This is a genomic window from Pseudomonas qingdaonensis (assembly GCF_018398475.1).
GTDB lineage: Bacteria > Pseudomonadota > Gammaproteobacteria > Pseudomonadales > Pseudomonadaceae > Aquipseudomonas > Aquipseudomonas palmensis.
Genome location: NZ_CP074676.1, coordinates 4501975 through 4731644 on the forward strand (window position 1 = coordinate 4501975; position 229670 = coordinate 4731644).

Annotated in this window: 204 protein-coding genes, 1 tRNA gene and 4 pseudogenes (2 of these 209 only partly in view); 114 read left to right on the plus strand and 95 right to left on the minus strand. The window is 64.8% G+C overall.

Annotated elements, in window-relative coordinates; genetic code table 11:
* Positions 1-701, plus strand: the 3' portion of a protein-coding gene (locus tag KH389_RS20530; RefSeq protein WP_058540996.1) for a dienelactone hydrolase family protein. It extends 91 nt beyond the left edge of the window; only the last 701 of its 792 coding nucleotides appear in the window; its start codon lies beyond the left edge, outside the window; its stop codon occupies positions 699-701.
* A 101-nt stretch (positions 702-802) separates the two neighbouring features.
* On the plus strand, positions 803-1504 hold the full coding sequence (locus tag KH389_RS20535) for a 4'-phosphopantetheinyl transferase family protein (protein ID WP_088514031.1): 702 nt from the start codon (positions 803-805) through the stop codon (positions 1502-1504).
* Between the two features lie 9 nt (positions 1505-1513).
* Here KH389_RS20535 and KH389_RS20540 read toward each other — a convergent pair whose 3' ends face one another.
* From KH389_RS20540 to KH389_RS20550, 4 genes and pseudogenes are all read right to left on the minus strand, one after another.
* Complete coding sequence (locus KH389_RS20540; protein ID WP_476726657.1) at positions 1514-1933, minus strand: (2Fe-2S)-binding protein; 420 nt, start codon at positions 1931-1933, stop codon at positions 1514-1516.
* A pseudogene (locus tag KH389_RS27910) lies at positions 1906-2023 on the minus strand (siderophore-iron reductase FhuF); the annotation flags it as partial. The gene KH389_RS20540 and the pseudogene KH389_RS27910, both read right to left, overlap by 28 nt.
* Positions 2016-3647, minus strand: a complete 1632-nt coding sequence (locus KH389_RS20545) for an ATP-binding protein (RefSeq protein ID WP_196933217.1) — start codon at positions 3645-3647, stop codon at positions 2016-2018. The gene KH389_RS20545 and the pseudogene KH389_RS27910, both read right to left, overlap by 8 nt.
* Positions 3644-4369, minus strand: a complete 726-nt coding sequence (locus KH389_RS20550; RefSeq protein ID WP_054914711.1) for a response regulator — start codon at positions 4367-4369, stop codon at positions 3644-3646. The genes KH389_RS20545 and KH389_RS20550 overlap by 4 nt, the downstream gene beginning before the upstream one ends.
* A gap of 728 nt (positions 4370-5097) precedes the next feature.
* Between KH389_RS20550 and KH389_RS20555 the strand changes: the two genes are divergently transcribed.
* Both KH389_RS20555 and KH389_RS20560 read left to right on the plus strand, forming a co-directional pair.
* Positions 5098-7986: a ribonucleoside-diphosphate reductase subunit alpha gene (locus tag KH389_RS20555; protein ID WP_213606153.1), complete on the plus strand. Its 2889-nt coding sequence runs from the start codon at positions 5098-5100 to the stop codon at positions 7984-7986.
* A gap of 249 nt (positions 7987-8235) precedes the next feature.
* On the plus strand, positions 8236-9483 hold the full coding sequence (locus KH389_RS20560; RefSeq protein WP_043862583.1) for a ribonucleotide-diphosphate reductase subunit beta: 1248 nt from the start codon (positions 8236-8238) through the stop codon (positions 9481-9483).
* Positions 9484-9668: 185 nt separating this feature from the next.
* Here the strand turns inward: KH389_RS20560 and KH389_RS20565 are convergent, their stop codons facing one another.
* The 6 genes and pseudogenes from KH389_RS20565 to KH389_RS20590 form a co-directional block, all read right to left on the minus strand.
* A complete protein-coding gene (locus KH389_RS20565) occupies positions 9669-10004 on the minus strand; it encodes a low molecular weight protein tyrosine phosphatase family protein (protein ID WP_213606154.1) in 336 nt (111 codons plus the stop codon).
* Positions 10005-10146: 142 nt separating this feature from the next.
* On the minus strand, positions 10147-10674 hold the full coding sequence (locus KH389_RS20570; RefSeq protein WP_231390896.1) for a UPF0149 family protein: 528 nt from the start codon (positions 10672-10674) through the stop codon (positions 10147-10149).
* Positions 10675-10767: 93 nt separating this feature from the next.
* Positions 10768-11964, minus strand: a complete 1197-nt coding sequence (locus tag KH389_RS20575; RefSeq protein WP_213606155.1) for a hypothetical protein — start codon at positions 11962-11964, stop codon at positions 10768-10770.
* Positions 11965-11973: 9 nt separating this feature from the next.
* Positions 11974-12870 carry a nitrilase family protein gene (locus tag KH389_RS20580; RefSeq protein WP_213606156.1) on the minus strand — a complete coding sequence of 299 codons (897 nt, stop codon included), beginning with the start codon at positions 12868-12870 and terminating at the stop codon, positions 11974-11976.
* 127 nt (positions 12871-12997) lie between these two features.
* Positions 12998-14947, minus strand: a pseudogene (locus tag KH389_RS20585) (flavin monoamine oxidase family protein).
* Between the two features lie 81 nt (positions 14948-15028).
* Positions 15029-16222, minus strand: a complete 1194-nt coding sequence (locus KH389_RS20590) for a hypothetical protein (RefSeq protein ID WP_213606157.1) — start codon at positions 16220-16222, stop codon at positions 15029-15031.
* A 116-nt stretch (positions 16223-16338) separates the two neighbouring features.
* Between KH389_RS20590 and KH389_RS20595 the strand changes: the two genes are divergently transcribed.
* Complete coding sequence (locus KH389_RS20595) at positions 16339-17241, plus strand: formate/nitrite transporter family protein (protein ID WP_043862589.1); 903 nt, start codon at positions 16339-16341, stop codon at positions 17239-17241.
* Here KH389_RS20595 and KH389_RS20600 read toward each other — a convergent pair.
* A complete protein-coding gene (locus KH389_RS20600) occupies positions 17238-18305 on the minus strand; it encodes an MBL fold metallo-hydrolase (protein WP_213606158.1) in 1068 nt (355 codons plus the stop codon). The two genes, KH389_RS20595 and KH389_RS20600, sit on opposite strands and share 4 nt — an antisense overlap.
* A 154-nt stretch (positions 18306-18459) precedes the next feature.
* Between KH389_RS20600 and KH389_RS20605 the strand changes: the two genes are divergently transcribed.
* Entirely contained in the window at positions 18460-19536 is a 1077-nt protein-coding gene (locus KH389_RS20605) for a diguanylate cyclase (RefSeq protein ID WP_078480541.1), read from the plus strand.
* A 71-nt stretch (positions 19537-19607) separates the two neighbouring features.
* On the opposite strand, the gene KH389_RS20610 is transcribed toward KH389_RS20605, so the two are convergent.
* Positions 19608-19931 carry a DUF2025 family protein gene (locus tag KH389_RS20610; RefSeq protein WP_043862592.1) on the minus strand — a complete coding sequence of 108 codons (324 nt, stop codon included), beginning with the start codon at positions 19929-19931 and terminating at the stop codon, positions 19608-19610.
* A gap of 192 nt (positions 19932-20123) precedes the next feature.
* Between KH389_RS20610 and KH389_RS20615 the strand changes: the two genes are divergently transcribed.
* Positions 20124-21338 carry a GAF domain-containing sensor histidine kinase gene (locus tag KH389_RS20615; RefSeq protein WP_213606159.1) on the plus strand — a complete coding sequence of 405 codons (1215 nt, stop codon included), beginning with the start codon at positions 20124-20126 and terminating at the stop codon, positions 21336-21338.
* On the opposite strand, the gene KH389_RS20620 is transcribed toward KH389_RS20615, so the two are convergent.
* Positions 21277-22194, minus strand: a complete 918-nt coding sequence (locus KH389_RS20620) for a LysR family transcriptional regulator (protein WP_054914718.1) — start codon at positions 22192-22194, stop codon at positions 21277-21279. The genes KH389_RS20615 and KH389_RS20620 overlap by 62 nt on opposite strands.
* 115 nt (positions 22195-22309) lie before the next feature.
* Here KH389_RS20620 and KH389_RS20625 point away from each other — a divergent pair, with 115 nt between their 5' ends.
* Entirely contained in the window at positions 22310-23068 is a 759-nt protein-coding gene (locus tag KH389_RS20625) for an SDR family NAD(P)-dependent oxidoreductase (protein ID WP_213606160.1), read from the plus strand.
* A 4-nt stretch (positions 23069-23072) separates the two neighbouring features.
* On the opposite strand, the gene KH389_RS20630 is transcribed toward KH389_RS20625, so the two are convergent.
* The 7 genes from KH389_RS20630 to KH389_RS20655 form a co-directional block, all read right to left on the minus strand.
* Positions 23073-23492, minus strand: coding sequence for a DMP19 family protein (locus tag KH389_RS20630; protein ID WP_058540986.1), 420 nt, complete (start codon positions 23490-23492; stop codon positions 23073-23075).
* 53 nt (positions 23493-23545) lie between these two features.
* Positions 23546-24403, minus strand: coding sequence for an efflux RND transporter periplasmic adaptor subunit (locus tag KH389_RS20635; RefSeq protein ID WP_043862597.1), 858 nt, complete (start codon positions 24401-24403; stop codon positions 23546-23548).
* A gap of 11 nt (positions 24404-24414) precedes the next feature.
* Positions 24415-24621 carry a DUF1656 domain-containing protein gene (locus KH389_RS20640; protein WP_043862598.1) on the minus strand — a complete coding sequence of 69 codons (207 nt, stop codon included), beginning with the start codon at positions 24619-24621 and terminating at the stop codon, positions 24415-24417.
* The gene (locus KH389_RS20645) at positions 24608-26596 is read right to left on the minus strand and encodes an FUSC family protein (RefSeq protein ID WP_043862599.1); all 1989 of its coding nucleotides are present in this window, start codon (positions 26594-26596) and stop codon (positions 24608-24610) included. The genes KH389_RS20640 and KH389_RS20645 overlap by 14 nt, the downstream gene beginning before the upstream one ends.
* A 242-nt stretch (positions 26597-26838) precedes the next feature.
* The gene (ccoM, locus tag KH389_RS27545; protein WP_043862641.1) at positions 26839-26955 is read right to left on the minus strand and encodes a cytochrome c oxidase subunit CcoM; all 117 of its coding nucleotides are present in this window, start codon (positions 26953-26955) and stop codon (positions 26839-26841) included.
* Between the two features lie 133 nt (positions 26956-27088).
* The gene (locus tag KH389_RS20650; protein WP_088513942.1) at positions 27089-27250 is read right to left on the minus strand and encodes a hypothetical protein; all 162 of its coding nucleotides are present in this window, start codon (positions 27248-27250) and stop codon (positions 27089-27091) included.
* A 70-nt stretch (positions 27251-27320) separates the two neighbouring features.
* The gene (locus KH389_RS20655) at positions 27321-27650 is read right to left on the minus strand and encodes a hypothetical protein (RefSeq protein ID WP_043862600.1); all 330 of its coding nucleotides are present in this window, start codon (positions 27648-27650) and stop codon (positions 27321-27323) included.
* A 151-nt stretch (positions 27651-27801) separates the two neighbouring features.
* On the opposite strand from KH389_RS20655, the gene KH389_RS20660 reads away from it, so the two are divergent.
* Positions 27802-28416, plus strand: coding sequence for a decarboxylase (locus KH389_RS20660; protein WP_104572040.1), 615 nt, complete (start codon positions 27802-27804; stop codon positions 28414-28416).
* Positions 28417-28422: 6 nt separating this feature from the next.
* Here KH389_RS20660 and KH389_RS20665 read toward each other — a convergent pair whose 3' ends face one another.
* On the minus strand, positions 28423-29121 hold the full coding sequence (locus KH389_RS20665) for a M949_RS01915 family surface polysaccharide biosynthesis protein (protein WP_244988653.1): 699 nt from the start codon (positions 29119-29121) through the stop codon (positions 28423-28425).
* A 116-nt stretch (positions 29122-29237) separates the two neighbouring features.
* Between KH389_RS20665 and rapA the strand changes: the two genes are divergently transcribed.
* A complete protein-coding gene (gene rapA / locus KH389_RS20670; protein WP_054914722.1) occupies positions 29238-32084 on the plus strand; it encodes an RNA polymerase-associated protein RapA in 2847 nt (948 codons plus the stop codon).
* A gap of 214 nt (positions 32085-32298) precedes the next feature.
* Positions 32299-34551, plus strand: coding sequence for a putative bifunctional diguanylate cyclase/phosphodiesterase (locus tag KH389_RS20675; protein ID WP_213606161.1), 2253 nt, complete (start codon positions 32299-32301; stop codon positions 34549-34551).
* Here KH389_RS20675 and KH389_RS20680 read toward each other — a convergent pair.
* The gene (locus tag KH389_RS20680) at positions 34451-35338 is read right to left on the minus strand and encodes an NAD(P)-dependent oxidoreductase (protein WP_213606162.1); all 888 of its coding nucleotides are present in this window, start codon (positions 35336-35338) and stop codon (positions 34451-34453) included. The genes KH389_RS20675 and KH389_RS20680 overlap by 101 nt on opposite strands.
* Before the next feature lie 198 nt (positions 35339-35536).
* On the opposite strand from KH389_RS20680, the gene KH389_RS20685 reads away from it, so the two are divergent.
* Entirely contained in the window at positions 35537-37723 is a 2187-nt protein-coding gene (locus KH389_RS20685) for a hypothetical protein (protein ID WP_054914724.1), read from the plus strand.
* 204 nt (positions 37724-37927) lie between these two features.
* On the opposite strand, the gene KH389_RS20690 is transcribed toward KH389_RS20685, so the two are convergent.
* Positions 37928-38233 carry a DUF2288 domain-containing protein gene (locus tag KH389_RS20690; RefSeq protein WP_043862607.1) on the minus strand — a complete coding sequence of 102 codons (306 nt, stop codon included), beginning with the start codon at positions 38231-38233 and terminating at the stop codon, positions 37928-37930.
* A 355-nt stretch (positions 38234-38588) separates the two neighbouring features.
* Here KH389_RS20690 and KH389_RS20695 point away from each other — a divergent pair, with 355 nt between their 5' ends.
* From KH389_RS20695 to KH389_RS20715, 5 genes are all read left to right on the plus strand, one after another.
* The gene (locus tag KH389_RS20695) at positions 38589-39707 is read left to right on the plus strand and encodes a branched-chain amino acid ABC transporter substrate-binding protein (protein WP_043862608.1); all 1119 of its coding nucleotides are present in this window, start codon (positions 38589-38591) and stop codon (positions 39705-39707) included.
* 223 nt (positions 39708-39930) lie between these two features.
* Complete coding sequence (livH, locus tag KH389_RS20700; RefSeq protein ID WP_043862609.1) at positions 39931-40854, plus strand: high-affinity branched-chain amino acid ABC transporter permease LivH; 924 nt, start codon at positions 39931-39933, stop codon at positions 40852-40854.
* A complete protein-coding gene (locus KH389_RS20705; protein WP_043862610.1) occupies positions 40851-42107 on the plus strand; it encodes a high-affinity branched-chain amino acid ABC transporter permease LivM in 1257 nt (418 codons plus the stop codon). Before livH ends, KH389_RS20705 begins: the two co-directional genes overlap by 4 nt.
* Complete coding sequence (gene livG / locus KH389_RS20710) at positions 42104-42871, plus strand: high-affinity branched-chain amino acid ABC transporter ATP-binding protein LivG (RefSeq protein ID WP_054914726.1); 768 nt, start codon at positions 42104-42106, stop codon at positions 42869-42871. Before KH389_RS20705 ends, livG begins: the two co-directional genes overlap by 4 nt.
* The gene (locus tag KH389_RS20715; RefSeq protein WP_043862612.1) at positions 42872-43573 is read left to right on the plus strand and encodes an ABC transporter ATP-binding protein; all 702 of its coding nucleotides are present in this window, start codon (positions 42872-42874) and stop codon (positions 43571-43573) included. It abuts the gene before it with no gap.
* Positions 43574-43606: 33 nt separating this feature from the next.
* Here the strand turns inward: KH389_RS20715 and KH389_RS20720 are convergent, their stop codons facing one another.
* Positions 43607-44557 (minus strand): LysR family transcriptional regulator, encoded by a 951-nt coding sequence (locus tag KH389_RS20720; protein ID WP_043862613.1) that lies wholly within the window; start codon positions 44555-44557, stop codon positions 43607-43609.
* 103 nt (positions 44558-44660) lie between these two features.
* On the opposite strand from KH389_RS20720, the gene KH389_RS20725 reads away from it, so the two are divergent.
* From KH389_RS20725 to nhaA, 4 genes are all read left to right on the plus strand, one after another.
* The gene (locus KH389_RS20725) at positions 44661-45260 is read left to right on the plus strand and encodes a short chain dehydrogenase (protein WP_043862614.1); all 600 of its coding nucleotides are present in this window, start codon (positions 44661-44663) and stop codon (positions 45258-45260) included.
* Between the two features lie 70 nt (positions 45261-45330).
* The gene (locus KH389_RS20730; RefSeq protein WP_043862615.1) at positions 45331-46005 is read left to right on the plus strand and encodes a COG3650 family protein; all 675 of its coding nucleotides are present in this window, start codon (positions 45331-45333) and stop codon (positions 46003-46005) included.
* 104 nt (positions 46006-46109) lie between these two features.
* Entirely contained in the window at positions 46110-47729 is a 1620-nt protein-coding gene (locus KH389_RS20735) for an NAD(P)/FAD-dependent oxidoreductase (protein WP_043862616.1), read from the plus strand.
* 169 nt (positions 47730-47898) lie between these two features.
* A complete protein-coding gene (gene nhaA / locus KH389_RS20740; RefSeq protein WP_078480555.1) occupies positions 47899-49080 on the plus strand; it encodes a Na+/H+ antiporter NhaA in 1182 nt (393 codons plus the stop codon).
* Positions 49081-49171: 91 nt separating this feature from the next.
* Here the strand turns inward: nhaA and KH389_RS20745 are convergent, their stop codons facing one another.
* On the minus strand, positions 49172-49636 hold the full coding sequence (locus KH389_RS20745; RefSeq protein WP_043862618.1) for an outer membrane lipoprotein: 465 nt from the start codon (positions 49634-49636) through the stop codon (positions 49172-49174).
* A gap of 147 nt (positions 49637-49783) precedes the next feature.
* On the opposite strand from KH389_RS20745, the gene KH389_RS20750 reads away from it, so the two are divergent.
* Positions 49784-50020: a hypothetical protein gene (locus tag KH389_RS20750; RefSeq protein WP_043862619.1), complete on the plus strand. Its 237-nt coding sequence runs from the start codon at positions 49784-49786 to the stop codon at positions 50018-50020.
* Here KH389_RS20750 and pdxH read toward each other — a convergent pair.
* From pdxH to dinG, 5 genes are all read right to left on the minus strand, one after another.
* The gene (pdxH, locus tag KH389_RS20755; protein WP_043862620.1) at positions 50017-50664 is read right to left on the minus strand and encodes a pyridoxamine 5'-phosphate oxidase; all 648 of its coding nucleotides are present in this window, start codon (positions 50662-50664) and stop codon (positions 50017-50019) included. The two genes, KH389_RS20750 and pdxH, sit on opposite strands and share 4 nt — an antisense overlap.
* 18 nt (positions 50665-50682) lie before the next feature.
* Positions 50683-51660, minus strand: coding sequence for an OmpA family protein (locus KH389_RS20760; protein ID WP_054914729.1), 978 nt, complete (start codon positions 51658-51660; stop codon positions 50683-50685).
* Between the two features lie 98 nt (positions 51661-51758).
* Positions 51759-52904, minus strand: coding sequence for a serine hydrolase domain-containing protein (locus KH389_RS20765; protein WP_213606163.1), 1146 nt, complete (start codon positions 52902-52904; stop codon positions 51759-51761).
* 108 nt (positions 52905-53012) lie between these two features.
* A complete protein-coding gene (locus tag KH389_RS20770) occupies positions 53013-55199 on the minus strand; it encodes a beta-galactosidase (protein ID WP_213606164.1) in 2187 nt (728 codons plus the stop codon).
* 81 nt (positions 55200-55280) lie between these two features.
* Complete coding sequence (dinG, locus tag KH389_RS20775) at positions 55281-57425, minus strand: ATP-dependent DNA helicase DinG (protein ID WP_043862624.1); 2145 nt, start codon at positions 57423-57425, stop codon at positions 55281-55283.
* Between the two features lie 97 nt (positions 57426-57522).
* Between dinG and KH389_RS20780 the strand changes: the two genes are divergently transcribed.
* Positions 57523-57987: a CopD family protein gene (locus KH389_RS20780; RefSeq protein ID WP_043862625.1), complete on the plus strand. Its 465-nt coding sequence runs from the start codon at positions 57523-57525 to the stop codon at positions 57985-57987.
* 87 nt (positions 57988-58074) lie between these two features.
* Here the strand turns inward: KH389_RS20780 and KH389_RS20785 are convergent, their stop codons facing one another.
* The 4 genes from KH389_RS20785 to KH389_RS20800 form a co-directional block, all read right to left on the minus strand.
* On the minus strand, positions 58075-58833 hold the full coding sequence (locus tag KH389_RS20785; protein WP_043862626.1) for a hypothetical protein: 759 nt from the start codon (positions 58831-58833) through the stop codon (positions 58075-58077).
* Positions 58826-59101 (minus strand): DUF1145 domain-containing protein, encoded by a 276-nt coding sequence (locus tag KH389_RS20790; protein ID WP_043862627.1) that lies wholly within the window; start codon positions 59099-59101, stop codon positions 58826-58828. Before KH389_RS20790 ends, KH389_RS20785 begins: the two co-directional genes overlap by 8 nt.
* Positions 59102-59212: 111 nt before the next feature.
* Positions 59213-59926: a PA1041 family peptidoglycan-binding anchor lipoprotein gene (locus KH389_RS20795; protein ID WP_213606165.1), complete on the minus strand. Its 714-nt coding sequence runs from the start codon at positions 59924-59926 to the stop codon at positions 59213-59215.
* A 90-nt stretch (positions 59927-60016) separates the two neighbouring features.
* Entirely contained in the window at positions 60017-60709 is a 693-nt protein-coding gene (locus tag KH389_RS20800; protein WP_043862629.1) for a PA1041 family peptidoglycan-binding anchor lipoprotein, read from the minus strand.
* A gap of 159 nt (positions 60710-60868) precedes the next feature.
* On the opposite strand from KH389_RS20800, the gene KH389_RS20805 reads away from it, so the two are divergent.
* From KH389_RS20805 to pdeM, 16 genes are all read left to right on the plus strand, one after another.
* On the plus strand, positions 60869-61363 hold the full coding sequence (locus tag KH389_RS20805) for a DUF6231 family protein (protein WP_043862630.1): 495 nt from the start codon (positions 60869-60871) through the stop codon (positions 61361-61363).
* Positions 61364-61367: 4 nt separating this feature from the next.
* Positions 61368-61844 (plus strand): YchJ family protein, encoded by a 477-nt coding sequence (locus KH389_RS20810; RefSeq protein ID WP_043862631.1) that lies wholly within the window; start codon positions 61368-61370, stop codon positions 61842-61844.
* Positions 61845-61846: 2 nt separating this feature from the next.
* Positions 61847-62326: an LEA/WHy family protein gene (locus KH389_RS20815; protein ID WP_043862632.1), complete on the plus strand. Its 480-nt coding sequence runs from the start codon at positions 61847-61849 to the stop codon at positions 62324-62326.
* A gap of 6 nt (positions 62327-62332) precedes the next feature.
* Positions 62333-62539, plus strand: coding sequence for an SEC-C metal-binding domain-containing protein (locus tag KH389_RS20820; RefSeq protein ID WP_078480560.1), 207 nt, complete (start codon positions 62333-62335; stop codon positions 62537-62539).
* 98 nt (positions 62540-62637) lie between these two features.
* Positions 62638-63279 (plus strand): glutathione binding-like protein, encoded by a 642-nt coding sequence (locus KH389_RS20825; RefSeq protein ID WP_043862633.1) that lies wholly within the window; start codon positions 62638-62640, stop codon positions 63277-63279.
* Between the two features lie 116 nt (positions 63280-63395).
* Positions 63396-65834, plus strand: coding sequence for a penicillin acylase family protein (locus tag KH389_RS20830; RefSeq protein WP_213606167.1), 2439 nt, complete (start codon positions 63396-63398; stop codon positions 65832-65834).
* A 176-nt stretch (positions 65835-66010) separates the two neighbouring features.
* On the plus strand, positions 66011-68038 hold the full coding sequence (locus KH389_RS20835; protein ID WP_213606169.1) for a c-type cytochrome: 2028 nt from the start codon (positions 66011-66013) through the stop codon (positions 68036-68038).
* A 108-nt stretch (positions 68039-68146) separates the two neighbouring features.
* Positions 68147-69163, plus strand: coding sequence for a ligase-associated DNA damage response exonuclease (locus KH389_RS20840; RefSeq protein ID WP_078480563.1), 1017 nt, complete (start codon positions 68147-68149; stop codon positions 69161-69163).
* Entirely contained in the window at positions 69160-70797 is a 1638-nt protein-coding gene (locus tag KH389_RS20845; protein ID WP_054914741.1) for an ATP-dependent DNA ligase, read from the plus strand. Before KH389_RS20840 ends, KH389_RS20845 begins: the two co-directional genes overlap by 4 nt.
* 111 nt (positions 70798-70908) lie before the next feature.
* Positions 70909-71691, plus strand: coding sequence for a transporter substrate-binding domain-containing protein (locus tag KH389_RS20850; protein WP_043861953.1), 783 nt, complete (start codon positions 70909-70911; stop codon positions 71689-71691).
* A 103-nt stretch (positions 71692-71794) separates the two neighbouring features.
* Positions 71795-72523: an ABC transporter permease gene (locus KH389_RS20855; protein ID WP_043861954.1), complete on the plus strand. Its 729-nt coding sequence runs from the start codon at positions 71795-71797 to the stop codon at positions 72521-72523.
* Positions 72520-73230, plus strand: a complete 711-nt coding sequence (locus KH389_RS20860) for an ABC transporter permease (RefSeq protein WP_043861955.1) — start codon at positions 72520-72522, stop codon at positions 73228-73230. The genes KH389_RS20855 and KH389_RS20860 overlap by 4 nt, the downstream gene beginning before the upstream one ends.
* An 8-nt stretch (positions 73231-73238) precedes the next feature.
* Positions 73239-74354 carry a succinylglutamate desuccinylase/aspartoacylase family protein gene (locus tag KH389_RS20865; RefSeq protein ID WP_116052162.1) on the plus strand — a complete coding sequence of 372 codons (1116 nt, stop codon included), beginning with the start codon at positions 73239-73241 and terminating at the stop codon, positions 74352-74354.
* Between the two features lie 10 nt (positions 74355-74364).
* Positions 74365-75129 (plus strand): ABC transporter ATP-binding protein, encoded by a 765-nt coding sequence (locus tag KH389_RS20870; RefSeq protein WP_054914743.1) that lies wholly within the window; start codon positions 74365-74367, stop codon positions 75127-75129.
* 83 nt (positions 75130-75212) lie between these two features.
* Positions 75213-77672: a ligase-associated DNA damage response DEXH box helicase gene (locus KH389_RS20875; RefSeq protein WP_213606171.1), complete on the plus strand. Its 2460-nt coding sequence runs from the start codon at positions 75213-75215 to the stop codon at positions 77670-77672.
* Complete coding sequence (gene pdeM / locus KH389_RS20880; protein WP_104572027.1) at positions 77673-78332, plus strand: ligase-associated DNA damage response endonuclease PdeM; 660 nt, start codon at positions 77673-77675, stop codon at positions 78330-78332.
* Positions 78333-78334: 2 nt separating this feature from the next.
* On the opposite strand, the gene KH389_RS20885 is transcribed toward pdeM, so the two are convergent.
* Positions 78335-78562, minus strand: a complete 228-nt coding sequence (locus KH389_RS20885; protein WP_043861959.1) for a hypothetical protein — start codon at positions 78560-78562, stop codon at positions 78335-78337.
* Positions 78563-78662: 100 nt separating this feature from the next.
* A complete protein-coding gene (dcd, locus tag KH389_RS20890; protein ID WP_028943496.1) occupies positions 78663-79229 on the minus strand; it encodes a dCTP deaminase in 567 nt (188 codons plus the stop codon).
* A 350-nt stretch (positions 79230-79579) separates the two neighbouring features.
* On the opposite strand from dcd, the gene KH389_RS20895 reads away from it, so the two are divergent.
* Positions 79580-79789, plus strand: coding sequence for a cold-shock protein (locus KH389_RS20895; RefSeq protein ID WP_008365925.1), 210 nt, complete (start codon positions 79580-79582; stop codon positions 79787-79789).
* A 180-nt stretch (positions 79790-79969) separates the two neighbouring features.
* Here the strand turns inward: KH389_RS20895 and apbC are convergent, their stop codons facing one another.
* The gene (gene apbC, locus KH389_RS20900) at positions 79970-81064 is read right to left on the minus strand and encodes an iron-sulfur cluster carrier protein ApbC (RefSeq protein ID WP_213606173.1); all 1095 of its coding nucleotides are present in this window, start codon (positions 81062-81064) and stop codon (positions 79970-79972) included.
* Between the two features lie 151 nt (positions 81065-81215).
* Between apbC and metG the strand changes: the two genes are divergently transcribed.
* The 8 genes and pseudogenes from metG (at position 81216) to KH389_RS20940 (ending at position 87786) form a co-directional block, all read left to right on the plus strand.
* Positions 81216-83255 (plus strand): methionine--tRNA ligase, encoded by a 2040-nt coding sequence (gene metG / locus KH389_RS20905; RefSeq protein WP_043861961.1) that lies wholly within the window; start codon positions 81216-81218, stop codon positions 83253-83255.
* 91 nt (positions 83256-83346) lie between these two features.
* Positions 83347-83922 (plus strand): Rnf-Nqr domain containing protein, encoded by a 576-nt coding sequence (locus KH389_RS20910; RefSeq protein ID WP_043861962.1) that lies wholly within the window; start codon positions 83347-83349, stop codon positions 83920-83922.
* Positions 83919-84734: pseudogene (locus KH389_RS20915) on the plus strand (RnfABCDGE type electron transport complex subunit B); the annotation flags it as partial. The gene KH389_RS20910 and the pseudogene KH389_RS20915, both read left to right, overlap by 4 nt.
* A 16-nt stretch (positions 84735-84750) precedes the next feature.
* On the plus strand, positions 84751-85734 hold the full coding sequence (locus KH389_RS20920) for an RnfABCDGE type electron transport complex subunit D (RefSeq protein WP_054914748.1): 984 nt from the start codon (positions 84751-84753) through the stop codon (positions 85732-85734).
* Entirely contained in the window at positions 85731-86345 is a 615-nt protein-coding gene (locus KH389_RS20925; protein WP_213606175.1) for an RnfABCDGE type electron transport complex subunit G, read from the plus strand. Before KH389_RS20920 ends, KH389_RS20925 begins: the two co-directional genes overlap by 4 nt.
* Complete coding sequence (locus tag KH389_RS20930; RefSeq protein WP_043861966.1) at positions 86338-86859, plus strand: Rnf-Nqr domain containing protein; 522 nt, start codon at positions 86338-86340, stop codon at positions 86857-86859. Before KH389_RS20925 ends, KH389_RS20930 begins: the two co-directional genes overlap by 8 nt.
* A gap of 4 nt (positions 86860-86863) precedes the next feature.
* Positions 86864-87502: an endonuclease III gene (nth, locus tag KH389_RS20935; protein ID WP_043861967.1), complete on the plus strand. Its 639-nt coding sequence runs from the start codon at positions 86864-86866 to the stop codon at positions 87500-87502.
* Between the two features lie 104 nt (positions 87503-87606).
* Positions 87607-87786, plus strand: a complete 180-nt coding sequence (locus tag KH389_RS20940; RefSeq protein WP_043861968.1) for a PA3496 family putative envelope integrity protein — start codon at positions 87607-87609, stop codon at positions 87784-87786.
* 75 nt (positions 87787-87861) lie between these two features.
* Here KH389_RS20940 and KH389_RS20945 read toward each other — a convergent pair whose 3' ends face one another.
* Complete coding sequence (locus KH389_RS20945) at positions 87862-88488, minus strand: response regulator transcription factor (RefSeq protein ID WP_043861969.1); 627 nt, start codon at positions 88486-88488, stop codon at positions 87862-87864.
* 467 nt (positions 88489-88955) lie between these two features.
* Here KH389_RS20945 and KH389_RS27420 point away from each other — a divergent pair, with 467 nt between their 5' ends.
* Positions 88956-89483, plus strand: coding sequence for a hypothetical protein (locus KH389_RS27420; RefSeq protein WP_244988654.1), 528 nt, complete (start codon positions 88956-88958; stop codon positions 89481-89483).
* Between the two features lie 51 nt (positions 89484-89534).
* Here KH389_RS27420 and KH389_RS20955 read toward each other — a convergent pair whose 3' ends face one another.
* Complete coding sequence (locus tag KH389_RS20955; protein ID WP_043861971.1) at positions 89535-90752, minus strand: argininosuccinate synthase; 1218 nt, start codon at positions 90750-90752, stop codon at positions 89535-89537.
* A gap of 134 nt (positions 90753-90886) precedes the next feature.
* Entirely contained in the window at positions 90887-91855 is a 969-nt protein-coding gene (locus KH389_RS20960) for a flagellar protein MotY (RefSeq protein WP_043861972.1), read from the minus strand.
* Positions 91856-91986: 131 nt separating this feature from the next.
* Here KH389_RS20960 and pyrC point away from each other — a divergent pair, with 131 nt between their 5' ends.
* Both pyrC and rnt read left to right on the plus strand, forming a co-directional pair.
* Positions 91987-93033, plus strand: coding sequence for a dihydroorotase (gene pyrC, locus KH389_RS20965; protein ID WP_043861973.1), 1047 nt, complete (start codon positions 91987-91989; stop codon positions 93031-93033).
* 53 nt (positions 93034-93086) lie between these two features.
* The gene (rnt, locus tag KH389_RS20970) at positions 93087-93698 is read left to right on the plus strand and encodes a ribonuclease T (RefSeq protein WP_173925077.1); all 612 of its coding nucleotides are present in this window, start codon (positions 93087-93089) and stop codon (positions 93696-93698) included.
* Between the two features lie 115 nt (positions 93699-93813).
* On the opposite strand, the gene KH389_RS20975 is transcribed toward rnt, so the two are convergent.
* Positions 93814-94416 (minus strand): peroxiredoxin, encoded by a 603-nt coding sequence (locus tag KH389_RS20975; RefSeq protein ID WP_043861975.1) that lies wholly within the window; start codon positions 94414-94416, stop codon positions 93814-93816.
* Between the two features lie 236 nt (positions 94417-94652).
* Between KH389_RS20975 and KH389_RS20980 the strand changes: the two genes are divergently transcribed.
* On the plus strand, positions 94653-94871 hold the full coding sequence (locus KH389_RS20980) for a bacterioferritin-associated ferredoxin (RefSeq protein ID WP_043861976.1): 219 nt from the start codon (positions 94653-94655) through the stop codon (positions 94869-94871).
* A 201-nt stretch (positions 94872-95072) separates the two neighbouring features.
* Positions 95073-95543 (plus strand): bacterioferritin, encoded by a 471-nt coding sequence (bfr, locus tag KH389_RS20985; RefSeq protein WP_043861977.1) that lies wholly within the window; start codon positions 95073-95075, stop codon positions 95541-95543.
* Between the two features lie 140 nt (positions 95544-95683).
* On the opposite strand, the gene grxD is transcribed toward bfr, so the two are convergent.
* Together grxD and KH389_RS20995 are read right to left on the minus strand one after the other, a co-directional pair.
* Positions 95684-96019: a Grx4 family monothiol glutaredoxin gene (gene grxD / locus KH389_RS20990; protein WP_038999109.1), complete on the minus strand. Its 336-nt coding sequence runs from the start codon at positions 96017-96019 to the stop codon at positions 95684-95686.
* 92 nt (positions 96020-96111) lie between these two features.
* Entirely contained in the window at positions 96112-98220 is a 2109-nt protein-coding gene (locus KH389_RS20995; RefSeq protein WP_213606177.1) for a molybdopterin oxidoreductase family protein, read from the minus strand.
* A 390-nt stretch (positions 98221-98610) separates the two neighbouring features.
* On the opposite strand from KH389_RS20995, the gene argF reads away from it, so the two are divergent.
* The gene (gene argF, locus KH389_RS21000) at positions 98611-99531 is read left to right on the plus strand and encodes an ornithine carbamoyltransferase (protein WP_043861979.1); all 921 of its coding nucleotides are present in this window, start codon (positions 98611-98613) and stop codon (positions 99529-99531) included.
* Positions 99528-100637 carry an ABC transporter ATP-binding protein gene (locus KH389_RS21005; protein ID WP_043861980.1) on the plus strand — a complete coding sequence of 370 codons (1110 nt, stop codon included), beginning with the start codon at positions 99528-99530 and terminating at the stop codon, positions 100635-100637. Before argF ends, KH389_RS21005 begins: the two co-directional genes overlap by 4 nt.
* An 82-nt stretch (positions 100638-100719) precedes the next feature.
* Here KH389_RS21005 and KH389_RS21010 read toward each other — a convergent pair whose 3' ends face one another.
* Together KH389_RS21010 and ybaK are read right to left on the minus strand one after the other, a co-directional pair.
* Positions 100720-101499, minus strand: coding sequence for a PhzF family phenazine biosynthesis protein (locus KH389_RS21010; protein ID WP_116052172.1), 780 nt, complete (start codon positions 101497-101499; stop codon positions 100720-100722).
* Positions 101500-101591: 92 nt separating this feature from the next.
* Positions 101592-102062, minus strand: a complete 471-nt coding sequence (gene ybaK, locus KH389_RS21015) for a Cys-tRNA(Pro) deacylase (RefSeq protein ID WP_043861982.1) — start codon at positions 102060-102062, stop codon at positions 101592-101594.
* 302 nt (positions 102063-102364) lie between these two features.
* Between ybaK and KH389_RS21020 the strand changes: the two genes are divergently transcribed.
* From KH389_RS21020 to KH389_RS21070, 11 genes are all read left to right on the plus strand, one after another.
* Positions 102365-103216, plus strand: coding sequence for an MIP/aquaporin family protein (locus tag KH389_RS21020; protein WP_043861983.1), 852 nt, complete (start codon positions 102365-102367; stop codon positions 103214-103216).
* Positions 103217-103282: 66 nt separating this feature from the next.
* Positions 103283-104782, plus strand: coding sequence for a glycerol kinase GlpK (gene glpK, locus KH389_RS21025; RefSeq protein ID WP_213606179.1), 1500 nt, complete (start codon positions 103283-103285; stop codon positions 104780-104782).
* A 162-nt stretch (positions 104783-104944) separates the two neighbouring features.
* Complete coding sequence (locus KH389_RS21030; protein ID WP_043861985.1) at positions 104945-105700, plus strand: DeoR/GlpR family transcriptional regulator; 756 nt, start codon at positions 104945-104947, stop codon at positions 105698-105700.
* 172 nt (positions 105701-105872) lie between these two features.
* Entirely contained in the window at positions 105873-107411 is a 1539-nt protein-coding gene (glpD, locus tag KH389_RS21035; protein WP_043861986.1) for a glycerol-3-phosphate dehydrogenase, read from the plus strand.
* Positions 107412-107750: 339 nt separating this feature from the next.
* The gene (locus KH389_RS21040) at positions 107751-108665 is read left to right on the plus strand and encodes a glutamate/aspartate ABC transporter substrate-binding protein (RefSeq protein WP_043861987.1); all 915 of its coding nucleotides are present in this window, start codon (positions 107751-107753) and stop codon (positions 108663-108665) included.
* A 99-nt stretch (positions 108666-108764) separates the two neighbouring features.
* Positions 108765-109511 (plus strand): amino acid ABC transporter permease, encoded by a 747-nt coding sequence (locus tag KH389_RS21045; protein WP_043861988.1) that lies wholly within the window; start codon positions 108765-108767, stop codon positions 109509-109511.
* Entirely contained in the window at positions 109511-110182 is a 672-nt protein-coding gene (locus KH389_RS21050; RefSeq protein WP_043861989.1) for an ABC transporter permease subunit, read from the plus strand. The genes KH389_RS21045 and KH389_RS21050 overlap by 1 nt, the downstream gene beginning before the upstream one ends.
* Positions 110179-110913 (plus strand): amino acid ABC transporter ATP-binding protein, encoded by a 735-nt coding sequence (locus KH389_RS21055; protein WP_043861990.1) that lies wholly within the window; start codon positions 110179-110181, stop codon positions 110911-110913. Before KH389_RS21050 ends, KH389_RS21055 begins: the two co-directional genes overlap by 4 nt.
* 66 nt (positions 110914-110979) lie before the next feature.
* The gene (aauS, locus tag KH389_RS21060; protein ID WP_043861991.1) at positions 110980-112887 is read left to right on the plus strand and encodes a two-component sensor histidine kinase AauS; all 1908 of its coding nucleotides are present in this window, start codon (positions 110980-110982) and stop codon (positions 112885-112887) included.
* A 47-nt stretch (positions 112888-112934) separates the two neighbouring features.
* Entirely contained in the window at positions 112935-114209 is a 1275-nt protein-coding gene (gene aauR, locus KH389_RS21065) for a two-component response regulator AauR (RefSeq protein WP_229590064.1), read from the plus strand.
* 21 nt (positions 114210-114230) lie between these two features.
* Complete coding sequence (locus KH389_RS21070) at positions 114231-114557, plus strand: GlpM family protein (RefSeq protein WP_173925076.1); 327 nt, start codon at positions 114231-114233, stop codon at positions 114555-114557.
* Here the strand turns inward: KH389_RS21070 and KH389_RS21075 are convergent.
* Positions 114554-115546, minus strand: a complete 993-nt coding sequence (locus KH389_RS21075) for an alpha/beta fold hydrolase (protein ID WP_100633593.1) — start codon at positions 115544-115546, stop codon at positions 114554-114556. The genes KH389_RS21070 and KH389_RS21075 overlap by 4 nt on opposite strands.
* A gap of 180 nt (positions 115547-115726) precedes the next feature.
* Between KH389_RS21075 and metR the strand changes: the two genes are divergently transcribed.
* Positions 115727-116644, plus strand: a complete 918-nt coding sequence (gene metR, locus KH389_RS21080) for a transcriptional regulator MetR (protein ID WP_043861995.1) — start codon at positions 115727-115729, stop codon at positions 116642-116644.
* A gap of 18 nt (positions 116645-116662) precedes the next feature.
* Here the strand turns inward: metR and KH389_RS21085 are convergent, their stop codons facing one another.
* Together KH389_RS21085 and KH389_RS21090 are read right to left on the minus strand one after the other, a co-directional pair.
* Positions 116663-117301 (minus strand): LysE family translocator, encoded by a 639-nt coding sequence (locus KH389_RS21085; RefSeq protein WP_054914755.1) that lies wholly within the window; start codon positions 117299-117301, stop codon positions 116663-116665.
* Positions 117298-117705, minus strand: a complete 408-nt coding sequence (locus KH389_RS21090; RefSeq protein WP_043861997.1) for an NUDIX hydrolase — start codon at positions 117703-117705, stop codon at positions 117298-117300. The genes KH389_RS21085 and KH389_RS21090 overlap by 4 nt, the downstream gene beginning before the upstream one ends.
* Positions 117706-117907: 202 nt before the next feature.
* Between KH389_RS21090 and KH389_RS21095 the strand changes: the two genes are divergently transcribed.
* The gene (locus KH389_RS21095) at positions 117908-122176 is read left to right on the plus strand and encodes a DEAD/DEAH box helicase (RefSeq protein WP_213606181.1); all 4269 of its coding nucleotides are present in this window, start codon (positions 117908-117910) and stop codon (positions 122174-122176) included.
* 130 nt (positions 122177-122306) lie between these two features.
* Entirely contained in the window at positions 122307-123923 is a 1617-nt protein-coding gene (locus tag KH389_RS21100) for an FMN-binding glutamate synthase family protein (protein WP_054914757.1), read from the plus strand.
* A 96-nt stretch (positions 123924-124019) separates the two neighbouring features.
* Here the strand turns inward: KH389_RS21100 and KH389_RS21105 are convergent, their stop codons facing one another.
* On the minus strand, positions 124020-125444 hold the full coding sequence (locus tag KH389_RS21105) for an amino acid permease (protein ID WP_043862000.1): 1425 nt from the start codon (positions 125442-125444) through the stop codon (positions 124020-124022).
* Between the two features lie 439 nt (positions 125445-125883).
* Here KH389_RS21105 and KH389_RS21110 point away from each other — a divergent pair, with 439 nt between their 5' ends.
* From KH389_RS21110 to KH389_RS21120, 3 genes are all read left to right on the plus strand, one after another.
* A complete protein-coding gene (locus tag KH389_RS21110; protein ID WP_088515478.1) occupies positions 125884-129030 on the plus strand; it encodes a transglycosylase domain-containing protein in 3147 nt (1048 codons plus the stop codon).
* Positions 129031-129196: 166 nt separating this feature from the next.
* Complete coding sequence (locus KH389_RS21115; protein WP_054914759.1) at positions 129197-129769, plus strand: PadR family transcriptional regulator; 573 nt, start codon at positions 129197-129199, stop codon at positions 129767-129769.
* Positions 129766-130530: a siderophore-interacting protein gene (locus KH389_RS21120; protein WP_058540958.1), complete on the plus strand. Its 765-nt coding sequence runs from the start codon at positions 129766-129768 to the stop codon at positions 130528-130530. The genes KH389_RS21115 and KH389_RS21120 overlap by 4 nt, the downstream gene beginning before the upstream one ends.
* A 10-nt stretch (positions 130531-130540) precedes the next feature.
* On the opposite strand, the gene KH389_RS21125 is transcribed toward KH389_RS21120, so the two are convergent.
* Complete coding sequence (locus KH389_RS21125) at positions 130541-131179, minus strand: Pr6Pr family membrane protein (protein ID WP_412547293.1); 639 nt, start codon at positions 131177-131179, stop codon at positions 130541-130543.
* A gap of 25 nt (positions 131180-131204) precedes the next feature.
* Positions 131205-131426 (minus strand): VF530 family protein, encoded by a 222-nt coding sequence (locus tag KH389_RS21130; RefSeq protein WP_043862005.1) that lies wholly within the window; start codon positions 131424-131426, stop codon positions 131205-131207.
* Positions 131427-131623: 197 nt separating this feature from the next.
* Here KH389_RS21130 and KH389_RS21135 point away from each other — a divergent pair, with 197 nt between their 5' ends.
* The 5 genes from KH389_RS21135 (at position 131624) to KH389_RS21155 (ending at position 140825) form a co-directional block, all read left to right on the plus strand.
* Positions 131624-133666, plus strand: a complete 2043-nt coding sequence (locus tag KH389_RS21135) for a TonB-dependent receptor (RefSeq protein WP_054914763.1) — start codon at positions 131624-131626, stop codon at positions 133664-133666.
* 200 nt (positions 133667-133866) lie between these two features.
* Entirely contained in the window at positions 133867-135219 is a 1353-nt protein-coding gene (locus KH389_RS21140; RefSeq protein WP_058540955.1) for a carbohydrate porin, read from the plus strand.
* A gap of 46 nt (positions 135220-135265) precedes the next feature.
* On the plus strand, positions 135266-137674 hold the full coding sequence (locus tag KH389_RS21145; protein WP_213606185.1) for a glucose/quinate/shikimate family membrane-bound PQQ-dependent dehydrogenase: 2409 nt from the start codon (positions 135266-135268) through the stop codon (positions 137672-137674).
* Between the two features lie 196 nt (positions 137675-137870).
* Positions 137871-140291: an endopeptidase La gene (gene lon / locus KH389_RS21150; RefSeq protein WP_043862009.1), complete on the plus strand. Its 2421-nt coding sequence runs from the start codon at positions 137871-137873 to the stop codon at positions 140289-140291.
* Between the two features lie 135 nt (positions 140292-140426).
* A complete protein-coding gene (locus KH389_RS21155) occupies positions 140427-140825 on the plus strand; it encodes a protease inhibitor I42 family protein (RefSeq protein WP_043862010.1) in 399 nt (132 codons plus the stop codon).
* Positions 140826-140843: 18 nt separating this feature from the next.
* Here the strand turns inward: KH389_RS21155 and KH389_RS21160 are convergent, their stop codons facing one another.
* The 3 genes from KH389_RS21160 to KH389_RS21170 all read right to left on the minus strand — a co-directional run bounded on the left by KH389_RS21160 (position 140844) and on the right by KH389_RS21170 (position 144027).
* Positions 140844-141758, minus strand: a complete 915-nt coding sequence (locus KH389_RS21160) for a hypothetical protein (RefSeq protein ID WP_054914765.1) — start codon at positions 141756-141758, stop codon at positions 140844-140846.
* A gap of 78 nt (positions 141759-141836) precedes the next feature.
* Positions 141837-142841 (minus strand): alpha-xenorhabdolysin family binary toxin subunit B, encoded by a 1005-nt coding sequence (locus tag KH389_RS21165; RefSeq protein ID WP_104572015.1) that lies wholly within the window; start codon positions 142839-142841, stop codon positions 141837-141839.
* Between the two features lie 10 nt (positions 142842-142851).
* Positions 142852-144027 (minus strand): alpha-xenorhabdolysin family binary toxin subunit A, encoded by a 1176-nt coding sequence (locus KH389_RS21170; protein ID WP_054914767.1) that lies wholly within the window; start codon positions 144025-144027, stop codon positions 142852-142854.
* Positions 144028-144189: 162 nt separating this feature from the next.
* Between KH389_RS21170 and cmoA the strand changes: the two genes are divergently transcribed.
* Together cmoA and cmoB are read left to right on the plus strand one after the other, a co-directional pair.
* Positions 144190-144969 carry a carboxy-S-adenosyl-L-methionine synthase CmoA gene (gene cmoA, locus KH389_RS21175; protein ID WP_173925038.1) on the plus strand — a complete coding sequence of 260 codons (780 nt, stop codon included), beginning with the start codon at positions 144190-144192 and terminating at the stop codon, positions 144967-144969.
* Positions 144966-145922 carry a tRNA 5-methoxyuridine(34)/uridine 5-oxyacetic acid(34) synthase CmoB gene (gene cmoB / locus KH389_RS21180; RefSeq protein WP_043862015.1) on the plus strand — a complete coding sequence of 319 codons (957 nt, stop codon included), beginning with the start codon at positions 144966-144968 and terminating at the stop codon, positions 145920-145922. The genes cmoA and cmoB overlap by 4 nt, the downstream gene beginning before the upstream one ends.
* Before the next feature lie 71 nt (positions 145923-145993).
* Here the strand turns inward: cmoB and KH389_RS21185 are convergent, their stop codons facing one another.
* From KH389_RS21185 to KH389_RS21200, 4 genes are all read right to left on the minus strand, one after another.
* On the minus strand, positions 145994-146188 hold the full coding sequence (locus KH389_RS21185) for a co-regulatory protein PtrA N-terminal domain-containing protein (RefSeq protein ID WP_058540951.1): 195 nt from the start codon (positions 146186-146188) through the stop codon (positions 145994-145996).
* A 70-nt stretch (positions 146189-146258) separates the two neighbouring features.
* Complete coding sequence (locus KH389_RS21190; protein WP_043862017.1) at positions 146259-149411, minus strand: CusA/CzcA family heavy metal efflux RND transporter; 3153 nt, start codon at positions 149409-149411, stop codon at positions 146259-146261.
* 19 nt (positions 149412-149430) lie between these two features.
* Positions 149431-150651: an efflux RND transporter periplasmic adaptor subunit gene (locus tag KH389_RS21195; protein WP_058540949.1), complete on the minus strand. Its 1221-nt coding sequence runs from the start codon at positions 150649-150651 to the stop codon at positions 149431-149433.
* 27 nt (positions 150652-150678) lie between these two features.
* Positions 150679-151929 (minus strand): TolC family protein, encoded by a 1251-nt coding sequence (locus KH389_RS21200; RefSeq protein WP_213606187.1) that lies wholly within the window; start codon positions 151927-151929, stop codon positions 150679-150681.
* Positions 151930-152120: 191 nt separating this feature from the next.
* On the opposite strand from KH389_RS21200, the gene KH389_RS21205 reads away from it, so the two are divergent.
* Together KH389_RS21205 and KH389_RS21210 are read left to right on the plus strand one after the other, a co-directional pair.
* The gene (locus KH389_RS21205; protein ID WP_043862020.1) at positions 152121-152795 is read left to right on the plus strand and encodes a heavy metal response regulator transcription factor; all 675 of its coding nucleotides are present in this window, start codon (positions 152121-152123) and stop codon (positions 152793-152795) included.
* Positions 152792-154171 carry a heavy metal sensor histidine kinase gene (locus KH389_RS21210; RefSeq protein ID WP_213606189.1) on the plus strand — a complete coding sequence of 460 codons (1380 nt, stop codon included), beginning with the start codon at positions 152792-152794 and terminating at the stop codon, positions 154169-154171. Before KH389_RS21205 ends, KH389_RS21210 begins: the two co-directional genes overlap by 4 nt.
* A gap of 82 nt (positions 154172-154253) precedes the next feature.
* Here the strand turns inward: KH389_RS21210 and pdxJ are convergent, their stop codons facing one another.
* The 7 genes from pdxJ to lepA form a co-directional block, all read right to left on the minus strand.
* On the minus strand, positions 154254-154997 hold the full coding sequence (pdxJ, locus tag KH389_RS21215) for a pyridoxine 5'-phosphate synthase (RefSeq protein ID WP_054914771.1): 744 nt from the start codon (positions 154995-154997) through the stop codon (positions 154254-154256).
* A gap of 44 nt (positions 154998-155041) precedes the next feature.
* On the minus strand, positions 155042-155725 hold the full coding sequence (recO, locus tag KH389_RS21220; RefSeq protein WP_043862023.1) for a DNA repair protein RecO: 684 nt from the start codon (positions 155723-155725) through the stop codon (positions 155042-155044).
* Positions 155726-155782: 57 nt separating this feature from the next.
* Positions 155783-156685 carry a GTPase Era gene (gene era, locus KH389_RS21225; protein ID WP_043862024.1) on the minus strand — a complete coding sequence of 301 codons (903 nt, stop codon included), beginning with the start codon at positions 156683-156685 and terminating at the stop codon, positions 155783-155785.
* Positions 156678-157367 (minus strand): ribonuclease III, encoded by a 690-nt coding sequence (rnc, locus tag KH389_RS21230; RefSeq protein WP_043862025.1) that lies wholly within the window; start codon positions 157365-157367, stop codon positions 156678-156680. Before rnc ends, era begins: the two co-directional genes overlap by 8 nt.
* Complete coding sequence (locus tag KH389_RS21235; RefSeq protein ID WP_156326207.1) at positions 157364-157504, minus strand: hypothetical protein; 141 nt, start codon at positions 157502-157504, stop codon at positions 157364-157366. Before KH389_RS21235 ends, rnc begins: the two co-directional genes overlap by 4 nt.
* A gap of 96 nt (positions 157505-157600) precedes the next feature.
* Entirely contained in the window at positions 157601-158455 is an 855-nt protein-coding gene (gene lepB / locus KH389_RS21240; RefSeq protein ID WP_043862027.1) for a signal peptidase I, read from the minus strand.
* A gap of 5 nt (positions 158456-158460) precedes the next feature.
* A complete protein-coding gene (gene lepA / locus KH389_RS21245) occupies positions 158461-160260 on the minus strand; it encodes a translation elongation factor 4 (RefSeq protein WP_043862028.1) in 1800 nt (599 codons plus the stop codon).
* A 178-nt stretch (positions 160261-160438) separates the two neighbouring features.
* Between lepA and KH389_RS21250 the strand changes: the two genes are divergently transcribed.
* Positions 160439-161722: a hypothetical protein gene (locus KH389_RS21250; RefSeq protein WP_213606191.1), complete on the plus strand. Its 1284-nt coding sequence runs from the start codon at positions 160439-160441 to the stop codon at positions 161720-161722.
* 71 nt (positions 161723-161793) lie between these two features.
* Here KH389_RS21250 and KH389_RS21255 read toward each other — a convergent pair whose 3' ends face one another.
* The 4 genes from KH389_RS21255 to rpoE all read right to left on the minus strand — a co-directional run bounded on the left by KH389_RS21255 (position 161794) and on the right by rpoE (position 165658).
* Positions 161794-163173 (minus strand): DegQ family serine endoprotease, encoded by a 1380-nt coding sequence (locus KH389_RS21255; protein ID WP_370409179.1) that lies wholly within the window; start codon positions 163171-163173, stop codon positions 161794-161796.
* 300 nt (positions 163174-163473) lie between these two features.
* On the minus strand, positions 163474-164439 hold the full coding sequence (locus KH389_RS21260) for a MucB/RseB C-terminal domain-containing protein (protein WP_213606193.1): 966 nt from the start codon (positions 164437-164439) through the stop codon (positions 163474-163476).
* Positions 164440-164451: 12 nt separating this feature from the next.
* Positions 164452-165045, minus strand: coding sequence for a sigma-E factor negative regulatory protein (locus KH389_RS21265; RefSeq protein ID WP_043862032.1), 594 nt, complete (start codon positions 165043-165045; stop codon positions 164452-164454).
* 31 nt (positions 165046-165076) lie between these two features.
* Positions 165077-165658: an RNA polymerase sigma factor RpoE/AlgU gene (gene rpoE / locus KH389_RS21270; protein WP_010220971.1), complete on the minus strand. Its 582-nt coding sequence runs from the start codon at positions 165656-165658 to the stop codon at positions 165077-165079.
* Between the two features lie 449 nt (positions 165659-166107).
* Between rpoE and nadB the strand changes: the two genes are divergently transcribed.
* Positions 166108-167724, plus strand: a complete 1617-nt coding sequence (gene nadB / locus KH389_RS21275) for an L-aspartate oxidase (protein WP_054914774.1) — start codon at positions 166108-166110, stop codon at positions 167722-167724.
* On the opposite strand, the gene KH389_RS21280 is transcribed toward nadB, so the two are convergent.
* Both KH389_RS21280 and KH389_RS21285 read right to left on the minus strand, forming a co-directional pair.
* Positions 167693-168145 carry a protein YgfX gene (locus KH389_RS21280; RefSeq protein ID WP_213606194.1) on the minus strand — a complete coding sequence of 151 codons (453 nt, stop codon included), beginning with the start codon at positions 168143-168145 and terminating at the stop codon, positions 167693-167695. The two genes, nadB and KH389_RS21280, sit on opposite strands and share 32 nt — an antisense overlap.
* Positions 168129-168386, minus strand: coding sequence for an FAD assembly factor SdhE (locus KH389_RS21285; protein WP_043862035.1), 258 nt, complete (start codon positions 168384-168386; stop codon positions 168129-168131). The genes KH389_RS21280 and KH389_RS21285 overlap by 17 nt, the downstream gene beginning before the upstream one ends.
* Positions 168387-168520: 134 nt before the next feature.
* On the opposite strand from KH389_RS21285, the gene ygfZ reads away from it, so the two are divergent.
* Complete coding sequence (gene ygfZ, locus KH389_RS21290; protein ID WP_043862036.1) at positions 168521-169462, plus strand: CAF17-like 4Fe-4S cluster assembly/insertion protein YgfZ; 942 nt, start codon at positions 168521-168523, stop codon at positions 169460-169462.
* 58 nt (positions 169463-169520) lie between these two features.
* On the plus strand, positions 169521-170327 hold the full coding sequence (locus tag KH389_RS21295) for an HDOD domain-containing protein (RefSeq protein ID WP_054914777.1): 807 nt from the start codon (positions 169521-169523) through the stop codon (positions 170325-170327).
* Here KH389_RS21295 and KH389_RS21300 read toward each other — a convergent pair whose 3' ends face one another.
* Positions 170328-171710 (minus strand): sensor histidine kinase, encoded by a 1383-nt coding sequence (locus KH389_RS21300; RefSeq protein ID WP_043860097.1) that lies wholly within the window; start codon positions 171708-171710, stop codon positions 170328-170330.
* A complete protein-coding gene (locus KH389_RS21305) occupies positions 171703-172374 on the minus strand; it encodes a response regulator (RefSeq protein ID WP_043860096.1) in 672 nt (223 codons plus the stop codon). The genes KH389_RS21300 and KH389_RS21305 overlap by 8 nt, the downstream gene beginning before the upstream one ends.
* A gap of 202 nt (positions 172375-172576) precedes the next feature.
* On the opposite strand from KH389_RS21305, the gene KH389_RS21310 reads away from it, so the two are divergent.
* The 5 genes from KH389_RS21310 to KH389_RS21330 all read left to right on the plus strand — a co-directional run bounded on the left by KH389_RS21310 (position 172577) and on the right by KH389_RS21330 (position 178020).
* Positions 172577-173866 (plus strand): OprD family porin, encoded by a 1290-nt coding sequence (locus tag KH389_RS21310; protein WP_116052190.1) that lies wholly within the window; start codon positions 172577-172579, stop codon positions 173864-173866.
* A 35-nt stretch (positions 173867-173901) separates the two neighbouring features.
* Positions 173902-174882, plus strand: coding sequence for a Bug family tripartite tricarboxylate transporter substrate binding protein (locus tag KH389_RS21315; protein WP_043860094.1), 981 nt, complete (start codon positions 173902-173904; stop codon positions 174880-174882).
* A 127-nt stretch (positions 174883-175009) separates the two neighbouring features.
* On the plus strand, positions 175010-175468 hold the full coding sequence (locus KH389_RS21320) for a tripartite tricarboxylate transporter TctB family protein (protein WP_043860093.1): 459 nt from the start codon (positions 175010-175012) through the stop codon (positions 175466-175468).
* A 1-nt stretch (position 175469) separates the two neighbouring features.
* Entirely contained in the window at positions 175470-176984 is a 1515-nt protein-coding gene (locus KH389_RS21325) for a tripartite tricarboxylate transporter permease (protein ID WP_043860092.1), read from the plus strand.
* On the plus strand, positions 176977-178020 hold the full coding sequence (locus KH389_RS21330) for an AbrB family transcriptional regulator (RefSeq protein WP_043860091.1): 1044 nt from the start codon (positions 176977-176979) through the stop codon (positions 178018-178020). The genes KH389_RS21325 and KH389_RS21330 overlap by 8 nt, the downstream gene beginning before the upstream one ends.
* Positions 178021-178070: 50 nt before the next feature.
* Here KH389_RS21330 and KH389_RS27425 read toward each other — a convergent pair whose 3' ends face one another.
* The 4 genes from KH389_RS27425 to ung all read right to left on the minus strand — a co-directional run bounded on the left by KH389_RS27425 (position 178071) and on the right by ung (position 185616).
* The gene (locus tag KH389_RS27425) at positions 178071-179444 is read right to left on the minus strand and encodes an autotransporter outer membrane beta-barrel domain-containing protein (protein WP_058540937.1); all 1374 of its coding nucleotides are present in this window, start codon (positions 179442-179444) and stop codon (positions 178071-178073) included.
* 1063 nt (positions 179445-180507) lie between these two features.
* Positions 180508-182634 (minus strand): hypothetical protein, encoded by a 2127-nt coding sequence (locus KH389_RS21340; protein ID WP_213606198.1) that lies wholly within the window; start codon positions 182632-182634, stop codon positions 180508-180510.
* A 162-nt stretch (positions 182635-182796) separates the two neighbouring features.
* On the minus strand, positions 182797-184791 hold the full coding sequence (locus tag KH389_RS21345) for a hypothetical protein (RefSeq protein ID WP_100633574.1): 1995 nt from the start codon (positions 184789-184791) through the stop codon (positions 182797-182799).
* A 132-nt stretch (positions 184792-184923) separates the two neighbouring features.
* A complete protein-coding gene (gene ung, locus KH389_RS21350; protein WP_078480616.1) occupies positions 184924-185616 on the minus strand; it encodes a uracil-DNA glycosylase in 693 nt (230 codons plus the stop codon).
* A 129-nt stretch (positions 185617-185745) separates the two neighbouring features.
* Here ung and KH389_RS21355 point away from each other — a divergent pair, with 129 nt between their 5' ends.
* Positions 185746-186852 carry an enoyl-CoA hydratase/isomerase family protein gene (locus KH389_RS21355; protein ID WP_213606200.1) on the plus strand — a complete coding sequence of 369 codons (1107 nt, stop codon included), beginning with the start codon at positions 185746-185748 and terminating at the stop codon, positions 186850-186852.
* Positions 186853-186870: 18 nt separating this feature from the next.
* Here the strand turns inward: KH389_RS21355 and KH389_RS21360 are convergent, their stop codons facing one another.
* Positions 186871-187284: a hypothetical protein gene (locus tag KH389_RS21360; protein WP_213606202.1), complete on the minus strand. Its 414-nt coding sequence runs from the start codon at positions 187282-187284 to the stop codon at positions 186871-186873.
* 213 nt (positions 187285-187497) lie between these two features.
* Between KH389_RS21360 and KH389_RS21365 the strand changes: the two genes are divergently transcribed.
* The 7 genes from KH389_RS21365 (at position 187498) to KH389_RS21395 (ending at position 194128) form a co-directional block, all read left to right on the plus strand.
* Entirely contained in the window at positions 187498-188967 is a 1470-nt protein-coding gene (locus KH389_RS21365) for a sensor domain-containing diguanylate cyclase (protein ID WP_043860086.1), read from the plus strand.
* A 25-nt stretch (positions 188968-188992) separates the two neighbouring features.
* Positions 188993-189214, plus strand: coding sequence for a cysteine-rich CWC family protein (locus KH389_RS21370; RefSeq protein WP_213606204.1), 222 nt, complete (start codon positions 188993-188995; stop codon positions 189212-189214).
* A gap of 32 nt (positions 189215-189246) precedes the next feature.
* Positions 189247-189939, plus strand: coding sequence for a pseudouridine synthase (locus tag KH389_RS21375; RefSeq protein WP_043860084.1), 693 nt, complete (start codon positions 189247-189249; stop codon positions 189937-189939).
* 320 nt (positions 189940-190259) lie between these two features.
* Positions 190260-191144: an alpha/beta fold hydrolase gene (locus KH389_RS21380; RefSeq protein ID WP_213606206.1), complete on the plus strand. Its 885-nt coding sequence runs from the start codon at positions 190260-190262 to the stop codon at positions 191142-191144.
* 117 nt (positions 191145-191261) lie between these two features.
* Positions 191262-191335: transfer RNA gene (locus KH389_RS21385), tRNA-Gly, on the plus strand.
* A 187-nt stretch (positions 191336-191522) separates the two neighbouring features.
* Positions 191523-192206 (plus strand): glycosyltransferase family 25 protein, encoded by a 684-nt coding sequence (locus tag KH389_RS21390; protein ID WP_213606208.1) that lies wholly within the window; start codon positions 191523-191525, stop codon positions 192204-192206.
* A gap of 218 nt (positions 192207-192424) precedes the next feature.
* Positions 192425-194128, plus strand: a complete 1704-nt coding sequence (locus KH389_RS21395; RefSeq protein ID WP_043860081.1) for a SulP family inorganic anion transporter — start codon at positions 192425-192427, stop codon at positions 194126-194128.
* Positions 194129-194196: 68 nt separating this feature from the next.
* Here the strand turns inward: KH389_RS21395 and KH389_RS21400 are convergent, their stop codons facing one another.
* The 4 genes from KH389_RS21400 to KH389_RS21415 form a co-directional block, all read right to left on the minus strand.
* Positions 194197-195783, minus strand: a complete 1587-nt coding sequence (locus KH389_RS21400; RefSeq protein ID WP_244988655.1) for an alpha/beta hydrolase-fold protein — start codon at positions 195781-195783, stop codon at positions 194197-194199.
* Positions 195784-195790: 7 nt separating this feature from the next.
* Positions 195791-198205, minus strand: a complete 2415-nt coding sequence (locus KH389_RS21405; RefSeq protein ID WP_078480624.1) for a TonB-dependent receptor — start codon at positions 198203-198205, stop codon at positions 195791-195793.
* 68 nt (positions 198206-198273) lie between these two features.
* Complete coding sequence (locus KH389_RS21410) at positions 198274-199242, minus strand: FecR family protein (protein WP_043859743.1); 969 nt, start codon at positions 199240-199242, stop codon at positions 198274-198276.
* Complete coding sequence (locus KH389_RS21415; protein WP_088515504.1) at positions 199235-199774, minus strand: RNA polymerase sigma factor; 540 nt, start codon at positions 199772-199774, stop codon at positions 199235-199237. The genes KH389_RS21410 and KH389_RS21415 overlap by 8 nt, the downstream gene beginning before the upstream one ends.
* Positions 199775-199965: 191 nt before the next feature.
* On the opposite strand from KH389_RS21415, the gene KH389_RS21420 reads away from it, so the two are divergent.
* Entirely contained in the window at positions 199966-200994 is a 1029-nt protein-coding gene (locus tag KH389_RS21420) for a DUF4917 family protein (RefSeq protein ID WP_213606210.1), read from the plus strand.
* Between the two features lie 163 nt (positions 200995-201157).
* A complete protein-coding gene (locus tag KH389_RS21425; protein ID WP_043859746.1) occupies positions 201158-202045 on the plus strand; it encodes a DMT family transporter in 888 nt (295 codons plus the stop codon).
* 88 nt (positions 202046-202133) lie between these two features.
* Here the strand turns inward: KH389_RS21425 and KH389_RS21430 are convergent, their stop codons facing one another.
* From KH389_RS21430 to KH389_RS21445, 4 genes are all read right to left on the minus strand, one after another.
* A complete protein-coding gene (locus KH389_RS21430; RefSeq protein WP_213606212.1) occupies positions 202134-203351 on the minus strand; it encodes a class I SAM-dependent methyltransferase in 1218 nt (405 codons plus the stop codon).
* Between the two features lie 108 nt (positions 203352-203459).
* Positions 203460-204077: a TPM domain-containing protein gene (locus KH389_RS21435; protein ID WP_043859748.1), complete on the minus strand. Its 618-nt coding sequence runs from the start codon at positions 204075-204077 to the stop codon at positions 203460-203462.
* Between the two features lie 26 nt (positions 204078-204103).
* Positions 204104-204841, minus strand: coding sequence for a TPM domain-containing protein (locus KH389_RS21440; RefSeq protein WP_213606214.1), 738 nt, complete (start codon positions 204839-204841; stop codon positions 204104-204106).
* A complete protein-coding gene (locus KH389_RS21445; protein ID WP_043860787.1) occupies positions 204841-205437 on the minus strand; it encodes a LemA family protein in 597 nt (198 codons plus the stop codon). Before KH389_RS21445 ends, KH389_RS21440 begins: the two co-directional genes overlap by 1 nt.
* A 184-nt stretch (positions 205438-205621) precedes the next feature.
* Here KH389_RS21445 and bglX point away from each other — a divergent pair, with 184 nt between their 5' ends.
* The 6 genes and pseudogenes from bglX to KH389_RS21475 all read left to right on the plus strand — a co-directional run bounded on the left by bglX (position 205622) and on the right by KH389_RS21475 (position 213791).
* Positions 205622-207916, plus strand: a complete 2295-nt coding sequence (bglX, locus tag KH389_RS21450) for a beta-glucosidase BglX (RefSeq protein WP_058540922.1) — start codon at positions 205622-205624, stop codon at positions 207914-207916.
* A 63-nt stretch (positions 207917-207979) separates the two neighbouring features.
* Positions 207980-209737 (plus strand): sensor histidine kinase, encoded by a 1758-nt coding sequence (locus KH389_RS21455; protein ID WP_043860785.1) that lies wholly within the window; start codon positions 207980-207982, stop codon positions 209735-209737.
* Positions 209731-211074 (plus strand): sigma-54-dependent transcriptional regulator, encoded by a 1344-nt coding sequence (locus tag KH389_RS21460; RefSeq protein WP_123752826.1) that lies wholly within the window; start codon positions 209731-209733, stop codon positions 211072-211074. The genes KH389_RS21455 and KH389_RS21460 overlap by 7 nt, the downstream gene beginning before the upstream one ends.
* Positions 211075-211237: 163 nt before the next feature.
* Positions 211238-212554: an MFS transporter gene (locus KH389_RS21465; RefSeq protein ID WP_043860783.1), complete on the plus strand. Its 1317-nt coding sequence runs from the start codon at positions 211238-211240 to the stop codon at positions 212552-212554.
* 318 nt (positions 212555-212872) lie between these two features.
* Positions 212873-213079, plus strand: a pseudogene (locus KH389_RS21470) (hypothetical protein); the annotation flags it as partial.
* A gap of 106 nt (positions 213080-213185) precedes the next feature.
* Positions 213186-213791, plus strand: coding sequence for a flavin reductase family protein (locus KH389_RS21475; RefSeq protein WP_043860781.1), 606 nt, complete (start codon positions 213186-213188; stop codon positions 213789-213791).
* Here the strand turns inward: KH389_RS21475 and KH389_RS21480 are convergent, their stop codons facing one another.
* Positions 213792-214022 carry a hypothetical protein gene (locus KH389_RS21480; RefSeq protein ID WP_054914791.1) on the minus strand — a complete coding sequence of 77 codons (231 nt, stop codon included), beginning with the start codon at positions 214020-214022 and terminating at the stop codon, positions 213792-213794.
* A gap of 40 nt (positions 214023-214062) precedes the next feature.
* Positions 214063-214371 carry a putative quinol monooxygenase gene (locus KH389_RS21485; protein WP_043860779.1) on the minus strand — a complete coding sequence of 103 codons (309 nt, stop codon included), beginning with the start codon at positions 214369-214371 and terminating at the stop codon, positions 214063-214065.
* A gap of 204 nt (positions 214372-214575) precedes the next feature.
* Between KH389_RS21485 and KH389_RS21490 the strand changes: the two genes are divergently transcribed.
* On the plus strand, positions 214576-215502 hold the full coding sequence (locus KH389_RS21490) for an AraC family transcriptional regulator (protein ID WP_213606216.1): 927 nt from the start codon (positions 214576-214578) through the stop codon (positions 215500-215502).
* A gap of 64 nt (positions 215503-215566) precedes the next feature.
* On the opposite strand, the gene KH389_RS21495 is transcribed toward KH389_RS21490, so the two are convergent.
* Entirely contained in the window at positions 215567-217003 is a 1437-nt protein-coding gene (locus KH389_RS21495; RefSeq protein ID WP_213606218.1) for an aldehyde dehydrogenase family protein, read from the minus strand.
* Positions 216997-218637, minus strand: a complete 1641-nt coding sequence (locus tag KH389_RS21500) for a 5-guanidino-2-oxopentanoate decarboxylase (RefSeq protein ID WP_213606220.1) — start codon at positions 218635-218637, stop codon at positions 216997-216999. Before KH389_RS21500 ends, KH389_RS21495 begins: the two co-directional genes overlap by 7 nt.
* Positions 218638-218750: 113 nt before the next feature.
* Here KH389_RS21500 and KH389_RS21505 point away from each other — a divergent pair, with 113 nt between their 5' ends.
* A complete protein-coding gene (locus tag KH389_RS21505) occupies positions 218751-219617 on the plus strand; it encodes a LysR substrate-binding domain-containing protein (protein WP_213606222.1) in 867 nt (288 codons plus the stop codon).
* Positions 219618-219679: 62 nt separating this feature from the next.
* Here KH389_RS21505 and KH389_RS21510 read toward each other — a convergent pair whose 3' ends face one another.
* Complete coding sequence (locus tag KH389_RS21510; RefSeq protein WP_213606223.1) at positions 219680-220294, minus strand: NAD(P)-dependent oxidoreductase; 615 nt, start codon at positions 220292-220294, stop codon at positions 219680-219682.
* A 29-nt stretch (positions 220295-220323) separates the two neighbouring features.
* Complete coding sequence (locus tag KH389_RS21515; protein WP_213606224.1) at positions 220324-221208, minus strand: MBL fold metallo-hydrolase; 885 nt, start codon at positions 221206-221208, stop codon at positions 220324-220326.
* Positions 221209-221313: 105 nt separating this feature from the next.
* Here KH389_RS21515 and KH389_RS21520 point away from each other — a divergent pair, with 105 nt between their 5' ends.
* Positions 221314-222222: a LysR family transcriptional regulator gene (locus KH389_RS21520; protein WP_043860772.1), complete on the plus strand. Its 909-nt coding sequence runs from the start codon at positions 221314-221316 to the stop codon at positions 222220-222222.
* Between the two features lie 74 nt (positions 222223-222296).
* Positions 222297-222470 carry a hypothetical protein gene (locus KH389_RS21525; protein ID WP_167400210.1) on the plus strand — a complete coding sequence of 58 codons (174 nt, stop codon included), beginning with the start codon at positions 222297-222299 and terminating at the stop codon, positions 222468-222470.
* Here the strand turns inward: KH389_RS21525 and KH389_RS21530 are convergent.
* Positions 222463-223341, minus strand: a complete 879-nt coding sequence (locus KH389_RS21530; protein ID WP_078479554.1) for a helix-turn-helix domain-containing protein — start codon at positions 223339-223341, stop codon at positions 222463-222465. The genes KH389_RS21525 and KH389_RS21530 overlap by 8 nt on opposite strands.
* Before the next feature lie 139 nt (positions 223342-223480).
* Between KH389_RS21530 and pobA the strand changes: the two genes are divergently transcribed.
* Complete coding sequence (pobA, locus tag KH389_RS21535) at positions 223481-224671, plus strand: 4-hydroxybenzoate 3-monooxygenase (RefSeq protein WP_078479553.1); 1191 nt, start codon at positions 223481-223483, stop codon at positions 224669-224671.
* A 108-nt stretch (positions 224672-224779) separates the two neighbouring features.
* Entirely contained in the window at positions 224780-226183 is a 1404-nt protein-coding gene (locus KH389_RS21540; RefSeq protein WP_196932635.1) for an MDR family MFS transporter, read from the plus strand.
* On the opposite strand, the gene KH389_RS21545 is transcribed toward KH389_RS21540, so the two are convergent.
* Both KH389_RS21545 and KH389_RS21550 read right to left on the minus strand, forming a co-directional pair.
* The gene (locus KH389_RS21545) at positions 226184-227068 is read right to left on the minus strand and encodes a DMT family transporter (RefSeq protein WP_043860769.1); all 885 of its coding nucleotides are present in this window, start codon (positions 227066-227068) and stop codon (positions 226184-226186) included.
* A 151-nt stretch (positions 227069-227219) separates the two neighbouring features.
* Entirely contained in the window at positions 227220-227852 is a 633-nt protein-coding gene (locus KH389_RS21550; protein WP_043860768.1) for a TetR family transcriptional regulator, read from the minus strand.
* Between the two features lie 261 nt (positions 227853-228113).
* Between KH389_RS21550 and KH389_RS21555 the strand changes: the two genes are divergently transcribed.
* Entirely contained in the window at positions 228114-229265 is a 1152-nt protein-coding gene (locus tag KH389_RS21555) for an efflux RND transporter periplasmic adaptor subunit (protein ID WP_043860767.1), read from the plus strand.
* 3 nt (positions 229266-229268) lie between these two features.
* Positions 229269-229670, plus strand: the beginning of a protein-coding gene (ttgB, locus tag KH389_RS21560; protein WP_043860766.1) for a multidrug efflux RND transporter permease subunit TtgB. The gene runs 2754 nt beyond the window's last position; only the first 402 of its 3156 coding nucleotides appear in the window; it begins with the start codon at positions 229269-229271; the stop codon falls past the right edge of the window.

Here is a 229670-nt window from a genome sequence, read left to right on the forward strand (position 1 = left end):
ACGGCAAGCGCCTGGTGGGCTACTACGCCTATGACGACGCCGTGAAGGGCGAACGTCCCGGGGTGGTGGTGGTGCACGAATGGTGGGGGCTGAACGACTATGCCAAGCGCCGTGCCCGCGACCTGGCCGGGCTGGGCTACAGCGCGCTGGCCATCGACATGTATGGCGACGGCAAGAACACCGAGCACCCGGCCGATGCGCAGGCGTTCATGGCGGCGGCCTTGAAAGACCCGAAGACGGCGGCAACACGCTTCGATGCCGGGGTCGAGTTGCTGAAGATCCAGCCGCAGACCAACCCCGACAAGATCGCCGCCATCGGCTACTGCTTCGGCGGCAAGGTGGTGCTGGACGCTGCGCGGCGCAGTGAGCCGCTGGCGGGGGTGGCGAGCTTTCACGGAGCGCTGGTGACGGCCACGCCGGCAACCAGCGGCAGTGTGAAGGCGCCGTTGCTGGTGGAGCATGGCGCCAGCGACAGCATGGTCACGCCCGAGCAGGTGGCTGCGTTCAGGAAGGAGATGGAGGCAGCCGGCGCCGACCTGAAGTTCGTGAGCATCCCGGGGGCCAAGCATGGCTTCACCAACCCGGATGCCGACCGCCTGAGCCACGGCGAGCACGGCGGGCCGGATATCGGCTATGACAAGGCCGCCGATGAAAGCTCGTGGGCAGACCTGCAGGTGTTCTTGAAGAAGGTGTTTGACTGAAGCCCGCTTGGCGGCAACGCTGGCTCCTGCGGCAGGCCGCGTGAACCTGTAGGCGCCAGCGTTGCTGGCGAAGGCTCGTGGGCCACGGCACAATAGCGCCCATGAATCGACTCCCGCACTGCTGCGCCCCGCTCCAGCACCACTGGCCCCTGCCCCACCCGGTCCCCGGTGCGGTGCTGGTCAGCTGCGCCTTCGACCCGGCCAACCTCGCCGCCGATGACTTCCGGCGCGCCGCCATCGAACCCACCCCCAGCCTGCAACGCTCGGTGGCCAAGCGTCAGGCCGAGTACCTGGCCGGCCGCGTGTGCGCCCGCGCCGCCCTGCAGCGCCTGGACGGGCGCGACTACCTGCCCGCCACCGGCGACGACCGCGCCCCCCTATGGCCGGCCGGCATCAGCGGCTCGATCACCCACGGCAAGGGCTGGGCGGCCGCCGTGGTGGCCCGCAGCAGCGACTGCCAGGGCCTGGGCCTGGACCAGGAAAACCTGCTGGAGACCGAACGCGCCGAACGCCTGATGGGCGAAATCCTCACTGCCGATGAGCTGCAGCGCATGGACCGCAGCCAGCTGAGCCTGACCACCACGCTGACCTTCTCCCTCAAGGAAAGCCTGTTCAAGGCGCTGTACCCCATCGTGCACAAGCGCTTCTATTTCGAGCACGCCGAACTGCTGGAATGGTCCGCCGATGGCCACGCCCGCCTGCGCCTGCTCACCGACCTGTCGCCGCTGTGGTGCCACGGCCGGGAAATCCAGGGGCAGTTCAGCCTGCAGGGCGATCAGCTGCTGAGCCTGGTCAGCGTGTGAGCCGCAGGCTTACAGCGGGCACTGCGCGCAGCGCCCTACCCACTCGACCTTGTAGCTCAGGCAACAGGTGCGCCTGACCCGCCGCCCGTCAGGGGTGTAGCGCACCGCGCCGTACAGCGGGTTGCCGGGCGTCTCCAGCAACCGCTGGACCTCGGGCCGCTCACCTGCAATCTGCTCCAGGCAGTCACCGGCATTGCCCCACAACACCGCCGCCGGCACGCTGCCCAGCACGGCCAGTTGCTCGACGATGGCTGGCAGGTGCCGTTCCAGTACCGCCACCACACCGCCCACCGCCGCGGACGTCGACAGGTCGGTTGGCAGGCCGCGCCCATCCAGCGTCACCGCCAGCGCCTGAACCTGCAACGGGGCGCGCCCGACCAGGGCCGCACGCCACAGCAAGGCGAAATAGTACTTGGACCATTGCGACACCAGTACCGGCCGTTGCGCCGGCATCAGCTCGGGGCCGTACAGCCCCAGCAGCAGGGCATCGAAGGCGTCGGGGCGCAACAGCTCAGCGAGCCTCAAGGCCGTCCTCCTGCGCCTGCTCCGCGTCATGCGCGCGTGGCCAGCTCAGGCTGAAGCAGGCACCACCCAGGCGCTCGCTCTTGCCGATCAGGGCGCGCCCGGCATGCCAGTAGATGATCCGCCGCACGATCGACAAGCCCAGCCCGTGCCCGCCGGAGGCGCGGGTACGGCTGTCGTCCAGGCGGGTAAAGGGCGTGAAGATGCGCGACCAGGCGCTTTGCGGCACCCCCGGCCCATCGTCTTCGACGTCGATGCGACAGCGCTGGGCGCCCAGTTGATAGCTCAGGCTGACCTGCGACTCGGCGTGGCGCATCGCATTGCTCACCAGGTTCTGCAGGGCGCGGTGCAGGTAGCGCGGCTCGGCCTCGACCCACGCCCCCTGCTCGCCGCCCTGGCACGGCCCGCGCAGCACCCGCACCTCGCGGCGCAGCGGCGCCAGTTCGGCAATCACCTGGTCGAGCAAGGCGTCCAGGTCGATACGCTGGAAGTTCAGGGCCGGCGCCCCTTGCTCAAGACGTGCGTAGGTGAGCATCTCGTCGACCAGCCGGTCGAGGTCCTGAATATCGTTGTCCATGCCCAGCAGGTATTTCTCGCGGGCGTGCTCGCTGCTGGCGTTCTCGACCATCTCCAGGCCAAAGCGCAGGCGCGCCACCGGGGTGCGCAGCTCATGGGACACCGCCCGCACCAGTTCGCGCTGCATGTTCAGCGATTGCTGCAGGTGCCCGGCCATATGGTTGAACGCCGCGGCCAGGCGCCCCACCGAGTCGGCGTCGTCCGCTGCCACCCGCACGTCCAGGCTACCCTGGGCAATCTGCGTGGCTGCCGCCTCCAGGCCCGACAGACGCCGCTCCAGCTGGCGTACCAGCAGGTACACGATCAGGCCGATCAGGCACAGCCCCAGCGCCGCGATCACCAGCAGCATCTGCGGTGGATACGGGTTCATCTGATACAGCGGCCCGATCTCCAGCACCCAGGGCGTGGCCACCATGCCGGCGAACACGCGGATCGAGTTGCCGTCCTTGCCCAGCGCCATCACGGTGTCGCCTTCGTCGACGCGACGGCGCTGGTCGCCGTCCATGTCGGTCTGGTCGAGGCTGAGCAGGCGCAGGTCGAAGCCGAACCCCTTGCTCTGCTTGAGTTCGGCCAGGCGCTGCGGCTGCTCGCCCACCGGGTAACGCACCAGTTCGTCGGCCAGCAGGTAGATGGTGGCGCGGGCCAGTTGCTCGCTGATCTGCTGCACCTCGCCGGTCAGCAACAGGTTCTGCCCGCGCACCTGGCGCAGCACCCGCGCCGCATGGGGGCCGGTGCGCTGCACCAGCACATGCCCGCGTTGCAGGCGGGTGCGCTGGCTGCCGTCGAGGGCGGCCTGATCGATCGAGGTGAGGGCCAGCGGAATGCCCAGCAGGCGCCCCCATATCGCCAGCGCCCGGGTACGCTCCACATCGCTCATGGGGGCCAGGTTGTCGGCCATCAGGGTAAAGGTGCCGTGGGCCAGGCGCTCGCGGTACTGCTCGGCACGCACCTCGTTGAGCAGGTGCAGGCTGAGCGCGCCCAGCAACGCCACCAGCACCAGGGCGGCCAGCATGCCGCCGTAGATGCGCAGGAAGATCGAGTTCATTCAACCAGGCCCAGCGCCTGGGCAGCCTCGCCCACGAACAGGTAGCCTTTGCTGCGCACCGTCTTGATCATGCGCGGGTGGTCGGGGTCGTCGCCTATCTTGGGGCGGATGCGCGAAATGCGCACATCGATGGAGCGGTCCTGGCCGTCATAGCCCACCCCGCGCAGGGAGGTAAAGATCTCTTCGCGGGACAGGATGCGCCCCGCGTTGCTCACCAGCAGCCACAGCAGGTCGAACTCGGCAGCGGTCAGCTCGATGCCGTTGTCGCCGAGCCAGGCTTCGCGCAGGGTGTTGTCCACCCGCAGCGGGCCGAACTGCAGGCTCTGGCGCTCGCCCGTGGTGGCCGGCACCTCGGTGCGACGCAGCAAGGCGTTGATCCGCGCCAGCAACAGGCGCGGGCGCACCGGCTTGCACACGTAATCGTCGGCGCCCAGGTCCAGGCCCTGCACCTGGTCCAGGTCCTCGCTGCGCGCGGTGAGCATCAGGATGACCCCGTTGTACTGCGTGCGCACCTTGCGGCAGATGCTCAGGCCGTCCTCGCCGGGCAGCATCAGGTCGAGGATCACCAGGTCTGGCTGCTCGGCCACGATGCGCGCCGCCGCCTTCGCCCCATCGCCCTCCACCGCCACGTCGAAGCCATTGGCTTGCAGGTAGTCACGGGTCAGCTCGGCTAGACGCTCGTCATCCTCGACGATCAACACCTGACTGTTGGGCTGCTGCACGGATCACCTCGGCTGGGCTTTTTATTGTTGGAGTGAAGCCCTTCAATAAAGGGCAACATTGGCCCGCGATACTACCACTGCCGGGCGCCGGAAAAAGCCGCGCCAAAGTCGCTGGACAAGTGCGTTTTTTGTGATAGGGTTCGCGCCCTCAAAAATGCCCCTGCGACGCTTTGCCCGGGCAAAAAAAGAGTGACGAGCGGTGGAATGGCGGTGGGACGCGGCCTACAAGGCTTTGCCCATAATCACGCACAATCTACCCACACGTTATCCACAGGCCACTGCCTTGCAATACCCCCGATACCGCATTATCTTGTATCCCCAGCGCGACAAAACACTACATGTTGGGTTTTGAACAAAAATCCAAGCACAAGTGGAGCAGAGAACTCAAGCCTTCAGAGGCGCTTTTTTTGCTTGAACTTTGATTGAAATTCGCAGCCAAACCGCTCCTGCGGAAGGCGACCGGTGCAAGCCCGCGACGGGCCTTGTTTCGGGTACGGGTGTTGCAAGTGCAACCCCGTCAGCAACAGTTTTTGGGCCGTGGCCCAGAACCTTTGACTTCGGCCAGGGAGCGGCAAGCGATTGCCCCTTTTTTTCCTGATCTGTCCCGAAGTCGGTAGACCCTGCCCGGCCAGGCGCGCATGCGCCGGTGGGCAAGTTGGCGAGCTTTCGGACGGAACGGTAGGTGCCCAAAAGGCATCTGAACAAACATAGAGAACGTGGAGACACCCATGCAAACCGACACAACTCGCGAGAACCCGCAGGCGCTGGCGCCGCAGGCCGCTGATTCGAACCAGGATCTGGCTGCCACCGCCCCCGGCCAACTGCGCGTGATCAAGCGTAACGGCACTGTCGTCGCCTACACCGACGACAAGATCACCGTGGCCATCACCAAAGCGTTCCTCGCAGTTGAAGGCGGCACCGCTGCCGCCTCGTCGCGCATCCACGACACCGTCGCCCGCCTGACCGAGCAGGTCACCGCCACCTTCAAGCGTCGCATGCCTTCGGGCGGCACCATCCATATCGAAGAGATCCAGGACCAGGTCGAACTGGCCCTGATGCGCGCCGGCGAGCAGAAAGTCGCCCGTGACTACGTGATCTACCGTGACCAGCGTGCCAAGGAGCGTGCCACCCGCACTCCGGCCGACGCCTCGGTACAGCCGCACCCGAGCATCCGCATCAGCCTGGCCGACGGCAGCTTCGCGCCGCTGGACATGAACCGCCTGAACACCATCATCACCGAGGCCTGCGAAGGCCTGGCCGAAGTCGATGGCGAGCTGATCCAGCGCGAAACCCTGAAGAACCTGTACGACGGCGTGGCCATCAAGGACGTCAACACCGCCCTGGTGATGACCGCCCGTACCCTGGTAGAGCGCGAGCCGAACTACTCGTTCGTCACCGCCCGCCTGCTGATGGACACCCTGCGTGCCGAAGGCCTGAGCTTCCTCGAAGTGGCCGACAGCGCCACCCACCACGAAATGGCCGAGCTGTACGCCAAGGCGCTGCCTGCCTACGTGGCCAAGGGCGTGCAGTTCGAACTGCTCAACCCTGCCCTGGCCGACTTCGACCTGGAGCGTCTGGGCAAGGCGATCAACCACGAGCGCGACCAGCAGTTCACCTACCTGGGCCTGCAGACCCTCTACGACCGCTACTTCATCCACAAGGATGGCGTGCGCTTCGAGCTGCCACAGGTGTTCTTCATGCGCGTGGCCATGGGCCTGGCGCTGGAAGAGCAAGACAAGGAAGCCCGTGCGATCGAGTTCTACAACCTGTTGTCGTCGTTCGACTACATGGCCTCGACCCCGACCCTGTTCAACGCCGGCACCCTGCGTCCGCAGCTGTCGAGCTGCTACCTGACCACCGTGCCGGACGACCTGTCGGGCATCTACCACGCGATCCACGACAACGCCATGCTGTCGAAATTCGCCGGTGGCCTGGGCAACGACTGGACCCCTGTGCGTGCACTGGGCTCCTACATCAAGGGCACAAACGGCAAGTCCCAGGGCGTCGTGCCCTTCCTCAAGGTGGTCAACGACACCGCCGTTGCGGTCAACCAGGGCGGCAAGCGCAAGGGCGCGGTCTGTGCCTACCTGGAAACCTGGCACCTGGATATCGAAGAATTCATCGAGCTGCGCAAGAACACCGGTGATGACCGTCGTCGTACCCACGACATGAACACCGCCAACTGGATCCCCGACCTGTTCATGAAGCGTGTCTTCGATGACGGCAAGTGGACCCTGTTCTCGCCAAGCGAAGTACCAGACCTGCACGACCTGACCGGCAAGGCCTTCGAAGAGCGCTACGAGTACTACGAAGCCCTGACCGAGTACAACAAGATCAAGGTGTTCAAGACCGTCCAGGCCAAAGACCTGTGGCGCAAGATGCTGTCGATGCTGTTCGAGACCGGCCACCCGTGGCTGACCTTCAAGGACCCGTGCAACCTGCGTTCGCCGCAGCAGCACGTGGGCGTGGTACACAGCTCGAACCTGTGCACCGAGATCACCCTGAACACCAACAAGGACGAGATCGCGGTCTGCAACCTGGGCTCGATCAACCTGCCGAACCACATCGTCGACGGCAAGCTGGACACCGCCAAGCTGCAACGCACCGTGAACACTGCCGTGCGCATGCTCGACAACGTGATCGACATCAACTACTACTCCGTGCCGCAGGCGCGCAACTCGAACCTCAAGCACCGCCCTGTGGGCCTGGGCATCATGGGCTTCCAGGACGCGCTGTACCTGCAGCACATCCCGTACGGTTCGGACGCTGCGGTCGAGTTCGCCGACAAGTCGATGGAAGCGGTCAGCTACTACGCGATCCAGGCCTCCTGCGACCTGGCCGATGAGCGTGGCGCCTACGAGACGTTCCAGGGTTCGCTGTGGTCCAAGGGCATCCTGCCACTGGACTCGCAACAGATCCTGATCGAGCAACGTGGCCAGCAGTACATCGATGTCGACCTGAACGAGAGCCTGGACTGGGCACCGGTACGTGCCCGTGTGCAGAAAGGCATTCGCAACTCGAACATCATGGCCATCGCACCGACCGCGACCATCGCCAACATCACCGGCGTTTCGCAGTCGATCGAGCCGACCTACCAGAACCTGTACGTGAAATCGAACCTGTCGGGCGAGTTCACCGTGATCAACCCGTACCTGGTCCACGACCTGAAGGCCCGCGGCCTGTGGGACTCGGTCATGATCAACGACCTGAAGTACTACGATGGTTCGGTGCAGCAGATCGAGCGTATTCCGCAGGAGCTCAAGGACCTGTACGCCACCGCGTTCGAAGTCGAGACCAAATGGATCGTCGATGCAGCCAGCCGTCGCCAGAAGTGGATCGACCAGGCCCAGTCGCTGAACCTGTACATTGCCGGCGCTTCGGGCAAGAAGCTGGACGTGACCTACCGCATGGCCTGGTACCGTGGCCTGAAAACCACCTACTACCTCCGTGCCCTGGCCGCCACCAGCACCGAGAAGTCGACCATCAGCACCGGCAAGCTCAACGCCGTGTCCAGCGGTGGCGACAGCGCCCCGGTCCAGGCAGCAGCGCCAGCCGGCCCTGCCCCAGTGCCAAAAGCCTGCGCGATCGACGAGCCAGACTGCGAAGCCTGCCAGTAAGGCCTGAAGGCGCCGCTTGCAAGCGGCGCCTTGCGCCTACCCTGTAGGCGCTGGCCTTGCCAGCGAAGAGGTCGGCACAACCACCGGCCTCTATCGCCGAACACCCAGGTGCGGGTCACCCCGCCCTCCCCGAGGGGCTACGCCCCCGGAAGCATTCCAAGATTTTGCGTGCACACCTTAACCGCGAGCAGCGCAACCCTAGATCCAACCGGCCATACTCTTTCATGGCCCTCAAGCAGGAGACCCATCATGCTGAGCTGGGACGAATTCGAAAACGAAGACGGCGAAGTCGCCGCCAAAGGTCAAACCGCCTCTCAGGTGGCTGAAGCGGGCATCGACAAGCTCGACAGCGCTGGCGGTGTGGCCGCGCAGGAAGCCCGTGCAGTGACCGCCGCCGACTCCGACGCGGTCAAGCGCGCCAAGGCGGCCCTGGACGATCTCGACATCGCCGAAGGCCTGGCCGAGCTGGAAGGCTCTGCTGCCCGTGTAGCGGTCGACGAGAAGCGCATGATCAACTGCCGCGCCGACCTCAACCAGCTGGTACCGTTCAAGTACGACTGGGCCTGGCAGAAGTACCTGGATGGCTGTGCCAACCACTGGATGCCGCAAGAGGTCAACATGACCGCGGACATCGCCCTGTGGAAGACCCCCGAAGGCCTGACCGACGACGAGCGTCGCATCGTCATGCGCAACCTGGGCTTCTTCTCCACCGCCGACTCGCTGGTTGCCAACAACCTGGCACTGGCCGTGTACCGCTTGATCACCAACCCCGAGTGCCGCCAGTACATCCTGCGCCAGGCGTTCGAAGAGGCGATCCACACCCACGCGTACCAGTACTGCATCGAATCGCTGGGCATGGATGAAGGCGAGATCTTCAACATGTACCACGAGATCCCTTCGGTCGCGAAAAAGGCCGCCTGGGGCCTGCGCTACACCCGTGCCATCTCGGACCCGGAGTTCGACACCGGCACCGTCGAGACCGACAAGGAGCTGCTGCGCAACCTGATCGCCTACTACTGCGTACTCGAAGGCATCTTCTTCTACTGCGGCTTCACCCAGATCCTGTCGATGGGTCGTCGCAACAAGATGACCGGCGTTGCCGAGCAGTTCCAGTACATCCTGCGTGACGAGTCGATGCACCTGAACTTCGGTATCGACGTGATCAACCAGATCAAGATCGAAAACCCGCACCTGTGGGATGCAGAGATGAAGGAAGAGGCCTCGCAGATGATCCTGCAGGGTACTCAGCTGGAAATCGAATACGCACGCGACACCATGCCACGCGGCGTGCTGGGCATGAACGCGGCGATGATGGAGGACTACCTCAAGTTCATCGCCAACCGTCGCCTGTCGCAGATCGGCCTGAAGGAAGAGTACCCAGGTACCACCAACCCGTTCCCATGGATGAGCGAAATCATGGACTTGAAGAAAGAGAAGAACTTCTTCGAGACGCGGGTTATCGAGTATCAGACTGGCGGCGCGTTGAGCTGGGATTGATTTCCCGCGCGTGGATGCTGCAAAAAGAGGCTGCCGCAAGGCGGCCTTTTTTGTGCCTGCCTTTTTTCAGAGGTTTTCGCATGCTGTTGGTCGCTGCGCCTGCTAGCGTCTGTCAGCCAGGGTCACGCTGGAACCCGTTAGGAGCCAGCCTTGCTGGCGAAGAGGCCAGCAGACCTTGCGCACTATTACAGTTGATCCGGCAAAAACTGCGGCACCCTGGCCTTCAACAGTTCAACCAACTCCGGCGCCATGAACCCATAGTAGTCCGGGATGCCCAGGCAAACGATGCGCTTGTCGCCCAGCACCGAGCGGAATCGCGCCGACAGTTTCTTGCGGTGCGCCTGTTCCATCACGATCACCAGGTCTGCCCACGCCAGCAACTCGTTGCCCACCGGCACGTCCGCATCATTGCCCACACCGGCAGAGGCCGTCTCCACCCCCGGCCAGTCGGCAAACACCTGTTCAGCCGTGGGGCTGCGCAAGCGGTTCTGAGTACACACGAACAGTACATGCAGTGTCATTGATTACCTGGAATTACAACAAGATTAGGGTTGGCAGACAGCCCATCGCGGGGCAAGCCCGCTCCCACAGGAGGGCGCAAACACTTTGTGGGAGCGGGCTTGACCCGCGATGGCGTCGGCAAATCAGAGGGTCGCGCGATGGCTACCCGCGTTGCGAATCGAAAAACCGATACAACGCCCGCAAACCGATCACGACGGCCTCGACCGAAGCCGCATGCTCCTGCGGCTGCAACGCCTCGACTTTTTCGATGTTCTCGTCCAGCCCATGCAGCGCAATCGCCTCCAGGTGCCGCACCTGCACCGGCGGCAGCGCCGGCCAGCGCGCTACCTGCACACCCCGCAAATAGCCGAAGCACCACTCCTCCACCACCACCTGCGGATCAGGCTCGGACTCGTCTTCGAGAAACAACGGTTCGAAGGCATCACACGCCTCACTGAGCTCGCCCGCCACGTTGTTCATGTAGCGCATCAACAACGCCGAAAACGCCTCGGCCTCGGCCGGCTTCTTGAACCGCGGCGCTCTGCCGCCGGTCACTTCGGGCAGCCATTCGTTGGGCGTCAACAACACGGGCGAACTGGCCAGCGCCACCAGAAAGCCATCCAGCTCCGAGAGCGTGAGGATGGCTTCATCGTTACCGTACTTGAGCAGAAAACCATCAAGACGGGTCATTTCCTTATCGTTCAAAGGCTGTACAAAAGCTGTCATGGCATAGCCTCAAGGCGGGATCCTGCCGTAACACTACATCACCCCGCCCTTCAGCGCTTACCCGGCGCCCGTCAGCCACGCCACAAATGGCAGGATCATCAGCGTGCAGGCAGCCATCGACAGCACGTTGCCAATGTACCCATGCAGATGGCTGGGCAGGCGCTGGCTGATTGCGACCGCCAATGGCGGTGCCATCACCGCGCCCAGGCCGGCGCTGAGCACCACTACCTCCCACGTGCCACCCAATGTCAGCACCGCCGCCGGCACCACGGACACGATCGGGATATAGGTCGGGTACCACCCCCTCTGCATCCATTGCCTGCGCCACAACAGCACGCCGATCAGCGACGCCAGCGCCTGCCCGCCCACCATCTCCAGCACCAGCTGGGAGCCGTAGGCCGGCCCGGCCGGCGACAGCAGGTAGGCCGCCAGCACGCCGAGCAACAAGCCCAGGCTGGCCAGCTCATTGCCGAAGAACGGCGCCTCGCTGAAGTCGGCCAGCACCCGTCGCAGCGTCCAGCCAACGCCGTGGTGCGGTGTCGCTCTCTCGATGACCGGTGCCGGTGGCGGCGCATCGACAGGCGGCGTCGAGCGCACCAGGCCTGCAAACCGCCGGCACAGCATGAACGCCAGCACACTCGCCACGGCCATGCCGCCAACATTGCCGATCACCACCGGCAAGCCCAGTGGGTAGCACAGGTAATTGACCAGCAGCAGGCTCGCTGGCGTCACCAGCAGTGCCCCCAGCAACGCGCCATTGATCGCGACCTTCCAGCCGCCGCCGAACAGCAGCACCATCGCCGCCGGCAGCGAGACGAACGCGACGAAGGTGGGTTGCCAGGTGCTGGCGCTGAGCGTCCAGCCCCACAGCACATGGCTGAACACCAGCCCCAGCAGCGAACTGGTCACCAGCCAGGGCCACAACCCGGTGCCATAGCAGATCGCAAAGCCTTGCCATGCCCGGCCCGTGCGGTGCGCCCAATGGGCCAGCGCGGCGCCCAGCAGCAACCCGATCGCCGGCAGCTCATGCTTGTAGAACGCTACCTCGCTGATATCGCCGACGATCCAGCGCAACCGCGCCAGCGGCTCGTGCAGGTTGGCGACCATGTGCGCGTAGTCGGGCCATACCCCGACCCAGGATGCCGCACGCCCGCTGATGACCTCGATGAACACCCCGGTGCCCAGCGACACGCACACGCACATCAGCAGCAAAGGCAGAAAGCCTGCCTCCACCTTGTCGATTGACTTGTCCATGGCGACTCCTCAGCGCGGCAGCGCTGGATGCTGGTCATAACCCAGCATCGCGCCATAGCAATCGGTGCGACGGTCCCGTGGCAGGTCATTCAGGCTGTTCCAGACCGGCGCGCTGCGTGCAGTGCTGAGGTCGACATCGGCATACAGGATGCACTCGTCCTCGGCGCCCCCCACCTTGCCCAACGGCCAGCCATTGGTGCCCGCGATCAGCGAACACCCCAGAAAACGCCCGCCACGCTCGCTGCCGATGCGGTTGGCGGCGGCAATGTAGACATTGTTGACGTGGGCCGCGGTGATGGTGAGGTACGAGGCCATGCACCTGCCGCTGGCATCGAACAGCGGGGGCGGTGTCCACACCCAGTTGTTCAGGCTGCAGATGATGTCTGCACCCTGCAACGCAAGCAGGCGTGGCACCTCGGGAAACCATACGTCCCAGCAGATCATCAGGCCGATCCGCCCGATCGGGGTTTCAAACACCGGAAAGCCCAGATCACCGGGGCTGAACCAGAGCTTTTCCTGGTTCCACAGGTGTGCCTTGCGGTAATGGCCCAGCAGCCCGTCGGGGCCGAACAGCACCGCGCTGTCATACAGCTTGAGGCCATCGCGCTCGACAAATCCTGCCACCAGGTACACCTGATGCTCCCGGGCGAAGGCGCGCCAGGTCTTGATACTGGGACCTTCATCGAGGGTTTCGGCATGCGCATAGGCTTCTGCTCGGGTCTCGAAGGTGTAGCCGGTGTTGGCAAGCTCGGGCAGCACGATCAGGTTGGCGCCGTCATGCACCGCCTCTTCGGCGAGCTGCAGACCTTTGCACAAGTTGTTGTCGCACTGGTCCAGCCCGACCTGCGGGTCGAACTGAATCACGGCAATACGCACGGGGCTGACCGGGACAGAGGGTGCAGGCATGGGAGTGTCCTTTTTGTTGTTCGAGTTGTCGTTTGGAGGCTTTCCAGTGGACAAAACAACCCTCAAGAGGGACAAGTCGGCCCCTTCCGACAATGCTGCAAGGCCGCTCTGCGCCTGTAGGAAAGGCCTACCGGGACGCCTGGGGCTGAATGCAATAGTGCGGATAGACCGCCATGCTGAAACCGCCGTTGAACAGCGCCCCGGTGTCGTTGCACAGGTTGATCACGGCATCGATCGCGGTACGCAGGCAGGGCTCGGTCCAGCCTGCATCCACCGAGAACGACTCGCCTGCCAGGTACAACCCGCTGTGACGGGCATGCTCACGGCTGTATCGCATCAGGCTCAGCGCATCGTAGTAGGTGCCGGCCCGGTAGAGCCTGGCGCAGCCCAGGGCATTGCGGTCGGTGACCCAACGCTGCACCCGCGCATTGCGGGTATCGACATACGGCGATAGCGGTGCCTGCACATTGCTGCACCGCAACAGGATCCGGTCCAGCTCCTGCACGCACTTTTCCACCAGTTGCTCATCGCTGAACGCGGCCAGCTTGGTCGCGTCGTCCTCCCAGGTGTAGCTGAGCAGGATGCAGTCGCTGGCATAGCGGTCGTTGTAGCGATAGGCATAAACATCGTGGATAAAGCTGTCAGTAACGAGAATTTGCGGGATGGCCTGATTACGTTGCAAAAAACTTTTCTGCAATGGCGCATACACCTTGCAGCTGGTTTCCCAGTGCGCCGTCTTGTATGCATCGATGATCTGCTGAGGCAGCATTGCCGCAGTGAAGCCTTAAAGACGCACCGATGTCTCGATCAGCCAGGAAGGCAAGGTGACGATCACTGCGTCGAAGTCCTCGCTCTGCAACGTGCTCGATTGCAGGTCGCTGGCATGCCACTGGTACTGCACGCGAATCTGCTGGTTCGCCAGCTTGCGCAGGCCAGTAACCGGGCTGTCGGTAAGCAGCCCGTTGGGCAGGGCACTGAGGTGCTGGTAGGGAGATGCACCGGTTGGCGCTACCGGCATGAACAACAGGCATTCATCCAGAGCGGCCAGCCCCAGGTAGGTAGGTGACGCGAACGGCAGACCTCTGCTGTCGTATACAGGCTGATTGGCAACCAGCGGCGCGTCCAGCGGGTTACCCTGCTCGTCCACGCGGCCATGCACCAGTTGCAGGTGGCTGCTGAAGCCGAAGATCGCCGTTCGCAGCGGATACAGGCTGCAGACATCATAGAAAGCCCCCCAACTGCCGTCGCCGATACCGATGGCATAGAACAACGCGGACTCTGCCGCGCTCATGCCCAGGCCGCCGAAGTCGCCGGGCGTTTCGGGGTTCCACACATCAATTGCCGGCAACCTGACCAGGTCCCGAAACGACATTGCCTGATAGCGTTCAACAATGGCGGCCCACAGGTCTTCCCACTGCTCGTCGCCGTAGGCTTGCGCCACGGTTTCGGTCATCCGGTCGGCAAACACCCGCCACTTTTCATGTACCTGTTGCAAGGTGGCCGTAGGTGGCGGTGTCCGGCCGTCAGCGTTGTCCCAGATCAACAGCGTCGGCTCGCCCTCGCCGTCCAGCAGACCTTCACGCAGGTAGATGCCTGTCGAGCGTACGGCAGGCGTACCCGGGTTGGGAAAATCGGACAAGCGCAGATCGAACTGACTGGCGTAGTACGCCATCAACGAGCGCCCCTCTTTCGGCGCTTCGCCACTGCGATTGAACAACGGCATGCGCATGGCGCCCATTTCGAACGGCGTCGAAGGCTCCCTGTCGCCTGGGCCAGGGTCGACGATGGTCATGTGCCGACCGCCGATCCGTTGCGACTTTTCGATCAGGGTGATGTGCTGGAAGCCGCAACGCAGCAGCTCGCGGGCGGCAGTCAAACCGGTAACGCCGGCACCGATGATGCAAATGCGGTGCTCGGCGCGACGGGCTTGGGCGATACCACCGACCTGCTCGAGCAACCTGCGGTAGTCGAAACACAGATCGGGCGGGTTGGGGAACCGCGCCGACCAGCCTTCGGCATTACCCGCCAAGGGGGTCGCAACATCAGCGGGATGGTTGTAGGTGGAACCGATAGTCATGGGCTGCTCTCTGCTTGAAGTGGCGGAGCAGAGAGCTTGAAGTCGCTGCCGGCTGCAGCGGTGCTACATAGTTGAACGCCCTCACTCCGGCAGTTCGAGCGCCACCCCACCTGCATGCTGCCTCACTATCCGATACGGCAGCACCGCCCAGCCCACCCCACGGCAATGGCGCTGCACGCTGTCGAACACCGGGTCGAACTGGATGCCTTCAGGGGTAAAGCGCCATGTGGGCATCTGCCACACCTGCGCCTGTGCGTAATCGCAGCCGTCCTCGCCCACCTCGCCCAACATGTGCTGCGGATAAAGCTGCTTGAGCTGCGCCAGCAACCACGGCGCAAAGGTGCGCGAGCGGTAGTCCACATAGGCACCGAAACTCACGGTGGCGAACTGCTCGGGGTTGGGGCCAGGCTGGTACTCGTAGTGAAACGGCTTGCCCTCGCCCACCCACAGCACATCGTCCAGGGTCAGCTCCTTGCCCGACTCCACCGCCAGGTTGAGCGGCGCATCGGTGGGCAGCATCGGCGTGCCGTCGCAGCTGTAGTCCTGCACGATGCTGACACTGAGCAGCGCATTGCTCATGAACCGTGGCGTCACCGTCTGCCGGTAGTACCCGCCAGGGCGCCCCAGCAGCATGCACTGGTGGTAGGCCACCACATCACTGGACAGGCGCGCGCGCAGCAACTGATTGAGGCGTGTGAGCTGCTGCGCAGGGTAACCGTCCTCGATCACGAACAGGCTTATCCCCGAGGACGGCTCGCTCAGCCAGCGCAGCGGGTAGCCTTGAAAGTGTTCAAGCTCGCCCGGCTTCAACGGCAGTTGCATCAGCCTCAGGTATTCATAGGGTGAGTCGGTGTACTGGCGGGCCAGGAACGGATCGGCACCCGACGGTACCTGCGGCAGTCGTGCCGGCAGCAGCGTGATCGGCAGGCGTTTGCCCTGGGCGCTTTGCCACTCACCTTGCAGGCCGCCCTGGGCAGCCGGCCACAGCGCGAGTGTTGGCAGCGAGTCGATGCCTGCCTCCGGGGCCGGCTCATGCCCCTCCACCAGTTGAATCCGCGTGCCCTGGATGCTGCCGGTGAGCTGCAGGTCGTGGTGATGCTTCACGTAGAAGTAACGCCCGCTGACATCCTCGGGCACGGCGCGGTCGAGCTCCAGCACGATCGACTGGGTACCCAGGGTACCGGTGAACACGTCGCTGTCCAAGCCCGCCTGGGCGGGCATGGCTGCGGTAAAGGCCTGCGCGGCCAGCAGTGCGACGCAACATCCATGTTTCATGGGAAAAACGTCCGCTATTCAAGAGGGGTGAATTATGCCGACAAAGCCTGCGGCACTAGGCAACTAATTGAACGGCGGCGGATCTTTACTCAGAGCCCCCCACGGAAACCTCCCCCATGAACGAGCAGAAAAGCGGCAAGACCCCGGGCCTGTCAGCGGACGAAGAGCAGGAGGTCAGCCACAACCAGCCGCCACGTGCCGCTGTGCTCCACGAGATCATCCGCGCCCAGGGCGACAAGGAACTGCAGCGCACCATCGCGGCGCTGTGGTGGTCGGCACTGGCGGCCGGCTTGAGCATGGGCCTGTCGCTGATGGCGATGGGGCTGTTCTATTCCCGCCTGCCCGAGGGCGACAGCAGCCAGGTGATCGCCAGCCTGGGCTACTCGGCGGGCTTTCTGGCGGTGATTCTCGCGCGCCAGCAACTGTTTACCGAAAATACCCTGACCGCCGTGCTGCCGGTGATGACCAAACCCACGTTCAACAATGTGGGGCGCCTGTTGCGCCTGTGGGGCGTGGTGCTGTTCGGCAACCTGGTGGGCACCGTGCTGGTGTCATACGTGATGCTGCACCTGCCGATCTTCGACACCAAGACCGATCTCGCCTTTCTCGAAGTGGGGCGCAAGGTCATGGAAAACGAGGTGGGCCAGATGTTTGCCAAGGGCATCATCTCGGGCTGGATGATCGCGACCATGGTGTGGATGATCCCGTCGATGGAGAACGCCAAGATCTGGATCATCCTGCTGATCACCTATCTCATGGCGCTGGGTGACTTCACCCATATCGTGGTTGGCTCGGTCGAGGTGTCGTACCTGGTGTGGGCCGGGGAAGTGAGCTGGCAGCAGTTCTGGCTGCACTTTGCCGCGCCGACCCTGGCGGGCAACATCGTGGGCGGCAGCTTCATCTTCGCGCTGATCAGCCATGCGCAGATTCGCAGCGACGCCGGCCTGCCCGATGAAACCCTGAGCAAGGGCCGCGAGCGCCCCTTGCCCGGCCGGCGCGACCCTAGCGACGCACCTTAGCGCTGCCTGGTGGCCAACACGCCCGCCTGAGCCTGCTGTTGCTCCAGTGGAAGCCACCACGCGGTACCCCGCTGCGGTTGCACCAGGCTGACCCGCTCCCCCATCTGCGGGGTGCTCAGCGGTACCCGTGCGTTGGCCGCCAGGGCCATGATGCGGTCGAAGGGTTCATGCCAGGCGTGGGTGGACAGGTCGAAGGTGCCGTTGTGGATCGGCAGCAACCAGCGCCCGCGCAGGTCCAGGTGCGCCTGCAGGCTCTGCTCGGGCTGCATGTGCACATTGGGCCAGTTGACGTTGTAGGCGCCGGTTTCCATCAGGGTCACGTCGAATGGCCCATAGCGTTCGCCGATCTGCCTGAAGCCCTCGAAATAGCCGGTATCGCCGCTGAAGAACAGGCGCAGGTCCTCATCGAGCACCACCCATGACGCCCACAGGGTGCGGTTGCTGTCGAACAGCCCGCGCCCGGAGAAGTGCTGCGCCGGGGTGGCGACGAACTGGATGCCCGCAACCTCCGTGGCCTGCCACCAGTCGAGCTGGCGCACCTTGGCCGCAGGCACGCCCCACCCGACCAGGGTGTCGCCCACCCCAAGCGGGGCAAGGAACACCTCGGTGCGCTCGGCCAGGGCCAGCACCGCCCGTTCATCCAGATGGTCGTAATGGTCGTGGGACAGTATCACCGCCGTGATCGGCGGCAGTTGCTCCAGCGCCAGCGGCGGCTGGTGAAAGCGCTGCGGGCCGGCCCACTGCACCGGTGAGGCGCGCTCGGCGAACACCGGGTCGGTGATGAAGAAACGATCGCGCAGCTTGAGCAGCACCGTGGAATGGCCCAGGCGCCACAGGCTGCGGTCCGGCGCGGCCAGCACCTGGGCCTGGCTCAGGGGGTGTAACGGTATCGGCAGGGTTGGCCGGGTGTCGGCCGGCTTGCTCAGAAACAGGAACTTGAAACCGATGCGCAGTTTTTTCAGCACCCCGTCGCGGGGCAACTGGGCCTGGTTGCGGTACCGCCCATCCTGCTGCAGCGACGGCTGCGCGGGGGTTTCGGTGGCTTGTGCTGCAAGGGAAGCCATGAATGCAAATACTCCGACTAACCGTTTCAGGTGCATGCCCATTGCCCGTACCAACTGTGAAATGGCCTGCAAGGCCATTCTTGAACAGCCCGGCTTTGTTCAACAATATTCACGCAAATTATGCGATGAACGGCGTCAGGCAGATCGGCAAATCATGACTCAAATCAGCAACGGCAAGGGACTATCATTTGTCAGAAGAATTTACCTGCCGCGTATCATCGGCTCGGGTATCGGCCTGTTCAGCGTGCTTTCCGGCGTGCTGCCCCTGCAGCTGCCGTACTGGGTCGTAGCGCTGCTGGTGTTCAACGGCCTGGGCTGGCCGCACCTGGCCTACCAGCTCGGCCTGCGCTCGCAAGCCCCCTATCGCGCCGAACAGCGCAACCTGATGGTCGACTCGCTGATGGGCGGCTTCTGGGCCGGCACCGTGCAGTTCAACCCGCTCATCAGCGTCACCATCCTGGCCATGATGGGCATGAACAACGTCGCCGCCGGTGGTCAGCGCCTGTTTGTGCAAGGTCTTTTGGCCATGGGGCTGGGCATGGTGGCGGCGGTGGCGCTGTTCGGGCCGAGCCTGCAACTGGAGGTCAGCACCGTGCAGGTGTACGCCTGCCTGCCGATGCTGACCCTCTATCCGCTGGCGCTGGGCTGGGTGTGCTACCGCCTGGCAATCAAGCTGGCCGAGCACAAGCGCAGCCTCAGTGCGCTGAGCCGCACCGACAGCCTCACCGGCCTGTTCAACCACGGCTCATGGAAAGACCTGCTGCAACTGCGCTTTCAGCTGTGCCAGCAGGCCCCGGCCCAGGCCGTGATCGCGATCATCGACATCGACCACTTCAAGACCATCAACGATGTGTATGGCCATGTGGTGGGTGACTGCGTGCTGCGCCAGCTGAGCGTCGAGCTCAAGCGCAACCTGCGCGAGGACGACGTGCCGGGGCGCTACGGCGGGGATGAATTCGGCGTGATCCTGCCCGGGTGCAGCCTGGAGCATGCCAGCCAGGTCATGGAGCGCCTGCGCCAGCGGGTCAACGAGTACCGCAACGAGCAGCTCCCGCAATTGCGCATCAGCCTGAGCATCGGCCTGGCCAGCTTCCAGCCAGGCTTCGCAGACTCCATGGTGTGGCTGAACGAGGCGGACAAGGCGCTGTATGCGGCCAAGCAGAGTGGCCGCAACAAGGTCAATGTGGCCCGCGGCGAGGTGGTGCCGCTGCGCCTGGCCTACCCGGACTGAAATGCAGGCACCACGTTCCGGCGCCTTCGCCGGCATGGCCGGCTCCTGCAGCTAGGGCTTGCGGCCCTGTGTCACGCCCGCAAGCGGCGCTGGGCCGCGATCTCCGGCAGGTCGTTGCGACGCAGGTACACCCGCAACGGCTCGGTGATGTTCAACCGCTCGTCGACATTCTGCGCCAGCAGCACCTCGATCAGTTCGCGGCGCAAGGTCATCACCTCGCCGCCGCTCGCCTGCCACACGAATTCATGGCTGGGGATGATGCTGTCGTCGGCCACGTCCATGCCGAACGAGTCTTCGCTGAAGCGCACGATATGCCGGCCCAGCTTGTGGTTGAAGCCTACGAAGCCCTTGAGCTGGTCGGCCGCGGCGCAGATATCCTGGGAAGTGATGTGCATGTCAAACCTCACTGGAGCATCGTCGAAGATGCGGGGTGAATGGAATTGGCACGCGGGGCGGGTCGTCTGCGGCCCTCTCTGACGGAGAAGCTCGACAGGCAGAGGTTACTAAAAACCCGCCTGCGCCTGACACCCTTTTTTTCGCTAAACTGCCAGACATCCTCACCTTGCCGCCAGCCACGTGGACGTTCCATGAGTACTGCCATCACCGCCGACCTTGCCACGATTGCGCGGATCAACGCCGTGCCGGCCATCCTCCAGGTGATCTGCGAAACCACCGGCATGCGCTTTGCGGCCGTGGCCCGTGTCACCGAGAACAACTGGACCGCCTGCGCCGTGCTCGACAACCTGGGCTTTGGCCTGGGAGTGGGCGGCGAGCTGGACGCGGCCACCACGCTATGCCACGAGATTCGCGGCAGCCACCAGACCATCGTGATCGACAAGGCCAGCGAGGACGCCCGCTACTGCCACCACCCCACCCCGCGCCTGTACCGCTTCGAAAGCTATATCTCGGTGCCGGTGTTCCGTACCAACGGCAGCTTTTTCGGCACCATCTGCGCGCTCGATCCGGCCCCGGCCGCCCTCACCGGCAGTGCCATCCAGCCGATGATGGAGTCCTTCGCGCGGCTGTTGACGATCCAGATCGAGAGCGAGGAAGCCGCCCAGCAGACCGAGGCGGCGCTGAAGAAGGAGCTGGCCATCGCCGAGCTGCGCGAACAGTTCATCGCGGTGCTCGGCCACGACCTGCGCAACCCGCTGTTCGCCATCACCGCCGGCGCCGAGCTGCTGGTCAAGCGCCTGGGCGATGCACGCTCGCGAACCATCGCCGAGCACATCCTCGCCTCCGGGCGCCGTGCCACCGAACTGGTGCGCGATGTGCTGGATTTCGCCCGCGGGCGCCTGGGCAACGGCATCATGGTGAACATCCAGCCCTGCCCCGACCTGGACACCGCCCTGCGTCAGGTGGCCTCCGAGCTGCAACGGGTCTACCCGCAGCGGGTGATACGCCTGCATATCGATGACCTCAGCGGCATGTGCTGCGACCGCGAGCGGATCACCCAGCTGCTCTCCAACCTGCTGGCCAACGCCCTGAACCATGGCGACGCCAACAGCCCGGTAGATGTATCGGCGCGTATCGAGCAGCAGGTGTTCACCCTGGGCGTGCACAACCAGGGCGCGCCGATTGCCCCGGCGGTGATGGCGCAACTGTTCCAGCCGTTTTCGCGCCCGCTCGACGGCACCCCGCAAAGCGGCCTGGGGCTGGGCCTGTACATCGCCAACCAGATTGCCCTGGCCCATGGCGGGCGCATGGAAGTGGTGTCCAGCCGCGAGGCCGGCACGCTGTTCAGCCTGCGCCTGCCACTGGATCGAGTTGCCCCGCCAGAACCTGCTCCAGCCACCCCATGAACGCCGCCACCCGCAATGGCAGGTGTACCTGCCGAGCGAACAGCAATGACACCGGCATCGGCTCGGGCACCTGCTGGTCCAGCACGCTGACCAGTTGCCCGCTCTCCAGGTACTCGCGCACACCGGCAAAGGGCGCCTGGATGATGCCCAACCCGGCCAGGCAGGCGCTTTCGTAGGCATCGGTATTGTTCACCGTGACCGCACCGCCCATGGGCTGATACCGCGTCGTGGCGCCCTGTCGGTACTCGAACCCCGGGCAGCGCCCCCCCAGGTTCTGTACGTAGTGGATCAACTGGTGGTCGCGCAGGGCCTCCAGCCGTGTCGGCACCCCCATGCGCTGCAGGTAGGCAGGGCTGGCGCAGTTGACCATGCGCAGGCTGCCCAGGGGCCGGGCAACCAGCGCAAGGTCGCTGAGCGCACCGATGCGCAGCACGCAGTCGAAGCCCTCGCGCACCAGGTCGACCTGGCGATCGGTGCAACTGATCTCCAGCGCCAGCCCCGGGTGCTGCTGCATGAACGCCGGCAAGGCCGGCAGAATGATGCGCCGTGCCATCAGCGTCGGCAGGTCGATGCGCAGGCGACCGTGCAACTGGGCCGGGTCTGGCCGAAACAGCCCTTCGAGCTCGTCCATTCGCGACAGCAGGTCTTTGCTACGCTCGTACAGTTGCAGGCCATCCTGGGTGGCCTGTACACGCCGCGTGGTGCGGTTGAGCAGGCGCGTGCCCAGGTGCCTCTCAAGCAGGCGCACCTGTTCCGAGACGGTAGAACGCGGCAGTCCCAGGCTCTCACCGGCCAGGGTGAAGCTCGACAGTTCGGCAACCCGCACAAAGGTGCGCAACAGCTCCAGCGTGTTCATCCAGCCCCCTCCATTGTTCGACCCTGCCGAACAGTATTTCCGAATCCAGCGGATTTATCAGTACCGGAGCGACCAATAGACTGTGCTCGACTTCAGCCACCCCGAGGAACCGACCATGACCCCCAAGATCGCACTGATTACCGGCGCCAGCCGTGGCCTGGGCAGGAACACCGCGTTGCACCTGGCAGCCCAGGGCATCGACATCATCGGCACCTACCACAGCAAGGCCGACGAGGCCCACGCGCTGGTGGCCGAGCTTGAGCAAAAAGGCGTGCGCGCCACCATGTTGCAACTGGACGTGAGCAACAGCGCCAGCTTCGAGGCGTTCGCCGCCACCCTCGATGACACCTTGCAGCGTACCTTCGGCCGTCGACAGTTCGACTTTCTGGTGAACAACGCCGGCATCGGCATCAACGCAAGCTTCAGCGAAACCACCGAAGCGCAGTTCGATACCCTGCTCAACATCCAGCTCAAGGGCCCGTTCTTTCTCACCCAGCGGCTGCTGCCGCTGCTTGCCGACCAGGGCCGCATCGTCAATATCTCCACCGGGCTGACCCGCTTCGCCCTGCCCGGCTTTGCCGCCTACGCGGCGATGAAGGGGGCAATGGAGGTGCTGACCCGCTACCAGGCCAAGGAGCTCGGTGCGCGTGGCATTCGCGTGAACATCCTGGCCCCCGGTGCCATCGAGACCGACTTTGGTGGCGGTGTGGTGCGCGACAATGACCAGGTGAACGGCTTTATCGCCAGCAACACTGCCCTGGGCCGCGTGGGCCTGCCGGATGATATCGGCGCGGCGGTGGCTGTGCTGCTCGGCGACGGTGGCAGCTGGATCAACGGCCAGCGGGTGGAGGTGTCGGGCGGGATGTTCCTCTGAAACCTCAGAGGTGCCTGTACAGCTCGGTGAGGCGGTCCAGCGCGGCCTGCACGAAGTCCTCGGGCAGGTCCTGGATCAATCGCGACGGGGCCTCGAACAGGTCCTCGCCGTGCGCTGCCTCAAGCGCCTCGAGCACCTCCATGCGCGCGTCACGACGCTCGGGGTAGTGCGGGCCGAACAGCGCCAGGGCATCACCGAACGCCTTGGCAGTGACCGGCATGTGCAGGGCATGCAGGCCGCGCAAGGCGATCAGGGCCTGGTCGCCGGCACTGTTCCAGAAATACTGGTCCAGCCGCCCGTTCATGGTTTCGGCCTCCAGCCACCACAGCGCGATGGCTTCCTGCTCCTGCGCCAGCAAGGTGTCGAAACCGTGACCCCAGCGTGCTTCGAGTTGCGCCCAGGTGGGGCTGTTGGTGATGCTCATGTACGTTCCCTCGCCCACGTGCCGAATCGATGGGCGCGATTATAGGCGCCGCCTCAGTCCTCGCGCACCTGCACGCTGGCGGTCATGCCTGCACTGAGGTTGACCCCCGCCGGCACCTCGTCGAGCCGGATGCGCACCGGAATGCGCTGGGCCAGGCGCACCCAGTTGAAGGTCGGCTCCACTTCGGCCAGCAACTGGCTGTCGGGGGTGGCGTTGCGATCGGTGATGCCGCGGCTGATGCTCTGCACATGGCCCTGCATCGGCTCGCCGGCGCTCATCAGCCACACCTTGACCGGCGCACCGACCTTGATGCGCGGCAGCTTGGTTTCTTCGAAATAGGCCTGCACATAGAAGGTCGAGTCGTCCACCAGCGCCATCACCGGCTGCCCGGCATTCACATAATTGCCCTCGGCCAGGCGCAGGTTGGTGATGTGCCCGTCCCGCGGTGCCTTGACCTGGCTGCGCGCCAGGTTGAGCGCGGCCACCTTGACCTCGGCCAGGGCCTGGCGCAGCTCGCCACGGGCCACGGCGGCGTTGATCTGGGCGTTTTCGCGCAGCTCGGCGCTGATCGCCTGCGGGCCCAGTGCAGCGCGGCGCGAGGCCTCGTGTTCGCGCAGGCGCAGTTGCTGCTGGCGGGTCTCGGCCACGGCATTGGCTTTTTCCAGCGCGGCCTCGAAGCGGTCCTTGTCGATGGACATCAGCAAATCCCCCGCCTTGACCTCCTGGTTGTCGTGCACCTTGAGCTCGCGCACCCAGCCCGACACATCCGGGGCGACGATCACCACGTCGGCGCGGATCTTCGCGTCGCGGGTCCAGGGGGTGAGCATGTAGTAGCGCCACAGTTCGAGGCCGGCGAAAACCGCCACCACCACCAGGCACAGGGTTACGGCAACACGCACATAGGTACGCATGGTCAAACTCCTTACAGGGGCCCCAGTACGCGGGTGACCAGGGCCAGAATACAAACGAACAGTGCAGTGTCGAACAGGGCTTCATGCCACACCCAGCGCCCCAGCGGGGTCAGACGCAGCAGCAGCCGCACCGCGAAGGTCAGCAGCAGCGCCAGCACCGCATAGATCAGAAACGGGCTGAGCAGTACCCCGCCCATTGCCCACTCACGCAACCCCATGGAGTTCCTCCTGTCGCCGGCACCACTTGGCCCAGCTGTGTCGAAGTTGCAGTACCGCGCCCACGGCAAGACGCAGCGGGTCGCTGTCGGGGCGTTGCTGCAACGCCGCGATGAAGGCTTCGCTGGCAGCATCCAGGCGCTGCCCGCGCCCGGCACCCGGGCCCTGTGCCAGCACGTTTTCCAGCTGCTGGAAATACGCGCGCTGCGCCGCGTCCGGTGGCACCTGGGCCACCGCCAGGCACATGCGCAGGTGCAGCAGTTCGTCGCCGATGTCCAGCCCGTGCAGGCCATCGTCCCAGTGGCCGCGCTCCTGCTCGGGCAGCGCGGTGTAATGGCGCGCCAGCTGCAGCAGGCGGTCGGCCATGCGCCCGCCAAACCAGGTTTCGGCGCCGCGCAGGTCGCGCCGGGTCAGGCGTACCAGGTCGTTCTGGGTGGCGGCGCGCAGGCGCCGGCCGTGCCATGCCGGGTTGCGCAACACCAGCAGCTTGAACGCCAGCACCGCTGCGCCCACCCCCAGCAGCATGGCCTGGGCACTGTTGAGAAAGTTGGCCACATCGAACGTCATGGTATTGAGCGGTGCCACCAGCACGATGAAGTGCAGGCAGTACGAAGTGGCTGTGGCGCCGATTTTCGGGTTGGCCATGCCCAGCGCGCCCAGGAACAGCGGCACCCCCATGCCCATGCACAGCAAGGCAAAACCGCTCCACTGCGGCAGCAGGATCTGCCCGACGAAGAACGCCACGGGCACCGCCAACAGGATGCCGCGCAAAAAACTCATGCCGATCTGCGCGCCGTTCTCGCGACTGGCGAACAGGCTGCACACCACGCAGGTGAGCACCAGGCCGCCGGGCGCCGCCGACCAGGCGGTGGCCAGCCAGAAGCTGGCCATGGCCAGGAACGCCAGCGCACTGCGCGAGCCGAACAGCAGTGCCAGCGGCACGTCGCGGTGCACCGCCAGGCTGTCGGGCAGGTCGGCCGGTGCCTTGCCCTCCTCCACCGCGCGCAGGGCCAGGGTCGCCGCCATGGCGTTGTCCAGCAGCAGGGTCAGACGCGCCAGGCAGTAATGCTGCGCGGGGCTGTTGTGCTCGTCATGGGCGGCATCCCAAACGCGCTGGCGCAGCACCAGCAGTGCGGCCTGATCGGGCTCGGCCAGGGCGGCCTGCACCTCGCTCAGCCACGGGGCCATGTGCTGCGCCTGTTCGTCGTCGAGCTGGCGCCACTGACGGCGTACAGAACGGGCGATGCGCAACAGGATCAGCAGCTTCTGGCTGAGCCCGCGAATCGCCCGGGCACGCTGGCGACCCAGGCTGCCTTCGAACCAGGCGTGTTCGCGCTGGGCATCCACCGCGACGATGCGCCCCAGAATCTCCAGAAGGCCCTTGCGCCCCTGCTCCTCGCCGGTCAGGGTCGCACTGGCCGCCTGCAGGCCGCTTTGCCAGGCCTGGCGAGCCTGCCCGCTGAGCTGCTGCTCGACCCGCATCGGCCAGAGCAAGGCGCTGACCAAGGTGGCGCAGATGATGCCCAGGCTGATCTCGGTGCAGCGTGCCACCGCCTGGTCGAACACCAGCAGCGGGTGATTGATGGCCGGCAAGGCGATGATCGCCACGGTGTAGCCGGCCAGCACGAAGGAATACGCCCAGGCGCTGCGCAGCAGGGTCGAGCAGGCCGTGCACAGCGCCAGCCACAGGGCCAGCGCCAGCAGAAACAGCCACGGCGTCTGGGCGAACAGGCCCATGAACACCACTGACATGATCGTCCCGACCAGCGTGCCGAACAGCCGTGCCAGGCCCTTCTGCAGCACCATGCCCGACAGCGGCTGGGCCACGATGAAAGCCGTCATCAACGCCCAGGCCGGTTGTTCCAGCCCCCAGCGCAACGCCAGCCACAGCGCCAACCCGCCGCCAAGCAGGGTTTTCACGGCAAATTGCACAGCGAGTCGGTTGGGCGCCAGCAGGGCCTGCAGAGTGATGGGCACGGATCGAACCTTGGGAAGCGATGAAGTAAAGATAGACACAGATACGCGGGAAAGGTCAGATGCGAATTATTAGCTAGCTAACTACTTATAGTCCAGAATTTTTCTGCCTTCCCGCGCCGGCAAGGCCGTGCCTACAGGGCCCATCCCGGCAGGCCCCGGTACTGCCACCCCAAATTCCAGGCAAAAAAAATGGGCAACCGAAGTTGCCCTAAATGCCTTGCGTGCTCGTGTATCGGAAAGGATCAGCCCTGCTTGCGCTTGTTCGAGTCCTTCCAGATGAAAATACCCAGGCCTGCGAAAAACAGCAGCATCAGGCCGACTGTCACAACGCCAGCGATAACCACATTATCGAAGAACATATCGGCCTCCATTCGCCTGCACCTGTCTGATGGGGTAACAGTAGCGAATGGGGCGGGAGAGGAAATTGACCGAGGTCAATGGCGCCCATCAACGGACGCGCGAGGCGGGTGCAGGGTTGACCTGCATCAAGAATCAGCGCTTCTTCGGCTTGCCCTTGGGCTTTTTCTTGCCCTTGCCCAGGGGCATTGCCTGCTCGAACGCCTGACGCACTTCGTTCAGGCGCTTTTCCTTGAGGTCGTGCACGCGACGGGCGCGCTCGGCGCCGAAATCGATCAGGTTGTCGTCTTGGCTCATGTTCAGGCTCGTGGAACGGACTGCGGAAGTCGCCATGATGAGGGCTCGCGCCCGCACTGAACAGCCCCGCTCAGACTTCGATGTCCACCAGCAGGCCCTGGCGCGGCTGTTCGCCCATCAGCGGCGCCACCGGCACAGTGTTGTCGGCGTTGACCTCGTCGCCCGGCAGGGCCTGGTACAGCTCTTCGTCCGGGGCCTTGCGGCGTTTGCCCTGGCGGCGGCGCTGCTCGTCACGCAGCAGTACCCCCGACTCCTGCGGGTCGCGCTTCTTGAAATCGATATTGCTGTCGGTGGCGCTGGGCTGGGCCGGCACCACTGGGGCGATGGTCGGCGGCTGCTTGACCGGGTCGTGTTGCGTGGTGACCGGGGCGGCACTGAGGGGAATGATGGGCGGCAGCATGGTTGTTGTTCTCCTGTCGCCAATGTGTCGGCTGCCAAACGGCAGCCTTGAGCGCCGATGGCAAAAGTGTGGCACCCGTCACAGCCAGGGGTGTGCCTGAGTATAGTACGCTGCGCTTCCCGTTTTTTGCCCTATAAGGCAGGAGCCTACGATGCGTATCCCCTATCGCCTCCTGGCGAGTATCGGACTGGCCACGGCCGGCCTTGCGGCCATGGCCGACCCGGCTCCGGTGCTGTTCGGTGGCTGGCGCAACCTCGCCACGGCGGCCGATGCCGGGTATGTCGAAGAGAACATGGCATTCGCCATGCTGCCGGCAGTAGTTGCCCGCGGCACGCGCATGGCCGTGCTGGACGAGCAGCGCAAGCAGACCGTGTGTTGCCTGGAGGTGGTCAGCGTGCCGCTTGAAGACAGCCTGCTGCGCCACCGTTTCGACCTGCCGGGCGTCTGGGTGAGCGACCTGCGCAATGACTGGAACATCGACCACCGGCCCTACCTGCCCGAGGTGTTCGCCCTGCAACGACGCGACGCCCTGGTCGACTATCACTTCGATGAAAATGGCTACGGCCACCTGGGGGGCCTGCTCGTCCCGGCCGATGCACGAATCACGCCCCAGGGCACGCTGCACACCGGTGGCCAGACGTTCATCGTCGACATCGATACCCAGCCGATGGCCAACGACAACGGCTCGATGAGCCGCTACACCCTGACCGACACACGCAACCCGCAGCACCGCTATACGGTGGAAGTCCCCGTCGCCACCTACTGACGTGCCCTACTGATCGGGGTCGTCATCGTCCGGTTCGGGCGCCGCTTCGCTCCACGGGCGCTTGAGCACGCTGTTCCAGACCTTCTCCAGGTGTTCGCGCAGCACCGGCGGTGCGTCCTTGAGGGTGGGGCCGTCTTCGCGTTCACCACCAAAGGCATCCTCGCCTTCCGAGGCGATCAGCGACTGGCCGTTGATCACGTAGCTGGCGGCCCCTTCGCGCAGTTCCACATGCAGGTCCTGCGGGTCGACACCGCCACCGCAAAAGGAATGGCTGGCAACGGTCAGTTCGGCCACACCATCGTTGTTCAGGTCGCTGGCGCCGCTGACGTCGGTATAGAAGCCCACGTCCAGGTCCAGCCCCGGGCAGGTGGTTTCATTCTCGATGGTCCAGCGCGCCTTGTAGGTTTGGGCGTCGTTGCTGCGGCCATACAGGGTGGCGGTGAGCACCACCCGGTCGACCTCCTGCTGGGTTTCCTCGTCGCTGACCTGGTCGTCCAGGCGGCTGAGCACCAGCACCGCCTCGCCATCGCGGTCGCGAAAGTGCACGTTCTGCACCGGCACCTGCACGCCCAGCGCCGCCAGCGCCGGGGGCTCCAGTGGTGGCAGCAGTTCGAAACCCTGCTGGTCGCAGGCGCCGAGCGAGGCCAGGCTGGCCAGTACGATGCAGTGGCGTAACGGGAGGGACAGCAGAGGGTGTCGGAGCATGGGTCGAGGCCTGTGGTGGCAAAGACGGCTTTCGTCGATGAAATCGCCAGACGCTTTGGTCTGTGCAGCCCTATCCGTTAAGATAGTCGCCTTTTGAATGGCGGGAGTCAGGCAGTATGGCGCAGCAGTATCAACCGGGGCAACGCTGGATCAGCGACAGCGAAGCCGAGCTGGGTCTAGGGACCGTTCTGGCACAGGACGGCCGCTTGTTGACCGTGCTCTACCCGGCCACTGGCGACACCCGCCAGTACTCCCTGCGCAATGCGCCCCTGACCCGCGTGCGTTTCTCGCCGGGCGACCAGATCACCCACTTCGAAGGCTGGAAGCTGACCGTGCGCGAAGTCGAGGTCATCGACGGCCTGATGGTCTACCACGGCCTCGATGCCCAGAACCAGGCCTGCACCCTGCCTGAAACCCAGCTGTCGAACTTCATCCAGTTCCGCCTGGCCAGCGACCGCCTGTTCGCCGGGCAGATCGACCCGCTGGCGTGGTTCTCGCTGCGCTACAACACCCTGGAACACACCAGCCGCCAGTTGCAGTCGTCGCTGTGGGGCCTGGGCGGCACCCGTGCCCAGCCGATCGCCCACCAGTTGCACATTGCCCGCGAAGTGGCCGACCGTATCGCCCCGCGCGTACTGCTGGCCGACGAAGTGGGCCTGGGCAAGACCATCGAAGCCGGCCTGGTGATCCATCGCCAGCTGCTCACGGGTCGCGCCAGCCGCGTGCTGATCCTGGTGCCGGAGAACCTGCAGCACCAGTGGCTGGTGGAAATGCGCCGCCGTTTCAACCTGCAGGTGGCTCTGTTCGACGCCGAGCGCTTCATCGAAAGCGATGCCAGCAACCCGTTCGAGGATGCGCAACTGGCGCTGGTGGCGCTGGAGTGGCTGACCGAGGATGAAAAGGCCCAGGACGCGCTGTTCGCCGCCGGCTGGGACCTGCTGGTGGTCGACGAGGCGCACCACCTGGTGTGGCACGAAGACCAGGTCAGCCCGGAGTACGCGCTGGTCGAGCAACTGGCCGAGGTCATCCCCGGCGTACTGCTGCTGACCGCCACCCCCGAGCAACTGGGCCAGGACAGCCACTTCGCACGCCTGCGCCTGCTCGACCCCAACCGTTTCCACGACCTGGCCGCATTCCGCGCCGAGAGCGACAACTATCGCCCGGTGGCCGAGGCGGTGCAGGAGCTGCTCGATGAAGGCCGCCTGTCGCCCAAGGCCCACGCCACCATCCAGGGCTTCCTGGGTGCCGAAGGCGAGGCGCTGCTGGCCGCAGTCAACGATGGCGACACCCAGGCCAGCGCACGCCTGATCCGCGAGCTGCTGGACCGCCACGGCACCGGCCGCGTGCTGTTTCGCAACACCCGCGCCGCGGTGCAGGGCTTCCCGCAGCGCCAGCTGCACGCCTACCCGCTGCCGTGCCCCGACGAGTACATGGAACTGCCGGTGGGCGAGCATGCCGACCTGTACCCGGAAGTCAGCTTCCAGGCCCAGGGCGACAGCGACGAAGAGAGCCGCTGGTGGCGCTTCGACCCACGGGTCGAATGGCTGATCGACACCCTCAAGATGCTCAAGCGGGTCAAGGTGCTGGTGATCTGCGCCCACGCCGAAACCGCGATGGACCTGGAAGACGCCCTGCGCGTGCGCTCGGGCATTCCGGCCACGGTGTTCCATGAGGGCATGAGCATCCTGGAGCGCGACCGCGCCGCCGCCTACTTTGCCGACGAAGAGTTCGGCGCGCAGGTGCTGATCTGCTCGGAAATCGGCAGCGAAGGCCGCAACTTCCAGTTCGCCCACCACCTGGTGCTGTTCGACCTGCCGGCCCACCCCGACCTGCTGGAACAGCGCATCGGCCGCCTGGACCGTATCGGCCAGAAGCACACCATCGAGCTGCATGTGCCGCACCTGCAGAACAGCCCGCAGGAGCGCCTGTTCCAGTGGTATCACCAGGCACTCAATGCCTTCCTCAATACCTGCCCTACCGGCAACGCCCTGCAGCACCAGTTCGGCCCGCGCCTGCTGCCGCTGCTGGAAAGCGGCGACGACGGCGAGTGGGAAGCGCTGGTCAACGAAGCCTGCGCCGAGCGCCAGCGCCTGGAGTCGGAGCTGCACAGCGGCCGCGACCGCCTGCTGGAGCTCAACTCCGGTGGTGCCGGCGAAGGCCAGGCGCTGGTGGAGGCGATCCTCGAGCAGGACGACCAGTTCGCCCTGCCGATCTACATGGAGACCCTGTTCGACGCCTTCGGTATCGACAGCGAGGACCACTCGGAAAACGCCCTGATCCTCAAGCCGAGCGAGAAGATGCTCGACGCCAGCTTCCCGCTGGGCGACGACGAAGGCGTGACCATCACCTACGACCGCAACCAGGCGCTGTCGCGCGAGGACATGCAGTTCATCACCTGGGAACACCCCATGGTGCAGGGCGGCATGGACCTGGTGCTCAGCGGCTCGATGGGCAATACCGCGGTGGCGCTGATCAAGAACAAGGCGCTCAAGCCGGGCACCGTGCTGCTCGAACTGCTGTACGTCAGCGAAGTGGTCGCCCCGCGCGCCCTGCAACTGGGCCGCTACCTGCCGCCGGCAGCGCTGCGCTGCCTGCTCGACACCAACGGCAACGACCTGGCGGCGCGGGTGTCGTTCGAGACCCTCAACGACCAGCTCGAAAGCGTGCCCAAGGCCAGCGCCAACAAGTTCATCCAGGCCCAGCGCGATGTCCTGACCCCGCGCATCAATGCCGGCGAGGCCAAGATCATGCCGCGCCACGCCGAGCGTGTGGCCGAGGCGCAGCGCCGCCTGGCAGCCGAAACCGATGAAGAACTGGCGCGCCTGACCGCGTTGCAGGCGGTCAACCCGACCGTGCGCGACACCGAAATCCAGGCCTTGCGTGCGCAACGCGAGCAGGGCCTGGCGATGCTGGAGAAGGCCGCACTGCGCCTTGAGGCAATTCGGGTACTGGTCGCCGGCTGACCCACTGGCCGGCTCCTGCATGAGCGATGCAGGAGCCGGCTTACCGGCGAAGGGCGCGACCCGGTTTTAGAACCAAACGCTATCGCCCCAATCTCCAATCCATACAAGTCAATCTGCCATTAATCCCGATGGGTTAATGCTCTCTTCCTATACTCAGCCAAAACCGTCTCCACTCCGCTGGAGGCCGCGTGCACACCGGACCAAGAGGCATGCTATGGAGTGGCAGGGGCTGCATGTACTCGCCGAACTTCCCGCAACCGGACAATTGCTCCTCGATTGCCGGCACAACCCTTACCTGGTGGCACTTGCCTACCTGGTCGCCTGCGCGGGCAGTTTCGCCACCCTCGACATCATCGAACGCGTGGGCAATGCCGAGCACAGCGCCGCCCAACGTCAATGGCGCCTGCTCGGCACCTTCTGCCTGGCCTGCAGCGTGTGGGGCATGCACTTCATCGGCATGCTCGCCTTCCAGGCCCCCCTCGAGGTGCACTACGACCTGGCCCTGACGGCCGTATCGCTGCTGCTGATGCTGCTCGCCGCCTGGAGTGCGATGAACCTGCTCGGCACACCCCAGCCGCGCCTGCACCAGCATGTGCTGGCGGCCATCGCCATCGGCCTGGGCATCGGCGCCATGCATTACACCGGCATGGCAGCCATGCGCTCCAACGCCTCGCAGTTCTACCGCGCCGACCTGCTGGCAAGTTCGGTGGTGGTCGCCTTCGGCGTCAGCCTGCTGGCGTTGCTGCTGACCCGCTACCGCCCAGCCCAGAGCAACTGGCCCAGGTACGTCGCCAGCCTGGTGATGGCCACCGGCATCATCGCCACCCATTTCACCGGCATGTGGGCCCTGACCCTGGTGCTGCCCGTGGACGCGCCGCTGCAGTTGCCGATCACCGACAACAGCCTGCACCTGAGCCTGGCCATCGCCTTCGTCGCCCTGCTGATCAGCGCCAGTTGCATCAGCGCCGCCCTGTCGGACAAGAAGCTGCAGAGCAAGGAGCACGACCTGCGCCGGGTCAACATGCTGCTCAGCCAGCTGGACCAGGCACGGGTCTCGCTGCAACAGGCGGCGCACTACGATGCACTGACCAACCTGGTCAACCGTCGCGGTTTCAACCAGCTGTTCGCCGAGCGCCTGGCCGAACAGGCGGCCAGCGGCGGCATGCTGGCGGTGATGTTCCTGGACATCGACCACTTCAAGCGCATCAACGACAGCCTGGGCCATGACGCGGGGGATCAGTTGCTGCAGGTGATCGCCGCGCAGATCAAGAGCGCCACCCGCACCCACGACGTGGTGGCCCGCTTCGGCGGCGACGAGTTCTGCATTCTGATCGGCCTGCACAACCGCGACGAGGCCCGCCACCTGGCGCAGCGCATCATGCACAAGGTCAAGGAACCGATCGACCTGAGCGGCCGGCGCATGGTGATGACCACCAGCATCGGCATCAGCGTGTTCCCCGACGATGGCGAAAGCTGCGACGAGCTGCTCAAGCACGCGGACCTGGCGCTGTATCAGTCCAAGGGCTGCGGGCGCAACAACCTGAACTTCTTCAGCAGCAACCTGAAAACCCGCGCCACCCTGGAGCTGCAACTGGAGGAGGAGCTGCGCGTGGCCCTGCTCGAAGAACGCGGGCTGCGCATCCACTACCAGCCGATCTTCGACCTGGCCAGCGGCCAGGTGGCCAAGCTCGAAGCGCTGATCCGCTGGCAGCACCCGCAGCACGGCCTGCTCAGCCCCGACCGCTTCATCGGCATTGCCGAAGCCAACGGCCTGATCGGCGAGCTCGACCTGTGGGTGTTGCGCCGCGCCTGCCAGGACCTGGCGCAGTTGAGCCGCCATGGCTTCGACCAACTCAAGGTCACCGTCAACTGCTCGGCGCTGACCCTGGGCCGCGAAGAACTCGTCAGCGAAGTGGAAGATGCGCTGTTCAGCGCGGGGCTGCCGGCCTGGCGCCTGGAAATGGAGGTGACCGAAAACGCGCTGATGGGCAACATCCACAACACCATCGCCCTGCTCAAGCGTATCCGGGCCAAGGGCGTTTCACTCTCGATCGACGACTTCGGCACCGGCTACTCATCGCTGGCCTATCTCAAGCGCCTGCCGCTGGACACGCTGAAGATCGACCGCTCGTTCATCCAGGACATCCCTCACTCCGAGCAGGACATGGACATCGTGCAGGCCATCATCATCATGGCCCACACCCTGCACCTGAAGGTGGTGACCGAGGGAGTGGAAACCGTCGAGCAGTACCAGTTCCTGCGCCAGCAGGGCTGCGACTTTCTGCAGGGCTACCTGTTCAGCCGCCCGGTACCGATGGGCGAGCTGCACGCGGTGCTCGGCAGCCTCAACCAGTGCAGCGACCTGCCTATGGCTTGCGGCGAAACAGCTCGACCAGGGTTGCGGGATCCTTTTCCAGGTAACCCTGGCTGCCGTGCAAGCGCATCAGCTGCGCCGCCAGGCCGCTGATCGGGGTGGCCGAGCCCTGCTCGCGGGAAAACTTGACCGCCGTATCCAGGTCCTTGAGCAAGGTGCGCACGTGCCACTTCACCGGCTCGTAATGCTGCTCGGCCATTTGCGGGGCCAGGATCTGCAGCGGCCTGGAGTCGGCGAAACCGCCCGCCAGGGCTTCGGCGATCAGGCTGGCATCCACCCCTGACTGTTCGGCCAGGGCCACCACCTCGGCAATCACCAGTGCGTTGCAGGCCACGATCATCTGGTTGCAGGCCTTGGTCACCTGCCCTGCCCCCACCGCGCCCATGTGCGTGACCCGCTGCCCCAGCACCTGGAGCACCGGGCGCACCCGCTCAAGATCGGCCGCCTCGCCGCCGACCATGATCGCCAGGCTGCCGGCCTCGGCGCCCGGGGTGCCGCCCGACACCGGTGCATCCAGCCAGTGCATGCCGCAGGCCTGCCTCAGCTGTGCGGCCATTTGCCGCGTGGCGCCGGGCTCCAGGCTGGAAAAATCCACCAGCAGCTGCCCGGCCGCGCCGCCTGCGGCGATACCGTCGTCACCGAACACCACCTCGTGCACCACCTGGGTGTCGGCCAGGCACAGCATCACCACGTCCGCCGCCGCGCAGAGCTCTGCCGGGCTGTTCGCCTGGCTCGCCCCGGCGGCCACCAGTGGCGCGCACTTGTCCGATGAACGGTTCCACACGGTCAACGGAAAACCGGCCGCCAGCAGGCGCCGACACATGGGCAATCCCATCAGACCGATACCGGCGAACCCCAGCGAAGGTAGTGCAATGCTCATGACAGCTCCTGGCAAATTAAAGAAGTTGGCGATGCGGACGATTCAGTTCTCAGACGTGACAGGAAAACCCTTAGAGGGTTATAGGGCAGGACCCTATCGCTCACGCCAAAGGCGCACTGATACAGTCGCGAAACTTATCCCGTGATGGCTCGATGATATCGACTTTTACCAGCCGTCCACCCAGGCAAATGGCGCAAAATGACCTCAAAGAATACTTCTGCCACCGCGGTTTCCGAGCTGATGTCATCCTCCACCGCGCTCACCGCCCCGGCGCCTCGAGAATACTACAGCCCGCGCGCGGCTACGCCGCAGCAGTACCTGTATTACACCGAGACCGACATCCAGCGCATCCTGGACAACCTCGACGGCCTGCGCGACCTGGTGTTCCCGCCCAGTGTGCATGTCGAAGATGACACCCAGTTGCGCCTGGACCAGCAGTTCCCTTCGGTGTGCCTGATCGGCCTGGGTCGTTGCGGTTCGAACATTGCCCTGGATGTGGCGGAGCTGGTGTACAACGCCCGCACCTTCTACCTCAACGAATTCAACAACGAAGACCGCCACGCCGGCGAGCAGCCCTACAGCCCGGGCCGCTGGATCCGCAACAACCTGCGCCTGGTGCAGAACAAGGGCGCCAAGCCGGTGTTCCTGGTGGAACCGCTGGTGATGCTGGGCGACCTGGACAAGGACATCGCCGGGCGCATCCGTTTTTCGCGCAAGGGCGAGAAGAGCGGCTTTCTGCGCGACTACAGCAAGATGAAGATCATGGACCTGTCCGAGGTGCATGCGGGCGGCGCCGGCAACGCGCCGATCCTGGGCCAGTACCTGGCCAAGATCATCCTCAACAAGGAAACCCAGCGCTTCTCCAGTGCCGACTGGAAGCTGATCCACTCGTACCTGATCGACTCGTGCGGCATCAAGGCCAACCAGTCGCGCCTGTACTTCTACATCTTCAGCGCCGGTGGCGGTACCGGCTCGGGCATGGCTTCGGAGTTCGGCCTGGCCCAGCAGTTCTCGTACATGAACAAGACGTTCGACACCAAGCCGGCCGACGAGAACGACACCAAGAGCGGGCACTCCTTCGTCTTCGAGCCGATCTTCACCAGCGGCATCTGCGTGCTGCCGAACATCTCCGACCACCGCAGCGAGATGTCCGAGGCACTGCACATCAACGCCGGCCGCCTGCTGTGCAAGTACCTGTCGGAGGAATGGGACTTCTCGTACAACTTCGACAACGAGGACAGCAGCGAAGCCAGCGTGATGGGGCGTATCCGTCCGTGGAACGCGATGATGCTGATCTCCAACGACATCATGCGCTATGCCGAGGAGAACGATGACGGCAACATCCAGGACATTGACGTCAATGCCATGGAGAAGCACGCCAACCAGTACATCTCGCAGCAGATCTTCAACATCCTCACCGCCCAGGCGGTGACCACCGACTACGACCAGAACTACTTCCGGCGCGCCGGCATCGACATCGGCGAGACCATCCGCCTGGATGCCAACGACCTGTTCATGAGCCTGGCCGGCCCGGTGGCCATCGCCTACGCCGAATCGGTAGTGCCCGAGCAGCCGACGCCAGGCAACGACAAGTTCAAGGTGTTCGAGAAAGAGAAGCCGCAGCTCAACATCGACGACCTGTTCTTCCGCTCCATCGACCTGCCGCACTTCAACAAGGTGACCCAGGCGATCGAGGGCATCAGCCTGCTGCCGATCGAGTCCAAGCGCTATCGCGCGGCCCTGGAGCAGTACAAGACCTCCGGCTACGACGCCGCGGCGCTGCATGACCTGCACTTCTTCAAGAACTGCTCGTCGGTGGTGTCGATTGTGTCCCTGCCCAAGGACTACAAGCTCTCGTACATGGACCTGAACCGGCTCAAGACCCACCTCAACAGCCTGTTCCCCAACACCACGCTCAAGCGCTACGCACTGGTGATCGGCGCCTCGGCCAACCTGTCGCTGACCACCCTGATCGCCAAGAGCCCGTGCCTGTCGGACGACTTCCTGACCCTGATCGTGGCGTTCATCAAGCGCTGTTTCGCGCGCACCCCGTACCGTTTCGACGACACGCTGGACAACGCCATCCTCGACTTCATCACCCGTGAGGAATTCGACGAGGACCGTATCGACGACCTGCTCAACGAGTTCGAGAACCCGGCCAAGATCCTCGATACCAACTGGTACGCGATCAAGCCGATGTACGAGAAGAAGTACCGCGAGCTGATCAACGACAAGAGCAAGTTCGTGTCGATCAACGATATCCGCCTGTCACGCGAGTGCGTGAAGAAGGCGGTGAAGTACCTGCGCGAGATCTACCGTCACCGCATCGGCAAGACGCGGGTGATTTCGCTCAACAGCCATACGGGCAAGACAGACTACGAGTAATCTGCGCGGCGCCTTTGCGGCCATCGCGGGTCAAGCCCGCTCCCACCAAGGTCTCCACCAACCTGTGGGAGCGGGCTTGACCCGCGATGAGGCAAGAACTGTTACCGCGTTTTTTGAACCCCTGCCCCACTGTTACCAACAACCACCCCGCCTGAACGCCCTCGCGCACCAAAATCTTCCGGCTGTTCGTTTTTGCGCACCAGATCAGGGCGCGGACTTTTTCTGAATCACGATAAACGGCGAAACCACCACTGCCCAGATCGGCGCAATCGTGTGCGAAAGGTCTAGCGCCTGCTCGGCAGTCACCGGCACGACCGTGCCATCATTTCGCCATTTTTCCACGGTTTCACTGCGGTTTTCGGCCATTGCCGACGCCACCTCGATCAGGTCCAGCGACGGGTCGACCCAAATCAGGTCACCCTTGGCCCAAAAACGCTCCAGCGCTTTCCACTCGATGATTGCAGTCTCGCCGAGCAATTTGGCATAGAGGGTGCTTGGTTGATCTGTCATGGGTTCCTACCAGAAATAATTCGACCACTGAAAGGTCGCTATTTTTGCAGAAAAACCCAGTTTCAAATAAGTAATTGATCGACAAGGCCATGAAGATCACGCCCCGCCGCAGCATGCTGGCAAATTAGCGGCGCCTTTATGTAACTTTCTGTCGATTAGGCGACACCCCCGGATTTTGCCCCGAAAAGCCCGCTTTTCAATCGATCAAGCGGCGCTCTACACTGTACCGGTACAGTTGCCAGGGCATTTTGCGGGGGAACACGGGAAAGGCGGGACGGCGTGGCCGTCACGGTATCCCGGTCCGTAGCCCTGGGCACCAGGACTATAAAAATTACAACAGAATGAGTGGAGCACTATGAGTAAGCAGATTTCCAAGCTGTTCGCCGCAATGGTTCTGGCCGGGGTTGCCAGCCATGCAGTTGCCGCCGATACCATCAAGATCGGCATCGCCGGCCCGAAGACCGGTCCGGTTACTCAATACGGTGACATGCAGTTCATCGGTGCAAAACAGGCCATCAAGGACATCAACGCCAAGGGCGGCGTTGACGGCAAGATGCTCGAAGCCAAGGAATACGACGACGCCTGCGACCCTAAACAGGCCGTGGCAGTCGCCAACAAAGTGGTCAACGATGGCGTCAAGTTCGTGGTCGGCCACCTGTGCTCCAGCTCCACTCAACCAGCGTCCGACATCTATGAAGATGAAGGCGTGATCATGATCACCCCGGCTGCCACCAGCCCGGAAATCACCTCCCGCGGCTACAAGCTGATCTTCCGTACCATCGGCCTGGACAGCGCCCAGGGCCCGGCCGCCGGCAACTACATCGCCGACCACGTCAAGCCCAAGGTGGTTGCGGTACTGCACGACAAGCAGCAGTACGGTGAAGGCATCGCCACCGCGGTCAAGCAGACCCTGGAAGGCAAAGGCACCAAGGTTGCCGTGTTCGAAGGCCTGAACGCCGGCGACAAGGACTTCTCCTCGATCATCCAGAAGCTCAAGCAAGCCAACGTCGACTTCGTGTACTACGGCGGCTACCACCCAGAGCTGGGCCTGATCCTGCGCCAGGCTCAGGAAAAAGGCCTGAAGGCCAAGTTCATGGGCCCAGAGGGCGTTGGCAACGACTCGATCTCGCAGATCGCCCAGGGCGCTTCCGAAGGCCTGCTGGTAACCCTGCCCAAGTCGTTCGACGCCGACCCTGCGAACAAGGCCATCGTCGACGCCATCAAGGCTGACGGCAAGGACCCGAGCGGTCCGTTCGTGTTCCCGGCCTACTCGGCGGTGGAACTGATCGCCGAAGGCATCAAGGCGGCCAAGAGCGAAGACACCGACAAGGTCGCACAGGCCCTGCACACCGGCACCTTCAAGACCCCTACCGGCGACTTGTCCTATGACAAGAACGGCGACCTGAAGGACTTCAAGTTCGTCGTCTACGAATGGCATTTCGGCAAACCTAAAACCGAAGTTTCCCCTCAGTAATCCCGTCACTCTATGACTACAAGCCCACTGTGCGAGCAGTGGGCTTTGTTTTACGAGGTTCATGGGCCTGATTCCCGCGATCCGGGAGCAGGTTCACCTGAAAATCTTAAAACCGTCACCAGCGGTTCGCTGGCAGTGCCCGTGCGAAGTGGCCTCAGACCACAAGCCGGGACGGGCGCAAGCCCACCAGTGAAATGCGTATCGGGTTTTTAGGAGCGCTGTAATGCCTGAGATCTATCACTTCTTCCAACAGCTGGTTAATGGCCTGACCATTGGCAGCACCTATGCCTTGATAGCCATTGGCTACACAATGGTTTACGGCATCATTGGAATGATCAACTTCGCCCACGGCGAGGTGTACATGATCGGTTCCTACGTGGCCTTCATCGCCCTTGCCGGGCTGGCCATGATGGGCATCGACTCACTGCCGATACTGATGACCGCCGCGTTCATCGCGACCATCGTGGTCACCAGCGCCTATGGCTACAGCATCGAACGGGTCGCCTACCGCCCCTTGCGCAACAGCAACCGGCTGATCCCGCTGATCTCTGCCATCGGCATGTCGATTTTCCTGCAGAACACTGTCTTGCTTGCCCAGGATTCCAAGGACAAGTCGATCCCCAACCTGATTCCGGGGAGCATCTCCTTCGGGCCGGGCGGCGCCGAGGAAGTCCTGATTTCCTACATGCAGATCCTGGTCTTCGTCGTCACCCTGGTGGCCATGACCGGGCTGACCCTGTTCATCTCGCGTTCACGCCTGGGCCGCGCCTGTCGCGCCTGTGCCGAAGACATCAAGATGGCCAACCTGCTGGGTATCAACACCAACAACATCATCGCCCTGACCTTCGTGATCGGTGCGGCCCTGGCGGCCGTGGCAGCGGTACTGCTGAGCATGCAGTACGGCGTGATCAACCCCAACGCCGGCTTCCTGGTGGGCCTGAAGGCCTTTACCGCGGCGGTGCTGGGCGGCATCGGCAGCATTCCGGGCGCCATGCTCGGCGGGCTGGTGCTGGGCGTGGCCGAGGCCTTTGGCGCCGATATCTTCGGTGACCAGTACAAGGACGTGGTGGCATTCGGTCTTCTGGTTCTGGTGTTGTTGTTCCGTCCGACCGGCATCCTGGGCCGTCCGGAGGTCGAGAAAGTATGAGCAGAAATCTCAAATCGGCGTTTTTCAGCGCCTTGCTGGTCTGGGCCGTGGCATTCCCGGTACTGGGCCTGAAACTCAGCATCGTCGGTATCAGCCTGCAGGTGCATGGCCAGGGGCCCCTGGCCCTGAGCGTGATTGTGGTGTGCTCGGTGCTGATGTTCCTGCGCGTGCTGTTCGACAAGCAATGGAGCGCAATGATGCGGTCCGCCCCCCGGGGTGCACTGATATCGCCCAAGGTCAGCAACTTCCTGACCCTGCCGCGCACCCAGCGCTACATCATCCTGGGCCTGATCGCGGTTGCCCTGGTGTGGCCGTTCTTCGGTTCGCGCGGTGCGGTCGACATCGCCACGCTTATCCTGATCTACGTGATGCTGGGCCTTGGCCTGAACATCGTGGTCGGCCTGGCGGGCCTGCTCGACCTGGGCTACGTGGGCTTCTACGCCGTGGGCGCCTACAGCTATGCGCTGCTGTCGCACTACTTCGGCCTGAGCTTCTGGGTGTGCCTGCCCATCGCGGGGATGATGGCGGCCACGTTCGGCTTCCTGCTGGGCTTCCCGGTGCTGCGCCTGCGCGGTGACTACCTGGCCATCGTGACCCTGGGTTTCGGCGAGATCATCCGGCTGTTCCTGCGTAACCTGACCGACCTCACCGGCGGCCCGAACGGCATCAGCAACATTCCCAAGCCGTCGTTCTTCGGCCTGAGCTTCGAGCGCAGGGCGGCTGAAGGCATGCAGACCTTCCACGAGTTCTTCGGGGTGGAATACAACTCGATCAACAAGGTGATCTTCCTGTACCTGGTGGCATTGCTGCTGGCCCTGCTGGCGCTGTTCGTGATCAACCGCCTGCTGCGCATGCCGATCGGGCGTGCCTGGGAAGCGCTGCGCGAAGACGAGATCGCCTGCCGTGCGCTGGGCCTGAACCCGACCATCATCAAGCTCTCGGCCTTCACCCTCGGTGCCTGCTTCGCCGGTTTTGCCGGCAGCTTCTTCGCCGCGCGCCAGGGCCTGGTGACGCCGGAGTCGTTCACCTTCATCGAGTCGGCGATCATCCTCGCCATTGTCGTGCTCGGCGGCATGGGCTCTCAGCTGGGCGTGATCCTCGCGGCCATCGTGATGATCCTGCTGCCCGAACTGATGCGCGACTTCAGTGAATACCGGATGCTGATGTTCGGTGCCCTGATGGTATTGATGATGATCTGGCGTCCGCAGGGCCTGCTGCCTATGCAACGTCCACACATGGAGCTGCGTCGATGAGCCGCGAAATTCTGCAAGTGAGCGGCCTGAGCATGCGCTTCGGCGGCCTGTTGGCGGTCAACGGCGTGGCCCTGTCCGTCAAGGAAAAACAAGTGGTGGCACTGATCGGCCCCAACGGCGCCGGCAAGACCACCGTGTTCAACTGCCTGACCGGCTTCTACAAGCCCAGTGGCGGCAGCATCCTGCTCGACGGCCAGCCCATCCAGGGCCTGGCCGGCCACGAGATCGCCCGCAAGGGCGTGGTGCGTACCTTCCAGAACGTGCGCCTGTTCAAGGAAATGACCGCGCTGGAAAACCTGCTGATCGCCCAGCACCGTCACCTGAACACCAACTTCTTCGCCGGCCTGTTCAAGACCCCGGGCTTTCGTCGCAGCGAGCACGAGGCGATGGAGTACGCGCAGTACTGGCTGGAAAAGGTCGACCTGGTCGAGTTCGCCAACCGTAACGCCGGCACCCTGGCCTATGGTCAGCAACGCCGGCTGGAAATCGCCCGCTGCATGATGACCCGCCCGCGGATCCTCATGCTCGACGAGCCGGCGGCAGGCCTGAACCCGAAAGAGACCGAAGACCTCAAGGCGCTGATCGGCACCTTGCGTGAGGAACACGGGGTGACCGTGCTGCTGATCGAGCACGACATGAAGCTGGTCATGAGCATTTCCGACCATATCGTGGTGATCAACCAGGGCACGCCGCTGGCCGATGGCACCCCGCAACAGATCCGGGACAACCCCGAAGTGATCAAAGCCTACCTGGGGGAAGCGTAAATGCTGCAGTTCGAAAACGTTTCCACCTTCTACGGCAAGATCCAGGCGCTGCACAGCGTCAACGTGGAGATTCGCCAGGGCGAAATCGTCACCCTGATCGGTGCCAACGGCGCAGGCAAGTCGACCCTGCTGATGACCCTGTGCGGGTCGCCCCAGGCCCACAGCGGCAGCATCCGCTACATGGGCGAGGAGCTGGTGGGGCAAAGTTCGGCGCAGATAATGCGCAAGAGCATTGCCGTGGTGCCCGAGGGTCGGCGCGTGTTCGCACGCCTGACCGTGGAGGAGAACCTGGCCATGGGCGGGTTCTTCACCGACAAGGGCGACTACCAAGAGCAGATGGACAAGGTGCTGCACCTGTTCCCGCGGCTCAAGGAGCGCTTCAGCCAGCGTGGCGGCACCATGTCCGGGGGCGAGCAGCAGATGCTCGCCATCGGCCGTGCGCTGATGAGCAAGCCCAAGCTGTTGCTGCTCGACGAACCGTCACTGGGGCTGGCGCCGATCATCATCCAGCAGATCTTCGACATCATCGAACAGCTGCGCAAGGATGGTGTAACGGTGTTCCTGGTGGAGCAGAACGCCAACCAGGCCCTGAAGATCGCCGACCGTGCCTATGTGCTGGAGAACGGCCGGGTGGTGATGCAGGGCACCGGTGAAGCGCTGCTGACCGACCCGAAAGTACGCGACGCGTACCTGGGGGGCTGAACCAGACGGCCCCTTCGCCGGCAACGCCGGCTCCTACAGTGCAGGAGCCGGCGTTGTCGGTGAAGGGGCCGGTACCGGCAACGCACCCAGCGCCTGGCTGCCACGCTTGAACCAGCGCACCAGGTAATCGGCCACCACCTGCACGCGTTTGGGCATCCCGCCCTGATACGGGTGCACCAGGAACAACGGCGTACTGCGTGTCTGGTAATCGCGCAGCAACCAGCACAAGCGTCCGTCCGCCAGCTCGGCATGCAACATGTAGGACGGCAGCCGCGCCACCCCCGCCCCCACCAGCACCGCCTTCTTCAACAGGCTGTAGTGATTGCTGGCAAAATTCCCCGCCACCTGCACCCGCAGCAATTCATGCTGCTGGTGGTACAGCCATTCCTCGCGTCCGCTGTAATGACTGTTGAGCAGGCAGCGATGCTCGGCCAGCGCCTGCGGCGTGGTCGGCGTGCCGTGGCGCTCCAGGTACGCCGGGCTGGCGCAGGTCAGCTCCTGCATGGCCAGCAGCGGCCGCGCCACCAGGCGCTCGTCATTGCCCGGGATCTGTCGGATGGCCAGGTCGAAGCCGTCGCGCAGCAGGTCGCGGTAGGCATTGTCCAGTTCCAGTTCGATCTGCAACTGCGGGTACTGGTTGCCCAGCTCCAGCAGCAGGCCTTCGAAGAAGGTTTCACCCAGCGACACCGGCACCGTCACCCGCACCGGGCCCGACAGGTCATCCTTGAGCCGCGACAGCGCCTGGCGCGCCTGGGTCACCTGGCGCACCAGCGCCTGGGCCTGGGGCAGCAGCGCTGCGCCCGCGGCGGTCAGGCTCAGGCGCCGCGTGGTGCGGTGCAGCAGCTTGACCGAATGGCTGCTCTCCAGCTGGCTGATGCGCTTGGACAACTGCCCCTTGCTCCAGCCCAGCTGCTCCGCGGCCAGGGTAAAACTGCCCGCATCCATCAACACCGCAAAGGCCGCCAGATCGTCCAGCTCGCTCATGGATTGTTTCCGCATGAAAACCAAAGGTTGCCTATTAGCAGGCTTATTCACGCAAAAATCCACCCTAGACTGAAACCTCACCCCACACGCGAGGAACAGCCCCATGAAAATCATTCTGATCGGCGCCGGCGGTACCATCGGTTCGGCCGTGGCCCGTGAACTGGAACAGCGCCACGAGGTGATCCGGGTCGGTCGCAACAGCGGCGACCTGCAGGCCGATATCAGCGACAGTGCCTCGATTCGCCGCCTGTTCGAGCAGACCGGGCGCTTCGATGCCCTGGTGTGCGCCGCCGGCAACGTGGTGTTCGCGCCCCTGGACGAACTGGACGAACAGGGGTTTGCCCTGGGCCTGAACGACAAGCTGATGGGCCAGGTCAACCTGCTGCTGATCGGTCGCGAGTTCATCAATGACGGCGGCTCGTTCACCTTCACCACCGGCGTCACCAGCCACGACCCGATCCGTACCGGCACCTCGGCCAGCCTGGTCAACGGTGCCATCGACGCCTTCGTGCGCGCCGCCGCCATCGAGCTGCCACGCGGGCTGCGGGTCAACGCCATCAGTCCGACCGTGCTGCTCGAGGCCATGCCCGACTATGCCCCCTACTTTCGCGGCTTCAAGCCGGTACCGGCGGCCGACGTGGCGCTGGCCTACGCCAAGAGCGTGGAGGGGCTGCAGACCGGGCAGACCTATCACGTGGGCTAGGGCCTTGTGATTGCGCCCCAGGCTGCGTAACGTGACGGCACTTTTCTGGACCCGATGCTGGAGCCCCCCGATGCGTGCCGCCCCTTCGCTGCTGTTAGCCGCCCTGCTGCCCCTGTTCGCCGGTTGCCAGATGCTGGCAGACAAACCCGAGACGGTGTCCACCGTCGGCATGACTCGCCTGCAGGGCGAGCTGTCCGCCGCTGGCGGCCAGTTGCTGTTCAAGCCGTGCGAGGAGAGCCGCCGCTTCGTGGTCCGCGACACCGGCAACACCGGCCTGCTGCAGGAAGCTTCGGCACTGGCGGCAACCCCCGGCACCCTGTTCGCCGACGTGCGCGGCAAGCTGGCCGGCAGCCAGCAGGCCGGCAACGATGGCCAGCTCGACGTGCAACAGCTGTACCGCGTCGAGCACTCCTCCAGCGCCTGCAGCGACCCGAACTTCAAGCGCCTGATCCTGCGCGCCAGCGGCCATGAGCCAGACTGGAACATCAAGGCCAGCGGCCAGGGCATGGTGCTCGACCGCCCAGGCCAGCCCTCGTTGGCGGTGCCGTACCTGGAAGAACAGATGCCCGACGGGCGCCTGTCACTGAGCACCGAAGCCAATGGCCAGCGCATCGACCTGTGGGTCGCCCCGCAGCGCTGCGTGGACATCGCCACCGGCGCGGTCAGCCACCTGAGCGCCGAACTGCGCATCGATGGCCAGACCCTGCGTGGCTGCGGCTACTACGGCGGCTCGCGCAACGACTGACCGGCCGCACGCGTTTAAGCTGCCTTAAGCGCCTGCGAACAGCTTATACTTGGCGGTTTGTGCAAAGCCGCCGGCCCTTGCTGGCCGGGATACTGGACCCTGTCATGCTACGAATCACTGAACTGAAGTTGCCGCTGGATCACCCGGACGAAGCCCTGCGCGAAGCCATCGTGCAGCGCCTGGGGATCAGCGACGACCAGCTGCTGGACTTCACGCTGTTCAAGCGCAGCTACGATGCGCGCAAGAAGAACACCGAACTGCTGTTCATCTACACCATCGACCTGACAGCCAGCAACGAAGCTGAGCTGCTGCAGAAGTTCGCCGACGATCACAACATCACCCCGGCCCCGGACGTCAGCTACAAGCCGGTCGGCCAGGCGCCGGCCGAGCTTGCCGAACGCCCGATCGTGGTCGGCTTCGGCCCGTGCGGGATCTTCGCCGGCCTGCTGCTGGCACAGATGGGCTTCAAGCCGATCATCCTCGAACGCGGCAAGGAGGTGCGCCAACGCACCAAGGACACCTGGGGCCTGTGGCGCAAGAGCGTGCTCAACCCCGAGTCCAACGTGCAGTTTGGCGAAGGCGGTGCCGGCACCTTCTCCGACGGCAAGCTGTACAGCCAGATCAAGGACCCGAAGCATCACGGCCGCAAGGTGCTGCACGAGTTCGTCAAGGCCGGTGCGCCGGACGAGATCCTGTACGTCAACAAGCCGCACATCGGTACCTTCCGCCTGACCGGCATGGTCGAGAACATGCGCCAGCAGATCGAAGCCATGGGCGGCGAGGTGCGTTTCGAGCAGAAGGTCACCGACCTGATCAGCGAGGGCGAGCAACTGACCGGCGTGGTACTCGAAAGTGGCGAACAGCTGCATTCGCGCCACGTGATCCTGGCCCTGGGGCACAGCGCCCGCGACACCTTCCGCATGCTGCATGCGCGGGGCGTGTTCATGGAAGCCAAGCCGTTCTCCATCGGCTTTCGCATCGAGCACCCGCAGACCCTGATCGACAAGGCCCGCCTGGGCAAGTATGCCGGACACCCGAAACTCGGCGCGGCCGACTACAAGCTGGTGTACCACGCCAAGAACGGACGTTCGGTATACAGCTTCTGCATGTGCCCGGGCGGCACGGTGGTAGCTGCCACCAGCGAACCGGGCCGCGTGGTGACCAACGGCATGAGCCAGTACTCGCGCAACGAGCGCAATGCCAACTCTGGCATCGTGGTCGGCATCACCCCCGAGCAGGACTACCCGGGCGGACCGCTGGCCGGCATCGAACTGCAGGAACGTCTGGAGAGCCTGGCCTATGAGCTGGGTGGCAGCAACTACCAGGCACCGGCGCAACTGGTGGGCGACTTTGTCGCCGGCAAGCCATCCACCGCCCTGGGCAGCGTGGAACCCTCGTACAAGCCGGGCGTGAGCCTGGGCGACCTGGCGCTGAGCCTGCCGGCCTTTGCCATCGAGGCGATCCGTGAGGCACTGCCGGCGTTCGACCGCCAGATCAAGGGTTACAACCTGCCCGATGCGGTGTTGACCGGCATCGAGACGCGTACCTCCTCGCCGCTGCGCATCACCCGCGATGCCAGCTTGCAGAGCCTGAACCTGAAGGGGCTGTTCCCCGCCGGTGAGGGGGCTGGGTATGCAGGCGGGATTCTGTCGGCGGGCGTGGACGGAATTCGTGTGGCCGAGGCGGTGGCGCGCAGCATGCTGGGGCTGGACCTGGAAGCGTGAGGTAGGGCTTGCGGGCCGTTTCGCCGGCAAGATCGGCCCCTGCAGGGGTTGGCCTTGCTGGCGGAAAAGCCGCAATAGCATATAACAAAAAAGAATATAGTTTTTGTTCTAAAGCATATCCCCACAGGGTAGGGTGTTCCTCTTCGAATTTCAGGATGGAGGAGCACCCTTGCCTCTACGCAGCACATTCACGCGTTTCTTCCAGCTCGAATCAGCCAGCGGCCTGCTGCTGATTGCCGCGGCTGCCCTTGCGCTGATCATCAACAACTCCCCCCTCTCCTACCTCTACAACGGCCTGCTCGACGTGCCCGTGGTGGCCCAGGTGGGCGCGCTGCAAATCGCCAAGCCCCTGCTGCTGTGGATCAACGACGGCCTGATGGCACTGTTCTTTCTGCTCATCGGCCTGGAGGTCAAGCGCGAGATCATCGACGGCCACCTGTCCAGGCCCTCGCAGATCGTGCTGCCCGGCGCAGCCGCCATCGGCGGCATGGTGGTACCGGCACTGATCTACTACTTCCTCAACAAGGACAACCCCGCCGCCGTGGCCGGCTGGGCGATCCCCACCGCCACCGATATCGCCTTCGCCCTCGGCGTGCTGGCCCTGCTCGGCAAGCGTGTACCGGTGTCGCTCAAGCTGTTCCTGATGACCCTGGCGATCATCGACGACCTGGGCGCGATCATCGTCATCGCCCTGTTCTACTCCGGCGCCCTGTCCAGCCTGTCGCTGATGCTGGCCGCCGCCTGCCTGGTAGCACTGGTGGCGATGAACCGGATGGGGGTGGTCAAGCTGGGGCCGTACATGGTGATCGGGTTGATCCTGTGGGTGTGCGTACTCAAGAGCGGCGTGCATGCCACGCTGGCCGGTGTCACCCTGGCGCTGACCATCCCGCTGCGCACTCGCAACGCCGAGCCGTCACCCCTGCTGGCGCTGGAGCACGCCCTTCACCCCTGGGTGGCGTTCGGTATCCTGCCTCTGTTCGCCTTCGCCAATGCCGGCGTGTCGCTGGCCGGCGTCACCGCCGAGAGCTTTACCCACCATGTGCCGATGGGCATCGCGGTCGGCCTGCTGCTGGGCAAGACCGTCGGGGTGTTCGGCCTGACCTGGCTGGCGATCAAGCTGGGCCTGGCCGCCCTGCCCAGTGGCGCCAACTGGGGCCAGGTGCTGGGGGTGGCGATCCTGTGCGGCATCGGCTTCACCATGAGCCTGTTCGTCGGCTCGCTGGCCTTCGTGCCGGGCAGCAGCGAGTACGCCGGCATGGACCGCATGGGCATTCTCACCGGTTCCATCCTGGCAGCGGTGATCGGCTACGCGGTAACCGCCATGGCCAGCCGCAAGGCCGTCGGCAGTTGATGCCGAACCGGCAATGAAAAACCCCGACCGGCGGTGCCGAGTCGGGGTTCTGTTTGCACGCCCTCATAGCCAGAGGGCTGCAGGACAAGGTTCAGTGAGAAACCCGGCTGGTGCCATCCACGGTCATGATGCGAACACGCTCGCCCACCCGGAAGATTTCGTTCTGCTGAACCTGCTGGACATAGGCGCGCATGCTGCCATCGTCTTCACGCACGGTGATTTCCACACCCTGGGTGCGGGTCAGGCCTTCCTCGGCTGCAGAACCTGCCAGGCCGCCGGCTACCGCACCGATGACCGCCGCGACGATACTGCCACGACCGCCGCCTACCGCGCTGCCGGCCACGCCACCCACGATGGCACCGGCGCCGCCGCCGATCGGGGTCTTGGTGCCTTCGATCTTGACCGGACGCAGCGATTCGATGGTACCCATGCGCACTTGCTGCACGCGACGGGCTTCATCGCGGGAATAGGAATCGCCGGTCAGGTTGGAGGTACAGCCGCCAAGCAGCAGCGACATCGTGGTGAACGACGCCACCAACAAAACTGATTTACGCATAGGATCATCTCCAGAAGACAGGTAGTCATTAGACTCCGCGCGTTGACCACTGTCACGACACACGGTGTATAAAATTGCTTCCATTCAGCGTCGGTACAGGCACTTGATCCCCGCCATGACCCCAACACTCAACAGGCAAGGATAGACATGGATTACTTCATCATCGCCGTAACCACCCTGGCGGGTCTGTATTTTCACGGGTGGCTGTATGTACGCATCAAGCGCTGGATGGACCGCGACCTGGCCCTGTCGCTGGCCGGGGACGACGAGCACAAACGCGTCTTCATGCTACAACGTCTGGACAGCGCCAGGGCGCAAAAGGTCAAACGCAAGGAATTGGCGGCCTGGCTGGAACGCGCGGCCGCCGAATACCGCGCCGGTTAAGGGGCCAGGCGCTCGCGCAGCCACAGACCCTGTTTGAGCCGGTAGTTGAGACGATCATGCAGGCGGCTCGGGCGGCCCTGCCAGAACTCGATGCGTTCCGGCAGCAGGCGGTAGCCACCCCAGTGCTCGGGGCAGTGCGGCTGGGTATCGCTGAAGCGCTGCTCGGTGGCCTTGACCAGATCCTGCAGCTCTTCACGGTTGGCGATCACCCGGCTCTGCGGCGATGCCCAAGCGCCCAGGCGGCTACCCAGCGGGCGTACCTGGTAATACGCATCGGATTCCTGCGCCGTGACCTTCACCACCTTGCCTTCGATGCGCACCTGGCGTTCCAGGGTGGGCCAGAAGAAGGTCATGGCGGCGAACGGGTTGGCGCGCAGGTGATGGCCCTTGGCACTTTCGTAGTTGGTGAAGAAGGTGAAGCCCTGCTCATCCAGCCCCTTGAGCAGCAGGATACGGCAATGCGGACGCCCCTCGCCGTCCACCGTTGCCAACGTCATGGCGTTGGCTTCGACGGGCGGCTGCTCGGTCTTGACGGCATCCTCGAACCATTGGTGAAACAACGCGAACGGCTCTGCCGGCGCCTGGGTTTCGGTCAGGCCGTCGCGAGTGTAGTCGCGGCGCATATCGGCCAGGGTCTGGGTCATGCTGCGTTTCCTTGACGATCAGTTGGTCTTCGCAGGGCTGGTGCTGCTGGCAACGACTTTCTTCGCGGCCGGGGCGGCTTTCTTGGCGGCCGGCTTGGCAGCGGCTGCAGCCGGCTTCTTCTTGGCCACCGGCTTGGCGGCCGGGGCTTTTTTCGCAGTGGCTTTCGCCGCTGGTTTGGTGGCGGGCTTGGCAGCGGCCTTGACCGGCGCCTTGACGTCCTGCACGGCAACCAGTTCGGCCGGGCTAGGGGTCGGCTGCTGGTACTTGGCCACCAGCGCCAGCATGGTGTTCTGTGGCGTCAACAGCAGCTCGACGCGGCGGTTCAGGGCGCGGCCCTGCACACTGTCGTTGGCGGCGCGCGGCGCCACCGACCCCATGCCACGCAGCATCAGGCGATCACGCTGCAGGCCGCTGAGGCGGAAAATCGCCGATACCGACTGGGCGCGCTCCTGGCTCAGCTTCTGGTTTGCAGCAGCTGCGCCGCTGCTGTCGGCATGGCCGAGTACCAGCACGGCGGTCTTGGAGTCGGTCTCGATCACCTTGGCCACGCGCGTGATCGGGCCGAGGGTGGCCGGCAACAGCATGGCGGGGCGGTCAGGGTTGTACGAAGAGTCGACCGGCACGGTCACCACCAGCACGTCTTCGCGGCGCTCGAGCTCGAACTTGCTGTCCTTGATCGCTTCGCGCAGCTTGGGCTCGTAGTCGTCGAGCCAGGCCTGGGTGGCCTTGACGTCGATCTTGGGTACCGCCTGGGCCTGGCTCTGGGCCTTGTCGCTGTTTCCGAACGGCCACCACCAGCGGCTGCTGCTTTCGGACTTGGCATCAGCCTGGGCGACCTTCTCGGTGACCACATCCTTCACGTCCTTTTCGGCCACCTTGTCGGAGCCGAAGGGCCACCAGCCATGGCCGCCATCGGCCGAGCCGTTCTGAGGGTGCTGTGCGCAACCGGTCACGGCCAGGCACAGGGCGAGAGCTAAGGTTTTATGTGAAGACATCAGCGATACACCATGAAAATGAAAGAAATTTGACCCGACAGCGCAGGCTGTTGGAATCCAGAATAGACAATGGGTTCCGGTTGCAGGGACTTACCCGATCAAAGGCAGCCGGCCAGCACCCGAACCAGTTTCTGTGCCCGCGGGTCCATCAGGACATACGGGCCCAGGGTATTGGTGACAAAGCCAAAGGCCACGTCGTGTTCCGGATCGGCAAAACCGACCGAGCCGCCGGCCCCCGGGTGTCCGAAAGCCTTGGCGCCCAGCCCGAACGTGGCGTTGGGCACCTGTGGCTGATCAAGCATGCAGCCCAGGCCGAAGCGGGTCTGGGTCAGCAGGGTCATGTCCTGGCCTAGGCTGTGTTCGCGGGTCAGTTCGTCGAGCAGTTCCGATTCCAGCAGGCTGCCGTCCAGCAGCCCGGCATAGAACCCGGCCAGGCTGCGTGCGTTGCCGTGGCCGTTGGCCGCCGGTTGCTGCATGCGTCGCCACTCAGGCTTGTTGGTACTGGTCAGGATGGCTGGCGGGTTGGTGAAGGCGCGGGTGGACAACGCCTCGGGCTCACGCATCGTCACCTGCAGCAGCCGCTTGGCTGCCTCGTCACCCGGGTTGCCTTTGCCCCGGGCGATGTGCGCGACACGGTAGAACTCTTCATCGTCCAGTCCCACATGGAAATCCAGCCCCAGGGGCCTGGCGGTGCGCGCCACGATCGACTCGCCCGGGCCGCGGCCGTCGGCGCGGCGAATCAGCTCGCCCAGCAGCCAGCCGTAGGTGATCGCGGCGTAGCCGTGGGCGGTGCCGGGGGTCCACCAGGGGGCTTCGGCGGCCAGGGTGTCGACCATGGTCTGCCAGTCGTACAGGGCTTCGGCGGGCAGCAACTGGCGGAACGCCGGCAGGCCGGCCTGGTGGCACAGCAGTTGGCGCAGGGTTACCGAGCTCTTGCCGGCCTGGGCAAATTCTGGCCAGTAGCGAGCGACCGGTGCATCCAGCGCCAGCTTGCCTTCGGCCACCAGTTGCAGGGCGGTGACGGCGGTGAAGGTTTTTGTGCAGGAGAACAGGTTGGCGATGGTATCGCTGTGCCAGGCTTGCTGGCCGTCCTTGTCGGCGGTGCCGGCCCAGAGGTCGAGGACCGTTTCGCCACCGACCTGGATGCACAGTGCGGCGCCGCGTTCCTGGGGATCATCGAAAAGTGCTGCGAAGGCTTCGCGTACCGCCTCGAACTGGAGTTCGTAATGACCTTGAATCTGCACCCGTAATTACCCCGCCGTACTGCGCCACAAAATGGCTGGCATTGTTCCAGCACTGGAGGTTTTTGGGAACACCGCAAAGCCAGGCGGTCCCCTTGCGCTCTCAGGCGCCTACCGTGCCGGCATTACCAGCGGCTTGTTCAGTTGCTCCACCACCCCAAGATTGCTCTTGCGCACACTCTCCACAAACCCCTGAAACGGCACGTCGGTAATCCCCACCAAGCCGAAATGCCCATTCTCGCCATCGAGCAAACGCCCGCTGGCCGGCTGATCCAGGTACTGGAACCAGTGCACTCCCACAATCGAAGGCTCCTTCAAGGCCGCCTTGACGAAGTTCGCATAGGCCGGCCCACGGTCCTCCTCACGCGCCACTTCCATCGGCCCCGGCCCGAACGGCCCACGATCACGCGAGCCAAACTGGAACTCCGACACCAGCACCGGCTTGTCCAGCGCATTGAGCTGGGCAAAGTCGTAGCCATCCTGCGGCGTGGGTGCATACACATTGAAGCTCACCACATCACAGTACTTGGCACACGCCGCCACCGCTTCAGGCGTACTCACCGCAAACCGCCCACCCAGCAGCAGGTGATTGGGCGCATGCCATTTCAGCGAGTCGGAGATGGTCTTGAAGTAGGTCTCGGCAAACACCCGCTGGAAATACTTGAAGTCGGCCTCGATTTCCGGGTGCGCGGGGTCGGGCAGCGGCGGCTCGAAACCCGGGTCCTCCATCAGTTCCCACGCCGTCAGTTCGATGCCCCACGCCTTGGACAGGCCTTCCTGGTTGCGGTACTTGTCGCGCAGCTGCTTGAGAAAGGCACGCTTGGCCGGCGAGTCGGTGGTCAGGCGCAAGGTGCCGTAGGCCAGCGCATAACGCTGCTTCGGTTCATTACCCGGCACCGCCCAGGCCAGCTCGTTGTCGGCGAAATAGCCAATCAGCCACGGATCGTCGCGATGGTCGCGCGCGGCAATCGCCACAGCACGTTCGGTGGCCATGGCAAAGCGCGGGTCGAACGGGTCGGGCATCGCACCCCACCAGTCCACCCCCGTGCTGATGCTGGTGTAGTCGCCGCCGATGGACAACGGCAGGGTGTAGGGCAGGCGTTCGCTCTGCAGGCCGTTGTCGCTCCAGTTGCCCAGGGTGTTGAAACCCCAGGCCTGCAGGCGATCCAGGCTCTGGCCCTGCCAGCGCGCCTGGTCGAACGTCGGCGTGGCGTGGCCACGGCCCAGGTTGGCGGCGTAGAAGTCGAACCAGCGCCCCTTGCCGAAACCGCGCCCCTGGGAAGAACCGTTGCCGTCCAGGTTGTCGCCCTGGCCGTAGTACTGCGCCAGCGGGGTCTGCGCCTCGGGCAAGGCGGTGAACATCGACTCGCGCCCTTCCACGTAGGTGCGACCGCCATCGGCCGCCACGGCATTGACCCCCAGCGAGTAGAACGGATGCCCCAGCGGCGTGACCAGAAACCAGCGACCCTCACGCTTTTCGGTGCGAAAGAACCCCTTGGCCTCGAATGCCTCAGCGCCAAGCAGGCCGCCGAACGTGTCCAGCTTGAGCTTGCTGCGCTCGTCCAGCCAGCCCTTGAGCTGCTGCTGCTCGCGCTGGGCAGCCGCCTTGAGCTGGTCGTCACTGCTGATCTTTTCGGGCCAGCGACCACGGGTGGACTGCCCATAACCGTCGATGAGGCCGGCATAGGCGGCCTTTTGCAGCACGTCGTCGTCCTGCACGCCAAAGCGCTCGATCAGCAGACTCTGCGCCACCTTGGGCCTGGGCATCGACAGCGTGACCGATACCACCTGCTTGAGGTCGGCCTTGCCCTCGCTGCTGGTCAGCAGCACCCGCTGGCCCTGATGACGGAACGGCATCGGCGGACCGACGCGCATGCCCTGGGTGAGCGGCGAGCTGGCGGTCAGCGGTACCATTACGGTCTGTGCCGGGCCGGCCGGCAGGTCGATGCGGCTGGTGAGGGTACTGCCGTCGCTGCTGAGCACCGTCACGTCGACGCTCAGCGCCCAGTCCATGGCGCTCTGCATGCGCAAGGTCAGCGCGGTAGCGCCCGTCCAGTCCCACACCCCGGTCTGCGGGCTAAGGCGCAGGCTCGGGCGCTCCACGGGGTTGAACACCACGCGCCGCAGTACCTCGCCCTCGGCTGTCTGCTCCGCATTGTACTGCGGCAGGCTGGCATCTTCGGTCACCACATTGACCACCGCGGCCGGGCGAACGAAGTTGAACAGCGTCTGTTGCCCGGCCAGCAGCGGCGAGCTGAACAACAGTGCAATCACGGCAGGCAGGGTACGGCGCAACATAGGGCTGGAGTTCTCCTTGATGGCCCTTGCGGGCCTTGATCTGTGCAATAGACAACGGGGCACTGCAAAGCGCTGTGCCGCTCAGGAAATTTCCCGGCGAAACGGCGGCAGCGCATTGAGGATAGCCTTGCCGTAGCGCTGGGTGACCACGCGCCGGTCAAGCAGGGTGATGGTGCCGCGGTCCTGTTCGGTACGCAGCAGGCGCCCGCAGGCCTGGATCAGGCGCAGCGAGGCATCCGGCACGGCGATCTCCATGAACGGGTTGCCGCCACGGGCCTCGATCCACTCGGCCAGGGCCGCCTCGACCGGGTCGTCCGGCACCGCGAAGGGAATCTTGGCGATGACCACGTGCTCGCAGTAAGCACCCGGCAGGTCGACCCCTTCGGCAAAGCTGGCCAGGCCGAACAGCACGCTGGAGTCACCGCCGTCGACGCGCGCCTTGTGCTTGTTGAGGGTTTCCTGCTTGGACAGGTTGCCCTGGATGAACACCTGCTTGCGCCAGTCGCGGTCCAGGCCGTCGAACACGTCCTGCATCTGCTTGCGCGACGAGAACAGCACCAGCGAGCCACGCGAGCCTTCCACCAGCTCGGGCAGGTCGCGGATGATCGCGGCGGTATGCGCCGGAGCATCGCGCGGGTCGGCACGCAGGTCCGGCACGCGCAGCACGCCCGCATCCACGTGGTGGAACGGGCTGGGCACCACCGCCGTGACGGCCAGCTTGGGCAGCCCGGCGCGCATGCGAAAGCGATCGAACTTGCCCAGCGCGGTCAGGGTGGCCGAGGTCACCAGGGCGCCATGGGCGACGTTCCACAGGTTGCGGCGCAGCATCTCGGCCGCCAGGATCGGGCTGGCGTTGACCTCGATATCGAACAGCGCACCGCTTTCGGCCAGGGTCAGCCAGCGCGCCATCGGCGGGCTGTCTTCCGGGTCTTCGGCGGTAAAGGCGGTCCACAGCTCCCAGTTGCCCTGGGCACGGGTCTGCAGGCTGCCGAACAACGGGTACCACTCCTCGGCCTGGTGGCTGGGGATGCCGATGCTGACTTCGGCGTCCATGCCTTCCTTGAGCAGGTCGGTGAGTCGGGTGAACAGGTCGGTCAGGCGCGAAAAGCCCTTTTTCAGTTCGATGCCCATCTCGCGCATGTGCTCGGGCACCACGCCGCCGACGAAGCGATAGCGCGGGCGTTCGCGACCTTCCATGTCTTCGCCCGGGCGAAACTCCGCCACCTGCTCGCAGGCGCTGAACATGAACTGCTGCTGGGCCTTGATCTCGCGGGCCAGTTCCGGCACCTGCTCGATGTACTTGCCCAGGTCGCCCGGCAACGGGTTCTGCGCCAGCAGCTTGGCCAGGTTCTTGGCGGTCTGCTCGAGCCAGTCGGCGGTCGAGCGCAGGCGGGTGTAATGGGCAAAATGGCCGATGGCCTTGTCGGGCAGGTGATGGCCTTCGTCGAACACATAGATGGTGTCGCGCGGGTCGGGCAGCACGGCGCCGCCGCCCAGGGCCAGGTCGGCCAGCACCATGTCGTGGTTGGTGACGATCACGTCGACCTTGCCCATGCCCTCGCGGGCCTTGTAGAAGGTGCACTGCCCGAAGTTGGGGCAGTGGCGGCCGGTGCACTGGCTGTGGTCGGTGGTCAGGCGCGACCAGTCCTGGTCTTCCAGGGCCTGTGGCCAGCTGTCGCGGTCGCCGTCCCATTTGTTGCCGGCCAGCTTCTCGATCATGCTGGTGAACAGCTTCTGACTGGCCTCGTCCACCTCGATGCGAAAGCCCTCCTCCTCGAACAGCTGCGCGGTGGCGGTCTGGGCGTGGCCTTCCTGCAGCAGCAGGTCGAGCTTGGACAGGCACAGGTAGCGACCACGCCCCTTGGCCAGGGCGAAGCTGAAGTTCAGGCCACTGTTGCGCATCAGGTCCGGCAGGTCCTTGAACACGATCTGTTCCTGCAGGGCCACGGTGGCGGTGGCGATCACCAGGCGCTTGCCAGCAGCCTTGGCCGCGGGAATCGAGGCGAGGCTGTAGGCCACCGTCTTGCCGGTACCGGTGCCGGCCTCGACCGCGACCACGGCGGGCTCGCCGCTGCGGCGGCCTTCGTCGTCCACGGCGATGTCGCCCAGCACCTTGGCCACTTCGGCGATCATCAGACGCTGGCCGTAGCGGGGCTTGAGGCTCTTGGCTTCGAGAAAACGCGAATAGGCGCCCTGAATCTGGGATTTGAGTTCGTTGCTGATCATGGTGTCGGGGCGCCCGGAGGGCTGGATAAATTTTCAGTGTTTCGAATGGGTCGCTATCATACCCCGCTATTGCCCCTTGCGCCGAATGGAGTTCCCGATGACCGCCTTTGCCATCCCCTACAGCCTGCATTTGCTGGCCGCCCTGATCTGGGTGGGCGGCATGTTCTTCGCCTGGCTGATCCTGCGCCCGGCCATGGTGGCCGCGCTTGACGGCCCTTCACGGCTGACGCTGTGGGTAGAAGTGTTTCAACGTTTTTTCGTGTGGGTCTGGGTTGCGGTCGCGGTGCTGGCGATCACCGGCGTTGGCATGATGCACATGCGCTTCTCGGGGTTCGAGACTGCGCCACGTTATGTGCAGGTGATGATTGGCGCAGGGATTGCGATGTTTGCGCTGTTTCTGAGAATCCAGGCGCTGCTGCTGCCAGAGTTGCGCAAGGCGGTGAAGGCGCAGGACTGGCCCGCCGGGGCCGCAGTGCTCGGGCGCATTCGGCGCCTGGTGGGGATCAATCTGCTGCTGGGTATTGCGGTGGTGCTGGTGGCGTCGAGCCGGCTGCTGGTGTGAGGTGATCGCTTCGCCAGCAAGGCGGGCTCCTGCAAAGGCCACGTTTGCCTGCAGGAGCCGACCTGGCCGGCGAAGCGGCCCTGAAGATCAGAGGCGCTGAAGAATCAGCTCCCCGTCAGCCCCGGCTGCCCCCGGTTGCCCGGGCTGCCCGGGTCTTCCCGTCGCCCCTGCATCGGTGCGGTACACCAGGCAACCCTTGCTGGCCCCGCCTGCGCCCGGCTTGCCCGGCGCACCTGCCAGCCCCGGCGCACCGCCGTCGAGCCTGACCTTGATCTGCTCGGCCGGGAAGCTGGCAGGCAGTGCCAGGCGCACCCGGCCTCCGGGCGCCCCGTCATGGCCATCGCCACCGTTGTCGCCATTGGCGCCACGGCTGGCCTGGCCCCAGGTGCAACCACCCGCCTTGCCGTTACCGCCATCGAGCCCCACATACCCCGGTGCCCCCGCGCCGCCACGGGCGTCGATGGCCAGTTCTGAAGCCTCCAGCGCCTGAATGCGCAAGCTCAGGTCACGTCCGGGCCTGGCGACCCGCTCATAGGTACCCGGCGCACCGTGGGCAGCAATCTCACTGCCCTGGCCCAACTGCGCCTGGGCCACTTCCATGCTCAGCGCATGCTCGGCCGGCACGATGGCAATGCGCGCCTGGTTGCCCAGGTGCAGCTCATCCACCTTCAATTCCACCAGGCTCGCCGGCAGCACCAGGGTGGCCGAATCCGCCACCTCCAGGCGCTGAAGGTGCACCACGCTGGCCTTGTTCGGCAGGCGCAGCACCGAGTGCGCCGCCACGCTGATCGCATCGGCCAGGGCCAACGGGCTGAACAGTGCTGCCAACAACACGACCTTACGCATGACCAGCCTCCTGGCGCGGGGCCGGTATCGATTGGATATGAAAGATGCCGACCAGCAGAATCTGCAAACGGTCGAACCAGCGATGGCTGCGCTCACGCAACCGTCCGTTGAACATCAGCACCTCGAGCACGTGCAGCACCAGCAGCATGGCCCCCGCGAGGTTGATCAGCTGGTGGAACGGCTTGTCTGCCGGCATCAGCAGATTCACCAGTACCACCCACCAGAACACTACCGTCAGGGCCTTGCCCAGCCCCCACAACGCCTTCATACCCGCGCCCCTTGTTGTTGCGTTTTCTTGTTTGGCGGCCCGCTTACGCGACACAGGCACTGCACGCCACATTACCGGCTGGCACCCTCCGGATGCCAGCCCCGCTGTCGATCAATTGAGGTGCAATTCGACCCGGCGATTCTGCGCGCGGCCCGCATCGGTTTCGTTGTCGGCAATCGGCTCGCGCTCGCCACGCCCCTGGCTGGTGATTTTCTGCGGTGCCAGGCCCTGGCTGATCAGGTACTCGGCCACGCTGCTGGCACGCCGCTCGGACAACGCCTGGTTGTAGGCATCGCTGCCACGGCTGTCGGTGTGTCCGATCACCTTGATGCTGGCCACGCTCGGGTCATTGAGCTTGCCGGTCAGGGTACGCAACTGCTGCTGGGCGGCCGGGGTGAGTTCGGCCGAGTCGTAGGCGAACATCACGCTGCCCTGGTCGTTGAGGGTGATCACCTCGGGCTCAGGCGCCGAGGCCTTCTCGCTCGGCGGGTATTGGGGCAACGGGCAACCGTTGTGGCTCACCGGGGTGTTGGGCGGGGTATCGGGACAGCGGTCGCGGCGGTCGAACACGCCATCGCCGTCTTCGTCACCGTCCTGGGCAAAGCAGATCAGGCCACCGGCGATGGCACCCAGCACCGCGCCGCCACCGGCCCAGGCAGAGCTTTCGATGGCGCCCAGGCCGCCACCCACGGCGCCGCCCAGCAGGCTGCATAGGGGCCAGGTTCGTTGGTTCAACGGGGCGCTGCCATCGCTGTGGGTGGCGCAACCGGACAGCAGGCTGGCGACCACGAGCACGGGCAGCGCAGCCTTGGTGATTACATTCATGGGGAATGCTCCTGTGTCACCGGCCAGTACCGGTCACACAGGAGTAAAGACGCGCCCGCGACACTTCACAAGCCGCGGGGCGCAAGGGCTTCAGCGATCGATGCGAATTTCCACGCGGCGGTTCATCGCGCGTCCGTCGGCGGTGTTGTTGTCTGCCACCGGCTGGGTTTCACCGGCGCCCTGCACCGAAACGAAACTGCTGCGCGCAATGCCGCTCTCGACCAGGTAGTCGGTCACCGAATGGGCGCGGCGCTCCGAGAGTTTCTGGTTGTAGGCATCGCTGCCGCGGCTGTCGGTGTGCCCGGTGACGCTCAGGCGTGCGCTCGGGGCTTCGGCCTTGAGGCGCGTGGCGATCTTGTCCAGGCGCAGTTTGTCAGCCGTGGTGAGCCTGGCCGAGTCGAACTCGAACAGCACATCGCGGATCACGATGACCTCTTCCTTGACCACCACGACTTCCTCGACCACCGCGACCGGCTCCGGCGGGCAGCCGTTGGCATCGACCTGAACGCCACGCGGGGTGCCCGGGCACTTGTCGCGGCTGTCCGGTACGCCATCACCGTCTTCGTCGCCGTCGCCATGGGCCCAACAGTAACCGGCCGCCAGACCGCCGCCGAGCAGCGCGCCCCAGCCGGCCCAGCTGGAGCTTTCGATGGCGCCCAGGGCGGCACCGCCAACGCCCCCGACGGCGGCACACTTCGGCCAGTCGGTTTTTTGCAAACCTGCACAACCAGTCAATACGCTGGTTAGCAGAACCAGAGGCAATGCTGTGCGAACTATGCTCATTTTGTCGCGTCTCCTAGGGGGAATCGGTGCAAAACCGATGCTCTGGGAGTAAAGACCGGTGATTCCATCTGCGCCAGCAATAAGCCATGGCGCTTTGCGCGTGCCTCTATGCCTTGCGTCGCGGGCCGGCTAGTCTTGACGCATTACCGAGGAGCTTCGATGACTGACCGTTTTTCTTCGCGCACGCCCCAGCAGGCCCTCGCCGCCCTGCTGGAGCACCATGCCCCGCAACGCCTGTTGCTGGTGGGCACGTCGTTTCCGGCACTGGAGGCCTTCGCCGCCGCGCACCCGCAGGCCCAGATCGCCGTGGCCCGCCCCGGCGCGCTGCCGGCCGAGCTTGCCGCGCAGCGTTTCGACCTGGCGGTGCTGGTGGACTGCCTGGAACACCTGAGCAACCAGCAGGGCCTGCAACTGCTCGGCGGCATTCGCAACCTCAACGCCAGCCGCGTGGCGGTGCTGGTCGACCTTGCGGCCAGCGGCTGGCGCGACACCGACTTCTACGCACTGGCGCTGCAGGACAGCGAGCGTTTTCAACGTGACGAGCAGGTATTGAACCTGTTCACCTATGATCTACGTGACTACAAACAGGTACCCGACTGGCTCAACGCCAAGTTCTGGGCCAACCCGCAAAATTTTGGAAAGTACTGGTGGTGATGCAATGAGTGTCTCGGTTTGCCCGTGCGGCAGCGGTAACCTGCTCGATGCCTGCTGCGGGCATTATCATGCCGGCCACCCGGCGCCCGATGCACAGACGCTGATGCGCTCGCGCTACAGCGCCTATGTGCTGGGGCTGGTGGATTACCTGATCAAGACCACCCTGCCGGTGCAGCAAGCCGGGCTGGATCGCGCCGGCATTGCCGCCTGGAGCGCGCAAAGCACCTGGCTGGGCCTGGAGGTCGAGAGCGCCGAGGTGTTCGGCGGCCAGCCCGATCACGCGTTCGTCACCTTCACGGCGCGCTGGCACGACAACGACGGCGAGCACAGCCACCGCGAGCGCTCGGCCTTCGTGCACAACGGCGGGCACTGGTACTTCATCGACCCCACGGTGGGCCTCAAGGCCGGGCGCAACGACGCCTGCCCATGCGCCAGCGGGCAGAAGTTCAAGAAGTGCTGCGCCAGCTACATGAGCCATTAGTCATGACCACCTGCGCCCGTCGGCTGCTCATCGGCCTGCTGCTGATGAATCTGGCGGGCTGCGCCAGCTGGTGGGGCGGCAGCTACCAGGACCCCGGCGTGCACCTGGTGCGGGTCGAGACAGTAAAGGCGCGGCTGATGCAGCAGGAGTTCATCCTGCACTTTCGCATCGACAATCCCAACGACAGCACCCTGCAGGTGCGCAACCTGCATTACGCGGTGTACCTGGCCGACCTGTTGCTGGTCGAAGGCGACCACGGCCAGTGGTTTCGGGTGGACGCGCACAGTCGGCGCACCATCCAGGTACCGGTGCGTACCAACCTGTGGCGCCAGCTCAAGCCCATCGCCAAGCTGCTCAAGCGCCCCGATCAGGCCATCCCCTATCGCCTGGAGGGTGAGCTGAGCACCGGATTATTCTTTGCCCACGACCTGCACTTGTTGCGCAAGGGTGAGATAATTCCCGCCGATCTCATTCCGGAGTAACCCTCGATGACCCAGCAACCCCACGTTCATGGCCCCGACTGCAATCACGATCATGACCATCACGCGCATGATCATGACCACGGCCATGTGCATGGCCCGCACTGCAACCATGCCCCTCAGGAACCTGCGCGCAATGCCCTGAAGGACGTTGGCCGCAACGACCCTTGCCCATGCGGCAACGGCAAGAAGTTCAAGAAGTGCCACGGGGCCTGATGCCTCCCCTGTGGGAGCGGGCCTGACCCGCTCCCACACACGTTGCGCCTCGACATCAAGCACAGTTCCAGCAGACGACCATCAAACGGAGCGTGACCATGATCGACCTGTATTACTGGACCACCCCCAACGGCCACAAGATCACCCTGTTTCTCGAAGAGACCGGCCTGCCCTACACCCTTCACCCGATCAACATCGGCAAGGGCGAGCAATTTGCCGAAGACTTTCTGAAAATCGCCCCCAACAACCGCATCCCGGCCATCGTCGACCACGACACCGCCGACGGCCAGCCGCTGTCGCTGTTCGAGTCCGGGGCCATCCTGCTCTACCTCGCCGAAAAAACCGGGCAGTTCATCCCCAAGGACCTGCGCGGCCGCCAGGAGGCCCTGCAATGGCTGTTCTGGCAAATGGGCGGCCTGGGCCCGATGGCCGGGCAGAACCACCACTTCAACCGCTTCGCCCCCGAGAAGATCCCCTACGCCATCAAGCGCTACGTGGACGAAACCGCGCGCCTGTACGGGGTACTGAACAAGCGCCTGGCCGACCGACCATTCGTCGCCGGCAACGACTACAGCATCGCCGACATGGCGATCTACCCGTGGATCGTTTCGCACACCTGGCAGCAGCAGAACCTGGACGACTTCCCGGCCCTCAAAGGCTGGTTCCAGCGCATCCAGGCACGCCCCGCCACACAACGCGCCTACGCCCTGGTCGAGCAGATCAACCCGCCGCCAGCCTGAACCACGACAAGGCCGCGCGGTACTTTGAAAATAAAGCCCGCGCCCCCGCTTGCATGGCGTGATCGCGCTCACTAACGTAGCGCCTTTTAGCGCCATCCCCTGCAGGAGCCTTGCCCATGGCCTCGCCAGCCCTTTCCCCCGTTCTACCCCGGTTCGGCGTCGCCGCGACCCTGCTCGGGCTGCTCAGCCTGGGCGGTTGCCAACTGGGCAACCATCAGGACAGCGTCATCCCCACCAGCGGCGTGCAACCGCTCAAGGGGCTGGCACAGAACGTCTCGGTGCGGCGCAACGCCCTGGGCATGCCGCTGATCGAGAGCAGCAGCTTCCACGATGCGCTGTTCACCCTGGGCTATGTGCACGCCGGCGATCGCATCGGGCAGATGGTCGGCATGCGTCTGCTGGCCCAGGGGCGCCTGGCCGAGATGGCCGGCCCGGATGCGCTGGAGGTCGACCGCTTCATGCGCGCGGTCAACCTGAAAAAGAACGCCAGCGACCTCTACGCCGACGCCTCGCCGCGCCTCAAGCGCTTCTTCGAGGTGTACGCACGCGGGGTCAACGCCTACCTGTTCCGCTACCGCGACCGCCTGCCGGCCCCGCTGGCCCAGAGCGGCTACCGCCCCGAGTACTGGAAGCCTGAAGATTCGGCGCTGATCTTCAGCCTGTACAGCTTCAGCCAGTCGGTGAACCTGCAGGAAGAAATCGCCGCACTGACCCTGGCGCAGAAAGTCGGTGCCGACACACTACCGTGGCTGCTGCCCAGCTACCCGGACGAACCGCTGGCCATGGCCGAAGCCGACAAGCTCAAGGGCTTGAACCCGGGCAGCCAGCTGCCGGGCCTGGCCACACTGAACAAGGTCAGCGAGCAACTGGCCGCGCTCAACCTGCTGGGCACCCCGGCGTCGAGCAACTGGGCCATCGCCCCGCAGCGCAGCCGCAGCGGCCGCAGCCTGCTGGCCAGCGACAGCCAGGGCGCATGGGCCTTGAGCCCGGTGCAGGTTCGCACCACCAAATACCAGGCTGCCGGCTTCAGCCTGGCCGGCCTGCCGTTCGTGCTGTCCGGCTTCAACGGCAAGCTGGCCTGGAGCAGCAGCGCGGCAATGGGTGACAACCAGGACCTGTACCTGGAAAAACTCAAGCGCGAAGGCAACCGCGTGCTCTATGAAGTCGACGGCCGCTGGCAGCCAGTGCAGGCGCGCAACGAGACCTACTTCGTCAAGGGCCAGCGCCCGCAACGCGAAACCCTGTACGAAACCCGCCACGGCGCCCTGCTGACCGGCACCCAGGGCAGCCTCGGCCTGGCCCTGAAGATGCCCGAACTCAAGGGCGACAAGAGCCTTGATGCGTTCTTCGACCTGTCGCGGGCACAGAGCGTCGAACGTGCCTTCGACGCCAGCCGCGAAATCGGCGCCGCCGCGCTGAATCTGGTGTTCGCCGACGCCGCCAACGTGGGCTGGCAGGTTACCGGCCGCTACCCCAACCGCCGCGAAGGCCAGGGCCTGCTGCCCTCCCCAGGTGCCGACGGGCGCTATGACTGGGATGGCTACGCCGACGCCATGCTCCACCCCTACGACCAGGACCCGCCGCAAGGCTGGCTGGGCAATGCCAACCAGCGCAGCATTCCCAAGGGCTATGGCCTGCAACTGTCCAACAGCTGGTACTACCCCGAGCGTGCCGAACGCCTGGCGCAGCTGGCGGGCAACGGCAAGCACGACAGCCGCAGCCTGATCGCCATGCAGTACGACCAGACCACCCTGTTCGCCGCCAAGCTCAAGGCCATGTTCGAAGCACCCGGCATGGCCCGGCCGCTCAAGCAGGCCATCGACGCCCTGCCCGCCGAGCAGAAGGCCCGCGCCCGCGAGGCCTACACCCGGCTGATGGCGTTCGACGGGCGCCTGAGCCCGCAATCGGCGGATGCCGCGGTGTACGAGCTGTTCCTGCAGCAAAGCGCCCGGCAGATCTTCCTCGATGAGCTGGGGCCTGAAACCAGCCCGAGCTGGCAGGCCTTCGTCGCCAATGCGCGGCTGTCGTACTCGGCCCAGGCCGATCACCTGCTGGGCCGCGACGACAGCCCGTTCTGGGATGACCGCAACAGCCCGGGCAAGCAGGACAAGCCGACGATCCTGGCCCGCAGCCTGGCCGCGGCCATCAGCGCCGGCGAAGCGCAGATGGGCACCGACCGCCGGGCCTGGCAATGGGGAAAGCTGCACCAGTACCACTGGCCCGTCAGCGCACCCTATGGCCTGGGCGACACGCTCAAGCGCGGCCCGCTGGCCACCGGCGGCGACCACACCACACTCAACGCCTCGGCCTATGCCTGGGGCCAGGACTTCGATGCCCGCCTGATGCCGTCGATGCGCATGGTGGTCGACTTCGGCCTGGCCGAGCCGCTGCAGGGGGTGAGCAGCAGCGGGCAGTCGGGCAACCCGGCCAGCGCGCATTTCGCCGACGGCCTGGATGCCTGGTTCAAGGGCAGCTACGTGACCTTCCCGATGCAGCCGCAGAACTTCGAACGCGCCTACGGCAGCAAGCGCCTGACCCTGGTGCCCGGCAAGTAACCCCTTCGGCTCGCCGTCGCCCTGGCGGCGAGCCCCTTTCTCACCCCGCGCTGATCCATATCAAAGTGCCACCCTCGTCCATCGGCTATAACCGGGTTTGTCTGATGACCCTATAAAAACGATTGCGGATACGTGCCTACAGGACCACCTGCGGCCGCATCCAAAGGACGATTGCGATGGCTTCTCTTGTATCGCGTCTGGCCATGCTTGGCTCGACGCTGCTGTTTGCGTACCCCGCCTCTGCCAGTGAGCCGCCCCCGGCAACGGCAGCCGAACGCGGCGCCTACATTGCCCGTCTGGGCGACTGCGTGGCCTGCCACACTGCCAAGGGCGGCGAGTTGATGGCCGGCGGCCTCGAACTGACCACGCCGATGGGCACCATCTACTCCAGCAACATCACCCCCGACAAGGTCACCGGCATCGGCCGCTACACCTTCGAGCAGTTCGACCGCGCCATGCGCGAAGGGGTGAACGCGGCCGGCACCAACCTGTACCCGGCCATGCCCTACCCCTCCTACGCGAAAATGACCGAAGGCGACATGCGCGACCTGTACGCCTACCTGATGGAGGACGTGAAGCCGGTCAACCAGCCCAACCTGGAAGCGGACATGAAGTTTCCGTTCAGCCAGCGCTGGGGCCTGTCGCTGTGGAACCTGGTGTTTCTCGACAAGCAACCCTTCGTGGCCGACCCGGCCCGCAGCGACGAGCTCAACCGCGGCGCCTACCTGGTACAGGGCCTGGGCCACTGCGGCGCCTGCCATACCCCGCGCGGCGTGGCCTTCCAGGAAAAGGCCATGGACGACGCCGGCAGCGGCGGCCAGCACTTCCTGGCAGGCGAGACCGTGGAGCACTGGCGCGCCCTGAGCCTGCGCAACCTGTGGACGGTGGACGACACCGTGCAGTTGCTCAAGACCGGGCAGAACCGCTTTGCCACGGTGTCGGGCAACATGGCCGAGGTGATCTCCCACAGTACCCAGCACTTCACCGACGCAGACCTCACCGCCATCGCGCGCTACCTCAAGTCGTTGCCACCGGGCAAGGACGACCTGCCGATGCCGATGGTGGAACGAACCCCTGCCCCAGCGCCGGACAACCTGTTCACCAGCCGCGGCGGGCTGGGCTACACGCAGTTCTGCAGCGACTGCCACCGCCCGGACGGCGCCGGCGTGGCGGGCATGTTCCCGCCACTGGCGCACAACCCCAGCGTGGCCTCGGCCAACCCGACCTCGCTGCTGCACATCACCCTGACCGGCTGGCAGACCGCCGAAACCGTCGCCCACCCGCGGGTGTACACCATGCCCGGGTTCTCGCGCCTGACCGACACCGAGATCGCCGAGATCCTCACGTTCGTGCGCAGCAGCTGGGGCAACGACGGCTCGGCGATCAGCGCAGCGCAGGTGGCCAAGCTGCGCCAGCAGCTCAAGCCCCAGGACCGCGACGCCTCGACCTTCGAGACCCCGCGCCTGGCCGACCTGCTGGCGGCCAGCAATGCCGATGAGGTGGTGCGCGGCATGCGCCTGCACCTGCAGACCCGTGACCTGCTGCCCGACAACGTCGGCAACGCGCTCAACTGCACCAGTTGCCACCTGAACGCCGGCACCGTGGCCGACGGTTCGCCGTTCGTCGGGGTATCGGCCTTCTTCCCCGGCTATGCGCCACGGGCGGGCAAGGTGATCACCCTGGAGGAGCGGATCAACGGCTGCTTCCGGCGCTCGATGAGCGGCTCGCCGCTGCCACCGCAAGGGGCCGACATGCAGGCGATGGTGGCGTACTTCGAGTGGATGAAGAACAACACCAAGCCCGAGGACAAGGTGCCAGGGCGCGGTGTAGGCAAGGTCGACCCGTCGATCAAGCCCGACCTGGACAACGGCAAGCAGGTGTATGCCCAGCAGTGCGCGGTGTGCCATGGCAACGACGGCGAAGGCCTGACCCGTGCCGACGGCACCTGGATCTTCCCGCCGCTGTGGGGCGAGCAGTCGTTCAACATCGGTGCCGGCATGGCGCGCACCTACACCGCGGCCGCCTTCGTCAAACGCAACATGCCGATCGGCATGCACGAGAAGTTCCCGCTCGGCCAGGGCGGCCTGTCCGACCAGGACGCGGTGGACGTGGCGGCCTGGTTCTCCAGCCAACCACGCCCGGACTTCCCCGACAAGGTCAAGGACTGGCCCAACGGCGGGCGCCCGGTAGACGCGCGCTACTGAAGCAGCCCCCCTGCAGCGTCGCCGGCAGCACGCCGGCGACGCTTTCGGATCGAACTTCACCGGCCCGGCCGCGCTCCTAGGTTAAACCCCCAGCGCAGCGGCCTTGGCATGGACCTGGTGATTGCACGACCCGAAGGATTGTATTGCCCACCCGGGGATTTCTACATCGACCCGTGGCGCCCCGTTGAACGTGCGGTGATCACCCACGGCCATGGCGACCACGCCCGCAACGGCAACCGCCACTACCTCACCGCCAGCCCCGGCGCGGGCATCCTGCGCAGCCGCCTGGGCGCCGACATCAACCTGCAGACCCTCGACTACGGCCAGCGCCTGGACCACGGCGGGGTGGCCCTGAGCTTGCACCCGGCCGGCCATGTGCTGGGCTCGGCCCAGGTGCGCCTGGAGTATCGCGGCGAGGTGTGGGTGGCGTCCGGCGACTACAAGGTCGAACCCGATGGCACCTGCGCACCGTTCGAACCGGTGCGCTGCCACACCTTCATCACCGAGTCGACCTTCGGCCTGCCGATCTACCGCTGGGAGCCCCAGCAGCAGATCTTCGACCAGATCAATGCGTGGTGGCGCGAGAACATCACACTGGGCAAGGCCAGCGTGCTGTTCTGCTATTCGTTCGGCAAGGCGCAGCGCATCCTGCATGGCCTGGACCCGAGCCTGGGGCCGATCCTGGTGCATGGCGCGGTCGAGCCGCTGAACCGGGTATACCGCGAAGCGGGTGTCGCCCTGCCCGCCACGCTGCATGCCAGCGAGATGGACAAGCACGACCCACGCATGCGCCAGGCGCTGATCCTGGCCCCGCCCTCGGCGGCCGGCAGCAGCTGGATGCGCCGCTTCGGCGACTACAGCGACGCCTTCGCCAGCGGCTGGATGCGCCTGCGCGGCACCCGGCGCCGGCGCGGGGTGGACCGCGGCTTCGTGCTCTCCGACCACGCCGACTGGCCCGGCCTGCTATGGGCCATCGAACAGACCGGGGCGCAGCGGGTGATGGTGACCCACGGCTCGGTGGCCGTGCTGGTGCGCTACCTGTGCGAGCGCGGGCTGGATGCCCAGGCGTTCGTCACCGAATACGGTGACGAGGATGAAGGCGCCCCGACCGAGGCCAGCGCATGAAGGCCTTCGCCGAACTCTACGGCCAGCTCGACGCCACCACCTCGAGCAACGCCAAGCGCGATGCACTGGTGCGCTACTTCGCCAGCGCCAGCCCCGCAGACGCCGCCTGGGCGGTGTACTTCCTGGCCGGCGGGCGGCCGCGCCAGCTGGTACCCACACGGCTGCTGCGCGAGCTGGCAATCAGCCTGTCGGGTTTGCCCGACTGGTTGTTCGAGGAGAGCTACCAGGCCGTGGGCGACCTGGCCGAGACCTTTTCGCTGCTGCTGCCCGAAGCCGCCCACAGCAGCGACGCGGGCCTGGCCTACTGGGTCGAGGATTGCCTGCTGCCGCTGCGCGGACTGCCGCCCGAAACCCTGGCGCAGCGCCTGCCGCCCCTGTGGGCACAGCTCGACCGGCAGAGCCTGCTGGTGTGCCTGAAGCTGGTCACCGGCAGCTTTCGCGTCGGCGTGTCGAAGCTGCTGGTCACCCGCGCCCTGGCGCAACTGGCCGACATCGACAGCAAGCGCGTGGCTCAGCGCCTGGTGGGCTACACCGACCTGTCGCACCGCCCCACGGCCCAGGGCTACCTCAAGCTGATCGCGGCCGAGTCCGAAGACGAACATGCCCAGCGCGGCGGCCAGCCGTACCCGTTCTTTCTGGCCCATGCGCTGCAACAGCCGGTGGACCAGTTCGACGCCCTGCTCGGCCCGCCCCAGGCCTGGCAGGCGGAATGGAAGTGGGACGGCATCCGTGCGCAGGTGGTCAAACGCGAGGGCCAGTTGTGGGTGTGGTCACGCGGCGAGGAGCTGCTGACCGAGCGCTTCCCCGAACTGCAGGCGCTGGCCGCCGTGCTGCCCGATGGCTGCGTGGTGGACGGCGAGATCGTGGTGTGGCGCGACGGCGTGCAACCCTTCGCCCTGCTGCAGCAGCGCATCGGGCGCAAGACCCTGGGCAAGAAGATCCTGGCCGATGCGCCAGTGGTGCTATTGGGCTACGACCTGCTCGAATGGCAGGGCGCCGACTGGCGCAGCCGCCCGCAGGCCGAGCGCCGGGCGCAGCTGGAAGCGCTGGTGCAGACCACTGCGCACCCGGCGCTGCGCCTGTCGCCGGTGCTGCAGGGCGACACCTGGGCCGAGCTTGCCGCCCAGCGCGAGGCATCGCGCAGCCTGGGGGTCGAGGGCCTGATGCTCAAGGCCCGCGACGCCCTGTACGGGGTGGGCCGCACCAAGGACATGGGGGTGTGGTGGAAGTGGAAAATCGACCCGTTCAGCGTGGACGCGGTGCTGATCTATGCCCAGCGCGGACATGGCCGGCGCGCCAGCCTGTACAGCGACTACACCTTTGCGGTGTGGGACGCCCCCGCCGGCAGCCCGCAGCGTAGCCTTGTGCCCTTTGCCAAGGCGTATTCGGGGCTCAGCGACGAAGAGATGCGCAAGGTTGATGCAATCATCCGCAAGACCACAGTGGAAACCTTCGGTCCGGTACGCAGCGTGACCCCGACGCTGGTGTTCGAACTCGGCTTCGAGGGCATCGCACTGTCCAAGCGCCACAAGAGCGGGATTGCGGTGCGCTTCCCGCGGATGCTGCGCTGGCGCCTGGACAAACCGGTGGACGAAGCGGACGACCTGGCCACGTTGCAGTCGCTGCTGGGGTAAGCGAAACGCAGCAATTGGGACTATGGTGCGGAAATTGCTGTGAGCTTGATGTCGAGCGGCCAGCGGTAACGCTGCGCAGCCACCCATCACTTGCGCTTGAAGGACCACACCATGAAAAAAGCTCTGCTGACGCTGTCTGCTCTGGCGCTGTGCCTGGCTGCGGGCAACACCCTGGCCAAGGACTACAAGGAACTGCGCTTCGGCGTCGATCCCTCCTACGCCCCTTTCGAGTCCAAGGCCGCCGACGGCAGCCTGGTGGGCTTCGATATCGACCTGGGCAACGCGATCTGCGCCGAGCTCAAGGTCAAGTGCAGGTGGGTCGAGAGCGACTTCGACGGCATGGTTCCGGGCCTCAAGGCCAACAAGTTCGACGGCGTGATCTCGTCCATGACGGTGACCCCGGCGCGGGAGAAGGTCATCGACTTCTCTGACGAGCTGTTCTCCGGGCCTACCGCACTGGTGTTCAAAAAAGGTGCTGGCATGAGCGCCGACCCGGCCTCGCTCAAGGGCAAGACCGTCGGCTATGAGCAGGGCACCATCCAGGAAGCCTATGCCAAGGCCGTGCTGGACAAGGCCGGGGTCAAGACCCAGGCCTACCAGAACCAGGACCAGGTGTATGCCGACCTGATTTCGGGACGCCTGGACGCCTCGATCCAGGACATGCTGCAGGCCGAACTGGGCTTTCTGAAATCGCCACAAGGCGCGGGCTACGAAGTGAGCCAACCGGTGGACAGCGAATTGCTGCCGTCGAAGACGGCGGTGGGCATTAAGAAAGGTAACAGCGAGCTGAAGGCCCTGCTGAACAAAGGTATCAAAGCGTTACACGATGATGGCACCTATGCCGACATCCAGAAGAAGCACTTTGGTGATCTGAACCTGTACAGCGGCAAGTAGGGCCGGCCTCTTCGCCGGCAAGGCCGGCTCCTACACGGGTTCGCGGTGCGTGCAAGAGCTGACGCACCGCGTACCCAAGGTCCCACCCGCACAGGCTCGCCCCATGCTTGACGACCTCCTGCAACACCTGGGCCTTGGCGCCTTCAGCCTCAGGGGTTTCGGCCCGCTGCTGCTGCAAGGCACCTGGATGACCCTGCAACTGTCCTTCATGTCGCTGCTGGTCAGCGTCGGCCTGGGCCTGCTCGGCGCCAGCGCCAAGCTCTCCGCGTTGCCGCTGCTACGCATCCCCGCGCAGCTCTACACCACGCTGATCCGCGGGGTGCCCGACCTGGTGCTGATGCTGTTGATCTTCTACAGCCTGCAGACCGGGCTCACCAGCCTGACCGACGCCATGGAGTGGGACTACATCGAGATCAACCCCTTCGCTGCCGGGGTCATCACCCTGGGCTTCATCTACGGTGCCTATTTCACCGAGACCTTTCGCGGCGCGATCCTCGCGGTGCCGCGCGGCCAGGTCGAAGCGGCCACCGCCTATGGCCTCAAGCGCTTTCAGCGGTTTCGCTTCGTGGTGTTCCCGCAGATGATGCGCTTCGCCCTGCCGGGCATCGGCAACAACTGGATGGTGATGCTCAAGGCCACCGCGCTGGTGTCGATCATCGGCCTGGCCGACCTGGTCAAGGCCGCCCAGGATGCCGGCAAGAGCAGCTACCAGCTGTTCTACTTTCTGGTGGTGGCGGCCTTCATCTACCTGCTGATCACCAGCGCCTCGAACGTGGCCCTGCGCTGGCTCGAACGGCGCTACAACGTCGGCACCCGGGAGGCACTGCGATGATCGAGCTGCTGCAGGAATACTGGCGCGCGTTCCTCTATACCGACGGCACCCACATCACCGGGCTGGCGATGACGATGTGGCTGCTCAGCGCCTCGCTGCTGATCGGCTTCGTGGTGTCGATCCCGCTGTCGATCGCACGGGTGTCACGGCGCCTGTGGGTGCGCTGGCCAGTGCAGTTCTACACCTACCTGTTTCGCGGCACGCCGCTGTATATCCAGTTGCTGATCTGCTACACCGGCATCTACAGCCTGGAGGTGGTGCGCGGGCAACCGCTGCTCGACAGTTTCTTTCGCGACGCCATGAACTGCACCATCCTGGCCTTTGCCCTGAACACCTGCGCCTACACCACCGAGATCTTCGCCGGCGCCATCCGCAGCATGCACCACGGTGAAGTCGAGGCAGCCAGGGCCTACGGCCTGCGCGGCTGGAAACTTTATGCTTATATCATCATGCCGTCCGCGTTGCGCCGCTCGCTGCCGTACTACAGCAATGAGGTGATCCTGATGCTGCACTCGACCACCGTGGCCTTCACCGCCACCGTGCCGGACATCCTCAAGGTCGCCCGCGACGCCAACTCGGCCACCTTTCTGACCTTTCAGTCGTTCGGTACGGCCGCCATCATCTACCTGTGCGTGACCTTCGCACTGGTGGGCCTGTTCCGCCTGGCCGAACGACGCTGGCTGGCCTTCCTCGGCCCCGCACACTAGGACCGTTCATGCACCACAAGACCCACGACATCCTGGCCCCGGTGCCGGGGATTTGCCGCCAGATCCACAGCTTCCACTTCGGCCCGCGCGGTGCCGGCAAGGTCTATATCCAGGCTTCGCTGCATGCCGACGAGCTGCCCGGCATGCTGGTGGCCTGGCACCTCAAGCAACGCCTGGGCGAATTGCAGAGCCAGGGCCGCCTGCGCCACGAGATCGTGCTGGTGCCCATCGCCAACCCGGTGGGCCTGGAACAGGTGCTGATGGACGTGCCCCTGGGGCGTTTCGAGCTGCAGAGCGGCGAGAACTTCAACCGCCACTTCGTCGACCTGAGCGACACCATCGGTGACCAGATCGAGGCGCACCTGACCCAGGACCTGCGGCACAACGTCGAGCTGATTCGCGAGTGCATGCGCCGGGCGCTGGACGCGCAGCCCGCCGCCACCCCGCTGCAATCCCAGCGCCTGGTACTGCAACGCCTGGCCTGCGATGCCGACATGGTGCTGGACCTGCACTGCGACTTCGAGGCCGTCGCGCACCTGTACACCACCCCGGAAGCCTGGCCCCGGGTCGAGGCGCTGTCGCGCTACCTCGGGGCCCAGGCCAGCCTGCTGGCCACCGATTCGGGCGGGCAGTCGTTCGATGAGTGTTTCACCCTGGTGTGGTGGCAGCTGCAGCAACGCTTTGCCAAGCAGTTCCCCATCCCCCAGGGCAGCTTTTCGGTGACGGTGGAGCTGCGCGGTCAGGGCGATGTGAGCCATCCGCTGGCCAGCACCGACTGCGAGGCGATCCTGAACTACCTGACCCGTTTCGGTGCCATCGAAGGCGAGGCCGCCCCCTTGCCGCCCCTGCCCTACCCGGCCACGCCGCTGGCGGCGGTCGAACCGGTGGCCACGCCGCTGGGCGGCCTGCTGGTGTTTCATGTCACCCCGGGCCAGCCGGTGCAGGCCGGGCAACTGATCGCCGAGGTGATCGACCCGCTCAGCGACCGCGTGACCCCGGTATACAACCAGCAGGCCGGGCTGCTGTATGCCCGCTCGCTGCGACGCATGGCCACCGCTGGCATGGTGATTGCGCATGTGGCGGGCAACCAGCCGTACCGCAGCGGCTACCTGTTATCGCCATGAGGGGCCGTGCATGTACAAACTGACCATCGAAGGCCTGCACAAGCGCTACGGCGAGCACCATGTGCTCAAGGGCGTTTCACTGCAGGCCAGCACCGGCGACGTGATCAGCCTGATCGGCGCCAGTGGCTCGGGCAAGAGCACCTTTCTGCGCTGCATCAATTTTCTCGAACAGCCCGACGAGGGCAGCATGACCCTGGACGGCCAGCCGGTGCGCATGGTGCACGACCGCCACGGCCTGCGCGTGGCCGATGCCGACGAGCTGCAGCGTATCCGCACGCGCCTGGCCATGGTCTTCCAGCATTTCAACCTGTGGAGCCACCTGAGCGTGCTGGAGAACATCAGCATGGCGCCGCGCCGGGTGCTGGGGGTAAGCCGGCACGAGGCCGAGGAACGGGCACGTGCCTACCTGGACAAGGTAGGCCTGGCGCCCCGGGTGGCAGACCAGTACCCGGCGTTCCTGTCCGGTGGCCAGCAGCAGCGGGTGGCGATCGCGCGGGCGCTGGCAATGGAGCCGGAGGTGATGCTGTTCGACGAGCCGACTTCGGCGCTGGACCCGGAGCTGGTGGGGGAAGTGCTGCGGGTGATCCAGGGGCTGGCCGAGGAAGGCCGCACCATGATCATGGTGACCCACGAAATGAGCTTTGCACGGCAGGTATCGAGCCAGGTGCTGTTCCTGCATCAGGGGCTGGTGGAGGAACAGGGCGCACCGGCCGATGTGCTGGGCAACCCCAGGAGCGAGCGGCTGCGCCAGTTCCTGAGTGGCAACCTCAAATAACCCGACGATTGTCACCCGCTAAAACTAATGCCGGGCATTGATGGTCTGTGAAGACACACCCACTGCCCACAAGCGGCCCCGGCATGCGTAAACCGTCCGACCTTGCTAGCCCCTGGTTTGCCACCCGTGGCTGGAAGCCCTTCGCCTTTCAGAAGCGCGTGTGGGCCGCCGTCGCCCGCGGCGAATCCGGGTTGCTGCATGCCAGCACCGGCGCCGGCAAAACCTATGCCCTGTGGCTGGCCGCGCTGCAACACCTCCATGCCCAGGACACGCCACGCGCCAAGCACCCGGCACCGCTGCAAGTGCTGTGGATCACCCCCATGCGCGCCCTGGCCGCCGATACCGCGCGGGCCTTGCAGGCGCCACTGGACGCGTTGCAGATTCACTGGAGCCTGGGCGTGCGCAGCGGCGACACCTCCAGCGCCGAGCGTGCCCGCCAGAGCCGGCGCCTGCCCAGTGCCCTGATCACCACCCCCGAAAGCCTGACCCTGCTGCTGACCCGCGATGCGGCGCAGAGCGAGTTCGCCAGCCTGCGCCTGGTGGTGGTGGACGAATGGCACGAGCTGCTCGGCAACAAGCGCGGTGTACAACTGCAACTGGCCCTGGCGCGCCTGCGCCGCTGGCACCCGGGCCTGATCGTATGGGGCATCTCGGCCACCCTGGGTAACCTGGAGCATGCCCGCGACGTGCTGCTGCCCGAGGGCGGTTGCCTGGTGCAAGGCCGCCAGGACAAGCGCATCGAGGTCGATACCCTGCTGCCAGAAGCCATCGAGCGCTTCCCCTGGGCCGGGCACATGGGGCTCAAGATGCTCGCGCAGGTGCGCGATGAGGTGGCGCGCAGCAGCAGTTGCCTGGTGTTCACCAACACCCGCGCCCAGGCCGAGCTGTGGTATCAGGCGCTGCTGGAGGCGCGCCCCGACTGGGCCGGCATCATTGCCCTGCATCACGCCTCGCTGGCCCGCGAAACCCGCAACTGGGTCGAGCAGAGCCTGAAACAGGGCCAGCTCAAGGCAGTGGTATGTACCTCAAGCCTCGACCTGGGGGTGGATTTTCTGCCCGTCGAACGGGTGTTGCAGATCGGCTCGGCCAAGGGCGTGGCGCGTCTGATGCAGCGCGCCGGACGCTCGGGGCACGCGCCGGGCCGCCCTTCGCGGGTGACCCTGGTACCGACCCACAGCCTGGAGCTGGTGGAGGCCGCCGCCGCCCGCGAGGCCGTGGCAGCACGCCAGATAGAGGCAAGGCGCTCTCCGGCACTGTGCATGGATGTGCTGGTGCAGCACCTGGTGAGCATGGCCCTGGGGGCCGGGTTTCGCCCCGCGCAACTGCTCGAGGAAGTGCGCAGCACCTGGGCCTATCGGCACCTGCGCGACGAACAGTGGCAATGGGCGCTGGAATTCGTGCGCAACGGCGGTGCCTCGCTGGGCGCCTACCCTGACTATCACCGGGTCATCGAAGCGCCGGACGGGGTATGGCGGGTGGCCAACGCGCGCCTGGCGCGCCGCCACCGCATGGGCATCGGCACCATCGTCAGCGATGCGAGCATCCAGCTGAAGTTCTGGAGCAAGGGAGGCGGCGGGCGCAACCTGGGCAGTGTCGAGGAAGCCTTCGTTGCCCGCCTGCGCCCGGGCGATGCCTTCCTGTTCGCCGGGCGCACGCTGGAGCTGGTGCGCATCGACAACATGACCGCCTATGTGCGTCGCAGCACCGCACGCAAACCTGCCGTACCACGCTGGAACGGCGGGCGCATGCCGCTTTCCAGCGAGCTGGCCAGGGCCGTGGTCGAGCAGCTCGACAGCGCCGCGCACGGTCGCTACCACGGGCCGGCCATGCAGGCGGTCAAGCCATTGCTGGAGCTGCAGCGGCGCTGGTCGGTGATCCCCACCCACGACATGCTGCTGGCCGAGACCTGGACCTCGCGTCAGGGCTGCCATCTGTTTCTCTATCCATTTGCCGGGCGCACCACCCACCTTGGGCTGGCCAGCCTGCTGGCGTGGCGCTACAGCCGCAGCCAGCCGGCGAGTTTCTCGATTGCGGTGAACGACTACGGCCTGGAACTGCTGTGCCCTGGCGAAGTGCCGTGGGCGGTCATGCTGCCGGACCTGCTGAGCCCCGATGAACTGCTCGAGGACGTGCTGGCCAGCCTGAATGCCGGCGAAATGGCCATGCGCCGTTTTCGCGAAATTGCGCAGATCTCCGGGCTGGTGTTCGGCGGCTATCCCGGCTCGCACAAGAGCACCCGGCAGATCCAGGCGTCCAGCGGCCTGTTCTTCGAGGTGTTCCGCCAGCACGACGCGGGCAACCTGCTGCTGGGCCAGGCCCGTGACGAGGTGCTGAACGCAGAGCTTGAGATCGACCGCCTGGCGCAGGTACTGAGCCGGCTGGGCGGTTTGCGCCTGCATCTGCAGCCGCTTGCGCGCCCGGGCCCGCTGGCCTTTCCGCTGCTGGTGGAAGGCATGCGCGAAACCCTGAGCACGGAAAAGCTCGCCGACCGCATCGCCCGCATGGTCGCCGACCTGGAAAAGGCCGCGAGCCGGGAGCGCTGAATGAGTCACTGCCTGAACATCGACGTACAGGGCGAGCAGCTCTGGCTGCTGGGGGACAAGGCGCTGTACTGGCCGGCGCGCAGGGTGATGCTGGTGGCCGATGTGCATATCGGCAAGGCGGCGGCATTTCGCGCCCAGCACCTGCCCGTGCCCCGCGGCACCACGCAATCGACCCTGCAACGCCTGGACCGGCTGCTGACCAGCTACCCATGCGAAGAGCTGATCGTGCTGGGCGACTTTCTGCACGCACGCACCGGTCGCGCCGCGGCCACGCTGGAACGCGTGCGGCAATGGCGGGAACGGCACGCCCGGCTGAAGATCACGCTGATACGCGGCAACCACGACCTGCATGCCGGCGACCCGCCCGAGGGGCTGCGCATCGATGTGCTGGACGGCCCGCTGCTGCTGGGGCCGTTCGCCTTGCAGCACGAGCCCGAGCCCCATCCCACGCACCTGGTGCTGGCCGGCCACGTACACCCGGTGTATGTGCTGCGGGGGCGCGCGCGGCAACGCCTGCGCCTGCCCTGCTTCGTGATCGGCGAACGGCTCGGCCTGCTGCCGGCCTTCGGGGACTTCACCGGCGGCTGGGCAGTGCAGCCTCAGCCGGGTGAGCGCGTGTACCTGACGGCAGACGCGCAGGTATGGCCGGTCGAGCCCTAGGCTCAGGCAACCGGTGCCGGTGGCGGTTCATCAGGGAGTGTGGGTTCACCCGGTTCCATCGGCGGGTTATCGCCTGGCTGCGCCGGCGACGGGGTGTCCGGGCCAGGCTGGCCGGGGACGCCACCGGCCTGCATCAGTGGCGGCTGCGCAAGCAATGACCAGGCCACCAGCCCGATCTGATTGGGCTGCAGCACGGCAAGTTTGGCGCTGATTGAAGGGTCGAGTTTCATAGGCGGCTCCTGAGCGAAGTCCGACACGCCTCCTGGCGTGCCGGGACGGTTCATCTGCTTGGAGTGCCTTGCCGGCGAGTAATTCCCTCGCTTCGTCGGCTCAGGTGCGCGGCAGGGTCACACCGCGCTGGCCCTGGTACTTGCCGCCGCGGTCCTTATAGGACACTTCGCACTCTTCGTCGGACTCCAGGAACAGCATCTGCGCCACGCCTTCGTTGGCGTAGATCTTGGCCGGCAGGGTGGTGGTGTTGGAGAACTCCAGGGTCACGTGGCCTTCCCACTCCGGCTCGAGCGGGGTGACGTTGACGATGATGCCGCAACGGGCATAGGTGCTCTTGCCCAGGCAGATGGTGAGCACGTTGCGCGGGATGCGGAAGTACTCGACGGTGCGCGCCAGGGCGAAGGAGTTGGGCGGGATGATGCACACGTCGCTCTTGACGTCGACGAAGCTGCCGGCGTCGAAGTTTTTCGGATCGACGGTGGCCGAATTGATGTTGGTGAACACCTTGAACTCGTCGGCGCAGCGCACGTCGTAGCCGTAGCTGGAGACGCCGAAGGAGATCAGCCGGTTGTCGCTTTCGCCGCGTACCTGACGCTCGACGAAGGGCTCGATCATGCCGTGTTCCTGCGCCATGCGGCGAATCCACTTGTCCGATTTGATGCTCATGGCGGGTGTCCTGAAATAGCGTGGTGAAGAAATTCTGTGGGGCATCTTACCGGGCCCGGCGCCGGGTTCAAAGTTCCGTGCGGTGTTGGCGGCAAGATCCGCGTCATACGGGGCCTGCGCGGGGTATCGCGGCGCCGTCAGTCTTGAATTGCACGAAAGCTGAACAAGACCATTGGCACGTTCTGGAAAAAGGGTTATGGTGACGCCACTGTGCTGCACGTGTCACTGAGAATCTCTACCTGATGCAAGATCTCGATCAACCCATCTTCATGAATTTTCTGCCTCTTTGCACTCAGTCTCGGCCAGGGCGTTTCCTGAGCCGTAATTAACTTTGTCCAAGGAGACAGACCATGTCCAATCGCCAAACCGGTACCGTTAAGTGGTTCAACGATGAAAAAGGCTTCGGCTTCATCACCCCACAATCCGGTGACGACCTGTTCGTACACTTCAAAGCCATTCAAGCTGACGGCTTCAAAAGCCTGAAAGAAGGCCAGCAGGTCTCTTTCGTCGCTACCCGCGGCCAGAAAGGCATGCAAGCTGAAGAAGTACAAGTTATCTAACTTGCGCTTCACTGCTTGAAAAAAGCCCTGCCCTCACCGGCGGGGCTTTTTTTTGCCTTGCCGGTGGGGCTGCCCGTAGGAGCCGGCGTTGCCGGCGAAGGCAACACCGCAGTACCTGCCTGGTGATGCAGTGGGCCCTTCGCCGGCAACGCCGGCTCCTACACAGGCGAGGGTATCGACTCAGTCTTCGCTGATGGTGATATTGGGCATCGCCGGCGCCGCCGCTTCCTGCAGCACGATGCGCGCCCCCACCTGCCGTGCCAGTTCCTGGTACACCATGGCAATCTGACTTTCAGGCTCGGCAATCGCAGTCGGCTTGCCGCTGTCGGCCTGCTCGCGAATCAGCATCGACAGGGGCAGCGAAGCCAGCAGCTCCACACCGTACTGCGCCGCCAGCTTCTCGCCACCACCTTCACCGAACAGGTGCTCGGCATGCCCGCAGTTCGAGCAGATATGCACGGCCATGTTCTCGACCACGCCCAGCACCGGGATATTCACCTTGCGGAACATCTCCACACCCTTTTTCGCGTCCAGCAGCGCAAGGTCCTGCGGCGTGGTCACGATCACCGAACCGGCCACCGGCACCTTCTGCGCCAGGGTCAGCTGGATGTCGCCGGTGCCCGGCGGCATGTCGATCACCAGGTAGTCGAGGTTGTCCCAGGCGGTCTGGGTCACCAGTTGCAGCAACGCACCGGAGACCATCGGGCCACGCCATACCATCGGCGTGTTGTCGTCGGTAAGAAACGCCATCGACATGACTTCCACGCCATGCGCACGCAACGGCACGAACCACTTCTGGTCGCGGAACTGCGGCCGGGTCCCTTCGGCGATACCGAACATCACGCCCTGGCTGGGGCCATAGATGTCGGCATCCAGGATACCCACCCGCGCCCCTTCACGGGCCAGGGCCAGGGCCAGGTTGGCGGCGGTGGTGGACTTGCCCACACCGCCCTTGCCCGAGGCAACGGCCACGATGTTCTTGACGTTGACCAGGCCCGGAATCTGCGCCTGGGCCTTGTGCGCGGCGATCACACAGGTGATCTCGACCTGTGCCGAGGCCACGCCCTCGATCCCCTCGACGGCGGTCTGCAGCACCTGGGCCCAGCCGTTCTTGAACAGGCCGGCGGCATAGCCCAGCTCCAGGGCCACGCTGACCCGGTCGCCCTGGATATCGATGCTGCGCACACACCCGGCGCTGACCGGGTCCTGGTTCAGGTAAGGGTCGGTGTATTGGCGAAGGACGGTTTCAACCGCTGCGCGAGTGACGGCGCTCATGGAGACTCCCGATAAAAGACTGAATGAAACAGGTCGCTATGCTAACCCGTGAAACAACGGCAGATACGTCCATGGGGTGAAATATATTTCCCATCGTTTTATAGTGGCCGATCACCGTTCATACCCTGTAGCCGAAAGTAGCCGAGCCCCCATGTCCGAGCCACGCCAGATTCTCGTCACCAGCGCCCTGCCCTATGCCAACGGGTCGATCCACCTTGGCCACATGCTCGAGTACGTTCAGACAGACATGTGGGTGCGCTTCCAAAAGTACCGCGGCAACCAGTGCACCTACGTGTGCGCCGACGACGCGCACGGTTCGGCGATCATGCTGCGCGCCGAGAAAGAAGGCATTACCCCCGAGCAACTGATCGCGAACGTGCAGGCCGAGCACTGCGGCGACTTTGCCGACTTTCTGGTGGAGTTCGACAACTACCATTCGACCCACGCCGACGAAAACCGCGAGCTGTCGAGCCAGATCTACCTGAAACTGCGTGACGCCGGGCATATCGCCACGCGCTCGGTCACCCAGTATTTCGACCCCGACAAGCAGATGTTCCTGGCCGACCGCTTCATCAAGGGCACCTGCCCCAAATGCGCGGCCGACGACCAGTATGGCGACAACTGCGAAAAATGCGGCGCCACCTACGCACCGACCGAACTGAAGAACCCCAAGTCGGCGATCTCCGGCGCCACCCCGGTGCTCAGGGACTCCCAGCACTTCTTCTTCAAGCTGCCCGACTTCCAGGCCATGCTGCAGCAGTGGACCCGCAGCGGCACACTGCAGGACGCCGTGGCCAACAAGTTGGCCGAATGGCTGGATTCCGGCCTGCAGGAATGGGACATCTCCCGTGATGCGCCGTACTTCGGCTTCGAGATCCCGGGCGAGCCGGGCAAGTACTTCTATGTGTGGCTGGACGCGCCGATCGGCTACATGGCCAGCTTCAAGAACCTGTGCGACCGCACGCCGGAACTGGACTTCGACGCCTACTGGAAAAAAGACTCCAGCGCCGAGCTGTACCACTTCATCGGCAAGGACATCGTCAACTTCCACGCGCTGTTCTGGCCGGCCATGCTCGAAGGCGCCGGCTACCGCAAGCCGACCGCAATCAACGTGCACGGCTACCTGACGGTCAACGGCCAGAAGATGTCCAAGTCCCGTGGCACCTTCATCAAGGCGCGCACCTACCTCGACCACCTGTCGCCGGAATACCTGCGCTACTACTACGCGGCAAAGCTGGGCCGTGGCGTGGATGACCTGGACCTGAACCTGGAAGACTTCGTGCAGAAGGTCAACTCGGACCTGATCGGCAAGGTGGTCAACATCGCCAGCCGCTGCGCAGGGTTCATCCACAAGGGCAACGGCGGCGTGATGGTGGCCGGCGACGCCGCACCGGAGCTGACCGAGGCCTTCCTGGCTGCGGCACCGGGTATCGCCGACGCCTACGAAGGCCGCGACTTCGCCCGTGCGATGCGCGAAATCATGGGCCTGGCCGACCGCGCCAACGCCTGGATCGCCGACAAGGCCCCGTGGTCGCTGGCCAAGCAGGAAGGCAAGCAGGACGAAGTGCAGGCCGTGTGCGCCCAGGGCATCAACCTGTTCCGCCAGCTGGTGATCTTCCTCAAGCCGGTGCTGCCGCAACTGGCCAGCGATGCCGAGGCGTTCCTGAACGTCGCGCCGCTGACCTGGAACGACCACCAGAGCCGTCTCGAGAACCACCAGCTGAACCCGTTCAAGGCATTGATGACCCGCATCGACCCGGTCAAGGTGCAAGCCATGGTCGACGCTTCCAAGCAGGACCTGGCCGCCAGCCAGACCAGCGTGGTCACCGGCAACGGCGAACTGACCAAGGACCCGCTGTCGGCCGAGATCGACTTCGACACCTTTGCCGCCGTCGACCTGCGGGTAGCGCTGATTCTCAAGGCCGAAGCCGTGGAAGGGGCCGACAAGCTGCTGCGGCTGACCCTGGACATCGGTGACGAGCAGCGCAACGTGTTCTCCGGCATCAAGTCCGCCTACCCGGACCCGAGCAAGCTGGAAGGTCGTCTGACCATGATGATCGCCAACCTCAAGCCACGCAAAATGCGCTTTGGCGTAAGCGAGGGGATGGTCATGGCCGCAGGCCCTGGCGGCGAAGAGATCTACCTGCTCAGCCCTGACAGCGGCGCCAAGCCGGGTCAGCGCATCAAGTAAGTGCCACGCCCCGACCCTGACCGGCCGGGGCGTTCTCATTGCACCGTGATTGCCGGATAATGGCGCACAGCCTCTTGCCTGTGGCGCGCCCATGACCGAACTGCTCCTTACCCTTATCAGCGCTGCGCTGGTCAACAACCTCGTGTTGCACCAGGCCCTCGCGCTCGACCCGCTGCTGCAGCCCGTCGAGCCGGCGTCACGTCGCCGGGTGCACGCACTGGGGTTGGCGACGCTGGTGCTGATGGTGCTGGCGGTCGTACCGGGGCAGTTGCTTTACCGCTACGGGTTGCGCCCGCTGCAACTGGAGTACCTGCGCCTGTTCGTGTTCCTGCCGCTGTGCGTTCTGCTGGCAGCGCCGGTGCTGAACCGGTTGCAACGCCAACTGCCACACTGGCCGTTCACCGGCCTCAAACCCTTGCTGCTGGGCAATGCCGCCGTCCTGGGCCTTGCCCTGCAAGCCAGCGATGCCACGCTCGATCCGTTCGCCACCCTGGCCCTGAGCCTGGGCGGCGGCCTGGGCTTCTGGCTGGCGCTGTGCCTGTTCGACGACCTGCGCCAACGCAGCGACGCGGCCCCCGTGGCCTTGCGCGGCCTGCCCATCGAGCTGATCGGCGCAGGGATCATGGCCCTGGCCTTTCTCGGTTTCAACGGACTGTTCACCTCATGAGCCTGATTCAACGCATCGACGCCCTGCTGCCCCAGACCCAATGCGGCAAGTGCGGTCATGCCGGCTGCCAGCCTTACGCCCAGGGGCTGGCGGCGGGCGAGGCCATCAACAAGTGCCCACCCGGCGGCAGCGAGACCATTGCCGCACTGGCCGCACTGCTGCAGGTGCCGGTGATTGCCCTGGATACCGACCGCGGCAGTGCGCCCGCCCAGGTCGCCTTCATTCGCGAGGCCGAATGCATCGGTTGCACCAAATGCATCCAGGCCTGCCCGGTGGACGCCATCGTCGGCGCCGCCAAGCTGATGCACACGGTCATCAGCGCCGAATGCACCGGCTGCGACCTGTGCGTGGCGCCTTGCCCGGTCGACTGCATCGACCTGCTGCCACTGCCTGCCGACAGCCCCATCGTGCCGATCGTCGGCGGCCTTGCTCACACCCGGCCACAGCAGCTCGCCCGCGCCGCCCGGCGCAGCCATGCACGCCACCGCTTCGAGCAGCGTGCCCAGCGCCTGCAACGCGAAGAGGCGCGCAAGCAGGCCGAACGCATCGCGCGCAGCCAGCGGCCCGCCCCGAACGCGGCGGCTGCGGTGCCGGCCGACGACCCGATCAAGGCCGCGATTGCGCGGGTGCAGGCGCAAAAGGCTGCAGCCGCCGATGCGGCGCTGAAAAAGGCCAAGATTGCCGCGGCCATGAGTCGCGCCCAGCTGACCAAGGCGCGCACAGCCTTTGGCGACTCGCCAAGCCCGGCGCAGCAAGCGCAACTGGCTGAGCTGCAGCAAGCGCAGCAACAGGCCCAGGCTCACCTGGAATCACTGCTGGCGGTAAGCGATGCTGCCCGCGCCTGACCCGGGCGAACGCCTGCGCGCCAGCCTGCGCCTGGTGCTGCTGGCGTGCCTGCCCGGCTTGCTGGCACTGACCTGGCTGCACGGTTGGGGCACCCTGCTCAACCTGCTGCTGACCACCACCGCGGCGCTGGCGACCGAAGCGGTGTTGCTGCGCGCCCAGCGCCGCCCGGTACGTGCTGCACTGGGCGATGGCAGCGCCCTGGTCAGCGCCACACTGCTGGCCATCGCCCTGCCCGCCTACCTCGCCTGGTGGGTGCCGGTGATTGCCAGCGCAAGCGCCCTGGCCCTGGGCAAGCATGTGTACGGCGGGCTTGGCAAGAATCCGTTCAACCCGGCCATGCTCGGCTATGCCGTGGCCCTGGTCAGCTTTCCGGCCCAGATGACCCAGTGGCCCGGACCGCAACCGCTGGACCTGGGCACCAGCCTCGAAGCGGTGTTCGGCTTGGCCGTCCGACCCGACGCCTGGGCCCAGGCGACGGTGCTGGATGTGGTGCGCCACAACCAGAGCCTGACCATCGAAGAACTGTTCGGCCAGCACCCGGCCTTCGGCCGGTTCGCCGGCGCGGGCAGCGAGTGGGTCGCCCTGGCCTTCCTGGCCGGTGGCCTGTTGTTGCTGCAGCGCAAGGTGTTCAGCTGGCATGCCCCGGTGGCCATGCTGGGCAGCCTGTTCATCATGAGCCTGCTGGGCTGGAACGGCTCGGGCTCCGACTCCAATGGCTCGCCGCTGTTTCACCTGCTGGCCGGCTCCAGCCTGTTCGTCGCGTTCTTCATCGTCACCGAACCGGTCAGCGGCCCCAGGGCGGCCAGCGCACGCCTGCTGTTCGGCGCCGGGGTGGGCGTGCTGGTCTATCTGATCCGTACCTGGGGTAGCTACCCCGACGGCAGCGCGTTCGCCGTGCTGCTGATGAACCTGTGCGTGCCGGCGCTCGAACGCTGGGCCGCGCGGCGCCAAGGGCAGCCGGCATGACCCCCCGGGCGCGTGCAGTGCTGCTGGTGGCGGCCGTGGCGTGCCTGGCCATCGGCTGCGCCATTGGCTGGGCGCAGTTGAACGCCGCGCGTATCAGCCAGGCTGAACAGCAGCTCAAGGCCAGGAGCCTGCTGAGCGTGCTGCCGGCAGAGCGCTACGACAACCAGCCGCTGCAACGCCCCCTCGCACTGCCCGCACCGACCCTGGCCCATAGCACCCTGCTGGCCGGCTACCGCGCGACCCTGCTCGGCCAGCCCAGCGCCGTGGTGCTGCACAGCCGGGTACAGGGCTATGCGGGGCCACTGGACCTGCTGATCGCCATCGACAGCCACGGCCGCCTGCTGGCCACCCGGGTGCTGCAGCACCAGGAAACGCCAGGGCTTGGCGGCAAGTTGAGTGAACCGGGCAACACCTGGCTACGCGGGTTCGAGGGCCGCACGCTGGCGGACACCCCCGATCCGGCCTGGGCCCTCAAGCGCGATGCCGGCCAGTTCGACCAGCTGGCCGGCGCCAGCGTGACCTCCCGCGCTGTGATCCGGGCGGTGCACGATGCCCTGCGCTACTTCGACGAACACTCCCTCTATCTGCTGGGTACCGGTGAACATGAATAGCCGCAGCCTGCTCATCCTCAGCCTGGCCCCGATGCTGGGCGCCAGCCAGACCCTGGCCCAGGCCGCAGCGCTGGCGTTGTTCAGCCTGTTGAGCCTGTGCCTGCACCGGTTGTGCATGACGCCCTTGCGCCCGCTGCTGCAAGGGCTGCAGACCACGCTGGTCAGCGTGCTGCTGGCGGCGATGCTGGTGACCTGCCTGGAGCTGAGCCTGCGCGCCTGGGCCCTGGAGGTTCACGCGCAACTGGGCATCTACCCGGCGCTGATCGCACTGCAATGCGTGCTGCTGGAACAGTGCTTCGAGCGCCATCGCGGCGTCGCGCAAGGCCTGCTGCTGGTCATCGGCTTGTGTACAGTGCACCTGCTGCTGGGCCTGTGCCGCGAACTGCTGGGCTCTGCCGGGCTGCGCCTGGCCCAACTGACCCCGGGCGCACTGATCCTGCTGGGCCTGCTACTGGCCATTTTCAACCGGGTGCGGCGCAAGCCGGCCCCCTCTAGCCGTCAAGGAAGCCTCTGAGCCCATGAATGCTGCCAAACGCCTGGAAATCTTTCGCAGGCTGCACGAAGACAACCCGGACCCGAAGACCGAGCTGGCCTACACCACCCCCTTCGAACTGCTGATCGCGGTCATCCTCTCGGCGCAATCCACCGACGTGGGGGTCAACAAGGCCACTGCACGCCTGTACCCGGTGGCCAACACGCCCCAGGCCATCTACGACCTGGGCGTTGAAGGGTTGTCCAGCTACATCAAGACCATCGGCCTGTACAACAGCAAGGCCAAGAACGTCATCGAAACCTGTCGCCTGCTGATCGAGCGCCACGGCGGCGAAGTGCCGCAAACCCGCGAAGCCCTCGAAGCATTGCCCGGGGTGGGCAGAAAGACGGCCAACGTGGTGCTCAACACCGCATTTCGCCAGCCGACCATGGCGGTGGACACGCATATCTTCCGGGTCAGCAACCGCACCCGTATCGCCCCCGGCAAGACGGTGCTGGAGGTGGAAAAGGCATTGATGAAGTTTGTGCCCAAGGACTATCTGCTGGATGCGCACCACTGGCTGATACTGCATGGGCGCTATGTATGCCAGGCGCGCAAGCCACGCTGTGGAAGCTGCCGTATCGAGGACCTTTGCGAGTACCCGCAAAAAACCTCCGACGATTGAACAAATAGTTGAATCGGTTGCGCACGATTGAAAAAATCTTTTTTACCGGCTCTGAAAATATCGCTATAAGGTGCGCCAATAGCCCTCTTGGCATGGAGTGACTTATGAGCACCGATAACGAAGAGCTGGATATCGACGTCGAGCCGGACACGGCAGACGAACAGGAAACGGAAAGCCCGCCCGAAACGGCGAAGACCAACCTCAGCAAGCGTCGCACCATCGACAACATGCTGGAAGAACGCCGCCTGCAAAAGCAGTTGGCCGATTACGACTTCGATCTTTGACGGCCCACTTCAGGTCGCGGGCGGGCCGTCTCTAGCGCATGCAGGGGCCAGGCAGTCGCCCTGGCAAGGTCTGGTTCACACCAGGCCGTTACGCTGGGCCAGTTCGATAAGGTCCACCAGGGAGCGCGCATTGAGCTTGAGCAACAGGCGCGTCTTGTAGGTACTCACCGTCTTGTTGCTCAGAAACATGCCGTCGGCAATCTCCTTGTTGGTCTTGCCGCGTGCCAGTTGCTGCAGCACCATCATCTCCCGCCCCGACAGACGTTCGACCATATCCGCTTCGCTGGAACCGCCAAGGTTCGAACGCACCGAGTGCAGGGCCTGGTTGGGGAAGTAGCTGTAACCGGAGAGGACCGCCTTGATGGCGCTGAGCAGCTCGGTAAGGTCCTGCTGCTTGCAGACATAACCCGCGGCGCCCGCCTGCATGCACCGCATCGAAAAATGCCCAGGTGCCTGTGAGGTCAGCACCAGTACCTTTATGTTCACGTCATTGGAGGTCAACCTTGCGATGACCTCCAGCCCATCGAGCTTGGGCATGCCGATATCCAGTATCACGATATCGGGCAGGTGTTTCTTGACCAGCTGCAGCGCGTCCACTCCGTTGTCGGTCTCTGCGACAACTTCATAGCCATGCCGCTCCATCAGCATGCGTACAGCCAGGCGAATGACCGGATGATCATCCACGATCAGCACTTTATTCATGGGCAAAATCCAATTTTCGCTGTTCGATTTTTTGAGCCCGCACAATAGCCTAGTCAACCGGCATAGTGCATTGCAGCTTCCTTGACAGTTGCACGACAAGACCAGACCTACCTAAATAGAAGATTATTCCTACAAAACTTCCTGATAGCAGGCGTTAAGCAGAAACAATCATTGCGTCGTTCGAGGCGTGCATGCAGTGCGAACAAACACTAACACCGCACTCTCGCCACGTTCCATATGACAACGCTCGCCCGCACGCAGGAAATATCCGTGATATTTGACTAACCCGGGTATCAATCCTGTCACGGCGTTTTATCGCGTCGAAGTTGCACCGAAGTATTTCCTGAGGACGATCCATAACCCCCTGAACACCGAAGTACCCAGGCCGCATAGTGGTTCCAAAAACAATGCGAACCCTGACCCTTGCGCCCACGAAACAGCGCTCACGCCGAGCAGCAGGCACGTACATGAGCAACGTCGAACCGAAAAGCCCACTGACGATCATTGCTATTTTCGCGGGTATCATCGAAGCCTCTGCGTTGGCCTCACTGCCCTTTCTTGGCGAAGACAGCCAGGGTATCTACACGTGGTTTCTGGTGGGCTTTCCACCCTTTCTGACAATCCTGTTTTTCCTGACGCTCAACTTCAACAGCAAGACGCTGTATTGCCCGGAGTACAACGAGGACACGCCTGAAGTTCCGGATGAACCCAAAGACTGGCCAACTTCAGAACAACGTGAAAGTCACCTGCCGCCTGCCCGTTCTGCCTTTGCACAATTGACCACACAAGCCCCATCCCTGGGTTGCGACGCCATGGCACCCGCTATCTCGACCATCGTCATTTCCGGTGCACACAGCACATCGCTGATCGAATACCTTGTCACTCAGGCCATCACGCAACAGCCCAGGCTGGGCACGCTGGTCATCCACAACCTTGAAACCGGCACGCAGACCACACTGACCACCCATGCCCTGGGCGCCGAGCCACCGCAATGAAGGCATAAAAAAACCCGGCCTCAGGCCGGGTTCCTTTCGTTCAAGCGCCCCTCACACCAGTGAGCGGCCCTTGTTCGCGGCAATGCGCAGGCGCAGTGCGTTGAGCTTGATGAAGCCCGCCGCGTCGGCCTGGTTGTAGGCGCCGCCGTCTTCTTCGAAGGTGGCGATGTTGGCATCGAACAGCGAATCGTCAGACTTGCGACCGGTGACGATCACGTTGCCCTTGTACAGCTTCAGGCGAACCACACCGTTCACGTTCAACTGCGAAGCATCGATCATCTGTTGCAGCATCAGACGCTCAGGGCTCCACCAGTAGCCGGTGTAGATCAGGCTGGCGTACTTGGCCATCAGCTCATCCTTGAGGTGAGCCACTTCGCGGTCCAGGGTGATGGACTCGATCGCACGGTGCGCGCGCAGCATGATGGTGCCGCCCGGGGTTTCGTAGCAGCCACGGGACTTCATGCCCACATAGCGGTTCTCGACGATGTCCAGGCGACCGATGCCGTTCTCGCCGCCGATGCGGTTCAGGGTGGCCAGGACGGTGGCCGGAGTCATCTCGACGCCGTCCAGCGCCACGACGTCGCCGTTGCGGTAGGTCAGTTCCAGGTAGGTCGGAACGTCAGGGGCGTTTTCTGGCGACTTGGTCCAGCGCCACATGTCTTCTTCGTGCTCGGTCCAGGTATCCTCCAGCACGCCGCCCTCGTAGGAGATGTGCAGCAGGTTGGCGTCCATCGAGTACGGCGACTTCTTCTTGCCGTGACGCTCGATCGGGATACCGTGCTTCTCGGCGTAGTCCATCAGCTTCTCGCGCGAGAGCAGGTCCCACTCGCGCCATGGGGCGATGACCTTGACGCCTGGCTTGAGCGCGTAGGCACCCAGCTCGAAACGCACCTGGTCGTTGCCCTTGCCGGTGGCGCCATGGGAAATGGCGTCGGCGCCGGTTTCGTTGGCGATCTCGATCAGACGCTTGGCGATCAGCGGACGTGCGATGGAAGTACCCAGCAGGTACTCGCCTTCGTAGACGGTGTTGGCGCGGAACATCGGGAACACGAAATCGCGGACGAATTCTTCTCGCAGGTCATCGATGTAGATCTCTTTGACACCCATGGCCTGAGCCTTGGCGCGGGCCGGTTCGACCTCCTCGCCCTGCCCCAGATCGGCGGTGAACGTCACCACTTCACAGTTGTAGGTATCTTGCAGCCACTTGAGAATCACCGAAGTATCAAGGCCGCCGGAATACGCCAGTACGACCTTTTTTACGTCCGCCATGCCATCACTCCACGGGTTGTACGGAAAGCCGGTGATTCTACCGGCCTTACCGCAGAATTTACAGTGGGGCGACAGCTTGTGACGACAAAGCGACAGAAATTGTCGTCGGCGCGACCGGCGGTCGCACCGTCGAATCAGGCGGCGGGTTTGCCTGCCTGGGCGGCCGGCGTCTGCGTGGGTGCCGGCGCAGGCGGGGTCGCTGCCGGTTCGGCAGGCTTGTGCGGGGCAACCTCTGCGGGCTTCTCGACCGGGGTGACGCGATCGAGCTGGATGTTCACCCGGCGGTTGCGTGCCCGATTGGCGGCATTGGTATTGGCCGCCAGCGGATAGCGCTCGCCATGAAAGCGCACGGTGATCTGCTCTTCGGGGATGCCATGGGCCTTGAGGTAGTCCTGCACCGCCAGGGCGCGGCGACGCGAGAGGTCGCGGTTGGTCAGGCGGTTGCCGCTGTTGTCGGAGTGGCCATCGAGCTCGATGTGGTTGACCGTGGGGTCGGCCTTGAGGAAGTCGATGATCACGTCCAGGCGGGCACGTGCATCGGCATCCAGATCGATACCGCCCCCCGGAAAGCCCACGCGCGCCTGGCGCACCTGGTCATAGTTCATCGGCAGCAGCTTGGCCGCACAGGCCTGGTAGTCACCGTAGGCACGGTTGAACTTCACCGGCAGCACGCGCACTTCCATGCTGCGCCCGGCTTCGCCGGTGTAGTTGCGCACCACGGTGCTGCGCCCGTCCAGCAGGCCATTGATGAGCCGGCTGGCCTGGCCCTGGGAGCTGTTGAACAGCACGCCGCTGCGCGCCATGCGCACCGCGCCCAGGTTGATGTCGCCACGCCCGGGCTGCCACGGTGCGGCGGCGGCCAGCAGGGTCGCGGAGCCGGCGCCCAGCACATTGCTGGTGGAGCGCAGCTGGAAGGTGGCCTGCTCGCCCGCGCGGCGCACGAACTCGCCGCTGCCGAAATCGGCGATCGGCTGGATCAGCCGGCATTCGAACTGATCGCCCTCGACCTTCCACTCGACGTTCTCCACGCGAGTCTGGAAGGTGAGTGCCACGGCCGGCAGGCTGGCAAACATACTGAGCAGGGCTAGGTAACGCTGGCGCACGGGCGGCTCCACAAATTTCTTACGGCATACCTGCAAGCTATCGGACGCCCTGCGCAAAACTTGATAGCGAGTGCTCAGATCGGGCTTTTCCGGTAGCATTCACCGGGAGTTCGAACCGCCTGGAATCCCCAATGTCCGACCGCCTGACCCTCCTGCGTCCCGACGACTGGCACATCCATCTTCGCGATGGCGCTGTATTGCCCCATACCGTCGGCGACGTGGCGCGCACCTTTGCCCGCGCCATCATCATGCCCAACCTGGTACCGCCGGTACGCAACACTGCCGAAGCCGACGCCTATCGCCAGCGCATCCTGGCCGCCCGCCCTGCCGGCAGCCGCTTCGAACCGCTGATGGTGCTGTACCTCACCGACCGCACCCAGCCCGAGGACATTCGCGCGGCCAAGGCCAGCGGATTCGTGCATGCCGCCAAGATGTACCCGGCCGGCGCGACCACCAACTCGGACTCCGGCGTGACCAGCGTCGACAAGATTTTCCCGGTGCTCGAAGCCATGGCCGAGGTGGGCATGCCGCTTCTGGTGCACGGCGAAGTGACCCGCCCCGAGATCGACGTGTTCGATCGCGAGAAGCTGTTCATCGACGAGCATCTGCGCCGTGTGGTCGAGCGCTTCCCCACGCTCAAAGTGGTGTTCGAGCACATCACCACTGCCGAAGCCGTGCAGTTCGTCAACGAGGCCCCGGCCAACGTCGGCGCGACCATCACCGCCCAGCACCTGCTGTACAACCGCAACCACATGCTGGTGGGCGGTATTCGCCCGCACTTCTACTGCCTGCCGATCCTCAAGCGCAACACCCACCAGGTGGCTCTGCTCGACGCAGCCACCAGCGGCAGCAGCAAGTTCTTCCTCGGCACCGATTCGGCGCCCCACGCCCAGCATGCCAAGGAAGCCGCCTGCGGCTGTGCCGGCTGCTACACCGCGTTCGCCGCCATCGAGCTGTACGCCGAGGCGTTCGAACAGCGCAACGCGCTGGACAAGCTGGAAGGTTTCGCCAGCCTGCATGGCCCGGCGTTCTACGGCCTGCCGGCGAACACCGACCACATTACCCTGGTCCGCGAAAGCTGGACCGCCCCAGGCAGCCTGCCGTTCGGCGAGCAGACTGTCATCCCGCTGCGCGCCGGTGAGCAACTGCGCTGGCGCCTGCTGGAGGAGACTGTGTGAGCGACGATTACGAAGACGACCAGGAAGGTCAAGGCGGCGGTTCGCGCCATCCGATGGCAGAGCGCTTTCGCGGCTACCTGCCGGTGGTGGTGGATGTTGAAACCGGTGGTTTCAACTGCGCCACCGATGCACTGCTGGAAATAGCCGCAGTCACCATCGGCATGGACGAAAAGGGCTTCCTGTTCCCGGAGCACACCTATTTCTTCCGCGTCGAACCCTTCGAGGGCGCCAATATCGAACAGGCGGCCCTGGACTTCACCGGCATCAAGCTCGATCACCCGCTGCGCATGGCGGTCAGCGAAGAGTCGGCGCTGACCGACATCTTCCGCGGCGTGCGCAAGGCCCTCAAGGCCAATGGCTGCAAGCGCGCGATCCTGGTGGGGCACAACAGCAGTTTCGACCTGGGCTTCCTCAACGCGGCCGTGGCGCGCCACGACATGAAGCGCAACCCCTTCCACCCGTTCTCCAGCTTCGACACCGCCACCCTGGCTGGCCTGGCCTATGGTCAGACCGTGCTGGCGCGGGCCTGCCAGAGTGCCGACATCGACTTTGACGGGCGTGAGGCACACTCGGCGCGCTACGACACCGAGAAGACAGCCGAGCTGTTCTGCGGCATCGTCAATCGCTGGAAGGAAATGGGCGGCTGGCAGGACTTTCGCGACTGACCGCTTCGCCGCCAACGCCGGCGCCTGCAGACGCCACGCGACGCAGGAGCCAGCCTTGCTGGCGAACAGGCATAAAAAAACCGGCCACCAGGGCCGGTTTTTTCATGCGTGGCGCTTACAGCTTGCCAGCATTCTCGCTCAGGTAGGCAGCAACGCCTTCTGGCGAAGCGGTCATGCCCTTGTCGCCTTTTTTCCAGTTGGCAGGGCAGACTTCGCCGTGCTCTTCGTGGAATTGCAGCGCGTCGACCAGACGGATCAGCTCTTCCATGTTGCGGCCCAGCGGCAGGTCGTTGACGATCTGCGAACGGACAACACCCTTGTCGTCGATCAGGAACGCGCCACGGAAGGCCACGCCGCCTTCGGACTCGACGTCGTAGGCCTGGGCGATTTCGTGCTTGAGGTCGGCAGCCATGATGTATTTGACCGGGCCGATACCGCCGGCGTTGATCGGGGTGTTGCGCCAGGCGTTGTGGGTGAAGTGCGAGTCGATCGAAACGGCGATCACTTCAACGTTGCGCGCCTTGAAGTCATCCATGCGGTGATCCAGGGCGATCAGCTCGGACGGGCAGACGAAGGTGAAGTCCAGTGGGTAGAAGAACACCAGGCCGTACTTGCCCTTGATAGCCGAAGCCAGGTTGAAGCTGTCGACGATCTCGCCGTTGCCCAGTACTGCAGGTACGGTGAAGTCCGGGGCGTTTTTGCCTACGAGCACGCTCATTCGATATCTCCTGATGGTATTGAATGGTTTGCGCAGCCGACCCGCAGGTCCGCTGGCATGACACAAGAACTGCCCATCATACACCGACCTACGCCGTGCGCCGAGCGAATGCCAGCCCACTGCCAGACTGACCGCCGGTCGCTCTGGAACGGGCCTCTGCACAAGGTACTTTGACAAGCATTCTCATTAGCATTAAGCTCCCCGACATCAAGCCTTTACCAGCGATGGTCTCCCTTATGTATGTGTGTCTTTGTGTTGGTGTTACCGACGGACAGATTCGCGATGCGATTTACGAAGGATGCTGCAGCTACAAGGAAGTCCGTGCCGCCACCAACGTGGGCACCCAGTGCGGCAAATGTGCCTGCCTGGCCAAGGAAGTGGTACGTGAAACCCTGACCAAACTGCAGGTCAGCCAGGCCGCCCTGCCTTATCCGGTAGAATTTACCGCAGCCTGAAAACAGCGAATTTGAAGAACCGGACCTCGTGTCCGGTTTTTTTATGCCTGCAATTCAAGTAGTTAGGCTTAAAACGCGGAATACAAACATTCTTATTCCGATTAATTTTCATTTATTATTCAATAACTTAGGTTTGACACTGGAAGTTGTCGGGCTCAGACTCCTGCTTATCGACACACTTACGCAGGGCAGGACCCCATCATGAAAGGCGACGTTAGCGTCATCCAGCATCTCAACAAGATCCTCGGAAACGAGCTGGTCGCAATCAACCAATACTTCCTGCATGCGCGCATGTACGAAGACTGGGGTCTGGAAAAGCTCGGCAAGCACGAATACAAAGAATCCATCGACGAGATGAAACACGCTGACAAACTGATCAAGCGCATCCTGTTTCTCGAAGGTATTCCCAACGTCCAGGACCTGGGCAAGCTGCTGATTGGCGAACACACCAAGGAAATGCTCGAGTGCGACCTGCGCCTGGAGCAGAAAGGCCTGATCGACCTGAAGGCGGCGATTGCGCATTGCGAGACCGTGGGCGACTTCGGCAGCCGCGAACTGCTCGAAGACATCCTCGAGGCCGAGGAAGAGCATATCGACTGGCTGGAAACCCAGTTGAGCCTGATCGACAAGGTCAGCCTGGAAAACTACCTGCAGTCGCAGATGGGCGAGTAATCACGCCCAACCGGCTGTAACCAAAGCCCCGCCTGTGCGGGGCTTTTTTTCGCCTGGGGTAACCGGCCTTGCCGGCCACCGGGCCCAGGCAGGCACAAAAAAGCCCCGCAGATGCGGGGCTCTTCAGTGCAAAACCGGATTCAGGCCTTGGCCGCCTCGGCCTTGGCAGCGGCGTCCTTGATCAGGGTCTGCAGCTCGCCGTTGGCAAACATCTCGGCCATGATATCGCTGCCGCCGACCAGCTCACCGCCCACCCACAGTTGCGGGAAGGTCGGCCAGTTGGCGTACTTGGGCAGGTTGGCGCGGATTTCCGGGTTCTGCAGGATATCCACGTAAGCGAACTTCTCGCCACAACCCATCACGGCTTGCGCCGCCTTGGCCGAAAAGCCGCACTGCGGGGCATTCGGCGAGCCTTTCATGTAAAGCAGAATGGTGTTGTTGGCAATCTGCTCTTTGATTGTTTCGATAATATCCATGAAGCACCTCGCGGCTGAACTTTCCGACCTGGTTGTCGGCACGGTGACGCATTGTATCGGAAAGCCGAGCGTGACGCTCGGCCTTGCCGATATCAGGCCGCAACCACCTCTACCACCACCCCGTTGAGCGCCGCATTGCCCGATACCGCGTCGCGCTGACGCTCGTCGGTCAGATCGTTGGCACTGGCCCCTGCTTGCGCCTGAGCGATGCCCAGGCGCATGCCTGGCCGCCCGTGGCCGAAGCCGTGTGGCAGGCTGACCACGCCGGGCATCATATCGGTGCTGGCGAGCACCTCCACCTCGATGCTGCCCACGCGCGAGCTGACGCGCACTCGCTGGCCGTCCTGCAACTGCCGGCCGGCCAGGTCGTCGGGGTGCATCAGCAGCTGGTGGCGCGGCTTGCCCTTCACCAGGCGATGGTAGTTGTGCATCCAGGAGTTGTTGCTGCGCACATGCCGACGCCCGATCAGCACCAGTTGCGTGGCGTGGGGCAAAGCTTGCGCGGCAAAGCGCTGAAGGTCGGCCAGGATCACCGCGGGCGCGGCCTCGACACACTGGCTGGCAGTTTTCAGCCGTGCACCGAGGCTGGGCTGCAACGGCCCCAGGTCGATACCGTGGGGATAGCGCTCGAGGGTGTGCAGCGACAGGTCGAACGCGCTGCCCTGGCCATGGGGCCCGCCGCGCAAGCCCAGGTCGATCATCTGCGCGGGTGTCAGGGTCGGTTTGAGCGGCTTGTCGGCCAGTGCCGCGAAGGCCTTGGCCAGGCCGACGAAGATCTCCCAGTCGTGCAGCGCGCCTTCGGGCTTGGGCAGGATCGCCCGGTTGAAGCGGCTGACGTTGCGCACCGCCAGCAGGTTGAAGGTGGTGTCGTAGTGATCGTTCTCCAGCGCCGAGGTGGACGGCAGGATCAGGTCGGCATGGCGCGTGGTCTCGTTGATGTACAGGTCGATGCTGAGCATGAACTCCAGCCCTTGCAGCGCCTGCTCCAGCTGCCGTCCATTGGGCGTGGAGAGCACCGGGTTGCCGGCCACGGTGACGAGTGCACGCACCTGCCCTTCGCCCTCGCACAGCATCTCTTCGGCCAGTGCCGCCACCGGCAGCTCGCCTGCGTACTCGGGCAGGCCCGACACACGGCTCTGCCAGGCGTTGAAATGCCCGCCGCTGGTACTGGCCACCAGGTCCACTGCCGGCTGGGTGCACAAGGCGCCGCCGACCCGATCCAGATTGCCACTGACCAGGTTGATCATCTGCACCAGCCAATGGCACAGGGTGCCGAAAGCCTGGGTCGAGATGCCCATGCGCCCATAGCACACGGCCTTGTCGGCGGCGGCGAAGTCACGGGCCAACTGGCGGATCTGCTCGGCCTCGATGCCACAGCGCGGGCCCATGGCTTCGGCTGTGAACGGCGCGATTGCCTCGCGCACCGCGTCCAGCCCGGCCACCGGCAGGTGCGTGGTACGGCTCAGGCCTTCCTCGAACAGGGTGTTGAGCAGCCCGCACAGCAGCGCCGCATCAGCGCCTGGGCGCACGAACAGGTGTTGGTCGGCCATGGCCGCGGTCTCGCTGCGCCGCGGGTCGACCACCACCAGCTTGCCGCCCCGTGCCTGCAGGGCCTTGAGGCGCTTTTCGACATCGGGCACGGTCATGATGCTGCCGTTGGAAGCCAAGGGGTTGCCGCCCAGAATCAGCATGAAGTCGGTATGGTCGATGTCCGCAATCGGTAACAGCAGGCCATGGCCGTACATCAGGTAGCTGGTCAGGTGCTGCGGCAACTGGTCGACCGAGGTCGCGGAAAAGCGGTTGCGCGTCTTGAGCAGGCCCAGGAAATAGTTGCTGTGGGTCATCAGGCCGTAGTTGTGCACGCTGGGGTTGCCCTGGTACACCGCCACCGCGTTCTGACCATGGCGCTGCTGCAGGGCCCAGAGCTTCCGGGCGGCCAGCGCGAACGCCTCGTCCCAGCCGATGGCCTGCCATTGCTCGCCGATGCGGCGCATGGGAGTACGCAGGCGGTCCGGATCGTTCTGGATGTCCTGCAACGCAACGGCCTTGGGACAGATATGGCCACGGCTGAAGGTGTCCAGCGCATCGCCCTTGATCGACGTGATGCGCGGCGCCTGCCCAGGCTCATGGGCCACTTCCAGGGTCAGGCCGCAGATGGCTTCGCACAGATGACAGGCACGGTGATGCACGCTTTTGCTCATGGCCGCCTCTTGTTGTAGGTCTGATTAGCGACCTCGACTATGGCCCTGCCCCGCCCCCCTCGCCAGTGACGTTCGTGGCGTGAATCGCCCGGCATCAGGCAAGGCGATGGTCGCGGCGCGCTGGCACCTGTACCGCGCATGCGTTGCAAAGGCCTCGGCGGGCAGTGTACAAAGCCTGTCCGGCCCAATAAAAAGCGTCACCCAACGGCTTGCAACACATTCGGCAACGTCGAGTTCGCAGCCCCCACTTGGTAAGACGCGACATTTAATTATAGTATTGCGCCTTTCCCTATTTCGTCGCCCCGTGCGGCTTTCGCCGCAGGTCACTTCCGTTGTTTTCGAAAACCGGCTTTTGATGATCTGCGGTCTGTTGCAAAAAGGTAGTCAATGATGAGCGCTAGGCACTTTCTCTCCCTGATGGATTTCACCGCCGAAGAACTGGTCAGTGTGATCCGCCGAGGGATCGAGCTGAAGGACCTGCGTAACCGCGGCGTACTCTTCGAACCCCTGAAAAACCGCGTGCTGGGCATGATTTTCGAAAAGTCGTCCACGCGTACCCGGCTGTCGTTCGAAGCCGGCATGATCCAGCTCGGTGGCCAGGCCATCTTCCTGTCGCCACGCGACACCCAGCTGGGCCGTGGCGAGCCGATCGGTGACTGCGCCATCGTCATGTCGCGCATGCTCGACGCGGTGATGATCCGTACATTTGCCCACAGCACGCTCACCGAGTTCGCCGCCAATTCGCGGGTACCGGTGATCAACGGCCTGTCCGACGACCTGCACCCGTGCCAGCTGCTGGCCGACATGCAGACTTTCCTCGAACACCGCGGCTCGATCCAGGGCAAGACCGTGGCCTGGGTGGGCGATGGCAACAACATGTGCAACAGCTATATAGAAGCGGCCATCCAGTTCGACTTCCAGCTGCGCATCGCCTGCCCTGAGGGCTATGAGCCCAACCCGGCGTTCGTGGCCCAGGCCGGCGAGCGCGTGCAGATCGTGCGCGACCCCAAGGACGCCGTGCGCGGTGCACACCTGGTGAGCACCGATGTCTGGACTTCCATGGGCCAGGAGGAGGAAACTGCACGGCGCCTGGCGCTGTTTGCGCCTTACCAGGTCAACCGCGAACTGCTCGACCTGGCGGCTGCGGATGCCCTGTTCATGCACTGCCTGCCCGCCCACCGTGGCGAGGAAATCAGCCTGGACCTGCTCGACGACCCCCGTTCGGTCGCCTGGGACCAGGCCGAAAACCGCTTGCATGCACAGAAGGCGCTTCTCGAATATCTTGTCGAACCGGCCTATCACCACGCATGAGTCAACCTCTACTGCTTAACCTGCGCGACCTCGCCTGCGGCTATGGCGAGCAGCGCATCGTCCAGAACCTCAACCTGCACCTCAACGCCGGCGACATCGGTTGCCTGCTGGGTTCCTCGGGGTGCGGCAAGACCACCACGCTGCGCGCCATCGCCGGTTTCGAGCCGGTGCACGAGGGCGAGATCAGCCTGGCGGGCGAAGTCATCTCCAAGGCCGGCTTCACCCTGGCCCCGGAGAAGCGCCGCATCGGCATGGTGTTTCAGGACTACGCGCTGTTCCCGCACCTGACCGTGGCCGAGAACATCGCGTTCGGCATCGGCAAGCACCCGCGCCAGCGCCAGGTGGTCGATGAAATGCTCGAGCTGGTGAAGCTGGACAAGCTTGGCGGGCGCTACCCGCACGAGCTGTCCGGCGGCCAGCAACAGCGTGTGGCCCTGGCCCGTGCCCTGGCACCCGAGCCGCAACTGCTGCTGCTGGACGAGCCGTTCTCCAACCTCGACGTGGAACTGCGCCGACGCCTCAGTCATGAGGTGCGTGACATCCTCAAGAGTCGCGGCACGAGCGCGATCCTGGTCACCCATGACCAGGAAGAGGCCTTTGCCGTCAGCGACCATGTGGGTGTGTTCAAGGAAGGCCGCCTGGAGCAGTGGGACACCCCGTACAACCTCTACCACGAACCGTTCACGCCGTTCGTGGCCAGCTTTATCGGCCAGGGCTATTTCATCCGTGGCCAGCTGACCAGCCCCGAATCGGTGCAGACCGAACTGGGCGAGCTGCGCGGCAATCGGGCCTACACCCTGCCCCAGGGCAGCGCGGTGGATGTGCTGCTGCGCCCGGACGACATCGTGCATGCGCCCCACAGTGCCTTGAAGGCAAGCATCGTCGGCAAGAGCTTCCTCGGTGCGTCCACCCTGTACCGCCTGCAACTGGGTACCGGCAGCCAGCTCGAAGCGATCTTCCCGAGCCATATCGACCATCAGGTCGGCGGCGAGGTGGGCATTGAAGTGGCGGCGGACCACCTGGTGCTGTTCCCGGTGGCCGGCACGGTGCCGGCACAACTGCCGGTGGCGGAGAACGGCGTGCGACGCTACAGCGCGGCGCTCTGATAAGGCTTCGCCAGCAAGGCTGGCTCCTACAGGAAATTGCCTGGCCTACTGTAGGAGCCAGCCTTGCTGGCGAAAAGGGCCGCTAGAGGAACAACGTCCCGCTCGCCACCCGCGTCGCATACCCGCCAATCTTCACCCGCGCCCCCTCCAGGCGGCAGAACAGCTCCCCGCCCCGCGCGGAACACTGCACCGCGTGCAGCTCATCCTTGCCCAGGCGCTGCGCCCAGTAAGGGATCAGCGAGCAGTGCGTGGAGCCGGTCACCGGGTCTTCAGGGATACCGATCCCCGGCGCAAAATAGCGCGACACAAAATCATGCTCGCGCCCTGGCGCCGTGACAATCACGCCCAGCCCCGGCAACGGCACCAGCGCCGCCATGTCAGGGCGACAATCCCGCACCGCCTGTTCGCTTTCGAGCACCACGAACAGTTCATTGGTCTGCCACACCTCGACCACCGGGCACCCCAGCGCCTGCGCCACCGGCGGCAGCTCGGCCAGCGGCTGCGGGTCGTAGCGCGGGAAGTCCAGCACCAGGCGCCCCGCCTCGCGGCTCACGGTCAGCGGCCCCGAACGGCTGTCGAACGCCAGGCGCTCGGCATCTTCCCCATACACCTCGAACAGCACATGCGCGCTGGCCAGGGTCGCATGCCCGCACAGCGGCACTTCGGTGGAGGGCGTGAACCAGCGGATGCGCCAGCGCTGCGCCTCGCGCACGACGAATGCGGTTTCGGCCAGGTTGTGCTCGGCCGCAATCTTTTGCATCAGTTCATCGGGCAGCCATTGCTCCAGGCGATACACCATCGCCGGGTTGCCGCTGAAGGGTTGGGAACTGAAGGCATCGACCTGGTGAAATTCAAGCTGCATGGGTTGGCTCCTGCATGGGAAGGCAGCGAGCATGCCTGCCCGGGCGCTCGCGCTTCCATATACAGAATGGCCGGATTTGGAGGATACAGATGCTACTCGCGGCCGATCGCCGCAAAGCTGCCCCGGGTGTGCTCGGCCAGCACCGCCGCCGCCAGTTCCACCTCCAGCCCGCGCCGTCCGGCGCTGACATGAATGGTTTCGAACTGCTGCGCCGAAGCATCGATGAAGGTGCGCAGGCGCTTCTTCTGCCCCAGTGGGCTGATCCCGCCTACCAGGTACCCGGTGGAACGCTGTGCGGCCATCGGGTCGGCCATTTCGCACTTCTTTGCGCCCGCCGCATGGGCCAGGGCCTTGAGGTCCAGGCTGCCCACCACCGGCACCACCGCCACCAGCAACTCGCCCTTCTCGGTGCTGGCCAGCAGCGTCTTGAACACCCGCGCTGGCTCCAGGTTGAGCTTCTCGGCGGCTTCCAGGCCGTAGGAAGCCGCCTTGGGGTCGTGTTCATAACTGTGGATGCGGTGTTCGGCGCGGGCTTTCTTGAGCAAATCCAGGGCGGGGGTCATGCAGGGCTCCAGGCAGGGTGATCGGTCTCCAGTCGCTGGCTACTTTAGGGCAAAACGCCGGAGCCAACCATTACCCGCCCGGTTGCCACCGACACCACCTGAGCCACCGGCAGTCAGAATATGAATGGCAGTTCACTTTCGACCTTTGACATCAGCGTTTCTTGTCTATATTTTTTCGATTCTGAATATCGAACTGCCCCAATACCGTGCAGTTCTGCCGTCAACCCGACCAGAATGGGGATTCTGCTCGGGTTTTTGTCGAGCGCACACGCGCCTCACAACAACAAGAACCGAGGTCACGAATGACGACTGCTCTACGACAACCAACGCTGTCTGCCCAATGCATGGCCGAATTCCTCGGCACCGCATTGCTCATCTTTTTCGGTACCGGCTGCGTCGCGGCACTCAAGGTCGCGGGCGCCAGCTTCGGCCTGTGGGAAATCAGCATCATCTGGGGCGTGGGGGTCAGCATGGCGATCTACTTCACCGCCGGGGTGTCGGGTGCACACCTGAACCCGGCCGTGAGCATCGCCCTGAGCCTGTTCAGCGGCTTCGAAAAGCGCAAGCTGCCGTTCTACATCGTCGCCCAGGTGGCCGGTGCCTTCTGCGGCGCGGCGCTGGTATACACCCTGTACAGCAACCTGTTCTTCGATTACGAACAGACCCACGCCATGGTGCGCGGCAGCACCGCCAGCCTGGAGCTGGCCTCGGTGTTCTCCACCTATCCGCACCCGTTGCTGTCCACCGGCCAGGCATTTCTGGTGGAGGCCGTGATCACGGCCATCCTGATGGCGGTGATCATGGCCCTTGCCGACGACAGCAACGGCCTGCCCCGGGGCGCACTGGCACCACTGCTGATCGGCCTGCTGATCGCGGTGATCGGCAGTGCCATGGGCCCGCTGACCGGCTTTGCGATGAACCCGGCGCGCGACTTCGGCCCCAAGCTCATGACCTTCCTGGCCGGCTGGGGCAACGTGGCCTTTACTGGCGCACGTGACATTCCCTATTTCCTGGTTCCCATCATTGCGCCGATCATAGGTGCAAGCGTGGGTGCCGCCCTGTATCGCGGCGTGATCGCGCGCAACCTGCCCACGGCAGACGGCGCGAACGCCCAGACCGACGACAACGCTCGGGGCAAGACCCAGGCCTCCTGATGCCGAACCGGCGAGCCAGGCTCGCCCTGCCCCGACTTCCACCTTTTCGAGTGCAAGGCCCACACCATGACCGACACCCCGAACAAGCACTACATCATTGCCCTGGACCAGGGCACGACCAGTTCACGCGCGATCATCTTCGACCGTGACGCCAACGTGGTCGGCACCTCGCAGCGCGAGTTCGCCCAGCATTACCCCCAGGCCGGCTGGGTCGAGCATGACCCGATGGAGATCTTCGCCACCCAGAGCGCGACCATGGTCGAAGCACTGGCCCAGGCGGGCCTGAGCTACGACCAGGTGGCAGCCATCGGCATCACCAACCAGCGCGAGACCACCGTGGTGTGGGACCGCGAAACCGGTCGCCCGGTGTACAACGCCATCGTCTGGCAGTGCCGACGCAGCACCGAGATCTGCGAGCAGCTCAAGCGTGACGGCCACGCGGACTACATCCGCGAAACCACCGGCCTGGTCACCGACCCGTACTTCTCGGGCACCAAGCTCAAGTGGATCCTGGACAACGTCGACGGCGTGCGTGAACGCGCCGAACGCGGCGAGCTGCTGTTCGGCACCGTGGATACCTGGCTGATCTGGAAGTTCTCCGGCGGCAAGGTGCATGTCACCGACTACACCAACGCCTCGCGCACCCTGATGTTCAACATCCACACCCTGGAATGGGACGAGAAGATGCTGCAGGTGCTGGGCATCCCGAAGCAGATGCTGCCCCAGGTACGCTCGTCGTCAGAGGTGTACGGCCACACCAAGAGCGGCATCGCCATTGCCGGCATCGCCGGCGACCAGCAGGCTGCGCTGTTCGGCCAGATGTGCGTGGAGCCGGGCCAGGCCAAGAACACCTATGGCACCGGCTGCTTCCTGCTGATGAACACCGGCGACAAGGCCGTGCAGTCGTCCCATGGCCTGCTGACCACTATTGCCTGCGGCCCGCGCGGCGAAGTGGCCTATGCCCTGGAAGGCGCGGTGTTCAACGGCGGCTCGACCGTGCAGTGGCTGCGTGACGAACTGAAGATCGTCAACGACGCCCACGACACCGAGTACTTCGCCAGCAAGGTCAAGGACAGCAACGGCGTGTACCTGGTGCCGGCATTCACCGGCCTGGGTGCGCCGTACTGGGACCCGTACGCGCGCGGCGCCCTGTTCGGCCTGACCCGCGGGGTCAAGGTCGACCACATCATCCGCGCCGCGCTGGAGTCGATCGCCTATCAGACCCGCGACGTGCTCGACGCCATGCAGCAGGATTGCGGCGAGCGCCTGAGCGCACTGCGGGTGGACGGTGGCGCGGTGGCCAACAACTTCCTGATGCAGTTCCAGGCCGACATTCTCGGCACCTGCGTGGAACGCCCGCAGATGCGCGAAACCACTGCGCTCGGCGCCGCCTACCTGGCCGGCCTGGCATGTGGCTTCTGGAGCGGGCTGGACGAGCTGCGCGGCAAGGCCATCATCGAGCGCGAGTTCACTCCGCAGTTGGAGGAGGCGCAGAAAGAGAAGCTGTACGCCGGCTGGCTGAAGGCAGTGGACCGTACCCGCGACTGGGAACCGCACGAGGAATAAAACCTGCGCAGGCTTCTTCGCCAGCAAGGCTGATTCCTACACTGTAGGCACCAGCCTTGCTGGCGAGGCGCCCACAGGATCGTTTCAGCCAGCCCCGCGCTGGCCCCCGCCCCCATCCTGCGGCATCATGCAGATTTGCCCGGCAGCCCAAAAGGACCGCCCATGAATCTGCCCCCTCGCCAACAACAAATTCTCGAGCTGGTCCGCGAACGCGGCTATGTCAGTATCGAGGAAATGGCGCAGCTGTTCGTTGTAACCCCGCAAACCATCCGCCGTGACATCAACCAGCTGGCCGAAGTGAACCTGCTGCGCCGCTACCACGGTGGCGCGGCCTATGACTCGAGCATCGAGAACACCGCCTACGCCATGCGTGCCGACCAGATGCGTGACGAAAAGCAGCGTATCGCCGAAGCCATCGCCGCGCAGATCCCCGATCACGCCTCGCTGTTCATCAACATCGGCACCACCACCGAGTCCATCGCCCGCGCCCTGCTCAACCACAACCACCTGAAGATCATCACCAACAACCTGCATGTGGCCTCCATCCTCAGCGCCAAGGACGATTTCGAAGTACTGCTGGCCGGCGGCAACGTGCGCCGCGACGGCGGTGTGGTCGGCCAGGCCAGCGTCGACTTCATCAACCAGTTCAAGGTCGATTTCGCCCTGGTCGGCATCAGCGGCATCGATGAAGACGGCAGCCTGCTCGACTTCGATTACCAGGAAGTACGCGTGTCCCAGGCCATCATCGCCAATGCGCGCCAGGTGATCCTCGCCGCCGACTCCAGCAAGTTCGGGCGCAACGCCATGGTGCGCCTGGGCTCGATCAGCCTGATCGACTGCCTGGTGACCGACCAGCCCCCCGTCGCCGCCCTCGCCCAGTTGCTCAACCAGCACAAGATCCGCCTGGACGTGGTGTAGCGCCATCGCGGCCCTCGCAACGGGGGCCGCTCGAATGTTCATAATTTTTCATTTATTTGTCATCCGATCAGTATTTTCTATTGAAAGCGACTGGCGGGCGCCATTTTGTTGCGCTACCATTTTCGCAAACGAACATTAATGTTCATATTCGATAGAAACCAGAGGCCGCCTCGTGTCCCAGTCCAGCTCGCCATCGCCCGCCCTTGCCGAAATCTACGACGTTGCCGTGATCGGTGGCGGCATCAACGGCGTCGGTATCGCCACCGATGCGGCCGGACGCGGCCTGTCGGTACTGCTCTGCGAAAAGGACGACCTGGCCAGCCATACGTCCTCGGCCAGCAGCAAGCTGATCCACGGTGGCCTGCGCTATCTGGAGCACTACGAGTTCCGCCTGGTGCGCGAAGCGCTGGCAGAACGCGAAGTGCTGCTGGCCAAGGCGCCGCATATCGTCAAGCCGATGCGCTTCGTGCTGCCGCACCAGCCGCACCTGCGTCCGGCCTGGATGATCCGCGCCGGCCTGTTCCTGTATGACCATCTGGGCAAGCGCAAGCAGCTGGGCGCCTCGCGCAGCCTGCGCTTCGGCCCGGGCAACCCGCTCAAGCCGGCCATCACCCGCGGTTTCGAATACGCCGACTGCGCAGTGGACGACGCCCGCCTGGTGGTGCTCAACGCCATGGCCGCGCGTGAGCTGGGTGCGCACATCCTCACCCGTACCCGCTGCGTCAGCGCACGGCGCGTGGGCAAGCTGTGGAACGTGCAGCTCGAACGCGCCGACGGCAGCCAGCAGACCATCCAGGCCCGCGCCCTGGTGAACGCGGCCGGCCCGTGGGTGGCCAGGTTCATCAAGGACGACCTCAAGCTGGAGGCGCCCTACGGCATTCGCCTGATTCAGGGCAGCCACCTGATCGTGCCCCGGCTGTACGAGGGCGAGCATGCCTACATCCTGCAGAACGAAGACCAGCGCATCGTGTTCGCCATCCCGTACCTGGAGCGCTTCACCCTGATCGGCACCACCGACCGCGAGTACAGCGGCGACCCGGCCCAGGTGAGCATCACCGAGGCCGAGACCGACTACCTGCTCAAGGTTGTGAACGCGCACTTCAACCACCAGCTGGGCCGCGCCGACATCCTCAGCACCTACTCCGGTGTGCGCCCGTTGTGCAACGACGAGTCGGACAACCCCTCCGCGGTCACCCGCGACTACACCCTGGCCCTGTCGGCGTCTGCCGGCGAGGCGCCGCTGCTGTCGGTGTTCGGCGGCAAGCTGACCACCTACCGCAAGCTGGCCGAGTCGGCCATGGCCGAGCTGGCGCCGTACTTCACCCAGATGACCGGTAGCTGGACCGCCACCTCCAGCCTGCCGGGCGGTGAACAGATGACCACGCCGCAGGCGCTGTGCGACGAGATTCTCGCGCGCTTCGGCTGGCTGCCAGCGGATATCGCCAAGCGCTGGGCGCTGACCTACGGCAGCCGCGTATGGCGCCTGCTCGAGGGCGTCCAGGGCCCGGACGACCTGGGCGATGCGATTGGTGGCGGGTTGTTCACCCGCGAGGTGGATTACCTGTGCAGCGAGGAATGGGCGGTCAGCGCCGACGATATCCTGCTGCGGCGCACCAAGCTGGGGCTTTTCACCAGCCCGGCCGAACAACAGGCTCTGCGGGTTTACCTGCAACGGGTAGAACTGAGCCGCGGGCGTATTCAGGCGGCCTGACACCGCCAAATCGCATCGCGGGTCAAGTCCGCTCCCACAAGGTCACCGAACCTGTGGGAGCGGGCTTGACCCGCGATGAGGCCACCAAAGGACCATCTGTTCGGTTTCCCGAACGAGCCATTGGCCCTTAATCGGAAACCCGGACATCCCTCCCCCGCCATACCCCGGCAAAAAATGCCCGCCGCCGCTATTTGCATGGGGTTATGATCAAAATCAGAGTTTGGCATGAGTCATGCTCTACACTCAGTACCCGAATGCGCAACCGCTTCATTGCTGTGTTCGCTGAACGAAAGAGCCCGCCAACGGCTCAATAAGAAAAACAACGTCGAGGAAAATTTGATGCGTATCGTTCCCCATCTGTTGGGCGCCGCCATGGCGACCGCTTTGATCAGCACGCCGGCCCTTGCCGCCGAACTGACCGGCACCCTGAAGAAAATCAACGACTCGGGCACCATTACCCTGGGGCACCGCGACGCTTCCATCCCGTTCTCCTACATCGCCGACGCTTCGGGCAAACCCGTCGGTTACTCCCACGACATCCAGCTGGCTATCGTCGAGGCCCTGAAAAAGGACCTGAACAAGCCGGACCTGAAGGTCAAATACAACCTGGTCACCTCGCAGACCCGCATCCCGCTGGTGCAGAACGGCACCGTTGACGTCGAGTGCGGTTCCACCACCAACAACCTCGAGCGCCAGCAACAGGTCGACTTCTCGGTCGGCATCTTCGAGATCGGTACCCGCCTGCTGTCCAAAAAGGATTCCTCCTACAAGGACTTCCCGGACCTGGCCGGCAAGAACGTGGTGACCACCGCCGGTACCACATCCGAGCGCATCCTCAAGTCGATGAACGCCGACAAGCAGATGAAGATGAACGTCATCTCCGCCAAGGACCACGGCGAGTCGTTCCAGATGCTCGAGTCCGGCCGCGCCGTGGCCTTCATGATGGACGACGCCCTGCTCGCCGGCGAAATGGCCAAGGCCAAGAAGCCGACCGACTGGGCCGTGACCGGTACCCCGCAGTCCTATGAAATCTACGGCTGCATGGTGCGCAAGGGCGATGCCCCGTTCAAGAAAGCGGTCGATGACGCCATCGTCGCCCTGTACAAGTCGGGTGAGATCAACAAGATCTACGACAAGTGGTTCAACCAGCCAATCCCGCCTAAAGGCCTGAACCTGATGTTCCCCATGAGCGACGAGCTCAAGGCGCTGATCGCCAATCCTACCGACAAAGCTGCAGACGAAAAGAAGTCCTGACCCCCAGCTAGTTAGTGTCTAACCTTTCATCCGAGGGCGCCCAGCGCCCCCGGATGCTCGAAGGTGCCCGTGAAACAACCGATCTGAGGGGAGACCCCGATGAATTACAACTGGGACTGGGGCGTTTTTTTCAAGTCCACCGGCGTTGGCAGCGAGACCTACCTGGACTGGTATATCACCGGCCTGGGCTGGACCATCCTGATCGCCGTTGCCGCCTGGATCATTGCGCTGCTGCTGGGCTCGGTGCTCGGCGTCATGCGTACCGTACCGAACCGTCTGGTGTCGGGTATCGCCACGTGCTACGTGGAACTGTTTCGCAATGTGCCGCTGCTGGTGCAGCTGTTCATCTGGTACTTCCTGGTACCCGACCTGCTGCCCGAAGGCCTGCAGGAGTGGTACAAGCAGGACCTCAACCCGACCACCTCGGCGCTGATCAGCGTGGTCATCTGCCTGGGGCTGTTCACCGCTGCACGGGTGTGCGAGCAGGTACGCACCGGCATCCAGGCGCTGCCCCGTGGCCAGGAAGCCGCTGCCCGCGCCATGGGTTTCAGCCTGCCGCAGATCTACAACAACGTGCTGCTGCCGCAAGCCTACCGGATCATCATTCCGCCGCTTACCTCCGAATTCCTGAACGTGTTCAAGAACTCCTCGGTGGCGTCGCTGATCGGCCTGATGGAGCTGCTGGCACAGACCAAGCAGACCGCCGAGTTCTCGGCCAACCTGTTCGAGGCCTTCACCCTGGCCACGCTGATCTACTTCACCCTGAACATGGGGCTGATGCTGCTGATGCGCCTGGTCGAGAAGAAAGTCGCGGTGCCGGGCCTGATCTCCGTGGGGGGTAAATAATGGACATGGATTTCAGTGGAATCGTGCCAGCCCTGCCGGGCCTGTGGAACGGCATGAAGATGACCCTGCAGCTGATGCTCATGGGCATCATTGGCGGCATCGCGCTGGGCACTGTGCTGGCACTGATGCGGTTGTCGTCGAGCAAGCTGCTGTCGCGCCTGGCCGGCGCCTACGTGAACTACTTTCGCTCCATCCCGCTGCTGCTGGTGATCACCTGGTTCTACCTGGCGGTACCGTTCGTGCTGCGCTGGATCACCGGCGAAGACACCCCGGTGGGTGCGTTCACCTCCTGCGTCGTGGCATTCATGATGTTCGAGGCGGCGTACTTCTGCGAAATCGTGCGGGCCGGCGTGCAGTCGATCTCCAAGGGCCAGATGGCGGCTGCCCAGGCACTGGGCATGAACTACGCGCAGACCATGCGCCTGATCATCCTGCCCCAGGCATTTCGCAAGATGACCCCGCTGCTGCTGCAGCAGAGCATCATCCTGTTCCAGGACACCTCGCTGGTCTACACCGTGGGCCTGGTGGACTTCCTCAACTCGGCACGGGCCAGTGGCGACATCATCGGGCGCTCCAACGAGTTCCTGCTGTTTGCCGGCGCCGTGTACTTTGTCATCAGCTTCTCCGCTTCCTTCCTGGTCAAGCGTCTGCAGAAAAGGATAACCGTATGATTTCCATCAAGAACGTCAACAAGTGGTACGGCGATTTCCAGGTTCTGACCGACTGCAGCACCGAGGTCAAGAAAGGCGAAGTGGTGGTGGTGTGCGGGCCGTCTGGCTCGGGCAAGTCCACCCTGATCAAGTGCGTCAACGCGCTGGAACCGTTCCAGAAGGGCGACATCGTGGTCGACGGCACCTCGATCGCCGACCCCAAGACCAACCTGCCCAAGCTGCGCTCGCGGGTCGGCATGGTGTTCCAGCACTTCGAACTGTTCCCGCACCTGACCATCACCGAGAACCTGACCATCGCGCAGATCAAGGTGCTGGGCCGCAGCAAGGAAGAAGCCACCAAGAAGGGCCTGCAACTGCTCGAGCGCGTCGGCCTGTCGGCCCATGCGCACAAGCACCCCGGCCAGCTCTCCGGCGGCCAGCAGCAGCGCGTGGCCATCGCCCGCGCCCTGGCCATGGACCCGATCGTGATGCTGTTCGACGAACCCACCTCGGCCCTGGACCCGGAAATGGTCAGCGAGGTACTCGACGTGATGGTGCAACTGGCCCACGAAGGCATGACCATGATGTGCGTGACCCACGAAATGGGCTTTGCGCGCAAGGTGGCCAACCGGGTGATCTTCATGGACAAGGGCAACATCATCGAAGACTGCACCAAGGAAGAGTTCTTCGGTGACCAGAGCGTGCGCGACGAGCGTACCCAGCACTTCCTCAGCAAGATCCTGCAGCACTGATGCCGCCCGGTGTCCCTGCCCGGCCCACGCCGGGCAGAGGGCGCTGGTCGTGACAAGGCCACTGTGATGAAATGCGATCCCACGCTCTTTCGCCCAGCCAAGCCTGACCTTGCCGTGAAACCTCGCCTGATCCGCCACCTGTTCCTGCCCCCACTGGTCCTGCTGCTGATGATCGGCCTGGGTGTGATCGGCTACCTGATCAGCGAGCACAACGGCATCCGCACCCTGAGCGAGACCGGCGAGCGTCAGCTTGAACTGCATGCCCGCGCGGTCGAGAGCGAGATCAGCAAGTACACCTACCTGCCCAGCCTGCTGGAACTCGAAGACAGCGTCTCCAGCCTGCTGAACTCCACCGATGGCGACCAGCGCCAGGCGGTCAACGAATACCTCGAAGGGCTCAACCGGCGCAGCCGCAGCCGCGCCATCTATGTGCTCGACACCACCGGCCGGGTGCAGGCCACCAGCAACTGGCGCGACGTCGACAGCTACCTGGGCGAAGACCTCTCGTTCCGTGCCTATTTCCAGAATGCCGTGCGCGGCCAGCCCGGGCGCTTCTACGGCATCGGCAGCACCACCGGCGAACCTGGCTACTACCTGGCCCATGGCCTGGAGGAACACGGCAAGATCATCGGCGTGGCGGTGATCAAGGTGCGCCTGGAAGCGCTCGAAGAGCGCTGGCAGCGAGCCCGCCTGGAAGCCTTCGTCAGCGACGAGAACGGCATCATCATCCTCTCCAGCGACCCGGCGCGGCGGCTGAAGTCGGTGCGCCCGCTGACCCCGGAAATCAAGGAGCGCCTGGCGCGCAGCCTGCAGTACTACTGGTTCCCGCTCAACGAACTGCAGCCGCTGGCGCGCGAGAAGCTCGCCGACGGGGTCGAGAAGCTGACCTTTCCCGCCAATGCCGAACTGGGCGACAGCAACCGCAAGGTCACCTACCTGGCCCAGACCCGGCGCCTGAGCGACACGCCCTGGCACTTCACCCTGCTGACCCCGCTGCAGGACCTGCGCCACGAATCGATGATCCAGGGCGTGCTGGTGGCCGTGGCCTTCGCCCTGCTGGCGATCCTGCTGATAGCCTGGAACGAGCGGCGCAAGGTGATCGCCACCCGCCTGGCCGCCCGCGAGGCGCTGGAAGAAGCCAACAACCAGCTCGAACGCAAGATTGCCGAGCGCACCGCCGACCTGCGTGCCAGCAACGAACGCCTCAAGGGCCAGATCCGCGAACGCCGGCACGCCGAGCAGACCCTGCGCCATGCCCAGGACGAACTGGTGCAGGCCGGCAAGCTGGCGGCCATCGGGCAGATGTCGACCAGCATCGCCCATGAGCTGAACCAGCCGCTGGCGGCGCTGCGCACCCTGTCGGGCAACACCGTGCGCTTTCTGCAGCGCGGTGCGCTGGAAACCGCCAGCGCCAACCTGCTGACCATGAACGAACTGATCGACCGCATGGGCCGTATCACCGCCAGCCTGCGCTCGTTCGCCCGGCGCGGCGACGACCGTGGCCAGGCCTCGCTGGAAAAGGCCGTGACCGCCGCCCTGCAACTGCTCAATGCGCGCATCGAGGGCTGTCACCTGAAACTGCACCTCGAGTACGCCGACCAGCAACTGACCATCGACCAGACCCGCCTGGAGCAGATCCTGGTCAACCTGATCGGCAACGCCCTGGATGCCATGGCCGCGGTGCCGCTGCCGCAACTCTGGCTCGAAGGCGAGCTGGTGGGCGACAAGTACCGCCTGCGCGTGCGCGACAACGGCCATGGCATCGACGATGAAGCGCGCAAGCACCTGTTCGAACCGTTTTTCACCACCAAACCGGGCGAGCACGGCCTGGGCCTGGGCCTGACCCTGTCGGCCAGCCTCGCCGCTGCAGCCGGCGGTACCCTGAACGTCGAACACCCCGCCAGCGGCGGTACCGCGTTCGTGCTCAGCCTGCCGCTGGTCGATGCCCCCACTGAACCTGCCGAGTCCCTATGACCCCATCGCCCCTTACCGTCCTGATCGTCGAAGACGATCCGCATGTGTTGCTCGGGTGCCAGCAGGCGCTGGCCCTGGAAGATATCGCCTGCGAAGGCGTCGGCAGTGCCGAACAGGCACTGGAGCGCATCGGCGATGATTTCGCCGGCATCGTGGTCAGCGATATCCGCCTGCCGGGCATCGATGGCCTGGAACTGCTCAGCCGCCTCAAGGCCCGCGACAAGAGCCTGCCGGTGGTGCTGATCACCGGCCACGGCGACATCGACATGGCCGTGGGCGCCATGCGCAACGGCGCCTACGACTTCATGGAAAAGCCCTTCTCGCCGGAGCGCCTGGTGGATGTGGTGCGCCGGGCGCTGGAACAGCGCGGCCTGGCCCGCGAAGTGTTCTCGCTGCGCCGCCAGCTGGCCGAGCGCAGCACTCTGGAGGGGCGCATCATCGGCCGCTCGCCGGCCATGCAGAACCTGCGCGAGCTGATCGCCAACGTCGCCGATACCTCGGCCAACGTGCTGATCGAGGGCGAGACCGGCACCGGCAAGGAGCTGGTCGCGCGCTGCCTGCACGACTTCAGCCGGCGCCAGAGCCAGCCCTTCGTGGCGTTGAACTGCGGCGGCCTGCCGGAGAACCTGTTCGAGACCGAAATCTTCGGCCACGAGGCCAACGCCTTCACGGGTGCCGGCAAGCGCCGCATCGGCAAGATCGAGCACGCCAACGGCGGCACGCTGTTTCTCGACGAAGTCGAGAGCATGCCGCTCAACCTGCAGATCAAGCTGCTGCGCGTGTTGCAGGAGCGCACCCTGGAGCGCCTGGGTTCGAACCAGAGCATTGCGGTGGATTGCCGGGTGATCGCCGCCACCAAGTCGGACCTGGATGCCCTCGGCCAGACCGGCCAGTTTCGCAGCGACCTGTACTACCGCCTCAACGTGGTGACCCTGGAACTGCCGCCGCTGCGCGAGCGCCGCGAAGACATCCTGCAACTGTTCGAGCACTTCCTGCAGCAGTCGGCCCTGCGCTTCGACCGCGAGGCACCGCCGCTGGACAGCCAGACCCTGTCGCGCCTGATGGCCCATGACTGGCCGGGCAACGTGCGCGAGCTGCGCAACGTGGCCGAGCGCCACGCCCTGGGCCTGCCGGCGTTCAAGAAGGCCGGCGCCAATGTGGCGCAGAGCCTGGGCTTTGCCGAGGCGGTCGAGGCCTTCGAGCGCAACCTGCTCAGCGACGCCCTGCAGCGCACCGGCGGCAACCTCAGCCAGGCCAGCCAGGAGCTGGGCATGGCCAAGACCACCCTGTTCGACAAAGTCAAAAAATACGGCCTGGCCTGAGCGAGCGTTTCGATGGACATGATTCTCAAGGCCTGCCTGGGCGCCGTGGTGGTGCTGATCATCGCGGCCCTGGCCAAGACCCGCAATTACTACGTGGCCGGGCTGGTGCCGCTGTTTCCCACCTTTGCCCTGATTGCCCACTACATCATCGGCAAGGGCCGCTCGCTGGAGGACCTGAAGGCCACCATCGTGTTCGGCATGTGGTCGATCATCCCCTACTTCGTGTACCTGGCCGCGCTGTACGTGCTGGTCGACCGCCTGCGCCTGGAGCTGTCACTGGCGCTGGCGGCGGTGGCCTGGCTGATCGCCGCCACCGTGCTGGTCAGCGTATGGGTGCGCCTGCACTAGCGTTGGGCCAGATGGCCCAGCTCTTCGCGGTGCGCCTTCAGGTAAGGCAGTACCGCCGCCAGCAGCGGGGCCTTGAACGGCTCCTGGAAGCGGTGCGCCAGGCCCGGTATCAGGCGTAGCTGGCTGCCCTGGATGTGCGCGGCCAGGTGCACGCCGTGCATCACCGGCAACAGCGGGTCGGCCGTGCCGTGCACCACCAGGGCCGGTACCCGCAGGTTGTCGAGCAGCTCGACACGGCTGGGCTCGGCAAGTATGGCCATGACCTGGCGCTGCACGCCTTCGGGGTTGAAGGCCCGGTCGTAGGCGGTGGCGGCCTGCTGCAACAGGGCCTGGCGATCATCCTGCACCTGCGGGCTGCCCAGCGCGGCCAGCAGGTCGGCCTGCTGCTCCAGGGCCACCTGGCGATTCGGCGCACCGCGCCGGGCCAACTGCCGAACCAGCGCCGGCGCAGGCGCCGGCAGCCCCTGCGCCCCCGAACTGGACATGATCAGGGTCAGGCTCTCGACCCGCTCGGGCGCCATCGCCGCCAGGTGCTGGGCAATCATTCCACCCATGCTCACCCCCAGCACATGAAAGCGCTGCGCGTGCAGCGCATCCATCAGCGCCAGGCCATCAGCGGCCATGTCGCTCAGGCTGTAGGGCGCCGCCACCGGCAGGCCGAGCCGGTAGCGCAGCGCCTCGACCGTCAGATTGGCCTGGGCGGGGGGCTGGTTCCAGCGCGACAGGCCGACGTCGCGGTTGTCGTAGCGGATCACCCTGAAGCCCTGCTGGCACAGCGCAAGTACCACCTCGTCGGGCCAGTGGATCAACTGGCCGCCCAGGCCCATGACCAGCAGCAGGGCCGGGTCGCTGTCACGCCCGATGCTCTGATAGGCCAGGCTGACCGGCCCCGCCTCGGCGTATCGGATAGCTGAAGTGATGTCGCAGCGAGGCGCCGCGAACGAAGAAAAGGCGCTGCACAGCGCCACCAGAAACAGGAATGCCCGCATGAAAGAAACACCAGAGTGCAGTTCGCCAGTAAAGCGCGAGTCTGATGAAGTTCATGCCGGCGCGCTGCCACAGATCGGTGACCGTTTGATGACAACTGCCGGGCGGTCGACAGCATCGTCAACATGAGACAAACTCAACGAATTGTCTCATCCATCAAATTCTGTTCATGGAGCACCCTGGTGCTGGAAATTCGCCACCTCAAGACCCTGCACGCCCTGCGCGAAGCCGACAGCCTGGTGGAGGCCGCCGAGCGCCTGCACCTGACTCAGTCGGCGTTGTCCCACCAGTTCAAGGAACTCGAAGAACGCCTGGGCATGCAGTTGTTCACCCGCAAGACCAAGCCGATCCGCTTCACCAGCGCCGGCCTGCGCCTGCTGCAACTGGCCGATGCCACCCTGCCGCTGCTGCGCGGCGCCGAACGGGACATTGCGCGCCTGGCCGGCGGCACCGCCGGGCGCCTGCACATGGCCATCGAGTGCCACAGCTGCTTCCAGTGGCTGATGCCCACCATCGACCAGTTCCGCGATGCCTGGCCAGAGGTGGAGCTGGACCTGGCCTCGGGCTTCGCCTTCGCCCCGCTGCCGGCCCTGGCCCGTGGCGACCTGGACCTGGTGGTGACCTCCGACCCGCTGGAGCTGACCGGTATCACCTACGTGCCGCTGTTCACCTACGAGGCGATGCTGGCGGTGGCCAACCAGCACGTACTGGCCTCCAGGCCCTACGTGGTGCCGCAGGACCTGGCCACGGAAACCCTGATCACCTACCCGGTGGAACGCGACCGCCTGGACATCTTCACGCGCTTTCTGGAACCTGCCGACATCGAGCCCGGGCAGGTGCGCACCGCCGAGCTGACGGTGATGATGATGCAGTTGGTGGCCAGCGGACGCGGGGTGTGCGGCATGCCGCACTGGGCCCTGCACGAGTACAGCTCGCGCGGCTACGTGAAGGGCAAGCGCCTGGGTGAAAAGGGCCTGTTCGCCACGCTGTACGCCGCAGTGCGCAGCGACATGCTCGATGCACCGTATATGCGCGACTTTCTGCTGACCGCCAAGGACACCTCGTTCTCGACCCTGGATGGGGTCAGTGCAGTGCGCTGAAGGTTCAAGCGGCAAGCATCAAGCCAGTTTGCGTTGTTCCTGCACCAGGCGCAGCGCAAGGGCCGCCAGCACAAAGCCCATCACGTAGCGCTGCAACATCAGCCACAGCGGGTAGCGCGCGAACCAGGCCGACAGGCCGGCGGCGAACAGTGCGATCAGCAGGTTCACGGTGAAGCTCACGCCGATCTGGGTCAGGCCCAGGGTCAGGCTCTGCGCCAGCACCGAGCCGTGCTCGGGCGAAATGAACTGCGGCAGCACCGACAGGTAGAACACCGCCACCTTTGGGTTCAGCACGCTGGTCAGAAACCCCATCGTCACCAGCCGCGCCGGTGAATCCGGGGCCAGCTCACGGGGCTCGAACGGCGAGCGCGCACCCGGCTTGACCGCCTGCCAGGCCATCCACAGCAGGTAGCCGGCACCGGCCCAGCGCAGCAGGTCGTAACCCAGCGGCACGGCCATGAACAACGCGGTGAGGCCCACAGCTGCGGCCGTCATGTGCACCAGAAACCCGCCCACCACACCGATCAGCGACGTCACGCCGGCCATGCGGCCCTGGCAGATCGAGCGCGAGATCAGGTAGATCATGTTCGGCCCGGGGGTCAGTACCATCAGCAGCGCGGCGCCGCTGAACAGCAGCCATTCGTGCAGCGGGATCATTGCGCGGCCCGTTGCAGGTGCAGCGGCAGGATCAGGTCGCGGGTCAGCGGCGCCAGTTCGAGGTGATCCACCTGGTGGGCGTCGACCCAGCAGGCTTCCTCGATTTCCGCTGCGGGTTCAAGCGTCAGGTCGGTGTGCAACTGAAACAGCTCGGCCTGCACTTCGAAACCCGGCTCGTTGGCCGCCGGTGCGCTGAACTGGCCCAGGTACTGCGCCTGCTGCGGGTCGATGCGCAGGCCCAGCTCTTCGAACAGCTCGCGGGCCAGGGCATCGACGGGTTGCTCGTGGGGTTCGATCTTGCCGCCAGGCTGCATGAAGGCCAGGGTGCCGCGCTTGCGTACCAACAGGGTACGGCCCTGAGCATCGAGCAACAGGGCAGCGGCGATACGGATGGTTTTGCTCATGGTAGGCGGCTCGTGGCGGGGAAGGCGCGCTAGGATCACATGCTGGCGCAGGGCTTTCAATCTTGCTGAGCGCTTCGCCGGCAAGGCCGGCTCCCACAGGTTCGGCGCATTCCCTGTAGGAGCCGGCCTTGCCGGCGAAGCGGCCGCAGCAGCCTGACGAAAGCCCCTTGCAACCAGGGCGCAACGGCCGCATAAACAGCTGATGAACCTGCCCGCCCGCAATCACCCGGTACTCGACGGCTTCCACCCCGCCGTCCGTGCCTGGTTCCAGCACCGTTTCGCCACGGTGACCGCCGCCCAGGCCCAGGCGTGGCCGCTGATCCGCAGCGGGCAATCGCTGCTGGTGGCGGCCCCCACCGGCTCCGGCAAGACCCTCACCGCGTTCCTCGCGGTCCTCGACGAACTCTTCACCCAGGCCCTGCAAGCCGGCGGCGAGCTGCCCGAACAGACGCTGGTGGTGTACGTCTCGCCGCTCAAGGCGCTGTCCAACGACATCCAGCTCAACCTGCAAGCCCCCCTGGCCGGTATCAGCGCCGAACTGGCCGCCCTCGGGCTGCCCACCCCTACCCTGCGCACCGCAGTGCGCAGCGGCGATACCCCGCAGAAGGAACGCGCGGCCATGCGCCGCCAGCCCCCGCATATCCTGGTGACCACCCCCGAGTCGCTGTACGTGCTGCTCGGCTCGACGTCCGGGCGCCAGGGCCTGGCCTCGGTGCACACGGTAATCGTCGACGAGATCCACGCCGTGGCCGGCAACAAGCGCGGCAGCCACCTGGCGTTGAGCCTGGAACGCCTGCAGGCGCTGTGCCAGCGCCCGCTGCGGCGCATCGGCCTGTCGGCCACCCAGCGTCCGATCGAGCGGGTGGCGCAGTACCTGGTGGGCCATCAGCGCCCCTGCGCCCTGGTGGATATCGGCCATGCGCGCCAGCGCGACCTGGCCATCGAGGTACCGCGCGCGCCACTGGGCGCGGTGATGGCCAACGATGTGTGGGAGCTGGTCTACGATCGCCTCGCGCAACTGGCCCGCGAGCATCGCACCACCCTGGTGTTCGTCAACACCCGGCGCCTGGCCGAGCGCCTGGCGCGCCACCTGAGCGAGCGCCTGGGACGCGAGGCGGTGGCCGCGCACCATGGCAGCCTGGCCAAGGAATTTCGCCTCGACGCCGAGCAGCGTCTCAAGCGCGGCGAGCTGCAGGTGCTGGTGGCCACCGCCTCGCTGGAGCTGGGCATCGACATCGGCGAGGTCGACCTGGTGTGCCAGATCGGCTCGCCTGGCTCGATTGCCGCGCTGCTGCAGAGGGTTGGCCGCTCCGGCCACCAGGTGGACGGCACCCCCAAGGGTCGTGTGTTCGCCACCACCCGCGACGAGCTGATCGAGTGCGTGGCCCTGCTCGACTGCGTGCGCCGTGGCGAGCTGGACGAGCTGCATATCCCCAACGCACCGCTGGACGTGCTGGCCCAGCAGATCGTCGCCGAGGTCAGTTGCCAGCCCTGGGACGAACAGGCGCTGTTTGCGTGCCTCACCCGTGCGATGCCCTACGCCAATCTCGACCAAGCGCATTACCAGGCCCTGCTGCGCATGCTCGCCGAAGGTTACAGCGGGCGCCAGGGCGTGCGCGGCGCGTACCTGCACCGCGATGCGGTCAGTGCCCAGTTGCGTGGAAGGCGCGGCAGCCAGCTGGCTGCCCTGACCAGTGGCGGGGCGATACCGGACAACGCCGACTACCGCGTGCTGCTCGAACCCCAGGCCTTGAACATCGGCAGCGTGAACGAAGACTTCGCGGTGGAGAGCATCGCCGGCGACATCTTCCAGCTGGGCAACGCGTCGTACCGCATCCTGCGCGTGGAGGCCGGCAAGGTACGGGTAGAGGATGCCCACGGGCAACCGCCGACCATCCCCTTCTGGCTGGGCGAGGCGCCGGGGCGCAGCGACGAGCTGTCCTTCGCGGTGGCACGCCTGCAAGCCGAAATCGACCAGCGCCTGGATGCCAGTGGCGGCCAGCTGCAACCGCTGCTGACCTGGCTGCACGCCACGCTCGGGCTGAACGCGGATAGCGCCGAGCAATTGCTCGACTACCTGGCCCGCACCCGCCAGGCCCTCGGCGCCCTGCCCTCGCAGGACACGCTGATCATGGAGCGCTTTTTCGATGAGTCCGGCGGTACCCAGCTGATCATCCACTCGCCCTTCGGCAGCCGCATCAACCGCGCCTGGGGGCTGGCACTGCGCAAGCGCTTCTGTCGCACCTTCAACTTCGAGTTGCAGGCGGCAGCCAGCGAGGATGCGCTGATCCTGTCGCTGTCGGCCGGCCACAGTTTTGCCCTGGAAGAGGTGTGGCGCTACATTTCCAGCGCCAGTGCCGAGCACCTGCTGACCCAGGCCGTGCTCGATGCGCCGCTGTTCGGCGTGCGCTGGCGCTGGAACGCCGGGGTGTCGCTGGCACTGCCGCGCTATGCCGGCGGGCGCAAGGTCGCCCCGCAGATCCAGCGCATGAAAAGCGAAGACCTCACCGCTGCCGTGTTCCCCGACCAGCTGGCGTGCCTGGAAAACATCGTCGGCGAGCGCGAGATTCCCGACCACCCGCTGGTGGAGCAGACCCTCGACGACTGCCTGCACGAGGCGATGGATTGCGAGGGCTGGCTGAATCTGCTGCGGCGCATCGAAGACAAGCGCATCCGCCTGATCTGCCGCGACCTGCCGGCGCCTTCGCCCCTGGCGGCGGCGATCCTGAATGCACGTCCATACGCCTTTCTCGATGACGCACCGCTGGAAGAGCGGCGCACCCAGGCCGTGCTCAACCGGCGCTGGAGCGACCCGCAAAGTGCCGACGACCTGGGCGCACTGGATCCGCAGGCGATTGCCGCAGTGCGTGCCGAGGCCTGGCCGTTGCCAGGCGGCACCGACGAAATGCACGAGGCACTGATGAGCCTGGCGGCCGTGTGCGATGCCGAGGTGCAGGCCAACCCGGGTTGGCTGGCATGGCTGCAGCAACTGGCCGCCGGCGCACGCGCCTGCCACCTGAGGCTGCCGCACGGTGGCGGCCTGTGGCTGGCCCGCGAACGCCTGCCGTGGCTGCTGGCGCTGTACCCGCAAGCGGCGCCCACCCCATTGCCCGGGTTCGATCAGCCCATCGATGCCGACAGCGCTGCCGTGGAACTGCTGCGCGCGCGCCTGAGCGGCTTCGGCCCGCTGACCAGCAGCGAGATCGGCGCGCCGCTGTGCCTGAGCCCCTCACAGGTCGAGCAGGCCATGCTGCGCCTGGAAGCGGAGGGCTATGTGATGCGCGGGCACTTCAGCCCGGGCCACCCCCCTGAACAATGGTGCGAACGCCACCTGCTGGCGCGCATCCACCGCTACACGCTCAAGCGCCTGCGCCGCGAAATCGAGCCGGTCAGCCTGCAGGACTTCATGCGCTTTCTGTTCGACTGGCAGCACCTCTCGCCCGGCACCCGGCTGGAGGGCCCGGCGGCGCTGGGCGAGGCGCTGACCCAACTGGAAGGCTTCGCCGCAGCGGCCTCGGCCTGGGAAAGCGACCTGCTGCCGAGCCGGCTGCGCGACTACAGTGGGCAGTGGCTGGACGATGCCTGCCGGGCCGGCAAGTTCGTGTGGGCTCGCCTGGCCCCTTCGGGCAAGGCTGCGGCCAGTACCCTGCGCAGCACCCCTGTCGTGCTGCTGCCACGGGCGCGGCTGGGGTTGTGGCGAGCACTGGCCGCCACCGACGACGCCCCGGCACCGTCGCCCCGCGCGCAACGTGTACTGGCCGCGCTCAGCGAGCACGGCGCACTGTTTTTCGATGAGCTGCGCGACGAGGCACGCCTGTTGCCCAGCGAGCTGGAGACAGCCCTGCAGGAACTGGTGGCGGCCGGGCAGATCAGTGCCGACAGCTTTGCCGGCCTGCGTGCACTGATCACCCCGGCCAGCAAGCGCCAGGCACGCAGCCATCGGCGCGGTCGCGGGGCATTCAGTGGCGGCATGGAGGACGCCGGGCGCTGGGCATTGCTGCGCCGCGCCGGCACGCCGGCCGAGGACGCCCTGGAACAGGTGGCCCTGACCTTGCTGCGCCGCTATGGCGTGGTGTGCTGGCGGCTGCTCGAACGCGAGGCCGACTGGCTGCCGAGCTGGCGGGACCTGCTGCGCACGTTGCACCGCCTGGAGGCGCGTGGCGAGATCCGTGGCGGTCGCTTCATCAGCGGGCTGGCCGGCGAACAGTTCGCCTTGCCCGAGGCCATCGGCGTATTGCGCGAAGTACGCAGGCGCCCGCTGGATGGCAGCCTGGTGGCGGTGAGTGCCAGCGACCCGCTGAACCTGGTGGGCACCTTGCTGCCCGGCAGCAAGGTGGCAGCGGTGAGCGGCAACCGGGTGGTGTACCGCGACGGCGTGGCGGTGGCGGCGCGGGTGGCGGGCAAGGCGCAGTACTGGGTGCAGGAGGATGCGGCGCTGCGTGAGCGGGTGGTGCGCGATGTCCATCACTGATCCCGAAGCTTTGCAGTGTGTGCAGGAGCCGGCATTGCCGGCGAAGGCCGCGACGCTGTCTTGATGGGTTCACTGGCATCCAATCCCCCATTCGATATAAGGTCTTGGATTGCCTGCAAAAGGAACCCGCATGAGCCTCTCCCTCCTCAGCCGTTATGCCTTCTTCGCCGCGTGTGTCGTGTTCACCCTCGCCAGCCTGCCGTTCCTGCACCACGACTGGCTGTGGCCCTTCACCCTGGTCACCGGCCTGCTCAGCCTGCTGGGCCTGTTCGACCTGCTGCAGAGCCGCCATGCGGTGCGGCGCAACTACCCGATCCTGGGCAATATCCGCTACCTGGTGGAGGGCATCCGCCCGGAAATCCGCCAGTACCTGCTCGAATCCGACAGCGATGCGCTGCCCTTCTCCCGCGCCCAGCGCTCGCTGGTGTACTCGCGGGCCAAGAACGAAACCGCCGACAAGCCGTTCGGCACCCTGATCGACGTCTACCAGTCGGGCTTCGAGTTCATCGGCCACTCCATGCGCCCGGCACCGCTCAGCGACCCCGAGAGCTTTCGGGTGATCGTCGGCGGCCCGCAGTGCACCCAGCCCTATTCGGCCTCGGTGTTCAACATCTCGGCCATGAGCTTCGGCTCGCTCAGCGCCAACGCCATTCGCGCCCTCAACCAGGGCGCCAAGCTCGGCAACTTCGCACATGACACCGGCGAGGGCAGCATCAGCCCCTACCACCGCGAACATGGCGGCGACCTGACCTGGGAACTGGGCAGCGGCTACTTCGGCTGCCGCACCTCGGACGGTCGCTTCGACCCCGAGCGCTTCGCGCAGCAGGCCAGCAGCCCGCAGGTGCGCATGATCGAAATCAAGATGAGCCAGGGCGCCAAGCCCGGCCACGGCGGCATCCTGCCCAAGCACAAGGTGACCCAGGAAATCGCCGACACCCGCGGCATCATGATGGGCGAAGACTGCATCTCGCCGTCGCGCCACAGCGCGTTCTCCACCCCCATCGAGCTGATGCAGTTCATTGCCCAGCTGCGCGAGCTGTCCGGCGGCAAGCCGGTCGGCTTCAAGTTCTGCCTGGGCCACCCGTGGGAGTTCATGGGCATTGCCAAGGCCATGCTCGAGACCGGCATCCTGCCCGACTTCATCGTGGTCGACGGCAAGGAAGGCGGCACCGGCGCCGCGCCGGTGGAGTTCACCGACCACATCGGCGTGCCGCTGCGCGAAGGGCTGCTGTTCGTGCACAACACCCTGGTGGGGCTGAACCTGCGCGACAAGATCAAGCTGGGCGCCAGCGGCAAGATCGTCAGTGCGTTCGATATCGCCAGCGTGCTGGCCATCGGTGCCGACTGGGCCAACTCGGCGCGCGGCTTCATGTTCGCCATCGGCTGCATCCAGTCGCAAAGCTGCCATACCAACAAGTGCCCGACCGGCGTGGCCACCCAGGACGGCCTGCGCCAGCGGGCGCTGGTGGTGCCGGACAAGGCGCAGCGGGTGTTCAGCTTCCACCGCAACACGCTCAAGGCGCTGGCCGAGATGCTCGCCGCCGCCGGGCTGGATCACCCCTCGCAGCTGGAGGCCAAGCACCTGGTGCGGCGCATGTCGGCCACCGAAATCAAGCTGTTCTCGCAGCTGCACGTGTTCCTCAAGCCGGGTGAACTGCTTACCGGCGAAGTGAACGGCGAGTTCTATTCGCGGATGTGGCAGATGGCGCGGGCAGACAGTTTCGAGCCCAACGCAGAAGCGGCGTAACGGCGTCGCCGACTCCTCACCTGCAGGAGCCGGCGTTGCCGGCGAAGGGGCAGTACAGCCACACAAAAACCCCGGCCTGGGCCGGGGTTGTGTACATCAGGATGCGCTGGATGCCGCCACCGCTTCACTGTCGCCCTTGGGCGCCAGCTTGAACACGTGGTACAGCACCGTCAGCATTACCAGGAACGCCGGGCCGATGAACAGCGCCACGCGGGTTTCCTCGAAGTAGGCCATCAGGCCGACCACCAGGATCAGGAACGCCAGGGCCAGGTAGGAACTCAGCGGCCACAGCCACATGCGGTACTTGAGCGCGGCCCGTTCGGCCTGGCTCAGCCCGGCGCGAAAGCGCAGTTGCGCCAGCAGGATCATCACCCAGGTCCAGATCGCGCCGAAGGTAGCGATCGAGGTCACCCACACGAAGACCTTTTCAGGTACCAGGTAGTTGGCCAGCACGCCCAGCAGCAGCGCGCCGATCGACAGCAGCAGTGCATTGCGCGGCACGCCGTTGCGCGAGGTGCGCGCAAAGCTGGCCGGCGCCTGGCCGTTCTGCGCCAGGCTGTAGAGCATGCGCCCGGTACTGAAGATACCGCCGTTGCACGACGACAGCGCCGCGGTGATCACCACGAAGTTGATGATGCCGGCTGCGGTCTTGATGCCCAGGCGCTCGAAGGTCATCACGAACGGGCTGCCCTGGCTGCCGATCTCGTTCCACGGGTACAGCGACAGGATCACGAACAGCGCGCCGACGTAGAACAGCAGGATGCGCCAGAACACCGAGCCGATGGCCTGCGGGATGGTCTTTTGCGGGTTGCGCGCTTCACCGGCGGTAAGGCCGATCATCTCCACGCCCAGGTAGGCGAACATCACCATCTGCAGCGACATCAGCACGCCGGTCACGCCGTTGGGCATGAAGCCGCCGTGACTCCACAGGTTGGAGATGCCCAGCGCCACACCGTCGTTGCCGAAGCCGAAGGCGATCACGCCGATGCCGCCCAGCACCATGGCGATGATGGTCACGATCTTGATCAGGGCGAACCAGAACTCGAACTCGCCGAAGGCCTTCACCGCCACCAGGTTGATCGCGCCCATGCTGCCCAGCGCCGCCAGGGCCCAGATCCAGCGCGGTACGTCCGGGAACCAGATGCCCATGTAGATGGCCACCGCGGTGATCTCGGCGACACAGGTCACCAGCCACAGGAACCAGTAGTTCCAGCCGGTCAGAAAGCCCGCCAGCGGGCCCAGGTAGTCTTGTGCGTAGCGGCTGAAGGACCCGGCCACCGGGTTGTGCACGGCCATCTCGCCCAGCGCGCGCATGATCACCAGGATCGCCAGGCCGCCGATGATGTAGGACAGCATGATCGCCGGCCCGGCCATTTCGATGGCCTTGGCCGAACCGAGGAACAGCCCGACACCGATACAGGCGCCCAGCGCCATCAGGCGAATGTGACGTTCGCCGAGTTCCCGCTTGAGTGGGCCGCCCTGGGCGGTCTCACCATGAGAAGGGTGGTTGCCGACTGGCATAGGAATACAACCTCATTTTGTTATTGGATATAACCCTTCGTGCAGGCTGTACAGCGCCGATAGGCTGCTGTTTCGCCGCGCCGGGCTCACCTTGTGGGCAAGCACGTCGACCGGGGCGCGGAGCACCGGCCGAGCGAAAGGGGCGAGCAGTATAGGAAGGCCGCTACAGGGCTTTTCACTATATAAACCCCGATATTTGGCGAGAACTCTCGGCAATTACCGCTTATTCGGAGTGGCATTACCCGCGCTTGGCCGTGCGGGTGTCAACCGGGCGGCTAACATAGCACCAAAACGGGGCAACACAACCTTGCACCAAAGGCGCATGTTCGCGCCGTGATTGGCGAACCTGCCGCTGGCAACCCATAAATTTTTCATCAATTGCGACCAGCGTCTAAGCTTCAGGCAAGCGAGACGAACATACGCAGCCGGGCTGAACACTATGGGCGCACAGTGGCAAACGGAACCAGACAAGACGCAGGCTGCCGCAGAACAACCGGATACTCCCGCATTGCCCAAACGTCCCCGCCGGCGCTATGGCTGGTGGCTGTTCGGCCTGCTGGTGCTGGGGGCCCTGGTACTGCTGGGCCTGGCGATCGCCCGTGAAATGCACACCTCGCGCCTGCAGGCGCGCGAGTTCAGCCAGTTCGCCGCCACCCTGAGCTATTCGATGCACAAGGGCCCCAGCGATGCCGTCATCTACCCGGGCGAAGGCCCGTTCGACAAGCGCCTGGGCTACAGCGCGCTGGGCGAGTTTCTGCCGCGGCTGTTCAAGCGCGATTACGTGATCGTCGAGCAGGCGCGTTTTTCGCCGGCGCTGATGAACTATGTGCAGCACGGGTTCTTCGTGCCCTATGCCGAGAAGATCCAGGCCGGCCTGTCGATCACCGACTGCAAGGGCGACGCGCTGTACCAGTTCCATTACCCGCAGCACCTGTACCCGGATTTCGCCTCGATCCCGCCGGTGATCGTGCACAGCCTGCTGTTCATCGAGAACCGCGACCTGCTCGACCCCGCCGATCCGCGCAGCAACCCGGCGGTGGACTGGCCGCGCTTCGCCATGGCCGCCTACAGTCAGGTCGCCAAGCACCTGGCCCTGCCCGGCCAGTCGGCCGGCGGCAGCACGCTGGCCACGCAGCTGGAAAAATACCGCCACTCCCCCGATGGCCTCACGGTGTCGGGCAGCGAGAAACTGCGCCAGATGATTTCGGCCAGCGTGCGCGCCTACCAGGACGGGCCGCAGACCCTGGGCGCACGCCAGCGCATCGTGCGCGACTACCTCAACAGCGTGCCGCTGTCGGCGGTGCCCGGCCACGGCGAAGTGCACGGCATGGCCGAGGGCCTGCGGGTGTGGTACGGCGCCGACTTTGCCGAGGTCAACAAGACCCTGGCCAGTACCGACAGCGACCCGGCCAGCCTGGCCGCACGTGGCCTGGCGCTGCGCCAGGTGCTGTCGCTGATGATCGCCCAGCGTCGCCCGTCGCACTTTCTGTCCAAGGGTCGCAACGAACTGGCCACCCTCACCGACAGCCACGTGCGCCTGCTGGCCGCCAACAACATCATCGACCGCCCGCTGGCCGATGCCGCGCTGGCAAGCAAGGTGGTGTTTCGCGACTGGGTGGCGCAGCCGACCATCGTGCCCATCGTCACCAACAAGGGCATCAGCGTGGCCCGCAGCCGCTTGTCGTCGGCGCTGGGGCGCCCGCTGTACGACCTGGACCGCCTCGACCTGTCGGCCACCAGCACGCTGCAGGCCGACCTGCAGGGGCAGGTCAGCGAGTACCTCAAGAGCCTCGCCGACCCGGCCTTTGCGGCGCAGATGGGGCTGATTGGCGAACGCCTGCTGACCCCCACCAGCACCACCCAGGTGCGCTACAGCTTCACCCTGCTGGAACGCACCGCCGACGGCTCGCGGGTACGGGTACAGACCGACAGCACCGACCAGCCGTTTGACATCAACGAGGGCAGCAAGCTTGAGCTGGGCTCCACCGCCAAGTTGCGGGTGCTGACCCAGTACCTGGAAATCATCGCCGAGCTGCACGACAAGTACGTCGACATGACCCCGGCCCAGTTGAGCAAGGTGGAGGTGGCCGACACCGACTTCATCAGCCGCTGGGCCCTGGATTACCTGGCCCGCAACAAGGACCGCAACATCACCGCGATGCTCGACGCGGCGCTGGAGCGCAAGTATTCGGCCAGCCCCGGCGAAGCCTTTTTCACCGGCGGCGGCATGCATGTGTTCAACAACTTTCGCCGCGAGGACAACGGCCGCATGCCGACCCTCAAGGATGCCCTGCGCGAGTCGATCAACCTGCCCTTCATTCGCCTGATGCGCGACCTGGTGCGCTACAGCACCTATTCGGCACCGGGCAACAGCGGCAAGTTGCTCAAGGACGATGCCGAGCCGCGGCGCCAGGAGTACCTTGCCCGCTTCGCCGACCGCGAGGGCACCGACTTCATGCGCCGGTTCTGGAAGAAGTACCAGCGCAAGACCTCCCAGGAACGCCTGGACACCTTTCTCGACAGCCTGCGGGTCACGCCGATCCGCCTGGCCGCCGTGCACCGCTACCTGTTCCCCGAGGCCGACCAGGCCACCTTCAACGCCTTCGTGCGCGCGCACATGAAGGCCGAGCCAGGGGCGGCCAAGCGGCCACCGCTGAAAAAGGACCAACTGACCGACCAGCGTCTGGAAGGCCTGTATGCCGCCTACGGCCCGGGCACCTACGACCTGCCCGACCAGGGCTACATCGCCCGGGTGCACCCGCTGGACCTGTGGCTGCTGGGCTACCTGCTGAAGAACCCCACCGCAAGCTTTCAGGACGCGGTGCTGGCCAGCCATTTCGAACGCCAGGAAGTCTACAGCTGGCTGTTCAAGAGCCGGCACAAGGGCGCCCGTGACAGCCGTATCCGTACCATGGTCGAGATCGAGGCGTTCCTCGACATTCACCAGCGCTGGAAGCGCGTGGGCTACCCGTTCGATCACCTGGTGCCATCGCTGGCCACCGCCATCGGCAGCTCGGGCGACCGCCCGGCGGCGCTGGCCGAGCTGGTGGGCATCATCCAGAACGACGGCGTGCGCCTGCCGGTGCTGCGTATCGACACCCTGCACTTTGCCGCCGACACGCCCTATGAACTGCGCCTGGCCGGCGACCCGGACCGGGGCCAGCGGGTGCTGTCGGTGGAAGTGGCGCGGGCCCTGCGCGGGGCCATGTCGCAGGTGGTGGACGCCGGTACGGCACGACGGGTGTCGGGGAGCTTCAAGCTGCCCGATGGCACCCTGCTGACCATGGGCGGCAAGACCGGCACCGGGGACAACCGCATCGAGAGCTTCGGTGCTGGCGGGCGGCTGATCGGTTCGCGTTCGTTGAACCGCACCGCGACGTTCGTGTTCTTTCTGGGCGACAACCATTTCGGCACCTTGACGGCGTTCGTGCCGGGGCGCGCGGCCGAGGCATTCAAGTTCACCTCGGCGTTGCCGGTGCAGGTGCTCAAGGGCATGGCGCCGATACTGCTGCCATACCTGCAGCCGGGGGGCAACACGTTGTGCACGCCGCCGCTGGTGGCAACGCAAGACCTTTCGAAGCCCTGACGCCATTCGCTCGCCTGCACCAACCACACGCTTGCGTGCAGGAGCCGGCCTTGCCGGTGAAACAGATCAGCGCCAAATGCGAAAAATAATCATCTCCACGTCTTGCGTTAAGATATATCTTGAGTAATATCTTTAGATACATCGAAACGCAGACAGGAGACAGTCCATGCGTGACCATCACCCACCCCACCGCGACAGCGGCGAGCGCCATGACGGCTTCGAGCGCCGGCACGGCCGTGAACGCGGCGACCGTGGCCCCCGCGTGTTCGCCCCCGGCGATCTCAAGTTGCTGCTGCTGGCCATGCTTTCGGAAAAGCCCGGCCACGGCTACGACCTGATCCGCCAGATCGAGGCCGAGTTCGACGGCGGCTACAGCCCCAGCCCCGGCGTGATCTACCCGACCCTGACCTTCCTCGAAGAGAGCGAGCTGATCAGCGGCGAAGTCCACGGCAGCAAGAAGCTCTACAGCGTCACCGACGCCGGGCGCCAGTCGCTGGTCGACCAGGCCATCGCCCTGGACGGCGTGCGCACGCGCATCGAGGTGAGCAAGCGCTCGATGCGCGTGCACGACCGTCCGCCGGAAATCCATGAAGCCGTCCACAACCTGCGCCATGCCCTGCAGATCCATGCCGGGCGCTGGAACCCCGCAGAGATCGAGCGGGTACGCACCCTGCTCAACGACACCGCAAAAGCCATCGTTGCCGGCCCGGCAACCCCCACCCAGGAGACTTCCGAATGACGGACAGCCCCAACCTTTCGATCCATCGCGTCAACCACGAGATCAAGCGCCGCCGCCTCGAGGTACTGCGCGTGACCGAGCTGACCCCGCGCATGCGCCGCATCACCCTCGGCGGCGCCGAGCTGCAGGGCTTTCTCAGCGTCGGCAGCGACGACCACGTCAAACTCATGTTCGCCTGCTCCCCCGAAGAACAGGTGGCCCTGGACAACCCCGGCGCCACCGACGTGCGACCGACCATGCGCGAGTACACCCCGCGGCGCATCGACCTGGCCGCCGGCGAGCTGGACCTGGACTTCGTACTGCACGGCGACGGCCCCGCCTCCACCTGGGCGGCCCAGGCCGAACCCGGCCATTACCTGCATATCGCCGGGCCACGCGCCTCGCTGGTGGTGCCGGACATCTTCGACAGCTACCTGCTGGTGGGCGATGAAACCGCCATCCCGGCCATCGGCCGCCGGCTCGAAGAGTTGCCAGCCGGACGCAAGGTGCTGGCGGTGATCGAAATCGAGGACGACCAGGAACGCCAGCCACTGCCCAGCGCGGCGCAGGTCGAGGTGATCTGGGTACGGCGCCACCAGCAGGACGTGCTGCAGGTGTTGCGTGACCTGAGCCTGCCGTCGGGCACGCTGTACACCTGGGTTGCCCTGGAAAAGGCGCTGACGCGCAAGGCCAAGAGCCTGCTGCTGGAAGAGAAAGGCGTTAACGAGGCGTACCTCAAGGCGGCCGCCTACTGGCGACTGGACCCCAACGACGAGGAATAAGCGTCGACCTTCAGGGTTGCGCCTGGGCCCGTGCCAGGCGCCTGCCCTGCCAGCGGTCGAGGACGATCAGCAGCACGCCGACCAGAATGAAGCCCCCCAGCATGGCCAGCGCATTGATCAGCACCTGCGCATAGCCCAGGCTCGCCACATCGACGAACGGGTACGGATAGAAACCGATACCGTGACCGCGCGCCAGCACATACGCAAAGTACCCCAGCGGGTACACCAGCCAGCCCAGCAGGTGCGTGAAACGCAACTGCCCCTTGGGCACGCACCACCACCAGTACAGCGCATAGGCCGCCGGCATCACGTCGTGCAGCAGCTCATCGGCCAGCCACTGCCAGCCCTGCGGTTGCCACAGGTGACGCAGCAACAGGCTGTAGGCCAGCGCCACGAACACGATGCTCACCGCCACCCCGGAACTCACCCAGGGCGACAGCCACCAGCGCCGCGCCGCCGATTCACGGCCAAAGGCCGCCTGGGTCAGCACCGTGGCCACCAGGGTATTGCTCAACACCGTGAAATAACCGAACAGATTCACCAGCCCGCCCAGCAGGCTGGCCTGATCCTGCCAGCGCGCCAGCAGCACCAGATACAGCTGGATGGTCAACGCCGCCCAGCCAAGGCCCGCCAGCAGGCCGATGCCCATGCGACGGTCAGCCACCGGCATCGGCTCAGCGACCGCGTTGCAGCTTCAGGTACAGGCGCTCGACCTTCTCCCGCGCCCAGGGCGTCTTGCGCAGGAAGGTCAGGCTCGACTTGATGCTCGGGTCACTCTTGAAGCAGCGGATATCGATGCGCTGCGCCAGCCCTTCCCATTGGTAGTGCGCCACCAGCGCGGTGAGGATCTGTTCCAGTGTCACGCCATGCAGCGGGTTGTTGTCAGCGGCAGTCATGCCTGTGCTCCAGCCAAACGAAGGTGCGCACCTTAGCCCAGGTGCGGCGGCGCGTCAGCACCTGGTGCGGCCTTTCTCGATCAAGGGCACCTGAGGTGATTCTAGTGACCACGAAGGCTCTGGACAGCACCTTGGCATTTATTGTTTTACGGTAATGTTATATTGTAACCAAAACGATAACTGCCAAGGACCCCACTATGCGTCACCTGCCGCTCCACCTCTCCCCCCTTGCCGCCGCACTGTGGCTGGCCTCGCTGCCCAGCCACGCGGTTGAACTGCAACCCCAGGTCATCACCGCCAACCCGTTGGGCACCCCGCTGGCAGCCCCCAGCAGCGTGCTCGAAGGCGACACATTGACCCTGCAGCAAAAGGGCAGCCTGGGCGAAACCCTGAACACCCAGCCCGGCGTCGCCTCCACCTGGTTCGGCCCGGGCGCCAGCCGCCCGGTGATCCGCGGCCTGGACGGCGACCGGATCCGTATCCTGCGCAACGGCGTGGGTGCACTGGATGCCTCTTCGCTGTCGTACGACCACGCCGTGCCACTGGACCCGGTGAACGTCGAGCGCGTCGAGATCGTGCGCGGCCCGGCCGCCCTGCTCTACGGTGGCAATGCCATCGGCGGGGTGGTCAACACCTTCGACAACCGCATCCCCGACGCGCCGGTGCAAGGCATTCATGGTGCCGGCGAGCTGCGCTACGGGGGCGCCGACACCACCCGCAGCAGTGCGGGCAAGCTGGAAGCCGGCGATGGCCGCTTCGCCCTGCACCTGGACGCCAACAGCCGCCAGTTCAACGATTTGCGCATCCCCGGCTACGCCCGCAGTTCGAAGGTGCGCGATGCCGACGAACCCGGCGGCAAGCATCGCCTGGAAAACAGCGACGGGCGCCAGGACGGTGGTGCCGTCGGCGGTTCGTACAACTGGGAACACGGTTACGCGGGCCTGTCCTACAGCCGCTACGATGCCAACTACGGTTCGGTGGCCGAGCCCGGCGTGCGTCTGGCCATGGAACAGGACCACTACGCCTTTGCCTCCGAACTGCGCGACCTCGACGGCCCGTTCAGCTCGCTCAAGTTCGACGCCGGCTACACCGACTACAAGCATCAGGAGCTGGAAGGCGGCGAGGTGCATACCACCTTCAAGAACAAGGGCTACGAGGCCCGCGTCGAGGCTCGGCACCAGCCGCTGGGGCCGGTGGAAGGCGTGATCGGCGCCCAGGTCACCCGCAACGAGTTCTCGGCGTTGGGCGAAGAAGCCTTCGTGCCGCAGACCGATACCGACAGCCTGGCGCTGTTCGTGCTCGAACAGTGGAAGGCCACCGACCGCCTCGACCTGAGCCTGGGCGCACGCCTGGAGCACACCCGGGTCGACCCCGACAGCCAGGGCAGCGAACGTTTCGCCCAGGCCGACAGCGCCAGCAGCTTCACCGCCGCCAGCCTGTCCTCGGGTGCGGTGTACCAGTTGACCCCGGTGTGGTCGCTGGCCGCCAGCCTGGGCTACACCGAACGTGCACCGACCTTCTACGAGCTGTATGCCAATGGCGCTCACGTCGCCACCGGCACCTACGAGGTGGGCGACCCGGGGCTTTCGAAGGAGAAGGCGATCTCCAGCGACCTGGCCCTGCGCTTCGACAACGGCACGCACAAGGGCAGCGTGGGCGTGTTCTACAGCCATTTCCGCAACTACATCGGCCTGCTGGCCAGCGGCAACCTGCGCGAAGGGCATGATCACGATCACGGGGATGACGATCACGACCATGATCACGAGCATGGCGACGTGCCCGAATACCTCTATCACGGCGTGCGCGCCCGCTTCTACGGCATCGAAGCCCAGGACCGCTGGCAACTGCTGGAAAACGCCTACGGCAGCTTCGCCCTGGAACTGTCTGGCGACTACACCCGCGCCAAGAACCTGGATACCGGCGAAGACCTGCCACGCATTGCCCCGCTGCGCCTGAACAGCGGCCTGACCTGGAACCTTGAACGCTGGCAGGCACGGGTCGACGTGCAGCATGCCAGCAGCCAGCATCGCAAGCCGGCCAATGAAACCAGCACCGACGGCTACACCACCCTGGGGGCCAGCGTGGGCTATCGCTTCGAGATCGGCCAGAGTGAATGGCTGGCCTTCGTGCGCGGCGAAAACCTCACCGACCAGACCGTACGCTATGCCAGTTCGATCCTGCGCGACATCGCCCCAGCGCCGGGTCGCAGCGTCCAGGTAGGCCTGCGAACCACCTTCTGAACCCACACCGTTGCCGGATTGTTACCCATCCGGCAACGGTCACTCTTGCTGATCCGGCTTTTTTTCCGGCACGTTCGCCTATATCCTCCCCGCCTCAAGCTGAACCGCTTCACCTATTCCTGATACTGCCTTGCCCTCGACGATGCCTGCATCTCGGGCAATTTGCCGTTCTTCCAACAATCAAAAGACAGCGCTATCTCATGCATCAGTTCCATCATCTGCCCCCCGCCGCCGCGACCTTGCTGGCAGGCCTGGCCGCCAGCACCCTGGCCTGCAGCCTGCAGGCCGCCCCCCTCTTCGACGGCGACTCGCCCTGGATGCTCGGCGACTGGGGCGGCACACGCTCGGCGCTGGCCGAGCGCGGCTACGACTTCACTCTGGGCTACACCGGGGAGATGGGCAGCAACCTGCACGGTGGCCACGACCACAGCAACACCGCCCGCTACAGCGACCAGTTCAGCCTGGGCAGCCACCTGGACCTGCAGAAGATCCTCGGCTGGCAGGGCGCCGAATTCCAGTTGACCGTGACCGAGCGCCACGGCAACAACATCAGCAACGATCGCATCAACGATCCGCGGGTGGGCGGCTTCACCTCGGCCCAGGAAGTCTGGGGCCGTGGCCAGACCTGGCGGCTGACCCAGATGTGGTTCAAGCAGACGTACCTGGACGGCGACCTCGACGTGAAGGTCGGGCGCTTCGGCCAGGGCGAGGACTTCAACAGCTTCCCCTGCGACTTCCAGAACCTGGCCTTCTGCGGCTCGCAGGTGGGCAACTGGGCCGGCAGCATCTGGTACAACTGGCCGGTGAGCCAGTGGGCCCTGCGCGTCAAGTACCACCTTACGCCGGAACTCTACGCCCAGGTCGGTGCCTACGAACAGAACCCCTCCAACCTCGAGCGCCAGAACGGCTTCAAGCTCAGCGGCAGCGGCACCCAGGGCGCAGTACTGCCGGTGGAACTGGTGTGGACGCCGGCCATCGACGGCCTCAAAGGGGAATATCGCGCCGGTTACTACTACAGTAGTGCCAAGGCACAAGATGTTTACAAGGACGGCAACGGCCAACCGGCAGCCCTCAGTGGCCAGGACTATCGCAGCAGCTCGAGCAAGCACGGGTTCTGGCTGGGGGCACAGCAGCAGGTGACGTCGTTGGCCAGCGATCACTCACGTGGCCTGAGCGTTTTTGCCAATGCCACGCTGCACGACAAGAAGACCAATGCCATCGACAACTATGTTCAGGCAGGTGTGGTTTACAAAGGGCTGTTCGATGCCCGCGCCAAGGACGACATCGGCTTCGCCCTCGCTCGCGTGCACGTCAACCCGGCCTATCGCAGGAACGCCGAGGCCCGCAACCGCGCCAATGCCCTCTTCGACTACGACAACCCCGCCTTCCTGCCCGTCCAGGACACCGAGTACAGCGCCGAGCTGTATTACGGCATCCACCTGGCCCAGTGGCTGACCGTGCGCCCGAACCTGCAGTACATCCGCCACCCGGGCGGGGTCGGGCACGTGGACGACGCGCTGATCGGCGGCCTCAAGATCCAGAGCAGCTTCTGAACGGGCCCTGCGGCTCGAACCTTTTCACCTTGATGGAGAACACACGATGAGCACTGATGGTGCCTTGAGTAGAACCCGCTGGCTGCCGAGACTGCTCGGCGTGCTGCTGTTGCTGATGGGGCTGGCACTGCTGGCCGGCGGTATCAAGCTGAGCCAGCTCGGCGGCTCGCTGTATTACCTGATCGCCGGTATCGGCTTTGCCCTGTCGGGCGTGCTGCTGCTGGCACTGCGCCGCACCGCGCTGGGCCTGTACGGCCTGGTGCTGCTGGGTAGCACCCTGTGGGCATTGTGGGAGGTCGGCCTGGACTGGTGGCAACTGGTACCGCGCCTGTCGCTGTGGTTCGCCCTGGGCGTGGTGTTGCTGCTGCCGTGGGCACGCCGCCCGCTGCTGGGCCAGCCCGGCAAGCTCAACACCGGGCTGCTGAGCCTGGCGGTGGTGCTGTCGGGCGCCACCGCAGTGGCAAGCCAATTCACCTTCCCGGGTGAAATCAAGGGCGAGCTGGGCCGCGACAGCACCGAGCTGAGCAGCACCGCGCCGGCCATGCCCGATGGCGACTGGCAGGCCTACGGGCGCACCGAATTCGGTGACCGCTACTCGCCGCTGCGCCAGATCACCCCGAACAACGTGCACAAGCTCGAAGAGGCCTGGCGCATTCGCACCGGCGACCTGCCGACCAGCGATGACCCGGTCGAGCTGACCAACGAGAACACCCCGCTCAAGGTCAATGGCAAGCTGTATGCCTGCACCGCGCACAGCAAGGTGCTGGCCCTGGACCCGGATACCGGTGCCGAGATCTGGCGCTTCGATCCGCAGATCAAGAGCCCGGTGGGCTTCAAGGGCTTTGCCCACATGACCTGCCGTGGCGTGTCGTACTACGACGAAAACAACTACGTGAACATGGACGGCGCCCCTGCGCCGAAAATCTCCGAAGCCGGCCAGGCCGTGGTGCGCAGCTGCCCGCGTCGCCTGTACCTGCCCACCGCCGATGCGCGCCTGATCGCGATCAACGCCGACACCGGCAAGGTCTGCGAAGGCTTCGGCAACCAGGGTGTGGTCGACCTGACCCAGGGCATCGGCCCGTTCACCGCCGGTGGCTACTACTCCACCTCGCCTGCCGCGATCACTCGCGAGCTGGTGATCATCGGTGGTCACGTCACCGACAACGAGTCCACCAACGAGCCCTCGGGGGTGATCCGTGCCTACGACGTGCATGACGGTCGTCTGGTCTGGAACTGGGACAGCGACAACCCGGACGAGACCGCACCGCTGGCACCGGGCAAGACCTACAGCCGCAACTCGGCCAACATGTGGTCGCTGGCCAGCGTCGACGAGAAGCTGGGCATGGTGTACCTGCCACTGGGCAACCAAACCCCTGACCAGTGGGGCGCCGACCGCACCCCAGGTGCCGAGAAGTTCAGTGCCGGCATCGTCGCCCTGGACCTGGCCACCGGCAAGGTACGCTGGAACTACCAGTTCACCCACCACGACCTGTGGGACATGGACGTCGGCAGCCAGCCGACCCTGCTCGACCTGAAGACAGCCGACGGCGTCAAACCTGCGCTGATCGCCCCGACCAAGCAGGGCAGCCTGTACGTGCTCGACCGTCGTGACGGCAGCGCCATCGTGCCGATCCGCGAGATCCCGGCGCCCCAGGGCGCGGTCAAGGGCGACCACACCGCACCGACCCAGGCCCGCTCGGACCTGAACCTGCTGGGCCCGGACCTGACCGAGGCGGCCATGTGGGGCGCCAGCCCGTTCGATCAGATGCTGTGCCGTATCCAGTTCCGCGAACTGCGCTACGAGGGCCAGTACACCCCGCCGTCGGAGCAGGGCAGCCTGATCTACCCGGGCAACGTGGGCGTGTTCAACTGGGGCGGCGTGTCGGTCGACCCCGTGCGTCAGCTGCTGTTCACCAGCCCCAACTACATGGCCTTCGTGTCGAAGATGGTGCCGCGTGCCGAAGTGGCCGAGGGCAGCAAGCGCGAAAGCGAGACCAGCGGCGTGCAGCCCAACACCGGCGCACCTTACGCGGTGATCATGCACCCGTTCATGTCGCCCCTGGGCGTACCGTGCCAGGCCCCGGCCTGGGGCTATGTGGCCGGTATCGACCTGACCACCAACAAGGTGGTGTGGAAGCACAAGAACGGCACCAGCCGCGACAGCTCGCCGATTCCGATCGGCCTGCCGGTGGGTGTACCGAGCATGGGCGGCTCGATGGTGACGGCCGGCAGCCTGGGCTTTTTGAGCGGCACCCTGGACCAGTACCTGCGTGCGTATGACGTGAACACCGGCAAGGAGCTGTGGAAATCGCGCCTGCCGGCTGGCGGCCAGGCCACGCCGATGACCTACACCGGCAAGGATGGCCAGCAGTACGTGCTGGTGATGGCTGGCGGGCACGGTTCGCTGGGCACAAAGATGGGCGATTACGTGATCGCCTACAAACTGGCGCAGTGATCGACCGCTGAACCTGGGCTGCCGTGCAGCCCTTCGCCGGCAAGGCCGGCGCCTGCAGGACCATGTGACAGCATGGCCCTGCAGGCGCCGGACTTGTCGCTGAAGGGGCCGCCCGGCCTGCACATACCTGTCCGCCCATTGAAACCTCCCCCCTCCCGCCCCATCTAAGCACCATAGTCATTCACGCAGGTGCCCCATGAGCGACCAGCAGGATCTCCCCGAACATCCCGACCAAGACGCTGAAGTCGAGCATCTCGACGCCTCCGACCACACCGGTCGCACCCTCGCCATCCCCGGCCAGCAACTGCCGGACAAGGTCTACGTGATCCCGATCCACAACCGCCCGTTCTTCCCCGCGCAGGTACTGCCTGTGATCGTCAACGAAGAACCCTGGGCCGAGACCCTGGACCTGGTGGCCAAGACCCCGCATCACAACCTGGCGCTGTTCTTCATGGACACCCCGCCCGAAGACCATCGCCACTTCGATACCTCGGCCCTGCCGCTGTACGGCACCCTGGTCAAGGTGCACCACGCCAGCCGCGAGAACGGCAAGCTGCAGTTCGTCGCCCAGGGCCTGACCCGCGTGCGGATCCGCACCTGGCTCAAGCACCACCGCCCGCCCTACCTGGTGGAAGTCGAATACCCGCACCAGCCCAGCCAGCCGACCGACGAGGTCAAGGCCTACGGCATGGCCCTGATCAACGCGATCAAGGAACTGCTGCCGCTCAATCCGCTGTACAGCGAAGAGCTGAAGAACTACCTCAACCGCTTCAGCCCCAACGACCCTTCGCCGCTCACCGACTTTGCCGCCGCCCTGACCTCCGCCACCGGCAACCAGCTGCAGGAAGTGCTCGACTGCGTGCCCATGCTCAAGCGCATGGAAAAGGTGCTGCCGATGCTGCGCAAGGAAGTCGAGGTGGCACGCCTGCAGAACGAGATCTCTGCCGAGGTGAACCGCCAGATCGGCGAGCACCAGCGCGAGTTCTTCCTCAAGGAACAGCTCAAGGTCATCCAGCAGGAGCTGGGCCTGACCAAGGACGACCGCAGCGCCGACCTGGAGCAGTTCCAGCAGCGCCTGGCAGGCAAGACCCTGCCCGCTGCGGCGCAAAAGCGCATCGACGAAGAAATGGGCAAGCTGTCGATCCTGGAGACCGGCTCGCCCGAGTACGCCGTCACCCGCAACTACCTGGAATGGGCCACCGCCCTGCCCTGGGGCGTGTACGGCAAGGACAAGCTCGACCTCAGGCATGCACGCAAGGTGCTCGACCAGCACCACGCCGGCCTGGATGACATCAAGGATCGCATCATCGAGTTCCTTGCCGTGGGCGCCTACAAGGGCGAGATCAGCGGTTCGATCGTGCTGCTGGTGGGCCCGCCGGGCGTGGGCAAGACCAGCATCGGCAAGTCCATCGCCGAGTCCCTGGGGCGGCCGTTCTACCGCTTCAGCGTCGGCGGCATGCGCGATGAGGCCGAGATCAAGGGCCACCGGCGCACCTACATCGGTGCCCAGCCGGGCAAGCTGGTGCAGGCGCTCAAGGACGTCGAGGTGATGAACCCGGTGATCATGCTCGACGAGATCGACAAGATGGGCCAGAGCTACCAGGGCGACCCGGCCTCGGCCCTGCTCGAAACCCTGGACCCGGAACAGAACGTCGACTTCCTCGACCATTACCTGGACCTGCGCCTGGACCTGTCCAAGGTGCTGTTCGTGTGCACCGCCAACACCCTCGATGCCATCCCCGGGCCGCTGCTCGACCGCATGGAGGTGATCCGCCTGTCCGGTTACATCACCGAGGAAAAGGTCGCCATCGCCAAGCGTCACCTGTGGCCCAAGCAACTGGCCAAGGCCGGCGTGGCCAAGGCCAGCCTGGGTATCAGCGACAGCGCATTGCGCACGGTTATCGAAGGCTATGCCCGTGAAGCCGGGGTGCGCCAGCTGGAGAAGCAACTGGGCAAGCTGGTGCGCAAGGCCGTGGTGCAGTTGATCGACACACCCGATGCAGTGATAAAGATCGGCCCCAAGGACCTCGAAGCTTCACTCGGCATGCCGGTGTTTCGCAGCGAGCAGGTGCTGTCGGGCAAGGGCGTGATCACCGGCCTGGCCTGGACCAGCATGGGCGGCGCCACGCTGCCGATCGAGGCGACCCGCATCCACACCCTCAACCGTGGCTTCAAGCTCACCGGCCAGCTGGGCGAGGTGATGAAGGAATCCGCCGAGATCGCCTACAGCTACGTCAGCGCCAACCTCAAGCAGTACGGTGGTGAGGTGGGCTACTTCAACGAGTCGTTCATTCACCTGCACGTGCCCGAAGGGGCCACGCCCAAGGACGGCCCGAGTGCCGGGGTGACCATGGCCAGCGCCCTGCTGTCCCTGGCACGCGACCAGGCACCGAAAAAAGGCGTGGCCATGACTGGCGAGCTGACCCTGACCGGGCAGGTATTGCCGATTGGCGGGGTACGCGAGAAGGTGATTGCGGCGCGTCGGCAGAAGATCCACGAGCTGATCCTGCCGGAGGCCAACCGCGGCGACTTCGAAGAACTGCCCGGCTACCTGAAGGCCGGCCTGCAGGTGCATTTTGCCAGGCGCTTCAGCGACGTGGCCAAGGTGCTGTTCTGAAACAGCGGTAACAGAAACAGCGCGGGCTGCAGGCAGCCCGCGCGGGCACCCGGCAGCGAAGCGTGAGAATCTTCCCAACGCAGCACACTTTCCCTATTATCGGCTGCCCGGACCCTCCCCGAGCCAGGAGTCATGATGACCGCATCCCGTGTGTTACTGAGTTCGAGCCTGATACTCCTGGCCAGCTGTGCCAGCCAGCCCACACCTCCACAGCCGCTGCTGGTGGAAAAACAGAGCCAGTGCCCGGTCACGCTCGATGTCGGCCAGGCCATCACCCTGGCGTTGCCCAGCAACCCCAGTACCGGTTATCGCTGGCTGCTGCAGAATCCGGCCAACGGCGTACTTGCGGCGCTGGGCCCCGAGGTCTACAGCAACCCCGAAGACACCGGCCTGGTGGGCAGTGCCGGCCGATCGCTGTGGCGCTTCAAGGCCAGCGCCAGCGGCAGCGGCCACCTGCTGCTGGTGTATCAGCAACCCTGGGCACCGGAGGTCAAGCCGGCGATGAGCTTCGACTGCGACATCCAGGTACGCTGAGGCTGCGCCGCGGAGCATTTACTCGAGGCGTTTCTGAAGACGCCTGGCGCACTCTTCGATGAATGACCACTGGGCCAGGAAATTCTTGAAGTGAATGACGAATCTGGCCAGTTGCTGACTGTCCTGCATGCTGTGCAACTTGCCGATCGAGGCGTCCAGATAGGTCTCGATGAACTGCCAGGCGGTCTGCAGGTGCGACGCAGCAGTGGTGACGTCTTCCAGGCGTACCACCAGATTTCGCATGCGCTGCGCCAGTAGCCCCAGGTTCCCTTCCTTTGTGCCGGATGCCACCAGGCGCTCGATCTTGCGCCCCAGTGCCGGCCTCAATTCGAACCGGGCGTCATCACGAAACCTGTCGGTCTCCTTGCGTACTTCACCGACCTGGAACTGGAAGACGCCCGCCGAGTTCTTGAGGTTGGCCACCCACCGTGCCATCTCCAGCACAAGGGTTCGGTCTGGTGCATCCAGTTGCACGGGCACCTCGAACTGCACGCCTTGCCAAGCCTCCCTGCGCCCGCCCAACGCCTTGGTACGTTCACAGGCCAGCAGCGCACGCTCGCCTGACAGGCTGATGGAGCTGGCGCAGTTGATCAGCGCGATGGGCAACTGAATGCTTTTCTGCTTCAACCGCCCCCATGAGTCGGCGTGGAGGTTGATGCGATGGAACAACACCTGCATCGGGTAGAAGTCGAGCTCGGGGTCCGGGTGACGGTAGTATCCCAACCACTGCAGAAAGGCCTCCCGCCGGGTCGGTATCGCCATCACATGGTCCATGTAGGCATCCAGCACGGCAACGTGTTCGCGGGTGAACGTCAGGTCGATTCGCCCCTCCTCCTCCAGATCCTGCACCAATTGCAGCGGAATCAGGGCTATCTGGGTATCCAGCTCATCCTGAGGCAGTGGATGCCTCAGTCTTTGAATAATGTTGTTCATTGTGGTCATCACCAGAGCAATCCAGAAGCCGCAAGGCGCTGCTGGCCAGTAACGCCTGCAGCGCCTTGCGCCCTTCACTCAAAGGCCGGCAACATACTCGGCCTTGATCTTTTTCTTGTAGGCTTTCAACGCCTCGACCAGCTCGCTGACCGCTCTCAACGCCTGCACATCGTCGATGCTGCAGGCGATGAGCCGATCCCAAACCGGCTTCAGTTGCACGGCGATGCGCCTGATGCCGGCCAGCCATTGCTCGCGTGACGTGACCAGCTCGGCATAAGCCTCAAGGTGCTGGCACTGGGCCTGGAGGCGCGTCTTGTCCCGTGCCATCGCGGTCAGTTGCAGTTGCAGTTCATCGTGCTGCTTCTGCATCCCTCGGCGCTGCTCGAGCATCGTTGCATAGCGCATGCCTTCCATTGCCGCACCGATGATTTCGCCAATTTTCTTCAGCGCGCCTTGCACTGCCTCGACCGACAGTCCGCCCGTGGCGATGACATCCGCCGCCGCCTTGAGCTGCTCGGTGGTCGGCAACAGGCCGCCGAAGGTGGATTCCACCTTGGCCGCCTCAAGTACCTTGATCGCCTCGTCAAGACTGGCCAGGGCCTCGCGCCGCACGGCCAGTTCGTCTTCGCAGGCCTTGCGATTGGCCGCCAGCCTGTCGAGCTCGCCCTGATAGCGAGCCTTGTCGGCACTGGAGTCATAGACCGGGATGGCCGTGATCTGAGCCGTGGCCGTGCGCAACTGCCCCAACTGATCGTTGAGCTTGACGGCAATCTCGCCGATGGCGTCCTGTGCCACCTCCAGATACTGCGCAATGTCCTCGGGATCATCGTTCGGGTCGATGTCCTTTTCGAGGCCGCCCAGGTCATTGCTCTTGATCGCGACGATGATGCGATCGGCATGGCGCATCAGTTGCTGGAGGTTGTCGTCAAGACAGCGTGCATTGCGCTCCACACGCTCGTGCAACAGGGGCAGGAAGGCATAGCGGCTGTCCTGGGCGGCCTTCAGGTAGGCGGCACCGGCACGCAGGACCCTGTCGAACTGCGGATCATCCCAGCCCAGCGGAAATTGAAGAATGTTGCTCATGGGTAGCTCCTTATTGGGCCCACAGCGTGTCGTCGAAGACCCGGCTCATGGTGATGGAGCAGGCTTCGATAAACGCCCACTGCGAGAGAAAGTTTCTGAAATGGATGATGAAAATGCCCAGCTGCCGGCTGTCGTTCATCTTTTCGAGCTTTTCGATGGACGCTTCGATGTAGGTGCCGATGGTCTGCCAGGCCGTCTGCAGGTGCGAGGAAGCGGTCACCACCTCCTGCAGGCGGGTGGCCAGTTCATCCATATGGGTCGTGAGTACCTGCAGGCGTCCCTCCAGGTTGACCGCCGCCGTCAGGCGTGCCCCCACAGCCTTGCGTTCCTTCTGCACCCGGTTGCGGGTCTTGCGCACCTTTTCGGCCTTGGAGCCGTAGATCGAGCCTGAGATGACCGCCCCCAGCGGGCCGGCCGCCAGCCCGGACAGGGCCGCCTTGACGTATTCGTCGTACTGCTTGTTGAGGTTGTCGATTTCCTTGTCCAGCGCCGCCAGCTCATCGCGCAGGGCCTGGGTGGCACCGCTGGCCTGGTGACGCTCGATGGCGTCGGTCTTGAGGGCGACCTCGTTCATCAGCTCGAAACGCGCGGTGTCGCGAAAGGTTTCGGTGTGGCTGCGCACACTGCTTACGCGCGCGTGAAAATGCTCGACTTCATCCTTGAGCACCTCCATGTAGTCCACCAGCGACGAGACGATCTCCCGGTCGCCGAAGCTCAACGCAACCGGCGCTGCGAACTGCACGGACTCCCACGTATCACGCCGCCCGCCAAGGGCCTTGGTCTTCTCGCATTCCTGCATCACCCCCTCGCCGGTGGTGTTGATGCCACGGGCACACACCCCCAGCTCGGCGGACAGCTTCTTGCACTCGTCGGACAGCGTGCCCCAGGCGCGGGCATGCTTGTGCAGGTTGAGAAAGGTCGTGCGCATGGCACTGACCGACAGTACCGGCTCCTTGATGTCGGTGTAGCCAAGCCAGGGCACCAGCGACGCGGTTTCGGTCGGCAGGCCGGTGACATACTTCACATACTGATTGAGCGTGACGATATGTTCGCGGGAAAGCGTCAGCCCTCCCTCGTTTTCGCCATCACGCTGGTTCATGCCTTCGATCAGGTTTCTGGGCAGCAGGGCCGCTTCCTTTTCCAGTTCACCGGTATCGTACGAGCGCGCGCCAGGTTCGAGTTTCATTTCACATTCCTTGTGAGTGAGCCAATAGGGTCAAGCCACTTCACTCTAAGGACCCGCCGGCAAGACAAATAGCCGGCAGGCTTTCCTCGAAGCCGGCATTGGAATGCAGCGGCCAGCCGCGCCGGTCAGTCGGCCATGCATCCTGTTGCAACATTGGCTAAAATGCCGGCCCTTTACCGCCGAACGCCTGGATTGCCCGTGAGCAAAGAGCCCGATCGCCTGTTCGCCACCCCGCTGGCGCAGGTCCCCGATTTCACCTTCAACGAAGATGTCGTGCGGGTTTTCCCCGACATGATCAAGCGCTCGGTGCCCGGCTACCCGACGATCGTCGAGAACATCGGCGTGCTGGCTGCCCAGTTCGCCCAGCCCGATACCCTGCTGTACGACCTGGGCAGCTCGCTCGGTGCGGTGACCCAGGCGATGCGCCGACATGTACGCAGCGAGGGCTGCAAGGTGCTGGCGGTAGACAACTCCCCGGCCATGGTCGAGCGCTGCCGCGAATACCTCAGCCACCAGGACGCGATGCACCAGGAGTTGCTGCCGGTGCAGGTGATCGAGGCCGACATCACCGCGCTGGACCTGCAGCCGGCGTCGGTGGTGGCGCTGAACTTCACCCTGCAGTTCATCGAGCCGCAGGCACGCCTGGCCCTGCTTGGCCGCATTCGCCAGTGCCTGGTGCCTGGCGGCGCACTGATCCTGTCGGAGAAGCTGCGCTTTGCCGACCCGCAGCAACAGGCCCTGCTCACCGATCTGCACGTGGCCTTCAAACGCGCCAACGGCTACAGCGAACTGGAAATTGCCCAGAAGCGCAGTGCCATCGAAAACGTGATGAAACCCGACAGCCTCGAGGAACACCGTCAGCGCCTGCTGGCAGCCGGTTTCTCGCAGGTGGTGCCGTGGTTCCAGTGCCTGAACTTCGCCTCGCTGATTGCCCTGCCATGATCGATCTGACTCCCCTGGTCCGCCGCATGGCGGGCACCCCATTGGCGCACTGGGCTCAAGGCCTGCAGGCGCAACTCGATGCCAAGCTGGAAAAGGGCCATGGCGACCTGGAGCGCTGGCAAAGCGCGCTGGATGCGCTGCCGGCCCTGGAGCCCAGCCAGGTCGACCTGCTGCACGGCCTGCGCCTGGACAGCGACTGCGACGACGCCACCCGCGCACAGGTGCGCACCGCGCTGATGGGCCTGTCGCCCTGGCGCAAGGGCCCGTTCGACCTGTTCGGCGTGCACGTGGACACCGAATGGCGTTCGGACTGGAAGTGGTCACGGGTCGCGCCGCACCTGGACCTGCGCGGTAAACGCGTGCTGGATGTGGGCTGTGGCAACGGCTACTACCAATGGCGCATGCTCGGCGCCGGCGCCGACAGCGTGATCGGCGTGGACCCCAACTGGTTGTTCTTCTGCCAGTTCCAGGCCGTGCAGCGTTACCTGCCGGACCTTCCCGCCTGGCACTTGCCGTTCGCCCTGGAAGACCTGCCGGCCAACCTGGAAGGTTTCGACACGGTGTTCTCGATGGGGGTGTTCTACCACCGCCGCTCGCCGATCGAGCATTTGCTGGCGCTCAAGGACTGCCTGGTCAAGGGGGGCGAACTGGTGTTGGAAACCCTGGTGGTCGAGGGTGACGAGCATCAGGTGCTGGTGCCTGAAGACCGCTATGCGCAGATGCGCAATGTATGGTTCCTGCCCTCGGTGCCGGCACTGGAGCGCTGGTTGCGTCGCGCCGGCTTCAGCGATGTGCGCTGCGTGGATGTGAGCGTGACCAGCGTCGAGGAACAACGCAGCACCGACTGGATGCGCTACCAGTCGCTGAGCGACTTCCTCGACCCTACCGACCCGACCCGAACCGTCGAAGGCCTGCCGGCACCCAGGCGGGCGGTGCTGGTGGCGCGCAAGTAATCAGAAGGGGGCCTCTTCGCCTGCAGGAGCCGGCCTTGCCGGCGCAGAGGCCCTTGCGAACACGGCGTGCGTCAGTCCTTCACCACCTGCTGCTGCACCTGCTCCTTCTTCTGCGCTACCTCCTTCCTGCCCTCCCCATGCACCCGCTCCTGGCTCTTGCGAAACTCGGCCCAGAACGCCTTGGTGCGCTCGGCGCCGCCTTCGGCCATTGCCGCGCTGCTGCCCAGCAGCAACGCGGCGATCAGTGCGTACTTGCTCAGGTTCATCGACCTTCCCTCATGATTGGATTCGAACCGATCATAAGCAGCCCAAGCTAACGCCAAGGTGAGCCGCACATTACAGTGCTGCAAGATTGTGCTCCTCCTCCTTGCGGTGCGCCCAGTGGTACAGGGCCGGCAGCACCAGCAGGGTCAACGCGGTGGACGAGAGGATGCCGCCGATCACCACGGTGGCCAGCGGGCGCTGCACCTCGGCACCGGTGCCAGTGGCCAGTGCCATCGGAATGAACCCCAGCGACGCCACCAACGCGGTCATCAGCACCGGCCGCAGACGCGTCAGCGCACCTTCGTCGATGGCCACGCGCAGCGGCCGGCCCTGCTCGCGCAGGCTGCGGATGAAGGCGATCATCACCAGCCCGTTGAGCACCGCCACCCCCGACAGGGCGATGAAGCCCACCCCCGCCGAAATCGACAATGGAATGTCGCGCAGCCACAGCGCCACCACCCCGCCGGTCAGCGCGAACGGGATGCCGGTGAACACCAGCAGGCCGTCCCTGACGCTGTTGAACATCATGAACAGCAGCCCGAACACCAGCAGCAATGCCACCGGCACCACCACCTGCAGGCGCTTGGCCGCCGATTGCAGCTGCTCGAACTGACCGCCCCAACGCGTCCAGTAGCCAGGCGGCACTTCCACCTGCGTATCGATGCGCTCGCCGGCCTCGGCCACGAACGAACCGATGTCGCGGCCACGCACGTTGGCGCTGACCACCACCAGGCGCTTGCCGTCTTCGCGGCTCACCTGGTTGGGCCCCTGCACCAGCGCCAGGCTGGCCACCTCGGCCAGGCTGATGAAGCCGATACCGCCGTCGCTGCCCGCACTGGCCGGTACCGGAATCAGCAGCTGCGACAAGCCTTCGATATCGGTACGCACATCGTCCGAGAGGCGCACCACCATGTCGAAACGCCGGTCGCCCTCGTACAGCGTGCCGGCCTGGCGGCCGCCCACGGCCACGGCGATGGTGTCCTGCACATCGCCGACGTTGAGCCCGTAGCGTGCAGCCTTGTCGCGGTCGACCTCGATGGTCAGCACCGGCAGGCCCGAGGTCTGCTCGACCTTGACCTCCGATGCCCCCGGCACCGCCTGCAAGGTTGCGGCAATCTGTGCTGCCGTGCGGTTGAGCACCGTCATGTCGTCGCCGAAGACCTTGACCGCCACATCGCTGCGCACCCCGGAAATCAGCTCGTTGAAGCGCAGTTGAATCGGCTGCGACAGCTCGTAGTTGCTACCCGGCACCCGCGCCGCCGCGCGCTGGATATCGGCGATCAGTTGCTCGCGCGACTTGCCGGGGTCGGGCCACTGCGCCTGCGGCTTGAGCATCACGTAACTGTCGGAGATGTTCGGCGGCATCGGGTCGGCGGCGATCTCGGCGGTGCCGGTGCGCGCAAATACGCGCTGCACCTCCGGCACCTGGCTGACCACACTCTCCTCCAGGCGCTGCTGCAATTGCACCGACTGGCTCAGGCTGGTGCCCGGCACCCGCAGCGCCTGCAGGGCGAAATCGCCTTCGCTGAGGCTGGGCACGAACTCGCTGCCCATGCGCCCGGCCAGCACCGCGCACAGCAGCACCGACGCCCCGGCCAGGGAAAACGCCAGCCCACGGTGCCCCATCACCCAGCGCAATAGCGGCGCATAGCCGGCCTTGGCGCTGCGCATCAGCAGGTTTTCCTCTTCCTTGACCTTGCCGGTGACGAACAGCGCGATGGCCGCCGGCACGAAGGTCACCGAGAGCAGCATCGCTCCCAGCAGGGCGATCACCACGGTGAAGGCCATGGGGTGGAACATCTTGCCCTCCACCCCGCTCAGGGCAAAGATCGGCAGGTACACCACCATGATGATCAACTGGCCGAAGATCAGCGGGCGGCGCGCCTCGCGGGCGGCATTGAACACTTCGTGCAGGCGCTCGGAGCGGGTCAGCAGGCGGCCATGGTGCTGCTGGGCGTGGGCCAGGCGGCGGATCGCGTTCTCCACGATCACCACCGCGCCATCGACGATGATGCCGAAGTCCAGCGCACCCAGGCTCATCAGGTTGGCACTGACCTTGTTGCCGAACATGCCGGTGAAGGTGAACAGCATCGACAGCGGAATCACCATGGCGGTGATCAGCGCGGCGCGGATGTTGCCCAGAAACAGGAACAGCACCGCGATCACCAGGATTGCACCTTCCACCAGGTTCTTCTTCACCGTGGCGATGGCCTTGTCGACCAGGTCGGTGCGGTCGTACACCGTGACCGCGCTGACACCCGCCGGCAGCGTGCGGTTGATCTGCGCCAGCTTGTCGGCCACTGCCCGCGACACGGTGCGGCTGTTCTCGCCGACCAGCATGAACACGGTGCCCAGCACCACCTCACGGCCATTTTCGGTAGCCGCGCCGCTGCGCAGTTCGCGGCCGATGCCCACCTGGGCGACATCGCGCACGCGAATCGAGGTGCCGTCGACAGTGGCCAGCACGATGTTGGCAATGTCGTCGATGCCTGCCAGTTGCCCCGGCGCACGAATCAGCAGTTGCTCGCCACGGCGCTCGATGTAGCCGGCACCGACGTTGGCGTTGTTGCGCTCCAGGGCCGTCAGCAGGTCGCCCAGGGTCAGCTTGTAGGCGGCCAGGCGCCTGAGGTCGGGGGCAATCTGGTACTCCTTGGCGTAGCCGCCGATGCTGTTGATCTCGGCCACACCGCGCACGTTGCGCAACTGCGGCTTGATGATCCAGTCCTGGATCTCGCGCAGGTCGGTGGGCGTGTACTCGCTGCCGTCGGCCTTGCGCGCATCCGGCGCGGCTTCCACGGTCCACAGGAAGATCTCGCCCAGGCCGGTGGAGATCGGCCCCATGGCCGCCTCGACGCCGTCGGGCAACTGCCCGCGCGCCTGTTGCAGGCGCTCGTTGACCAGTTGCCGGGCGAAGAACAGGTCGGTGCCCTCGTCGAAGATCACCGTCACCTGCGACAGCCCCGAGCGCGACAGCGAACGGGTCTGCTCCAGGCCCGGCAGGCCGGCCATGGCGGTCTCGATGGCGAAAGTGATGCGCTGTTCGGTTTCCAGCGGTGAAAAGCCCGCCGCCGAGGTGTTGATCTGCACCTGCACGTTGGTGATGTCGGGCACCGCATCGATCGGCAGCTTCTGGTAGCTGGCCAGCCCCAGCCCGGCCATCAGCAGCACCGCGAGCATCACGATCAAGCGCTGCTCGATGGCAAATTGAATGATCCGTTCGAACATGAGGAGTACTCGTGGGGGCTCAGTGGGAATGCTCGGCGCTGGCTTTGCCCAGCTCCGACTTGAGGATGAAGCTGCCCTGTGCCGCCACCTGCTGGCCGGCCTGCAGGCCCGCCTTGATCTGCACGAAGCCGTCGGCCACCACACCCGGGGTCACCACCTGGGCGGTGAAGCCCTCTGCACTGCGCACGAACACGGTGGGCTGCTCTTCGAGGGTCTGCAGCGCGGCCTCCGGTACCGCCAGCGCCTCGTCCAGGCGTTCGGTAGGCACCCGCACCGCCACGAACAGGCCGGGGCGCCAGGCGCCGCGAGGGTTGTCCAGGGTGACCCGCACGGTGGCGGTGCGGGTCTGCTCGCCGAGCAGGCTGCCCACATGGCTGACCGTGCCGCTGGCCTGCTCGCCCAGTTCACTGGCCAGCACCGTCACCGGCATGCCGACGCGCAGCCTGGCCAGGTCACGCGGGGCCACGCCAAAGGTTGCCCACACCCGCGACAGGTCGGACAAGGTGAAGGCCGCACTGCTCTCGCTGACCACTTCGCCCGGCACCAGGTGCTTTTCCACCACCTGCCCGTCAAACGGTGCACGCAGCTCATAGCGGTTGCCGCCGGCCAGCACCACGCTGCCACTCAGCGCGCTGATCTTCTGCCGGGCATTGGTGGCGGCGATCTCGGCTTCCTGCAGGGCCTGGCGCGCCTGCAGGTAGTCCTGTTCGGCAGAGATGCCCTCCTGCCACAGGTCTTTCTCGCGGGCGAAGGTGCCGCGCGCCAGTTCCAGTCGCCGCTGGCTGGCCGCCAGCTCGCTGCGCTGCTCGGAGATCTGCGGGCTGGCGATCACCGCCAGCAGTTGCCCGGCCTTGACCTGCTGGCCGAGCACCACGGCCACCGATTCCACCACCCCGGCCGCACGCGGCACCAGGTGCGCGGTACGGTCCTCGTCGAAGCGGATCTCGCCCGGCAGGCCGAGGCTGCGGCTCAAGGTGCGCGGGGCCACGGTGGCCAGCTCGATACCGGCCACCTGGATCTGCTCGTCGCTCAGGGTCAGGTGGCCCTCCTGCTGTTCTTCGCCATGGCCTTCCTCGCCATGGGCGTCGTCGCCATGGCCCTTTTCCTCATCGCCATGGCCCGCCTCGGCATGCGCCGCGTGGGAGGCCTGCGGCGCATTCATCTGGTGACCCAGCACAACCCCCAGGCCAACGCCCAGGGTCAGGGTGACGGCCACCAGCGTGATGGTTTTGCTGTTCATGCACATTCCTCGGCAAATCGTCGGGGGTCAGCGGCTGGCGGTGGCCAGGTCGCCGAAAAGTCGTTCCAGGCGGACTCGCGCATCGCTGCCCTGGGCCTGCGCCGCCAGGTATTGGGTGCGCGCCGCCACCAGCGTGCGCTGGGCGTCGAGCACCTCGAGAAAGCTGAACTTGCCGCGCTCGAAACCCCGCGTGGCGGCGTCCACCGCCTGCTGCGCCGCCGGCAGTATCGAGCGGTCGAAGGCCTGTACCTCGCCCGCAGCCACCTGCCACTGCGCCAGCGCCTGCACCACTTCGCTGCGCACCCGCAGTTCGGCGCCGTTGCGCAGGTCGCGGGCCTGATCGGCACGCCGCGCCGCCGCCAGCACATTGCCCTGGTTGCGATCGAACAAGGGCAGCGGTATCGACACCCCGACCACATTGATGCGCTCGCGGTCGGCCTCGCTGTACTGGCTACCCAGGCTGACGGTGAGGTCGGGGATGCGCTGGCTGCGAGCCAGCCCCAGGTCAGCCTCGCGCTGCTCGATCTGCAGGCGGGCCAGGCGCAGCTCGGCCGTGCGCTCGAGGCGGGCAAGCAGCGTGTCGCCCTCGGCTGGGGTCAGGGCGTCGGACGGCATGCCTGCCACCCGCTCGAACCCCGCCTGCGGCGCCCCCGTCACGCTGGCCAGCTGCTGATAGGCCACGACCACGGCCTGCTGCGCACGGCCTCGTTCCAGGCGCATCTCGGACACCTGCACCTGCGCGCGGGTGGCTTCGATGGGGGAAGCGTTGCCGGCCCGCACCCGCCCCTGCACCACCTGCAGGCCTCGCTCGGTCAGGCGCAGCGACTGCTCGGCCAGTTGCAGCCGTTCCTGGGCCTGCACGGCGGCATGAAACGCAGCCAGCACCTCGGCGCGCAAGGCATTGCCCTGGCGTTCCAGTTCCAGCGCCGCCAGGGCCTGCTCGCGCTGGGCCACCTCCACCCGCGCACCACGCTTGCCGCCCAGTTCCAGGCGCTGGCTGAGGCTGACGGTGGTGGTCTGCGAGCCGCGGCGGGTATCTTCCTGCTCCCAGCTCAACTCCGGGTTGGGCAGCAGGCCGGCCTGGTTGCGTTCGCCCAGGGCGATCTCGGTGCCCCAGCGCGCCGCGGCAAGCTCGGGGTTGTTGTCCTGCGCGGTGCGCAAGGCGGCATCAAGTGTCAGCACGCTCGCCTGCAGCGCTGTCGAAAGCCCCAGCAGCACCCCGGCCAGCGCCGCCAGCCGCGCCACGCGCTGTGGATGAAGCCTGTGCCTGCACGTCATGCGTGAATCCCCCGCGCCCATTTCGAAGCGGGCACTTTAGGGAGCGGGCTTTATCGTCAACATGACCCCAGGATTACAAATCTGTTATCCAGCGCCGCTCAGGACCGGCTTGGCTTACCATGCGCGACACGCCTTGACCCTGAAGTGACTCAAGGGTTGAGAATTGCCGTTTTGCACGCCGCGAGTACCCCATGCGCCTATTGATCATCGAAGACGAAGTCCGTACCGCCGAGTACCTGCAGCAGGGCCTGAGCGAGAACGGCTACATCGTCGACTGCGCCGCCACCGGCATTGACGGCCTGCACCTGGCCCGCCAGCACGCCTACGACCTGGTCATCCTCGACGTCAACCTGCCGCAGCTCGACGGCTGGAGCGTGCTGCAACGCCTGCGGGCGGAGTCCTCGACCCGTATCATGATGCTGACCGCCCACGGCCGGCTCTCGGATCGGGTCAAGGGCCTGGACCTGGGCGCCGACGATTACCTGCTCAAGCCGTTCGAGTTTCCCGAACTGCTGGCACGCATTCGCAGCCTGTTGCGGCGCAGCGAGCAGAACCTGGCGCCGGCCACGCTCAGGGTCGCCGACCTTGAGCTGGACCCCAGCCGCCACCGCGCCTACCGGCGCAACCAGCGTATCGACCTGACGGCCAAGGAGTTCGCCCTGCTGCACCTGCTGATGCGCCAGAGCGGCGAGGTGCTGTCGCGCACGCAGATCATCTCGCTGGTGTGGGACATGAACTTCGATTGCGACACCAACGTGGTGGAGGTGTCGATCCGGCGCCTGCGGGCCAAGATCGACGACCCCTTCGAGGACAAGCTGATCCACACCCTGCGCGGCGTGGGCTATGTGCTGGAAGCGCGCGAATGAAACCGGCACGACTGTCGTTGCGCCTGGGCCTGAGCGTCAGCCTGATGGGCGCGGCGCTGGTGCTGCTGCTGGCGAGCCTGGCGGTACTGGCGCTGGACCACGAACTGGACAACCGCGCCCGCAAGGTGCTGGCACGCAAGATGGAGCAGATCGAGCACAGCCTGGGGGTGGACCTGAAGGCCAGCGACCTGGGCTCGCGCGCCCACCCCCTGCTCGACCTGGTGATGGGCCACGACGACCTGAGCCTGAACATCATCGCCCAGACCGGACGCCACCCGGCCCTGTTGAGCCTGGGGCCTGCAGTGGAGGCCGAGCCGCTGCGGCGTATCGCGGCCGGGACGGCGCTGGGCTACAGCGAATGGCAGGACAGCGCCGAGGCCCGCCTGATGACCGCCGCGCGCCTGATGACCCTGCGTGACGGCACCCCGGTGCGGGTACTGCTGACGCTGAACCGGGCCGACGACCTCGGCCTGCTGCAGGCCTACCTGCGTTCGACGTTGCTGGCGTTGCCACTGCTGTTGCTGCTGATCGGCATTGCCGCCTGGAAGCTGGTGCAGCGTGGTCTGCTGCCGCTGCGCAGGTTCCGGCGGATTGCCGCCCAGGTGTCGGCGCAGGAGCTGAGCCACCGCCTGCCCGAGGACAAGCTGCCCCAGGAACTGAGTGCCCTGGCACGCGGCATCAACGTGATGCTCGACCGGCTGGATGGCGGCGTGCAGCGTCTGTCGCAGTTTTCCGATGACCTGGCGCACGAACTGCGCACGCCGATCAGCAACCTGATGGGCAGGGCCCAGGTGACCTTGTCACGGGTGCGCTCGGCGCAGGATTACCGGGTGGCGCTGGAGGACAGCATCGAGGAGCTGACGCGCCTGAACCGGATCATCACCGACATGCTGTTCCTGGCCCAGGTGGACGCGCCGCGTCAGCAACTGGCGTTGAAGCCGGTGGCACTGGCCGACGAGGCGCAACGGGTGGTGGAGCTGTTCGCGCTGAGCGCCGAATGCAAGGCGATCACCCTGAAGGTCAGCGGCTGGGGCACGGTGCAGGGCGACCGGCTGATGCTGCAGCGGGCGCTGTCGAACCTGTTGAGCAATGCAATTCGCCACAGCCCCGAGGGCCGCCTGGTGGAAATCGGCATCGAGCAGAGCGTACGGGGCGTGCAATGCTGGGTGCGCAACGAGGGGCCGGGGATCGAGGCGGTGCACTGGCCGCACCTGTTCGAGCGGTTCTACCGGGTGGGCTGCGGGCGCTCGCGGGTGGAGGGCGGCACGGGGCTGGGGCTGGCCATCGTGCAGTCGATCATGCAGGTGCATGGTGGGCAGGTGGAGGTGACCAGCGCGGCGCAGGGGCCTACGCGGTTCAGTCTGATATTTGGCTAGGCGGTTTCGCCGGCGAGGCCGGCTCCTACAGGAATCGCAGCGCCTGTAGGAGCCGGCCTTGCCGGCGAAGGTCACGACGCATTCAGCGGTTGCTGGCTGCCAGAATCAGCTGTTTCATCTCGCTGACCGCACCCTTGAAGCCCACGAACAACGCATGGGCCACCAGTGCATGGCCGATGTTCAGTTCGTTGATGCCCTTGATCGCCGCCACCGGCTCGACGTTGTGGTAGTGCAGGCCATGCCCGGCATTCACGATCAGCCCCTGAGCCAGGCCGAAGGCCACGCCATCGGCCACGCGCTGGAGCTCTTCGGCCACCTCGGCCGGGGTCTGCGCATCGGCGTAACGCCCGGTGTGCAGTTCGATCGCCGGCGCGCCGACGCGGCGCGAGGCCTCGATCTGGCGCTCGTCGGCATCGATGAACAACGACACCTCCGACCCCAGGCGCGACAGGCGCTCCACCGCCGCCTTGATCCGCGCCTCCTGCCCCGCCACGTCCAGGCCACCTTCGGTGGTCAGTTCCTGGCGTGTCTCGGGCACCAGGCAGATGTGCGCCGGGCGAATGCGCTCGGCAAACTGCATCATCTCTTCGGTGACGCCCATCTCGAAGTTCATGCGCGTCTGCAGCACCTCGCTCAGTACCAGCACGTCACGGTCCTGGATATGCCGGCGGTCTTCGCGCAAGTGCACGGTGATGCCGTCGGCACCCGCCTCTTCGGCGTCCAGCGCGGCCTTGACCGGGTCCGGATATCGCGTGCCACGGGCCTGGCGCAGGGTCGCCACGTGGTCGATGTTCACGCCAAGGAGGATGCGGTTGCTGGTGGTCACGAAGAGACTCTCCTGAAAATTGAGCCTCACAGCATACGTCGTGATCAAGGCTTGCGAAACAGTTCCCGGCTGACCAGCGGGCGCCCGCCCAGGTGCACCGCCAGCGCCTGGCGCATCAGGCGCTTGGCCGCGCCCAGCGCGCCCGGCATCGACCACTCGGCCTCGGCCATGGCCAGCAGGTGCGCGCCACTGAACAAGCCTGGCTGCACCAGGTACACCCGCTCCAGGCCCGCGTCCACCTGCAGGCGGTACAGGCCATCGGCCACCAGAGGATCGCCATTGATGTCGTGCTCAAGCGCAAAGCCATAGCCCAGCTCGTCCAGCAGGCGCCATTCGAAGGCACGCAGCAACGGCTCCAGCGGGCGCCCCGCACCCAGTGCCTGCAAGGTGGCAGCGTACTGCTCGAACATCACCGGGTGCGGGTCTTCGGCCTGAAGCAGGCGAATCAGCAGCTCATTGAGGTACAGCCCGCTGAACAGCGCGTCGCCGTTGAGCCAGACCGCCACGCCTGCGCTGTCCATGCGACCGACATTCTTGAGCTCGCCGCGCCCATGGAACTGCACCTCCAGCGGCACAAACGGACGCGCAAGGCTGCCGGCCTTGCCGCGCGCACGACGCAGCACGGCGCGCAGGCGCCCCTGGGGGGTAAGGAAGTCGACCAGCGCACTGGTTTCACGGTACGCCCGGCTGTGCAGCACGAAGGCCGGTTGGCCGTCTGGCATGTCCATGATTCAGCGCTTCACGAAGAGGTGGGCCCGACACCGGCCGGTGTCGGGCCAGGGCATTCAGAGGTCGCCGTAGCCCAGCGAACGCAGGGCGCGCTCGTCGTCGGACCAGCCACCCTTGACCTTGACCCACAGGTTCAGCATGACCTTGGCGTCGAACAGCAGCTCCATGTCCTTGCGCGCCTCGGTGCCGATGCGCTTGATGCGCTCGCCCTTGTCGCCAATGATGATCTTCTTCTGGCCGTCACGCTCGACCAGGATCAGTGCATGGATATGCAGCACGTTGCCCTGCTGCTTGAATTCCTCGATCTCGACGGTGATCTGGTATGGCAGCTCGGCGCCGAGCTGGCGCATGATCTTCTCGCGTACCAGTTCGGCAGCCAGGAAGCGGCTGCTGCGGTCGGTGATCTGGTCTTCGGGGAAGAAGTGCTCGTTTTCCGGCAGGTGCTTGGCAATCAGTGCTTCGAGGGCATCGAGGTTGTGCCCGTGCTGCGCCGAGACCGGCACGATCTCGGCGTTGGGCAGTTGCTCCTGCAGCCATTGCAGGTGCGGCATCAGCTCGGCCTTGTCCTCGATGCGGTCGGTCTTGTTGATGGCCAGGATCACCGGGCCCTGCACGTACTGCACGCGCTCGAGCACCAGTTGGTCCTCGTCGGTCCACTTGGTGCGATCGACCACGAAGATCACCACGTCGACGTCTTTCAACGCCGCCGAGGCGGTACGGTTCATGTAACGGTTGAGCGCCTTCTCGTTGCCCTTGTGCATGCCGGGGGTATCGACGTACACCGCCTGCACATCACCTTCGGTCTTGATACCGAGCATGTTGTGGCGGGTGGTCTGCGGCTTGCGCGAGGTGATCGCGAGCTTCTGCCCGAGGATGTGGTTGAGCAGCGTCGACTTGCCCACGTTGGGGCGGCCGACGATGGCCACGTAGCCGCAACGGGTAGTGTTCTGTTCAGTCATTGCCATTCTCCACGCCCAGGGCGATCAGTGCTGCGGCGGCCGCGACCTGCTCGGCGATACGCCGGCTCACGCCCTGCCCTCGGCTTTTTTCAGTCAACAGGGTCACTTCGCATTCGACGAAAAACGTCCGGCAATGGGGTTCACCCTGGATATCCACCACTTCGTAGCGGGGCAGTTCGCAGGCCCGCGACTGCAGAAACTCCTGCAGGCGGGTTTTCGGGTCCTTGTTGGTGTCGACCAGGGTCAGGCTCTCGAACTCACCGGCCAGCCATGCCAGCACGCGATCGCGTGCGGTGTGCATGTCCGAGTCCAGGTAGATCGCACCGATCAGCGCCTCGAGGGCATCGGCCAGGATCGACTCGCGCCGGAACCCGCCGCTTTTCAGCTCGCCCGAGCCCAGGCGCAGGTACTCGCCCAGGTCGAAACCGCGGGCCAGCACGGCCAGGGTTTCACCCTTGACCAGGCGGGCGCGCAGGCGCGACAGCTGGCCCTCGCGGGCCTGGGGGAAGCGCTCGAACAGGGCCTCGCCGGCGACGAAGTTGAGGATCGCATCACCAAGGAACTCCAGCCGTTCGTTGTTGCGGCCGGCAAAGCTGCGATGCGTGAGGGCCAGCAGCATCAGCTCCTGGTTCTTGAAGGTGTAGCCGAGCTGGCGCTCGAGGCGGCTCAAGGAAACGCTCACAGTGTACCCACGCGCTGTTCGTGGTCGATTTTCAGCAGCGGCGCCAGGGCGCCGGGCTCACACAGTTCTGTCCGGCTCGAAGCCGACGGGGTTAACGCGTTGTTCAAATGCAAATCCTGAAAGACGGTTTTGTTCATGCCTGACGTCCGGCCGGGGCGCGTCTTGTGGACGCCCTTGTACAGCCTATGCCAGAAAAGCATTCGGCGCTGTCGAAGGACAGCGCCGTTAGGGTGTTACTTGATCAGGCCAACCCGCGAAAGGCTCGGGAAGTGGCTGAGCTTGGGCTCTGGCCAGCTCATCCAGATGGCGAAGGCCTTGCCGACGATGTTCTTGTCGGGAACCATGCCCAGCAGCTCCTTGGGAATGTTGGGGTCATCCCAGTAGCGACTGTCGTTGGAGTTGTCGCGGTTGTCGCCCATCATGAAGTAGTGCCCGGCAGGCACCACCCACTGCTGGTCCGGCGGCATGCGATAGCGGCTCATCTCCTTGCGGATCAGGTGCTCGGCCTCGCCCAGCTTCTCCTTGTACAGCTCGGCGCTGCCCAGGGTGCCCGGCTCGCTGCCGACCAGTTGCTCGGCAATCGGCTGGCCGTTGACGAACAGACGCTTGTCGCTGGTGTAGCGCACCTGGTCGCCCGGCAGGCCGACCACACGCTTGATGTAGTTGACGTTCGGGTCGCTCGGGTAGCGGAACACCATCACATCGCCACGCTGCGGGTCACCGACCTCGATGACCTTCTTGTCGATCACCGGCAGGCGGATGCCGTAGGAGAACTTGTTCACCAGGATGAAGTCGCCCACTTCCAGGGTCGGCTTCATCGACCCCGAAGGGATCTGGAACGGCTCGACCAAGAACGAGCGCAGCACCAGCACGATGAACAGCACCGGGAAGAACGATTTGCCGTACTCGACCAGCAACGGCTCCTTGTTCAACTGCTCGACCACCGCCATCTCGGGCTGGCTGACGCTGCCCTGATAGGTGTTGATCGCCGTGCGCCGGCGCGGGGCCAGGAACAGCAGATCGATCAGGGCCAGCAGTCCACACACGGCAACGGCGATGACTAGCAACAGCGGGAAATTTAGTGACATAGGACCTAGCTATCCAACCTGAGCACGGCGAGGAAGGCTTCCTGTGGAATTTCCACGTTGCCCACCTGTTTCATGCGTTTCTTACCGGCTTTCTGCTTTTCCAACAGCTTGCGCTTACGGCTAACGTCGCCACCGTAGCATTTGGCCAGTACGTTCTTTCTGAGCGCCTTGACAGTGGTACGCGCCACAATCTGCCCGCCAATGGCGGCCTGGATTGCCACATCGAACATCTGCCGCGGGATCAGTTCCTTCATCTTCTCGGTCAACGCGCGGCCTTTGTAGTGCGCATTGTCACGGTGCACGATCAATGCCAGGGCATCGACCTTGTCGCCGTTGATCAGTACATCGAGCTTGACCAGGTTGGCCGACTGATACCGGTCGAAATGGTAATCCAGCGAAGCATAGCCGCGGCTGGTGGATTTGAGGCGGTCGAAGAAGTCCAGTACCACTTCGTTCATCGGCAGGTCGTAGCGCACCTGCACCTGGGAACCGAGGAACTGCATGTCGCGCTGTACGCCACGCTTCTCGATGCACAGGGTGATGACGTTGCCCAGGTGCTCCTGCGGCACGAGGATGGTGGCGGCCACGATCGGCTCGCGGAAGTCTTCCACCGACGACACGTCCGGCAGCTTGGACGGGTTGTCGACGTAGATGGTTTCACCGGTCTTGAGCTTGACCTCGAAGATCACGCTCGGCGCGGTGGTGATCAGGTCCAGGTCGTACTCGCGCTCCAGGCGCTCCTGGATGATCTCCATGTGCAGCATGCCGAGGAAGCCGCAACGGAAGCCGAAGCCCAGTGCGTCGGAGCTCTCAGGCAGGTACTGCAGCGACGAGTCGTTCAGGGTCAGCTTTTGCAGCGCGTCACGAAAATCTTCGAAATCTTCGGAACTGACTGGGAACAGGCCGGCATATACCTGGGGCTGGATACGTTTGAAGCCTGGCAGCACTTCCACGTCGGGCGTGGAGCTGAGGGTCAGGGTGTCACCGACCGGTGCACCGTGAATGTCCTTGATGCTGGCGATGATGAAGCCCACTTCGCCGGCCTTGAGGTCGGCGGTGGCGGTGTGCTTGGGGTTGAACACGCCCACGCTGTCGACCAGGTGCACCTTGCCGGTGGACTTGACCAGAATCTTGTCGCCCTTCTTGACCCGGCCATGGCGCACGCGCACCAGGGACACGACGCCCAGGTAGTTGTCGAACCAGGAGTCGATGATCAGCGCCTGCAGCGGTGCATCGATGTCGCCGGTAGGGGCCGGAATGGTCTGCACCAGGCGCTCGAGCACCTCGTCCACGCCCATGCCGCTCTTGGCACTGCAGGCCACGGCGTCGGTGGCGTCGATGCCGATGATCTTCTCGATCTCGTCCTTGACGCGGTCCGGATCGGCCTGGGGCAGGTCCATCTTGTTCAGTACCGGCATGACCTCCAGGCCCTGCTCGATGGCGGTGTAGCAGTTGGCGACCGACTGGGCCTCCACGCCCTGGCCGGCATCGACCACCAGCAGCGCGCCTTCGCAGGCGGCCAGCGAACGGCTGACTTCATAGGTGAAGTCGACGTGGCCGGGGGTGTCGATGAAGTTCAGCTGGTAGGTGATGCCGTCGTTCGCCTTGTAATACAGGGTAACGCTATGGGCTTTGATGGTGATCCCGCGCTCGCGCTCGAGGTCCATGGAGTCAAGTACCTGCGCTTCCATCTCGCGCGCGGTGAGGCCACCGCACATCTGGATGAAACGGTCGGCCAGGGTCGACTTGCCATGGTCAATGTGGGCGATGATGGAGAAATTGCGGATATGACTCAAATCACTCACGGGTCAACACTCAAAAAGGCTGCGGGGCGAACGCCCGCCGAAAAATAGCCGGGAATTGTACCTTATGAAGGGGCCAGCCGCCACGCCCGCCCCTCCAGTTTCATGGTGCCTGATATTTCTGTCAGTAGATGGCCGCTCGCGCAGACCCGAATATAGGGCACCAGACGGAGAAATGGCCATGGCACATGTTCAACCAGCAGTCCCCGGAAGCCCCGATACGAGCTTTGGTGACAACGGCGAGCGCTCCCTACCGCAAATTGCGGACACCGATCGTTTCATCACTGATGTGGCAATACACGATGACACAATCACCGTGTGTGGCCTGACCGGGGACCACGAGCAGTCCCGCTATACCTTGCTTCGCTTCGATGATAAAGGTGATCTGGACCCGACGTTCGGCAACAAAGGGATAGTGTTCGGAACATTCGACCCGGTGGCCGAATCGGGCGCGGAAGCCATCGTCGTCGATGCCAACGCGAAGATATGGATGCTGGGATGGGTGAACAGCGCCGGCAAGCCCCACAGACTGGTGGTGGCACGTTTCGACGCGCAGGGCGCGCTGGACACCAGCTATGCCTCCCCCCACGGTTACCTTGCCCTGGATCAGGACAACAGCCTTCATCTGAAGCTGCATTCCACGTCACTCCAGCTGCGGGCCGGACACCTGCTCGCCAGTGCTACGCTGGAGTCGGATTGGCTGGCTACCCATGCTTGCGTCTATCGACTGGATCTTGCCGGCAATGCCGGTTTCCCGAGCGGTCAGTTCATCGAGATCACGCATCCTTCCGGGACGGTGCAGATCGCCAATGTCATTGCGCAGGAAAGTACATTTCTCGTTGCCGGAACCTTGCGCAACGGGCCTGAGACCCGAGGCTTCATCGCACGCTTCAGAAACGACGGCACACCCGACCCGTCCTTTGGCGACCGATACGGTTTCAAGCTGTATGAATCCCCGCTGTCGCGCTGGCTGCGCTGGTTGCCGCGCTGGCTCCGCTGGCTTGCTCCGCGTCGAAACGCCAACATCCGCTTCAACACGCTGATTCAACGCCCCGATGGCCACCTGATCGTCGCGGGGAACCTGCCCGGCGAGCGCCCCGAAGACACCAACGCCATGACTTGGCAATTCGATGCCGAAGGTGTGAGGGACGCGACCTATAACCACGGCAACCCGACGGTGCTGACCTTCAACACGCACACCGAAGACGAATGGGAAGCCGCAGCGCTGCACCAGGACGGCAAGCTGGTGGTGTTTGGCCTGGGCGGTCAGCGCATCTACCGTGCCCGCTATACAGTCCATGGCCGACTGGATACTGCCTTTGGCAACCAAGGTATCGCCTTCCAGGACTACCCCAAGGACAGAAAGATGATCGCCGTCGCAATGACGCCCGCCGCCACACTGCTTGGCTTGAACAGCCAGCACGCATGGGGTTTCTCCGGTCTTCTGGCACGCTTTCGCAATTGACTGCGCGCCCATGAAAAAGCCCGACGCATCGGCGTCGGGCTTTTTCTTACCGCGACCTTCTCGGTCAGGCCTTACTCGGCCAGCTTGAAGGTGATGAAACTGGCACGGCCCTGACGCAGCACGCGCATCGACACCGAACGGTTCTTCGGCAGTTCCTTGGCGATTTCGGTGAAGTTCTTCGCCGAAAGGATGGCCTGGTTGTTCAGGTGGCTGATGACGTCACCGGGACGCAGGCCGATCATCGCGGCCGGACCATCCTGCACTTCCTTGATGACCACGCCGCCCTTGAGCTCCAGAGTCTTTTTCTGCTCTGCAGTCAGGTCGGCTACCGATACGCCCAGGCGGTTGCTGCTGCGCTCGACGCCGCCATTGGCACCGGTGGTCACGTCCTGATCTTCATCGGGCAGTGCACCGATGGTCACGTCCAGGTTCTGGCGCTTGCCGTTGCGGATGATCTCCAGCTTGGCCTTGGCGCCATCTTTCAGGCCACCGACCAGGTGCGGCAGGTCAGCCGACATGACGATCGGCTGACCGTTCATGCTCAGGATCACGTCGCCCACCTGCAGGCCGCCCTTGGCTGCCGGACCATCTTCCAGCACCTGGGCCACCAGCGCGCCGGCCGGTTTGTCCAGGCCGAAGGATTCGGCCAGGTCCTTGTTGACCTCCTGGATCACCACGCCCAGCCAGCCACGGCTGACCTTGCCGTCCTTTTTCAGCTGGTTGGAAACATCCAGTGCAACATCGATCGGAATAGCGAACGACAGGCCCATGAAGCCACCCGAGCGGGTGAAGATCTGCGAGTTGATGCCGACCACTTCGCCATTCATGTTGAACAGCGGGCCACCGGAGTTACCCGGGTTGATCGCAACGTCGGTCTGGATGAACGGCACGTAGGTGTCGTTGGGCAGGGTGCGGCCCTTGGCGCTGACGATACCCTTGGTCACCGAGTGATCGAAGCCGAACGGCGAACCGATGGCCAGTACCCACTCGCCCACCTTGAGTTTCTCGGAGTCGCCCAGCTTGACCGTGGGCAGGTTCTTGCCATCGACCTTCAGCAATGCCACGTCGGTACGCGGGTCGGTGCCGACCAGCTTGGCCTGCAGTTCGCTACGGTCGGACAGGCGCACGATGATTTCATCGGCATCGGCCACCACGTGGTTGTTGGTGAGGATGTAGCCGTCGGCCGAAATGATGAAGCCCGACCCCAGCGACTGGGCCTCGCGCTGACGATCGCCACGGGGTGAGCGCGGGGCTTGCGGCATGTTGCGCTCGAAGAACTCGCGGAACATCGGCGGCAGGCCTTCGAGGTCTGGCATCTGACCCGCAGCATACTTGCGATCAGGCAGCTTCTGCTTGGTACTGATGTTGACCACCGCCGGCGAGGCCTGCTCGACCAGGGTGGTGAAATCAGGCAGGGCTTCGGCCTGGGCGTTGAGCACCTGCCCGAGCATGAGCACGGCGGCGAACAGCGACAGATAGGATTTCAAGCGAGGTATTGACATACGGCTCCCGTCACAACGAGCGTGGTTAAGCAGTAGGGACCAGCCAACGCACAAAGCCCGGCAACATCCTCGAAAGGCTGCGACCAGGCTCGGTGGATCGGCATTGTTGATGCTGCAACAGCAGTAAAGGCCAGCCCCCGAAAGAACTGACCTATAGATAAATCTGGAGAATTTTGCAAATTCGAAGGCTTACGAATCATGTCAACGCCTTGGCGGCCCATCGATCATCAACGCATTACTTGTGGCTCGTCATTGGCTGGCGTGGGCGTCTTGGGCGCGCATCGACAAGGCGACCCGCTCGGCCGTACCGATGGGGATCTCCCCTACCACCGTGACCACCACATCCCCCTTGGGCGTGGTCAGCCGGCGCGAAACCGCGACCGTCGGGCCAAGCTGGGTACGGGCGTCGATGCCCGAATTGCCTGCAACCGGCTCCAGGAACACCGAGAAGCGTGCCAGGCCATCATCGTACATCAGGCTGCTGACGGTGCTCTTGTGCTCCGGATCCTTGCGTACCGCGCTGTTGACCAACTCGAAGCCCGGTGGCAACCAGTCGGAACGCCATCCCGATGCGGCCTCGGCAACCTGCTGAGTGGCCTGGGCCACCGGCTTGCAGTTGCTGCTGGGCTGCAGTTGGGCATCGTCCGGCGCCTTGTCGGTCTCCAACCGGGTGAACTGGAAGCGCTCCAGCAGTTGCTCCTTGTCGTTGAGCAGCAACGACTTGAGGGGCAACCCCGACTGTCGATCCAGGTGCAGCTCGAAGGCATAACGATGCTGATCGCGCGGCCTGAGGGTGATGATCTCGACCTCGCGACCGGCCACCCGGGAGCGCCCTGCCACACTCAGGTCGTACCAGTTCATCAGCTTCAAGGGGTCCAGGACACGGGGCGAAGACTGCGCCGCATTGCCCACTCCTCGGGCCAGGGCGCCGCTCACGCACTGGGTACGTCCATCTACCCGCACAACCTCAAGGGCTGGGCCATCGAGTTGCAACAAGCGTTCACGAACCTTGCCTTCCTGCACCCGATGCCAGATGTCATGGGTGGAAAAGCTGCCGTTACGCTCGTAGACGAAAGTACCCTGATAACTCTGCTGCTGCTCGGCCTTGGCCAGACGGTTGAGCCAGTCTGCGGCATCAGTGGAGGAGTTGGCGGCCAGGGCCGGCACCGACAGACATCCTCCGAGCAAGAGCGGTAGTAGAGTTGGCGCGCGCATGATCCTCCTTACTCAGCGATTTTCCAGGCTGGCCGCACGGGCATAAGGCAGAGCACTTTCAGTCCCTTCCACGGCGGCTTCCTGAGCATGCTGGCGCAGGTAGCCCGGCAGACGTTCGTCCTGCCAGCCGCTTTGACCTTGCAGCACGCCATTGGCCATCGGGCCGGTCGGCTGTTCGGCACTCTCGGTGTAGCCTGCCAGTACTGCCGGGCCTTGTACCTGAGGTACGGTCACGCCTTGCTGCACAGGCTGCTGGGCAGCCAGTTGGGCACCGCTGATGTCGTCCTGGTTGTACAGGCGCACACCTGCCAGTACTGCAACGGTCACCGAAGCTGCAACAGCCAGACGACCCAGGCTGCGCCATGGACCACGGGCAACCTTGACCGGCGTGGCTTCGTCAGCCAGTGCGGCACTGACCGCGGCGGCGATATCCAGTTTTGGCAGCAGCAGTTCCTTGTGCATCGCTGCTCGGGCAACCTGGTAACGCGACCAGGTGGCACGGGTTTCATTGTCGTCGACGGCATTCAATACCCGACGCAACTCCAGTTCGTCCGCTTCGTTATCCATCACCGCGGACAGCGATTCCTGCAAAGCTTCACGACTCATGGCGGTTCCTCTCTTGGCTGTCGCCGCTGTCTCAGGTTTCCTGCAACAACGGCTGCAGGGCTTTATCTATGGCCTCCCGAGCGCGGAAAATTCGAGAGCGCACGGTACCCACCGGACACTGCATGACGCTCGCAATGTCCTCGTAACTCAGACCATCGAATTCACGTAAAGTTAACGCCGTACGCAAATCTTCTGGCAGCTGCTGGATGGTTCGGTGGACGGTGCCCTCGATTTCATCTCGTAACAGCGCGCGCTCTGGTGACTCGAGATCCTTGAGGCCATGATCGCCATCGTAAAATTCCGCATCCTCGGAACTGACATCACTGTCTGGCGGCCGTCGACCGCGGGATACCAGATAGTTTTTCGCCGTGTTGATCGCAATGCGGTACAGCCAGGTATAAAACGCACTGTCGCCACGGAAATTGCCAAGCGCACGGTAAGCCTTGATGAACGCTTCCTGTGCCACATCCTGGGCTTCATGGGTGTCGTGCACAAAACGCACGATCAACCCGAGAATCTTGTGCTGATACTTCAGCACCAACAGATCAAACGCTCGCCTGTCGCCACGCTGCACGCGCTCGACAAGCTGCTGATCCTCTTCCTGGGTTAGCATGAACACTCCTCGGTGGACCTGGAGGAGTGCTGCAGCGGCCATCGTTCAGGCTTGCAACCATAGACTCGGGCTTTTCGCAAAAGTTCTCCCCTCCAAGCAAGTTTCCTGCGGCCCTTGAACGGCTCGCACGAAAAACGCAGCACGGTCACGGCCGGCTGCGTCAATATTCTGGTCTCGTGTACGCAGGCAGAGCCGATATCAGCCCCAGGCCTCCCGTCGCCGCCGCGTCCTGGCATGCAGGCAACCTTCTATGGATAGGCAGGGTTCCAGGAAAGTTCCCACATGCAAGCATCAGGTCGCACCGCACGTCATGGAAATCAGGCCCTCGAGGCTGTTATAAAGGCAACCCAGCCCGTTTCACGATAGTTTCACAATGCCATAAACACCTGACTATTGTGCCGATACCCCCGTCCTTATACTAGTGGTCGCCTCGCTCGGATATCCCTGACATGAGCCAACAATTCCAACATGACGTTCTGGTGATCGGCAGCGGTGCCGCCGGCCTGAGCCTGGCCCTGAACCTCCCGGCGCACCTGCGCATCGCCGTACTGAGCAAAGGCGAGCTGGCCAACGGCTCGACCTTCTGGGCACAGGGCGGTGTTGCCGCCGTGCTCGACGACACCGACACGGTACAGTCCCACGTGGAGGATACGCTCAATGCCGGCGGCGGGCTGTGTCATGAAGACGCGGTGCGCTATACGGTCGAGCACAGTCGCGAGGCGATCCAGTGGCTGATCGACCAGGGCGTGCCGTTTACCCGTGACGAACAGGCCGGCGTCGATGAACGCGGCTTCGAGTTCCACCTGACCCGCGAGGGCGGCCACAGCCACCGGCGCATCATCCACGCGGCCGACGCCACTGGCGCGGCGATTTTCACCACGTTGCTGGAGCAGGCCCGCCAGCGCCCGAACATCGAGCTTCTGGAACAGCGCGTGGCGGTCGACCTGATCACCGAACGGCGCCTGGGCCAGGCCGGCGAGCGCTGCCTGGGAGCCTATGTGCTCAACCGTGCCAGCGGCGAGGTCGACACCTTTGGCGCCCGCTTCACCGCGCTGGCCACCGGCGGGGCGGCCAAGGTCTACCTCTATACCAGCAACCCGGACGGCGCCTGCGGCGACGGGATCGCCATGGCCTGGCGCGCCGGCTGCCGGGTGGCGAACCTGGAGTTCAACCAGTTCCACCCCACCTGCCTGTACCACCCGCAGGCCAAGAGCTTCCTGATCACAGAAGCACTGCGCGGTGAAGGCGCCCTGCTCAAGCTGCCCAACGGCGAGCGCTTCATGCCGCGCTTCGACCCGCGCGCCGAACTCGCCCCGCGCGACATCGTGGCCCGCGCCATCGACCATGAGATGAAGCGCCTGGGCGTCGACTGCGTGTACCTGGACATCAGCCACAAGCCTGCGGAGTTCGTCAAAAGCCACTTCCCGACCGTGTACGAACGCTGCCTCACCTTCGGTATCGACATCACCACCCAGCCGATCCCGGTGGTACCGGCGGCGCACTACACCTGTGGCGGCGTGATGGTCGACGACCACGGCCAGACCGACGTACCGGGGCTCTATGCCATTGGCGAAACCAGCTTCACCGGCCTGCACGGTGCCAACCGCATGGCCAGCAACTCGCTGCTCGAATGTTTCGTCTACGGCCGCTCGGCGGCAGCCGACATCCTCGCCAGGCTCGACAGCGTGGCCATGCCCCAGGCCCTGCCCTGCTGGGATGCCAGCCAGGTCACCGATTCGGACGAAGATGTGATCATTGCGCACAACTGGGACGAGCTGCGCCGGTTCATGTGGGACTACGTCGGCATCGTGCGCACCAGCAAACGCCTGCAGCGCGCCCAGCACCGGGTACGGCTGCTGCTGGACGAAATCGACGAGTTCTACAGCAACTACAAGGTCAGCCGCGACCTGATCGAGCTGAGGAACCTTGCCCAGGTAGCGGAGCTGATGATCCGCTCGGCCATGCAGCGCAAGGAAAGCCGGGGCCTGCACTACACCCTGGACTACCCGGACATGCTGCCCGAAGCTCTGGACACTATTCTACGGCCGCCCACCTACGCCGACTGAACTTCAACCGCAAGCGCAGGCGCCGGTGCAGCACCGGTTCCAGCGCATCGGGGGCGATGCACTGGCTCTGGCTGAACAGCCGCCCCGGCCGGCGATAACGCAGCACTACCAGGGCGGGCAAGGCGAGGCTGTCGCGGCGCAGTTGCACCTGCTGCCAGCCCGTGGTCGCGCTGAACAGGTGCCAGCCAGAAGGATCACGGCGAAGGCCGGTGACGGCACGCGGGTGGGTAAGCAGGATATGCCGGGGCACGACCCAGGCTGCGTGTGCCAGGCAAAGCGCCAGGCCAAGCAGGGTCATGTATAGCGAAATGGCCAGCAGGCACAGCGCGATCAGCGCCAGCAACTGGCATGCGAGGTAGGCCGCCAGCAGGGCCCTCGAGCCCTGCCAGCGACACTCGAAGCGGTCACTTGGGCTGGACACGGTCCAGGATCATGCGCACCATGCGCTGCAGCTCAGGGTCGTCGGACTCGCTGCGTTCCATGAACCAGCCGAACATGTCCTGGTCTTCACAGGTCAGCAGCCGGACATAGAGCGCGCGGTCGACGTCGTTCAAGGTGCTGTACACCTCCTGGGTAAACGGCACCAGCAGCACGTCCAGCTCCAGCATGCCGCGGCGGCTATGCCAGAAGAGCCGGTTGAGTTCAGATTGTTCGACGACCATGGAGCCCTCCTCAAATTGGCCGCCAGTATACAGGCCGAGCCTGTGAACGGCACAAGGCGTTGGTCTAGGTCGGCTACCTATTTTGCCGACAGCACTCTATGATGACCCCCAGTCCTGATTACCTGCGAAGACCCATGGCCGACTCCGCTTTTTTCTGCCCCCTGTCCCACGAGGGCGTCCTCGCCGTCCGCGGCTCTGACGCCGGCAAGTTTCTGCAAGGTCAACTGACCTGCAACATCAATTACCTCGACGAGCACACCTCCAGCCTCGGCGCGCGCTGCATGGTCAAAGGGCGCATGCAGTCGAGCTTTCGCATCGTGCCCCACGCCGACGGCTTCGTGCTGGCAATGACCCACGAACTGCTCGAGCCGCAACTGGCCGACCTGAAGAAGTACGCCGTGTTCTCCAAGGCCAAGCTCACCGACGAGAGCAGTGCCTGGGCGCGCTTCGGCCTGCAGCATGGCGACAAGGCGTTGCAGGCGCTGGGCATCGAGCCGCCGACGCAAGATGGCGCCATCAGCCGGCACGACCCCCTGTTCGCAATTGCCGTATCGCCGGGCCGCACCGAACTGTGGGTACCGGCCGAACAGGCCGCAGCCGTACGCGAGCAACTGGCCGAGCACCTCGACGAAGGCCCGCTGGACGCCTGGCTGCTGGGGCAGATCCGCGCCGGTATCGGCCAGGTGATGGCCCAGACCCGCGAACTGTTCATCCCGCAGATGATCAACCTGCAGGCCGTGGGTGGCGTCAGCTTCAAGAAGGGTTGCTATACCGGGCAGGAAATCGTCGCGCGCATGCAGTACCTGGGCAAGCTCAAGCGTCGCCTGTATCGCCTGGCCCTGGCCGAGGGTACTGCTCCGGCCCCTGGCACCGAGGTGTTCTCCCCTACCCATGCCTCATCGGTGGGTGAGGTGGTGCTGGCCGCCACGAGCGCGCAGGGCAGCGAGCTGCTGGCGGTGCTGACTGCCGATGCGGTAGCAGACGACAACCTGCACCTGGGCAGCCCCGAGGGCCCGCGCCTGGAACTGCTGAGCCTGCCTTACGAACTGGACCGCGATCGCGAAATCCAGCGCTGAGCCCACCTGCCCCGCCGCGTGTGGCGGTGGGGCCCCTGAATGCGCTAGAGAATCCACGATGAACACGCTGGCCCAGATCGTTGAAGCACAATTGCTCAGCGCCATCGACAACGATGACCTGGTGCTGCCGACCTTGCCGGAAGTGGCCCTGAGCATCCGCGAAGCGGCTGAAGACAGCGAGATCAGCGTCAGCACCCTGAGCAAGGTGATCGGCCGCGACGCCGCGTTGTCGGCACGCCTGATCAAGGTGGTCAACAGCCCCTTGCTGCGTGCGGCCACCGAAGTCACCGACCTGCAGACCGCCATCACCCGCATGGGTATCAACTACAGCTGCAACCTGGCCATCGGCCTGGTGATCGAGCAGATCTTCCATGCGCGCTCACCGGTGGTCGAACAGAAAATGCGTGAAATATGGGCCAAGAGCCTGGAAGTGGCCGGCATCAGCTATGAGCTGTGCCTGCGCTTCACCCAGCTCAAGCCCGACCAGGGCGCCCTCGCCGGGCTGGTCCACCAGATCGGCGCATTGCCGATCCTGACCTATGCCGAAGAACACAACGAACTGCTCTCCGACCCGGTCTGCCTGAACCATGTGATCGACCTGATCCACCCGGTACTGGGCGACAAGATCCTCAGCGTGTGGGAATTTCCCGAGCAACTGGCCGGGCTGCCGAGCCTGTCGCAGAACCTGGAGCGCAGCACCGACAAGCTCGACTATGTCGACATCGTGCAGATCGCGCGCACCCTCAGCGATGGCAACGAACATGCCCTGGCGCGCCTGCCGGCGATGCGTCACCTGAAGCTGCCACCCAACAGCCACCTGCAGGTCAGCGAGCTGATCGGCGCCAAGCACATGTTTCGCGCCTGATCAGTCGCCCGGGTTGAAGCTGACCCGAACCTTGAGCCCGCCGCGCTCGCCATCGTGCAGGCTGATCTGCGCCAGGTGCGCGCGGCAGATCTCACCGACGATGGCCAGCCCCAGGCCGGTGCCCTGCGCACTGCGCCGATAGAAGCGTTCGAACACCCGCTCGCGCTCCTGCGGGGGAATCCCCGGCCCGTCGTCCTCCACCTCCAGCACCGCCGGGGCCGTCACCCGCAGAATCACGTTGCCATTGGCCGGGGTGTGCGCCAGGGCGTTGTCCACCAGGTTGCTCAGCAATTCGTTGAGCAGCGTCGGCTCGCCGCGTATCCACACCGGCGCCTGTGCTTCCAGTGCCAATGCCACACCCCGTGCATGCGCCAGCGGCGCCATGGCCATGCCCAGCTCGCGGGCCAGCTGGCTGAGGTCGAGCAACTGTGCACCGCCCTCGGCAATGGCGCGCGCACCGTTCTCCACCCGTGCCAGCGACAGCAGCTGGTTGGCCAGGTGGGTCAGCTTGTCGGTGCCCTGGGCCGCCAGTTCGAGCGTGGTGCGCCACTCCTGCGGGTCCTTGGCGCGCAGGCCCAGTTCCACCCGCGCCTTGAGCGCCGCCAGGGGGGTGCGCAACTCGTGCGCGGCGTCGGCGATGAACTGCGCCTGGCGCTCGAACTGGCCCCGCAGGCGCTCGGTGAAGTGATTCAGTGCACGCACCAGCGGCCCCAGTTCGCGCTGAACCTGAACCACCGGCAGGGCGCGCAGGTCGTCGGGCTGGCGTTCTTCCACGGCGCTGCGCAGGCGCTCCAGCGGGCGCAATGCGGCGCTGACCGCAAACCACACCAGCAGCAACGCCCCCATCGCCAGCATGCCCAGGCGCAGCAGGGTATCGGCCATCAGGCTGCGGGCCATGCTCACGCGCGCCTCTTCGGTTTCGGCCACGCGGATCTCCGCCATGCCGTTCATGTTCGGCTCGCTCACCGCCTTGAGCAGGCTGACCACCCGCACGTCCTGGCCCAGGTAGCGCGCATCGTAGAAGCGCGCCAGGGCCGGATAGTCATCGGTACGCGGGGTATCGGGCGGCGGTGCGGGCAGGTTTTCGTAGCCGGAAATCAGGCGTTGATGGATGTCGTTGACCTGGTAGTAGATCCGCCCCGCGCTGTCGTAGGCAAAGGTGTCCAATGCTACGTAGGGCACATCGGCGCTGAGGGTGCCGTCGCGTTGCGAGAGCCCTGCGGCGATGGTGCGCGCCGAGGCCAGCAGGGTACGGTCATAGGCAGTGTCGGCGGCCTCGCGACCGTTCCAGTAGGCACTCAGCCCGCTGGCCACCATCAGCACCACCAGCAGCAGGGCGAGGTTCCACAGCAGGCGCCCGCGCAGGCTGCCGGCGTCACGCATCACGGTGCTCGAGCAGATAGCCCAGCCCACGGAAGGTGACGATCGCCACGGCATGCCCGTCGAGCTTCTTGCGCAGGCGGTGCACGTAGATCTCGATGGCGTCGGGGCTGGCCTCCTCGTCCAGGCCGAACACCTGCGCCGCCAGTTGCTCCTTGCTCATCACCCTGCCAGGGCGGGCGATCAGCGCCTCGAGCACGGCCTGTTCGCGGGAGGTCAGGGCCAACAGCTCGCCCCCCAGGGTGAAGCGCCGGGTATCCAGGTCGTACACCAGCGGGCCGCAGGTCTGCTGGCGCTCGCCACCGAGCACGCTGCGGCGCAGCAGGGCCTTGACCCGCGCCTCCAGCTCGGTCAGTTCGAACGGCTTGGCCAGGTAGTCGTCAGCCCCCAGGTTCAGGCCGTGCACCCGGTCCTTGACGTCGCTGCGGGCGGTCAGCATCAGCACCGGCACGGTCTTGCCGCGGGCCCGCAGGCGCGCCAGCACCTCGAAGCCGTCCATGCGCGGCAGGCCCACATCGAGCACCGCCACGGCATATTCCTCGCTGGCCAGGGCCAGGTCGGCAGCAACTCCATCGTGCAGCACATCCACCGTCAGGCCTGTGCTCTTGAGGGCCTGGGCCACGCTCTCAGCCAGTTGCAGATGGTCTTCGACGAGCAGTACACGCATCGATTTCTCCTGGTCGTGTCGCGTTCAATGGCGCGGAGTTTACAGCGCGGCGGGCGCCTGTGAAGCCATCGAAACATTGAAAGGCCACTGAAAGGTTAGCGAAAGGTTGAGCCCCTAGCATCGCCTGACGGCCCGTTGTACAGGCCGTAGATCGAACCGAAGCGTTCGACCCGAATAAGAACAATAACGGAGTCACCCCACGATGCTGTCCACCCAGCCTCAGGCGCCTGCGCCTGCCCGTCGCCTGCACCCTCGTCCCTCTGCCATCGCCAGTGCCCTCGCCTTTGTCGGCGTCGCCCCGCTGAGCCAGGCCGCGTTCATCGAAGACAGCACCGCCACCTTCGAAACACGCACCATGTACTTCAACCGCGATTTCCACAACGAGCCCAGCACCACGCAATCCAAGCGCGAGGAATGGGCCCAGGGCTTCATGCTCAACCTGGAATCGGGCTACACCGAAGGCACCGTCGGCTTCGGCGTCGACGCCCTGGGCATGCTCGGGGTCAAGCTCGACTCCGGCAAGGGCCGCACCGGCACCGGCCTGCTGCCGACCCATGACGACGGGCGCGCCGCCGACGAGTACTCCAAGCTCGGCCTGACCGGCAAGGTCAAGGTGTCGGCCACCGAGCTGAAGGTCGGTACGCTGATCCCGCAAACGCCCACCCTGCGCCCCAACGACGGGCGCATCCTGCCGCAGACCTTCGAGGGCGGGCTGCTGACCTCCCAGGAAATCAGGCACCTGACCTTCACCGGTGGCCGCCTTGAAAAGGTCAAGGACCGCAACGACACCAACAAGGAAGACATCGCCCTCAACAACAAGAACGGTCGCTTCCTGGGCACGGCCGAAGGCAACCATTTCGACATGGCCGGAGTGGACTACAAGCTCACCGACCGCATCACCGGCAGCTATCACTTCGCCCAGCTCGACGACGTGTACCGCCAGCACTTCGTCGGCCTGCTCGCGACCCAGCCGTTCGGCCCGGGCACCTTCGGCGCCGATGTGCGTGTGGCGTTCAGCGGCGACCAGGGCCAGGCCCGCGGCGGCAGGATCGACAACACCGCCTTCGGCAGCCTGTTCAGCTATGCCCTCGGCGGCCACAAGCTGAGCACCGGCTACCAGCGCCTGTCGGGCGACAGCGCCTTCCCCTACGTCGATGGCGCCGACCCCTACCTGGTCAACTTCGTGCAGATCAACGACTTCGCCCAGGCCGACGAGCGCTCCTGGCAAGTGCGCTACGACTACGACTTCGCCAAGCTCGGCGTACCCGGCCTGAGCTTCATGAGCCGCTACCTCAGTGGCGACAACGTCAGCCGAGCCGGCGGTGGCGAAGGCAAGGAGTGGGAGCGCAATACCGAATTCAAGTACGTGGTACAGAGCGGCGCCCTGAAGAACGTCGCCGTGCGCCTGCGTAACGCCACCTTCCGTTCCAACTTCTCCCGCGACGCCGACGAAGTGCGGCTGCTGGTGAGCTACAGCGTGGCGCTTTGGTAATCCGCCCATAACAACAATGTTCACGGAGACTGACGATGACTTTTTCACTGCGCAAGATCGCCCTGGCCACCGGCTGTCTGCTGCTGGCCGGCAACGTGCTGGCCGCCGAACCCAAACGCCCCGAGTGCATTGCCCCGGCCTCGCCCGGCGGCGGCTTTGACCTGACCTGCAAGCTGGTGCAGAGCGCGCTGCTCAACGAGAAGATCCTGAGCAAGCCGATGCGCGTCACCTACATGCCCGGCGGAGTCGGCGCGGTGGCCTACAACGCTGTGGTGGCCCAGCGCCCGGCCGACGCCGGCACGCTGGTGGCGTGGTCCAGCGGTTCGCTGCTGAACCTGGCCCAGGGCAAGTTCGGCCGCTTCGACGAGAACGCAGTGCGCTGGCTGGCAGCGGTAGGCACCAGCTACGGCGCCATCGCGGTGAAAAAGGACTCGCCCTACAAGACCCTCGATGACCTGGTGGCGGCACTGAAAAAAGACCCTGGCAAGGTGGTGATCGGCTCGGGCGGCACCGTTGGCAGCCAGGACTGGATGCAGACCGCACTGATTGCCAAGGCCGCCGGCATCAACCCGCGCGACCTGCGCTATGTGGCACTGGAAGGCGGTGGCGAGATTGCCACCGCATTGCTGGGCGGGCACATCCAGGTGGGCAGCACGGACATCTCCGACTCGATGCCGCACATCCAGAGCGGCGACATGCGCCTGCTGGCGGTGTTCTCCCCCGAACGCCTGGACGAGCCCGAGATGAAGGACATCCCTACCGCCAAGGAACAGGGCTACGACATCGTCTGGCCAGTAGTACGCGGGTTCTACCTGGGGCCGAAGGTGAGCGACGAGGACTATGCCTGGTGGAAGGCATCGTTCGACACGCTGCTGGCCTCGGATGAATTCGACAAGCTGCGTGACCAGCGCGAGCTGTTCCCGTTCGCCATGACCGGTGAAGCGCTGGACGTGTATGTGAAGCAGCAGGTAGCGGACTACAAGGCACTGGCCCAGGAATTCGGACTGATCCAGTAACCCATCGCTTCACCTGTAGGAGCCGGCCTTGCCGGCGAATCACCGCGGTCCCGCCAGGTCGGTGGCGCGTCATTCGCCGGCAAGGCCGGCTCCTACGGGTGCAGGTTTGCCCTTCGAGGATTCCCCCATGATCCTGCAACGCCTTTTCGCCCTGACCCTACTGGCCGCCTGCGCCGCACTGGCCGTCATGGCCTGGCCCTACCAGGCCGCCTTCTCCTACGAACCGGTCGGCCCGCGCGCCTATCCGTTGCTGATGCTCGGCCTGATGGCCATCGCCCTGCTCTACCTGGCGATCCGTCCCACGCCCATCGTGCGCAAGGACGACGAACCAGAGCTGGACCGCGCCAGCCTGATCAAGATCGGCCTGTGCACCGGCCTGCTGCTGGTGTTCGCCGCCACCTTCGAATCCCTGGGCTTCATCCTCAGCAGCACGCTGATCGGCATCCCCATGGCGCGCCTGTACGGCGGACGCTGGCTGCCCAGTGCGGTCATCGTCGGATTGATGAGCATCGCCCTGTACCTGCTGTTCGACCGCGCCATGGATGTGCCCCTGCCCCTGGGCCTGCTCGACGTTCTGGAGAATTGACATGGATACTTTCAGCTACCTCGGTCAGGGCTTCGGCGTCGCCCTGAGCCCCTACAACCTGGTGACTGCACTATGCGGCACGCTGATCGGTACGGTGGTCGGCCTGCTGCCGGGCCTGGGCCCGATCAACGGCGTGGCGCTGCTGATCCCCATCGCGTTCGCCCTGGGCCTGCCGCCGGAATCGGCGCTGATCCTGCTGGCCGCGGTGTACCTGGGCTGCGAATACGGCGGGCGCATCAGCTCGATCCTGCTCAACATCCCCGGTGAAGCCTCCACCGTGATGACCACCCTGGACGGCTACCCCATGGCTCGCCAGGGCCTGGCCGGGGTGGCGCTATCGCTGTCGGCCTGGAGCTCGTTCATCGGTGCGTTCATCGCCACCTGCGGCATGGTGCTGTTCGCCCCGCTGCTGGCCAAGTGGGCGATCGCCTTCGGCCCGGCGGAGTATTTCGTGCTGATGGTGTTCGCCATCGTGGCACTGGGCGGCATGGCCGGCGACAAGCCGCTCAAGACCTTCATCGCCGCCCTGATCGGGCTGTTCCTTTCGGCCGTGGGCATCGACGCCAACAGCGGTGTGTACCGCTTCACCGGCGACAGCATCCACCTCACCGACGGCATCCAGTTCGTGGTGCTGGTGCTGGGCCTGTTCTCCATCAGCGAGATCCTGTTGCTGCTGGAAAAGACCCACCACGGGCACAAGGCCGTGGAAGCCACCGGACGCATGCTGTTCAACCTCAAGGAAGCCGCCTCGGTGTTCGTGGTGAACATCCGCTGCGGCCTGCTCGGCTTCTTCATGGGCGTGCTGCCCGGGGCCGGTGCGACCCTGGCCAGTGCCGTGGCGTACATGACCGAAAAACGCCTGGCCGGTGCCAGCGGCACCTTCGGTAAGGGTGACAAGCGCGGCCTGGCCGCTCCGGAAACCGCCATCGGCGCCTCCTGCTGCGGCGCCCTGGTGCCGATGCTGACCCTGGGCGTACCGGGCTCGGGTACCACGGCGGTGATGATCGGTGCCTTGAGCCTGTACAACATCACCCCCGGCCCGCTGCTATTCGAACAGCAGCCGGATATCGTCTGGGGCCTGATCGCCTCGCTGTTCATCGCCAACATCATGCTGGTGATCCTCAACATCCCCATGGTGCGCCTGTTCACCCGCATCCTGTCGGTGCCCAACTGGGCGCTGGTGCCGGTGATCGCGATCATCACCGCGATCGGCGTGTATGCGGTGCATGCCACCACCTTCGACCTGTTCCTGATGATCGGCATCGGCATCTTCGGCTACATCCTGCGCAAGCTGGACTTCCCGCTGTCGCCGCTGCTGCTGGGCTTCATTCTCGGCGGGCTGATGGAGCAGAACCTGCGCCGGGCGCTGTCGATCTCCAACGGTGAACTGGAGATTCTGTGGGCCAGCCCGATCAGCCTGGGGGTGTGGGCGATGGTCGCGTTGATGCTGACCCTGCCGCTGCTGCGTATCTGGCGCCGCCGCAGCGCCCAGCGTCGTGCCCTGGCCGATGTCTGAATCTACCTTGCGCACCTGGTGGGCCACTCCACTGGTCGGCCTGGCCGGCGGGTACCTCGCCAGCCTGGTCGGCTGGCCGCTGCCATGGATGGTCGGCTCGCTGCTGGCGGTGATTCTGGTGCGCTGCCTGACGCCCTGGCAGATCGGTGAAATACCCAACGGGCGCAAGTGCGGCCAGTGGATCATCGGCGTCGGCATCGGCCTGCACTTCACCCCCCAGGTGGTCGAACAGGTGGCCAGCCATTTCGGCTTGATCTTCTTCGGCGCGCTGATCACCAGCGTATCCAGCCTGATCGGCGTATGGCTGTTGCTGCGCACCGGTGAAGACCGGGCCACGGCGTTCTTTTCCAGCATGCCGGGCGGCTCGGGCGAGATGGTCAACCTGGGTGCACGCAACGGCGCAGTGCTCAGCCGCGTCGCCGCCGGGCAGAGCCTGCGGGTACTGGCGGTCGTGCTGTGCGTGCCCGCAGCGTTCAAGTTCCTGCTCGGCGACGGCGTACCGTTGAGCCATGCCGGTACGGTGGATGGTTACTGGCTGGCGTTGATCGCGCCGCTCGGGGTGCTGGCCGCACTGCTCTGGCAGCGCCTGCGCCAGCCCAACCCGTGGCTGTTCGGCCCGCTGCTGGTGGCCTCGAGCATCAGCATCGGCGCCAACCTGCACACCGGCCTGCCCGACGGCGCCAGCCAGCTCGGCCAGTGGCTGATCGGCAGCGGCCTGGGCTGTCACTTCAACCGCGCGTTCTTTCGTCGCGCGCCGTCATTTCTGGGCCGTACCCTGGTCGCCACGGCACTGACCATGCTGCTGGCGGGCCTCGCGGCCTGGGCCTTGAGCGCGTTGACGGCGCTGGACCTGCGCTCGCTGACCCTGGGCATGATGCCCGGCGGTATCGCCGAAATGAGCCTGACCGCCGAAACCCTGCAACTGTCGGTACCGCTGGTGACCGCGCTGCAGGTGATGCGCCTGCTGTTCGTGCTGTTTCTGGCCGAGCCGTTGTTCCGGCACTGGGCGGGCGAACGAACATCCGCCAACCCCTGAAACGAGAAAAGGAAGCCGAGGCTTCCTTTTCTTTTCTACTGCTCGCCTGATCAGAAGCGATAGCTTGCGCCGAGGCTGAAGCTGTACGGCATCTCGATGTTCTTGCCGTTCATGTAGCCAGCCTCGCCGTACACCTGGAAGTCCTTGGCGACGGTCCAGGCAACCCCTGCGCCCAGCTCGGCGCGCGAACCGGACAGGTCGTTGTTGAACACGTTGTTGTTCACCTGCACCTGGTTGCGCTGTGCGAACTCATGGGCAAACGCGGCCTTCACATAGGGCTGGATCATGCTGTCGCCGCCCAGCGAGATGGTCTTGCCGAGCGTGGTACCGACCTTGCCCAGCAGCGAGCGGCTGACATCGCCATTGGCGTCGAAGCCGTTGTCCAGGGTGAAGTCCTTGCCGGCCACCGCCGCAGCGGCCACCTGGGCGAAGGGTTCGATGAAGTAGCCATCGTCGAGCTTGATGTGCTTGCCGACTTCCACCGAGGCGCTCATGCCGTGGGTGTCGTAGTCGCCCTTGGTGCGGGTGCCATCGCTCAGGCCGACCTTGGCGTCATTCTGGTAGCGGTTGTACTTGAGCACGCTGTCGACGTAATAGCCGCTCTCAGGGTCCATCCAGGTGGCGTAGCCGCCCACATAGTAGCTGTCGATGCTGCCCGAACTGCCGTAGCTCAGGTTCAGGTCCGAGCGGCTGTGGCCGGCCAGCAGGCCCAGGGTCCAGTTGCTTTCGCCCAGTTGCGCATCGGCCCCGAAGGTCAGCCCGCGCTGGTTCTGCTGGTACCCTACGCCCGACGAGGCGTCGGCAATGTTGTGCTGGTTGCCGTAGGCACGCATCCACACCCCGGCGTTCTTGCCCTGGTTGTAACGCAGTTCCCCCATGCGGCTGCGCAGCGAGGTCATTTCGCCGTAGGCGATGGTGATCGGGGTGTTGAACAGGGCCATGACCGTGCGGGTCATCGGGCTGATGGTGCGGGTTTCCCTGTCCAGGTACCAATCCTGGCCGTCCTTCACCAGCTTGTAGGAGTAGGCACCCAAGTCTACTTCCTGGCGATCGTTGAGCAGGCTGAACTGCGCATCGCCCGAGCCCGTATGAACCAGCTGCAGGCGTTCCACGCTGGCGGGGTCGGTACCGCTGGTGCCGACCATCAGCCCATGGGTGCCGCTGGCGTTGCCGGTGACGTTCAGGAAATCGGTGGCGCCGCTGGCGAAGTTGGACGCCATGTAGAACTCGCCATTGCCCGACAGGCTCTGCACATTCAGTTCATAGAACGAGTTTTCGTCGCCGAAGGTGATGCGGCCCCCGGTCATGGCCAGGTCGCCGATGGTGTTGTTGGCGTTCAGGGTCCAGTTGGAGTTGCTGTTGATGTTTACCTGCTGCACACCGTTCAAGTTGCCGGTGAGTTGCGAGCGGTTGTCAAGCGCCAACGACGCGTTGGCACCAGGTGTAACAACTACATCCCCCACCAGAGACGCCTGATCAAGTTTCAGGTTAGCGGTGGCGGTATCAGCAATTTGCACATTGCCGCGCAACGAAGAAGCTGCCACGTTCAGGTTGGCCGTGGCAGGGCCCTGGACCTCAAGAATGACGCCGTTACCACCGTTCAAGGTCGAACCATTTCTAACATTGATTTCAGCGACCGTATCAGTGCGCACCAGAACTGCAGGGCCCGTACCGCCAGTGGCACTGGAGTTATCCAAGGTGAGTGTCGGCGCTTGCGAATTGATGGCTGACTCGCGCCCGATGCGAACTCCGGCCGCTGTACCGTTGAATTGCGTACCGGAAGTAGCGGTGACAGTGCCGCCAAGGATCGCTAGGCCGATGCCGTCGGCATTGCTGCCAGTGACCGTGGTCCCGCTGATGTTCAATGTGCTCCTGGCGGACACCTGGGCCCCCAGCCTAGCGCCGGTAATAGTGCTGTTGCTGACAGTGGCGGTGGACGGTGCGGCCCCTACCCGTGCTATGGCCATCCCGACAGCGCCCGTTGAGGAAACAACTGCCCCATTCACGGTCGCGTTGCTGCCAAACAGGTGCAAGCCGTTGGAACTGCCGCCCGAGATAGTGCCGCCATTGAGCTGCACGGTCGACGCGGTAACACGAATGGACAACGTGGAAGCATCCTGGGTAGTCAGCACTGCACCGTTGACGAGATCATAAGTATCCGGTGCATCTGCAGCGGTAAGTGTCAGCGTCTGGTTATCAACTAGAATGGCCAATGCCTGCTCACTTGCAAGCGCCCATGGCAATAGCATCAACATATTCATAAATACAAATAGCGGCTTTTTTGCGCTTGTTTTATCGATTGTAGTTCGCATGCATGGACCCCTTGAAAAATAATCAGTTGAATTGAGGCGACTGCCTCGACTCGTAACTTCAAAGGTACATAGCCTAGGGGTATTGAATAGTGAGATATGTAGGAAATTTCCTAGGTAGCTTGCATTTAATTCCTCACCAACGCAGCGTGCTGGGGTTTCCCCCAGCACGCGACTGTCAGCTCTGAGGCAGACACAAACCGCCACCTGGCTTACGCAGGGCATAACGCACGGCCGATGCCTGAGAGCTACCCGGAATATTACCGGCCTTTACGATCCGCCAACTGGCGCGGAACGACCCCAATTCATAGTACTTGCCAGGCTGGTCAGCGATTTCGAAGTAAGACTTGAGCAGTGGCAACACACGCTCGATTCGATTTGAAGTAGCCTCTTGATCACTGACAACCACCGGTATTTCCCGCGTCCTGTCAGTGACAACTATTGAACCGGCCTTATCGCTGCACACGCTGAGTGTAATAAATACAAGATCATCTTTGGATAACACTCCCGCACGCTCTGCGATCGCCAACCTGATACCGTCTGGCAAAGGACGAGGACGTTCACAATTCAATATACCCAAAGCGGTCACTGGCGTTGTACCCGGTACATCGCTGCTACCGCCAATGCGATCCGGGAAGGTCACTTTTGCAGTTACCGTCACGGTGGCAATACTGACCTCTACGCTGCCATCGACCGCCTGTTGCGGGTTGCCGGTGGTTTCGGTTTCCTGGATTTCGTAACCGATCGCGATGGTGCCATTGCCCAGGCTCTCGACGAAATTCCAGGGAATCGGGATAGAGATGACAGTCCCCGGTGTTTCGCCTGCGGCGATGGTGTGTGTAACTGCATTGTCTTTTCGACCATAGAACAACCGGACGAACTCACCCACTTTCGCATTCTCGTACACGGTAAAGAGCAGAACCGCACCTGAGCCGACATCCGCTGGGCGAATAAAACCAGGTTGTTTCGAACTGTTGCCTTGAGCGCGAACCGGTACCAGCGTGGCGTTGATCGGTCCAGGCCCGACAGGGTCGGGGCCTATGGTGGTCAAGTCAACCGCCACCTCGGTGTCGGGCGATGTCCAGGTGTTCTTGCCACGAATGACGTCATACCATACCCGTACCGCTGGGTCTTTCACCTGGTCATTGGGCAAAGCAATCTCATCCCAGTTAAAGGTGACCCGATCATTCGGCCAGATAATGACTTTTACAGTGTCCTCATCACGGTAATACACCCGAATTTCATCGCCTGCCTGAGCGTTTTTAAAAGCCGGCACGATAGCTTCCACGCCAGTGCGGGCGTCCTCCCGACTAATCGGTGCAGCGGGTACCAGCGGCTTCAGCAGGTCCTCGGGTTCGGGGGTCAGACGCACCGTCAGGTGAACCGGGATGGAAAAGTCCGAGCGATTCCCAGCCCGGTCCTCAAGCTTGTACTGGAGCACCGAAACACCTTCGCCAATCGCTTTGATAGTGTCCTCATCGAGTTCGATGTCGAAGCCATCGTCCTCTGCCTCTGGGGGAACGTCGCCACTGCGAACAGGTACCGGGTTACCAGCGATGTACAACTGATATTTGTCGCCCGGGTAATAATCAAAATAAGGAGGAACATGAAGCGTCAATGTACCGCTGTGCTCAGCAAGGTATTTCAGGGTAACGACGCCATCAGTCACGTCGGCAGGGTACTCGATTGGCGCGGGGTTATCGTTCAACGCGGGGTCCAGCAAATCCAGTGTCAGCAGTTGAATTTCAGATTCTTCTTTGTTGCCCGTTTCATTACTATACACCGAGTAACCAATCAATTTGATACCATCCCCGCCCACTTTCAAACTATTGAAAGGGATGACAAAACGACCAGGAAGATCGGTGGCAGCAACAGGCACTTCAAACTTGTAGGTATACTGCACACCGTCTTCTACGCCGTTGACAACCGGAACACCATTTACATGCAGAGTTACATAATCGAAACTGCCATCATCCCCCCCCGAAGGCACCCACAATGGAATCTCCAACATTAGCCCCGACTTGAACTGGTCTCGGTGAAAAAGATTGACCTTACCATCGTCTGCAGCAGGCAATACATTATCCATCACAAAATCTTCAACTGCATTCACCCCGCCGACGCTCATCACCCCGAAGCCCGTGGGCGCCTTGGCGGCTTTAAGTTCATTACTGTGCTTAACAACTGCTTGAAGACCCTCTTCCAATGCAGTTTTATTATCCTGATCACGCTTGGCCCGGTACTCTGCAATCGCGGGATTTTTTGCCTTGGCGGCTTCACCGGTATTTGCCTTTTCTAAAATAGTCATCTTGACTCTCCATTTCAGGTAGATTTGCTAAACACACAACAGGCACGTGACGCTTCCTCAATCAGCCTGTGCGCCGCTGATTGCTTCATACGTTCGATACTTGCTAATGCCGCTACCACGTTCCTACGTCAGGTGCGAAGTACCTGGCCGATTTAACCGCGGCTAAACGTTGCTACCATCACATACCGAGCCATTCGGAAGTTGTAGCGATATGAAAGTCATCTCCCGATCGGATTCACCACCCTGTCCATCCGCTCTGGCCACTCTGTAATTCACTACTGCAACCCCCTCAACATCCTTGCCATCTGCCTCATTGGCACGCTTAAGGGGTTGTAGGACCAAATCGGCAAAGCGTGTCATCGTAAACATAAAGCCGTTATTAACCTGCGCCGGGGTAGACAGCTTGATGGGATCGAAATAAACAACATCAGTCAGTGATCCCGTGGGGGGCGTTGATGAAGCCCCCTCAAGAGTGCGAAACAGTTGCCAGGACACTTCGACGTTGTCCCCTACGCCCCACAATCCAGGGTTGCCTGGCACGCTGATACGTATACCGTTCCAGGGTTTTTTCTGGCAGTTGATCCACCCCCAGAGCGTGACATCAGGAAATTTTACCGGTTTGAAGCCAACGATTGGCTGGACAGCAACCCGCACATGCGTATCACGGGCACGATGGCGGTTGACGCCATTGAACGTCCAGTAGAACACCGCAATCGCGGGCCCATCTCCCGCAGCCAGCACTGCGGCATAGGGCACGGGGGAAAACCTGACGACGCTGCCTGCGGTATCGCCTGCCTTCACGGTGTAGGTAGCGACCACGTCGGCGTTATTACCCCAATACAATTCAAGTATTTCGCCTGGCTCAGGCACTGCATACAGCGTCACCTCGACAGTGACTGGCAGGTTCATGTCCTGGCGGGTCAGGATGTTGTCACCTGTTCTGCCTTTCACCACTACCGGCTTTAGCAATCGGTGAATAGGATCGGGGCCTTCAGGGTCGGGGCCTGCGACACTCAGGTCTATCTCGAATGCAACTGTTGAGGAGGTTGAGGTGATTTCCCGAGTCAGCGTGTAGTACACCTTGCAAGCAGTGCGCCCCGAAAAGCCATCGGCGGCCAGGATTTCCCACGCCACAGGCAACCTAACGGGCCAGGTGGCGGTGGACGGTACGGTGTAAGGTGCCAATGTGCGTCCATTCCAATAGGCTTGCAGGGTGTCCCCAGTACGCGCGTCTACGATACGTGGAATATGCACCTGCACACCGCGACGGGCGTCCTCAAGGTCGACCAAACCATCTTCAGCCAGCGGCACCTGAGGCGCAGGCAGCACAATTGGCTGCGCCACATTCACGGTCAGGGGCAAGGACAAGGAGATGGCTCCCCGATTGCTAGCGCGATCCATCAGCCAGTAGTAGAGCACTCGCGAACCGTTGGCTTTCCTGCGAACATCGTCGCCCCTGATCGTCAACTCGACAAAGCCCTGATCCTTGTGCGACTGCTGGATCTGCAGCCTCGCCAGGGGGTCGAACAGGGGGCCTTTCGACGGTTCAAGGAAGACTTCGATCACATCCTCCAACCGCACGTCCGGCCACAGCTCGACCCTGACGATAACCCTGTCGTTGTTGCGTACCAGGTAAGCTTGATCGATGGTGCGCGTGTTTTCATTCAATGCGGGGGGATTACCGGCCTGGCCGTTGTTGGGGGCGGTCTTGTCAAGAAACACTGCGGCGGGCTGGGAGGTCTCCGGGTTGAGTACCTCTGTGATCCATACCCGGTAGGAAACGTAGAAGATTCCTTGAGTGCGCAGGTAGGGCTCAGGTATAGCCGCATCCAGCGGAAAAAGGTCTGCGGGATCGGCCGTCATTGGCACTTCCCAGCTTCCAACCACTACACCGTTTTCAGCCCCACTTGATACGGCGCTGCCCCATATCAGATCAAAATGCAGTATTGCGCCATCAAAATAGTCTTGTTCGTAACCTGGCCAGGCACTCTCGATGAGAACTGCCAGCGGCCGGGTCTGATTGGCCAGTGGAATTGTATACACCCCTGCCTCGTCGGCCAGCAGAGGCAGTGCAGCAGGAACCCGCAATGTAGGCAGAATCAAAATACCGATCGATTGGCCGCTGCGGCCTGACCCCATCATGCTCAGTTTGGTCATCTGCGTATTCCTCGGGCCTGGTGGTCAAAACCATTTCAGGGCGCTGCTCGACTCTCACCTCTCACAGCCATGGCGCAAATGTAATGGCGGAATACGCTTCGCGAAACTGACAGAAATACCAGGTAGGTGCGCTTACAACGCCGGTAGCGCCCACTGCACCGGCGCCAGCCCGTGCTGTTCCAGAAACTTGTTGGCCCGGCTGAAATGCCCGCAGCCGATGAAGCCACGGTAGGCCGACAACGGTGAAGGATGCACCGACTTGAGCACCAGATGCTTGGTACCGTCGATCAGCACAGACTTGCTCTGGGCATGCTTGCCCCACAACAGGAACACGGTGGCGGGCTGGCGCTCACTGACCAGCTGGATGATGCGGTCGGTGAACGACTCCCAGCCTTTTTTGGCATGCGACGCGGCAATCGAGCGCTCCACGGTCATGGTGGTATTGAGCAGCAGCACGCCCTGTTCGGCCCAGCTCTGCAGGTAGCCGTGGTTCGGGATCGGGATGTTCAGGTCGCGCTGCAACTCCTTGTAGATGTTCACCAGCGACGGCGGCGCGGGCACCCCAGGCTGCACCGAGAAGCACAGGCCGTGTGCCTGGCCCGGGCCGTGGTAGGGGTCCTGCCCCAGAATCACCACTTTGACCTGGTCCAGCGGTGTGGAGTTGAGCGCATTGAAGATCAGCGGCCCCGGGGGATAGATCTCCTTGCCGGCCGCATATTCCTGACGCAGGAACTCACGCAGTTGCTGCATGTAGGGCTGTTCGAATTCGCCGCGCAGAGCGTCTTTCCAGCTCGGTTCGAGTTTGATGCGGTCATCGTTGGTCATGGGCACTCCCGTAGGCAATGGGGGCGGACACTAGGAAAGCTGCCAGCGCTTGTCAATCGATCCGACCGGCGACCGGCATGATCGCTGACAGTAGCCATACTTGTCGGGATAACCGCAGTGAGGTGGCCCATGGCCGTAGCGTTCGAAGTACTCACCGGCGTCGATGGCGCCCGCATCGGCGTTGCCAGCCTGGATGCGCCCCAGTCGCTCAACGCCCTGTCGTTGCCGATGATCGAGCAGTTGAGCACCCACCTGCAAAGCTGGGCCAAGGATGACGGCATCGTCTGCGTGCTGCTGCGCGGGCTGGGTGACCGGGCGTTCTGCGTGGGGGGCGATGTGCGCAGTCTTGTGGAGGCGTGCCGCGCACAGCCTGGTGAAGTACCGCCGCTGGCGGCGCGTTTCTTCGCCGCCGAGTACCGGCTCGACTATGACCTGCACCATTACCCCAAGCCTCTGCTGTGCTGGGGGCACGGGCATGTGCTGGGCGGCGGCATGGGCCTGCTGCAGGCCAGCACGGTACGCATCGTGACCCCGAGCAGCCGCCTGGCGATGCCGGAAATCAGTATCGGCCTGTACCCGGACGTGGGCGCCAGCTGGTTCCTGAACCGGCTGCCAGGGCGTCTTGGCCTGTTCCTTGGGCTGACTGGCGCGCCGATCAATGCACGCGATGCACTGGACCTGGGCCTGGCGGACCGCTTCATGGGCGAAAACCAGCAGGACGAGCTGATTGAAGGGCTGTTGCAACTGAACTGGCAGGAGCAGACCGCGATGCAGCTCAACAGCCTGCTCAAGGCGTTGCAGCAGCAGGCGCTTGCCGAGTTGCCGCCGGCCCGATGGCTGCCACGCCGGGCGCAGATCGACGCGCTGCTCGATGTCAGCGACCCGGCCTGTGCCTGGCGGGCGATCGCACAGTGGCGCATGCACGACGACGAGGTCCTGGCCAAGGCGGCACGCACCCTCACCGAAGGCTGCCCGCTGACCGCGCACCTGGTGTGGCAGCAGATCGCGCGGGCGCGCTACCTGTCGCTGGGGCAGGTGCTGCAGATGGAATATGCGATGAGCCTGAACTGCTGCCGGCATCCGGAGTTCAGCGAAGGGGTACGCGCGCGCCTGGTGGACAAGGACCAGACGCCGCATTGGCATTGGCAGGAAGTTGCTCAGGTCCCCCAGGCAGTGGTGCAGGCGCACTTCAGCAAGGCATGGGAGGGGAGGCATCCGCTGGCTGACCTTGTGTGAAGCCAGCGAATGCGATGTTCACCGGTGCGAGTTGCGATCGCCCCAGCCGTTGTCGCTGCGGCCCCGGTCACGCCCATGATCGCGCCCACGGTCATTGTCCCGCCCCTGATGCCACTGCTGCCCCTGACCATAGCGCGGGTTCTGGTAGTAACGCCCTGGGGCGGGGCGCACATTGTAGTAGCCATGCCCCGGTACCGGGCGGTACTGAGGCACGGGCGCCGGGCGGTAGTGACGCGGCGCGGGGGCGTAATAGCGAGGCTGCGGCACCACGTAGTACCCCCTGTTATAGGGATAACCACGGTCGTAACCACGGTATTCATAGCGGTCCACGGTGTACACATCACTGCGGTAGTAGCCCTGGCCACCGTAATACGGAGCACAGGCGGTGGTCAGCACACCCAGCACAACAATCAGCAAAAGTCGGCGATACATGGCGGCCTCCCGGACCGCTGAACTGCACATCCCAGCGGCGCTGGTCGGCGTCGATCGGCAAGCGTTCATCGACATAGGCTAAGACCACCGAATCGACGTGCCGTGCGTTTTTCGAAATAAATTGTGACAAGGCCGATACCCCTGAAAATCGTCCAGTTATTTTCTGCGCGCCCCTCTAGAATAAGACGCATCGGTACCCGCCACGGATCTGCCATGCCGCTTCGTTACGCCCTGTTCTCGCAACGCTCGTTGATGCTGGCATTGCTTTTGTTGCTTGGCTGCGGCTTTCTGGCCACGTCGCTGCTCAGCTACTTTGCCTCGCGCAGCGAGATCCGCGACAACATCATCAACACCGAGCTGCCGCTGACCTCCGATACCGTCTACTCCGAAATCCAGCGGGACCTGGTGCGCCCGGTGGTGATCGCCTCGATGATGGCCCAGAACACCTTCCTGCGTGACTGGGCCCTGGCCGGCGAACAGGACCCGATGCCCATCACCCGCTACCTCAATGAAGTGATGGCGCATCAGAATGCCTACACGGCGTTTTTTGTCTCCGAGGCCAGCGGCATCTACTACCAGGCCAAGGGCGTACTCAAGCATGTCGACCCGCGCACCGAGCGTGACCGCTGGTACGCACGCGTCAAGGCGATGGACACGCCCTACGAGATCAACGTCGACCTGGACATGGCCAACCAGGACAAGCCCACCGTCTTCATCAACTACAAGGTGTTCGACTACCAGGGCAGGTTCATCGGCGCGGCTGGCGTCGGGCTGACGGTCGAAGCAGTGATCAGGCGCCTGAGCGACTACCAGTTGCGCTATCAGCGTACGGTGTATTTCGTCGATGCCAGCGGTCGCATCGTGCTCACCGGGTCTGCCGGCGGCCCCGAAGGCGTACACAGCGGGCTCACGCTGCGCGAGGTGCCAGCGCTGGCCGACCTGCAGCAGAAAATGCCCGTGCCGGTGGAGGGCAACCGCGAATACAACCATGATGGGCACAGCCACTTTCTCAATGTGCGCCTGATCCCCGAGCTCGACTGGTACCTGTTCGTCGACAAGCGCGACGGCACGGCCCTGGACAGTGCACGCCAGTCGCTGTACATGAACCTGGTGATCTGCGCGATGATCACCCTGGTGGTGCTGTCGCTGCTCAATGCGATGATCCGTCGCCATCAGGACAACATCCAGACCCTGGCAACAATCGACAGCCTGACCGGCCTGCCCAACCGACGCGCCTTCGACCTGCTGGCGGCACAGGCCCTGCTCGACACCGAGCGCGAGCCCATGCCACTGGTGGCACTGCTGCTCGACCTGGACCACTTCAAGGTCCTCAACGATACCCACGGCCATCTGGCCGGCGACGAAGTGCTGCGTCAGTTCGCGCGCATCCTGGAAAGCTGCCTGCGCCATACCGACATCATCTGTCGTTGGGGCGGCGAGGAGTTTCTCGTGCTGCTCAAGAACACCGACGCCGACGCCGCACGGGCGGTTGCCGAAAAGATTCGCCTGCGCACCGAGCAACTGGCCTTCGGCTATGCCGACAAGGTGCTCGACCTGACCGTGAGCATCGGCTTGAGCGCCCATCGGTCCGACGATACCTTGCACACCCTGATCGCCCGCGCCGATGATGCGCTGTACCGCGCCAAACAGGGTGGACGCAATCGCGTCTGCTCGGAACTGTAAAACGCCGCCCCCGGTAGCCACCACCATGACCGATACCCGCCTGTGCCCCGCCTGCGGCGCCAGCAACCAATGCAGCCTCACCGACCCGCGCAGCGCCACCCAGGCCTGCTGGTGCTACAGCGTGCAGATCGATCCCCGCGTGCTCGAAGCGCTGCCGGCGCATTTGCGCAACAGTGCCTGCCTGTGCCCGCGATGCGCCCAGGTCGATGCCCGATTGCAGGCAGCCAAGCCTGCGCCGAACCGTTAGACTGCGCGCCCACCTCTGTACGCCCAACCGCCATGCGCCTCGACCGTTTTCTCAGCAACTTGCCATGTTTCAACCGCCAGCAGGTGCGCCTGCTGCTGGTGCAACGACGGGTGCGGGTGGATGGCGTGGCCATCGCCGACCCGCACCATGAGGTACGCGAGTTCAGCCGCGTCGAGGTCGACCAGCAGGTGCTGCAAGCCGGGCGTGCACCGCGCTACCTGATGCTGCACAAGCCGATGGGTTGCGTCAGCGCCACCGTCGACCCGCAGCACCGCACCGTGCTCGACCTGCTCGACGAACCCGACCGGAACGACCTGCACATCGCCGGGCGCCTGGACTTCAACACCACCGGGTTGCTGCTGCTGACCAACGATGGCCAGTGGTCACGTCGCCTGACCCAGCCCAAGACAGGGCTGGCGAAAACCTACTACGTCGAGACCGAGCAGCCGATCACCGACGCCTATGCGCCAACCTTTGGCCAGGGCATCTACTTCGCCTTCGAAAACCTCACCACCCTCCCCGCCGAGCTCACCCTGCTGGGCAGCCACAGCGCGCGCCTGAGCATCGTCGAGGGGCGCTATCATCAGGTCAAACGCATGTTCGGCTTCTTCGACAACAAGGTCACGCGCCTGCACCGCGAGCGCATGGGCCCGCTGCACCTGGACCCGCAGCTGGCCCCGGGGCAATACCGTGCGCTGAGCCAGGATGAAATCCTGGCCATCTGACGCCACGACCGCTCGGCAAAAAAATCATCGATTGCGCCAACGGCACTTGCGGGTTGGCCGGGCGCCTGCTTGAATCCAACCGTCAGTCTGCATGTGACCAATCGGTCACGAACGCAGTCCAAGGCACCTTTTTGCAGGTGACCGGCGCCCCGAAGCGCTGGCGTCCGGCAGATTGCCCACCTAACAACAATACCCGTCGACCAGCCGGCAACGGATCGACACAGGGCCCCTCGTTTCATTTCAAGGCGTATGCCTACCTGTCATGAAGACCGGGCAAGCTTGCTTGCACGGATACCCTTTTTGCGCCAGGAGTCGATGACATGAGGCCAGAAATTGCTGTGCTGGATATACAGGGTCAGTACCGGGTTTACACGGAGTTCTATCGCGCGGACGCCGCAGAGAAGACGATCATCCTGATCAACGGCTCGCTCGCCACCACAGCGTCTTTCGCCCAGACGGTGCGCAACCTGCATCCACAGTTCAACGTCGTGCTGTACGACCAGCCCTACTCGGGCAAGTCCCGGGCACACAACCGCAACGACCACCTGCTGACCAAGGAAACCGAAGGCCGGATCCTGCTGGAGCTGATCGACCACTTCGCCGCCGACCACCTGATGTCGTTTTCATGGGGCGGTGCCTGCACCCTGCTGGCACTGGCCAGCAAGCCGCGGCGCATTCGCAAGGCCGTGGTCAGCTCGTTCTCGCCGGTGATCAACGAACCGATGCGCGACTACCTGGAGCGCGGCTCGCACTACCTGCGCACCTGCGACCGCCAGCAGATGGGCAAACTGGTCAACGACACCATCGGCAAGCACCTGCCCTCGCTGTTCAAGCGTTTCAATCATCGCCACGTCAGCAGCCTGGCCGAGCATGAGTATGCGCAGATGCACTTCCACATCCATCAGGTGCTGGATCACGACCTTGGGCGGGCCCTGCGGGCCGCACAGGCCATCGACATTCCGGTGCTGTTCATGAACGGTGAATGGGACGAATACACCACTGCCCACGATGCCCGGCAGTTTTCCCGGCACGTGCGCCACAGCCACTTCAGGCCGATTCGCAGCGCCGGCCATTTCCTGGACATGGAGCACAAGGCGGCCTGCCGCGACACCCGCGAGGTGCTGCTGGAGTTTCTCGGCCCGCAACCGCGTGAAACGCGCTCCGCGTATCACTTCGTGAACGGCCAGCATGCGCAGGCCATCTGAGTGGTCGCGGCCAGTGTAGCGCCGGTCTGCGGCAGACCGGCGCTGCGGCTCGCGAGCCGCCGATTGCAATAAGGGCTTCAAATCGTCTCGCAGTTCTGGTACAAAGTGCGCCTGAAAGCGGGTGTCGTATAATGGCATTACTCCAGCTTCCCAAGCTGATAACGAGGGTTCGATTCCCTTCACCCGCTCCAGTCACTTCCCCCTCCCCGTTACAAGCCCCCTCAGCACTCGAACCATCCAACTGAATATGCTCGCAGCCTCACATGACAGTGGCTTGCTTACAGGCAGTTCTGGATAATGCCCTTAATCGATACCCCGCATCCAAGACGGATAGCAAGAGGGTGAAAATTTCAGTTGGGTAAATCCATGGGGGATGAGTTGTCCAAGCAAAAGGATCTTAGCCAGTTGCAGATCGACGGAGTTTTCTGCATCAGCCTGCGGGAGCGGACTGACCGTCGAGACCTTTTGACCCGGGAGTTCGAAGGCAGCGGGTTGAACATCGAATTTCTCATCGTGGACCGCGATAGCGAGAATCCCGAGCGGGGCTGCTTCGACTCCCACGTGACCTGCGCAAAAATGGCTCTGGAGCGTAAATATCGGCGGGTACTGGTGCTCGAGGATGACGCCACCCTGCTGACCTTCGACCCACGCCAGGTGCACCAGATCAACACCTTCCTGAACGGGAAGGAACCCGAACTGTTTTATCTTGGAGCGAATCTGGGGAGGGTATGGCTCACCTGGCACAGGGGAATAGCCCGTGTACGGGCCAAAGGTACCCATGCTTACATTCTGTCCAGCAAAGGCTGCGAGCACCTGGTCAGCCATTCACCCTATACGGGTACGGCGATCGACAAGGTCTATTCAAAGCGATTCCGGGCGTACATGGCCTTCCCCATGCTGAGCCAGCAACAACCCGAGGAGGTCGTTGCAAGCGACGTGCTGGCCGCTCGCTCCACGGACGGCACCTTCCCTGACGCCGCGTACTGGCGCGCAAACTGGCGCAGGCAATATGCAGAGGCGCTCAGAAACATCGGTAAGACGATGCTGTGCAGAGACCTCTGACAGCCGGTCCTGCGCCTCACCCTAAACCCGCCATATGGCGGGTTTTTTGTGGTCACGCCAGCCCCGGCAAGCAATTTGCTGCCCATGCACTCGGTAGGCGGGCAACGCAGGGCACGGTATTCTGCGAGAAACCTGCGCCCGCCTGATTCAGATCAACACCGCCCCCAAAGACCTTGGTAAAACCCACCGCTGCTCCGAAACATCACAAGGATCGGTCCATGTTTCTCTCCCGCTGGCTCCCCGGCCTCGCCAACCTGCTGCGTTACCGTGCCGAATGGTTTCGCCCTGACCTCCAGGCCGGCCTGTCGGTTGCCGCCATCCAGATCCCCATCGCCATCGCTTACGCGCAGATCGTCGGCCTGCCGCCGCAGGTCGGGCTGTACGCGTGCATCCTGCCCATGATGGTGTACGCCCTGGTGGGCAGCTCGCGCCAGTTGATGGTCGGGCCCGACGCTGCCACCTGCGCCATGGTCGCCGGTGCCGTGGCGCCGCTGGCCATGGGCGACCCGGCGCGCGTGGCACAGTTGTCGGTGATCGTCACGGTGCTGGTGGGGCTGATGCTGATCGCCGCAGGCCTGGCACGGGCCGGCTTCATTGCCAGTTTCTTCTCCCGACCGATTCTGATCGGCTACCTCAACGGTATCGGCCTGAGCCTGCTGGCCGGCCAGTTGGGCAAGGTGCTGGGGTTCAAGATCGAGGGCAACGGCTTCGTGCTCAGCCTGATCAACCTGCTCGAACGCCTGAACGAAATCCATTGGCTGACGCTGTTCATCGGCCTGGCCGGCCTGGCTCTGCTGATCTGGCTGCCCCGGCGCTACCCCAAGCTGCCGGCAGCGCTGGTGACCGTGGCCATCGCCACCCTGGTGGCCGGCCTGTTCGGCCTGGACCGCTTCGGCGTGGCAGTCCTCGGTCACGTGCCCTCGGGCATGCCCACCCTCGCCTGGCCGCAGACCAACCTCGAAGAGATGAAAAGCCTGCTGCGTGACGCCCTGGGTATCGCTACGGTCAGTTTCTGCAGCGCCATGCTGACCGCACGCAGCTTTGCCGCACGCCATGGCTATGCGATCAACGCCAACCATGAATTCCTCGCCCTGGGCGTGTCGAACCTGGCCGCCGGCGCCTCGCAGGGGTTTGCCATCAGCGGCGCCGACTCGCGTACCGCAGTCAACGACATGGTGGGTGGCAAGAGCCAGCTGGTGGGCATCATCGCGGCGCTGGTGATCGCGCTGTGCCTGCTGCTGTTCACCGTGCCCATGGCGTGGATCCCGCAGGCAGCCCTGGGCGCCGTGCTGCTGATGGCCGGCTGGGGCCTGATCGACGTCAAGTCGCTGAGCAAGATCTACACCCTCAGCCGCTTCGAGTTCTGGCTGTGCATCCTGACCACGGTCGGCGTGCTGGGCGTGGGCGTGCTGCCGGGCATCATCATCGCGGTGACCCTGGCGATCCTGCGTCTGCTCTACACCATCTACCAGCCCACCGATGCAGTGCTGGGCTGGGCGCCCGGCATCGAGGGCCAGGTGGACATCCGCCGCCACAAGGACGCGCGCACGGTGCCAGGGCTGGTGGTGTACCGCTTCGACGACGCGATCCTGTTCTTCAACGCCGACTACTTCAAGATGCGCCTGCTCGACGCGGTGCAGAAGGAGGTGGAAGCCCGCGCCGTGCTGTTCGACGCCGAGGCGGTCAGCTCGATCGACGTGAGCGGCATCGCGGCGCTGCGCGAAGTGCGTGAAACCCTGATGGCCCAGGGTATCGTGATGGGCATCGCCCGGGCCCGCGGCAGCTTCCTGCGGATGCTGGTGCGCTCGGGGCTGGCGCGGGAGATGGGCAGCGAGCTGCTGTACGGCTCGGTGCGGGCAGGCATTCGCGCCTACCGACTGTGGCGCAACAAGGTCAGGCGCGAGGCGGCTGTCGCGCAGTAAACCTTTCGCCGGCAAGGCGGGCTCCTGGCGATGTTGCAGGAGCCCGCCTTGCCGGCGAAGCGGCAGGGTCAACGCGGCTCACAGGCCTGCGGCGTCCCCTGCCCGCTACCGATCAGGGCGATCAACCCACACGGCAATGACCCACGCCATTGCAGGTAGTCATGCCCGGCCGGGTATTCCACCTGCACCACCGGATACCCCTTGGCCTGCAGCACGTCGCGCAACTGGCGATTGGTGTCGAGAATCTTCGGCCCCTCGAACAACCCCGACTGCAGGTAGAAGCGCAGCGGCGCACGCGGTGCACGCACGTACTCGCGGGTCAGCCAACCAGGCTCCATTCCTTCCGGCGCCCACCAGTACGACCCCGACAGGCTCAGCACATTGCCGAACAGCTCCGGATGCTGCAGCCCCAGGTAGGCCGAGGCCAGCCCGCCGTAGCTGGAACCTGCCACCACCGTGCGGTCGGCTGGGGCCGACAGCCCGCGCGCCTTCGCCCAGGGCATCAGTTCCTCGGCCATGAACCGCGCAAACTGCGGGTTGGGTGGCAGCTCGACCTGGCGCGACAGGTCGGTCGGGTTGGCGATGATCAGCGCAGCAGTGGGGCCGATCAGGCCATCGGCGAGCAGGTTGTCGAGCAGCGTCGGGGTGGGCACCTGCCGGGTGTAGGCATGCGCATCGAACAGCACCAGCAGCCCCTGCCCCGCCGCCCCCGGCGTCCAGCCCGGCGGCCGGTACAGGTACACGTCACGCTGGTTGCCCAGCACCTTGCTGGTCAGCACCTGGCGCTCCAGCGTGCCCCGGGCTACCCCGGGGCGCTGCGCCACCCAGGGCTGCGCCGGCGCGTCGGCAAGCTCCAGGCGCGAGCGCGACAGCCAGCGATCGCCACTGCCATCGGCAAAGCCGTTGGGGTTGAGCGGGTCCTGCCGGGAGCTGGCCAGAATCACCCGGCGGTCAGTGGAGGGCGGTACGTCCGGTGCCATCTGGTAGCTCATCCGGGTGCTGGAAGGCACCACGTAGCTGCGAAACCACACATCGCTGTCGCCCAGGCGCTGCAGCTCATCATGGTTGCCCGACGGTGCGCCGAACACCCGAACGTTGTGCCGGGCACCTCGCCACAGGAAGGTCACCAGCGATTGCCCGGGCTGCTCCGCCAGCGCTTCGACCAGGGGCGTACCCTGCTGCTCGCGGGCCTTCCAGAAGGCCTGGGTATCGCCCCCCTTGGCCACATGTGCCGCCAGCTCGCGCATCACCGGGCTTTGCAGGCGCGTCTGCTGGGCCTGCTGCTCGGCCACGCTGGTGACACCGGTCAGCTTGAGCGAATAGGCAGCCTGCGGGCGGGTGGCGATGGCTTCTGCGCGCACGCCATACAGGCCGTCGTGGGGGGCGATGAACATGAAGTCGCGCACCATGTCCAGCCCGTCCACCAGCAACCGCACCGGCTGGCCGTCGGCATCGAGCAGGCGCACGCTGACGTCGCCCTCCACGCGCCCCTGCACGAAGTCACCGGCCTTGAGCGGCACGGTCCATACCGGCTGCAGGCCCTGGCCGATGGCGCCGCTGACGCTGTGCCCGGGCACCAGCGAGGCCGCCATTGCGGCGCCTCCGGTCAGGCTGGCCAGCGCAAGGCCGGCGCAAAATGTCTTGAGTCGTTGCATGTACACCTCAGAAGTCGATGCTGGCCGAAAGTTTCAGCGTGCGCGGCTCGCTGACCGTGGCGTAGCCGTCGTTGAACACACCGGCCCAGTAGGCACGGTTCTCGACGTTCTCCAGGCTGGCGCGCAGCACCACGTCCTTGCTCAGGATGCGCGTGCTGTAGCGACCGCCCAGGTCATAGCGGGTCCACTGCGGAATCTTCAGTTCGTTGGCCGAATCCAGGTACTGCGAGCTGCTGTGGATGGCCAGCGCGGTCAGGGTCAGGCCCTCGACCCAGGGCGTGTCCCACTCGCCGCCCAGGTTGGCCGACCACTGCGGCACCCCGCGCGCGGCGTTGCCATCGAGCTTGCCGCCAGCGGTCTTGGTCAGCTCGGCACGGGTATAGGTCACCCCACCCAGCAGGCGTACGCTCGGCGTCAGCGAACCGAACAGGTTCCACTCCACCCCGCGATTGCGCTGCTGACCATCGTCGGTGTAACGGTTGCTGGCGGTGTCGAGCATCATGCTCGGCTTCTCGATCTGGAACACGCTGACGGTGTGGGTGAAGTCGCCCAGGTCCCACTTGACCCCGGCTTCCACCTGCTTGGACTTGTACGGGGCGAACTGCTCGCCATAGTTGGCAGCCGACAGGTCGCTGACCATGCCGCCCTGGGTCAGGCCCTCGATGTAGTTGGCGTACAGCGAGACATCCGCCTCCCACGGCCTGAGCACCACGCCCAGTGCCGGGGTCAGCGCATGCTCGTCATACGAAGGCGAACTCATCTTCTGGCGCACCCGCTGCGAGCGCACGCCCAGGGTCAGCAACAGCTTGTCGTCGACGAAGCCCAGGGTATCGGCCACGGCAAAGCTCGACAGAGTGTTGTCGCCGGTCTTGTCGCTGGAGCCGATGTTGCCGGCAATGATCGGTTTGCCGGGGTGATAGATGTTGGTCGTGTACTTTGCCCCGGTGACGGTGGCGGCGCGACCGATGTCCTGGTGCAGCAGGGTGGTGCTGAGCACCAGCTGGTGGGTCACCGGACCGGTACTGAAGTTGCCTCGCACACCCGCTTCGGTGGACAGGCTATGGGTATAGCCGCCCTGGTTGTAGGTTTCGGCGGTGGCGTCGCCGTTGCCGGAGGTGATGATCGAGCGCGTGCCGTTGAGGAAGCCCTTGTAGCGGGTACGCGCACCGCCGACGCTGGCGTAGGCCGTCCAGTCGTCCGACAGTTCGTATTCGCCGCGCAGGATCACCGCCTTGCTGATCTGCTTGGCCGAAATACCGTCGAGGATGTTGGAATCCGGCTTGGGCGCCTTGGTCACGTAGCCCAGTTTGCTGAAGCCGGCCATCATCGGGCTGCCGTTCTGCATCTTTTCGTGGCTTTCGTAGGCATCGAGTTCCAGCTTCCAGCCATCGCCACGGTAATCCATGCCCAGGGACGCCAGGGTGCGGTCCTTGGACTGGTCGTCGACCCCGGTGTCACCGCTGCCGTACACGCCGTTGAAGCGGATGCCCAGGCGGTTCTCCTCGCCCAGGCGCCGGCTCAGGTCCAGGTGCTCGGCCCAGTAGCCGTCGGATACGTAGCTGGTGGTCAGGCGCGTCAGTGGCGCATCCCCGGCCCGCTTGGGCACCAGGTTGATCACCCCGCCCACACCGCCGTTGGGGGCCATGCCGGTGAGCAGTGCGCCAGGGCCCTTGAGCACCTCGACGCGCTCCAGGAACTCGGTGGGCACATGCCCATCGGGCGCCAGGCCATACAGACCGTTGACCGCAAGCTCGGTGGAGTCGATGGAGTAGCCGCGGATCATGAAGTTTTCGTAAGTGTGGCCTTCACCGGTGCTGAAGCGCACCGACGGGTCGTTGCGCAGCACCGCGCCCACCGTGCCGCTCTGCTGGTTTTCCATGTGCTGGGCGGTGTAGGCGGTGATGTTGAAAGGGGTTTCCATGATGTCGCGATTGCCCAGCATGCCCACCTTCGCACCGCGTGCCACCTGGCCACCGCTGTAGAGCTCGGGCGGGTTGCTGCTGTTGCCCACCTGCGCATTGACCGTGGTGGCACCCAGGGTCAGCGCGCCGTCGCTCTCGGGGCGACGCAGGATGATCACGCCGTTTTCTTCGCTGGCCACCAGGCCGCTGTTGTCCAGCAGGCGTTGCAGCGCCTGTTGCAGGGTGAAGCGGCCCTGCAGCGCCGGGGCATTGCGCCCGGCCAGCCACTGGCTGTCGGCGGCAATCGCCACCCCCGCCTCGCGGGACAGCGCCTGCACCGCGCTATCCAGCGGCTGGCTGGGCAGGTCGAGCGCCAGCACGCGGGTGCCTGCGCTCAGCTCGGCCGACACGGCCGACAGGCTGGCCGCGCCAAGAGCACAGGCCAGCACCAGGTGGCGAAGGGTGCTGGGGATAACCGAAGAAGGCGACGAACGCGTGGTCCGGGCGAGGAAAAACGACATGATCTGTCCTTTGAGCTAGGGAGTTGCCAGGAAGACGCGCTAGCTGGCCACTACCCCTCAAAAAAATTTCAACGTAGCTGCAGCCAGGTGTACTCACCCTTCTGCATCAGGCTCAGCGGCAGCACCCTGGGCAAGGCGTTCAGCAATATGTCGGGGCGGTCGCTGGGGAAGCTGCCGGTCAGGCGCAGCCCGGCCGCTCCCTCGCCAAGCCGCACCTGACGGTTGCTGTAGGCATTGAATTCGTCGATCACCTCGGCCAGCGGTGCATCGGTGAACGACCACCAGCCCTGGCGCCAGTGCTCGGCGTTCGGGGCCGCCTGCGGGTGATGCTCCACCGGCCCCGGCACACCGGGTTCGCCCAGGCGCACCCGGTCGCCGGCCAGCAGTTCGCGGGTCTCGCCATCCAGGCCGCGCACCTTCACATGACCGCGGGTCACCGCCACCTGGATATCGCCGCCACGGTCGCTGACGCTGAAGGCGGTGCCCAGCACCTGCACCTGCCCCAGCCGGGTGCTGACCAGGAAGCTGCGCAGGCGCTCGTGGGCCACGTCGAAAAACACATTGCCGTGGGCCAGCATGACCTCGCGCTGGCCGTTGCTGTACTTCACCTGCACGTTGCTTTCGGCCGCCAGCACCATCTGGCTGCCGTCGGGCAGCAGTACATTGCGTGCGGGCGCTGCATGTTCGGTCAGCAGTACCTGGTCGAACTGTGGCCGGCGCTGCCACAGCCAACCCAGCCATGCACTGCACCCGACCACCGCCAGCAGGCCGGCACCCTGGCGCAGCAGGCGACGCCGGCCGAGGTTGACCGGCTCGGGGGCCAGCGAGCCGCGCAACTGCGGGGTCAGTCGATGGATCATCTGCCAACGCTGCTCGGCCTCCAGCCAGGCACGCTCATGCTCGCTGCTTTTGTTGCGCCAGCGCTGCAACTGCCCGCTCACCTCGCGCACACGGGAGGGGTCGTCACTGTGCAGCCCCGCCAGGTAGCCCAGCGCCTGCTGTACCTTGCGTGGCGAAACCGGCCGCGCCTCAGACATGACGGCAGGCCTGGCTCAGTTCGGACAGGTCGAACACCGCGCGGCCGATGTGCAGCTCCACGGCCTTGGCCGACAGCTGCAACTCGTCACACACCTGGCGATGGCTCTGGCCATGCAGGCGCACGCGCACGAACACCTCGCGGCGCAGGCGCGGCATGCGCTCGATACGCGCAATCAGTTGCTGCAACTGCTCGCGGGCAATCAGGATCTCTTCCACGCTGGGGGTGAGCACATCGGCCCGTGTCAGCCAGTCCTCCAGCGCCGCCAGCTCGCGACTGCGCCGGCGAAACTGGTCGATGCACAGGTTGCGCGCCGCCTGGAACAGCAGCGCACGGGCATTGATCACCGGGGCATTGAGGGCATGCGCGTAGGCCTGGGCAAAGCTCGACTGGGCAATATCGGCCGCATCATCGGGGTTGCGCAGTCGGCTGCCGAGGTAGCGACGCAGGTCGGTGTAGTGCGCGAGCAGCTCGTCGGCGACAGCCGCAAACGACGGCGCGCCGGCCGTCCAGGGGGTTGAAAGCGAGGTCATGGGCGTCCGGCGCGTGATAAGGCAGACAAAACATTAATGGGAATTCGTATCATTCTCACACACTCCCTCTGCCTTCGGCCAGCCCTCAGTACCCGGTGGCAGACACCGCAGGTTCCGGAGCGCTGATGACAACGCGCCGGCGTGCTACAGTCGCGCCCTGCCAACGTGCAACAAATCCCTACGAGATCCACATGCCCCTCGCCGACGTCGACGCAACCCTGGCGGCCTGGCCGCACCTCAATACCGCCCACCCGTGCACCAGCCTGCTGCTGGGCAACGGTGCCAGCCGCGCCATCTGGCGCCCCTTCGCCTACTTTTCGTTGTTCGAGCTGGCCCAGCGCGTGCGCCACAAGCCCCTCGGTCTCACCGACCAGGCACTGTTCAAATCGATGAACAGCGAGCTGTTCGCGCCGGTGCTCAGTGCCCTGAACACCACCGTGCAGGTCAATGCCGCGCTGGCGATCAGTTCGTCGGCACCGCTCAACCGCTACTACGCGATCAAGGAAGCGCTGATCCACGCCGTGCGCAGCGTGCACATTCCCTGGAAGCTGCTGCCCACTGCCCACCTGGCCGCGATCAACGCCGAGCTGCGCACCTACCAGGGCGTGTTTTCCAGCAACTACGACCTGCTCTGTCACTGGGCCGTGAACCAGGCGCCGCACGGCTTTGCCGAGCTGTTCGACGAGGAAGGCGATTTCGACGTCAGCCGGGCTCAGGGGCCGGGCACGCGGATGCACTACCTGCATGGCGGCCTGCACCTGCTGCGCACCCAGCACGGCACCACGCGCCAGCGGGCGGCCAGCGGCAGCCAGTTGCTCGACGGCTTTGCCATCAACACCCCGGGCGATGTGCCGCTGTTCATCAATGAAGACAGCAGCGACAACAAGCTGCGGGCGATTCGCGGGTCCGATTACCTGACCTGGTGCTACGCCGCGCTGGCGACGCAGCGCGAGGGGCTGTGCGTGTTCGGGCATCACCTGGACCGTGCCGACCGGCACCTGGTGGAGGCGATCAGGCAGGCGCAGCCGACACACCTGGCCATTTCGATCCTGCCGGTGAACGAGGCGGCCATCGTGAGCCAGAAGCAGCATTACGCGCGGGTGTTCGAAGCGTGCCCGGGCATCGAACTGCATTTTTTCGATGCCACCACGCACCCGCTGGGCGCGCTGGCGAATGTGCCCGCGCCGCCGCCCAAGGCAGTGGGGCGGCGTCGGCGCTAGGCCGGCCCCCACAGGAGGGCGCGAAGCCTGTAGGAGCCGGCCTTGCCGGCGAAAAGGCCGGCGCGACGCCCAACTGTACGGACACCTTTGTTGCCAACTGTAACCAGATTCCCCACCCCACCTGTGGCTCAATGAGCGGCCCCTCCAGCCCTCAGGCGCGCTCATGTCTACCCGCGAAAACACCGGCCTGGCCCTCGGCCTGCTCGGCGTCATCATCTTCAGCCTGACCCTGCCCATGACCCGCATCGTGGTGCAGGAGATGCACCCGCTGCTCAACGGCCTGGGCCGGGCCCTGGTGGCCGCGATCCCGGCAGCGGCGCTGTTGCTGTGGCGCCGTGAAAAGTGGCCCACCTGGCAGCAGGTCAAGGGCCTGAGCCTGGTGGCGCTGGGGGTGATTCTCGGTTTCCCGGTGCTGTCGGCCTGGGCCATGCAGAGCGTGCCGGCCTCCCACGGCGCACTGGTCAACGGCCTGCAACCCTTGTGCGTGGTGGTGTATGCGGCGTGGCTGTCCCACGAGCGACCTTCCACGGCGTTCTGGGCATGGGCGGCGCTGGGCAGCGCACTGGTGGTGGCCTACGCGATGATCATGGGCGCCGGACACATCCAGGCCGGTGACCTGCTGATGCTGGCGGCGATTGCGGTGGGCGGGCTGGGCTATGCCGAAGGCGGCCGCCTGGCGCGGGAGATGGGCGGTTGGCAGGTGATCTGCTGGGCGCTGGTGCTGTCCAGCCCGCTGCTGCTGGGGCCGGTGGTGTACCTGGCGCTGCAGCATGAGGGCGCGATCAGCCCCCGGGCCTGGTGGGCGTTCGGCTATGTGTCGCTGTTTTCGCAGTTCATCGGCTTTTTTGCCTGGTACGCCGGGCTGGCGCTGGGCGGAATCTCACGGGTGAGCCAGGTGCAGCTGCTGCAGATCTTCTTCACCATCGCGCTGTCGGCGCTGTTCTTTGGCGAGCAGGTGGCGCCGATCACCTGGGTGTTTGCCGGCGGGGTGATTCTGACGGTGGTGCTGGGGCGCAAGGCGCGGGTGCATCCGGCACCGGTCAAGGTCTGAGGTGCCGCCATCGCGGGTCAAGCCCGCTCCCACAGGTAAGGGTGATCCTTGTGGGAGCGGGCTTGACCCGCGATGACGGTGGTGAGGTTCAGACAGGAATCAAGCCATCGGCCCGCAGCAGCGTCTCCAGACAATGCTCCTTGACCCCATAGAACGCCTTGAGCGCCTGGATCTTCTCCAGCAACGCCTGCGCCGCCACCGGCTCGCGCCGCCGGGTGGCCAGGATCATCTTGTTCTTGTTGGTGTGCTCCAGCGAGATGAACTCGAACACCTTGGTCTCGTAGCCACAGGCCTCCAGGTACAATGCACGCAGGCTGTCGGTGAGCATCTCGGCCTGCTGCCCCAGGTGCAGGCCGTACTGCAGCATCGGCTTGAGCAACCCCGGGCTGTGCATCTGCGGGCGAATCTGCTTGTGGCAGCACGGCGAGCACATGATGATCGCCGCGCCACAGCGAATACCGGTATGAATCGCGTAGTCGGTGGCAATGTCACAGGCATGCAGGGCGATCATCACCTCGATGGCGCTGGGCACCACGCTGCGCACATCGCCACACTCGAACTTCAGCCCCGGATGCTCCAGGCGCGCGGCGGCGGCATTGCACAGCTCGACCATGTCCGGGCGCAACTCCACGCCCGTCACCTGCGCCTCGCGCTGCAGGGTGTTGCGCAGGTAGTCGTGGATCGCGAAGGTCAGGTAGCCCTTGCCCGAGCCGAAGTCCGCCACCCGCACCAGCTGATCTGCCGCCAGTGGCGCGCTGCTCAGCGCATGGGAGAACACCTCGATGAACTTGTTGATCTGTTTCCATTTGCGCGACATCGCCGGAATCAGCGCCTGCTGCTTGTCGGTCACGCCCAGATCGTGCAGAAACGGCCGGCTCAGCTCCAGGTAGCGCTTCTTCTCGCGATCATGCTCGCCGGTCACCACCTCGCGCGCCTGTTGCACGGCGTTGCGATGCAGCATCGGCTTGCCCTTCTTGGTGAACTCCAGCTGCACCTCGTCGTTCAGGCTGAGCAGGTGCGCGTTGCGAAACGAAGCCGGCAACAGTTCACCGATCAACGTCAGCGCCTCGTCCAGCGCCAGGTTGCGGGTGATGTCGCGGGTCTTGTAGCGGTACACGAACGACAGGCTGGCCTGCCCCTTGATCGTCAGCGGCTTGGCCGTTACCCGCTGCAGGTCGACCTCGGCGCCGACATGGCGCGCCAGCACCAGTTTGATGAAGGTGTGCTGGTGCAGGCTGGTGGCGAGCAGCGCCAGAAACTGCGCACGCGCATCCGGCGCGGCCTGGGCGGTGGGGGTTGCGGACATGGGGAGTGGGTGCCTCGGGTTGCGGGGGGCGCCCGCAGGCGCGCAATGGCGCGCATTTTACGTGGATGACCGCCCCAGGCACAGCATTTGTCGATCAGCGCGCATGCCTCAGCCCAGCAGCACCAGCCGGTTGGGCAGCTCGTTGCGCGCCTGGGTCACCGGCACATGGGCCGCCAGCAGCTCGCCACAGGCCTCGATGCAGGTGACAAAGCCCTGCAGGGTCTGGCCCTGCTGCACCTGGGCGGTGAAGGTGCGCACGATGGCGTCCCAGGCCTGGTTGTCGAGGCGACTGGAGATGCCCTCGTCCACCAGGATCTCCACATACCGCTCGGCCTCGCTGACGAAGATCAGCACCCCGGTGCGGCCCACGGTGTGATGCAGGTTCTGCTCCAGAAACTGGCGCCGCGCCAGGTTCGACGCACGCCAGTGGCGCACCCTGCGCGGCACCAGCCAACTGGTCAGGCGCGGCAGGCGGAACACCAGGCACAGCACGATGAAGGTCAGCCACTGCGCCAGCAGCAGGCCATGCACGCTCAGCCAGCCGCTCAGGTAATAGAGGACGCCCGGCACCACCAGCGCCAGCAGGCTGGCCCACAGCAACGGGATATAGGCATAGTCGTCGGCACGCGCCGCCAGCACCGTCACCAGCTCGGCATCGGTACGCTGTTCTACCTGGGCGATGGCCTGGGCCACCTGACGCTGTTCGTATTCACTGAGCAATGCCATGTACGTGTGTGTCTCTTGTCGTGTAGTTACCAGCCGCCGGAGGACCCGCCCCCGCCGAAACTGCCGCCGCCGCCACTGAAGCCACCGCCGCCACCGCCCAGGCCGCCCCCGAAACCGCCGCCAAGACCACCGCCAAAGCCCCCGCGCCCACCGCGGCCACCACCGCCAAGGCCCTGCAGGGCGAACACGATGATGATCATCAGGATGAACAGGCCCACCGCCCAGACCGGCGCACCTTGCTGCTGCGCCTCGTCTGCCAGAGGTCGCGCCGGCTCGTCCAGCGGTGCGCCGCCCAGCACCTGAAGGATGGCCGCCGTGCCAAGCACGATGCCCTGGCTGAAGTCGCCACGGCGAAACGCCGGGGTGATCACGCTGTTGATGATGACCGAGGCCTGGGCATCGGTCAGGCGGCCCTCCAGGCCATAGCCGACTTCGATGCGCAGCTTGCGCTCCTGGGGGGCGACGATCAACAGCGCACCGTTGTCCTTGCCCTGCTGGCCGATGCCCCAGTGGCGCCCCAGCTGGTAGCCATAGTCCTCGATGGCCTGCCCGTGCAGGCTGGCCAGGGTCACCACCACGACCTGCTCGCCGGTGGCCTGCTCGTGGGCCTTGAGCATCTGCTCAAGCTGGCTGCGGGTGGCGCCGTCGAGCAGCTCGGCCTGGTCCACCACCCGTGCACTGAGCGCCGGGAACTGGGGCGCGCCCCACAGCCAGCCGCTCGCCGCCAGCAGCACCAGCAGCAGCGCCGCCTTGAGCACACGCATCAGAATTTCACTTCAGGCGCTTTGTCGGCATCGGCGCTGGTGGCCTCGAAGTTCTCGCGCAGCGGCATGTCGCTGTACATCACGCTGTGCCACAGGCGCCCGGGGAAGGTACGGATCTCGGTGTTGTAACGCTGCACGGCGGCGATGAAGTCCTTGCGCGCCACCGCGATACGGTTTTCCGTACCCTCGAGCTGGGACTGCAGGGCCAGGAAGTTCTGGTTCGACTTCAGGTCCGGGTAACGCTCCGAGACCACCATCAGGCGCCCCAGCGCACCGCCCAGCTGGGCCTGTGCGGCCTGGAACTGGCGCAGTTTTTCAGGATCGTCCAGGGTGCTGGCATCGACCTTGATCGAGGTGGCCTTGGCCCGCGCTTCGATGACCGCGGTCAAGGTGGCCTGCTCCTGCCTGGCGTAGCCTTTGACCGTTTCGACCAGGTTGGGAATCAGGTCGGCACGGCGCTGGTACTGGTTCTGCACCTGGGCCCAGGCCGCCTTGACCTGTTCGTCGTATTGGGGAATGTTGTTGATGCCGCAACCGGCCAGCAGGCTGGCCAGTGCCAGCACCAGCCACAACCGTGCTCTGTTCGATACCTGCATTGTCGCTACGCTCCGTGAGTGCTCGAAATGCGCCGGACTTGAGGCATAATCCGACGCCGCCGCTGGATCGTGATGGCCCAATCGGCTAAAAGATGCCCCAGCAAACTACAACAATAGCCGCTTCCCCAACTTCGGCTTGCCAGTCTGCACCGTGACGACTGCCGCAGCCTTGAGAACAGAATTCATGAACAAGCTGTGTTTGCTGGGCCTGCTCGTCAGCCTGGCCAGCCAGTCGGCCTTCGCTGACTCGCCTGCCGCCGCGCCATTGCAAGACAAACAGGCGTTCATCGCCAACCTGCTCAAGCAGATGAGCGTCGAGGAAAAGATCGGCCAGTTGCGCCTGATCAGCATCGGCCCGGAAATGCCGCGCGAGAAAATCCGCGAGGAAATCGCCGCCGGGCGCATCGGCGGTACCTTCAACTCGATCACCCGTGACGAGAACCGGCCCATGCAGGACGCCGCCATGCGCGGGCGCCTGAAGATCCCGATGTTCTTCGCCTATGACGTGATCCACGGCCACCGCACCATCTTCCCGATCAGCCTGGGCCTGGCCGCCAGCTGGGACATGCAGGCCATCGCCCAGGTCGGCCGTACCTCGGCCCTGGAAGCCGCCGCCGACGGCATCGACATGACCTTCGCGCCCATGGTCGACATTGCCCGCGACCCGCGCTGGGGCCGTACCAGCGAAGGCTTTGGCGAAGACACCTACCTGGTGTCGCGTATCTCCAGGGTGATGGTCGAATCGTTCCAGGGCCACAGCCCGGCCAACGCCGACAGCATCATGGCCAGCGTCAAGCACTTTGCCCTGTACGGCGCGGTGGAAGGCGGGCGCGACTACAACACGGTCGATATGAGCCCCACGCGCATGTACAACGAGTACCTGCCGCCCTACCGCGCCGCCATCGATGCCGGTGCCGGCGGCGTGATGGTGGCGCTGAACTCGATCAACGGCGTGCCCGCCACCTCCAACACCTGGCTGATGAACGACCTGCTGCGCCGCGACTGGGGCTTCAAGGGCGTGACCGTCAGCGACCATGGGGCGATCACCGAGCTGGTGCGCCACGGCGTGGCCGCCGATGGCAAGCAGGCGGCGCAGCTGGCGATCAAGGCCGGCATCGACATGAGCATGAACGACACGCTGTATGGCCAGGAACTGCCGGGGCTGCTCAAGTCCGGCGCGGTCAGCCCGGCCGAGCTGGACAACGCGGTGCGCGAGATTCTCGGCGCCAAGTACGACATGGGCCTGTTCGCCGACCCGTACCGGCGCATCGGCCAGGCCAAGGACGACCCGGCCGACACCTATGCCGACAGCCGCCTGCACCGCGACATCGCACGGGACGTGGCGCGTCGCAGCCTGGTGCTGCTGGAGAACCGCCAGCAGACCCTGCCGCTGAAAAAGTCCGGCACCATCGCCCTGGTCGGCCCGCTGGCCGATGCCCCGATCGACATGATGGGCAGCTGGGCCGCCGCTGGTCGCCCGCACCAGTCGGTGACCGTGCGCGAGGGCCTGCGCCGTGCCCTGGGCGACAAGGCCAGGGTGCTCTACGCCAAAGGCTCGAACGTGACCGGCGACAAGGCCGTGCTCGACTACCTCAACTTCCTCAACTTCGACGCCCCGGAAATCGTCGATGACCCGCGCCCGGCTGCCGTGCTGATCGATGAAGCGGTCAAGGCCGCCAGGCAGTCGGACGTGGTGGTGGCCGTGGTCGGCGAATCGCGGGGCATGTCCCACGAATCGTCCAGCCGCACCACCCTGGAGATCCCGGCGGTGCAGCGCGAGCTGATCAAGGCCCTCAAGGCCACCGGCAAACCGCTGGTGCTGGTGCTGATGAACGGTCGCCCGCTGTCGCTGGCGTGGGAGCGCGAGCAGGCCGACGCCATCCTGGAAACCTGGTTCAGCGGCACCGAGGGCGGCAACGCCATCGCCGACGTGCTGCTGGGCGACTACAACCCCTCGGGCAAGCTGGCCATCACCTTCCCGCGCTCGGTGGGGCAGATCCCGATGTACTACAACCACCTGCGCATCGGCCGCCCGTTCACCCCCGGCAAGCCCGGCAACTACACCTCGCAGTACTTCGAGGAACCCAACGGCCCGCTGTACCCCTTCGGCTACGGCCTGAGCTACAGCACCTTCAGTGTGTCGGCACCGAGCCTGTCGAGCACGACACTGAAACAGGGCCAGAGCCTGGAGGTCAGTGTGCGCGTGAAGAACACCGGCCAGCGTGACGGCGAAACTGTGGTGCAGCTGTACCTGCAGGATGTGGCCGCCTCGATGAGCCGCCCGGTCAAGGAACTGAAGAACTTCCAGAAGCTCATGCTCAAGGCCGGCGAGGAGCGCACCCTGCACTTCACCGTGCAGCCGGACGACCTGAAGTTCTACAACAGCCAGTTGCAGTGGGTTGCCGAACCTGGCGAGTTCAACGTCCAGGTCGGCCTGGACTCCGAAACCGTGCAACAGCAACGCTTCGAGCTGCTGTAAGTCGCTGTGACGTCCACGGGGAAGTGCCTGGCAGCCTTCCCCACTGCCAGGGTACTGCTTGCCATGCCGTTCACTTACCGCGCCGTGCGACTGGGCCTGATTCTGCTGCTGATCACCGCCGGCACCCTGCTGGCCGCCGGCTGGGCGATGAATCAGGCCAAGCGTCAGGCCATGCTCGACGATACCCAACGGGCCAGCCAGCAACTGGCGCTGTACGCCAACTCGCTGCACACCCTGATCGAACGCTACCGCGCCCTGCCCGCTGTGCTGGCGCTGGACTCCGAACTCATCGCAGCCCTCGGCGGCCCGGTGGGCGAAGCGACCCAGGACGCGTTGAACCGCAAGCTCGAACGCATCAACGGCGCCGCCAGGTCGTCCACCCTCGAACTGCTCGACCACACCGGCCTGGCCGTGGCGGCCAGCAACTGGCGCCTGCCTACCACCTACGTGGGGCAGAACTACGGCTTTCGACCGTACTTCAAGCAGACCCGCACCCAGGGTAGCGGGCGCTTCTATGCAGTGGGGGTGACCAGCGGCATTCCCGGGTACTTTCTGTCCAGCGCGGTGCTGGGCGACCAGGGGCGGTTTCTCGGGGCCATGGTGGTCAAGCTGGAGTTTCCCGAGCTTGAGCGCGAATGGCGCCAGGGCAGCGACGTGCTGCTGGTCAGCGACGCCCGCGGGATCATCTTCCTGGCCAACCAGGACGGCTGGCGCTACCGCGAGCTGAACCCGCTGTCGGCGGCCGATTTCAATGAGCTGGACGCCACCCGCCAGTACGACAAGAAGTCGCTCTTGCCCCTGCAGCGCCAGGTGCTGACCCGCTTTGACGACAACAGCCACCTGGTGCGCGTGCAGCGCCCCGAAGGCGACACCGACTACCTGTGGGAAAGCCTGCCGCTGGAAGCCGAGGGTTGGACCCTGCACCTGCTGCGCACACCGCGCACCGGGGATGACGAGCGCAACGCCGGGCTGACGGCCGCCGCCGTCTGGCTGACCCTGGTGTTCGCGGTGCTGTTCATCAGCCAGCGCCTGCGCCTGGCCCGCCTGCGCCAGCGCAGCCGCGACGAGCTCAAGCGCCTGGTGGAGGAACGCACCCATGAACTGCGTATGGCTCAGGAGGGCCTGGTGCAGTCGACCAAGCTGGCGGCGCTGGGGCAGATGTCCGCCGCGCTGGCCCACGAGCTCAACCAGCCGCTGACCACCCAGCGCATGCAGCTGGCCACCCTGCGCCTGCTGCTCGACAGCGAGCGCCTGGACGAAGCACGCCAGGCCCTGCAGCCGCTGGACCAGATGCTCACGCGCATGGCGGCCCTTACCGGACACCTGAAAACCTTTGCCCGCAACAGCCCCAGCGGCCTGCGCGAACGTCTGGACCTGGCCACCGTGGTCGACCAGGCGCTACAGTTGCTCGACCCGCGCATCCGCGCCGAGGGCGTCAGCACCGCGCTGTACCTGGCGCGTCCGGCCTGGGTACGCGGCGACGCCATCCGCCTGGAACAGGTGCTGATCAACCTGTTGCGCAACGCCCTGGACGCCATGGCCGACAAAACCTGGAAACACCTGGAGATCCGTATCGAAAAGCAGCATGACCACTGGCACCTGAGCGTGCTCGACAGCGGCGGCGGCATCAAGCAGGAGCACCTGGGCTGCGTGTTCGACCCATTCTTCACCACCAAGCCGGTGGGCGAAGGGCTGGGCCTTGGGCTGGCGATTTCCTACGGCATCATCCATGAAGCCGGCGGACGCCTGCAGGTCGACAACCAGCCCGGCGGTGCGCGTTTCAGCCTGACCCTGCCCTGCGACCCGGAGCCTGCATGCTGAATGCGGTGATTGTCGTCGACGACGAGGCCAGCATCCGTACCGCGGTGCAGCAGTGGCTGAGCCTGGCCGGCTTCGAGGTGCAGCTGTTCGAACGTGCCGAGGCGTGTCTGGCACAGCTGCCCGAGCATTTTCCCGGGGTGATCCTGAGCGATGTGCGCATGCCCGGCATGGGCGGCCTGCAACTGCTGGAGCAACTGCAGGGGCGTGATGCCGACCTGCCGGTGATTCTGCTTACCGGGCATGGCGACGTGCCGATGGCGGTCGAAGCCATGCGCAATGGCGCCTACGATTTTCTGGAAAAGCCCTTCAGCCCCGACAGCCTGCTCGGCAGCCTGCGCCGCGCCCTGGAGAAACGCCAGCTGGTGCTGGAGAACCGCCGACTGCATGAACAGGCCGACCTCAAGGTGCGCCTGGAAAACACCCTGCTGGGCATGTCGCCTGGCCTGCAGCAACTGCGTCGCCAGGTGCTGGACCTGGCCGGGCTGCCGGTCAATGTGCTGATACGCGGCGAAACCGGTAGCGGCAAGGAGCGCGTCGCGCGGTGCCTGCATGATTTCGGCCCGCGGGCCGACAAGCCGTTCGTGGCGCTCAACTGTGCGGCGATCCCTGAGCAATTGTTCGAGGCCGAGCTGTTCGGACACGAGAGCGGCGCCTTCACCGGCGCCCAGGGCAAGCGCATCGGCAAGCTCGAATATGCCAACGGTGGCACGCTGTTCCTCGACGAGATCGAGAGCATGCCGCTGGCCCAGCAGGCCAAGCTGCTGCGGGTGATCCAGGAGCACAAGCTCGAGCGCCTGGGCGCTAACCAGAGCATCAGCGTGGACCTGCGCATCATTGCCGCCACCAAGCCCGACCTGCTGCTCGAAGCCCGCGCCGGGCGTTTTCGCGAAGACCTGGCGTACCGTCTGAACGTGGCCGAACTGCGCCTGGCGCCGTTGCGCGAGCGGCGCGAAGACATCCCCCTGCTGTTTGCCCATTTTGCCCGCGCCGCCGCCGAGCGCCTGGGCCGCAGCGCCGCCGACCCCAGTGGCGCACAACTGGGCCGGCTGCTCAGCCACGACTGGCCGGGCAACGTGCGCGAACTGGCCAACGCCGCCGAGCGCCACGCCCTGGGCCTGGACGATGCGCAATCGGCGGCAGTGGCGCATACCGGGCAATCGCTGGCCGCCCAGCAGGAAGCCTTCGAGGCCCAGTGCCTGCGCGCCGCCCTGAGCCGTCATCAGGGCGACATCAAGGCGGTGCTCGAGGAGCTGCAACTGCCCCGACGCACCCTGAACGAGAAGATGCAACGCCACGCACTGGTGCGCGAAGACTTCCTCGAACGCCCCGGCCAATAGGCGGATTCTTGCCTATCGCTGCGCCGCCAATGAGCGGATTTCCGCTCATTCAACCTGCCAAACCCTTCTAAACCGGGCCTTCGCTGGCTGGCACGGGTCCTGCTATGGCCCTGTCAGGCCGCGTTTACACGCGCACCACAAAAACAACTAGAAGGTTGCTTCAATGGATAACTCCACCTCTCTGCCTGCTGGGGCAGCGGCCGCACCCGCTGAAAAAACCACCTCCAGCCGCCTCAAGTCGATTTTCTCCGGCTCCATCGGCAACATGGTCGAATGGTACGACTGGTACGTCTACGCGGCGTTCTCGCTGTATTTCGCCAAGGCCTTCTTCCCGGCCGGCAACACCACCACCCAACTGCTCAACACCGCCGCGATCTTCGCCGTGGGCTTCCTGATGCGCCCGATCGGTGGCTGGCTGATGGGTATCTATGCCGACCGCAAGGGCCGCAAGGCCGCGCTGATGGCCTCGGTACTGCTGATGTGCGCCGGCTCCCTGGTCATCGCCCTGACACCCAGCTACGAAACCATCGGCGTCGCCGCGCCGGTGCTGCTGGTGATCGCACGCCTGATGCAGGGCCTGTCGGTGGGGGGTGAATACGGCACCTCGGCCACCTACCTCAGCGAGATGGCAACCAAGGAGCGTCGCGGTTTCTTCTCCAGCTTCCAGTACGTCACGCTGATCTCCGGCCAGCTCATCGCGCTGGCGGTGCTTATCATCCTGCAGCAGACCCTGACCACCGAGCAGCTGTACTCGTGGGGCTGGCGCGTACCCTTCGTGATCGGCGCGCTGTGCGCGGTGGTGGCGTTGTACCTGCGTCGCGGCATGGAAGAGACGGCCTCGTTCACCAAGAAGGAAAAGGCCAAGGAAAGCTCGATGCGCACCCTGCTGCGCCACCCCAAGGAACTGGCGACCGTGGTCGGCCTGACCATGGGCGGCACCCTGGCGTTCTACACCTACACCACCTACATGCAGAAGTACCTGGTGAACACGGTGGGCATGAGCATCAGTGACTCGACCATGATCTCGGCGGCCACCCTGTTCCTGTTCATGTGCCTGCAGCCGGTGATCGGCGGCCTGTCGGACAAGATCGGCCGTCGCCCGATCCTGATCGCCTTCGGTGTGTTGGGCACCCTTTTCACCGTGCCGATCCTGACCACGCTGCACACCATCGAGACCTGGTGGGGTGCGTTCTTCCTGATCATGGCAGCACTGATCATCGTCAGCGGCTACACCTCGATCAACGCGGTGGTCAAGGCAGAGCTGTTCCCCACCGAGATCCGCGCGCTGGGCGTGGGCCTGCCGTATGCGCTGACCGTGTCGATCTTCGGTGGCACGGCCGAGTACGTGGCACTGTGGTTCAAGAGCATCAACATGGAGACCGGCTACTACTGGTACGTCACGGCGTGCATTGCCGTCTCGCTGCTGGTGTACGTGTTCATGAAGGACACCCGCAACAACTCGCGGATCGAGACCGACTGATCGGTTTGCTGCAATAGACAAGGGGCCTCCAGCGATGGAGGCCCCTTTTTTGTGGGCTTAATTCGGCATTAATGCGGATGCGCGATGCTGGGCCCACTCAGAACCGAGTCGTCCTCCTGGCTGGCAAGCCAGCGCCCCTGGGTGCTTCGGCGCTCGCAAAACACTGAGGGCACTGGCTTGCCAGCAGAGGCCAACCGCTTTCTTATGTATCGATTTAATAGATTCATATAGGCAATATTTTGTGCTTTTTAATCAAATTAACGGGCGTAAAATCAAACCCATAGCAACAGACAACCCCTCACCACCGGAGTAACCCCCATGAAAACCAAACTGATGCTGGCCCTCACCTTCTCTGTCCTGGCCGCCAACGCTTTCGCCGAAGACGGCTTCGACCGCACCAACGCGCACAACTTCGCCGTGGAACACGCCCAGCCCGCTACCGTGGCAGAAGACGGTTTCGATCACACCAACGCGCATCGCTTCGTCGAAGATGGCTTCGACCGCACACAGGCCCACCGCATCAGCTGACAGCCGATGCAGCGCCACAGCCCGGCTTCGGCCGGGCTTAGTCATTTTCAGGGCCGGCAACTGTTGGCACACTAGGCGCACCCTCCGCCCACAAGGCCCGATGATGTACTACTACGAACCCGCAAAAGGCCACGGCCTGCCCCACGACCCGTTCAACGCCATCGTCGGCCCGCGCCCGATCGGCTGGATCTCCTCCCAGGACCGCGACGGCCGCCTGAACCTTGCGCCCTACAGTTTTTTCAACGCCTTCAACTACATTCCGCCGATCATCGGGTTCTGCAGCGTCGGGCGTAAAGACAGCCTGAACAACATCGAACAGACCGGCGAGTTTGCCTGGAACCTGGCCACACGCCCGCTGGCCGAGGCCATGAACCAGAGCTGCGCCGCCGTGGCGCCAGAGGTCGACGAGTTCGCCCTGAGTCAGCTGACCCCGGCAGCCTCCAGGGTGATTGCGGTACCCCGGGTGCAGGAAAGCCCGGTGTCGTTCGAATGCAAGGTGACCCAGATCGTGCAACTGCAACGTGCCGACCAGGCGCTGGTGCCAAGCTGGCTGATTCTGGGCGAAGTGGTAGCGGTGCACATTGCCGAGCACCTGCTCAAGGAAGGGATCTACGACACCGCGGCCGCCGAGCCGATTCTGCGCGGCGGCGGCCCGGCGGATTACTTCGAGCTGGGCAACCTGTTCAAGATGGCCCGCCCGCAGGCCTGATCACCAGATCAGTTCGGCGTCGTCACTGACGCCGTTCAGGCGCTGCAGTTCGACCACTGCAGCGTCATCGGCCTCCAGTGCGGTCTTGAATACCTGCCCTGGCAGCACCTTGTGAAAACGCGGTGCGCCGCCAGCGCCCAGGGCCTTGACCGCGATCGCGGCACTGTAGCCACCCTCGCCCGGCACCACCGCCGATACTGCCTCGAATACGTCGAATTCTTTACGTGCCATTGCCTCTCACATCCACATCGGTTGCCGGAAAGGCGCCATTCTAACTCGCCGGCTGCTCGGTGAACGTCTGCAGGTCGAGGCTGTCCACCACCCGCGCCTGCACCAGTTCACCAAACAGCTGCAGGCTGGGCGAGGCAAAGTAGTCGTGCAGCGCCGAAGTATCGGCCCACACCCCGTTGAGCAACCACAGGTCGGCATCGCAGGTGGAACGCTGCACGCTGAAATGCAGACACCCCGGGGTTTGCCGCGACGGTTCGAGCAGTTGCTGCAGGCGCACGCCCAGCTCGGCCGAACGGCCGACGCTGGCGCGCACGAAGGAAAGATGGCTGACCGGTTGTGATGACGTCATGTGCGGTGCTCCTTGAAGCGGCCAGGGAAGAAAACCCAGGCTGCCAAGGCTACGGCCCAGGCCACGCGCGGCGTTAGGCGATTCCTGTCGACGGCTTGCCTGATTCTGCACCCGTCGCAGGATCAGGCAAGAACCGCGCAGCATTCGGCTAGCGCCCCGGCGTGCGCGAACCTATGCTGCGCCCATCGGCAGAGGAACCCGCACATGTCAGCCCCAGACCCCACCCCACCGTTGCTGGACCCGGCCCTGGAGCTTCTGCGCCAGGAACTGGCCGGGCTGGTCGTTCGCCACTGCCCCAGCGGCACGGTGCCTTCGGCCATCGCCGACCTGCACCTGAGCCGCTACGAGCAGAGCACCCGCTCGATGCCGACCCTGGCGCAGCCGGCGCTGTGCATCCTTGCCCAGGGCCGCAAGGAGATCTGCCTGGGCGACGAGACCTATGTGTACGACCCGCTGCACTACATGGTGGTGTCGGTGGCGATGCCGATCAGCGGTGCACTGCTGGAGGCCAGCCCGCAGAACCCCAGCCTGGGCATTCGCCTGGACATCGACCCGGCCGAGATCAACAGCCTGATCGCCGAGGCCGGGCCGATGGGCGTGCCGTCGCAGCCGTCGTCGCGGGGGGTATTCATCGAACGCCTGGACACCCAGATGCTCGATGCATTGCTGCGCCTGATCCGCCTGCTGGATACGCCCAAGGACATTGCCGTGCTGGCGCCGCTGATCCGTCGCGAGATTCTCTATCGGCTGCTGCGTGGGCAGCAGGGTGCGCGGCTGTACGAGATCGCCATGGCCAACACCCAGACCCACCGCGTGTGCCAGGCCATCCAGTGGCTCAATGATCATTTTCAGCGCCCGCTGCGCATCGACGACCTGGCACGGGAGGTGAACCTGAGTGCCTCGACCCTGCACCACCGGTTCAAGGCGGTGACCTCGATGAGCCCGTTGCAGTATCAGAAGCAACTGCGCTTGCAGGAAGCCCGGCGGCTGATGCTCAACGATGGGTTGGAGGCGTCGGTGGCGGGGTATCGGGTGGGCTATGAGAGCCCGTCGCAGTTCAGCCGCGAGTACAGCCGGCTGTATGGCGCGCCACCGCTGCGGGACATGGCAAGGTTGCGTAGTGCGCCTTAGGCGTCGCCCGCTCCCACAGGGATCACCGTTGCCCCTGGGGTAGCGGGCTTGACCGCGCTCGGTGCTACACCGCCCTCACCACATGCTTGACCTCCTGAAAAGCCGCCAGCCCCCAGGGCCCCAGCTCGCGCCCCAGGCTGCTCTGCTTGTAGCCACCCCACGCTGCCTGCGGGAAGATCACCTGCGGTGCGTTGATCCACACCAGCCCGGCCTGCAGCTGGTCGGCCACCCGTTCGGCGGCCGCCGGGTCTGCACCTACCACGCTGGCCACCAGCCCGAACTCGCTGTCGTTGGCCAACGCCACCGCCTCGGCTTCGCTGGCCACCCGACGCACGCACAGCACCGGGCCGAAGATTTCCTCGCGCCACAGCGCACTGTCCAGCGGTACCTCGGCAAACACCGTGGGCTCGATGAAGTACCCAGCAGCGTGTTCGAGCGGCTTGCCACCGCACAGCAAGCGCGCGCCGCTGTGCATGCCACGCTCGATGTGCCCCAGCACGCGCTGGTACTGGGCCTGGTTGACCAGCGGCCCCATGTCGCTGTCGCCGGCAAACGGGTCACCCACCCGGATTGCCGCAGCCCGTGCCTTCACCCCGTCGACAAAGGCGTCGTACAGCGAATCGGCCACCAGCACGCGGCTGGTGGCCGAGCACATCTGCCCGGCATTGAAGAAGCCGCCGGCGCAGGCCAGCTCGAGCGCAAGCTCCAGCTCGGCCGACTCCAGCACCAGCAATGACGACTTGCCGCCCAGCTCCAGGCTCACCCCCTTGACCGTCTCGGCCGCGCGCTGCATCACCTGCACGCCGACCGCATTGCTGCCGGTGAACGACACCTTGGCGATACGCGGGTCGCTCGTCAGCGGCGCCCCCACCGCCAGCCCGGTGCCGCACACCAGATTGAACACCCCATCCGGCAGGCCGCAGTCGGCGATGATCCGGGCCAGTTCCAGCTCGGCCAGGGGCGTGACCTCCGACGGCTTGAGCACCACGCAGCACCCTGCCGCCAACGCCGGGGCCAGCTTCCAGGCGGTGGTCACCATCGGGAAGTTCCACGGCACGATCAGGCCGACCACACCGCACGGCTCGCGACGCAGGCGGGCGCTGAAATCCTCGCTGGGCAAGGCCAGCGGCTGGTCCTGCTGCCTGTCCAGGGCCTGCGCCAGGCCCGCGTAGTACTCGAACGTTGCCACCACATCGTCGACGTCCATCGCCGACTCGGCCAGGGGCTTGCCGTTGTTGCGCGATTGCAGTTCGATCAACCGCTCGCGGCGGGCCTCCACACCCCGCGCGATCCTGTGCAGCAGCTCGCCACGGTGCGCCCCGGTGGTACGCGACCAGCCGGCAAAAGCGGCCTGCGCCGCCGTGGCGGCACAGGCCACTGCATCGCCATCGCCCCCGGCCACCTCGGCCAGGGACTGCCCGGTGCTCGGGTTGATTACCGTGAGCGGCTGCGCGCCGTGATGCCACGCGCCCTCGATGTAGATACCGGGCAGGTTCAGCATGGTTGCACCGCCTGCATCCACGCTGCCTGGTCGACCTCGATCAGGCTCGGACCACTGCGTTGGTGGGCACGCAACAACGCCTCGCGCAGTTGCGCCACCCCGCTCGCCGCTTCGGCGGCGCAACCGAGGGCCTTGGCCACGCCAATGAAATCGGGGGTGTGGATATCCACGCCCACCGGTTCGATGGCGCGGTTGACCATGTATTTCTTGATCTCCTCGTACCCCTGGTTGTTCCACAGCAACACGATCAGCGGCACCTGCGCCTCCACCGCACTGGCCAGCTCCGGCAGGGTGAACTGCAAGCCGCCGTCGCCGATCAGGCACACCGCAGGCAAGCGTCGATCCGCCTGCTCCGCACTGCCCAGCCACGCGCCCATGGCCGCCGGCAAGGCGTAGCCGAGGGTGCCGTAGCCGGTCGAGGCGTTGAACCAGCGGCGCGGCTGGTCGAGGTCCAGGGTCAGGTTGCCGGTGTACACCGGCTGGGTCGAATCACCGACCAGCACGGCATCGGGCAACGTCTGAAGCACGCTGTCGAGGAACAGCGTCTGCGCCCGCGTGGCCGCATCCCATTCGCTGGCCAGAGTATCGCGCAGGCGCGCTGCCCGCGCCGCGCCCCACTCGCCTTCGCGCGGTGGCGCCGGCTGCTCGGCCAGGGCCAGCAACAGGGCCTGCGCCGCCTGCTCTGCATCGGCTACCAGTGCCACCCTGGGCGGGTAGTTGCGCACGCACTGGTCCGGGTCGATGTCGATGCGCAGCAGGGTGCCGGGGATCTCGAAGCCGCCCTTGAAGGTGACGTCATAGTCGGTTTCGGCCAGCTCGGTGCCGATCGCCAGCACCACGTCGGCCTCGCGCACCAGTGCACGGGTCGCCACCAGCGACTGGGTGGAGCCGATCAGCAGCGGGTGCCCGGAGGCCAGCACGCCCTTGGCATTGATGGTGAGTGCAACGGGCGCCTGCAGGTGCTCGGCCAACCGGGCGAGTGCGGCGCCTGCGTCGATGGCACCGCCACCGGCCAGGATCAACGGGCGGCGGGCAGCGGCCAGCAGCGCCGCCATGCTCGCCACCGGCCCTGGCGCGGCACCGGCGCGGGCGATGTGTACCGGCTCGCAGCCAAGCAGGTGATCGGCGTCTTCGACCAGCACGTCCAGCGGGATCTCGATATGCACCGGGCGCGGGCGCGCGCCCTCGAATACCGCAAAGGCACGGGCCAGCACGGCCGGCAGGTCATCGGCGCTCATCAGTGTGTGCGAGAACGCCGCCACACCGCTGACCAGCGCGCCCTGGTTGGGCAGCTCGTGCAGCTTGCCTCGACCGCCGCCCAGGGCATTGCGCGATTGCACGCTGGAGATCACCAGCATCGGGATCGAGTCGGCATAGGCCTGGCCCATGGCGGTGGTGATGTTGGTCATGCCCGGGCCGGTGATGATGAAGCACACCCCAGGCTTGCCACGGGTACGGGCAAAGCCGTCAGCCATGAAGCCTGCGCCTTGCTCGTGGCGCGGGGTGATATGACGGATGGTCGAGCCGGCAAGGCCGCGGTACAGCTCGACCGTGTGCACGCCGGGAATGCCGAAAACATGGTCCACGCCATAGTTTTCGAGGAGTTTTACCAATACTTCGCCGCAAGTCGCCATGGTGGTTTGCCTGGAATCATTCTGGAACAAGGCCTGATTGGACCCGCCAGGCGCTACCGGCACAATGCAAAAATCCTCATACTAGCCATGTCTACAGCTCATGGCTTACCCCGATGAAACGCCTGCCTCCCTTGCCTGCCCTGCACACCTTCCTGATCACTGCGCAATGCTGCAACTTCACCCGTGCGGCGCAGCAACTGCACCTGACCCAGGGCGCGGTGAGCCGCCAGATCGCCGGCCTGGAAGCACACCTGGGCTACGCGCTGTTCGTGCGCCAGGCACGCGGCCTGAGCCTGACCCGCGAGGGCCAGGACTGGCTGCCGCGGGTGCAGCAGGTATTCGGGCTGATCGAGGAAGGCGTGCAGCAGGTGGGCGCGCAGCGCACCACCCTGCAACTGAAGGCGCCGACCTGCGTGATGCGCTGGTTGCTGCCGCGCCTGATGGAATGGCAGGCGCTGCACCCGGAAGTGCCGGTGGAGCTGACCACCACGGTGCAGCACGGGGTGGATTTTCGCCGGGAAGCGTTCGATGCGGCGGTGGTGTATGGCGCCGAGCCTGATCCGGCCCTGCAGGTGCTGAAGCTGTTCGATGAACAACTGACACCGGTGTGCGCGCCGCAGTTGCCGTTGCGCACGCTGGATGATCTGCAGCAGCACATGCTGCTGCACCCGGCGCGGGACGAGAAGGACTGGGCGACCTGGCTTGGCGCAGCCGGCGTGCAACTGCCCAGGCAAGGCCGGCGCCAGCATTTCGAAACGTTGGACATGGCCATGTCGATGGCGTCCCAGGGCACCGGGGTGGCGATAGGGGATTGGACGTTGATCGGCGATGACCTGGCCAGCGGACGGCTGGTGATGCCGTTCGACCTGCGGGTCAAGACCGGCAAGGGCTATTACCTGATGCGGCCCGCGCAGGTGGCGGCGCCGGGGTTGATGGCCTTGCTGGAGTGGTTGGGCGGGCAGGCAGGGGCACCGCGTTGATGCAGTCGCCGGCAAGGCCGGCTCCTACACCTGTAGGAGCCGGCCTTGCCGGCGAATGCTTTCTAGTACCCCACAGTAAAGCGCTGACGCGAATGCGCTGGCTTCTCTACCTCATCGAGCAACGCAATCGCATAGTCGGCAAAGGTGATCCAGCTCCTGCCCTTCGCGTCGACCAGCAGGTGATCCTTGCCCACCCTGTAGCTACCGGTGCGCTCGCCTTCGACGAACTCCGCCGACGGCGACAGGAAGGTCCAGTCCAGTTGCTGCTCCTGGCGCAAGGCCTGCAGAAAATCGCCACCTGCGCTCGCCTCGGCCTTGTAGGCCTCGGGGAAGTCCGGCGCGTCGATCACGCGCTCCCCTGACGGCAGCAGCAGGCTGCCCGCCCCGCCCACCACCAGCAGGCGCTTGACCCCGGCCTTCTTGACCGGCCCGATGATCGCCTGCGCCGGCACCGTGGCAAAGTGCGCGGCGCTGAGCACCACGTCATGCCCGGCAACGGCCTGCTCCAGCCCCTCGCCCCGGGTCACGTCCAGGGCTACCGTGCTCACCCCGTCGCGCCCCTGCAGGCGCGACGGGTCACGGGCTATGGCGGTGACGCTGTGGCCACGGCGCAGGGCCTCTTCCAGCAACTGGCTGCCGGCACGTCCGGTAGCACCGATGATTGCGATCTTGCTCATGGAAACCTCCGATCAGGATTGAACGACACTTACCACTTCATTTCGCCCTTGGCGACCTTGGCGCCGAGCTCCAGCGAGCTCTCCTCGCCCAGGCCGGGGTAACGTTTTTTCATTGCAGCGACCAGCTCGGCCGAGTTGGCCGCCCTGGCGCTTTCGGCATCGAAGGCGCGGATGTAATCGGCGGTGAAGCGCACCGCCTCGAGCGACCCCTTGCTCTGCCCCAGGTAATGCCCCGGCACCACCGTCTGCGGCGCCAGCTGCTCGATGCGCGCCAGGGTCGCGAGCCAGTCCTTGTGCGACTGCGCCGACTGGGTGTCGGCCATCCACACGTGCAGGTTCTCGGCCACCACTACCCCGCCGACCACCGCCTTGATCGACGGGACCCATACAAAGCTGCGGTCGGGCTGCGGGCCGTCCAGGCCGATCACTTCAAGACGCTGCCCTTCAAGGGTGAGCACGTTGCCGGGCAGCACGTCAGGCACGATGAGCCGGGCGGGCTTGTCGGCCCCCATCTGCGGGCCCCAGTAGGCAAGCTTGGCAGCCATGGTCTGCTTGATGTGCGCGACCGTCGCCTGCGACGCCAGCACCTTGGCCTTGGGGTAGGCACGGGTCAGGGTGTCGAGGCCGAAGTAATAGTCCGGGTCGCCATGGCTGATGTAGATGGTGGTGAGTTGCTTGCCGCTATCGCGAAGCTTCTTCAGCACCTGCTCGGCCTGGCCCTTGCCGAACTGTGCATCCACCAGAATCGCCTCGTGCTGGCCACTGACGATCACCGAGCTGACCGGAAACAGCGCCTCGCTGCCGGGGTTGTACACGTCCAGTTTCAGCGGTGCGTCGCCGGCAACGACCTGGGTGATCGCACCGAAGGCGGCACACGCCAGCAGCAGGCGACGCAGGGAAAAGAAAGCAGCCATCAAGCAATACCTGTTCAAGTCATCGATGAGGCACAGCTTAGTTGCACGAACCATCACAAAAAATGCGATGCTCCAACATAGTTTGTTTCTGAAATCGGGCAGATCATGGACCGTCTCACCGCAATGAAAGTGTTCGTCAGCGTAGTCGACTTGGGCAGCCAGTCGGCCGCCGCCGACCAACTGGACCTGTCGCGCCCGGTGGTTTCGCGTTACCTGGCCGAACTTGAAGACTGGGTGGGCGCGCGCCTGATGCAGCGCACCACGCGCAAGCTGAGCCTGACTGCCGCCGGTCTGGAAACCCTGCCGCGCTGCCGGCAGATGCTGGAACTGGTGGGCGACCTGCACGCTGCAGTGGGCGCCCCGGATGACGCGCCGCGGGGTGAACTGCGTATCAGCGTCAGTACCTCGTTCGGGCATGCGCAACTGGTGGAAGCGGTAGCGGACTACGTCAAGCGCTACCCGCTGGTGAAGGTCGACCTGCAGATGCTCGACCGCACGGTCAACCTGGTGGACGAACGCATCGACCTGGCCATCCGCGTCAGCAACGACCTGGACCCCAACCTCATCGCCCGCCGCCTGAGTGTGTGCCGCTCGGTGGTGTGCGCCTCGCCAGCCTACCTGCGCGAGCACCCCGTACCGCGCCAGGTGCAGGACCTGAGCCAGCACAACTGCCTGACCCATTCGTATTTCGGCCACAGCCTCTGGCATTTCGAGGTCGGCGGCGAACAGGTGTCGGTGCCGGTGCAAGGCAACATCAGCGCCAACGAGGCCCTGACCCTGGAGCGCGCCACCCTGGCCGGCACCGGTATCGCCATGCTGCCCACCTACCTGGTGTGGCAAGCCCTGCGCAGCGGCACGCTGGTACGCCTGCTGCCCGAGGCCAGGCCCCGCGAACTGGGCCTGAACGCGGTGTACACCTCGCGCAAGCACATGCCCGCAACCCTGCGCAGCATGCTCGACTTTCTGGCGGCACGCTTCACCGACCCGCCCCACTGGGACCACGGCCTGGACTGACCGGCAGGCACCTGGCGCAATGCTGGCCTATGCTTGTAGAAGCATCTGTGTGCGGGATACAGGAGGTTGGTGCCATGACCCTGAAATCCAGAAAGTGCGCTGCCCTGTTGGCCATCACTGCCGTGCTCGGGGTGTACGGGGCAGCGGCGTATCGGGTCGAGCTGCTGCGCCAGCAACCCTATGCGGCGTCCAGCTGCAGCTCCGCCCACTGCCTGCCCCATGCCGGCACACTGAGCGTGGTCAGGTAGCCAGCGAAGGTTCACGACGACGAAAGTCGCGGGGCGAAAGGCCGGTCATGCGCCGGAAGAAGCGCGAGAAGTATGCCGGGTCGGCAAAACCCAGGCTGTCAGCCAACTGGTTGATCGTGAGGCTGGTGTAGATCAGGTCGCGCTTGGCTTCCAGCACGATGCGCTGGTGCACGATCTGCAGCGCCGACTGCCCGGCCAATGCCCGGCACAAGGTATTGAGCGTTGCCACCGACACCCCCACCTGATGCGCCAGCTGCTCCACGCTTGGCTGCTGGCGAAACTGCTGCTCCACCAGCCCGTTGAAACGCTGCAGATACTCGCGCCCACGTTCCGGCACTTGGGCACCGGCACTGCGGCGCAACTGTTGGCGGCTGATCCACACCACCATCAGGTTGATCAGCGAATGCAGCTGCAACTCGCGCCCGGGCAGGTCCTGCTGGTACTCGGCCTGCAGGGTGCTGAACAGGCTGTTGAGGTAATCGGCGTCGGCCCCGGCCAGGTAACTGGCGCCGCGCTGCAGGGCGGCTGGCACGCCCGTCAGTTGCCGCTGCAGCACCTCCACCAGCGGCGCCGCCAGGGTCACCACATAACCGTCGACGTCTTCGGAAAAGCGAAAGCCGTGCACGCACAGCGCCGGCACCACCTGGATCGCCGCCTGCTCCAGGCGACACACCTGCCCCTCCAGCTCGATCTCGGCCTGGCCCCTGTACAGGAACAGCAACTGCCACAGGTCGGCATGCCGGTGCGGCTCGATCTCCCACTGGTGCAGGCGGCTGCGCGCCGGGATCGACTCGCTGTGCAGCAGGTCGGGCGTCGGCCAGCCCAGCGTCTCGCCGTACAGCTTGAATACCGGAATCGACACCCTGCTCATCACACCCTCGCTTCCCGACCACTGTCCGATAAACGCACCTATTAGCGAAAAGTACCGCTTTGTGCTCGGTTTGTCCCTTCAGAAGGCCAGCCGGCAAGCGAAAAATGCAGGTACTCCAATCATAAAAAGTCCAACAATCATGAAAACCCAAGTCGCGATCATCGGTGCGGGCCCGTCCGGCCTGCTGCTCGGCCAGTTGCTGCACAACGCCGGCATCTCCAACGTCATCCTCGAACGCCAGGGCCCCGACTATGTACTGGGGCGTATCCGCGCCGGCGTGCTCGAACAGGGCATGGTCGAGCTGCTGCGCGAAGCCGGGGTCGGTCAGCGCATGGACGCCGAAGGGCTGCCCCATGCCGGCTTCGAGCTGGCCTTCGACGGGCGCCGCGAGCACATCGACCTCAAGGGCCTGACCGGCGGCCAGGGCGTGATGATCTACGGCCAGACCGAAGTCACCCGCGACCTGATGGCCGCCCGCGCCGACAGCGGTGCGACCACGGTCTACCACGCCGAGAACGTGCGCCCGCACGACATGAAGACTGGGCAGCCCTACGTCACCTACGAAAAGGACGGCCAGCAGCATCGCCTGGACTGCGACTACATTGCCGGCTGCGACGGTTATCACGGGGTGGCACGCCAGTCGATTCCGAGCGAGGCGCTGCAGGTGTTCGAGCGGGTCTACCCGTTCGGCTGGCTGGGCATCCTGGCCGACACCCCGCCGGTCAGCGACGAGCTGGTGTACGCGCGCCACGAACGCGGCTTCGCCCTGTGCAGCATGCGCTCGCCCACCCGCACCCGCTATTACGTGCAGGTGCCGGCCGAAGAGAAGGTCGAGGACTGGTCGGATGAGCGCTTCTGGGAGGAACTCAAGTCGCGCCTGCCCGACGAGTTGGCCGAGCGTCTGGTCACCGGCCCGTCGATCGAGAAAAGCATCGCCCCGCTGCGCAGCTTCGTGGTGGAGCCGATGCAGTACGGGCGCCTGTTCCTGGTCGGCGACGCCGCGCACATCGTGCCACCCACCGGGGCCAAGGGCCTGAACCTGGCCGCCAGCGACGTCAGCACGCTGTACAACATCCTGCGCAAGGTCTACGCCGAAGGCCGCACCGACCTGCTGGAACGCTACTCGGCGATCTGCCTGCGGCGCATCTGGAAGGCCGAACGCTTCTCGTGGTGGATGACCTCGATGCTGCACCGCTTCCCCGACAGCGACGCCTTCAGCCAGCGTATCCAGCACACCGAGCTGGACTACTTCGTGGGCTCCGAGGCCGGGCGCAGGACCCTGGCAGAAAACTACGTGGGCCTGCCTTACGAGCCCATCGAAGACGCTTAGCAGGCTATCGAGTACACTGGGCAGCACCCGGTCCCACTTGCCCAGAGCTGCCTCGTGACGCAATTGAACACTCCGCAACCCGCCCTGCGCAGCGTGCTCGTCGCGCTGATGCTGGCGATCTTCCTCGGCGCGCTGGACCAGACCATCGTCGCGGTCTCGATGCCGGCGATCTCCGCGCAATTCAACGACGTGACCCTGCTGGCCTGGGTGATTTCCGGCTACATGGTGGCCATGACCGTGGCGGTGCCGATCTACGGCAAGCTCGGCGACCTGTACGGCCGGCGGCGCATGATCCTGACCGGTACCGGGCTTTTCACCCTGGCCTCGCTGTTCTGCGCGCTGGCACAGAACATGGAGCAACTGGTGCTGGCGCGGGTACTGCAGGGCATCGGCGCGGGCGGCATGGTGTCGGTCAGCCAGGCGATCATCGGCGACTTCGTGCCGCCCCGCGAGCGCGGTCGCTACCAGGGTTATTTCAGCAGCATGTATGCCCTGGCCAGCGTCGCCGGCCCGGTGCTGGGCGGGCTGCTGACCGAGTACCTGTCGTGGCGCTGGGTGTTCTGGCTGAACCTGCCGCTGGGGCTGACCGCCTGGTGGGTCACCGAGCGTACCCTGCGCGGGCTGGCCACGCCGCAACGCAAGGCGCAGGTGGACTACCCCGGCGCGGTGCTGTTGATCTTGGGCCTGACGGCCCTGCTGCTGGGCATCACCCTGATCGGCCAGGGCCAGCCCATCGGGTCCGGCCCGGTTGCCGGCCTGCTGCTGGCAGCCCTGTTCGGGCTGGGCGTATTCGTGCTGCACGAACGCCGCGCCGTCGAGCCACTGCTGCCGTTGCAGCTGTTCGGCAACCGGGTGGCAGTGCTGTGCTGGTGCACGATCTTCTTCACCAGTTTCCAGGCCATCTCGCTGACCATGCTGATGCCGCTGCGCTTTCAGAGCATCACCGGGGCGGGGGCCGACAGCGCCGCCCTGCACCTGCTGCCCCTGGCCATGGGCCTGCCGATCGGCGCCTATTGCGGCGGCCGCCTGACCAGCCTGACCGGGCGCTACAAGCCGCAGATTCTGGGCGGTGCACTGTTGATGCCGGTGGCGATCATCGGCATGGCCCTGAGCCCGATCGACGGCGTGCTGCTCAGTGGCGCGTTCATGCTGCTGACCGGCATCGCCTCGGGCCTGCAGTTCCCCACCTCGCTGGTGGCAACCCAGAGCGCAGTGGAGCCACGGGACATCGGCGTGGCGACCAGCACCACCAACCTGTTCCGCTCGCTGGGCGGGGCGATGGGCGTGGCCTGCATGTCGGCACTGCTGCTCAGCCTGCTGAACGACAGCGGCTTCAGCCTGGCCGGCGAGGCGTTGATCGGCAGCCTCAAGGACGGCCAGGCCAGTGCGGCGGTGCAGGCGCAGTTGCTGCAGACCTTTCGCAACCTGTTGCTGGGTAGCGCCGCCGTCTCCCTGCTGGGGCTGTCGGCGGCGCTGGCATTGCCCAACCGCGAGCTGCGCGGCCGGCAGTAGTCAGTTGCGCCGCTGCGCCCAGGCCACAGCCAGGCCGCTCAGGCAAATGACCGCAATGCCGACCACGCCGTAGGCGTCCGGGGTGTGATTGAAAATGAGGTAGCCGTACAGGCCGGCGAACAGGATCTGCCCGTAGCTGAAGGGCGCCAGCATGGCCGGCGCGGCGTGCCGGAAGGCCTGGGTCAGCAGCATGTGCCCGAGCATCCCGCAGGTGCCCAGGCCGATCATGAACAGGCCATGCCCCAGGGTCGGCATGCTCCAGAAGAATGGCACCAGCGCGGTCATGATCAGGCTGTTGAAGATGCCGGTGAGAAAGTTGCTGGTGGTCGGGCTGTCGATGCCGCTGAGCTTGCGCGTGAGCAACTGGTAGCAGCCAAAGCAGAAGGCCGAACACAACGGCAGCAGGATTGCGGGGGTGAACAGCGCCCCGCCCGGGCGCACCACGATCAGCACGCCGACAAACCCGGCCAGCACCGCCAGCCACTGGGCGCGGCTGACCCGCTCACCCAGCAGCGGTACCGACAATGCGGTTACCAGCAGGGGCGCGAGGAAGTTCACGGCGGTGGCTTCGGCCAGGGGGATGTAACGCAGGCCGGTGGTGAAGAACAGGCTGGTGCCGATCAGGCACAGCGCCCTGGCCAGTTGCAGGCCGGGGCGGCGTGTACGCACCACCGCCGAGAAGCCGCTGCGCGGCACGAACACCACCAGCATCAGCAGGGTGTGCACCACATAGCGCGCCCACACCACCATGACGATGGCATAGAAGCCGGAAAGGTATTTGGACAGGGCATCGTGGCTGGCGAACAACAGCACCGCCATGCACATCAGGGCGATTGCCTTGAGCGGCTGCTCGGCACCTTTGAGGGTCGGGTTGTGCGCACTCATGCCAGGGCTCTACGAAAAGTTGATGGTCCTTGGGGGCAGACTACCCGGTCACCGACTACCGTTCCAAGCAGCGCCGGTGTTTTTTGTTGACCGGGCACGGGGCACGACAGGGAAACGTCCTATGCCAACCTTCACAAATGCTCACAAATGCTCAATTGCGCAGCGACGGGCTCAAGCGCAGCATATCCAGCCCGGTATCCACCCACCGCTCGGCATCCCCGGCAATATCGAAACTGTCCGGCAGCAGCAGCCAGCTGCCAATGATGCCGTCGATGTAAGCGAATATTGCAATAGCGGCACGCTGCGGGTCCATGTCCGCAGGCAATTGCCCACGCCTGACTGCATTGGTCAACGTCAGCGCTATACGCTCGTAGCAGTCGCGGGTCGTGGCCTGGCGCTGCTGACGGATCTCACACATGTCATCGGTGAATTCACACTTATGATGCAGGATCTCATTGATGCGCCGGGTACGCGGCTCGTGCAGCATCTGCTGCATCAGTTGAATCAGCAACTTGCGCATGCAGCCCAGCGGGTCCGGCTCGTCTTCGCTCTCGCCGGCCTGGGCCAGCGCCTCGATCGGCTCACGCAGGCTGTCGAGCAGGGCCTGCACCAGTTCGCCCTTGTCCTGAAAGTGCCAGTAGATGGCACCCCGGGTCACCCCGGCCAGCTTGGCGATATCCGCCAGGGTGGTACGCGCCACCCCACGGGCATGGAAAGCTTTTTCGGCGGCCTCGAGTATCTGTTGGCGGGTTTCCTGAGCTTCCTCTTTGGTGCGACGGACCATGGCAGTACAACCTCATCAAGGAGCCGGACGCGCGCTGCGGGCGTCCGGGTTCTGAGCCGGTATGGCCACTGTCGGGCCCTCTACCGGGTGTCTTAATCAAGCCTGTGGTCACCTCGACAAGGTGCGCCACGGGTATTTACAAACAAGCATGAATGTAAGTATATTCCTTAGCATCCTACTTATCCACCCGGAATTAATTTTCCCTTCATCCCGTTTCCATTACTCTTGAGCGTCTTCAGCTCTTTCGACCCGAGGATCTTCATGCAATTCAAGCCAGCTGTTTCCGCTCTGGTTTCCGCCGTCGCCCTGGCAACACTGCTCAGCGGCTGTAAAAAGGAAGAAGCGGCGCCTGCGGCGCAAGCTCCTCAGGTCGGCGTCGTGACCCTCCAATCCCAGGCCTATACCCTGACTTCCGACCTGCCGGGGCGCACCATCGCCTACCGCGTGGCCGAAGTGCGTCCACAGGTCAACGGCATCATTCTCAAGCGTCTGTTCAAGGAAGGCAGCGAGGTCAAGGAAGGCCAGCAGCTGTACCAGATCGACCCGTCGGTGTACGAGGCGACCCTGGCCAGCGCCCAGGCCAACCTGCAATCGACCCGCTCGCTGTCGGACCGCTACAAGCAACTGGTGGCCGAGCAGGCCGTGAGCCGTCAGGAATACGACGACGCACAAGCCAAACGTTTGCAGGCTGAAGCCTCGCTGCGCAGCGCACAGATCGACCTGCGCTACACCAAGGTGCTGGCGCCACTGAGCGGCCGTATCGGACGCTCGATGTTCACCGAAGGTGCGCTGGTCAACAACGGCCAGGCCGATGCCATGGCGGTGATCCAGCAGCTGGACCCGATCTACGTCGACGTCACCCAGTCTTCGGCCGAGCTGCTCAAGCTGCGCCGCGAGCTCGAAAGCGGGCAACTGCAGAAGGCCGGGGCCAACGCCGCCAAGGTCTCGCTGAACCTGGAAGACGGCACCACCTACACCCACGAAGGCCGCCTGGAGTTCTCCGAAGTCTCGGTCGACCAGACCACCGGCTCGGTAACCCTGCGCGCCGTGTTCCCCAACCCCGAGCACAACCTGCTGCCAGGGATGTTCGTGCATGCACGCCTGGCCGCCGGCGTGAACGCCAACGCGATCCTCGCCCCGCAACAAGGCGTGACCCGCGACCTCAAGGGCCAGCCCACCGCGTTGATCGTGGACAAGGACAACAAGGTCGAACTGCGCCAGCTCAAGGCCAGCCGTACCGTTGGCAGCGACTGGCTGATCGAGGAAGGCCTGAAGCCGGGCGACCGCCTGATCACCGAAGGCCTGCAGTTCGTCAAGCCAGGCATCGAGGTCAAGGTCAGCGAAGCCACCAACGTCAAGCCTGCCCAACCGTCCCAGGCCAATGCAGCGTCAGCAGGGGCCAAAGGGGAATAAACCATGTCGAGATTCTTTATCGATCGCCCCATCTTTGCCTGGGTAATCGCCCTGGTGATCATGCTGGTCGGGGCCTTGTCGATCGTCAAGTTGCCGATCAACCAGTACCCGAGCATTGCGCCGCCGGCCATCGCCATCGCCGTGACCTACCCGGGCGCCTCGGCGCAGACCGTGCAGGACACCGTGGTCCAGGTGATCGAGCAGCAGCTCAACGGTATCGACAACCTGCGTTATGTGCAGTCCGAGAGCAACTCGGACGGCAGCATGACCATTACCGCCACCTTCGAGCAGGGTACCAACCCTGATACCGCGCAGGTCCAGGTGCAGAACAAGCTGAACCTGGCCACCCCGCTGTTGCCGCAAGAAGTGCAGCAGCAGGGTATCCGCGTGACCAAGGCAGTGAAG

Coding starts and splice junctions, on each gene's coding strand:
- KH389_RS20535 (WP_088514031.1), top strand. CDS start 803: ATGAATCGACTCCCGCACTGCTGCGCCCCGCTCCAGCACCACTGGCCC.
- KH389_RS20545 (WP_196933217.1), bottom strand. CDS start 3,647: ATGAACTCGATCTTCCTGCGCATCTACGGCGGCATGCTGGCCGCCCTG.
- KH389_RS20555 (WP_213606153.1), top strand. CDS start 5,098: ATGCAAACCGACACAACTCGCGAGAACCCGCAGGCGCTGGCGCCGCAG.
- KH389_RS20560 (WP_043862583.1), top strand. CDS start 8,236: ATGCTGAGCTGGGACGAATTCGAAAACGAAGACGGCGAAGTCGCCGCC.
- KH389_RS20565 (WP_213606154.1), bottom strand. CDS start 10,004: ATGACACTGCATGTACTGTTCGTGTGTACTCAGAACCGCTTGCGCAGC.
- KH389_RS20570 (WP_231390896.1), bottom strand. CDS start 10,674: ATGACCCGTCTTGATGGTTTTCTGCTCAAGTACGGTAACGATGAAGCC.
- KH389_RS20575 (WP_213606155.1), bottom strand. CDS start 11,964: ATGGACAAGTCAATCGACAAGGTGGAGGCAGGCTTTCTGCCTTTGCTG.
- KH389_RS20580 (WP_213606156.1), bottom strand. CDS start 12,870: ATGCCTGCACCCTCTGTCCCGGTCAGCCCCGTGCGTATTGCCGTGATT.
- KH389_RS20590 (WP_213606157.1), bottom strand. CDS start 16,222: ATGAAACATGGATGTTGCGTCGCACTGCTGGCCGCGCAGGCCTTTACC.
- KH389_RS20595 (WP_043862589.1), top strand. CDS start 16,339: ATGAACGAGCAGAAAAGCGGCAAGACCCCGGGCCTGTCAGCGGACGAA.
- KH389_RS20600 (WP_213606158.1), bottom strand. CDS start 18,305: ATGGCTTCCCTTGCAGCACAAGCCACCGAAACCCCCGCGCAGCCGTCG.
- KH389_RS20605 (WP_078480541.1), top strand. CDS start 18,460: ATGACTCAAATCAGCAACGGCAAGGGACTATCATTTGTCAGAAGAATT.
- KH389_RS20610 (WP_043862592.1), bottom strand. CDS start 19,931: ATGCACATCACTTCCCAGGATATCTGCGCCGCGGCCGACCAGCTCAAG.
- KH389_RS20615 (WP_213606159.1), top strand. CDS start 20,124: ATGAGTACTGCCATCACCGCCGACCTTGCCACGATTGCGCGGATCAAC.
- KH389_RS20620 (WP_054914718.1), bottom strand. CDS start 22,194: ATGAACACGCTGGAGCTGTTGCGCACCTTTGTGCGGGTTGCCGAACTG.
- KH389_RS20625 (WP_213606160.1), top strand. CDS start 22,310: ATGACCCCCAAGATCGCACTGATTACCGGCGCCAGCCGTGGCCTGGGC.
- KH389_RS20630 (WP_058540986.1), bottom strand. CDS start 23,492: ATGAGCATCACCAACAGCCCCACCTGGGCGCAACTCGAAGCACGCTGG.
- KH389_RS20635 (WP_043862597.1), bottom strand. CDS start 24,403: ATGCGTACCTATGTGCGTGTTGCCGTAACCCTGTGCCTGGTGGTGGTG.
- KH389_RS20640 (WP_043862598.1), bottom strand. CDS start 24,621: ATGGGGTTGCGTGAGTGGGCAATGGGCGGGGTACTGCTCAGCCCGTTT.
- ccoM (WP_043862641.1), bottom strand. CDS start 26,955: ATGTTCTTCGATAATGTGGTTATCGCTGGCGTTGTGACAGTCGGCCTG.
- KH389_RS20650 (WP_088513942.1), bottom strand. CDS start 27,250: ATGAGCCAAGACGACAACCTGATCGATTTCGGCGCCGAGCGCGCCCGT.
- KH389_RS20655 (WP_043862600.1), bottom strand. CDS start 27,650: ATGCTGCCGCCCATCATTCCCCTCAGTGCCGCCCCGGTCACCACGCAA.
- KH389_RS20660 (WP_104572040.1), top strand. CDS start 27,802: ATGCGTATCCCCTATCGCCTCCTGGCGAGTATCGGACTGGCCACGGCC.
- KH389_RS20665 (WP_244988653.1), bottom strand. CDS start 29,121: ATGCTCCGACACCCTCTGCTGTCCCTCCCGTTACGCCACTGCATCGTA.
- rapA (WP_054914722.1), top strand. CDS start 29,238: ATGGCGCAGCAGTATCAACCGGGGCAACGCTGGATCAGCGACAGCGAA.
- KH389_RS20675 (WP_213606161.1), top strand. CDS start 32,299: ATGGAGTGGCAGGGGCTGCATGTACTCGCCGAACTTCCCGCAACCGGA.
- KH389_RS20680 (WP_213606162.1), bottom strand. CDS start 35,338: ATGAGCATTGCACTACCTTCGCTGGGGTTCGCCGGTATCGGTCTGATG.
- KH389_RS20685 (WP_054914724.1), top strand. CDS start 35,537: ATGACCTCAAAGAATACTTCTGCCACCGCGGTTTCCGAGCTGATGTCA.
- KH389_RS20690 (WP_043862607.1), bottom strand. CDS start 38,233: ATGACAGATCAACCAAGCACCCTCTATGCCAAATTGCTCGGCGAGACT.
- KH389_RS20695 (WP_043862608.1), top strand. CDS start 38,589: ATGAGTAAGCAGATTTCCAAGCTGTTCGCCGCAATGGTTCTGGCCGGG.
- livH (WP_043862609.1), top strand. CDS start 39,931: ATGCCTGAGATCTATCACTTCTTCCAACAGCTGGTTAATGGCCTGACC.
- KH389_RS20705 (WP_043862610.1), top strand. CDS start 40,851: ATGAGCAGAAATCTCAAATCGGCGTTTTTCAGCGCCTTGCTGGTCTGG.
- livG (WP_054914726.1), top strand. CDS start 42,104: ATGAGCCGCGAAATTCTGCAAGTGAGCGGCCTGAGCATGCGCTTCGGC.
- KH389_RS20715 (WP_043862612.1), top strand. CDS start 42,872: ATGCTGCAGTTCGAAAACGTTTCCACCTTCTACGGCAAGATCCAGGCG.
- KH389_RS20720 (WP_043862613.1), bottom strand. CDS start 44,557: ATGAGCGAGCTGGACGATCTGGCGGCCTTTGCGGTGTTGATGGATGCG.
- KH389_RS20725 (WP_043862614.1), top strand. CDS start 44,661: ATGAAAATCATTCTGATCGGCGCCGGCGGTACCATCGGTTCGGCCGTG.
- KH389_RS20730 (WP_043862615.1), top strand. CDS start 45,331: ATGCGTGCCGCCCCTTCGCTGCTGTTAGCCGCCCTGCTGCCCCTGTTC.
- KH389_RS20735 (WP_043862616.1), top strand. CDS start 46,110: ATGCTACGAATCACTGAACTGAAGTTGCCGCTGGATCACCCGGACGAA.
- KH389_RS20745 (WP_043862618.1), bottom strand. CDS start 49,636: ATGCGTAAATCAGTTTTGTTGGTGGCGTCGTTCACCACGATGTCGCTG.
- KH389_RS20750 (WP_043862619.1), top strand. CDS start 49,784: ATGGATTACTTCATCATCGCCGTAACCACCCTGGCGGGTCTGTATTTT.
- pdxH (WP_043862620.1), bottom strand. CDS start 50,664: ATGACCCAGACCCTGGCCGATATGCGCCGCGACTACACTCGCGACGGC.
- KH389_RS20760 (WP_054914729.1), bottom strand. CDS start 51,660: ATGTCTTCACATAAAACCTTAGCTCTCGCCCTGTGCCTGGCCGTGACC.
- KH389_RS20770 (WP_213606164.1), bottom strand. CDS start 55,199: ATGTTGCGCCGTACCCTGCCTGCCGTGATTGCACTGTTGTTCAGCTCG.
- dinG (WP_043862624.1), bottom strand. CDS start 57,425: ATGATCAGCAACGAACTCAAATCCCAGATTCAGGGCGCCTATTCGCGT.
- KH389_RS20780 (WP_043862625.1), top strand. CDS start 57,523: ATGACCGCCTTTGCCATCCCCTACAGCCTGCATTTGCTGGCCGCCCTG.
- KH389_RS20785 (WP_043862626.1), bottom strand. CDS start 58,833: ATGCGTAAGGTCGTGTTGTTGGCAGCACTGTTCAGCCCGTTGGCCCTG.
- KH389_RS20790 (WP_043862627.1), bottom strand. CDS start 59,101: ATGAAGGCGTTGTGGGGGCTGGGCAAGGCCCTGACGGTAGTGTTCTGG.
- KH389_RS20795 (WP_213606165.1), bottom strand. CDS start 59,926: ATGAATGTAATCACCAAGGCTGCGCTGCCCGTGCTCGTGGTCGCCAGC.
- KH389_RS20800 (WP_043862629.1), bottom strand. CDS start 60,709: ATGAGCATAGTTCGCACAGCATTGCCTCTGGTTCTGCTAACCAGCGTA.
- KH389_RS20805 (WP_043862630.1), top strand. CDS start 60,869: ATGACTGACCGTTTTTCTTCGCGCACGCCCCAGCAGGCCCTCGCCGCC.
- KH389_RS20810 (WP_043862631.1), top strand. CDS start 61,368: ATGAGTGTCTCGGTTTGCCCGTGCGGCAGCGGTAACCTGCTCGATGCC.
- KH389_RS20815 (WP_043862632.1), top strand. CDS start 61,847: ATGACCACCTGCGCCCGTCGGCTGCTCATCGGCCTGCTGCTGATGAAT.
- KH389_RS20820 (WP_078480560.1), top strand. CDS start 62,333: ATGACCCAGCAACCCCACGTTCATGGCCCCGACTGCAATCACGATCAT.
- KH389_RS20825 (WP_043862633.1), top strand. CDS start 62,638: ATGATCGACCTGTATTACTGGACCACCCCCAACGGCCACAAGATCACC.
- KH389_RS20830 (WP_213606167.1), top strand. CDS start 63,396: ATGGCCTCGCCAGCCCTTTCCCCCGTTCTACCCCGGTTCGGCGTCGCC.
- KH389_RS20835 (WP_213606169.1), top strand. CDS start 66,011: ATGGCTTCTCTTGTATCGCGTCTGGCCATGCTTGGCTCGACGCTGCTG.
- KH389_RS20840 (WP_078480563.1), top strand. CDS start 68,147: ATGGACCTGGTGATTGCACGACCCGAAGGATTGTATTGCCCACCCGGG.
- KH389_RS20845 (WP_054914741.1), top strand. CDS start 69,160: ATGAAGGCCTTCGCCGAACTCTACGGCCAGCTCGACGCCACCACCTCG.
- KH389_RS20850 (WP_043861953.1), top strand. CDS start 70,909: ATGAAAAAAGCTCTGCTGACGCTGTCTGCTCTGGCGCTGTGCCTGGCT.
- KH389_RS20855 (WP_043861954.1), top strand. CDS start 71,795: ATGCTTGACGACCTCCTGCAACACCTGGGCCTTGGCGCCTTCAGCCTC.
- KH389_RS20860 (WP_043861955.1), top strand. CDS start 72,520: ATGATCGAGCTGCTGCAGGAATACTGGCGCGCGTTCCTCTATACCGAC.
- KH389_RS20865 (WP_116052162.1), top strand. CDS start 73,239: ATGCACCACAAGACCCACGACATCCTGGCCCCGGTGCCGGGGATTTGC.
- KH389_RS20870 (WP_054914743.1), top strand. CDS start 74,365: ATGTACAAACTGACCATCGAAGGCCTGCACAAGCGCTACGGCGAGCAC.
- KH389_RS20875 (WP_213606171.1), top strand. CDS start 75,213: ATGCGTAAACCGTCCGACCTTGCTAGCCCCTGGTTTGCCACCCGTGGC.
- pdeM (WP_104572027.1), top strand. CDS start 77,673: ATGAGTCACTGCCTGAACATCGACGTACAGGGCGAGCAGCTCTGGCTG.
- KH389_RS20885 (WP_043861959.1), bottom strand. CDS start 78,562: ATGAAACTCGACCCTTCAATCAGCGCCAAACTTGCCGTGCTGCAGCCC.
- dcd (WP_028943496.1), bottom strand. CDS start 79,229: ATGAGCATCAAATCGGACAAGTGGATTCGCCGCATGGCGCAGGAACAC.
- KH389_RS20895 (WP_008365925.1), top strand. CDS start 79,580: ATGTCCAATCGCCAAACCGGTACCGTTAAGTGGTTCAACGATGAAAAA.
- apbC (WP_213606173.1), bottom strand. CDS start 81,064: ATGAGCGCCGTCACTCGCGCAGCGGTTGAAACCGTCCTTCGCCAATAC.
- metG (WP_043861961.1), top strand. CDS start 81,216: ATGTCCGAGCCACGCCAGATTCTCGTCACCAGCGCCCTGCCCTATGCC.
- KH389_RS20910 (WP_043861962.1), top strand. CDS start 83,347: ATGACCGAACTGCTCCTTACCCTTATCAGCGCTGCGCTGGTCAACAAC.
- KH389_RS20920 (WP_054914748.1), top strand. CDS start 84,751: ATGCTGCCCGCGCCTGACCCGGGCGAACGCCTGCGCGCCAGCCTGCGC.
- KH389_RS20925 (WP_213606175.1), top strand. CDS start 85,731: ATGACCCCCCGGGCGCGTGCAGTGCTGCTGGTGGCGGCCGTGGCGTGC.
- KH389_RS20930 (WP_043861966.1), top strand. CDS start 86,338: ATGAATAGCCGCAGCCTGCTCATCCTCAGCCTGGCCCCGATGCTGGGC.
- nth (WP_043861967.1), top strand. CDS start 86,864: ATGAATGCTGCCAAACGCCTGGAAATCTTTCGCAGGCTGCACGAAGAC.
- KH389_RS20940 (WP_043861968.1), top strand. CDS start 87,607: ATGAGCACCGATAACGAAGAGCTGGATATCGACGTCGAGCCGGACACG.
- KH389_RS20945 (WP_043861969.1), bottom strand. CDS start 88,488: ATGAATAAAGTGCTGATCGTGGATGATCATCCGGTCATTCGCCTGGCT.
- KH389_RS27420 (WP_244988654.1), top strand. CDS start 88,956: ATGAGCAACGTCGAACCGAAAAGCCCACTGACGATCATTGCTATTTTC.
- KH389_RS20955 (WP_043861971.1), bottom strand. CDS start 90,752: ATGGCGGACGTAAAAAAGGTCGTACTGGCGTATTCCGGCGGCCTTGAT.
- pyrC (WP_043861973.1), top strand. CDS start 91,987: ATGTCCGACCGCCTGACCCTCCTGCGTCCCGACGACTGGCACATCCAT.
- rnt (WP_173925077.1), top strand. CDS start 93,087: ATGGCAGAGCGCTTTCGCGGCTACCTGCCGGTGGTGGTGGATGTTGAA.
- KH389_RS20975 (WP_043861975.1), bottom strand. CDS start 94,416: ATGAGCGTGCTCGTAGGCAAAAACGCCCCGGACTTCACCGTACCTGCA.
- KH389_RS20980 (WP_043861976.1), top strand. CDS start 94,653: ATGTATGTGTGTCTTTGTGTTGGTGTTACCGACGGACAGATTCGCGAT.
- bfr (WP_043861977.1), top strand. CDS start 95,073: ATGAAAGGCGACGTTAGCGTCATCCAGCATCTCAACAAGATCCTCGGA.
- grxD (WP_038999109.1), bottom strand. CDS start 96,019: ATGGATATTATCGAAACAATCAAAGAGCAGATTGCCAACAACACCATT.
- KH389_RS20995 (WP_213606177.1), bottom strand. CDS start 98,220: ATGAGCAAAAGCGTGCATCACCGTGCCTGTCATCTGTGCGAAGCCATC.
- argF (WP_043861979.1), top strand. CDS start 98,611: ATGAGCGCTAGGCACTTTCTCTCCCTGATGGATTTCACCGCCGAAGAA.
- KH389_RS21005 (WP_043861980.1), top strand. CDS start 99,528: ATGAGTCAACCTCTACTGCTTAACCTGCGCGACCTCGCCTGCGGCTAT.
- KH389_RS21010 (WP_116052172.1), bottom strand. CDS start 101,499: ATGCAGCTTGAATTTCACCAGGTCGATGCCTTCAGTTCCCAACCCTTC.
- ybaK (WP_043861982.1), bottom strand. CDS start 102,062: ATGACCCCCGCCCTGGATTTGCTCAAGAAAGCCCGCGCCGAACACCGC.
- KH389_RS21020 (WP_043861983.1), top strand. CDS start 102,365: ATGACGACTGCTCTACGACAACCAACGCTGTCTGCCCAATGCATGGCC.
- glpK (WP_213606179.1), top strand. CDS start 103,283: ATGACCGACACCCCGAACAAGCACTACATCATTGCCCTGGACCAGGGC.
- KH389_RS21030 (WP_043861985.1), top strand. CDS start 104,945: ATGAATCTGCCCCCTCGCCAACAACAAATTCTCGAGCTGGTCCGCGAA.
- KH389_RS21040 (WP_043861987.1), top strand. CDS start 107,751: ATGCGTATCGTTCCCCATCTGTTGGGCGCCGCCATGGCGACCGCTTTG.
- KH389_RS21045 (WP_043861988.1), top strand. CDS start 108,765: ATGAATTACAACTGGGACTGGGGCGTTTTTTTCAAGTCCACCGGCGTT.
- KH389_RS21050 (WP_043861989.1), top strand. CDS start 109,511: ATGGACATGGATTTCAGTGGAATCGTGCCAGCCCTGCCGGGCCTGTGG.
- KH389_RS21055 (WP_043861990.1), top strand. CDS start 110,179: ATGATTTCCATCAAGAACGTCAACAAGTGGTACGGCGATTTCCAGGTT.
- aauS (WP_043861991.1), top strand. CDS start 110,980: ATGAAATGCGATCCCACGCTCTTTCGCCCAGCCAAGCCTGACCTTGCC.
- KH389_RS21075 (WP_100633593.1), bottom strand. CDS start 115,546: ATGCGGGCATTCCTGTTTCTGGTGGCGCTGTGCAGCGCCTTTTCTTCG.
- KH389_RS21085 (WP_054914755.1), bottom strand. CDS start 117,301: ATGATCCCGCTGCACGAATGGCTGCTGTTCAGCGGCGCCGCGCTGCTG.
- KH389_RS21090 (WP_043861997.1), bottom strand. CDS start 117,705: ATGAGCAAAACCATCCGTATCGCCGCTGCCCTGTTGCTCGATGCTCAG.
- KH389_RS21095 (WP_213606181.1), top strand. CDS start 117,908: ATGAACCTGCCCGCCCGCAATCACCCGGTACTCGACGGCTTCCACCCC.
- KH389_RS21100 (WP_054914757.1), top strand. CDS start 122,307: ATGAGCCTCTCCCTCCTCAGCCGTTATGCCTTCTTCGCCGCGTGTGTC.
- KH389_RS21105 (WP_043862000.1), bottom strand. CDS start 125,444: ATGCCAGTCGGCAACCACCCTTCTCATGGTGAGACCGCCCAGGGCGGC.
- KH389_RS21110 (WP_088515478.1), top strand. CDS start 125,884: ATGGGCGCACAGTGGCAAACGGAACCAGACAAGACGCAGGCTGCCGCA.
- KH389_RS21115 (WP_054914759.1), top strand. CDS start 129,197: ATGCGTGACCATCACCCACCCCACCGCGACAGCGGCGAGCGCCATGAC.
- KH389_RS21120 (WP_058540958.1), top strand. CDS start 129,766: ATGACGGACAGCCCCAACCTTTCGATCCATCGCGTCAACCACGAGATC.
- KH389_RS21125 (WP_412547293.1), bottom strand. CDS start 131,179: ATGGGCATCGGCCTGCTGGCGGGCCTTGGCTGGGCGGCGTTGACCATC.
- KH389_RS21130 (WP_043862005.1), bottom strand. CDS start 131,426: ATGACTGCCGCTGACAACAACCCGCTGCATGGCGTGACACTGGAACAG.
- KH389_RS21135 (WP_054914763.1), top strand. CDS start 131,624: ATGCGTCACCTGCCGCTCCACCTCTCCCCCCTTGCCGCCGCACTGTGG.
- KH389_RS21140 (WP_058540955.1), top strand. CDS start 133,867: ATGCATCAGTTCCATCATCTGCCCCCCGCCGCCGCGACCTTGCTGGCA.
- KH389_RS21145 (WP_213606185.1), top strand. CDS start 135,266: ATGAGCACTGATGGTGCCTTGAGTAGAACCCGCTGGCTGCCGAGACTG.
- lon (WP_043862009.1), top strand. CDS start 137,871: ATGAGCGACCAGCAGGATCTCCCCGAACATCCCGACCAAGACGCTGAA.
- KH389_RS21155 (WP_043862010.1), top strand. CDS start 140,427: ATGACCGCATCCCGTGTGTTACTGAGTTCGAGCCTGATACTCCTGGCC.
- KH389_RS21160 (WP_054914765.1), bottom strand. CDS start 141,758: ATGAACAACATTATTCAAAGACTGAGGCATCCACTGCCTCAGGATGAG.
- KH389_RS21165 (WP_104572015.1), bottom strand. CDS start 142,841: ATGAGCAACATTCTTCAATTTCCGCTGGGCTGGGATGATCCGCAGTTC.
- KH389_RS21170 (WP_054914767.1), bottom strand. CDS start 144,027: ATGAAACTCGAACCTGGCGCGCGCTCGTACGATACCGGTGAACTGGAA.
- cmoA (WP_173925038.1), top strand. CDS start 144,190: ATGCCGGCCCTTTACCGCCGAACGCCTGGATTGCCCGTGAGCAAAGAG.
- cmoB (WP_043862015.1), top strand. CDS start 144,966: ATGATCGATCTGACTCCCCTGGTCCGCCGCATGGCGGGCACCCCATTG.
- KH389_RS21185 (WP_058540951.1), bottom strand. CDS start 146,188: ATGAACCTGAGCAAGTACGCACTGATCGCCGCGTTGCTGCTGGGCAGC.
- KH389_RS21190 (WP_043862017.1), bottom strand. CDS start 149,411: ATGTTCGAACGGATCATTCAATTTGCCATCGAGCAGCGCTTGATCGTG.
- KH389_RS21195 (WP_058540949.1), bottom strand. CDS start 150,651: ATGAACAGCAAAACCATCACGCTGGTGGCCGTCACCCTGACCCTGGGC.
- KH389_RS21200 (WP_213606187.1), bottom strand. CDS start 151,929: ATGACGTGCAGGCACAGGCTTCATCCACAGCGCGTGGCGCGGCTGGCG.
- KH389_RS21205 (WP_043862020.1), top strand. CDS start 152,121: ATGCGCCTATTGATCATCGAAGACGAAGTCCGTACCGCCGAGTACCTG.
- KH389_RS21210 (WP_213606189.1), top strand. CDS start 152,792: ATGAAACCGGCACGACTGTCGTTGCGCCTGGGCCTGAGCGTCAGCCTG.
- recO (WP_043862023.1), bottom strand. CDS start 155,725: ATGGACATGCCAGACGGCCAACCGGCCTTCGTGCTGCACAGCCGGGCG.
- era (WP_043862024.1), bottom strand. CDS start 156,685: ATGACTGAACAGAACACTACCCGTTGCGGCTACGTGGCCATCGTCGGC.
- KH389_RS21235 (WP_156326207.1), bottom strand. CDS start 157,504: ATGAACAAAACCGTCTTTCAGGATTTGCATTTGAACAACGCGTTAACC.
- lepB (WP_043862027.1), bottom strand. CDS start 158,455: ATGTCACTAAATTTCCCGCTGTTGCTAGTCATCGCCGTTGCCGTGTGT.
- KH389_RS21250 (WP_213606191.1), top strand. CDS start 160,439: ATGGCACATGTTCAACCAGCAGTCCCCGGAAGCCCCGATACGAGCTTT.
- KH389_RS21255 (WP_370409179.1), bottom strand. CDS start 163,173: ATGCTCGGGCAGGTGCTCAACGCCCAGGCCGAAGCCCTGCCTGATTTC.
- KH389_RS21260 (WP_213606193.1), bottom strand. CDS start 164,439: ATGCGCGCGCCAACTCTACTACCGCTCTTGCTCGGAGGATGTCTGTCG.
- KH389_RS21265 (WP_043862032.1), bottom strand. CDS start 165,045: ATGAGTCGTGAAGCTTTGCAGGAATCGCTGTCCGCGGTGATGGATAAC.
- rpoE (WP_010220971.1), bottom strand. CDS start 165,658: ATGCTAACCCAGGAAGAGGATCAGCAGCTTGTCGAGCGCGTGCAGCGT.
- nadB (WP_054914774.1), top strand. CDS start 166,108: ATGAGCCAACAATTCCAACATGACGTTCTGGTGATCGGCAGCGGTGCC.
- KH389_RS21285 (WP_043862035.1), bottom strand. CDS start 168,386: ATGGTCGTCGAACAATCTGAACTCAACCGGCTCTTCTGGCATAGCCGC.
- ygfZ (WP_043862036.1), top strand. CDS start 168,521: ATGGCCGACTCCGCTTTTTTCTGCCCCCTGTCCCACGAGGGCGTCCTC.
- KH389_RS21295 (WP_054914777.1), top strand. CDS start 169,521: ATGAACACGCTGGCCCAGATCGTTGAAGCACAATTGCTCAGCGCCATC.
- KH389_RS21300 (WP_043860097.1), bottom strand. CDS start 171,710: ATGCGTGACGCCGGCAGCCTGCGCGGGCGCCTGCTGTGGAACCTCGCC.
- KH389_RS21305 (WP_043860096.1), bottom strand. CDS start 172,374: ATGCGTGTACTGCTCGTCGAAGACCATCTGCAACTGGCTGAGAGCGTG.
- KH389_RS21310 (WP_116052190.1), top strand. CDS start 172,577: ATGCTGTCCACCCAGCCTCAGGCGCCTGCGCCTGCCCGTCGCCTGCAC.
- KH389_RS21315 (WP_043860094.1), top strand. CDS start 173,902: ATGACTTTTTCACTGCGCAAGATCGCCCTGGCCACCGGCTGTCTGCTG.
- KH389_RS21320 (WP_043860093.1), top strand. CDS start 175,010: ATGATCCTGCAACGCCTTTTCGCCCTGACCCTACTGGCCGCCTGCGCC.
- KH389_RS21325 (WP_043860092.1), top strand. CDS start 175,470: ATGGATACTTTCAGCTACCTCGGTCAGGGCTTCGGCGTCGCCCTGAGC.
- KH389_RS21330 (WP_043860091.1), top strand. CDS start 176,977: ATGTCTGAATCTACCTTGCGCACCTGGTGGGCCACTCCACTGGTCGGC.
- KH389_RS21340 (WP_213606198.1), bottom strand. CDS start 182,634: ATGACTATTTTAGAAAAGGCAAATACCGGTGAAGCCGCCAAGGCAAAA.
- KH389_RS21345 (WP_100633574.1), bottom strand. CDS start 184,791: ATGACCAAACTGAGCATGATGGGGTCAGGCCGCAGCGGCCAATCGATC.
- ung (WP_078480616.1), bottom strand. CDS start 185,616: ATGACCAACGATGACCGCATCAAACTCGAACCGAGCTGGAAAGACGCT.
- KH389_RS21355 (WP_213606200.1), top strand. CDS start 185,746: ATGGCCGTAGCGTTCGAAGTACTCACCGGCGTCGATGGCGCCCGCATC.
- KH389_RS21360 (WP_213606202.1), bottom strand. CDS start 187,284: ATGTATCGCCGACTTTTGCTGATTGTTGTGCTGGGTGTGCTGACCACC.
- KH389_RS21365 (WP_043860086.1), top strand. CDS start 187,498: ATGCCGCTTCGTTACGCCCTGTTCTCGCAACGCTCGTTGATGCTGGCA.
- KH389_RS21370 (WP_213606204.1), top strand. CDS start 188,993: ATGACCGATACCCGCCTGTGCCCCGCCTGCGGCGCCAGCAACCAATGC.
- KH389_RS21375 (WP_043860084.1), top strand. CDS start 189,247: ATGCGCCTCGACCGTTTTCTCAGCAACTTGCCATGTTTCAACCGCCAG.
- KH389_RS21380 (WP_213606206.1), top strand. CDS start 190,260: ATGAGGCCAGAAATTGCTGTGCTGGATATACAGGGTCAGTACCGGGTT.
- KH389_RS21395 (WP_043860081.1), top strand. CDS start 192,425: ATGTTTCTCTCCCGCTGGCTCCCCGGCCTCGCCAACCTGCTGCGTTAC.
- KH389_RS21400 (WP_244988655.1), bottom strand. CDS start 195,783: ATGCAACGACTCAAGACATTTTGCGCCGGCCTTGCGCTGGCCAGCCTG.
- KH389_RS21405 (WP_078480624.1), bottom strand. CDS start 198,205: ATGTCGTTTTTCCTCGCCCGGACCACGCGTTCGTCGCCTTCTTCGGTT.
- KH389_RS21410 (WP_043859743.1), bottom strand. CDS start 199,242: ATGTCTGAGGCGCGGCCGGTTTCGCCACGCAAGGTACAGCAGGCGCTG.
- KH389_RS21415 (WP_088515504.1), bottom strand. CDS start 199,774: ATGACCTCGCTTTCAACCCCCTGGACGGCCGGCGCGCCGTCGTTTGCG.
- KH389_RS21420 (WP_213606210.1), top strand. CDS start 199,966: ATGCCCCTCGCCGACGTCGACGCAACCCTGGCGGCCTGGCCGCACCTC.
- KH389_RS21425 (WP_043859746.1), top strand. CDS start 201,158: ATGTCTACCCGCGAAAACACCGGCCTGGCCCTCGGCCTGCTCGGCGTC.
- KH389_RS21430 (WP_213606212.1), bottom strand. CDS start 203,351: ATGTCCGCAACCCCCACCGCCCAGGCCGCGCCGGATGCGCGTGCGCAG.
- KH389_RS21435 (WP_043859748.1), bottom strand. CDS start 204,077: ATGGCATTGCTCAGTGAATACGAACAGCGTCAGGTGGCCCAGGCCATC.
- KH389_RS21440 (WP_213606214.1), bottom strand. CDS start 204,841: ATGCGTGTGCTCAAGGCGGCGCTGCTGCTGGTGCTGCTGGCGGCGAGC.
- KH389_RS21445 (WP_043860787.1), bottom strand. CDS start 205,437: ATGCAGGTATCGAACAGAGCACGGTTGTGGCTGGTGCTGGCACTGGCC.
- bglX (WP_058540922.1), top strand. CDS start 205,622: ATGAACAAGCTGTGTTTGCTGGGCCTGCTCGTCAGCCTGGCCAGCCAG.
- KH389_RS21455 (WP_043860785.1), top strand. CDS start 207,980: ATGCCGTTCACTTACCGCGCCGTGCGACTGGGCCTGATTCTGCTGCTG.
- KH389_RS21460 (WP_123752826.1), top strand. CDS start 209,731: ATGCTGAATGCGGTGATTGTCGTCGACGACGAGGCCAGCATCCGTACC.
- KH389_RS21465 (WP_043860783.1), top strand. CDS start 211,238: ATGGATAACTCCACCTCTCTGCCTGCTGGGGCAGCGGCCGCACCCGCT.
- KH389_RS21475 (WP_043860781.1), top strand. CDS start 213,186: ATGTACTACTACGAACCCGCAAAAGGCCACGGCCTGCCCCACGACCCG.
- KH389_RS21480 (WP_054914791.1), bottom strand. CDS start 214,022: ATGGCACGTAAAGAATTCGACGTATTCGAGGCAGTATCGGCGGTGGTG.
- KH389_RS21485 (WP_043860779.1), bottom strand. CDS start 214,371: ATGACGTCATCACAACCGGTCAGCCATCTTTCCTTCGTGCGCGCCAGC.
- KH389_RS21490 (WP_213606216.1), top strand. CDS start 214,576: ATGTCAGCCCCAGACCCCACCCCACCGTTGCTGGACCCGGCCCTGGAG.
- KH389_RS21495 (WP_213606218.1), bottom strand. CDS start 217,003: ATGCTGAACCTGCCCGGTATCTACATCGAGGGCGCGTGGCATCACGGC.
- KH389_RS21500 (WP_213606220.1), bottom strand. CDS start 218,637: ATGGCGACTTGCGGCGAAGTATTGGTAAAACTCCTCGAAAACTATGGC.
- KH389_RS21505 (WP_213606222.1), top strand. CDS start 218,751: ATGAAACGCCTGCCTCCCTTGCCTGCCCTGCACACCTTCCTGATCACT.
- KH389_RS21510 (WP_213606223.1), bottom strand. CDS start 220,294: ATGAGCAAGATCGCAATCATCGGTGCTACCGGACGTGCCGGCAGCCAG.
- KH389_RS21515 (WP_213606224.1), bottom strand. CDS start 221,208: ATGGCTGCTTTCTTTTCCCTGCGTCGCCTGCTGCTGGCGTGTGCCGCC.
- KH389_RS21520 (WP_043860772.1), top strand. CDS start 221,314: ATGGACCGTCTCACCGCAATGAAAGTGTTCGTCAGCGTAGTCGACTTG.
- KH389_RS21525 (WP_167400210.1), top strand. CDS start 222,297: ATGACCCTGAAATCCAGAAAGTGCGCTGCCCTGTTGGCCATCACTGCC.
- KH389_RS21530 (WP_078479554.1), bottom strand. CDS start 223,341: ATGAGCAGGGTGTCGATTCCGGTATTCAAGCTGTACGGCGAGACGCTG.
- pobA (WP_078479553.1), top strand. CDS start 223,481: ATGAAAACCCAAGTCGCGATCATCGGTGCGGGCCCGTCCGGCCTGCTG.
- KH389_RS21540 (WP_196932635.1), top strand. CDS start 224,780: ATGCTGGCGATCTTCCTCGGCGCGCTGGACCAGACCATCGTCGCGGTC.
- KH389_RS21545 (WP_043860769.1), bottom strand. CDS start 227,068: ATGAGTGCGCACAACCCGACCCTCAAAGGTGCCGAGCAGCCGCTCAAG.
- KH389_RS21550 (WP_043860768.1), bottom strand. CDS start 227,852: ATGGTCCGTCGCACCAAAGAGGAAGCTCAGGAAACCCGCCAACAGATA.
- KH389_RS21555 (WP_043860767.1), top strand. CDS start 228,114: ATGCAATTCAAGCCAGCTGTTTCCGCTCTGGTTTCCGCCGTCGCCCTG.